General features: G+C 62.5%; 203 protein-coding genes, 4 tRNA genes, 3 rRNA genes, 1 other RNA gene and 2 pseudogenes (2 of these 213 only partly in view). 91 read left to right on the plus strand and 122 right to left on the minus strand.

Annotated elements, in window-relative coordinates:
- The 4 genes from rsmH to rsmI all read right to left on the minus strand — a co-directional run.
- A protein-coding gene (gene rsmH, locus ACK56M_RS24360) for a 16S rRNA (cytosine(1402)-N(4))-methyltransferase RsmH (RefSeq protein ID WP_015271715.1) crosses the window boundary here: on the minus strand, positions 1 to 569 show its 5' portion. 379 nt of this gene lie to the left of the window's left edge; only the first 569 of its 948 coding nucleotides appear in the window; the start codon lies at positions 567 to 569; the stop codon falls past the left edge of the window.
- Positions 566 to 1,021, minus strand: a complete 456-nt coding sequence (gene mraZ, locus ACK56M_RS24365) for a division/cell wall cluster transcriptional repressor MraZ (protein WP_004575120.1) — start codon at positions 1,019 to 1,021, stop codon at positions 566 to 568. Before mraZ ends, rsmH begins: the two co-directional genes overlap by 4 nt.
- A gap of 308 nt (positions 1,022 to 1,329) precedes the next feature.
- Positions 1,330 to 1,689, minus strand: an RNA gene (rnpB, locus tag ACK56M_RS24370) — RNase P RNA component class A.
- A gap of 67 nt (positions 1,690 to 1,756) precedes the next feature.
- The gene (gene rsmI, locus ACK56M_RS24375) at positions 1,757 to 2,551 is read right to left on the minus strand and encodes a 16S rRNA (cytidine(1402)-2'-O)-methyltransferase (protein ID WP_230384974.1); all 795 of its coding nucleotides are present in this window, start codon (positions 2,549 to 2,551) and stop codon (positions 1,757 to 1,759) included.
- Positions 2,552 to 2,818: 267 nt separating this feature from the next.
- On the opposite strand from rsmI, the gene ACK56M_RS24380 reads away from it, so the two are divergent.
- The 5 genes from ACK56M_RS24380 (at position 2,819) to ACK56M_RS24400 (ending at position 6,644) form a co-directional block, all read left to right on the plus strand.
- Positions 2,819 to 4,636, plus strand: coding sequence for a penicillin-binding protein activator (locus ACK56M_RS24380; RefSeq protein ID WP_411959110.1), 1,818 nt, complete (start codon positions 2,819 to 2,821; stop codon positions 4,634 to 4,636).
- Entirely contained in the window at positions 4,636 to 5,007 is a 372-nt protein-coding gene (locus ACK56M_RS24385) for a YraN family protein (RefSeq protein ID WP_039613002.1), read from the plus strand. Before ACK56M_RS24380 ends, ACK56M_RS24385 begins: the two co-directional genes overlap by 1 nt.
- A gap of 86 nt (positions 5,008 to 5,093) precedes the next feature.
- Positions 5,094 to 5,687: a phosphoheptose isomerase gene (locus tag ACK56M_RS24390; RefSeq protein WP_012274070.1), complete on the plus strand. Its 594-nt coding sequence runs from the start codon at positions 5,094 to 5,096 to the stop codon at positions 5,685 to 5,687.
- A complete protein-coding gene (locus ACK56M_RS24395; protein ID WP_015271720.1) occupies positions 5,684 to 6,262 on the plus strand; it encodes a BON domain-containing protein in 579 nt (192 codons plus the stop codon). Before ACK56M_RS24390 ends, ACK56M_RS24395 begins: the two co-directional genes overlap by 4 nt.
- Positions 6,263 to 6,425: 163 nt before the next feature.
- Complete coding sequence (locus tag ACK56M_RS24400; protein WP_003260792.1) at positions 6,426 to 6,644, plus strand: YgdI/YgdR family lipoprotein; 219 nt, start codon at positions 6,426 to 6,428, stop codon at positions 6,642 to 6,644.
- Positions 6,645 to 6,695: 51 nt separating this feature from the next.
- Here ACK56M_RS24400 and ACK56M_RS24405 read toward each other — a convergent pair whose 3' ends face one another.
- From ACK56M_RS24405 to rplM, 7 genes are all read right to left on the minus strand, one after another.
- On the minus strand, positions 6,696 to 7,127 hold the full coding sequence (locus ACK56M_RS24405; protein ID WP_015271721.1) for a ClpXP protease specificity-enhancing factor: 432 nt from the start codon (positions 7,125 to 7,127) through the stop codon (positions 6,696 to 6,698).
- Between the two features lie 10 nt (positions 7,128 to 7,137).
- The gene (locus tag ACK56M_RS24410; protein WP_015271722.1) at positions 7,138 to 7,761 is read right to left on the minus strand and encodes a glutathione S-transferase N-terminal domain-containing protein; all 624 of its coding nucleotides are present in this window, start codon (positions 7,759 to 7,761) and stop codon (positions 7,138 to 7,140) included.
- Positions 7,762 to 7,878: 117 nt separating this feature from the next.
- Positions 7,879 to 8,658, minus strand: coding sequence for a cytochrome c1 (locus ACK56M_RS24415; protein ID WP_013974125.1), 780 nt, complete (start codon positions 8,656 to 8,658; stop codon positions 7,879 to 7,881).
- A complete protein-coding gene (locus tag ACK56M_RS24420) occupies positions 8,658 to 9,869 on the minus strand; it encodes a cytochrome b (RefSeq protein ID WP_003260795.1) in 1,212 nt (403 codons plus the stop codon). The genes ACK56M_RS24415 and ACK56M_RS24420 overlap by 1 nt, the downstream gene beginning before the upstream one ends.
- Positions 9,869 to 10,462, minus strand: coding sequence for a ubiquinol-cytochrome c reductase iron-sulfur subunit (gene petA / locus ACK56M_RS24425; RefSeq protein WP_015271723.1), 594 nt, complete (start codon positions 10,460 to 10,462; stop codon positions 9,869 to 9,871). The genes ACK56M_RS24420 and petA overlap by 1 nt, the downstream gene beginning before the upstream one ends.
- Before the next feature lie 262 nt (positions 10,463 to 10,724).
- The gene (gene rpsI / locus ACK56M_RS24430; protein ID WP_003260797.1) at positions 10,725 to 11,117 is read right to left on the minus strand and encodes a 30S ribosomal protein S9; all 393 of its coding nucleotides are present in this window, start codon (positions 11,115 to 11,117) and stop codon (positions 10,725 to 10,727) included.
- 14 nt (positions 11,118 to 11,131) lie between these two features.
- Complete coding sequence (gene rplM, locus ACK56M_RS24435) at positions 11,132 to 11,560, minus strand: 50S ribosomal protein L13 (protein WP_003260798.1); 429 nt, start codon at positions 11,558 to 11,560, stop codon at positions 11,132 to 11,134.
- 257 nt (positions 11,561 to 11,817) lie between these two features.
- On the opposite strand from rplM, the gene ACK56M_RS24440 reads away from it, so the two are divergent.
- Both ACK56M_RS24440 and ACK56M_RS24445 read left to right on the plus strand, forming a co-directional pair.
- Positions 11,818 to 12,858, plus strand: coding sequence for an NADP(H)-dependent aldo-keto reductase (locus tag ACK56M_RS24440; RefSeq protein ID WP_015271724.1), 1,041 nt, complete (start codon positions 11,818 to 11,820; stop codon positions 12,856 to 12,858).
- 310 nt (positions 12,859 to 13,168) lie between these two features.
- The gene (locus ACK56M_RS24445; protein WP_169774643.1) at positions 13,169 to 14,089 is read left to right on the plus strand and encodes a GlxA family transcriptional regulator; all 921 of its coding nucleotides are present in this window, start codon (positions 13,169 to 13,171) and stop codon (positions 14,087 to 14,089) included.
- A gap of 119 nt (positions 14,090 to 14,208) precedes the next feature.
- Here ACK56M_RS24445 and zapE read toward each other — a convergent pair whose 3' ends face one another.
- The 3 genes from zapE to ACK56M_RS24460 all read right to left on the minus strand — a co-directional run bounded on the left by zapE (position 14,209) and on the right by ACK56M_RS24460 (position 17,480).
- Entirely contained in the window at positions 14,209 to 15,303 is a 1,095-nt protein-coding gene (gene zapE / locus ACK56M_RS24450; RefSeq protein WP_015271725.1) for a cell division protein ZapE, read from the minus strand.
- A gap of 166 nt (positions 15,304 to 15,469) precedes the next feature.
- Complete coding sequence (locus ACK56M_RS24455; protein ID WP_411959111.1) at positions 15,470 to 16,819, minus strand: tryptophan--tRNA ligase; 1,350 nt, start codon at positions 16,817 to 16,819, stop codon at positions 15,470 to 15,472.
- A 25-nt stretch (positions 16,820 to 16,844) separates the two neighbouring features.
- Positions 16,845 to 17,480: an alpha/beta hydrolase gene (locus ACK56M_RS24460; protein WP_015271727.1), complete on the minus strand. Its 636-nt coding sequence runs from the start codon at positions 17,478 to 17,480 to the stop codon at positions 16,845 to 16,847.
- A gap of 135 nt (positions 17,481 to 17,615) precedes the next feature.
- On the opposite strand from ACK56M_RS24460, the gene ACK56M_RS24465 reads away from it, so the two are divergent.
- A complete protein-coding gene (locus ACK56M_RS24465; protein WP_003257164.1) occupies positions 17,616 to 18,050 on the plus strand; it encodes a YhcB family protein in 435 nt (144 codons plus the stop codon).
- A 162-nt stretch (positions 18,051 to 18,212) separates the two neighbouring features.
- On the opposite strand, the gene ACK56M_RS24470 is transcribed toward ACK56M_RS24465, so the two are convergent.
- Positions 18,213 to 19,409: a methionine gamma-lyase gene (locus ACK56M_RS24470; protein ID WP_015271728.1), complete on the minus strand. Its 1,197-nt coding sequence runs from the start codon at positions 19,407 to 19,409 to the stop codon at positions 18,213 to 18,215.
- Positions 19,410 to 19,536: 127 nt separating this feature from the next.
- Here ACK56M_RS24470 and ACK56M_RS24475 point away from each other — a divergent pair.
- The 4 genes and pseudogenes from ACK56M_RS24475 to ACK56M_RS24490 all read left to right on the plus strand — a co-directional run.
- Positions 19,537 to 19,986 (plus strand): annotated as a pseudogene (locus ACK56M_RS24475) (Lrp/AsnC family transcriptional regulator); the annotation flags it as partial.
- Between the two features lie 56 nt (positions 19,987 to 20,042).
- The gene (locus ACK56M_RS24480; protein WP_188258425.1) at positions 20,043 to 21,071 is read left to right on the plus strand and encodes an IS30 family transposase; all 1,029 of its coding nucleotides are present in this window, start codon (positions 20,043 to 20,045) and stop codon (positions 21,069 to 21,071) included.
- Between the two features lie 174 nt (positions 21,072 to 21,245).
- Positions 21,246 to 23,504: an S-type pyocin domain-containing protein gene (locus ACK56M_RS24485; protein ID WP_411959112.1), complete on the plus strand. Its 2,259-nt coding sequence runs from the start codon at positions 21,246 to 21,248 to the stop codon at positions 23,502 to 23,504.
- A complete protein-coding gene (locus tag ACK56M_RS24490; protein ID WP_015271731.1) occupies positions 23,501 to 23,764 on the plus strand; it encodes a bacteriocin immunity protein in 264 nt (87 codons plus the stop codon). Before ACK56M_RS24485 ends, ACK56M_RS24490 begins: the two co-directional genes overlap by 4 nt.
- A gap of 212 nt (positions 23,765 to 23,976) precedes the next feature.
- Here ACK56M_RS24490 and cysN read toward each other — a convergent pair whose 3' ends face one another.
- The 3 genes from cysN to ACK56M_RS24505 form a co-directional block, all read right to left on the minus strand.
- Complete coding sequence (cysN, locus tag ACK56M_RS24495) at positions 23,977 to 25,878, minus strand: sulfate adenylyltransferase subunit CysN (protein ID WP_054573306.1); 1,902 nt, start codon at positions 25,876 to 25,878, stop codon at positions 23,977 to 23,979.
- Between the two features lie 16 nt (positions 25,879 to 25,894).
- Positions 25,895 to 26,812 (minus strand): sulfate adenylyltransferase subunit CysD, encoded by a 918-nt coding sequence (gene cysD / locus ACK56M_RS24500; RefSeq protein ID WP_013974136.1) that lies wholly within the window; start codon positions 26,810 to 26,812, stop codon positions 25,895 to 25,897.
- 313 nt (positions 26,813 to 27,125) lie between these two features.
- Entirely contained in the window at positions 27,126 to 27,884 is a 759-nt protein-coding gene (locus ACK56M_RS24505; RefSeq protein ID WP_015271733.1) for a Nif3-like dinuclear metal center hexameric protein, read from the minus strand.
- Positions 27,885 to 28,051: 167 nt separating this feature from the next.
- Here ACK56M_RS24505 and algW point away from each other — a divergent pair, with 167 nt between their 5' ends.
- Positions 28,052 to 29,212, plus strand: a complete 1,161-nt coding sequence (gene algW, locus ACK56M_RS24510; protein WP_015271734.1) for a Do family serine endopeptidase AlgW — start codon at positions 28,052 to 28,054, stop codon at positions 29,210 to 29,212.
- 121 nt (positions 29,213 to 29,333) lie between these two features.
- Here the strand turns inward: algW and ACK56M_RS24515 are convergent, their stop codons facing one another.
- The 4 genes from ACK56M_RS24515 to ACK56M_RS24530 all read right to left on the minus strand — a co-directional run bounded on the left by ACK56M_RS24515 (position 29,334) and on the right by ACK56M_RS24530 (position 33,491).
- Positions 29,334 to 30,098: an amino acid ABC transporter ATP-binding protein gene (locus ACK56M_RS24515; protein WP_003251792.1), complete on the minus strand. Its 765-nt coding sequence runs from the start codon at positions 30,096 to 30,098 to the stop codon at positions 29,334 to 29,336.
- 10 nt (positions 30,099 to 30,108) lie between these two features.
- Positions 30,109 to 31,206, minus strand: a complete 1,098-nt coding sequence (locus ACK56M_RS24520; protein ID WP_013974139.1) for an amino acid ABC transporter permease — start codon at positions 31,204 to 31,206, stop codon at positions 30,109 to 30,111.
- 10 nt (positions 31,207 to 31,216) lie between these two features.
- On the minus strand, positions 31,217 to 32,395 hold the full coding sequence (locus ACK56M_RS24525) for an amino acid ABC transporter permease (protein WP_015271735.1): 1,179 nt from the start codon (positions 32,393 to 32,395) through the stop codon (positions 31,217 to 31,219).
- 67 nt (positions 32,396 to 32,462) lie between these two features.
- Positions 32,463 to 33,491 carry an amino acid ABC transporter substrate-binding protein gene (locus ACK56M_RS24530; RefSeq protein ID WP_411959113.1) on the minus strand — a complete coding sequence of 343 codons (1,029 nt, stop codon included), beginning with the start codon at positions 33,489 to 33,491 and terminating at the stop codon, positions 32,463 to 32,465.
- A 331-nt stretch (positions 33,492 to 33,822) separates the two neighbouring features.
- Here ACK56M_RS24530 and ACK56M_RS24535 point away from each other — a divergent pair, with 331 nt between their 5' ends.
- Positions 33,823 to 34,479 carry an alpha/beta hydrolase gene (locus ACK56M_RS24535; RefSeq protein ID WP_015271737.1) on the plus strand — a complete coding sequence of 219 codons (657 nt, stop codon included), beginning with the start codon at positions 33,823 to 33,825 and terminating at the stop codon, positions 34,477 to 34,479.
- Positions 34,480 to 34,580: 101 nt separating this feature from the next.
- On the plus strand, positions 34,581 to 36,044 hold the full coding sequence (gene rhlB, locus ACK56M_RS24540) for an ATP-dependent RNA helicase RhlB (protein ID WP_054573302.1): 1,464 nt from the start codon (positions 34,581 to 34,583) through the stop codon (positions 36,042 to 36,044).
- Between the two features lie 128 nt (positions 36,045 to 36,172).
- On the opposite strand, the gene moaE is transcribed toward rhlB, so the two are convergent.
- The 5 genes from moaE to ACK56M_RS24565 all read right to left on the minus strand — a co-directional run bounded on the left by moaE (position 36,173) and on the right by ACK56M_RS24565 (position 40,437).
- Positions 36,173 to 36,619, minus strand: a complete 447-nt coding sequence (gene moaE / locus ACK56M_RS24545) for a molybdopterin synthase catalytic subunit MoaE (protein WP_013974144.1) — start codon at positions 36,617 to 36,619, stop codon at positions 36,173 to 36,175.
- Between the two features lie 2 nt (positions 36,620 to 36,621).
- Positions 36,622 to 36,867 (minus strand): molybdopterin converting factor subunit 1, encoded by a 246-nt coding sequence (moaD, locus tag ACK56M_RS24550; RefSeq protein WP_015271739.1) that lies wholly within the window; start codon positions 36,865 to 36,867, stop codon positions 36,622 to 36,624.
- Positions 36,867 to 37,337, minus strand: a complete 471-nt coding sequence (moaC, locus tag ACK56M_RS24555; RefSeq protein ID WP_013974145.1) for a cyclic pyranopterin monophosphate synthase MoaC — start codon at positions 37,335 to 37,337, stop codon at positions 36,867 to 36,869. The genes moaD and moaC overlap by 1 nt, the downstream gene beginning before the upstream one ends.
- Positions 37,338 to 37,453: 116 nt before the next feature.
- Positions 37,454 to 38,848: a PhoH family protein gene (locus ACK56M_RS24560; protein WP_013974146.1), complete on the minus strand. Its 1,395-nt coding sequence runs from the start codon at positions 38,846 to 38,848 to the stop codon at positions 37,454 to 37,456.
- Between the two features lie 461 nt (positions 38,849 to 39,309).
- The gene (locus ACK56M_RS24565; RefSeq protein ID WP_411959114.1) at positions 39,310 to 40,437 is read right to left on the minus strand and encodes a polysaccharide deacetylase family protein; all 1,128 of its coding nucleotides are present in this window, start codon (positions 40,435 to 40,437) and stop codon (positions 39,310 to 39,312) included.
- A 136-nt stretch (positions 40,438 to 40,573) separates the two neighbouring features.
- Between ACK56M_RS24565 and yaaA the strand changes: the two genes are divergently transcribed.
- The 15 genes from yaaA (at position 40,574) to ACK56M_RS24640 (ending at position 59,891) form a co-directional block, all read left to right on the plus strand.
- A complete protein-coding gene (gene yaaA, locus ACK56M_RS24570) occupies positions 40,574 to 41,353 on the plus strand; it encodes a peroxide stress protein YaaA (protein WP_411959115.1) in 780 nt (259 codons plus the stop codon).
- A gap of 904 nt (positions 41,354 to 42,257) precedes the next feature.
- Positions 42,258 to 43,574, plus strand: a complete 1,317-nt coding sequence (locus ACK56M_RS24575; protein ID WP_003257136.1) for a nucleotide sugar dehydrogenase — start codon at positions 42,258 to 42,260, stop codon at positions 43,572 to 43,574.
- Between the two features lie 73 nt (positions 43,575 to 43,647).
- A complete protein-coding gene (locus ACK56M_RS24580; protein WP_031324250.1) occupies positions 43,648 to 45,129 on the plus strand; it encodes a glycosyltransferase family 2 protein in 1,482 nt (493 codons plus the stop codon).
- A gap of 36 nt (positions 45,130 to 45,165) precedes the next feature.
- A complete protein-coding gene (locus ACK56M_RS24585) occupies positions 45,166 to 46,332 on the plus strand; it encodes an alginate biosynthesis protein Alg44 (protein ID WP_013974151.1) in 1,167 nt (388 codons plus the stop codon).
- Between the two features lie 12 nt (positions 46,333 to 46,344).
- Positions 46,345 to 47,772, plus strand: coding sequence for an alginate biosynthesis TPR repeat lipoprotein AlgK (gene algK / locus ACK56M_RS24590; protein WP_085720998.1), 1,428 nt, complete (start codon positions 46,345 to 46,347; stop codon positions 47,770 to 47,772).
- Complete coding sequence (locus ACK56M_RS24595; protein ID WP_013974153.1) at positions 47,769 to 49,247, plus strand: alginate export family protein; 1,479 nt, start codon at positions 47,769 to 47,771, stop codon at positions 49,245 to 49,247. Before algK ends, ACK56M_RS24595 begins: the two co-directional genes overlap by 4 nt.
- Before the next feature lie 15 nt (positions 49,248 to 49,262).
- Positions 49,263 to 50,822, plus strand: a complete 1,560-nt coding sequence (gene algG / locus ACK56M_RS24600) for a mannuronan 5-epimerase AlgG (protein WP_015271743.1) — start codon at positions 49,263 to 49,265, stop codon at positions 50,820 to 50,822.
- Positions 50,823 to 50,835: 13 nt separating this feature from the next.
- Complete coding sequence (locus ACK56M_RS24605) at positions 50,836 to 52,278, plus strand: alginate O-acetyltransferase (protein WP_054572778.1); 1,443 nt, start codon at positions 50,836 to 50,838, stop codon at positions 52,276 to 52,278.
- A gap of 7 nt (positions 52,279 to 52,285) precedes the next feature.
- Positions 52,286 to 53,389 (plus strand): mannuronate-specific alginate lyase, encoded by a 1,104-nt coding sequence (locus ACK56M_RS24610; RefSeq protein ID WP_013974156.1) that lies wholly within the window; start codon positions 52,286 to 52,288, stop codon positions 53,387 to 53,389.
- 195 nt (positions 53,390 to 53,584) lie between these two features.
- Positions 53,585 to 55,042 carry an MBOAT family O-acyltransferase gene (locus ACK56M_RS24615; protein WP_015271746.1) on the plus strand — a complete coding sequence of 486 codons (1,458 nt, stop codon included), beginning with the start codon at positions 53,585 to 53,587 and terminating at the stop codon, positions 55,040 to 55,042.
- Between the two features lie 10 nt (positions 55,043 to 55,052).
- A complete protein-coding gene (locus ACK56M_RS24620; protein ID WP_015271747.1) occupies positions 55,053 to 56,210 on the plus strand; it encodes an alginate O-acetyltransferase in 1,158 nt (385 codons plus the stop codon).
- 16 nt (positions 56,211 to 56,226) lie between these two features.
- Positions 56,227 to 56,874, plus strand: a complete 648-nt coding sequence (locus ACK56M_RS24625; protein WP_013974158.1) for an alginate O-acetyltransferase AlgF — start codon at positions 56,227 to 56,229, stop codon at positions 56,872 to 56,874.
- Between the two features lie 35 nt (positions 56,875 to 56,909).
- Positions 56,910 to 58,364, plus strand: a complete 1,455-nt coding sequence (locus ACK56M_RS24630; RefSeq protein ID WP_024087718.1) for a mannose-1-phosphate guanylyltransferase/mannose-6-phosphate isomerase — start codon at positions 56,910 to 56,912, stop codon at positions 58,362 to 58,364.
- Positions 58,365 to 58,462: 98 nt separating this feature from the next.
- Entirely contained in the window at positions 58,463 to 58,927 is a 465-nt protein-coding gene (locus ACK56M_RS24635) for a multidrug transporter (protein WP_100412775.1), read from the plus strand.
- A gap of 151 nt (positions 58,928 to 59,078) precedes the next feature.
- A complete protein-coding gene (locus tag ACK56M_RS24640) occupies positions 59,079 to 59,891 on the plus strand; it encodes an SDR family oxidoreductase (protein ID WP_100412776.1) in 813 nt (270 codons plus the stop codon).
- Positions 59,892 to 59,959: 68 nt separating this feature from the next.
- Here ACK56M_RS24640 and ACK56M_RS24645 read toward each other — a convergent pair whose 3' ends face one another.
- The 5 genes from ACK56M_RS24645 to ACK56M_RS24665 form a co-directional block, all read right to left on the minus strand.
- A complete protein-coding gene (locus tag ACK56M_RS24645) occupies positions 59,960 to 60,754 on the minus strand; it encodes an SDR family NAD(P)-dependent oxidoreductase (RefSeq protein ID WP_411959116.1) in 795 nt (264 codons plus the stop codon).
- 139 nt (positions 60,755 to 60,893) lie between these two features.
- Positions 60,894 to 62,345 (minus strand): efflux transporter outer membrane subunit, encoded by a 1,452-nt coding sequence (locus ACK56M_RS24650; protein WP_015271752.1) that lies wholly within the window; start codon positions 62,343 to 62,345, stop codon positions 60,894 to 60,896.
- Positions 62,342 to 63,403: an HlyD family secretion protein gene (locus ACK56M_RS24655; protein WP_015271753.1), complete on the minus strand. Its 1,062-nt coding sequence runs from the start codon at positions 63,401 to 63,403 to the stop codon at positions 62,342 to 62,344. The genes ACK56M_RS24650 and ACK56M_RS24655 overlap by 4 nt, the downstream gene beginning before the upstream one ends.
- A 28-nt stretch (positions 63,404 to 63,431) precedes the next feature.
- Positions 63,432 to 64,973, minus strand: a complete 1,542-nt coding sequence (locus ACK56M_RS24660) for an MFS transporter (RefSeq protein ID WP_015271754.1) — start codon at positions 64,971 to 64,973, stop codon at positions 63,432 to 63,434.
- Between the two features lie 227 nt (positions 64,974 to 65,200).
- Entirely contained in the window at positions 65,201 to 66,109 is a 909-nt protein-coding gene (locus ACK56M_RS24665; protein ID WP_015271755.1) for a LysR family transcriptional regulator, read from the minus strand.
- A 272-nt stretch (positions 66,110 to 66,381) separates the two neighbouring features.
- Between ACK56M_RS24665 and ACK56M_RS24670 the strand changes: the two genes are divergently transcribed.
- A complete protein-coding gene (locus ACK56M_RS24670) occupies positions 66,382 to 66,831 on the plus strand; it encodes a universal stress protein (protein ID WP_015271756.1) in 450 nt (149 codons plus the stop codon).
- A 105-nt stretch (positions 66,832 to 66,936) separates the two neighbouring features.
- On the opposite strand, the gene ACK56M_RS24675 is transcribed toward ACK56M_RS24670, so the two are convergent.
- Genes ACK56M_RS24675 through ACK56M_RS24690 form a run of 4 tightly spaced genes read right to left on the minus strand, consistent with a single transcriptional unit; the run spans position 66,937 to position 71,716 of the window.
- On the minus strand, positions 66,937 to 67,797 hold the full coding sequence (locus tag ACK56M_RS24675) for an HlyD family secretion protein (RefSeq protein ID WP_013974168.1): 861 nt from the start codon (positions 67,795 to 67,797) through the stop codon (positions 66,937 to 66,939).
- 10 nt (positions 67,798 to 67,807) lie between these two features.
- The gene (locus ACK56M_RS24680) at positions 67,808 to 68,008 is read right to left on the minus strand and encodes a DUF1656 domain-containing protein (RefSeq protein WP_003257154.1); all 201 of its coding nucleotides are present in this window, start codon (positions 68,006 to 68,008) and stop codon (positions 67,808 to 67,810) included.
- A 4-nt stretch (positions 68,009 to 68,012) separates the two neighbouring features.
- Entirely contained in the window at positions 68,013 to 70,190 is a 2,178-nt protein-coding gene (locus tag ACK56M_RS24685) for an FUSC family protein (RefSeq protein ID WP_015271757.1), read from the minus strand.
- A complete protein-coding gene (locus ACK56M_RS24690; protein WP_015271758.1) occupies positions 70,187 to 71,716 on the minus strand; it encodes an efflux transporter outer membrane subunit in 1,530 nt (509 codons plus the stop codon). Before ACK56M_RS24690 ends, ACK56M_RS24685 begins: the two co-directional genes overlap by 4 nt.
- A gap of 191 nt (positions 71,717 to 71,907) precedes the next feature.
- On the opposite strand from ACK56M_RS24690, the gene ACK56M_RS24695 reads away from it, so the two are divergent.
- The 3 genes from ACK56M_RS24695 (at position 71,908) to ACK56M_RS24705 (ending at position 74,794) form a co-directional block, all read left to right on the plus strand.
- Positions 71,908 to 72,855 (plus strand): LysR family transcriptional regulator, encoded by a 948-nt coding sequence (locus ACK56M_RS24695; RefSeq protein ID WP_015271759.1) that lies wholly within the window; start codon positions 71,908 to 71,910, stop codon positions 72,853 to 72,855.
- Positions 72,856 to 73,071: 216 nt separating this feature from the next.
- A complete protein-coding gene (locus ACK56M_RS24700; protein ID WP_015271760.1) occupies positions 73,072 to 74,046 on the plus strand; it encodes a 2-hydroxyacid dehydrogenase in 975 nt (324 codons plus the stop codon).
- A gap of 202 nt (positions 74,047 to 74,248) precedes the next feature.
- Positions 74,249 to 74,794 (plus strand): hypothetical protein, encoded by a 546-nt coding sequence (locus tag ACK56M_RS24705; RefSeq protein WP_015271761.1) that lies wholly within the window; start codon positions 74,249 to 74,251, stop codon positions 74,792 to 74,794.
- A gap of 126 nt (positions 74,795 to 74,920) precedes the next feature.
- Here ACK56M_RS24705 and ACK56M_RS24710 read toward each other — a convergent pair whose 3' ends face one another.
- Positions 74,921 to 75,823 carry a DMT family transporter gene (locus ACK56M_RS24710; protein ID WP_015271762.1) on the minus strand — a complete coding sequence of 301 codons (903 nt, stop codon included), beginning with the start codon at positions 75,821 to 75,823 and terminating at the stop codon, positions 74,921 to 74,923.
- 273 nt (positions 75,824 to 76,096) lie between these two features.
- Here ACK56M_RS24710 and ACK56M_RS24715 point away from each other — a divergent pair, with 273 nt between their 5' ends.
- Positions 76,097 to 76,972, plus strand: a complete 876-nt coding sequence (locus ACK56M_RS24715; protein ID WP_015271763.1) for a helix-turn-helix transcriptional regulator — start codon at positions 76,097 to 76,099, stop codon at positions 76,970 to 76,972.
- 90 nt (positions 76,973 to 77,062) lie between these two features.
- On the opposite strand, the gene ACK56M_RS24720 is transcribed toward ACK56M_RS24715, so the two are convergent.
- From ACK56M_RS24720 to ACK56M_RS24745, 6 genes are all read right to left on the minus strand, one after another.
- Positions 77,063 to 79,453, minus strand: a complete 2,391-nt coding sequence (locus tag ACK56M_RS24720) for a TonB-dependent siderophore receptor (protein WP_411959117.1) — start codon at positions 79,451 to 79,453, stop codon at positions 77,063 to 77,065.
- Positions 79,454 to 79,590: 137 nt separating this feature from the next.
- A complete protein-coding gene (locus ACK56M_RS24725) occupies positions 79,591 to 80,574 on the minus strand; it encodes a FecR family protein (RefSeq protein ID WP_015271765.1) in 984 nt (327 codons plus the stop codon).
- Positions 80,571 to 81,128 (minus strand): RNA polymerase sigma factor, encoded by a 558-nt coding sequence (locus ACK56M_RS24730; RefSeq protein WP_015271766.1) that lies wholly within the window; start codon positions 81,126 to 81,128, stop codon positions 80,571 to 80,573. The genes ACK56M_RS24725 and ACK56M_RS24730 overlap by 4 nt, the downstream gene beginning before the upstream one ends.
- A gap of 22 nt (positions 81,129 to 81,150) precedes the next feature.
- Complete coding sequence (locus ACK56M_RS24735) at positions 81,151 to 81,477, minus strand: DUF3325 domain-containing protein (protein ID WP_015271767.1); 327 nt, start codon at positions 81,475 to 81,477, stop codon at positions 81,151 to 81,153.
- The gene (locus ACK56M_RS24740) at positions 81,477 to 83,054 is read right to left on the minus strand and encodes a PepSY-associated TM helix domain-containing protein (RefSeq protein WP_015271768.1); all 1,578 of its coding nucleotides are present in this window, start codon (positions 83,052 to 83,054) and stop codon (positions 81,477 to 81,479) included. Before ACK56M_RS24740 ends, ACK56M_RS24735 begins: the two co-directional genes overlap by 1 nt.
- Complete coding sequence (locus ACK56M_RS24745) at positions 83,051 to 83,356, minus strand: DUF3649 domain-containing protein (RefSeq protein WP_013974181.1); 306 nt, start codon at positions 83,354 to 83,356, stop codon at positions 83,051 to 83,053. Before ACK56M_RS24745 ends, ACK56M_RS24740 begins: the two co-directional genes overlap by 4 nt.
- Positions 83,357 to 83,589: 233 nt before the next feature.
- Here ACK56M_RS24745 and ACK56M_RS24750 point away from each other — a divergent pair, with 233 nt between their 5' ends.
- Entirely contained in the window at positions 83,590 to 83,937 is a 348-nt protein-coding gene (locus tag ACK56M_RS24750) for an HPF/RaiA family ribosome-associated protein (RefSeq protein ID WP_003260689.1), read from the plus strand.
- A gap of 121 nt (positions 83,938 to 84,058) precedes the next feature.
- On the plus strand, positions 84,059 to 84,349 hold the full coding sequence (locus ACK56M_RS24755; RefSeq protein WP_024087728.1) for a DUF3509 domain-containing protein: 291 nt from the start codon (positions 84,059 to 84,061) through the stop codon (positions 84,347 to 84,349).
- Between the two features lie 3 nt (positions 84,350 to 84,352).
- On the opposite strand, the gene ACK56M_RS24760 is transcribed toward ACK56M_RS24755, so the two are convergent.
- Complete coding sequence (locus ACK56M_RS24760) at positions 84,353 to 84,823, minus strand: phosphate-starvation-inducible protein PsiE (RefSeq protein ID WP_013974183.1); 471 nt, start codon at positions 84,821 to 84,823, stop codon at positions 84,353 to 84,355.
- A 600-nt stretch (positions 84,824 to 85,423) separates the two neighbouring features.
- Here ACK56M_RS24760 and ACK56M_RS24765 point away from each other — a divergent pair.
- Entirely contained in the window at positions 85,424 to 85,687 is a 264-nt protein-coding gene (locus ACK56M_RS24765) for a YebG family protein (protein ID WP_003260692.1), read from the plus strand.
- Positions 85,688 to 85,925: 238 nt separating this feature from the next.
- Here the strand turns inward: ACK56M_RS24765 and ACK56M_RS24770 are convergent, their stop codons facing one another.
- Positions 85,926 to 86,945, minus strand: coding sequence for a Leu/Phe/Val dehydrogenase (locus tag ACK56M_RS24770; RefSeq protein WP_015271770.1), 1,020 nt, complete (start codon positions 86,943 to 86,945; stop codon positions 85,926 to 85,928).
- 124 nt (positions 86,946 to 87,069) lie between these two features.
- Here ACK56M_RS24770 and ACK56M_RS24775 point away from each other — a divergent pair, with 124 nt between their 5' ends.
- Complete coding sequence (locus ACK56M_RS24775; protein ID WP_013974185.1) at positions 87,070 to 87,876, plus strand: SirB1 family protein; 807 nt, start codon at positions 87,070 to 87,072, stop codon at positions 87,874 to 87,876.
- Here ACK56M_RS24775 and maiA read toward each other — a convergent pair.
- Genes maiA through hmgA form a run of 3 tightly spaced genes read right to left on the minus strand, consistent with a single transcriptional unit; the run spans position 87,870 to position 91,112 of the window.
- Positions 87,870 to 88,502: a maleylacetoacetate isomerase gene (gene maiA / locus ACK56M_RS24780; RefSeq protein WP_411959118.1), complete on the minus strand. Its 633-nt coding sequence runs from the start codon at positions 88,500 to 88,502 to the stop codon at positions 87,870 to 87,872. The two genes, ACK56M_RS24775 and maiA, sit on opposite strands and share 7 nt — an antisense overlap.
- Before the next feature lie 12 nt (positions 88,503 to 88,514).
- Positions 88,515 to 89,807, minus strand: a complete 1,293-nt coding sequence (fahA, locus tag ACK56M_RS24785) for a fumarylacetoacetase (protein ID WP_015271772.1) — start codon at positions 89,805 to 89,807, stop codon at positions 88,515 to 88,517.
- 3 nt (positions 89,808 to 89,810) lie between these two features.
- Complete coding sequence (gene hmgA / locus ACK56M_RS24790; protein ID WP_015271773.1) at positions 89,811 to 91,112, minus strand: homogentisate 1,2-dioxygenase; 1,302 nt, start codon at positions 91,110 to 91,112, stop codon at positions 89,811 to 89,813.
- 174 nt (positions 91,113 to 91,286) lie between these two features.
- Between hmgA and ACK56M_RS24795 the strand changes: the two genes are divergently transcribed.
- The gene (locus ACK56M_RS24795; RefSeq protein ID WP_264209663.1) at positions 91,287 to 92,069 is read left to right on the plus strand and encodes an IclR family transcriptional regulator; all 783 of its coding nucleotides are present in this window, start codon (positions 91,287 to 91,289) and stop codon (positions 92,067 to 92,069) included.
- 351 nt (positions 92,070 to 92,420) lie between these two features.
- Here ACK56M_RS24795 and ACK56M_RS24800 read toward each other — a convergent pair whose 3' ends face one another.
- The 4 genes from ACK56M_RS24800 to ACK56M_RS24815 all read right to left on the minus strand — a co-directional run bounded on the left by ACK56M_RS24800 (position 92,421) and on the right by ACK56M_RS24815 (position 95,700).
- On the minus strand, positions 92,421 to 93,335 hold the full coding sequence (locus tag ACK56M_RS24800) for an SDR family oxidoreductase (RefSeq protein ID WP_015271775.1): 915 nt from the start codon (positions 93,333 to 93,335) through the stop codon (positions 92,421 to 92,423).
- 220 nt (positions 93,336 to 93,555) lie between these two features.
- The gene (locus ACK56M_RS24805; RefSeq protein WP_039613040.1) at positions 93,556 to 94,461 is read right to left on the minus strand and encodes an alpha/beta fold hydrolase; all 906 of its coding nucleotides are present in this window, start codon (positions 94,459 to 94,461) and stop codon (positions 93,556 to 93,558) included.
- A 176-nt stretch (positions 94,462 to 94,637) separates the two neighbouring features.
- Positions 94,638 to 95,324, minus strand: coding sequence for an LrgB family protein (locus ACK56M_RS24810; protein WP_015271777.1), 687 nt, complete (start codon positions 95,322 to 95,324; stop codon positions 94,638 to 94,640).
- Entirely contained in the window at positions 95,314 to 95,700 is a 387-nt protein-coding gene (locus tag ACK56M_RS24815) for a CidA/LrgA family protein (protein ID WP_015271778.1), read from the minus strand. The genes ACK56M_RS24810 and ACK56M_RS24815 overlap by 11 nt, the downstream gene beginning before the upstream one ends.
- Positions 95,701 to 95,796: 96 nt before the next feature.
- Here ACK56M_RS24815 and ACK56M_RS24820 point away from each other — a divergent pair, with 96 nt between their 5' ends.
- A complete protein-coding gene (locus ACK56M_RS24820; protein WP_411959119.1) occupies positions 95,797 to 96,678 on the plus strand; it encodes a LysR family transcriptional regulator in 882 nt (293 codons plus the stop codon).
- A gap of 147 nt (positions 96,679 to 96,825) precedes the next feature.
- Here the strand turns inward: ACK56M_RS24820 and ACK56M_RS24825 are convergent, their stop codons facing one another.
- Positions 96,826 to 97,281 (minus strand): flavodoxin, encoded by a 456-nt coding sequence (locus tag ACK56M_RS24825; RefSeq protein ID WP_411959120.1) that lies wholly within the window; start codon positions 97,279 to 97,281, stop codon positions 96,826 to 96,828.
- Between the two features lie 128 nt (positions 97,282 to 97,409).
- Between ACK56M_RS24825 and ACK56M_RS24830 the strand changes: the two genes are divergently transcribed.
- Positions 97,410 to 97,838: a PAS domain S-box protein gene (locus ACK56M_RS24830; protein ID WP_054572763.1), complete on the plus strand. Its 429-nt coding sequence runs from the start codon at positions 97,410 to 97,412 to the stop codon at positions 97,836 to 97,838.
- A 56-nt stretch (positions 97,839 to 97,894) separates the two neighbouring features.
- A complete protein-coding gene (locus ACK56M_RS24835; RefSeq protein ID WP_015271782.1) occupies positions 97,895 to 98,512 on the plus strand; it encodes a hypothetical protein in 618 nt (205 codons plus the stop codon).
- On the opposite strand, the gene ACK56M_RS24840 is transcribed toward ACK56M_RS24835, so the two are convergent.
- Positions 98,497 to 99,429 (minus strand): MerR family transcriptional regulator, encoded by a 933-nt coding sequence (locus tag ACK56M_RS24840; RefSeq protein WP_015271783.1) that lies wholly within the window; start codon positions 99,427 to 99,429, stop codon positions 98,497 to 98,499. The two genes, ACK56M_RS24835 and ACK56M_RS24840, sit on opposite strands and share 16 nt — an antisense overlap.
- 219 nt (positions 99,430 to 99,648) lie before the next feature.
- On the opposite strand from ACK56M_RS24840, the gene ACK56M_RS24845 reads away from it, so the two are divergent.
- Genes ACK56M_RS24845 through ACK56M_RS24860 form a run of 4 tightly spaced genes read left to right on the plus strand, consistent with a single transcriptional unit; the run spans position 99,649 to position 101,620 of the window.
- Positions 99,649 to 100,209: a hypothetical protein gene (locus tag ACK56M_RS24845; protein WP_015271784.1), complete on the plus strand. Its 561-nt coding sequence runs from the start codon at positions 99,649 to 99,651 to the stop codon at positions 100,207 to 100,209.
- A 33-nt stretch (positions 100,210 to 100,242) separates the two neighbouring features.
- Positions 100,243 to 100,980 carry a dihydromonapterin reductase gene (gene folM / locus ACK56M_RS24850; RefSeq protein ID WP_015271785.1) on the plus strand — a complete coding sequence of 246 codons (738 nt, stop codon included), beginning with the start codon at positions 100,243 to 100,245 and terminating at the stop codon, positions 100,978 to 100,980.
- 9 nt (positions 100,981 to 100,989) lie between these two features.
- Positions 100,990 to 101,286: a DUF1244 domain-containing protein gene (locus tag ACK56M_RS24855; protein ID WP_003260708.1), complete on the plus strand. Its 297-nt coding sequence runs from the start codon at positions 100,990 to 100,992 to the stop codon at positions 101,284 to 101,286.
- Positions 101,279 to 101,620, plus strand: coding sequence for a HopJ type III effector protein (locus tag ACK56M_RS24860; protein ID WP_003260709.1), 342 nt, complete (start codon positions 101,279 to 101,281; stop codon positions 101,618 to 101,620). Before ACK56M_RS24855 ends, ACK56M_RS24860 begins: the two co-directional genes overlap by 8 nt.
- Positions 101,621 to 101,748: 128 nt before the next feature.
- Here the strand turns inward: ACK56M_RS24860 and ACK56M_RS24865 are convergent, their stop codons facing one another.
- The 4 genes from ACK56M_RS24865 to ACK56M_RS24880 all read right to left on the minus strand — a co-directional run bounded on the left by ACK56M_RS24865 (position 101,749) and on the right by ACK56M_RS24880 (position 105,076).
- Positions 101,749 to 102,657 (minus strand): alpha/beta fold hydrolase, encoded by a 909-nt coding sequence (locus ACK56M_RS24865; RefSeq protein WP_015271786.1) that lies wholly within the window; start codon positions 102,655 to 102,657, stop codon positions 101,749 to 101,751.
- Positions 102,658 to 102,824: 167 nt separating this feature from the next.
- A complete protein-coding gene (fabV, locus tag ACK56M_RS24870) occupies positions 102,825 to 104,036 on the minus strand; it encodes an enoyl-ACP reductase FabV (RefSeq protein WP_015271787.1) in 1,212 nt (403 codons plus the stop codon).
- A 243-nt stretch (positions 104,037 to 104,279) separates the two neighbouring features.
- On the minus strand, positions 104,280 to 104,813 hold the full coding sequence (locus ACK56M_RS24875; protein WP_015271788.1) for a cytochrome b/b6 domain-containing protein: 534 nt from the start codon (positions 104,811 to 104,813) through the stop codon (positions 104,280 to 104,282).
- The gene (locus tag ACK56M_RS24880) at positions 104,810 to 105,076 is read right to left on the minus strand and encodes a PepSY domain-containing protein (RefSeq protein ID WP_003260712.1); all 267 of its coding nucleotides are present in this window, start codon (positions 105,074 to 105,076) and stop codon (positions 104,810 to 104,812) included. The genes ACK56M_RS24875 and ACK56M_RS24880 overlap by 4 nt, the downstream gene beginning before the upstream one ends.
- A gap of 176 nt (positions 105,077 to 105,252) precedes the next feature.
- Between ACK56M_RS24880 and ACK56M_RS24885 the strand changes: the two genes are divergently transcribed.
- The gene (locus ACK56M_RS24885) at positions 105,253 to 106,431 is read left to right on the plus strand and encodes an acetyl-CoA C-acetyltransferase (protein WP_054572760.1); all 1,179 of its coding nucleotides are present in this window, start codon (positions 105,253 to 105,255) and stop codon (positions 106,429 to 106,431) included.
- A 75-nt stretch (positions 106,432 to 106,506) separates the two neighbouring features.
- Here the strand turns inward: ACK56M_RS24885 and metE are convergent, their stop codons facing one another.
- On the minus strand, positions 106,507 to 108,798 hold the full coding sequence (metE, locus tag ACK56M_RS24890; RefSeq protein ID WP_411959121.1) for a 5-methyltetrahydropteroyltriglutamate--homocysteine S-methyltransferase: 2,292 nt from the start codon (positions 108,796 to 108,798) through the stop codon (positions 106,507 to 106,509).
- Positions 108,799 to 109,113: 315 nt separating this feature from the next.
- Here metE and ACK56M_RS24895 point away from each other — a divergent pair, with 315 nt between their 5' ends.
- Positions 109,114 to 110,601, plus strand: coding sequence for a methylenetetrahydrofolate reductase C-terminal domain-containing protein (locus tag ACK56M_RS24895; protein ID WP_015271792.1), 1,488 nt, complete (start codon positions 109,114 to 109,116; stop codon positions 110,599 to 110,601).
- On the opposite strand, the gene yjiA is transcribed toward ACK56M_RS24895, so the two are convergent.
- The 3 genes from yjiA to ACK56M_RS24910 form a co-directional block, all read right to left on the minus strand.
- The gene (gene yjiA / locus ACK56M_RS24900) at positions 110,561 to 111,538 is read right to left on the minus strand and encodes a GTPase (protein WP_015271793.1); all 978 of its coding nucleotides are present in this window, start codon (positions 111,536 to 111,538) and stop codon (positions 110,561 to 110,563) included. The genes ACK56M_RS24895 and yjiA overlap by 41 nt on opposite strands.
- A 185-nt stretch (positions 111,539 to 111,723) precedes the next feature.
- Positions 111,724 to 111,921 (minus strand): YbdD/YjiX family protein, encoded by a 198-nt coding sequence (locus ACK56M_RS24905; protein WP_013974210.1) that lies wholly within the window; start codon positions 111,919 to 111,921, stop codon positions 111,724 to 111,726.
- Between the two features lie 13 nt (positions 111,922 to 111,934).
- The gene (locus tag ACK56M_RS24910) at positions 111,935 to 114,001 is read right to left on the minus strand and encodes a carbon starvation CstA family protein (protein ID WP_015271794.1); all 2,067 of its coding nucleotides are present in this window, start codon (positions 113,999 to 114,001) and stop codon (positions 111,935 to 111,937) included.
- 178 nt (positions 114,002 to 114,179) lie between these two features.
- Here ACK56M_RS24910 and ACK56M_RS24915 point away from each other — a divergent pair, with 178 nt between their 5' ends.
- Positions 114,180 to 114,542, plus strand: coding sequence for a PilZ domain-containing protein (locus ACK56M_RS24915; RefSeq protein ID WP_013974212.1), 363 nt, complete (start codon positions 114,180 to 114,182; stop codon positions 114,540 to 114,542).
- 263 nt (positions 114,543 to 114,805) lie between these two features.
- On the plus strand, positions 114,806 to 116,323 hold the full coding sequence (locus ACK56M_RS24920) for a nucleobase:cation symporter-2 family protein (protein ID WP_013974213.1): 1,518 nt from the start codon (positions 114,806 to 114,808) through the stop codon (positions 116,321 to 116,323).
- Between the two features lie 176 nt (positions 116,324 to 116,499).
- Here ACK56M_RS24920 and radA read toward each other — a convergent pair whose 3' ends face one another.
- Positions 116,500 to 117,870 carry a DNA repair protein RadA gene (gene radA / locus ACK56M_RS24925; RefSeq protein ID WP_003251626.1) on the minus strand — a complete coding sequence of 457 codons (1,371 nt, stop codon included), beginning with the start codon at positions 117,868 to 117,870 and terminating at the stop codon, positions 116,500 to 116,502.
- A 176-nt stretch (positions 117,871 to 118,046) separates the two neighbouring features.
- Between radA and mscL the strand changes: the two genes are divergently transcribed.
- Positions 118,047 to 118,466, plus strand: a complete 420-nt coding sequence (gene mscL, locus ACK56M_RS24930) for a large-conductance mechanosensitive channel protein MscL (protein ID WP_015271796.1) — start codon at positions 118,047 to 118,049, stop codon at positions 118,464 to 118,466.
- 134 nt (positions 118,467 to 118,600) lie between these two features.
- Here mscL and ACK56M_RS24935 read toward each other — a convergent pair whose 3' ends face one another.
- Complete coding sequence (locus ACK56M_RS24935; RefSeq protein WP_015271797.1) at positions 118,601 to 119,377, minus strand: ferredoxin--NADP reductase; 777 nt, start codon at positions 119,375 to 119,377, stop codon at positions 118,601 to 118,603.
- A gap of 212 nt (positions 119,378 to 119,589) precedes the next feature.
- Between ACK56M_RS24935 and ACK56M_RS24940 the strand changes: the two genes are divergently transcribed.
- The gene (locus ACK56M_RS24940) at positions 119,590 to 120,297 is read left to right on the plus strand and encodes an autoinducer binding domain-containing protein (protein ID WP_015271798.1); all 708 of its coding nucleotides are present in this window, start codon (positions 119,590 to 119,592) and stop codon (positions 120,295 to 120,297) included.
- Between the two features lie 96 nt (positions 120,298 to 120,393).
- Complete coding sequence (locus ACK56M_RS24945) at positions 120,394 to 121,518, plus strand: methyltransferase (RefSeq protein ID WP_015271799.1); 1,125 nt, start codon at positions 120,394 to 120,396, stop codon at positions 121,516 to 121,518.
- 316 nt (positions 121,519 to 121,834) lie between these two features.
- Here ACK56M_RS24945 and ACK56M_RS24950 read toward each other — a convergent pair whose 3' ends face one another.
- Genes ACK56M_RS24950 through ACK56M_RS24960 form a run of 3 tightly spaced genes read right to left on the minus strand, consistent with a single transcriptional unit; the run spans position 121,835 to position 124,447 of the window.
- Positions 121,835 to 121,990 carry a DUF2474 domain-containing protein gene (locus tag ACK56M_RS24950; RefSeq protein ID WP_013974218.1) on the minus strand — a complete coding sequence of 52 codons (156 nt, stop codon included), beginning with the start codon at positions 121,988 to 121,990 and terminating at the stop codon, positions 121,835 to 121,837.
- 9 nt (positions 121,991 to 121,999) lie between these two features.
- On the minus strand, positions 122,000 to 123,007 hold the full coding sequence (gene cydB, locus ACK56M_RS24955) for a cytochrome d ubiquinol oxidase subunit II (protein WP_013974219.1): 1,008 nt from the start codon (positions 123,005 to 123,007) through the stop codon (positions 122,000 to 122,002).
- A gap of 3 nt (positions 123,008 to 123,010) precedes the next feature.
- Positions 123,011 to 124,447 (minus strand): cytochrome ubiquinol oxidase subunit I, encoded by a 1,437-nt coding sequence (locus tag ACK56M_RS24960; protein WP_015271801.1) that lies wholly within the window; start codon positions 124,445 to 124,447, stop codon positions 123,011 to 123,013.
- A 344-nt stretch (positions 124,448 to 124,791) separates the two neighbouring features.
- On the opposite strand from ACK56M_RS24960, the gene ACK56M_RS24965 reads away from it, so the two are divergent.
- The 3 genes from ACK56M_RS24965 (at position 124,792) to trmA (ending at position 128,671) form a co-directional block, all read left to right on the plus strand.
- Complete coding sequence (locus tag ACK56M_RS24965; RefSeq protein ID WP_411959122.1) at positions 124,792 to 126,012, plus strand: MFS transporter; 1,221 nt, start codon at positions 124,792 to 124,794, stop codon at positions 126,010 to 126,012.
- Positions 126,013 to 126,293: 281 nt separating this feature from the next.
- On the plus strand, positions 126,294 to 127,589 hold the full coding sequence (locus tag ACK56M_RS24970; protein ID WP_015271803.1) for an NCS2 family permease: 1,296 nt from the start codon (positions 126,294 to 126,296) through the stop codon (positions 127,587 to 127,589).
- Positions 127,586 to 128,671, plus strand: a complete 1,086-nt coding sequence (gene trmA, locus ACK56M_RS24975; RefSeq protein WP_015271804.1) for a tRNA (uridine(54)-C5)-methyltransferase TrmA — start codon at positions 127,586 to 127,588, stop codon at positions 128,669 to 128,671. Before ACK56M_RS24970 ends, trmA begins: the two co-directional genes overlap by 4 nt.
- 127 nt (positions 128,672 to 128,798) lie before the next feature.
- Here the strand turns inward: trmA and pcaG are convergent, their stop codons facing one another.
- A complete protein-coding gene (pcaG, locus tag ACK56M_RS24980) occupies positions 128,799 to 129,404 on the minus strand; it encodes a protocatechuate 3,4-dioxygenase subunit alpha (RefSeq protein ID WP_015271805.1) in 606 nt (201 codons plus the stop codon).
- 10 nt (positions 129,405 to 129,414) lie between these two features.
- On the minus strand, positions 129,415 to 130,134 hold the full coding sequence (pcaH, locus tag ACK56M_RS24985) for a protocatechuate 3,4-dioxygenase subunit beta (RefSeq protein ID WP_003251597.1): 720 nt from the start codon (positions 130,132 to 130,134) through the stop codon (positions 129,415 to 129,417).
- 227 nt (positions 130,135 to 130,361) lie between these two features.
- Between pcaH and ACK56M_RS24990 the strand changes: the two genes are divergently transcribed.
- From ACK56M_RS24990 to ACK56M_RS25000, 3 genes and pseudogenes are all read left to right on the plus strand, one after another.
- Positions 130,362 to 131,249, plus strand: coding sequence for a neutral zinc metallopeptidase (locus ACK56M_RS24990; protein ID WP_015271806.1), 888 nt, complete (start codon positions 130,362 to 130,364; stop codon positions 131,247 to 131,249).
- A gap of 381 nt (positions 131,250 to 131,630) precedes the next feature.
- A pseudogene (locus ACK56M_RS24995) lies at positions 131,631 to 132,512 on the plus strand (methyl-accepting chemotaxis protein); the annotation flags it as partial.
- Between the two features lie 198 nt (positions 132,513 to 132,710).
- A complete protein-coding gene (locus ACK56M_RS25000) occupies positions 132,711 to 133,415 on the plus strand; it encodes a methyl-accepting chemotaxis protein (RefSeq protein WP_406834074.1) in 705 nt (234 codons plus the stop codon).
- Positions 133,416 to 133,549: 134 nt separating this feature from the next.
- Here the strand turns inward: ACK56M_RS25000 and ggt are convergent, their stop codons facing one another.
- From ggt to ACK56M_RS25015, 3 genes are all read right to left on the minus strand, one after another.
- On the minus strand, positions 133,550 to 135,217 hold the full coding sequence (gene ggt, locus ACK56M_RS25005) for a gamma-glutamyltransferase (protein WP_411959123.1): 1,668 nt from the start codon (positions 135,215 to 135,217) through the stop codon (positions 133,550 to 133,552).
- A gap of 117 nt (positions 135,218 to 135,334) precedes the next feature.
- The gene (locus ACK56M_RS25010; protein ID WP_015271809.1) at positions 135,335 to 136,231 is read right to left on the minus strand and encodes a LysR family transcriptional regulator; all 897 of its coding nucleotides are present in this window, start codon (positions 136,229 to 136,231) and stop codon (positions 135,335 to 135,337) included.
- Between the two features lie 72 nt (positions 136,232 to 136,303).
- Positions 136,304 to 136,894 carry an NAD(P)H-dependent oxidoreductase gene (locus tag ACK56M_RS25015; RefSeq protein ID WP_411959124.1) on the minus strand — a complete coding sequence of 197 codons (591 nt, stop codon included), beginning with the start codon at positions 136,892 to 136,894 and terminating at the stop codon, positions 136,304 to 136,306.
- 156 nt (positions 136,895 to 137,050) lie between these two features.
- Here ACK56M_RS25015 and ACK56M_RS25020 point away from each other — a divergent pair, with 156 nt between their 5' ends.
- On the plus strand, positions 137,051 to 137,365 hold the full coding sequence (locus tag ACK56M_RS25020) for a putative quinol monooxygenase (protein WP_003258316.1): 315 nt from the start codon (positions 137,051 to 137,053) through the stop codon (positions 137,363 to 137,365).
- Here ACK56M_RS25020 and ACK56M_RS25025 read toward each other — a convergent pair.
- Entirely contained in the window at positions 137,355 to 138,119 is a 765-nt protein-coding gene (locus tag ACK56M_RS25025) for a sulfite exporter TauE/SafE family protein (RefSeq protein ID WP_015271811.1), read from the minus strand. The genes ACK56M_RS25020 and ACK56M_RS25025 overlap by 11 nt on opposite strands.
- Before the next feature lie 77 nt (positions 138,120 to 138,196).
- Between ACK56M_RS25025 and ACK56M_RS25030 the strand changes: the two genes are divergently transcribed.
- From ACK56M_RS25030 to ACK56M_RS25060, 7 genes are all read left to right on the plus strand, one after another.
- Positions 138,197 to 139,078: a LysR substrate-binding domain-containing protein gene (locus ACK56M_RS25030; RefSeq protein WP_054572785.1), complete on the plus strand. Its 882-nt coding sequence runs from the start codon at positions 138,197 to 138,199 to the stop codon at positions 139,076 to 139,078.
- Positions 139,079 to 139,211: 133 nt separating this feature from the next.
- Complete coding sequence (locus ACK56M_RS25035; protein ID WP_015271813.1) at positions 139,212 to 139,817, plus strand: CDP-alcohol phosphatidyltransferase family protein; 606 nt, start codon at positions 139,212 to 139,214, stop codon at positions 139,815 to 139,817.
- 30 nt (positions 139,818 to 139,847) lie between these two features.
- Positions 139,848 to 141,602, plus strand: coding sequence for a bifunctional alpha/beta hydrolase/class I SAM-dependent methyltransferase (locus ACK56M_RS25040; RefSeq protein WP_015271814.1), 1,755 nt, complete (start codon positions 139,848 to 139,850; stop codon positions 141,600 to 141,602).
- Positions 141,603 to 142,934 (plus strand): phosphatase PAP2/dual specificity phosphatase family protein, encoded by a 1,332-nt coding sequence (locus ACK56M_RS25045; protein ID WP_015271815.1) that lies wholly within the window; start codon positions 141,603 to 141,605, stop codon positions 142,932 to 142,934.
- Positions 142,931 to 143,362, plus strand: coding sequence for a hypothetical protein (locus ACK56M_RS25050; RefSeq protein ID WP_236223270.1), 432 nt, complete (start codon positions 142,931 to 142,933; stop codon positions 143,360 to 143,362). Before ACK56M_RS25045 ends, ACK56M_RS25050 begins: the two co-directional genes overlap by 4 nt.
- Before the next feature lie 10 nt (positions 143,363 to 143,372).
- A complete protein-coding gene (locus tag ACK56M_RS25055) occupies positions 143,373 to 143,996 on the plus strand; it encodes a lysophospholipid acyltransferase family protein (RefSeq protein ID WP_015271817.1) in 624 nt (207 codons plus the stop codon).
- Position 143,997: 1 nt separating this feature from the next.
- Positions 143,998 to 144,930: a phosphatidate cytidylyltransferase gene (locus tag ACK56M_RS25060; RefSeq protein ID WP_015271818.1), complete on the plus strand. Its 933-nt coding sequence runs from the start codon at positions 143,998 to 144,000 to the stop codon at positions 144,928 to 144,930.
- Positions 144,931 to 145,146: 216 nt separating this feature from the next.
- Here ACK56M_RS25060 and ACK56M_RS25065 read toward each other — a convergent pair whose 3' ends face one another.
- A complete protein-coding gene (locus ACK56M_RS25065) occupies positions 145,147 to 145,422 on the minus strand; it encodes a metal/formaldehyde-sensitive transcriptional repressor (protein WP_015271819.1) in 276 nt (91 codons plus the stop codon).
- Between the two features lie 70 nt (positions 145,423 to 145,492).
- On the opposite strand from ACK56M_RS25065, the gene dmeF reads away from it, so the two are divergent.
- The 4 genes from dmeF (at position 145,493) to ACK56M_RS25085 (ending at position 148,659) form a co-directional block, all read left to right on the plus strand.
- Complete coding sequence (gene dmeF / locus ACK56M_RS25070; RefSeq protein ID WP_015271820.1) at positions 145,493 to 146,434, plus strand: CDF family Co(II)/Ni(II) efflux transporter DmeF; 942 nt, start codon at positions 145,493 to 145,495, stop codon at positions 146,432 to 146,434.
- Between the two features lie 96 nt (positions 146,435 to 146,530).
- Complete coding sequence (locus ACK56M_RS25075) at positions 146,531 to 146,875, plus strand: cupin domain-containing protein (RefSeq protein WP_003258412.1); 345 nt, start codon at positions 146,531 to 146,533, stop codon at positions 146,873 to 146,875.
- Positions 146,876 to 147,182: 307 nt separating this feature from the next.
- Positions 147,183 to 147,671: an Hcp family type VI secretion system effector gene (locus ACK56M_RS25080; protein WP_411959125.1), complete on the plus strand. Its 489-nt coding sequence runs from the start codon at positions 147,183 to 147,185 to the stop codon at positions 147,669 to 147,671.
- 10 nt (positions 147,672 to 147,681) lie between these two features.
- On the plus strand, positions 147,682 to 148,659 hold the full coding sequence (locus tag ACK56M_RS25085) for a hypothetical protein (protein ID WP_015271821.1): 978 nt from the start codon (positions 147,682 to 147,684) through the stop codon (positions 148,657 to 148,659).
- A 479-nt stretch (positions 148,660 to 149,138) separates the two neighbouring features.
- Here the strand turns inward: ACK56M_RS25085 and mmsB are convergent, their stop codons facing one another.
- Entirely contained in the window at positions 149,139 to 150,026 is an 888-nt protein-coding gene (gene mmsB, locus ACK56M_RS25090; RefSeq protein WP_015271823.1) for a 3-hydroxyisobutyrate dehydrogenase, read from the minus strand.
- 10 nt (positions 150,027 to 150,036) lie between these two features.
- Positions 150,037 to 151,563 (minus strand): CoA-acylating methylmalonate-semialdehyde dehydrogenase, encoded by a 1,527-nt coding sequence (locus tag ACK56M_RS25095; RefSeq protein ID WP_061303619.1) that lies wholly within the window; start codon positions 151,561 to 151,563, stop codon positions 150,037 to 150,039.
- Positions 151,564 to 151,695: 132 nt separating this feature from the next.
- Between ACK56M_RS25095 and ACK56M_RS25100 the strand changes: the two genes are divergently transcribed.
- The gene (locus ACK56M_RS25100) at positions 151,696 to 152,646 is read left to right on the plus strand and encodes a LysR family transcriptional regulator (protein WP_100413988.1); all 951 of its coding nucleotides are present in this window, start codon (positions 151,696 to 151,698) and stop codon (positions 152,644 to 152,646) included.
- Between the two features lie 904 nt (positions 152,647 to 153,550).
- Here ACK56M_RS25100 and ACK56M_RS25105 read toward each other — a convergent pair.
- The 20 genes from ACK56M_RS25105 to mrcB all read right to left on the minus strand — a co-directional run bounded on the left by ACK56M_RS25105 (position 153,551) and on the right by mrcB (position 181,211).
- A complete protein-coding gene (locus ACK56M_RS25105) occupies positions 153,551 to 154,042 on the minus strand; it encodes an OmpA family protein (protein ID WP_015271826.1) in 492 nt (163 codons plus the stop codon).
- Between the two features lie 4 nt (positions 154,043 to 154,046).
- Positions 154,047 to 155,318: a diguanylate cyclase domain-containing protein gene (locus ACK56M_RS25110; protein WP_411959126.1), complete on the minus strand. Its 1,272-nt coding sequence runs from the start codon at positions 155,316 to 155,318 to the stop codon at positions 154,047 to 154,049.
- Complete coding sequence (locus ACK56M_RS25115) at positions 155,315 to 155,881, minus strand: YfiR family protein (RefSeq protein WP_043935908.1); 567 nt, start codon at positions 155,879 to 155,881, stop codon at positions 155,315 to 155,317. The genes ACK56M_RS25110 and ACK56M_RS25115 overlap by 4 nt, the downstream gene beginning before the upstream one ends.
- A 195-nt stretch (positions 155,882 to 156,076) precedes the next feature.
- Positions 156,077 to 158,152 carry an exodeoxyribonuclease V subunit alpha gene (gene recD, locus ACK56M_RS25120; protein WP_015271829.1) on the minus strand — a complete coding sequence of 692 codons (2,076 nt, stop codon included), beginning with the start codon at positions 158,150 to 158,152 and terminating at the stop codon, positions 156,077 to 156,079.
- On the minus strand, positions 158,149 to 161,826 hold the full coding sequence (gene recB, locus ACK56M_RS25125) for an exodeoxyribonuclease V subunit beta (RefSeq protein ID WP_191472133.1): 3,678 nt from the start codon (positions 161,824 to 161,826) through the stop codon (positions 158,149 to 158,151). The genes recD and recB overlap by 4 nt, the downstream gene beginning before the upstream one ends.
- On the minus strand, positions 161,823 to 165,305 hold the full coding sequence (gene recC, locus ACK56M_RS25130; RefSeq protein ID WP_411959127.1) for an exodeoxyribonuclease V subunit gamma: 3,483 nt from the start codon (positions 165,303 to 165,305) through the stop codon (positions 161,823 to 161,825). Before recC ends, recB begins: the two co-directional genes overlap by 4 nt.
- Before the next feature lie 178 nt (positions 165,306 to 165,483).
- Positions 165,484 to 165,599: ribosomal RNA gene (gene rrf, locus ACK56M_RS25135) — 5S ribosomal RNA — on the minus strand.
- 131 nt (positions 165,600 to 165,730) lie between these two features.
- Positions 165,731 to 168,622 (minus strand): 23S ribosomal RNA (locus tag ACK56M_RS25140).
- Between the two features lie 243 nt (positions 168,623 to 168,865).
- Positions 168,866 to 168,941 (minus strand) — tRNA-Ala (locus ACK56M_RS25145).
- 24 nt (positions 168,942 to 168,965) lie between these two features.
- Positions 168,966 to 169,042, minus strand: a tRNA-Ile gene (locus ACK56M_RS25150).
- Positions 169,043 to 169,127: 85 nt separating this feature from the next.
- Positions 169,128 to 170,664, minus strand: a 16S ribosomal RNA gene (locus tag ACK56M_RS25155).
- The 16S, 23S and 5S rRNA genes sit together here with 2 tRNA genes alongside, the layout of an rRNA operon.
- A gap of 672 nt (positions 170,665 to 171,336) precedes the next feature.
- Entirely contained in the window at positions 171,337 to 171,933 is a 597-nt protein-coding gene (gene msrQ / locus ACK56M_RS25160) for a protein-methionine-sulfoxide reductase heme-binding subunit MsrQ (RefSeq protein ID WP_015271832.1), read from the minus strand.
- Positions 171,933 to 172,946, minus strand: a complete 1,014-nt coding sequence (gene msrP / locus ACK56M_RS25165; RefSeq protein ID WP_015271833.1) for a protein-methionine-sulfoxide reductase catalytic subunit MsrP — start codon at positions 172,944 to 172,946, stop codon at positions 171,933 to 171,935. Before msrP ends, msrQ begins: the two co-directional genes overlap by 1 nt.
- A 79-nt stretch (positions 172,947 to 173,025) precedes the next feature.
- Positions 173,026 to 173,877: a CDP-diacylglycerol--serine O-phosphatidyltransferase gene (pssA, locus tag ACK56M_RS25170; RefSeq protein WP_009685387.1), complete on the minus strand. Its 852-nt coding sequence runs from the start codon at positions 173,875 to 173,877 to the stop codon at positions 173,026 to 173,028.
- 150 nt (positions 173,878 to 174,027) lie between these two features.
- On the minus strand, positions 174,028 to 175,044 hold the full coding sequence (gene ilvC / locus ACK56M_RS25175; RefSeq protein ID WP_013974255.1) for a ketol-acid reductoisomerase: 1,017 nt from the start codon (positions 175,042 to 175,044) through the stop codon (positions 174,028 to 174,030).
- Positions 175,045 to 175,097: 53 nt separating this feature from the next.
- Positions 175,098 to 175,589 carry an acetolactate synthase small subunit gene (gene ilvN / locus ACK56M_RS25180; protein WP_003250040.1) on the minus strand — a complete coding sequence of 164 codons (492 nt, stop codon included), beginning with the start codon at positions 175,587 to 175,589 and terminating at the stop codon, positions 175,098 to 175,100.
- Position 175,590: 1 nt separating this feature from the next.
- Entirely contained in the window at positions 175,591 to 177,315 is a 1,725-nt protein-coding gene (locus tag ACK56M_RS25185) for an acetolactate synthase 3 large subunit (RefSeq protein WP_015271834.1), read from the minus strand.
- A 408-nt stretch (positions 177,316 to 177,723) separates the two neighbouring features.
- Positions 177,724 to 178,056, minus strand: coding sequence for a YqcC family protein (locus ACK56M_RS25190; protein WP_015271835.1), 333 nt, complete (start codon positions 178,054 to 178,056; stop codon positions 177,724 to 177,726).
- Positions 178,056 to 178,874, minus strand: a complete 819-nt coding sequence (locus ACK56M_RS25195) for a tetratricopeptide repeat protein (protein WP_039615235.1) — start codon at positions 178,872 to 178,874, stop codon at positions 178,056 to 178,058. The genes ACK56M_RS25190 and ACK56M_RS25195 overlap by 1 nt, the downstream gene beginning before the upstream one ends.
- A 15-nt stretch (positions 178,875 to 178,889) precedes the next feature.
- On the minus strand, positions 178,890 to 181,211 hold the full coding sequence (gene mrcB, locus ACK56M_RS25200) for a penicillin-binding protein 1B (protein WP_023661650.1): 2,322 nt from the start codon (positions 181,209 to 181,211) through the stop codon (positions 178,890 to 178,892).
- A 116-nt stretch (positions 181,212 to 181,327) separates the two neighbouring features.
- On the opposite strand from mrcB, the gene ACK56M_RS25205 reads away from it, so the two are divergent.
- Together ACK56M_RS25205 and ACK56M_RS25210 are read left to right on the plus strand one after the other, a co-directional pair.
- Entirely contained in the window at positions 181,328 to 182,890 is a 1,563-nt protein-coding gene (locus ACK56M_RS25205; protein ID WP_054573650.1) for an AAA family ATPase, read from the plus strand.
- Positions 182,891 to 183,067: 177 nt separating this feature from the next.
- A complete protein-coding gene (locus tag ACK56M_RS25210) occupies positions 183,068 to 183,346 on the plus strand; it encodes a TfoX/Sxy family protein (protein WP_013974260.1) in 279 nt (92 codons plus the stop codon).
- A 178-nt stretch (positions 183,347 to 183,524) separates the two neighbouring features.
- Here ACK56M_RS25210 and ACK56M_RS25215 read toward each other — a convergent pair whose 3' ends face one another.
- The 4 genes from ACK56M_RS25215 to ACK56M_RS25230 form a co-directional block, all read right to left on the minus strand.
- Positions 183,525 to 184,406 (minus strand): ChaN family lipoprotein, encoded by an 882-nt coding sequence (locus ACK56M_RS25215; RefSeq protein ID WP_054573648.1) that lies wholly within the window; start codon positions 184,404 to 184,406, stop codon positions 183,525 to 183,527.
- A gap of 167 nt (positions 184,407 to 184,573) precedes the next feature.
- A complete protein-coding gene (locus ACK56M_RS25220; protein WP_015271839.1) occupies positions 184,574 to 185,341 on the minus strand; it encodes a heme ABC transporter ATP-binding protein in 768 nt (255 codons plus the stop codon).
- On the minus strand, positions 185,341 to 186,324 hold the full coding sequence (locus ACK56M_RS25225; RefSeq protein ID WP_161551540.1) for a FecCD family ABC transporter permease: 984 nt from the start codon (positions 186,322 to 186,324) through the stop codon (positions 185,341 to 185,343). Before ACK56M_RS25225 ends, ACK56M_RS25220 begins: the two co-directional genes overlap by 1 nt.
- A gap of 50 nt (positions 186,325 to 186,374) precedes the next feature.
- A complete protein-coding gene (locus ACK56M_RS25230; protein WP_043935916.1) occupies positions 186,375 to 187,259 on the minus strand; it encodes a heme/hemin ABC transporter substrate-binding protein in 885 nt (294 codons plus the stop codon).
- Positions 187,260 to 187,407: 148 nt separating this feature from the next.
- Between ACK56M_RS25230 and ACK56M_RS25235 the strand changes: the two genes are divergently transcribed.
- Positions 187,408 to 187,725: a Rieske (2Fe-2S) protein gene (locus tag ACK56M_RS25235; protein WP_015271842.1), complete on the plus strand. Its 318-nt coding sequence runs from the start codon at positions 187,408 to 187,410 to the stop codon at positions 187,723 to 187,725.
- Here ACK56M_RS25235 and sfsA read toward each other — a convergent pair.
- Positions 187,715 to 188,428, minus strand: coding sequence for a DNA/RNA nuclease SfsA (gene sfsA, locus ACK56M_RS25240; RefSeq protein WP_013974266.1), 714 nt, complete (start codon positions 188,426 to 188,428; stop codon positions 187,715 to 187,717). The genes ACK56M_RS25235 and sfsA overlap by 11 nt on opposite strands.
- On the minus strand, positions 188,428 to 189,600 hold the full coding sequence (locus ACK56M_RS25245) for a pyridoxal phosphate-dependent aminotransferase (RefSeq protein WP_015271843.1): 1,173 nt from the start codon (positions 189,598 to 189,600) through the stop codon (positions 188,428 to 188,430). The genes sfsA and ACK56M_RS25245 overlap by 1 nt, the downstream gene beginning before the upstream one ends.
- Positions 189,601 to 189,810: 210 nt before the next feature.
- Between ACK56M_RS25245 and dksA the strand changes: the two genes are divergently transcribed.
- From dksA to ACK56M_RS25310, 13 genes are all read left to right on the plus strand, one after another.
- The gene (gene dksA / locus ACK56M_RS25250) at positions 189,811 to 190,254 is read left to right on the plus strand and encodes an RNA polymerase-binding protein DksA (RefSeq protein WP_003259209.1); all 444 of its coding nucleotides are present in this window, start codon (positions 189,811 to 189,813) and stop codon (positions 190,252 to 190,254) included.
- A 64-nt stretch (positions 190,255 to 190,318) separates the two neighbouring features.
- Positions 190,319 to 191,206, plus strand: a complete 888-nt coding sequence (gluQRS, locus tag ACK56M_RS25255; RefSeq protein WP_015271844.1) for a tRNA glutamyl-Q(34) synthetase GluQRS — start codon at positions 190,319 to 190,321, stop codon at positions 191,204 to 191,206.
- 245 nt (positions 191,207 to 191,451) lie between these two features.
- A complete protein-coding gene (locus tag ACK56M_RS25260; protein ID WP_003250005.1) occupies positions 191,452 to 191,628 on the plus strand; it encodes a hypothetical protein in 177 nt (58 codons plus the stop codon).
- The gene (locus ACK56M_RS25265) at positions 191,612 to 194,587 is read left to right on the plus strand and encodes a sensor histidine kinase (protein WP_167506607.1); all 2,976 of its coding nucleotides are present in this window, start codon (positions 191,612 to 191,614) and stop codon (positions 194,585 to 194,587) included. The genes ACK56M_RS25260 and ACK56M_RS25265 overlap by 17 nt, the downstream gene beginning before the upstream one ends.
- A 4-nt stretch (positions 194,588 to 194,591) precedes the next feature.
- Complete coding sequence (locus ACK56M_RS25270) at positions 194,592 to 196,034, plus strand: sigma-54-dependent transcriptional regulator (RefSeq protein WP_100413853.1); 1,443 nt, start codon at positions 194,592 to 194,594, stop codon at positions 196,032 to 196,034.
- An 839-nt stretch (positions 196,035 to 196,873) separates the two neighbouring features.
- Positions 196,874 to 198,262, plus strand: a complete 1,389-nt coding sequence (locus tag ACK56M_RS25275) for a polynucleotide adenylyltransferase PcnB (RefSeq protein ID WP_015271847.1) — start codon at positions 196,874 to 196,876, stop codon at positions 198,260 to 198,262.
- Positions 198,259 to 198,738, plus strand: coding sequence for a 2-amino-4-hydroxy-6-hydroxymethyldihydropteridine diphosphokinase (gene folK / locus ACK56M_RS25280; RefSeq protein WP_013974273.1), 480 nt, complete (start codon positions 198,259 to 198,261; stop codon positions 198,736 to 198,738). The genes ACK56M_RS25275 and folK overlap by 4 nt, the downstream gene beginning before the upstream one ends.
- A gap of 262 nt (positions 198,739 to 199,000) precedes the next feature.
- On the plus strand, positions 199,001 to 199,801 hold the full coding sequence (gene panB, locus ACK56M_RS25285; RefSeq protein ID WP_015271848.1) for a 3-methyl-2-oxobutanoate hydroxymethyltransferase: 801 nt from the start codon (positions 199,001 to 199,003) through the stop codon (positions 199,799 to 199,801).
- A complete protein-coding gene (panC, locus tag ACK56M_RS25290) occupies positions 199,798 to 200,661 on the plus strand; it encodes a pantoate--beta-alanine ligase (RefSeq protein ID WP_013974275.1) in 864 nt (287 codons plus the stop codon). The genes panB and panC overlap by 4 nt, the downstream gene beginning before the upstream one ends.
- Before the next feature lie 460 nt (positions 200,662 to 201,121).
- Complete coding sequence (gene pgi, locus ACK56M_RS25295; RefSeq protein ID WP_015271849.1) at positions 201,122 to 202,786, plus strand: glucose-6-phosphate isomerase; 1,665 nt, start codon at positions 201,122 to 201,124, stop codon at positions 202,784 to 202,786.
- Between the two features lie 242 nt (positions 202,787 to 203,028).
- Positions 203,029 to 204,963 carry an acetate--CoA ligase gene (gene acs, locus ACK56M_RS25300; protein ID WP_100413851.1) on the plus strand — a complete coding sequence of 645 codons (1,935 nt, stop codon included), beginning with the start codon at positions 203,029 to 203,031 and terminating at the stop codon, positions 204,961 to 204,963.
- Between the two features lie 42 nt (positions 204,964 to 205,005).
- Complete coding sequence (locus tag ACK56M_RS25305; protein WP_015271851.1) at positions 205,006 to 205,875, plus strand: oxygenase MpaB family protein; 870 nt, start codon at positions 205,006 to 205,008, stop codon at positions 205,873 to 205,875.
- 78 nt (positions 205,876 to 205,953) lie between these two features.
- Positions 205,954 to 208,890, plus strand: a complete 2,937-nt coding sequence (locus ACK56M_RS25310; RefSeq protein WP_054573644.1) for a DUF748 domain-containing protein — start codon at positions 205,954 to 205,956, stop codon at positions 208,888 to 208,890.
- Between the two features lie 122 nt (positions 208,891 to 209,012).
- On the opposite strand, the gene ACK56M_RS25315 is transcribed toward ACK56M_RS25310, so the two are convergent.
- Positions 209,013 to 209,426 (minus strand): VOC family protein, encoded by a 414-nt coding sequence (locus tag ACK56M_RS25315; RefSeq protein ID WP_010955354.1) that lies wholly within the window; start codon positions 209,424 to 209,426, stop codon positions 209,013 to 209,015.
- Positions 209,427 to 209,486: 60 nt separating this feature from the next.
- Here ACK56M_RS25315 and ACK56M_RS25320 point away from each other — a divergent pair, with 60 nt between their 5' ends.
- Complete coding sequence (locus tag ACK56M_RS25320; RefSeq protein WP_015271853.1) at positions 209,487 to 209,789, plus strand: putative quinol monooxygenase; 303 nt, start codon at positions 209,487 to 209,489, stop codon at positions 209,787 to 209,789.
- Between the two features lie 78 nt (positions 209,790 to 209,867).
- Here the strand turns inward: ACK56M_RS25320 and ACK56M_RS25325 are convergent, their stop codons facing one another.
- The 16 genes from ACK56M_RS25325 to rlmE form a co-directional block, all read right to left on the minus strand.
- The gene (locus tag ACK56M_RS25325) at positions 209,868 to 210,218 is read right to left on the minus strand and encodes a BON domain-containing protein (RefSeq protein WP_411959128.1); all 351 of its coding nucleotides are present in this window, start codon (positions 210,216 to 210,218) and stop codon (positions 209,868 to 209,870) included.
- A 264-nt stretch (positions 210,219 to 210,482) separates the two neighbouring features.
- A complete protein-coding gene (gene pnp / locus ACK56M_RS25330; RefSeq protein ID WP_054573643.1) occupies positions 210,483 to 212,588 on the minus strand; it encodes a polyribonucleotide nucleotidyltransferase in 2,106 nt (701 codons plus the stop codon).
- Positions 212,589 to 212,839: 251 nt separating this feature from the next.
- Positions 212,840 to 213,109 (minus strand): 30S ribosomal protein S15, encoded by a 270-nt coding sequence (gene rpsO / locus ACK56M_RS25335; RefSeq protein WP_003249971.1) that lies wholly within the window; start codon positions 213,107 to 213,109, stop codon positions 212,840 to 212,842.
- A 147-nt stretch (positions 213,110 to 213,256) separates the two neighbouring features.
- On the minus strand, positions 213,257 to 214,174 hold the full coding sequence (gene truB / locus ACK56M_RS25340; protein WP_013974284.1) for a tRNA pseudouridine(55) synthase TruB: 918 nt from the start codon (positions 214,172 to 214,174) through the stop codon (positions 213,257 to 213,259).
- 3 nt (positions 214,175 to 214,177) lie between these two features.
- A complete protein-coding gene (gene rbfA / locus ACK56M_RS25345; RefSeq protein WP_015271855.1) occupies positions 214,178 to 214,576 on the minus strand; it encodes a 30S ribosome-binding factor RbfA in 399 nt (132 codons plus the stop codon).
- Positions 214,577 to 214,692: 116 nt separating this feature from the next.
- Positions 214,693 to 217,233: a translation initiation factor IF-2 gene (gene infB, locus ACK56M_RS25350; RefSeq protein ID WP_411959129.1), complete on the minus strand. Its 2,541-nt coding sequence runs from the start codon at positions 217,231 to 217,233 to the stop codon at positions 214,693 to 214,695.
- 27 nt (positions 217,234 to 217,260) lie between these two features.
- Positions 217,261 to 218,742 carry a transcription termination factor NusA gene (gene nusA, locus ACK56M_RS25355; protein ID WP_003258062.1) on the minus strand — a complete coding sequence of 494 codons (1,482 nt, stop codon included), beginning with the start codon at positions 218,740 to 218,742 and terminating at the stop codon, positions 217,261 to 217,263.
- A 59-nt stretch (positions 218,743 to 218,801) separates the two neighbouring features.
- Entirely contained in the window at positions 218,802 to 219,260 is a 459-nt protein-coding gene (gene rimP / locus ACK56M_RS25360) for a ribosome maturation factor RimP (protein WP_003249960.1), read from the minus strand.
- 129 nt (positions 219,261 to 219,389) lie between these two features.
- Positions 219,390 to 219,466: transfer RNA gene (locus tag ACK56M_RS25365), tRNA-Met, on the minus strand.
- 100 nt (positions 219,467 to 219,566) lie between these two features.
- Positions 219,567 to 219,652: transfer RNA gene (locus tag ACK56M_RS25370), tRNA-Leu, on the minus strand.
- 18 nt (positions 219,653 to 219,670) lie between these two features.
- Positions 219,671 to 220,069, minus strand: coding sequence for a preprotein translocase subunit SecG (gene secG / locus ACK56M_RS25375; RefSeq protein WP_015271857.1), 399 nt, complete (start codon positions 220,067 to 220,069; stop codon positions 219,671 to 219,673).
- Positions 220,070 to 220,073: 4 nt separating this feature from the next.
- Entirely contained in the window at positions 220,074 to 220,829 is a 756-nt protein-coding gene (tpiA, locus tag ACK56M_RS25380; RefSeq protein ID WP_015271858.1) for a triose-phosphate isomerase, read from the minus strand.
- A 65-nt stretch (positions 220,830 to 220,894) separates the two neighbouring features.
- Positions 220,895 to 222,235 carry a phosphoglucosamine mutase gene (gene glmM, locus ACK56M_RS25385; protein ID WP_411959130.1) on the minus strand — a complete coding sequence of 447 codons (1,341 nt, stop codon included), beginning with the start codon at positions 222,233 to 222,235 and terminating at the stop codon, positions 220,895 to 220,897.
- 16 nt (positions 222,236 to 222,251) lie between these two features.
- Entirely contained in the window at positions 222,252 to 223,103 is an 852-nt protein-coding gene (folP, locus tag ACK56M_RS25390) for a dihydropteroate synthase (protein WP_015271860.1), read from the minus strand.
- Between the two features lie 8 nt (positions 223,104 to 223,111).
- The gene (gene ftsH, locus ACK56M_RS25395) at positions 223,112 to 225,016 is read right to left on the minus strand and encodes an ATP-dependent zinc metalloprotease FtsH (RefSeq protein ID WP_015271861.1); all 1,905 of its coding nucleotides are present in this window, start codon (positions 225,014 to 225,016) and stop codon (positions 223,112 to 223,114) included.
- 203 nt (positions 225,017 to 225,219) lie between these two features.
- Entirely contained in the window at positions 225,220 to 225,846 is a 627-nt protein-coding gene (gene rlmE / locus ACK56M_RS25400) for a 23S rRNA (uridine(2552)-2'-O)-methyltransferase RlmE (protein ID WP_015271862.1), read from the minus strand.
- Between the two features lie 102 nt (positions 225,847 to 225,948).
- Between rlmE and yhbY the strand changes: the two genes are divergently transcribed.
- Positions 225,949 to 226,257 (plus strand): ribosome assembly RNA-binding protein YhbY, encoded by a 309-nt coding sequence (yhbY, locus tag ACK56M_RS25405; protein WP_003249945.1) that lies wholly within the window; start codon positions 225,949 to 225,951, stop codon positions 226,255 to 226,257.
- A gap of 141 nt (positions 226,258 to 226,398) precedes the next feature.
- Here yhbY and ACK56M_RS25410 read toward each other — a convergent pair whose 3' ends face one another.
- The 3 genes in view from ACK56M_RS25410 to carB are tightly spaced (each overlapping or abutting the next) and all read right to left on the minus strand, a layout consistent with a single transcriptional unit that may run on beyond the window.
- Entirely contained in the window at positions 226,399 to 226,839 is a 441-nt protein-coding gene (locus ACK56M_RS25410) for a hypothetical protein (RefSeq protein ID WP_052261053.1), read from the minus strand.
- Positions 226,817 to 227,299 (minus strand): transcription elongation factor GreA, encoded by a 483-nt coding sequence (greA, locus tag ACK56M_RS25415; protein WP_411959131.1) that lies wholly within the window; start codon positions 227,297 to 227,299, stop codon positions 226,817 to 226,819. Before greA ends, ACK56M_RS25410 begins: the two co-directional genes overlap by 23 nt.
- Positions 227,296 to 227,421, minus strand: the 3' portion of a protein-coding gene (gene carB / locus ACK56M_RS25420; RefSeq protein ID WP_015271865.1) for a carbamoyl-phosphate synthase large subunit. It continues 3,096 nt past the right edge of the window; the window shows 126 of its 3,222 coding nt (coding positions 3,097–3,222); the start codon falls outside the window, past its right edge; its stop codon occupies positions 227,296 to 227,298. Before carB ends, greA begins: the two co-directional genes overlap by 4 nt.

The following is a 227,421-nucleotide window of genomic DNA, read 5'->3' on the forward strand; positions in this document are numbered from 1 at the left end:
ACCTCGGCGAGGTCGCCGGTGCGGGTGAACGGTTGCTGTTCGCGGCGTTGCACCACGGCGCGAGCCATGCGCTTGGCGAAACGCTCTTCGCCGTACTCCTTGAACACACGGGCTATTTCTTCTTCAGGTGCAGTGGCGATGAACTCGGCGGCGCTGATGCCCTGGTCCGGGTTCATGCGCATGTCGAGCGGGCCATCATTGAGGAAGCTGAAGCCCCGCTCGGGGTCATCCAGCTGCGGCGAGGAAACGCCCAAGTCCAGCAATACGCCGCTGACCTTGCCATCCAGGCCACGCTCGGCCACTTCCGCGCCCAGCTCGGCAAAGCTGCGCTGCACAATGACAAAGCGGCCGTCTTCGGCCGCCAGCGCTTGCCCCGTGGCAATCGCCTGTGGATCTTTGTCGAAACCCAGCAGCCGCCCTTGCGGCCCGAGCTTGCTGAGAATCAGCCGGCTGTGCCCGCCACGGCCAAAGGTGCCGTCCAGATAGCAACCGTCGGCGCGCAGGGCCAATGCCTCGACAGCTTCGTCGAGCAGGACGGTAATGTGGTTGAAGCCGCTATCTATGGTCACAGGATCAGGTCACGCAATTCGTCGGGCATGGCACCCGGTTGTTGAATAGCTGCAAGGTCTGCTGCCGAAACCGCGTTCCAGGCATCTTCATCCCACAGCTGGAATTTGTTCAGTTGCCCCACCAGCATCGCCTTCTTGTCGAGCTTGGCGTACTCACGCAGACGGGGCGGTACCAGGAAACGCCCACTGCCATCGAGCTCCAGGTCAACCGCGTTACCGATCAGCAAACGCTGAAGGCGGCGGTTTTCCTCACGCAACGATGGCAAGGCACGCAACTTGGCTTCTATCTGTTCCCACTCATCGAGGGGATAAACACACAAGCAGGGGTCAACGGCGTCGATGGTCACGATCAGCTGACCATTGCAACGCGAATCGAGCTCGTCACGGTACCGGCTCGGCATGGCGAGACGGCCCTTGGCATCGAGGCTGACGGCGTTGGCTCCGCGGAACACGGCTGCGATTCCCCACAATGTTAGCTTTTTTGTGCCAGAAAACCCACTTCATCCCACTTTCTGCCACTTGCGCACACTATAGGAATCCGCCCGCAGCACCGTCAAGGCACGTTCGGAAGGAAAAGCCTTACAGGACCGAGATTTAGCGCAATAAAGGAATGCGGAAGGACTACCGAGCAGAAAAAAACACGAGAAAAATCAAACCCACGCAGGCGAATGGAGTTCGAAGTTAAAGTGATTCATTAAGAGTAAGATTTTTTCGGTATTACCAGAGGGCATCTGCTATCGAATAAAGCAGGGAGGGAAAGGTGGAGAGTCGATCTGTAAGCCGGGTTTTGTCGAGGACAGTCATTCCTCTACGACGGCCATCACTGGACGCCTCTAGCAACCTACCCGGTTCCGACGCGGGCCACGCCTGATGGAACCCTATTTGGTCTTGCTCCGAGTGGGGTTTACCTAGCCACGAACTGTTGCCAGCCGTGCGGTGCGCTCTTACCGCACCTTTTCACCCTTACCGGCACCGAAGTGCTTAGGCGGTTATTTTCTGTGGCACTTTCCGTAGGCTCGCGCCTCCCAGGCGTTACCTGGCACTCTGCCCTATGGAGCCCGGACTTTCCTCCCCCTGCTTTTGCGGAACAAAAGCAGGCAGCGACTGTCCGATCGACTCTCCGCCGCCAAGATTAACGGCACGCGCGCCCAAGAACAAGCAATACCGGCATTTATATCAATATGCCACTATTCGGCTTTCTGCTTTTCCAGTGCAAGTTGATACAGCAGGTTCTTGCGCACCCCGGTAATTTCCGCAGCCAGCGCCGCCGCCCGCTTGAGTGGCAGCTCGGCCAGCAGCAGGTCGAGCACCCGTTGCGCTTCGGCACTGATCGCCTGTTCGCCCTCCGGCGCACTCCAGCCACCAACCAGTACCACGCACTCACCGCGCTGCTGGTTGCTGTCACCAGCAACGAAGGCGCGAAGCTCGGCCAGGGGCAGGCCCTTGAGGGTCTCGAAGGTCTTGGTCAGTTCACGCGCCAACAACGCCGGGCGCTCGCCACCGAATACCGCTTCCATGTCTTCAAGGCATTCCAGGATACGGTGCGGGGCCTCGTAGAAGATCAGCGTGCGCGGTTCTTCCTTTACCTGCTCCAGGCGCGCCCGCCGTCCCGCCGCCTTGGCCGGCAGGAAGCCTTCGAAGATGAAACGGTCCGACGGCAGGCCGGCTGCCGACAGCGCGGCGATCAGAGCGCAGGCGCCCGGCACCGGGACCACATTTACCCCCGCAGCACGCGCCTGGCGCACCAGGTGGTACCCCGGATCGGAAATCAGCGGCGTGCCGGCATCGGAAACCAACGCCACATTCTCGCCCGCCAGCAGCTTGGTGAGAAAACGCCCGCCCTCGTCACGCTCGTTGTGTTCATGGCAGGCCGCCAGCGGCGTGTCGATGCCGAAGTGCTGCAGCAGACGGATCGAATGACGGGTATCTTCCGCCGCGATCAGGGCCACGTCCGCCAGCACCTTCAGCGCCCGGGCACTCATGTCGTCGAGGTTGCCGATAGGGGTTGCGACCACATACAGCGTCCCCACCGTGGATTTCGAAGCCCCTGCCACATCAGTCACTGCGCACACCTGTCGTTCGGATCAAAGGCGCCATTGTAGCCCGAGCGCCTGCAACAGGGCGCAAAGAACTTCGCCGACGACCGATGGCAGGCCTCCTATAGTGAAGGATCGACACGGCAACATCGCGCCCCGGCCAGCGCTTGGGTACAATTGCCGGCCACCTTGATCGAGTAACAGGACCTTTACATGATCGCTTGCCTGCGGCTGTTCACAGCCCTCTGCCTTGCTGCCTTGCTGGCAGCCTGCGCCAGCTCGCCCTCATCCAGCCTGGGCGAACTGCCACGCACCCCGGACGCCAGCATCGAGCAACTGCTCGAAAAGGCTGCTTCCAGCAAGTCCGCGGAAGACGCCGCCCTGCTGCGCCTGAGCGCAGCCGACCTGGCCTACAGGCAGAAGGACTTCCCACGCGCCGCACGCATCCTCGAGCAGGTGCCGCTGGACACGCTCAAGCCGGCCCAGCAAGTGTTCGCCAGCACCCTCGGAGCCGAGCTGGCCATGAGCCGCAACCAGCCCAAGGCTGCCCTGGCTGCCCTGGCCCACCCCAGCCTGCAGCGCGTCGCCGAACTGCCGGAAGAACAGCAAGCGCGCACCTACAGCGTGCACGCGGCCGCCCTCGAAGCCGATGGCCAGGCCCTCGCCGCCGCGCAACAGCGCGTGCTGCTGGCCCCGCTGCTCAGCGGCCAGGCCGCCAGCGCCAACAATGACGCCATCTGGGCACTGGTCGCCTCGCTGCCGGCAGAGCAACTGCAGCAGCCAGGCAACGACCAGACCCTTGCCGGCTGGACCAGCCTGGCCTTCGCGGTAAAAAGCGCCGGCACCCTGGAGCAGCAGCAAGCGGCGATCGACGCCTGGGTCAAGCAGCACCCGGACCACCCGGCCGCCCAGCAACTGCCGCTGGCTCTGACCAAGCTCAAGGAGCTGGCCAGCCAACCGCTGACCAAAATTGCCCTGCTGCTGCCTCAGGAAGGCCCGCTTGCCGGTGTTGCCCGCGCCCTGCGTGACGGTTTCATGGCTGCACACTTCCAGGCCCAGCAAGCCGGCCAGCAGGCGCCAGCCGTGCAGGTATTCGACAGCTCGCGCATCGGCTCGCTCGACGACTTCTATCGCCAGGCCCAGGCCGCAGGCGTACAGCTGGTCATCGGCCCGCTGGAAAAACCGCTGGTCAAGCAACTGGCTGCCAAGCCACAACTGCCGATCACCACCCTGGCCCTGAACTACGCCGACGCCGGCCAGAAGGCTCCACCGCAGCTGTTCCAGTTCGGCCTCGCTGCCGAAGACGAAGCCCGTGAAGTGGCCCGTCGCGCCCGCGCCGATGGCATGGTCCGCGCAGTTGCCCTGGTGCCGAGCGGCGAATGGGGCGATCGTGTGCTTGCCGCCTTCCGCCAGGACTGGGAAGGCAACGGTGGCACTCTGCTCGCCGCCGAACGCATCGCCCAGCCGGTCGCATTGGCCCAGCAGATTGCCGACCTGTTCCAGCTGCGCCAGAGCGAAGGCCGCGCCAAGAGCCTGCAGAGCACGGTAGGTGGCAGCATCGCCGCGCAGCCGTCGCGCCGCCAGGACATCGACTTCATCTTCCTCGCCTCGACCCCGCAACAGGCCCAGCAGATCAAGCCGACCCTGAACTTCCAGTACGCCGGTGACGTACCGGTCTACGCCACCTCGAACCTGTACAGCGCCAGTGGTGACGTCAACCAGTACAACGACATGAACGGTATCCGCTTCTGCGAAACCCCGTGGCTGCTCGATACCAGCAACAGCCTGCGCCAGCAGGTCGTGCAGCAATGGCCGCAAGCGGCAGGCAGCCTGGGCCGCCTGTATGCCATGGGCGTCGACGCCTACAGCCTGGCGCCGCGCCTGGGCCAGCTGAAAGCACTACCGGACAACCGCGTACTGGGCCTTTCGGGCAGCCTGAGCATGAACGCCAACCAGCGTGTCGAGCGCCAGCTACCTTGGGCCGAGTTCGTCGGTGGCCAGGTCCAGCGCCTGCCTGACACTCCTCGCTGATGGCAGCAGCGTCGCCCACCAGCGCCGGGCAGGCAGCGGAAAGCCAGGCCCTTGAATATCTTCAAGGGCAGGGCCTGCAACTGCTGGCGCGCAACTGGCGATGCAAAGGCGGTGAGCTTGATCTGGTCATGCTCGACGCCGATACAGTAGTATTCGTCGAAGTCCGCTACCGGTTGCACGCGGGCTTCGGTGGCGCCCTTGGCAGTATCGACGGGCGCAAGCAGAAACGGTTGGTGCTCGCCGCCAGCCTGTTCCTGCAGAAGGAGCCCCACTGGGGCAACCACCCCTGCCGCTTCGACGTAGTCGCCCTACAGGGCAGCCACCATGCAGGCAGACCGCTTCAATGGCTGAAAAACGCCTTCGAATGCTGAACCCATTCCGATTTTTTTGCTCTATGTTTCGCGGGCTGGTCGTTGTTGCGCGTAGCAAAGGCCACCGCCCCACTTAAGGTCACCAGATGGACATGCAATCCCGAATTCGCCGGCTATTCCAGGCCAGCATCGATACCAAGCAACAGGCAATGGACATCCTGGCACCGCACATCGAGCAGGCCAGCCTGGTCATGGTCAACGCGCTGCTCAACGAGGGCAAGATGCTCGCCTGTGGCAACGGCGGCTCGGCCGGCGATGCCCAGCACTTTTCCTCCGAGCTGCTCAACCGCTTCGAGCGCGAACGCCCGAGCCTGCCGGCCATCGCGCTGACCACCGACAGCTCGACCTTGACCTCGATCGCCAACGACTACAGCTACAACGAAGTCTTTTCCAAGCAGATCCGCGCGCTGGGCCAGCCCGGTGACGTTCTGCTGGCGATCTCCACCAGCGGCAACTCGGCCAACGTGATCCAGGCGATCCAGGCCGCACATGACCGCGAAATGATTGTCGTAGCATTGACTGGTCGCGATGGCGGCGGCATGGCTTCGCTGCTGCTGCCCGAAGACGTGGAAATCCGCGTACCTTCGACGGTTACCGCGCGTATCCAGGAAGTCCACCTGCTGGCGATCCACTGCCTGTGTGATCTGATCGACAGCCAACTGTTCGGGAGTGAAGAATGACCCCTATGCGCCTCGGCCTTATGGCCCTGACACTGTGCCTGAGCGTCACTGGTTGCAGCTCGGTACTGACCTCTACCCGCAATTCGCCGATCGAGGACGATCGCGGAACGCGCACCATCGGCAGCAAGATCGACGACTCGCTGATCGAAACCAAGGCTTCGGTCAACATCGCCAAGGCCAGCCCTGACCTGGACAAAGGTTCGCACATCGTTGTCAGCAGCTACAACGGCATCGTCCTGCTGGCCGGCCAGACACCGCGCGCCGACCTCAAGAGCCTCGCCGAGCAGACTGCCAGCCAGGTACAGCGCGTCAAGAAAGTGCACAACGAGCTGCAGGTGATGCAACCCTCCTCCATCCTGGCGCGCAACAACGACGCCTGGCTGACCACCAAGATCAAGACCCAGATGCTGACCGACAATGCCGTGCCCAGCTCGCGCATCAAGGTGATTACCGAGAATGGCATCGTTTACCTGCTCGGCCTGGTGACCCAGCAGGAGGCCAACTCGGCCACTGCCGTGGTACAGGGCGTGTCGGGTGTGCAGAAGATCGTCAAGCTGTTCGAGTACATCGACTGATTCACTGATTGCCTGCACCGGCCTCTTCGCGGGTAAACCCGCCCCCACAGGGATCTCACAGCTTTCGAGACTTGTTGTATTCCTGTGGGAGCGGGTTTACCCGCGAAAAGGCCAGCACAGGCGACAACACTGCCCCACCCTTCAGAAATCCAGGAAACACCGCATGAAAAAGCTTCTGCTGCCTGCCCTGCTGTTCGGCACTTTCGCCACCCTGGCCGGCTGCTCTACACCAAGCCTGATCACCCTCAACGATGGCCGTGAAATCCAGGCCGTCGACGTACCGAAGTTCGACCGTGACGCCGGCTTCTATGAGTTCCAGCAACTCGACGGCAAGCGTACCCGCATCAACAAGGACCAGGTACGTACCATCAGCGACCTGTAAGCAGGGCTGGCGTAATTAAAAAAAGGCGATCCGGTTGGATCGCCTTTTTTATTACTTGACCACTTTCAGACTTGGTCGACCAGTCGGGCGTGGCGGCTGGCCACCACCCTCTGGCGGGCCATCGTCATCCGGCTGCACTTCATCATCTTCCTGCTCATCGTCATCCATCATGGACGACTCCAGCTCGAAGACCATACCCTGGCCATTCTCGCGGGCGTAAATACCCAGAATGGCACCAACCGGCACGTACAGCGAGTGAGCCACGCCACCGAAGCGGCCCTCGAAGCTGACCGCGTCGTTGTCCATGTGCAGGCTGCGCACGGCACTTGGCGAGATGTTCAAGACGATCTGGCCATCACTGGCGAAACCGTCCGGCACCTGGACCTTCGGGAATTCGGCATTGACCAGCATATGGGGCGTGCAATCGTTGTCGACGATCCACTCGTACAGTGCTCGAACCAGATAGGGGCGACTGGAGTTCATCAACGGCTCCTTAAAGCTTGCGCATTTCACGTTCTACAGAGGACAGGCTCGCCTGGAAAGGCTCGCGGGCGAACTGCCGCTCCATGTAATCCAGCAGCGGCTTGGCTTGCCGCGGCAACTCGATACCCAACACCGGCAGACGCCAGAGGATGGGCAGTAGACAACAATCGACCAGGCTTTGCTCCTCACTCATGAAGCAGGCGTACTCGCCGAACAACGGCGAGACCCCGGTCAGGCTCTCACGCAATGCCTTGCGCGCTTCGGTTCGGGCAGCCTCGCTACTGCGCGGATCGAGCACGGTATCGGCCAGGGAGCACCAGTCGCGCTGGATGCGGTGCATCAGCAAGCGACTGTTCCCCCGCGCAACCGGGTACACCGGCATTAGCGGCGGATGTGGATAACGCTCCTCGAGGTACTCCATCACCACGGTCGATTCATACAGCGCCAGGTCACGGTCGACCAGGGTCGGCACGCTGCCGTAAGGATTCACCTCGACCAGCTTGGGCGGCAGTCGACCGGGATCGACATCGATGACCTGCACGCTGATGCCCTTCTCGGCCAGCACGAGGCGTACCCGATGAGAATAGTGATCAGCGGGGTCGGAATAGCAGGCTAACCTGTTGGTTGCGCCCATGTAGCGCCTCCTCGTACGGGATGCTTGTAAAACTGTAAATGAAAACGCGCCCGTGGTGACCTGGCAGATCTGCCAGGCCACCACGGGCGCGTTCAACAACCAGAAACTACTGCGTGATCAGTGCACGTCCTTCCAGTATTCACGCTTGAGCAAGTAGGCGAATACGAAGAAGAAAGCCAGGTACAGCAACACATAGGTACCGATGCGCTGGCTTTCCAGTTTGACCGGGTTGGCCGAATAGGCCAGGAAGGTCACCAGGTTCTTGACCTTCTCGTCGAACTGCTCGGTCGTCAGGGTACCGGAATTCGGCGTAATGGTCAGCTGGTCGCAGGCTTCATGAGTCAGCGGGCTACCAGTCAGTGGGTCGAATTGCTTCTTGCCATCGGTCACGGTCTGCACCTGCTTGCAGCCAACCACCTGGTTGCCCTGCAAGCCGACCAGCACGTTAGGCATGCCGACGTTCGGGAACACCTTGTTGTTCACCCCATAAGGCCGTGACGGGTCCTCATAGAAACTGCGCAGGTAGGTGTACAACCAGTCGGTGCCACGCACACGGGCCACCAGGGTCAGGTCGGGCGGTGCGGCGCCGAACCAGGTCTTGGCGTCACTGGGCTTCATGCCGATCTGCATGTGGTCACCGATCTTGGCACCGGTGAACACCAGCTTCTCGAGCATCAGCTCGTGGGGGATGCCCAGGTCATCGGCAACCCGCTCGTAACGCTGGAACTTCGCACTGTGGCAGCCCATGCAATAGTTGGCAAAGGTACGCGCACCGTCCTGCATGGCGGCCTTGTCGCTCAGGTCGATGTCGACCTTGTCCAGCTCCAGGCCCGTTTCGGCCGCGAAGGAAAAGGCAGGCATCACTGCCAGCAAAAATACTGCAATCAACTTTTTCATCAGCCAGTCACCCTTTCCGGAACCGGTTTGGTCTTCTCGAGCCTTGTGTAGAACGGCATCAGCAGGAAGTAGGCGAAGTACAACACCGTGCACACCTGCGACAGCAAGGTACGCCCAGGTGTCGGCGCCAGCACGCCCAGTATGCCGAGGATGACGAAGGCCACGCAGAACACCAGCAGGAAGAGCTTGCTGATCCAGCCCTTGTAGCGCATGGAGCGGACCGGGCTGCGGTCGAGCCAGGGCAGGACGAACAACACGGCAATGGCCGCACCCATGGCGATGACGCCCATCAGCTTGTCAGGCACCGCACGCAGGATCGCGTAGAACGGCGTGAAGTACCACACCGGCGCAATGTGCTCGGGGGTCTTGAAGGCGTTCGCCTGCTCGAAGTTAGGTTTCTCCAGGAAGTAACCACCCATTTCCGGGAAGAAGAACACCACGGCGCAGAACACGAACAGGAACACCACCACGCCGACAATATCCTTGACGGTGTAGTACGGGTGGAACGGGATACCGTCCAGCGGGATACCGTTTTCGTCCTTTTTCTTCTTGATGTCGACGCCATCGGGGTTGTTCGAACCCACTTCGTGAAGGGCGAGGATGTGCAGGACCACCAGGCCGAGAATCACGATCGGCAAGGCAACCACGTGCAGGGCGAAGAAGCGGTTCAGAGTGATACCCGAGATCAGGTAGTCACCACGGATCCACTGGGTAAGGTCGCCACCGATCACCGGAATGGCACCGAACAGCGAGATGATCACCTGGGCACCCCAGTACGACATCTGGCCCCACGGCAGCAGGTAGCCCATGAAGGCTTCGGCCATCAGCGCCAGGTAGATCAGCATGCCGAACAGCCACACCAGTTCACGCGGCTTCTGGTAGGAACCGTAGAGCAGGCCGCGGAACATGTGCAGGTAGACGACGATGAAGAACGCCGATGCACCGGTGGAGTGCAGGTAGCGCAGGATCCAGCCGTATTCCACATCGCGCATGATGTACTCGACCGAGGCGAACGCCTCTTCTGCCGAGGGTGTGAAGCTCATGGTCAGCCACACACCGGTGACGATCTGGTTGACCAGTACCAGCAACGCCAGCGAGCCGAAGAAGTACAGGAAGTTGAAGTTCTTGGGTGCGTAATACTTGCTCAGGTGGTCTTCCCACATCTTGGTCGCGGGGAAGCGAGCATCAATCCAGTCCATGAACTTGCTCATCATGCGTTCTCCTGGTCAACGCCGATGACGACGATCTCGTCCGACTCGTAAGAGTGCGGTGGCACGGGCAGGTTGAGTGGCGCCGGCTGCGACTTGTAGACACGGCCGGCCAGGTCGTAGTGGGAACCGTGGCACGGGCAGAAATAGCCACCTACCCATTTCGGGCCAAGGTCAGCGGGTGCGACTTCCGGGCGGAAGGTGGGCGAGCAGCCCAGGTGTGTGCACAGGCCAACAAGGATGAGGATTTCCGGCTTGATCGAACGAACCTGCGGATCGACGTAGGTGGGCTGCACCGAGGCCTTGGACTCGGGGTCAGCCAGATCACCTACGACCTTTTTCAGGTTACCGAGGATCTCGTCCGTTCGCCGCACGATGAACACTGGTTGACCGCGCCACTCGGCCACCATCTGCTGGCCGGCCTCGACCTTGGCGATATTGACCTTCACCGGTGCACCCGCGGCTTTCGCCTTGGCACTGGGAAACCATGACCCCACGAACGGTACCGCAGCCCCCACTGCCCCCGCCGCCCCGACTACGGATGTCGCGGCTACGAGGAAGCGGCGCCGGCCTGCGTTGACGCCGTCATTGCTCATTCAGTCCTCTCCCATCAGCTTGCTTGACCAGTTGGACCTGGCCTGTACTTAGGTAATGTCTGTGCACTAAAAATTGGCCGCCATGGTAAGAAACAAATCCACACACTGACAAGGTGATTACCCGGGGAACGGGCTACAACCCTCGCTTTGCTTGATCTGCGTCTATGCGGCAAGTCGTCACGGACATGCTGACAGGTTAGTTCAAGACATAAAAAAAGCCCGGTTCCAAAGAACCGGGCTTTTTTCGACTGCCGAAGCGGTATTAACGCTTGGAGTACTGAGGACGCTTACGCGCTTTACGCAGACCCACTTTCTTACGCTCGACTTCACGAGCGTCGCGGGTGACGTAGCCAGCACGACGCAGAGCGCCACGCAGGGTTTCGTCGTATTCCATCAGAGCGCGGGTGATACCGTGACGGATCGCACCGGCTTGACCGCTGACACCACCACCGGAAACGGTGACGTAGATGTCGAACTTCTCAACGGTTTCGGTCAGCTCGAGCGGCTGACGAACAACCATGCGAGCGGTTTCGCGACCGAAGAACACGTCCAGAGAACGGTTGTTGATGGAAATGTTACCAGTACCCGGACGCAGGAATACGCGAGCGGTTGCGGTCTTGCGACGGCCAGTGCCGTAGTTTTGAGTCGCCGACATAATGAACTATCCCGTTAGATCTTCAGTTCTTGAGGCTGCTGAGCAGTGTGTGGGTGAGCAGCACCCGCGTACACTTTCAGCTTGCGGTACATGTCGCGACCCAGCGGGTTCTTCGGCAGCATGCCTTTGACCGCAGTTTCGATAACACGCTCAGGGGCCTTGGCGATCAACTTCTCGAAGTTGATTTCCTTGATACCGCCCGGGAAACCGGAGTGGGAGTAGTACATCTTGTCGGAAGACTTGGCACCAGTCACACGAACCTGCTCGGCGTTGATAACGACGATGTAGTCGCCGGTGTCAACGTGAGGGGTGTATTCTGGCTTGTGTTTGCCACGCAGACGGCTAGCGATTTCGGTAGCCAGACGACCCAGGGTCTGGCCAGCGGCGTCGACTACGAACCACTCGCGCTTTACTGTTTCCGGTTTAGCAGTAAAAGTTTTCATTCTCTAAAGCCTCAGAGGCCGCCCAGCGAAAAATAGACGGCGAATCTTACTGGATAGTGCACAGCTTGCCAAGGGCAAGCGCGCAGCCGAACGCTGACGCTTTTGGGGGCTCGGGTCAGGCACGCCAATGTTCGACGGGGTTCTTCCTGCGTGGTGGTGCATCACTTCCGCCACACGGAGAGGTGCCGAATTATCCAGATTGCGCGAAAAATTTCAACCTGCTTTGATGGGCTTCTTTGCCAAGGAGTGTCTATCCGATGGAATACCGCCAGCTTGGCCGTACCGACCTCAATGTCAGCGCCCTGTGCCTTGGAACCATGACCTGGGGCGAACAGAACAGTCAGGCCGAGGCCTTCGAGCAGATTGCCCGGGCCAAGGCCGCCGGGGTCAACTTCATCGACACCGCCGAAATGTACCCGGTGCCGCCCCGCCCCGAAACCTACGCCGCCACCGAGCGCATCATAGGCAACTGGTTCCGTGACAATGGCGATCGCGACGACTGGGTGCTGGCCAGCAAGGTCGCCGGCCCCGGCAACGGCATCAGCCACATTCGCGACGGCCAGCTCAAGCACAACCGCCAGCATATCGTCGCGGCGCTGGACGAGAGTCTCAAGCGCCTGCAGACCGACCGCATCGACCTGTACCAGCTGCACTGGCCCGAGCGCAGCACCAACTTCTTCGGCAAGCTGGGCTACCAGCATTTGCCACAGGACCACTTCACCCCGCTGGAAGAAACCCTCGAAGTGCTCGACGAGCAGGTACGCGCGGGCAAGATCCGCCACATCGGCCTGTCCAACGAAACGCCGTGGGGCACCATGAAGTTCCTGCAACTGGCTGAAAGCCGCGGCTGGCCGCGAGCGGTATCAATCCAGAACCCTTACAACCTGCTCAACCGCAGCTTCGAGGTGGGCCTTGCGGAAGTGGCCATCCGCGAGCAATGCGGCCTGCTGGCCTATTCGCCGCTGGCGTTCGGCATGCTCTCCGGCAAATACGAGAACGGCGCACGCCCGGAAAACGCACGCCTGACCCTGTTCAGCCGCTTTGCCCGCTATTCCAACCCACAGACCGTGGCGGCCTGCAGCCGCTATGTGCAGCTGGCCCGCGAGCACGGCCTGGACCCGGCGCAGATGGCCCTGGCGTTCGTTACCCGGCAGCCGTTCGTGACCAGCAATATCATTGGCGCGACCAGCCTCGAACAGCTGGACAGCAACCTTGCCAGCCTCGAGCTGAGCCTGAGTGATGAACTGCTGGCGGCGATCGAGGCGATTCACCAGGAGCAACCGAACCCGGCGCCTTGAGCCGGACCCTGTGCCCACTTCGAGGCCTGTGGGACACCTGCAGGAGCAGCCCTTGTGCTGCGAAGAGGTCTGTATGGCTGAAGGTTGCCTGTGGCAGTAATGGCCTCTTCGCAGCACAAGGCTGCTCCTACCGGTTGGCGCTGCCCCTCTGCTGCACAGGCTAGACACAATCGCCAAAAAATAAGACGATCCAGCCGGTGATTGACCACTCTACCCTATAAGAACAATGACAATGATGTTTACCCAACCCTCCGCGTCGCTGCGGCGCGTCAGCATCCTGGCCATTGACAAGGTGTTCGCTTCGACCTTGATGCAGGCCAAGGATTTCTTCCACCTCGCCAGCTTGCGCTACAGCAAGCAACTGGGCCTGGGCCTGCAGCCCATGTTCGAGATTCGCCTGGTGAGCCCGGACGGCCAGCCCGTGGACAGCTTCAGCAATGTGCAGTTGCCAGTCGAAGGCGGCCTTGACGACGCAGACGTGATCATCCTTCCGGCCTTCTGGGATGACTTCGACAACCTGCTGCAACGTTATCCACAGGTACTGCCTTGGCTGCGTGAACAGCATGCCCGTGGCTCGGTGCTGTGCGCCGAGGCCAGTGGCGTATTCTGGCTGGCCGAGTCCGGCCTGCTCGATGGCAAGGAAGCGACCACCTACTGGCGCTTCTTCAACAGCTTTGCCGAACGCTTCCCGAAGATCCGGCTGAACCAGGACAAGCATCTGACTGATGCAGACAACCTCTATTGCGCCGGCGGGACCACTTCAGCCTGCGACCTGTACATCTACCTGATCGAACGCTTCTGCGGCGCCAACGTGGCCCGCGCCGTGTCCCGCGACATCCTCTACGAAGTGCAGCGCAATTACACCCCGGGACGCATGGGCTTTGGCGGGCAGAAGCTGCACCAGGACCTGATCATCCTGCAGATACAGCACTGGCTGGAAGAACACTTCGCCGACAAGTTCCGCTTCGAGGACGTGGCTCGCAACCACGGCATGAGTATTCGCAATTTCATGCGGCGTTTCCAGAGCGCTACGGGTGACAAGCCGCTGCACTACCTGCAACGGTTGAGGATCGAGACGGCCAAGGGCTTGTTGTCGAGCACGCGCAAGAGCATCAAGACCATCAGTTATGAGGTGGGCTATGACGATGCCAGTTTCTTTGCGCGGCTGTTTCGTCAGCATACCGAGCTGTCGCCGAACCAGTATCGGCAGCAGTTCATGCAGGAGGCTTGAGGCCTTCTGGGGCTGCTTTGCAGCCCTTTCGCGACACAAGGCCGCTCCTACATGGAATCGCGTGATCCTGTAGGAGCGGCCTTGTGTCGCAAAAGGGCCGCAAAGCGGCCCCGGCAATTTCAGGGCTTGTGCGCCCGCGCCAGGAACTCGTGCGACTGCATCTCCAGCAAGCGGCTCAGGGTACGCTGGAACTCGAAGGCCAAGCGCCCACCGGTATACAGGTCCTTCAGCTCCACCTCGGCCGAGATGATCAGCTTGACGTTGCGGTCGTAGAACTCGTCCACCATGTTGATGAAGCGGCGGGCGATGTCGTCGGTGGTGACGCCCATCTGCTCCACGTTGCTCAACAGCACGGCATGGAAGATCTTGCCCAGTTCGATGTAGTCGTTCTGGCTACGAGGGCCGTCGCACAGCGCGCGGAAGTCGAACCAGGCCACATCGTCACAGGTCAGCAGGGCCTGGATCGGGCGATTCTCGATCATCAGCACGTCGTTCTCGACCGCCTGGGTGCACTCAGGAGTCAAGGCCTTGAAGCTGGCGCGCAGGCTCTGGTGCGCCGCCTCATCGAGCGGGTAGTGGTACAGTTCGGCCTGCTCGAGGTGACGCAGACGATAGTCGACCCCGCTGTCGACGTTCACCACGTCGGTGTACTGCTTGATCATGGCGATGGCCGGCAGGAAGCGCGCGCGCTGCAGGCCGTCCTTGTACAGGCCGTCAGGCACGATGTTGGAGGTAGCCACCAGCGATACGCCGTTCTTGAACAACTCTTCCATCAGGGTGCCGAGAATCATCGCGTCGGTAATGTCCGACACGAAGAATTCGTCGAAACAGATGACCTTGGCTTCTTCGCTGAAGCGCTTGGCAATGATGGTCAGCGGGTTCTTCTCGCCCTTGAGGGTTTTCATTTCCTCGTGCACACGCTTCATGAAGCGGTGGAAGTGCGTGCGCATCTTCTGCTTGAACGGCAGCGCCTCGAAGAAGGTATCGACCAGATAGGTCTTGCCGCGCCCTACCCCACCCCAGAAGTACAGGCCCTTGACGGGGGTCTGCTCCTTCTTGCCGAACAGCTTGCCGAACACGCCCGGCTTGTTGTTCTGCGCGTGTACCAGGTCATCGTACAGGCGCTGCAGGTGACGCACCGCAGTTTCCTGCGCCGCGTCATGGAAGAAGTCGGGACGTTTCAGATCTGCTTGATATCGTTCTAGGGGCGTCATGATTCGTTAGCGAGGCAACAAAAAACGGGCCGTCACTGTAGCGACAGGCCCGCTTAATGGCAATCAGTCTGTGGGAGCGGGCGTGCCCGCGAACACCGGCAAAGCCGGTGCCATGCAACGCGGCGCCTGTTTCGCGGGCACGCCCGCTCCCACAGTTTCACCATCTTCAGTCCGGTTGTGGCGCAAGCGCTGCACGCAGGCTTTCGATGGCCGAATCACGGGCTTCGGCGCTGTCGAACTGCGGCCCGTCGGCAACCTGTTCACCGTTCAGCCACAGACCGAAACCCAGGCCTTCGACGCGTACATCCGCCTCGCCACCTTGCTGCAGCTGCTTGCTCACGGCGCCGGCGCTCTTGCCGTCGGCGAAGCTGCGCGACAGCAGCAGTTGCTCGCCATCAGCGGCAAGCAGACGGAAGCGGAAGCTGCCGTCTTCATCGCGGAAACTGACGAAACGCGCACTCTTGGCGGCCTTCTTCTTCACTTCGGTGCTGGCCTGCACGCTGCTACGGAACGAACGCAGGCCAACGGCCTCGCGCAGCTGCTCGAGGAATGGCGTGGCGATCTTGCGAGCCTTGGCAGCGCCGGCCAGCAGGATGTCTTCCAGGTCCGCCGGACGGGCGATCAGCTGGTGGTAGTACTCGCGCTTCTCGGCCAGCTGGCCGTCCAGCAGCTGGAACAGCCGCTGCTTGGCCTCGCCCCAGCCCAGGCCCTGCAGCAGCTCGTCACGGAACTCCGCGCACTGCGCCGGCGTAGAGAAGGCCTGGAACAGGGTGAACAGGTGCGCGTTGTCCGGGTCTTTGGCTTCGCCAGGCGCACGCGAGTCGGTGACGATGCGCGAGATGGCGTCTTTCATCTCCTTGGCGCTGGTGAATAGCGGGATGGTGTTGTCGTAGCTCTTGGACATCTTGCGCCCGTCCAGGCCCGGCAGGGTCGCCACGCTCTCCTCGATCACCGCTTCCGGCAGGGCGAAGAAGTCCTCGCCCTGGCCGAACAGGTGGTTGAAGCGCTGACCGATGTCGCGGGCCATTTCCACGTGCTGGATCTGGTCACGACCGACCGGCACCTTGTTGGCATTGAACATCAGGATGTCCGCAGCCATCAGCACCGGGTAGCTGTACAGGCCCATGGTCACGCCGGCATCCGGGTCTTCGCCATTTTCCAGGTTCTTGTCCACCGAGGCCTTGTAGGCGTGTGCACGGTTGAGCAGGCCCTTGGCGCTGACGCAGGTCAGCAGCCAGGTCAGCTCGGGGATTTCCGGGATATCGGACTGGCGGTAGAAGGTCACCTTGTCCGCATCGAGACCGCCGGCCAGCCAGGTGGCGGCGATTTCCAGGCGCGAACGCTGGATGCGCAGCGGGTCGTCGCACTTGATCAGGGCGTGGTAGTCGGCCAGGAAGTAGAACGAGTCGACACCGGGCTGCTGGCTGGCACGGATCGCCGGGCGGATGGCGCCGGCGTAGTTGCCCAGGTGCGGAGTGCCGGTGGTGGTGATACCGGTGAGAATGCGCGTGGTCATGGGTGTTCGCTTATTCAGGCTTGGCTCAGTTCGAAAGGCGCGGCAGCAGCAGATCCTTCAGATCGGTCAGCTTGCCATGGAAGAAGTGTCCGCATTCTGCCACTTTCAGCAGCTCATGGGGGCGCGACAGGCTGTCGGACCAATCGTAAACCAGCTGCGGCGCGACGACTTCGTCGGCGTCCGGCTGCACCACGGTGATCGGGCAGCGCTGCGGCAGCGGGAACTCCGCCGTCAGGCGCATGACCGCCGGGGCGATCATGAACAGCTGTTGCAGCTCTACTCCGGCAGCTTCCAGGCGGCCGGCCAGGCTGGTGGCGACGAAGCCGCCGAACGAGAAACCCATCAGCACCAGCGGCAGGCCCAGGTGCTTTTCGCGCAGCCAGGCCGCAGCGGCCTCGGCATCGGCCACTTCGCCAGCACCCATGTCATGACTGCCGGCGCTCTGCCCGACGCCACGGTAGTTGAAACGCAGGGTCACATAGCCGGCGTCACGGGCGGTGCGCTGCAGGGTCGAGACCACCTTGTTGAGCATGGTGCCGCCCTGGACCGGGTTGGGGTGGCAGATCAGCACCACGCCACGGGCATTGGCCACGTCCAGGTACAAGGCTTCCAGCTGGCCGCTGGGGCCATCGATGAACAAGGGGGTTTCGCGGACAAGCAAGGCACTACTCCGTGACCTCGGGAGGGGTCGATTCGTCTAGATGAGGAATTCTGTTCTGATTTGCGATCGCTCGCGGTATACAGCGCAGGTCTGAGCCGTTAACGTAAAGCAAAGCCGTTTATAGAGGAAGGACTCGTGGAACTCTCGCTCCTTGTTTGGTTGTTGCCGACCCTGGCCCTGGTCATCGGCGTGGTGGTTGGGTTCGTCGTCGCTCGCCTGCTGCCCAATGCCGCGCCGAGCAGCACCCAGCGTCAACTGGATGATATCCAGAAGCGCTTCGACAGCTATCAGAACGAAGTGGTTACTCATTTCAACAGCACGGCCGTGCTGGTCAAGAAACTGACCCAAAGCTATCAGGACGTGCAGGACCACCTGGCCGAAGGCGCCAACAGCCTGGCCCTGGACGACGTCACTCGCCAACGCTTGCTGGCAGCCCTGCACTCCGAGGCAGCGCAAGGCCCACGCGACCGTTTGACCCCGCCGAAGGACGCCGAAGTGCCACGCGACTACGCGCCGAAAGCACCGAACTCGCCGGGCATGCTTGACGAGAGCTACGGGCTGAAGCGCTGATCTGCAGAAAATGACAAAGGCCTCGCAAGAGGCCTTTTTCATGGGCTGGATTCATTGGCCTCTTCGCGGGTGAACCCGCTCCCACAGGGGCGGCGCAGGTTTCAAATACTGCGCCTGACCTGTAGGAGCGGGTTTACCCACGAAGAGGTCAGCCCAGGCAACCTAGCTGCAGGCCTGCAATGCCTGCTCGACATCCGCCAGCAGGTCCTCCAAGTCCTCCAGCCCCACCGACAGGCGCACCAGCCCCTCCGATATCCCGTGATGCGCCCGCTCCTTCGCGGTATAGCTGGAGTGCGTCATGCTCGCCGGATGCTGCGCCAGCGACTCGGCATCGCCCAGGCTCACCGCCCGCGCAAACAGTTGCAGAGCATTCATGAACCTGCGCCCGGCCTCGATCCCCCCCTTGAGCTCGAAGGCGATCATCCCGCCCGGCAAACGCATCTGCCGCTGCGCCAGCTCGTACTGGGCAAACGACGGCAAACCTGGGTAGTGAATCAGCTCCACCTGCGGCTGCCGAGCCAGAAACTCCGCCACCTGCTGGGCATTGGCGCAATGTCGGTCCATGCGCAGGGCCAAGGTCTTGATACCGCGCATCAGCAGCGCCGCATCGTGGGGTGACAGCACCGCCCCGGTCATGTCCTTCAGCCCTTCCAGGCGAATGCGGTCGACCAGCGCCTTGCGCCCCACCACCAGACCGGCAGTGATATCGCCGTGGCCACTCAGGTACTTGGTCGCCGAATGCACCACCAGGTCCGCTCCCAGCTCCAGCGGCCGCTGCAGGTAGGGCGTGCAGTAGGTGTTGTCGACCACGACATGCACATCATGCCCGCGCACCGCCTGGGCCACCGCGGCGATATCCACCAGCTGCATGTTGGGGTTGGCCGGCGTTTCGAAGTAGATCATCCGCGTCTTGCTGTTGATCGCCGCTTTCAGGGCCTTGGCATCGTTCAGGTCGACATGGCGGATCTTCACCCCGAATTCACCAATGCCATGGTGCAGGAAAGCAAAAGTGCAGCCGTACAATGTGCGCCCGACGATCAGCTCATCACCAGGGCGCAACAGGGTCCAGATCGTCGAGGTGATGGCCCCCATGCCCGACGCCAATGCCAGCCCCGCCTCGCCGCCCTCCAGCGAGGCCATGCGCTGCTCCAGCAGAGCCAAGGTAGGGTTGGAAATGCGGCTGTAGAAATGCCCCGGCTCCTCCCCGGCGAAGCAAGCAGCACCGTATTCGACTGTGGGGAAGGCATAGGTAGCGGTCTGGTACACCGGCGGCACCAGGGCGCCATTGTGGGAAAGCGGATCGTAGCCATGGTGAATGGCCCGCGTGGAAAAACCGGTGTTGTTATGGGAGTCGCGCATGGCAACAGCCTCTTGTGGTTTGCTATAAGCTTATGCCACCGAGCTGCCCGATTTTTTCCAAAATGGCCCACGCATACGCGTACTTGTTGGAATAAAAACAATAATTACCGGACCAGGAGGGCAAAACATGCCTTCACGCCTCGACCGCACCGACCGCGCCCTGCTCGCTGCCCTGCAGGACAATGCCCGCCTCACCGTTGCCGAACTTGCCGACCAGGTAGCGCTAACAACCTCGCCGTGCTGGCGGCGGGTCAAGTTGCTGGAGGACAACGGCTACATCACCGGCTACCAGGCCATCCTCTCGCCCAAGTCGCTGGGATTTGGCGTGACCGCGTTCGTCAGCATCATGATGGACTCGCACACCAAGGACATGGCGCTGGCGTTCGAGCAGCGGTTGATGGAGATTCCCGAGATCGTTGCCTGCCACAACATTTCCGGGAGGTATGATTTTCTGCTGGAGATCCTGGCGCGGGACCTGGAGTCGTTCGGCGAATTCACCCGCGAAGTGCTGCAGCGGTTACCGGGGGTGAAGGAGATCTATTCGAGTTTTTCGTACAAAGCGGTGAAGGAAAAACGGGGGCGGCGGCAAAAACTGAGTGCAACACCTGACCTTTCCGGTACGGTGCTGCCCCTATGTCTTATTCCGAACTCAGCGTTGAAGAACGCGCCACCATTCAAATCGGTCGTACCCAAGGCTTCAGCCTGCGCAGGATTGCCTGCTTGATCAACCGATCCCCTTCGACCATCAGCCGTGAGCTGCGCCGTAACCGAGGTGCTTGCGGTGGCTACTCGGCCCGCCTGGCCCAGCAGCAAATGCAGGCCCGCCGCCAACGCTGTCGACCGAAACGAAAGCTCTTGCCGAGTAGTGAGCGCTTCCAGTTGGTGGCCCATATGCTGCGCGAGCGTTTGTCTCCCGAGCAGATTGCCGGCAAGCTGCGCAGCATGAACATTCCCAGCCTCAGAGAAGCCTACGTCTGTCGCGAGACGATCTACAACGCGATCTATGCCCTGCCAGTGGGTGAGCTGCGTAAGGAGCTGATCATCTGTCTGCGCCAAGGCAAGACGACGCGCCGACCGCGCTCTGGTGGCGTGGATCGGCGCGGCCAGATCCCCGAGATGGTCAGTATTCATGTGCGCCCGCCGGAGATTGAAGACAGGCTGATGCCGGGGCATTGGGAAGGCGACCTCATCAAGGGCAAGGCCAACGCCTCGTGTGTAGGCACGCTGGTGGAGCGAACCAGTGGCTACCTGATGCTGGTAAAGATGAACGACGCGACGGCGACCTCGGCGATGGAAGGCTTCAGTGCAGCGCTCAATGGCATGCCGCTGGCGATGCGCAAGAGCATGACCTACGACCAGGGCCGAGAAATGGCGCGGCATGCTGAAATCACCCAGCAGACCGGGGTGGCAATTTACTTCTGCGACCCGCACAGCCCCTGGCAGCGCGGCAGCAACGAAAACATCAACGGCCTGATTCGCCAGTACTTGCCCAAGGGCACAGACCTGTCGGTACATAGCCAGGAGGAGCTGGACGCCATTGCCTTGCAACTGAATATGCGTCCCCGTAAGCGCTTCGATTTCAAATGTCCGATCGAAATGATGAGTGAGGTGATGCAAAAGGCCATGGCTATGCGGCACGATGCGCCCACTTCAATCCAATAACCGTGTTGCACTCAGCTTCTGCAACCGCCCGGGTGATACCGGTGTCGGAAAAACATATCTAGGACAGGTCTTTCAGCACGCCAGGAACGGTCCTACTGATTACCGAACCGCAGCCGACATACAGCGAGTTACATTTACGGAAAGCTAGCCCATGTAGCGATCAGGAGAACCTACATGGCTAAAGACAACGCATATTATCTCGATGAAGCGCTATACATCAGTGCGCAGCCACCAACGGGCATTGAGCTGCATTATATTGGCGGTGGTGGTGGGCCGGGGGGAGGTGGCTGGGGGCTTAGCGACGGGTATCCTCGCGGGACCAGTCCAACCAAAAGCGATATTGCACGCGTAATTTCCACTCGAAAGGTGTTCGCAGAGGAATACCATGTCATTGAAAAAGATTATTTGGAAAAATACCGTCAAGAGACGAACCAGCTGCCAAGCACAATTGCAGCATTGAAGTCCCAAATAAAAGCGGAAGCGAGCCAGGCAGGCGCCCCTCTGACAGCGGCATCAGCCGAGCAGGTCATTCTCACCACACGCATCAATCAGATGCGTGATCTTTATCTACAGATCCTGCCCGACGCCAACAGTTATTTCGGTGCACCCGCGTTCTATAAACGCGGTGATTCAATGATGAGCCGATTTCTCGACCCGGGCTTTTTCGCCGCAACAACGGGTGAAGAACTGGGGGCAGAATGGGGCGCCAAACTGCACAGTTCATGGGATGGCGCCTATCGCCTGCATCTTGAAGCACTCAAGATTCAGGCACTGGCAGATGACCTGGAAAGCCTGGCAACACTAGTGGATCAGGATGAGCTGAGTCATCAGCCGATGGACTTGTCGCAGGCCATTGCCCGAAGAACAGCGCAAATCCATGCAGAGCGGCAAATTCATTTCAACTGCTTGCCCAGTGTTATTCAGCACGAGTTGGGGCAGACAGTCATTGACGACGCACTCTCGCTCGTTCAGGCACTCAGTGCTTATCTAGCCACTGCTGTTGCCCTGATCCAGGGCAAACAATCGCAAATCCCGTCATACCCGGACCAAAACCCTCAAATCAACGGCCCTCTGTCAAAGCCGCAACTCGAAGGGCTTCTGCACCTCGTGGATGAGCAGCGGTTACGGCGTGCCGGTCCACGCTGGAAGGAGTATCACCAGGCGCTTGCTCTGACCGAATCGATCCGGTTTCTGGGTGTCTACACAAGTGCCACGCAAAACCTGGTGCAGCGCGCCGTTGAGGTAGAGAGCCTGCAAGGGCAACTCGCCGCACAAGAAGAAGCTGCGCGCCAGCAGGCCGAAGCTGAGCGCTCGGCGGCGGAAGCCGAGCAACAATGGCAGGAGGCTATACGCCAGCGCGTGCGCTATAACCACCAGGCGCAGCTTGCAGGATCAGCGCCAGCCGTAATCCCCATCGGCGCTGCAACCTTTGCAATTGCCGAAACATCGTACACAGCGTTGAGCAAAGCAATAACTTCGGCGATCAGTCGTCTGGTTGCTGTTTCTCTTCGCTCGCTTTCCGTTGGCACCCTCGCAATGGCCTGGCCATCGACACTGGGCAACAGCGAACGCCACTACCTCATCAGCACCCCACTATCCAGCCTGGTACCACCTGACGGGCCAGACATTGCCGCGTTGGCCGCAACATCCACCAGTATCGACTTACCGTATCTCATGGCAGGGGCCGAAAGCGAAGACACCCTGGACCTGTATGTGGTGCCAGGCGGCAAACCGGTAGCGGTTCGTGCAGCAACGTTCGACACGGAACGGCAGGTGTACAGCCTGGCGCTGGACAATCCTCAGCGGATTCTGACGTGGACACCTGCCAGTGCTCCGGGTGGTGAGCAAGGAAGTTCCACCAGCCTTCCGCAACTACCCCCAGGCACCATCGTCTATGCCGGTAGCAGCCTGAACCCTGTGAATAACGAACAGGAAGGCTACCCCGCGCTTGATCTGCTGGATCAGGAACGACTGATCATTACCTTCCCCATGGACTCGGGATTACCGCCTATTCTGGTGGTGTTCAAGAGTCCGCGATATGAGCCAGGTATTGTCATGGGCTCAGGGGCGGAGATCGATGGCATCTGGCTTGGGGACATAACCAGAGGGGCCGGAGCAAAAATCCCGACACAAATTGCAAATGCGCTGAGGGGAAGAGAGTTTCGAGACTTCGATGAGTTCAGAACCGCATTCTGGAAGGCGTTATCCGATACCCCAGAGCTTTCTAGCCAATTCAATGATGCAAACAAGAGTCTCATCGCCAAAGGGCGCGCGCCCAGAGCGCGTGACAAAGATCACCACAAAGGTCACGCAACCTTCATACTCCACCACGTGATTCCAATTTCCGAGAGCGGGGCTGTATACGACGTAGACAACTTAAGAGTAGTTACACCAGCGGCGCATCATGCCATTCACTATGGGGCCTCCGAATGACTCAAAAAGCCACGATCTCCGAATATACAGAACTTGACTTCTTGAATTTCATCAAATCAATAATCAACCCACCAGACAACATAAGCGATCAAGAACTTGATGCACAAATCATGGCATTCAAGACTCTGAGCGAACACCCCAACGGGTCAGACCTAATTTATTGGCCTGAAGCAGACGGCCTTGACACGCCTGAAGAAATTCTACGCATAATAAAAGAGTGGCGTGCAGCCAACGGCAAGCCAGGATTCAAACCAGAATGAATTCGACACCCCGCTCACGCGGGGTGTACCACCAAAGCGCAACTCAGTAAAAATTTCCAAACATCCACAGGAAGGCTGCGCCAAGCGCGTTTTGGGCAATGGCCGCAACGGTCGCCTATTTACCGACCAGTATCTCAAGGCCGCTGGCTTTGGCGGCTATAAATAGCAGGATAAAAAAACCCGCCGAGGCGGGTTTTTTCTTGCAGGGGCGCTTAGATCGCGCCACGCTGACGCAGCACGTCCAGCACCTGCTTCACGCCCTCATCCACGCTCGTGGCCTGGGTATCGATCACAAGGTCGGCATCCAGCGGCACATCGTACGGGAAGCTTTCGCCCGGGATGTTGTCGCCACCAGCAGCGTACAAGCCTTGCGGGTCACGCTCACGGCAGGCCAGCGGCGAGGCCTGGACGTAAACGGTCACCAGGCGCTCCTTGCCGATCAATGCCTTGGCCTGTTCCCGGCCTTCTGCATCCGGGGCCACGAACGCGGCCAGAGTCAGCAGACCGGCTTCGTTGAACTGGCGCGCCACATGGGCGGCGCGGCGCCAGTTCTCGGTGCGGCCGGCACGGTCCTGCGGCAAGCCCTTGTTCAGGTCATGGCGCAGGTTCTGGCCGTCGAGCACGTACACTGCACGGCCCATGTCGAACAGCTTGCGCTCCACGGCATAGGCCAGGGTGCTCTTGCCAGCGCCGGACAGGCCACTGAACAGCACGGTGGCAGGCTGCTGGCCGAAGCGCAGGGCGCGCTCTTCGGTGGCCACATGGCACAGCTTGCCATGATGGCCGGTGCTGCCGTGCGGCAGGACTGGCGGGGCGATGATCATGCCGGCGCCGACCGTGCCGTTGGTCAGCCGGTCGATGACGATGAACGCACCGGTGGTGCGGTTGCTTTCGTAACCGTCCAGGGCAATCGAGGCGTCCAGGGACACCTTGACGCGGCCGATCTCGTTCAGCTGCAGCGCGCTGGCAGCGCCCTGCTCCAGGGTGTTCACATCGACCTTGTGGGTGATGCTGGCAATCGAGCCCGGCACGTAGCTGGTGGCGCGCTTGATGTCGTATTTCTTGCCCGGGAGCATCGGCTCCTCGGCCATCCACACCAGCATGGCGTCGAACTGGTCGGTGACCGGCGGGACGTTGTCGGCATGCACCAGCAGATCGCCACGGGAGATGTCGATCTCGTCTTCCATGGTCAGGGTCACGGCCTGGCCGGGGCCTGCGTTTTCCAGCTCGCCTTCGTAGGTGACGATGGACTTGACGCGGCTGCTCTTGCCCGACGGCAGCACGACGATTTCGTCACCCTTGTGCACCACGCCGCTGGCGATGGTGCCGGCGAAACCGCGGAAGTTCAGGTTCGGGCGGTTGACGTACTGCACCGGGAAGCGCAGGTCGGTGAAGTTGCGGTCGGCCGACACTTCGACGGTTTCGAGGATTTCCATCAACGTCGGCCCGGCATACCACGGCGAACGCTCGCTGTGGTTGACCACGTTGTCGCCCTTGAGCGCCGACATCGGCACGAAGTGCAGGCTGCTCGGCACCAGGTTGATGGCTTCGGCGAACTTCAGGTAGTCGGCCTTGATCGATTCGAAAACGCCCTGATCGAAGCCCTTGAGGTCCATCTTGTTGACCGCGACCACGATGTGCTTGATGCCCAGCAACGAGGCAATGTAGCTGTGGCGGCGAGTCTGGGTCTGCACGCCGTAGCGGGCATCGACCAGGATGATCGCCAGGTCGCAGGTGGACGCGCCGGTAGCCATGTTGCGGGTGTACTGCTCGTGGCCCGGGGTGTCGGCAATGATGAACTTGCGCTTGGCGGTGGAGAAATAGCGGTAGGCGACATCGATGGTGATGCCCTGCTCGCGCTCGGCCTGCAGACCGTCGACCAGCAGCGCCAGGTCGACTTCCTCGCCGGTGGTGCCGACCTTTTTCGAATCGCGAGTGATGGCCTCGAGGTGGTCCTCGTAGATCATCTTCGAGTCATGCAGCAAGCGCCCGATCAGGGTGCTCTTGCCGTCATCCACGTTGCCGCAGGTGAGAAAACGCAGCAGTTCTTTGCGCTCGTGCTGAGCCAGATAAGCGAGGATGTCTTCGCTGATCAAATCGGATTGGTGCGACATGGAGTAACCCTGAAAATTAGAAGTAGCCCTGACGTTTCTTGTCTTCCATGGAACCGGCGCCATCGTGGTCGATGACTCGGCCCTGGCGCTCGGAAGTGCGCGTCAGGAGCATTTCCTGAATGATGTCGGTGAGCGTCTCGGCTTCCGACTCGACAGCACCCGTCAACGGGTAGCAGCCAAGGGTACGGAAACGCACCTTTTTCTTGACGATGCGCGCTTTCTCTTCATCGGTAAGATGTTCGAGGATGCGCTCGTCGTCTATCATGATCAGGGTGCCGTTCTTCTCGATGACTTCACGCTCGGCGGCGAAGTACAGCGGCACGATCGGGATGCCTTCGAGGTAGATGTACTGCCAGATGTCCAGCTCGGTCCAGTTCGACAGCGGGAAGACGCGGATCGACTCGCCCTTGTTGACCTTGCCGTTGTACACGTTCCACAGTTCCGGGCGCTGGTTCTTCGGGTCCCAGCGGTGCTTGCTGTCACGGAACGAGTACACGCGCTCCTTGGCCCGCGACTTCTCTTCGTCGCGGCGCGCACCACCGAAGGCGGCATCGAAACCATGCTTGTCCAGCGCCTGCTTCAGGCCCTGGGTCTTCATGATGTCGGTGTGCTTGGAGCTGCCATGGGTGAACGGGTTGATGCCCTGCGCCACACCCTCGGGGTTGACGTGGGTGATCAGCTCCAGGCCCATTTCCTCGACCATCTTGTCGCGGAAGCTGTACATCTCCTGGAATTTCCACTGGGTGTCGACGTGCATCACCGGGAACGGCAACTTGCCTGGGAAAAAGGCCTTGCGCGCCAGGTGCAGCATCACGGCGGAGTCCTTGCCGATCGAGTACAGCATCACCGGGTTGTCGAACTCGGCGGCCACCTCGCGGATGATGTGGATGCTCTCCGCCTCCAGCTGTTTCAAGTGCGTCAGTTTGTCGACCATGGCTACTCACGAAAAACGATCTTATGGACGGCCTGCGGGCCGTGTTCGAGCGAGCCACTTTATCACAGCGGCTGCTTCTATTTAGGAGGCTGGCTAGATCGAAAAAGTCTAACGATATGACTGGGGGTTTGGGCTGGCAGGCCCGGTATTGGTCTCTGGACATGCACAGGATCTGTAGGAGCAGCCTTGTGCTGCGAAGAGGCCGTTACTGCCCAAAAAGCTCTTTTGCCTCACTGGCCTCTTCGCAGCACAAGGCTGCTCCTACAGGGACCGCGCCATCAACACTGTATCCGCGAAGAAGGCGACGCCGATGTCAGATCGGGTTTGGGCAATCGATGAACAGGTGCTCCACGGCAAAGCGCCGCGCCAGGTAATCACCCAGCGCCTGCACCCCATACCGCTCGGTGGCATGGTGCCCGGCGGCAATGAAGCTGACGCCATTCTCGCGGGCACTATGGTAGGTCTGCTCCGACGCCTCGCCGGTCAGGTACAGGTCCACCCCGGCCGCGATCGCCGTGTCGATGTAGCCCTGCCCGCCTCCGGTGCACCAGCCGACCCGCCGGATCATCTGCTCACCCTCTACCAGCAAAGGCTCACGCCCCAGAACCTCCCGCACTCGCCGGGCGAAGTCGAGCGCAGTCATCGGCTCGGCCAGCGAGCCGACCAGGCCGACCACCTTGGGGTTCTCCGGGTCCAGCGGCCCTTCGACGGTGATGTCCAGTTGCCGCGCCAGTTGCACGTTGTTGCCCACGTCCGGGTGCACGTCCAGCGGCAGGTGGAACGCCAGCAGACTGATGTCGTTGTTCAACAGGGTTTTCAGCCGGCGCTGCCGGATGCCGGTGACGCAAGGGTTCTCTCCCTTCCAGAAGTAGCCATGGTGCACCAGCACCAGGTCGGCCTCGGCTTCGACTGCCGCATCCAGCAACGCCTGGCTGGCGGTAACGCCGCTGACGATGCGGCTGACCTGCGGCCGGCCTTCGACCTGCAGGCCGTTGGGGCAATAATCCTGGATCTTCGCGCTGCCCAGGTAACGCTCGGCTTCCTCGACCAGGGTGTTCAGAGCGACGGCCATGAAAATCTCCTCGAAATCTGCGTTTTTCTCGGGCACAACGCCCATGCAACGCCCGTATAATGCCGGCCATTATGGGCCGTCGCCGGCACTGGGGGAACCGGTGTATGATCGCGCGCGCTCATGCCCACCGCACGGTCATCGTCCCCGGCTATTTCCAGGATTCATTCATGTTCAAGGCTTTGCGTTATTTTGGCTGGCCCCTGCTTACCGGCGTACTGATCGCCATGCTGATCATCCAGCGCTTCCCGGAGTGGGTCGGCCTGCCCAGCCAGGACGTCAACCTGCAGCAGGCACCGCAGACCACGCGGATCATGCAGGGCCCGGTATCCTACGCCGACGCCGTGACCCTGGCCGCCCCGGCGGTGGTCAACCTGTACACCACCAAGGTGGTGAACAAGAGCGCCCACCCGCTGTTCGAAGACCCGCAGTTCCGCCGTTTCTTCGGCGACAACCTGCCCAAGCAGCGCCGCTGGGAGTCGAGCCTGGGCTCGGCGGTGATCATGAGCCCCGAAGGCTACCTGCTGACCAACAACCATGTCACCAGCGGCGCCGACCAGATCGTCGTGGCCCTGAAGGATGGCCGCGAGACATTGGCCCGGGTCATCGGCAGCGACCCGGAAACCGACCTGGCGGTGCTGAAGATAGACCTGAAGAGCCTGCCGGCAATCACCATCGGCCGCTCCGACAACATTCACATCGGTGACGTGTCGCTGGCCATCGGTAACCCGTTCGGGGTCGGCCAGACCGTGACCATGGGCATCATCAGCGCCACTGGCCGCAACCAGCTGGGCCTGAACAACTACGAAGATTTCATCCAGACCGACGCGGCGATCAACCCGGGTAACTCCGGCGGTGCGCTTGTGGATGCCAACGGCAACCTGATCGGCATCAACACGGCGATCTTCTCCAAGTCCGGCGGTTCGCAAGGTATCGGCTTCGCCATCCCGGTGAAACTGGCACTGGAGGTGATGAAGTCGATCATCGAGCACGGCCAGGTGATCCGTGGCTGGCTGGGCATCGAAGTACAGCCACTGAGCCAGGAACTGGCCGAATCGTTCGGCATGAAGGACCGCCCGGGCATCGTGGTGGCGGGCATCTTCCGCGAAGGGCCGGCGGCAAAGGCCGGGCTGCAGCTGGGTGACGTGATCCTGAGCATCAACGGCGAGCCGGCCGGTGACGGGCGCAAGTCGATGAACCAGGTGGCGCGGATCAAGCCCAACGAGAAGATCACCATCGAGGTGATGCGCAATGGGCAGCAGTTGAAGCTGATCGCCGAGGTGGGCCTGCGGCCACCACCGGCGCCGGCAGTCGCCAAGGAAGAGAAGTAAGGCTGCGATCTGGTCTCTGGGGGGCTGCTTCGCAGCACGAGGCTGCTCCTACAGGAGATCGCATTTCCCTTGTAGGAGCAGCCTTGTGCTGCGAATGGGCCGCAAAGCGGCCCCGGCTACATCAATGCAGGATCTGGCTCAGGAACAACTTGGTCCGGTCACTGCGTGGCCGGTCGAAGAAGTCATCCGGCGCCGCCTGCTCGACGATCTCGCCCTTGTCCATGAAGATCACCCGGTTCGCCACGGTCCGGGCAAAGCCCATCTCGTGGGTCACGCAGAGCATGGTCATGCCGTCCTCGGCCAGGCCCACCATGGTATCGAGCACTTCCTTGACCATTTCCGGGTCCAGCGCCGAGGTCGGTTCGTCGAACAGCATAATCTTCGGTTTCATGCACAACGCGCGGGCAATCGCCACACGCTGCTGCTGACCACCGGACAACTGCCCCGGGTACTTGTGCGCCTGCTCCGGAATACGCACCCGCTCCAGGTAGTGCATGGCGATTTCCTCGGCCTTGCGCCGCGGCATCTTGCGCACCCACATCGGCGCCAGGGTGCAGTTCTCCAGGATGCTCAGGTGCGGGAACAGGTTGAAGTGCTGGAACACCATGCCCACTTCGCGGCGGATGGCCTCGATCTGCTTGAGGTCGTTGGTCAGCTCCACACCATCGACCACGATGCGCCCCTGCTGGTGCTCTTCAAGGCGGTTGAGACAACGGATGGTGGTGGACTTGCCAGAGCCGGACGGCCCGCACAGCACGATGCGCTCGCCCTGGCGCACGTTCAGATTGATGTCCTTGAGCACATGGAACTGGCCGTACCACTTGTTCACGCCCTGCATCTGGATGATGCCTTCGGGGCCGGCAGGCTGCTTGATCGCTTCACTCATTTCGAAACTCCTAACGCTTGTGGCCAGTGTCCAGCTTGCGCTCCAGATGCATGGAGTAGCGGGACATACCGAAACAGAAAATCCAGAACACCAGGGCGGCGAACACGTAGCCCTCGGTAGCCATACCCAGCCAGGCCGGGTCGGCAGCAGCTTGCTTGACGCTGTTCAGCAGGTCGAACAGGCCGATGATGATCACCAGGCTGGTGTCCTTGAACAGGGCAATGAAGGTGTTGACGATGCCGGGAATTACCAGCTTGAGCGCCTGCGGCAGAATCACCAGGCCCATCGCCCGCCAGTAGCCAAGGCCCATGGCCGCGGCAGCTTCGTACTGGCCCTTGGGGATGGCCTGGAGGCCGCCACGCACCACCTCGGCGATATACGCCGACTGGAACAGGATCACGCCGATCATCGCCCGCAGCAGCTTGTCGAAGCTCATGCCCTCAGGCAGGAACAACGGCAGCATCACCGATGACATGAACAGCACGGTGATCAGCGGCACGCCGCGCCAGAACTCGATGAAGGTCACGCACACCACCTTCACCGCAGGCATTTTCGAGCGCCGCCCCAGGGCCAGCAGGATTCCCAGCGGCAATGCGCCGACAATGCCCACGGTGGCAATCACCAGGGTCAGCATCAGCCCGCCCCACTGGCTGGTAGGTACGCTTTCCAGGCCCAGCATGCCCCCGTGCAGCAGGGTGTAGGCCAGCAGCGGGTACACCACCAGGAAGCCAAGGCCGTAGAAGGCCTTGCGTGGGAAGCGTTTGATGAACAGCGGGGCGGCGCCAAGCACGGCAAGCCACACGGTCAGGTCCACGCGCCAGCGCAACTCGGCCGGGTAGTAGCCGTACATGAACTGGCCGAAACGCTGCTGCACGAACACCCAGCAGGCGCCCTCCTTGGTGCAGTCGGCGCGGGTGGTGCCGACCCAGTTGGCATCAAGCAACGCCCACTGCAGCAGCGGCGGCACGATCAGCCAAACCAGGTAGATGGCAAACAGGGTCAGCAGCGTATTGAGCCAGCTGGAGAACAGATTGGCACGCATCCATGCGAGCACGCCGACGGTTTTCACCGGTGGCGGCATGTCGGGTTTGAAAACATGGGCATTCACGGGCGTATCCTCACCGCTCGATCAGCGCAATGCGCTTGTTGTACCAGTTCATCAGCAGCGAAATACTGATGCTGATGGCGAGATAGACACTCATGGTGATGGCGATCACCTCGATGGCCTGGCCGGTCTGGTTGAGCACGGTACCGGCGAACAGCGAGACCATCTCCGGATAGCCGATACCGGCCGCCAGCGACGAGTTCTTCGCCAGGTTCAGGTACTGGCTGGTCAGCGGCGGAATGATCACCCGCAGTGCCTGGGGGATGATCACCTTGCGCAGGGTCGGCCCCTCGCGCAGGCCCAGCGAACGCGCGGCCTCGGTCTGGCCATGGCTGACCGAACGGATACCGGAGCGCACGATCTCGGCGATGAACGCAGCGGTGTAGATGGTCAACGCCAGGGTCAGCGCCAGCAGCTCGGGGATCAGTACCCAGCCACCGACGAAGTTGAATCCTTTCAATTGCGGCACTTCCCAGTGCACCGGGCTGCCGAACAGCAGTGCGCAAACGCCTGGGATGGCGATGAACAGCGCCAGCCCCACCCAGAACTTGTGGAATGGCTCACCCGTCTCGTCGAAACGCTTGTTGGCATAACGCACCATCACCACGATGGCCAGCAGCGCCAGGACCAGGGCCACGACGAACGGCCAGAAGCCTTCGGCCATGGACGCGCCGGGCATGTTCAGGCCACGGTTGCTGATGAAGAAGGTGTCGTCGATATTGATGCTGCCCCGCGGTCCCGGCAGGGTCAGGAACACGGCGAAGTACCAGAACAGGATCTGCAACAACGGCGGGATGTTGCGGAAGGTTTCCACATACACGGTCGCCAGCTTGTTGATCATCCAGTTCGGCGACAACCGCGCCACACCGATGATGAAGCCAAGGATGGTCGCCAGCACCACGCCGATGAACGTCACCAGCAAGGTGTTGAGCAGGCCGATGACGAACACCCGCGCATAGCTGTCTGATTCCACGTAGGGGATCAGGTGCTGGGCGATGCCGAAGCCGGCACTGCGGTCGAGAAAGTCGAAGCCCGAGGTGATACCCCGGTGTTGCAGGTTGGTTTGCGTGTTGTGGAACAGATACCAGCCCAGACCGACCACGAAGACTATCGTGAGAATCTGGAACAGCCACGCGCGCACACGTGGATCGCTCAGGGATAAACCCTTTTGTGCGCCGATTCGATTTTGCATGAAGTGCCCCGGAAAGTAGGGTTCCGAACAGCCTGCGGCGGCGGGATGCCGCCGCAGGGTGCAGCCATCAGCGCACAGGTGGCGCGTACTGGATGCCGCCGTTGTTCCACAGGGCGTTCATGCCACGGTCGATCTTCAGGTCGGTGCCCTGGCCCAGGTTCTTCTCGAACACTTCGCCATAGTTGCCGACTTGCTTGACGATCTGCACTACCCAGTCCTTGGGCAGCTTGAGGTCCTTGCCATACTCGCCGTCCGCCCCCAGCAGGCGAGCAACGTCCGGGTTCTTGGTGCCTTTGGCCTCGGCCTCGACGTTCTTCGAGGTGATGCCTGCCTCTTCGGCGTTGAGCATGGCGAACAGGGTCCACTTGACGATGCTGAACCACTCCTCATCGCCTTTGCGCACCACCGGGCCCAGCGGCTCCTTGGAGATGGTTTCCGGCAGTACCACGTATTCGGTCGGCGCGGCCAGCTTGGAGCGTTGGGCGAACAGCTGCGACTTGTCCGAGGTCAGCACGTCGCAACGGCCGGACTCAAGCGACTTGGCGCTTTCGTCGGAGGTATCGAAAGTGATCGGCGTGTACTTCAGACCATTGGCGCGGAAGAAGTCCGACACATTCAGCTCGGTGGTGGTACCGGCCTGGATGCAGATGGTCGCGCCATCAAGCTCCTTGGCGCTGGAAACACCGAGTTTCTTGTTGACCAGGAAGCCGACGCCGTCATAGTAGGTAACACCGGCGAACACCAGGCCCATGCCGGCATCACGCGAGCTGGTCCAGGTGGTGTTGCGCGACAGTACGTCGACTTCGCCCGACTGCAGTGCGGTGAAGCGTTCCTTGGCGTTGAGCTGGCTGAACTTGACCTTGGTCGCATCGCCGAATACAGCGGCGGCTACGGCGCGGCACACGTCGGCGTCGATACCAACGATCTTGCCCTGCGCATCAGGTACCGAGAAGCCTGGAAGACCGTCGCTCACGCCACACTGGACGAAGCCCTTCTTCTTTACCGCATCCAGGGTGGCGCCGGCCTGGGCGTTGCTCACGACGCCCAGCGCGGCGGCAGCGGTCAGGACTGCCAGGGTGGTTTTCAACATCTTCATTCACAACCTCCAAATCGCTCTTGTTGTATCGAGCCGGAATTGCACCGCACCCTTTTGAGGCGTATCCGACCCGTATTGGCTTGTTATTGGGTCAATGGCGCAATGGACTGTTCTGTGACAGCCTTCGCGTGCAAAGGGTGTTACCGTCACGGCCTGCCCTTTGCATCATTGGTTGAATTGCAAAGCGCGTACCAGAATTTACGGCTGTAGCGTTTAAGCGCTCGTCAAGTAGGGAAAGTTGTATCGTTGCGACATTCTTTTTCCGACAATCATTTCCAGCGCCTTCTTTTCACGCACGCCATAACAAGACCCGCACACTTTCGGAGCAGTCATGACCAACCCGCTGATTCTCGAACCGCAGAAAACCGCAGACGCCTGTGTGATCTGGTTGCACGGCCTGGGTGCCGACCGTTACGACTTCCTACCAGTGGCCGAATTCATGCAGGAACGCCTGCTCAGCACCCGTTTCGTCATGCCCCAGGCTCCCACCCGCCCGGTAACCATCAACGGCGGCTACGCCATGCCCAGCTGGTACGACATCAAGGCCATGACCCCGGCCCGCGCCATCGACGAGGCGCAGCTGGAGGAATCGGCCGAACAGGTCATCAGCATGATCAAGGCCGAGCAGGCCAAAGGCATCAGCCTGTCGCGGATCTTCCTGGCTGGCTTCTCCCAGGGTGGCGCGGTGGTGCTGCACACTGCCTATATAAAGTGGCAAGAAGCGCTGGGTGGCGTGATCGCCTTGTCCACCTACGCCCCCACCTTCAACGACCAGCATCAGTTGAGCGCCTGCCAGCAACGCACCCCGGCCCTGTGCCTGCATGGTGTGCACGACCCGGTGGTGATCCCTTCCATGGGCCGCACCGCCTTCGAGTACCTCAATACCTGGGGCGTTGCCGCCCGCTGGCACGAATACCCGATGGAACACGAAGTGGTGGTGGAAGAGTTGAGCGACATCCACGACTGGCTGAGCAAGCAATTGCAATAAGCCAGGGCTGTCTGTAGTTGTAAGGCTATTCCACTACGCCGCGCCTGAATCTTGCATTACACTGCCCGGCGTACATTCCTTAACCAGTTGATGAGACGATCGTGCTCAAGGCACTCAAGAAAATTTTCGGCAAGGGAGACGCCGCGCCACAGGCCGTCGCTCCTGCTGCCAGCGTGACGCCGCCTGCGCCCGCACCCACCAGCGAGGCCCGGCCTGCGGAAAAACCGGCCGCACCACGCGCCACCCCCACTCCCCAGGCCGAACAGCCTGCCGCCGTTACGCCAGCCGCCGACAAGCCGGCCAAGGACAAACCGCGTCGCGAGCGCAAGCCCAAGCCGCAGGCCAGCCTGTGGAAACCGGAAGACTTCGTGGTCGAGCCACAGGAAGGCAAGACCCGCTTCCACGACTTCAAGCTGTCCAACGAGCTGATGCATGCCATCCACGACCTGGGCTTCCCGTACTGCACGCCGATCCAGGCACAGGTGCTGGGCTACACCCTGCGCGGTCAGGACGCCATCGGCCGGGCCCAGACCGGTACCGGCAAGACTGCGGCGTTCCTGATCTCGATCATTTCCCAGCTGCAGCAGACGCCGCCGCCGAAGGAACGCTACATGGGCGAGCCACGTGCGCTGATCATCGCGCCCACCCGTGAGCTGGTGGTGCAGATCGCCAAGGACGCCATCGCCCTGACCAAGTACACCGGCCTGAACGTGATGAGCTTCGTCGGCGGAATGGACTTCGACAAGCAGCTCAAGGCCCTGGAAGCGCGCCATTGCGACATCCTGGTGGCCACTCCGGGGCGCCTGCTGGACTTCAACCAGCGCGGTGAGGTGCACCTGGACATGGTCGAAGTGATGGTGCTGGACGAAGCCGACCGCATGCTCGACATGGGTTTCATCCCCCAGGTGCGTCAGATCATTCGCCAGACGCCGCCGAAAAGCGAGCGCCAGACCCTGCTGTTCTCCGCCACCTTCACCGACGACGTGATGAACCTGGCCAAGCAGTGGACCACCAACCCGGCCATCGTCGAGATCGAGCCGGAGAACGTTGCCAGCGAAACGGTGGAGCAGCACGTCTATGCGGTGGCCGGCAGCGACAAGTACAAGCTGCTGTACAACCTGGTGACCCAGAACAAGTGGGAACGGGTGATGGTGTTCGCCAACCGCAAGGACGAAGTGCGGCGCATCGAGGAAAAACTGGTGCGCGACGGCATCAATGCCGCGCAGTTGTCGGGTGACGTGCCGCAGCACAAGCGTATCCGTACCCTGGAAAACTTCCGCGAAGGGCGCATCACCGTGCTGGTGGCCACCGACGTGGCGGGGCGGGGCATTCATATCGATGGCATCAGCCACGTGATCAACTTCACCCTGCCGGAAGACCCGGACGACTACGTGCACCGCATTGGCCGGACAGGCCGTGCTGGCACCAGTGGTGTGTCGATCAGCTTTGCCGGTGAGGATGACTCGTACCAGCTGCCAGCGATCGAAGAGCTGCTGGGGCGCAAGATCAAGTGTGAAATGCCGCCGGATGAACTGCTGAAGCCGGTGCCGCGCAAGCACCACTGAGTGGTGTTGGATTCTTCGCGGGCTTGCCCGCTCCCACAGGGGCTCCACAGCTTCCGGAAGCTGTGGAGCCCCTGTGGGAGCGGGCAAGCCCGCGAACCGGGGCAAAGCCCCGGCCAGAAATACTCTGTCTACCAGCGCTCCGCCGCATCCTGATCACTCTGCTTCCCTTCCACCCACCGCGCCCCTTCCTGGGTATTTTCCTTCTTCCAGAACGGCGCCCGCGTCTTCAGATAGTCCATGATGAAGTTGCAGGCATCGAACGCCGCCTGCCGATGGGCACTGGCCACGCCGACGAACACGATCGGCTCACCCGGCTCGAGCGCACCGATGCGGTGCAGCACCTCCACCTTGAGCAACGGCCAGCGCTGCTCTGCCTCCACCACGATCTTGGCCAAGGCCTTTTCGGTCATGCCCGGATAGTGCTCGAGGAACATCCCCGCCACCTCGCGGCCATCGTTGAAATCCCGCACGTAGCCGACAAAACCGACCACCGCGCCCACACCGACATTCGCCGCGTGCATGGCATTGGTCTCGGCTCCCGGATCGAACGCGCCCTCCTGTACTCGCACAGCCATGTTCAGCCTCCGGTCACCGGCGGGAAGAACGCCACTTCATCGCCCTCTTCCAGCGGCTCATCGAGCTTGCACAGTTCTTCGTTGCGCGCACACATCAGGTTCCGCTCGGCCAGCACTTCATACTGCCCGCCCTTGGCCACCAAGGCCTGGCGCACATCGTCGAGCACCTTGAACGCACCCTCCACCCGCTCGGCATCCACGCCCAACAATTCGCGGTAACGGGCGAAGTACATCACCTTGACCTTCATCACGCCTCCACCTTGTAGTGGCCACTCTTGCCGCCGAGTTTTTCCAGCAGGCGCACCTGCTCGATGACCATACCTTTATCCACAGCCTTGCACATGTCATAGATCGTCAGCGCAGCCACGCTGGCTGCAGTCAGCGCCTCCATCTCCACGCCGGTCTGCCCGGCCAGCTTGCAGCGGGCGACGATACGCACAGCGTCCTGCCCCTCGGCACTCAGCTCGACCTTGACGCTGGTCAGCATCAGCGGGTGGCACAGCGGGATCAGTTCGCTGGTCTTCTTCGCCGCCTGGATCCCGGCAATGCGCGCCACGGCGAACACGTCGCCCTTGGGGTGTTCACCGTCGACGATCATCTGCAAGGTCTGCGGCAACATGCGCACCCGCGCCTCGGCGGTGGCCTCACGCTCGGTCACGGCCTTTTCAGTGACGTCGACCATGTTGGCCCGCCCCTGGGAATCAAGATGTGTCAGCACTGCTCTGCTCCTGTGAAGGGAACTCGCAGTGTAAACCTGTGAGTCAGGTTTGAGCAGAGGGGTGCGTCAACCGTGCCCGCGAAAAAGCCGGGCGGCGAACCGCCCGGCGGAGAGGGTTACAGATGCGACTCGGCGTACTCGGCCAGCACCGAGCGTGGCACGCCCTGCAGGGTGATGTGCACGCCATGGGGGAAGTCCTTGAAGCGCTCGGTCAGGTAGGTCAGGCCCGAGCTGGTCGCGGACAGGTAGGGGGTATCGATCTGCGCCAGGTTGCCCAGGCAGACCACCTTGGACCCGGAGCCGGCACGGGTGATGATGGTTTTCATCTGGTGCGGCGTCAGGTTCTGGCACTCGTCGATCAGGATCAGGCTCTGCTGGAAGCTACGGCCACGGATGTAGTTAAGCGACTTGAACTGCAACGGCACGCGTTCGAGGATGTACTCGACGCTGCCATGGGTGCTTTCGTCATCCATGTGCAAGGCCTCGAGGTTGTCGGTGATGGCGCCCAGCCAAGGTTCCATCTTCTCGGCCTCGGTACCCGGCAGGAAGCCGATCTCCTGGTCCAGCCCCTGCACACTGCGGGTGGCGATGATGCGCCGGTAGCGCTTGCTTACCATGGTCTGTTCGATGGCTGCGGCCAGGGCCAGGATGGTCTTGCCGGAACCGGCGGCGCCGGTCAGGTTGACCAGGTGGATATCCGGGTCAAGCAGGGCGAACAACGCCAGGCTCTGGTGGATGTCCCGCGGTTTCAAGCCCCAGGCTTCCTGGTGCAGCAGCGGTTCCTGGTGCAGGTCCAGCAACAGCAGTTCGTCGTTGCGGATACCCTTGATCCAGCCGACGAAGCCCTGTTCATCGATGATGAACTCGTTGACGTGAACCGCCGGCAGGTTGTCGATCAATTGCACGCGGTGCCAGGTGCGGCCGCGCTCCTGGCGGGTATCGACCTTGCTCACCCGATCCCAGAACGAGCCGGTGACCGAATGGTAGCCCTTGGACAGCAATGACACGTCATCGACCAGTTGGTCGGTGCTGTAGTCCTCGGCCGCGATGCCACAGGCACGTGCCTTCAGGCGCATGTTGATGTCTTTGGTGACCAGCACAACGTCCAGGTCGGTGCGCCGGGCCCGTACTTCGAGCAACTGGTTGATGATGATGTTGTCGTTGAGGTTTTCCGGCAGCAGCTTGTTCGGCTCGTTGCGCGGAGTCATCAGGATGGACAGGAAGCCCTTGGGCCCGCTCTTGCCACGCTGGATCGGCACGCCCTGCTCGACATCGCTGGGCGAGGCGTCACCAAGGGTCTGGTCGATCAGGCGAATGGCCTGGCGGCATTCGGCGGCGATGGTCTGTTTGCCGGTCTTGAGCTTGTCGAGTTCCTCCAGCACCGTCATCGGGATGGCGACATGGTGCTCCTCGAAGTTCAGTAACGCGTTGGGGTCGTGAATCAGGACGTTGGTATCGAGCACATACAGGATAGGCTTGCTGGAGGAAGGGTTGCGTCCTTGGTCATCCATACTCGGTCACCTTATGTCGAAGCCACACGGCGTGGTCTGTTACGCCGCAGAGTGACTGCCGCTGTCCCCGTATCCGCGTTGTTACGGGCGGGAAGCGAACCTGGCTAGGTGGGCCTGGATGACGCCACCTGTGCTGCAGGAATCGGCTGTCTGGTTTCTTCATACCGCAAAAATGATGACTAAAAAAAGTCTTTTTACGTGCAGGTGAAGTTTATTTTTCCAAATGACGAACAGGGGTTGGCGAGGGGGCGCGCGAGGACTACAGTCAAAAATCAGGCTGCCATTGCATGGGTCAACGCCAGCAAGCCATGCACCTAACCTGTAAGAGCAACTGTGTTGTGTTGCCTGTACTGGCCTCATCGCCAGCAAGCCAGCTCCCACAGGGACAGCGCATGGCTTGAGGCCGATGCGGTCGAGGTGGGAGCTGGCTTGCCGGCGATGGGCTGCGCAGCAGCCCCCTCTCACCCCCGGTTGGCATATCCCTGGCAATCTTCCCAACCAATCCCGCTCTGCGCCGTATTGCGCAACAACCACTCCACCGCCGGCTGCGCCCTGGGCAGGCTGTCATGGAACTGGATCACCCCCTTGCGCCACAGCAGCATCAAGGTCAGCACCCGCTGGGCAGAGGCCTCGGCGCTCAGTGCGCCATCATCCTGGGCATCGATGTCCCACAACGACACTTGCAACTGCTGGCTGGCCATGAACGCCTCGCCATCGGCCCGGCGCTGCCCGTAGGGCGGCCGAAACAACGGTACATACTGCTCCGGCAAGTCGGCCTGCACCCGAGCCTGGCTGCGCCGCAATGAATCCTGCCAGCCTGTCCACTGCGCATGGGAGCGGTACTCCCAACCCTGAACCCCCACGCAATGCCCACGATAGAGCTGGCGCAAGGCATCTGCCGCACCGGCGTCGCGGCGTTGCTGCAGGCGGTTGCCGAGCACGAAGAACGTGCCTTGAAGCTTTTGCCGGCGCAGATAATCAGCCAGCAGATCGGTACTGCCGCCATCCGGCCCGGGCCCGCCGACGAAGGTCAGCAGGAACATGCGATCGTTCAGCTCATCCCCATTGCGCTCGCGTGAGGACAACCGCTCCACCTCGCTGCTGGTCTGCGGCAGCAACGCAGCCTTGCGCAGTTGTTCGTCCAGGTACCGCACATGGAACTGGTGGCTCGGCTCGATCCAGCCCGTGTAGAACGTGCCGACATCGGCAGCGAACGTCGCTGCCTGTGTGCGCAACTCCGCCATCGACGTAACCGGATAGCAGAACGACGCATCCTGTTCGCAACTGCGCTGCGCCTGTTGATAACCTTCCCACAACCGCTGCCACATGCGCGCCCGCACCAGGCGCACCTTCTGCAGGTTGACCTGCCGTAGCCCCAAGCGTGCCGCCAGCGCCGCGTCGTCCAGCAGTTCGCTTTCATGCAGCACCTGGGCGAACGAGAGGATCTCGGCCCGCGAGGCCACATCGAACAACGCCGGGCTGTCCAGCTTTTCGGGCCACAGGCTGCGGTCCAGGCTCACCTGGGTTGAAGGGGCGGCTTGCACGGCCAGGCTCAGCAGAGCGGCCAACAAGGCAGAGGCAATACGCACGGTTGAAGCTCCGCAACGGCGAAACGCGCACTATAGCCTCTGCACCGGCCATGGTCTGTGACTATCGTCGCCATAGTTTGGACTTGCACCGCCCAGCCCGTAGAATTCCCGGCCTACGATGCCAGGAGCCGACCCGATGCTGACGGTGATATCACCCGCCAAGACCCTCGACTACGAAACCCCGCCGGTGACCGAGCGTTTCACCCTGCCCCAGTACCTGGACGACTCTCAGGAGCTGATCCAGCAGTTGCGCGACCTGTCGCCAGCGCAGATCAGCGAACTGATGCACCTGTCCGACAAGCTCGCCGGCCTGAATGCCGCGCGCTTCGGCAGCTGGACCCCGGACTTCACCCCGGCCAATGCCAAGCAGGCGCTGCTGGCGTTCAAGGGTGACGTGTATACCGGCCTCGACGCCGAAAGCCTGGGCGAGGACGATTTCAGCCATGCCCAGCAGCACTTGCGCATGCTTTCGGGCCTGTATGGCCTGCTGCGCCCGCTCGACCTGATGCAACCTTACCGCCTGGAAATGGGCACCAAGCTGGCCAACGCCCGCGGCAAGGATCTGTATGCGTTCTGGGGCACGCGCATCAGCGAATGGCTGAACCAGGCCTTGGCCGAACAGGGCGATGACGTGCTGCTGAACCTGGCCAGCAACGAGTATTTCAGCGCGGTGAAACGCAGTGCGCTCAAGGCCCGGGTGATCAACGTCGACTTCAAGGACCTGAAGAACGGCCAGTACAAGATCATCAGCTTCTACGCCAAGAAAGCCCGCGGCATGATGAGCCGCTTCGTGATCCAGCAGCGCATCAGCGACCCGGAGCAGCTCAAGCAATTCGATGTGCAGGGGTACTACTACAGTGCCGAACAGTCGAAGCCGGACCACCTGGTGTTCCTGCGGGATCATCCTTCCGAATAGTCAGGCAATACACAATCCCCTGTAGGAGCGGCCTTGTGTCGCGAAAGGGCCGCATAGCGGCCCCGGCAATTTCTGCTTTGATGTTGAAATCCTGGGGCCGCTGCGCGGCCCTTTCGCGACACAAGGCCGCTCCTACAAAAAGCGCCTCCCTCCTTACCCCCTCCGCCCCGCAACAGGGCACGACGCAAAGCGCCATCACGCCACAAATCCGACGCCAAAAAATCGACACACCACCACTTATAGCCAAACGCCATAAGACCGTTCGTAGCTTTTTTGACTATTTTTTCAAAATATTTTTCGATGCTGGCATAAAAATATCTCGCAACAGTTTCGCCCTTTATATATCGGGGCAAAACCCCCGAGTGCTATCAGATTGAAATTGTCCGCCACTGAAAAAATATTTAGAAATCTTTCATCCACGTCGAACCCACCTCGGAACTTCTGCTACGACGATTCGCTCATAGTGCCGTAACGATTTTCCTGCCCTTGGGCTGTGAGAGATGACTTACATATGACAACGGCAGGTATCCACTACCGGCCTCAACAACTTCGACAGGTATGACGGGCAACCCCCGAAGACCTGTCCATGCAGGAGAGACGCGTCCCTTTCAATTCGTCCTAGTGGTTGATTTCAAAGGATTTTTCCACTTGAAAAAACAAGCACAGCAAAGCGCCACGTAGCGCATTGCAATAAAGACGGCTGCATTCCAGGGCACGTTTTTTAATTAATGGCTTTTTACTGCCACATTTGAGTGCATAACTTTTTGCGCTCCGGATTTATTTTGCCTGCGCTCGGCGAAGTGTGCATTTCGCCATGGATCCGTGCGCCCGAAAACTGTTGTTAATCAACCCAGTCCGGCTCTCTCCGGAGGCGCCGGCGTGATAAACACATGAGGTGATAGCGATGCGTATCAGCATCTTTGGTTTGGGTTATGTGGGTGCAGTCTGTGCAGGCTGCCTGACGGCGCGTGGCCATGAAGTGATCGGTGTGGACGTGTCCAGCACCAAGATCGACCTGATCAATCAGGGCAAGTCGCCCATCGTCGAACCTGGCCTGGAAGCACTGCTGCAACAGGGCATCGCCAACGGCCGCCTGCGCGGTACTACCGATTTCGCCGAAGCCATCCGTGCCAGCGACGTATCGATGATCTGCGTGGGTACCCCAAGCAAGAAGAACGGCGACCTGGGCCTCGAATACATCGAGTCGGTGTGCCGAGAAATCGGCTACGTGCTGCGTGACAGCGAGCGCCGCCACACCATCGTGGTACGCAGCACCGTGCTGCCGGGCACCGTGAAGAACGTGGTGATCCCGATCCTCGAAGACTGCTCGGGCAAGAAAGCCGGCGTCGACTTCGGCGTCGCGGTCAACCCGGAATTCCTGCGTGAAAGCACCGCGATCAAGGACTACGACCAGCCACCGATGACCGTCATCGGCGAACTGGACAGCGCCAGCGGCGACATCCTGCAGGCCCTGTACGAAGAGCTCGACGCACCGATCATCCGCAAGCCGATCGAAGTGGCCGAGATGATCAAGTACACCTGCAACGTGTGGCACGCCACCAAGGTCACCTTCGCCAACGAGATCGGCAACATCGCCAAGGCCGTAGGCGTGGATGGCCGTGACGTGATGGACGTGGTCTGCCAGGACAAAGTGCTGAACCTGTCCCAGTACTACATGCGCCCTGGCTTCGCCTTCGGCGGCTCGTGCCTGCCCAAGGATGTGCGCGCCCTCACCTATCGCGCCGCCAGCCTCGATGTACGCGCACCGCTGCTCGACTCGCTGATGCGCAGCAACGAATCGCAGGTGCAGAACGCCTTCGAGCTGATCGAAGCCCACGACAAGCGCAAGGTCGCCCTGCTCGGCCTGAGCTTCAAGGCCGGCACCGACGACCTCCGTGAAAGCCCGCTGGTGGAACTGGCCGAACGCCTGATCGGCAAGGGCTACCAGCTGGATATCTACGACGAGAACGTCCAGTACGCCCGCGTACACGGCGCCAACAAGGACTACATCGAGTCGAAGATCCCGCACGTGTCGTCGCTGCTCAACGCCGACTTCCAGAAGGTGATCGACAACGCCGACATCATCGTCCTGGGCAACCGTGACGAGCAGTTCCGTGCACTGGCCCAGCAAGCGCCGGCCGGCAAGCACGTGATCGACCTGGTCGGTTTCATGAGCAAACCGACCTGCGCTACCAGCCGCACCGAAGGCATCTGCTGGTAAGTGCTGGCCGGGCAGCGGGGGCCTCCCCACCCCCGCTGCCCACCTTTTCCCGAATTCTCGACGGATGCTGAACATGCAAAGGATCCAGACAGTGCTGTTGCAGTGCGCCGGTTGGCTGCTCTACGTGAGTCTGCTCATGCTGATCGCCCTGGCCCTGCCAGCCGATATCTTCGACTCGCAGTCGAAGCACTTCATCTTCCTGGTCGGCGCAGTCGGCATCTGGCGCTACTCCATGGGCGCCACCCATTTCATCCGTGGCATGATCTTCCTCTACGGCGTATACCCGTACCTGCGCCGCAAGGTTCAGAAAATGGGCAAGGACGCCGACCCGTCCCACGTGTACCTGATGGTGACCAGCTTCCGCATCGAAGCTCTCACCACTGCTCAGGTGTACAGCTCGGTGATCCGCGAGGCGATCAACTGTGGCTTCCCCACCACCGTGGTCTGTTCGCTGGTGGAGATGTCGGACGAACTGCTGGTGAAAAGCCTGTGGGCCAAATACAACCCGCCAGCCCATGTGAAACTGGACATCGTGCGCATCGCCGGTACCGGCAAGCGTGACGGCCTGGCCTACGGTTTCCGTGCGATCTCGCGCATGCTGCCGGACGAGAACGCCGTGGTGGCGGTAATCGACGGTGACACCGTGCTGGGCGATGGCGTGGTACGCAAGACCGTGCCGTGGTTCAAGCTGTTCCCCAACGTCGGCGGCCTGACCACCAACGAGTTCTGCGAAGTGCGTGGCGGCTACATCATGAGCGAGTGGCACAAGCTGCGCTTCGCCCAGCGCCACATCAACATGTGCTCGATGGCCCTGTCCAAGCGCGTGCTGACCATGACCGGACGCATGTCGATGTTCCGCGCCAGCGTGGTGACCAACCCCGAGTTCATCGCCGACGTCGAAAGCGACTCGCTGATGCACTGGCGCCTGGGCCGCTTCAAGTTCCTCACCGGTGACGACAAGTCCAGCTGGTTCAGCCTGATGCGCCTGGGCTACGACACCTTCTACGTGCCGGACGCCGCCATCAACACGGTCGAGCACCCGCCGGAGAAGAGCTTCCTCAAGGCCAGCCGCAAGCTGATGTACCGCTGGTACGGCAACAACCTGCGGCAGAACTCCCGCGCGCTTGGCCTGGGCCTGCGCCGCCTGGGGCTGTTCACCAGCATCGTGCTGTTCGACCAGCGCGTGTCGATGTGGACCAGCCTGCTGGGCCTGACCGTGGCGGTGATCGCCAGCCTCAAGTTCGGCCTGGGCTTCCTGCTGGTGTATCTGCTGTGGATCGGCATCACCCGCCTGATTCTCACCATCATGCTGCTGTGCTCCGGCCACAACGTAGGCCCGGCCTACCCGCTGATTCTCTATTACAACCAGATCATCGGCGCGCTGATGAAGATCTACGTGTTCTTCCGCCTCGACAAGCAGTCCTGGACGCGTCAGCCCACTGCCCTCAAGCGTGACCTCGCCAGCTTTCAACAATGGTTCAACACCTGGTCCTCGCGGACCATGACCTTCTCGGCTGCCAGCATCTTCGTTGCTGTGCTGTTCATGGTCGTGTGAGCCCAACCCGGATCGGAACTAACAGGAACAAACCACATGAATACCGCCGTGAACGTCAACGTCGTGCATGAGTCCGAAGCCCAGCGCCAGCATGCCCGGGTACGCATCCCCGCCAAGCTGCGGTTCCTCGACCCTCAGCGCCAGGCCCACGATGTGAAGGTCGACGACCTCTCCGCCGGTGGCCTGAGCTTCCACACCAAGCAACAACTGTCGGTTGGCGACGTGCTCCGCGGGCGGCTGCAGTTCACGGTCGACAACCTCGGCCTGTCGATGGACATCGAGTTCCAGGTGCGCTCCTACAACCCGGGCAGCGGCCGTACCGGCGCGCAGTTCCAGAACCTCGAGCTCCGCGACATCGCCACGCTGCGCCACATCATCACCTCGCACCTGTCGGGTGAGCTGATCACTGCTGGCGATGTGCTCAGCACCCTGCAGCGCGACAACTTCACCAAGGCGCGCAAGCAAAAGGACGGCGGTGCCGGCCTGAGCGCCTTCGGCCGCCTCAAGGCGGTCACCGTCACCCTCGGCGTGTTCGTGGTCGGTGTCGCCGCCTTCGGCTTCATCGCCAAGTCGCTGTACGGCATGTACTTCGTCAGCCATGCCGAAGCCGGCGTGGTCGCGGTACCCACCACCAACGTCACCATGCCGCGCGACGGCACCGTGAACAGCCTGGTCGAAAGCGGTGGGCAGATCGCCAAGGGCGCGCCACTGGCCAGTTTCACCACCAGCATGCTGGACATGCTCAAGGGCAACCTGGAAGACGCACAACTGGAGCCGGCGAAGATCGAGGAACTGTTCGGCAAGCAGCTGTCCGGCACCCTCACCAGCCCGTGTGATTGCGTGGTTGCCCGCCAGCTGGTGGACAACGGCCAGTACGCCGCCAAGGGCCAGCCGATCTTCCAGCTGATCCCGCGCACCACCAACCCGATGGTCGAGGCGCGCTTCACCTACCGCCAGTTCGACGAGGTCAAGCCAGGCACCCGCGTCAACTTCCAGGTAGCCGGCGAAGACGAAGTGCGTACCGGCCAGATCGTCAGCAGCGCCAGCCTCAACAGCGAAGACCTGGCCGCCGACATCCGCGTGCAGATCAAGCCCGACAGCGCCCTGCCCGCCGAACTCGCCGGCCGCCCGGCTTCGGTCAACAGCGACCGTGGCCCATCGCTGAACTGGCTGATCGACAAAGCCATGGCCCGTGGGCTGTAAGAGGACCACAACATGATTCCCCACAAGAAAAGCGCCAGCCTGGGCCTGTGTGCCCTGGCTGCAGCCATCACCCTGGCCGGCTGTGCAGGCCTGCCCGACCAGCGCCTGGCCAACGAAGCCATGAAGCGCGGTGACACGGCACTGGCCGAGCGCAACTATAAGGCGCTGGCCGACCTGGGCTACAGCGAAGCGCAAGTGGGCCTGGCCGACATCAAGGTCGCCACCCGCGATCCGGCGAAAATCAAGGAAGCCGAGGCCACCTACCGCGCCGCGGCCGCCATTTCGCCGCGTGCCCAGGCGCGCCTTGGCCGCCTGCTGGTGGCCAAGCCCGACAGCACCCAGGCCGAGCGCGAAGAAGCCGAAACCCTGCTCAAGCAAGCCGCCAAGCAGGGCGAAAGCAACACCCTGATCCCGCTGGCGATGCTCTACCTGACCTACCCGCAGAGCTTCCCCAAGGTCAACGCGCAGCAGCAGATTGACCAGTGGCGCGCCGCCGGTAACCCGGAAGCGGGCCTGGCCCAGGTGCTGCTGTACCGCACCCAGGGCACCTACGACCAGCACCTGGGCGAAGTGGAGAAAATCTGCAAGGCCGCCCTGAACACCACCGACATCTGCTACGTCGAACTGGCCACCGTGTACCAGAAGCGTGGCCAGGCCGACCAGCAGGCTGCCCTGCTCGGCCAACTCAAGGCTGCCTACGCCCGTGGCGCAGTGCCGGCCACCCGGGTCGACAGCGTTGCCCGGGTACTGGCTGACCGCAGCCTCGGCCAGACCGACGAAAAAACCGCCAAGGACCTGCTCGAGCAGGTGGCCCCGGCCAACCCGGCGTCCTGGGTCAGCCTGGCGCAACTGGTGTACGACTTCCCCGAGCTGGGTGATACCGACCAGCTGATGGCCTACATCGACAAGGGCCGCGAAGCCGAACAGCCACGCGCCGAACTGTTGCTGGGCCGCCTGTACTACGAAGGCAAGACCGTGCCTGCGGACGCGCCCAAAGCCGAAGAACACCTGCAGGCTGCCGCCGACGCCGGCGAAGTCAGCGCCCATTACTACCTGGGCCAGCTGTACCGCCGCGGTTACCTGGGCAACGTCGAGCCGCAGAAGGCCGTCGACCACCTGCTGGCCGCCGCCCGTGGCGGACAGAACAGCGCCGACTACGCCTTGGCCCAGCTGTTCAGCGAAGGCCACGGCATTCGCCCGCAACCAGGTAACGCCTGGGTATTCGCCCAGCTGGCCCAGGCCAACCCGTCGCCGCAGTCCGCTGAACTGTTGCAGCAGCTCGATCAGCAACTTACGCCTGACCAACGCAGCCAGGCCCAGCAACTGCTGGCACAAGAGAAGCAGGCGCGCGGCAGCATGGCGCAAGGCGCAAACAGCACCCTGGCCATCGAAGCCCTGCAAGACGACGAAAAAGAAGTAACCGGTGAGGACTCGCTATGACGCTCAATCCCTTCGTGAAAGCTGGCATCGGCCTGAGCTTCGCCCTGCTGTGGTCCTGCCCGACCCTGGCGGAAATGACCGCTGAAAAGAACTTCGGCCTGGATGTGAAGATCACCGGCCAGTCGGAAGACGACCGTGACCTGGGCACCCGCTCCGGCGGCGACGTCAACGGCCTCGGTCTTGATCTGCGCCCTTGGGTATATGGCGAGCGTGGCAACTGGAGCGCCTATGCCATGGGCCAGGCAGTCACCGCCACCGACACCATCGAAACCGACACCCTGCGCCAGAACGACGACGGCACCAGTACCGATACCGCTGCCGACGGCCGTGAACAGGACAAGAGCTACCTGGCCATGCGCGAATTCTGGGTCGGCTACAGCGGCCTGACCGCCTACCCCGGCGAGCAGCTGCGTTTCGGCCGCCAGCGCCTGCGCAGCGACGATGGCATGTGGCGTGACACCAATATCGAGGCGCTGAACTGGACCTTCGACACCACCCTGCTCAAGGCCGACCTGGGCGTGGCCCAGCGCTTCAGCGAATACCGCACCGACCTCACCGAACTGGCCCCGGAAGACAAGGACCGCACACACCTCTACGGCAACGTCGCCACGCAGTGGACCCCTGGCCACTGGGTCGGCGTTCGCGCCCACCACACCCACGACGGCGGCAGCCTGAAGAACCCGGGCGAAACCGTCGATGCGCTGGACAAGACCCGCACCGGCGACCTCACCTGGCTGGGCCTGGAAGCCAACAGCGACGCCTACAACTGGCGCAACGACCACACCGTCAACTACTGGGGCAGCGTCACCTGGCTGACCGGTGACCGCGACACCCTCAGCAGCCAGGTCGTCGGTGACGAAACCGTGGCCACCGGCAAGCAGAGCGGTGACGTCAACGCCTGGGCCACCGACCTCGGCATCCGCCTGCGCCTCGACCCGCAATGGCAGGTCGGTGCGGCCTACGCCCGTGGCAGCGGTGGTGGTGGCGACGACGGTTCGAGCAACTACGAGCAGACCGGCCTCGAGAGCAACCGCTCCAATTACACCGGCACCCGTTCGCGCGTGCACCGCTTCGGTGAAGCCTTCCGTGGCGAGCTGGGCAACCTGCAGGCGGCCACCCTGTTCGCCTCCTGGCAGCTGCGCGACGACTACGACGCCAGCTTCATCTACCACAAGTTCTGGCGTGTCGATGGCAACCAGAACATCGGTTCCAGCGGCATCAACGCGGTAGTCAATGACAACGGCGTGAACCGCCCGCTGGTCGATGGTGAAAAAGACCTTGGCCAGGAAATGGACGTGGTCGTGACCAAGTACTTCAAGCAAGGCCTGCTGCCGGCTTCGATGAGCCAGGCCATCGACGAGCCATCTGCCCTGGTGCGCCTGCGCGCCGGTGTGTTCAAGCCGGGTGACGCCTACGGCAAGGAAGCGGACTCGTACATGCACCGCGCCTTCGTCGACGTGATCTGGCGCTTCTGAGGCCGGGAGACCCTGATGAACCTTCACCCGCACTTACGTCACAGCCTCCTGGCCAGCGCCCTGCTGCTGGCCAGTGGCCTGGTCGCTGCCGCAGAGCCCCAGGTGATCGCCAAGGAACTGCAGCAGGCCAAGACCTACACGGTCTCCAGTGCACCGGTCGAGCCGCTGCACATGGACCCGCCGAAGCTGCCTGACCTGACCGGCTACACCGCCGAGGCGGTGCAGAAGAAAATCGACCGTCGCCACAAAGGCAAGGTCAGCCTGCGCCGCATGTTCCAGGAGGACACCCTCAAGGAATTCGTTGGCGGCGACAACAAGGCGGCCGAGTGGGTCCAGCGCCAGCATGGCATTCCGCAGGCGATCTTCGTCGATGACGGCCATGTCGACCTGGTCGAGCTGAGCAAGAAGGTACCCAAGCAGTACCTCAGCGAAGTCGAGCCAGGGGTCTACCTGGCGCGCCTGCCGATCGTGGTCGGGCAGAAGGGCATCCTCGAGATCGACGGCAAGGTCAAGCAACTGCGCCTGTCCCAGGAAGGCGGTTCGTTCCTGGTCAACGACGGCAAGCTGTTCGTCACCGACACCCAGGTGACCGGCTGGCGGGAAAAGGAAAACGGCCCGGCAACCTTCCGCTCGCCCAAGGAGTTCCGCCCGTTCCTGCTGTCGTGGGGCGGTACCGAGACCTACATCGTCAACACCAAAATGGCCAGCTTCGGCTACGCCAAGTCCAAGTCGTACGGCGTGAGCATCTCGCAGTACACGCCGAACATGGCCAAGCGCATGGGCCGCCCGGAACCCACCGGCTGGATCATCGGCTCTGAGTTCAGCGACATGTGGTACGGCTTCTACTGCTACGAGACCCAGGACTTCGTGGTCAAGGACAGCACCTACCGCGACAACATCGTCTACGGCATCGACCCGCACGACCGCTCGCACCGGCTGATCATCGCCGGCAACACGGTGTACGGCACCAAGAAGAAGCACGGCATCATCGTCTCGCGTGAGGTCAACGACAGCTGGATCATCAACAACAAGAGCTTCGACAACAAGCTCTCGGGCGTGGTGATCGACCGTAACAGCGTCAACAACCTGATTGCCTACAACGAGATCTACCGCAACCACACCGACGGCATCACCCTGTACGAAAGTGGCGACAACCTGATCTGGGGCAACAAGCTGATCAACAACCGCCGCCACGGCATCCGCGTACGTAACAGCGTGAACATCCGCCTGTACGAAAACGTCGCAATAGCCAACGGCCTGGTCGGCGTGTACGGCCACATCAAGGACCTGTCCAACACCGACCGCGACATCGCCCTCGACCCGTTCGACACCAAGGTGTCGCTGATCCTGGTCGGTGGCGAACTGGCGGCCAACGGCTCCGGCCCGCTGTCGATCGACTCGCCGCTGTCGGTCGAGCTTTACAAGGTATCCATGCTCGCCCCGCGCAAGGCCAACGGCATCAGCCTCAACGGCATCCTCGGCGAACGCCAGGACGAAATCCTCGACCTGCTGGTACGCCAGCAAAAGGCTGTGCTGATCGACCCGGTCGAACGCCAGACCGAAATGATCGATTAAGGAAGCCCAGACCATGACTCCACATCTGATGAAACTGCTGGGCCTGTCCGCCGCCCTTCTGGCGATCAGCCAGGGCGTGCGCGCCGAAGACGTCAAGGCCCCCACCTTCAGCGCCGAGCCTTGCTGCCAGCTGTGCCCTGAAGCGCACGACCCAAGCCGCTACACAACCCGTTACCAGCAAAACTTCACCACGCTGGTGCAGGCGAAGGGCGACTGGCTGTTCCGTACCCGCGAAGACCTGCGCACCGAGTTCAATACCACCCCGGCCGGCTACAAGCGCCTGCAGCAAGTGCACGACGCATTCAAGAAGCGCGGCGTGGAACTGGTGGTGGTGTACCAGCCGACCCGCGGCCTGGTGAACCGCAACATGCTCAACCCGGCGGAAAAGGCTGCCTTCGACTACCAGAAGGCCCTGGGCAACTACCAGGCCATGCTCAAGCGCTTTGCCAGCATGGGCTACAACGTGCCCGACCTGTCGCCGCTGACCAACGAACAGCTGGCCGCTGCCGACCAGGGCAAGGACTTCTACTTCCGTGGCGACCAGCACTGGACGCCTTATGGCGCCGAGCGCGCGGCCAGGATCGTGGCCGATACCGTGCACAAGATGCCGGCTTTCGAAGGCATCCCGCGCAAGGAATTCGAAACGAAAAAGTCCGGGCGCATGGGCAAGACCGGCACCCTGCATAACGTGGCCGGCCAGCTGTGCGGCACCAGCTATGCCGTCCAGTACATGGACCAGTTCGCCACCGAACCAAAAGGTTCCACCGGCGGCGGCGACGACCTGTTCGGTGACGGCGGCAACGCGCAGATCACCCTGGTCGGGACCAGCCACAGTGGCAAGAACTACAACTTCTCCGGGTTCCTCGAGCAGTACATCGGCGCCGACGTGCTCAACGTGGCCTTCCCTGGTGGTGGCCTGGAAGGTTCGATGATCCAGTACCTGGGCAGCGAAGAATTCCAGAAGAACCCGCCGAAGATCCTGATCTGGGAATTCTCCCCGCTGTATCGCCTGGACCAGGAAACCATCTGGCGGCAAATCCTTGGCCTGCTCGACGACGGCTGCGATGACCGCCCGGCCCTGATGAGCGCCAGCGCCACCCTCAAGCCCGGCAAGAACGAGCTGATGGTCAATGGCAAGGGCGGCGTGATCAAAGACCTGATCAACCGCAACATGCAGATGGACGTCAAGTTCGAAGACCCGTCGGTGAAGGTGCTGCAGGCGACCCTCTGGTACCTCAACGGCCGCCACGAGGACATCAAGCTGGAAAAACCGGAAACCTCCGACACCGACGGCCGCTTCGTCTTCCAGATGCGCGAAGACGAGGACTGGGCCAGCCAGAGCCTGCTGGCGTTCGAGGTGCAGGGACCGGAAAGCGGTACCCAGAAGGTCGAAGCCAAGCTCTGCAAACGCAACAACTTCGCCGTGCCTGCGCAGACCGCGCAGGCCGGCCAGTGAGGCGACCATGATCCCGTTCAAGCGAATTTCCCGCCCCGCCCTGCTCGCCCTGGCGTTGTGCGGCGGTGCCGCGCACGCCGCGCTGGTACCGCCCCAGGGTTACTACGAGGGGATCGAAAAGCTCAAGACCGGCGACGGCAACTTCCGCTGCGAAGCTGCCCCCAAACCGTATACCGGTGCCCTGCAGTTCCGCAGCAAGTACGAAGGCTCGGACAAGGCGCGGGCAACACTCAACGCCGACTCGGAAAAGGCCTTTCGCAAGTCCACCGAAGACATCACCACCCTTGAGAAAGGCGTGAGCAAGATGATCGGCCAGTACATGCGTGACGGCCGCCCGGCGCAACTCGACTGCACCCTGGCCTGGCTGGGCAGCTGGGCCCGCGCCGATGCGCTGATGTCCACCGACTACAACCACACCGGCAAGTCGATGCGCAAATGGGCGCTGGGCAGCATGAGTGGTTCGTGGTTGCGCCTGAAGTTCTCCAATTCGCAGCCGTTGGCCGCGCACCAGGCCGAGGCCGAGCTGATCGAAAAATGGTTCGCCCGCCTGGCCGAGCAGACCGTGCGCGACTGGAGCGACCTGCCACTGGAGAAGATCAACAACCACAGCTACTGGGCGGCCTGGGCGGTAATGGCCACCGCCGTGGCTACCGACCGTCGCGACCTGTTCGACTGGGCCGTGAAGGAATACAGGGTTGGCGCCAACCAGGTAGACGAGCAGGGCTTCCTGCCCAACGAACTGAAGCGCAAGCAACGCGCCCTGGCCTACCACAACTACGCCCTGCCGCCGTTGACGATGATCGCCAGCTTCGCCCAGGTCAATGGCGTGGACGTGCGCGGCGAGAACAACAACGCCCTGCAGCGCCTGGCGCAGCGGGTACTGAACGGTTCGAAGGACCCAAGCGCGTTCAAGGCCCGCAATGGCGAGAAACAGGACATGAAAGACCTGAAGATCGACAGCAAGTACTCGTGGATGGAGCCCTATTGCAGCCTGTATGCGTGCAGTGGCGACACCCTGCAGCGCAAGCGCGGTATGCAGCCGTTCAACAGCTTCCGGCTGGGCGGCGACCTGACCCGGGTCTATGACCCGAGCGCAGAGAGCAAGAAATGAGTTGAACCCCTTTTGGGGTCGGAACCTGTGGGAGCGGGCATGCCCGCGAAGAAGGCACCGCGGTGCATGGCAAGGGCTTCGCCCTTGTTCGCGGGCATGCCCGCTCCCACAGGTACCAAGGCTTCCCCCACTTTTTGAGTGGGGGGTTTGGGGGGCGCTTTGCCCCGGATGCTGTGAACAAAAAGGAGAACCGGGATGGTCTTCTCGTCCAACGTGTTCCTGTTCCTGTTCTTGCCGATCTTCCTCGGCCTGTACTACTTGAGCGGGCAACGCTATCGCAACCTGCTGCTGCTGGTCGCCAGCTACATCTTCTACGCCTGGTGGCGGGTCGACTTCCTCGCCCTGTTCGCCGGCGTGACCCTGTGGAACTACTGGATCGGCCTGAAAGTCGGCGCCGCCGGCGTGCGTACCAAGCCGGCACAGCGCTGGCTGCTGCTCGGCGTCGGTGTGGACCTGGCGATTCTCGGCTACTTCAAGTACGCCAACTTCGGCGTCGACAGCCTCAACGCGATCATCTCCTCGTTCGGCCTGGAGCCGTTCATCCTCACCCACGTGCTGCTGCCGATCGGTATCTCGTTCTACATCTTCGAGTCGATCAGCTACATCATCGACGTGTACCGCGGCGACACCCCGGCCACCCGCAACCTGATCGACTTCGCGGCGTTCGTGGCGATCTTCCCGCACCTGATCGCCGGCCCCGTGCTGCGCTTCAAGGACCTGGTCGACCAGTTCAACAACCGCACCCACACCCTGGACAAGTTCTCCGAAGGCTGCACCCGCTTCATGCAGGGCTTCATCAAGAAAGTGTTCATCGCCGATACCCTGGCGGTAGTGGCCGACCACTGCTTCGCCCTGCAGAACCCGACCACCGGGGATGCCTGGCTCGGCGCTTTGGCCTACACCGCGCAGCTGTACTTCGACTTCAGCGGCTACAGCGACATGGCCATCGGCCTGGGCCTGATGATGGGCTTCCGCTTCATGGAGAACTTCAAGCAGCCGTACATCAGCCAGTCGATCACCGAGTTCTGGCGGCGCTGGCACATCAGCCTGTCGACCTGGCTGCGCGACTACCTGTACATCACCCTGGGCGGTAACCGCAAAGGCACCTTCAACACCTACCGCAACCTGTTCCTGACCATGCTGCTGGGTGGCCTGTGGCACGGCGCCAACTTCACCTACATCATCTGGGGCGCCTGGCACGGCATGTGGCTGGCCATCGAGCGCGCGCTGGGCATCGACACCAACCCGCAGCGTTTCAACCCGGTGAAGTGGGCATTCACCTTCCTGCTGGTGGTGGTCGGCTGGGTGATCTTCCGTGCCGAGAACCTGGAAGTGGCCGGTCGCATGTACGGCGCCATGTTCAGCTTCGGCGACTGGCAGCTGTCGGAACTCAACCGTGCCCAGCTCACCGGCCTGCAGGTAGCCACCCTGGTGGTCGCCTACATCACCCTGGCGTTCTTCGGCCTGCGCGACTTCTACCGCAACGCCCGGCCAACGCCCAAGGCCACCCCGGTGCAGGTCAACAGCGACGGTTCGATCGGCCTGGACTGGACCCGGGTGATGACCCGCGCCCTGGTGCTGCTGCTGTTCGTGGCCTCGATCCTCAAGCTTTCGGCGCAGAGCTACTCGCCGTTCCTTTACTTCCAGTTCTGAGGTTGATGACATGACCCGGACATTACGCATTACCTATTCGCTGTCGTTCCTCGGCCTGCTGGTGGGCATGGGCGTCTGGTCCACCGGTGGCCTGCAAAGCTTCCAGCGTACCGAGCAGATGACCCTGCTCAACGGCAAGCTGGCCAAGGCTGCCGAGACCCACTACGACGAGCAGTTCCCGATCAAGCGCCTGGGCACCAACCTTTGGGCGGCGATGGACTTCAAGCTGTTCAACGAAGGCCGCCCCGGCGTGGTACTGGGCCGCGACCAGTGGCTGTTCAGTGACGAAGAGTTCAAGCCCACCGCCGGTGCCGAGCAGCTGATGCAGGAAAACCTGGCGCTGATCCGTGGCGTGCGTGACACCTTGCAGCAGCACGGCAGCCAGCTTGTATTGGCGATCGTGCCAGCCAAGGCGCGGGTGTACGCCGAATACCTGGGCACGGAACTGCCGACCAGTCTGCATGACGACCTGTACAACCAGTTCCATGCCCAGGCACGCCAGGCCAACGTGTTCGCCCCGGACCTGTTGGCACCCATGGAGCAGGCCAAGGCGCGCGGCCAGGTGTTCCTGCGCACCGACACCCACTGGACGCCGATGGGCGCCGAAGTGGCTGCGCAGGCACTGGCCGAAGCGGTCAGCCGCCAGAGCCTGCTCAACGGCGACCCGCAGGCGTTCATCACCGAAGCCGGCAGCACCGCGCCATACAAGGGCGACCTGACCAACTTCCTGCCACTGGACCCGCTGTTCAGCAACCTGCTGCCGGCCCCGGACAACCTGCAGCAGCGCACCACTCGCCCGGTCGAGACCGAAGGTGAAGCCGGTGACGCACTGTTCGCCGACACGCAGATCCCGGTTGCACTGGTGGGCACCAGCTACAGCGCCAACCCGCACTGGAACTTCCTCGGCGCGCTGCAGCAGGCCCTGCGCAGCGATGTGGCCAACTACGCCGAAGACGGCCATGGCCCGCTGCTGCCGATGCTCAAGTACCTGCAAAGCGATGCCTTCAAGAACGCCGCACCCCAAGTGGTGGTGTGGGAATTCCCCGAACGTTATCTGCCAATGAAGAACGACCTCAGCAGCTTCGATCCACAGTGGATCGCCCAGCTGAAGAACACCCGTAAATCCGAAGAAAACCTGGCTTTGTCGTCCACCCGGACTAACCACTAATCAGAGGAACCTACATATGACTACCAAGACTTCCATTGCCAAAGCCCTCACCCTCGCTGCCGGCCTGTCCCTGGCCTCCATGCAGGCCTTCGCCGGCGCCGACGCCGCGCTGTATGGCCCGAGCGCACCGAAAGGCTCGACCTTCGTGCGCCTTTACAACGCTTCCAGCGCACCGGCGGCAGCTTCGGTCGGCAACACCCAGATCAAACAGGTTGGTGCACAGGGCAGCAGTGACTTCAGCTTCCTGCCAGGGGGTGACTACACCGCTCAGGTCGGTGGCAAGAGCGTGCCGGTCAAGCTGGCTGCGGACAAGTACTACACCCTGGTCAACAGCGCCAGCGGCAACCCGCAGTTGATCGAAGAGCCGCCGTTCAAGAACAAGCAGAAAGCCCTGGTTCGCGTGCAGAACCTGAGTGACCAGCAACTGACCCTGAAGACCGCCGACGGCAAGACCGAAGTGGTCAAGCCGGTTGCCGCCAACGGCCGCGGCGAACGCGAAATCAACCCGGTCAAGGTCAACCTGGCGCTGTTCCAAGGAGACAAGAAAGTGGGTGACGTCAAACCCGTCGCCCTGGAGCGCGGCGAAGCCGCAGTGCTGTACGTAACGGGTTCCGGCAACGCCTTGTCGCCGGTGTGGGTAACTCGCCCCGTGGCTAGCAACTGATTCCCCTGCCTCTCAACGACTATTGGAGAAACATGATGATCCCGGTAATTCTTTCTGGTGGTAGCGGTTCCCGTCTGTGGCCTCTGTCGCGCAAGCAGTTCCCCAAGCAGTTCCTGGCCCTGACCGGTGAACACACACTGTTCCAGCAAACCCTCGAGCGCCTGGTGTTCGAAGGCATGGACACACCGATCGTGGTCTGCAACAAGGACCACAAGTTCATCGTCCAGGAGCAACTGGCCGCGCTGAAGCTGGAAACCCAAGGCATCCTGATGGAACCGTTCGGCCGCAATACCGCGCCGGCCGTGGCCATGGCTGCCATGAAACTGGTCAACGAAGGCCGCGACGAGCTGATGCTGGTGCTGCCCGCCGACCACGTGATCGATGACCAGAAGGCCCTGCAGCGCGCATTGGCCCTGGCCACCGTGGCCGCCGAGCGTGGCGAGATGGTGCTGTTCGGCGTGCCGGCGACCAAGCCGGAAACCGGCTACGGCTACATCCGTTCCAGCCAGGACGCCCTGCTGCCTGAAGGCGTGGCGCGCGTGGCGCAGTTCGTCGAAAAGCCCGACGAAAAACGCGCCGCCGAGTTCGTCCAGGCCGGCGGCTACTTCTGGAACAGCGGCATGTTCCTGTTCCGTGCCAGCCGCTTCCTCGAAGAGCTGAAGAAGCACGACGGCGACATCTACGACACCTGCGTGCTGGCCCTGGAGCGCAGCCAGGAAGACGGTGATGTGCTGAGCATCGACGAAGCCACCTTCGCCTGCTGCCCGGACAACTCCATCGACTACGCGGTGATGGAAAAGACCCAGCGCGCCTGCGTGGTGCCGATGTCGGCCGGCTGGAGCGACGTGGGCTGCTGGTCGTCGCTGTGGGAAGTGCACGAGAAGGACGACAACGGCAACGTCACCAAGGGCGATGTGGTGGTGCAGGACAGCCACAACTGCATGATCCACGGCAACGGCAAGCTGGTGTCGGTGATCGGCCTGGAGAACATCGTGGTGGTCGAGACCAAGGACGCCATGATGATTGCCCACAAGGACAAGGTCCAGGGCGTCAAGCAGATGGTCAAGACCCTCGACGAGCAGGGCCGCAGCGAAACCCAGAACCACCTGGAAGTGTATCGCCCGTGGGGCTCGTACGACTCGGTGGACATGGGCGGCCGCTTCCAGGTCAAGCACATCACCGTCAAGCCGGGCGCCAGCCTGTCGCTGCAGATGCACCACCACCGTGCCGAGCACTGGATCGTGGTGTCCGGCACCGCCGAGGTGACCTGTGACGAGAACGTGTTCCTGCTGACCGAGAACCAGTCGACCTACATCCCGATCGCATCGGTGCACCGCCTGCGCAACCCGGGCAAGATCCCGCTGGAGATCATCGAAGTGCAATCCGGCAGCTACCTGGGCGAGGATGACATCGAGCGCTTCGAGGATGTGTATGGACGTACCTCTACACCCATCGAGCGTGGTGTTTCGGTGAAGACCATCGCGCAGTAATGCAACCCCTGGGGCCGCATTGCGGCCCCGCTTTTTGAGCCACTCTCCATTTCGGGCTACGATGGTCAGACCCCGCGCAATCAAGGTCTGCACGTCCCATGATCATCGGTGCCTTCCTCATCCTCACCTGGCTGGTGCTGCTGTTGCGCTACCCGGCCAAGGCCCTGCCGATCTCGCTGGCAGCCGTTTGTGGCCTGGGCCTGGTGGCCCTGTTCGTCGTCTGGCAGGACACCCGCGAAACCTCGCAACTGGCCCGCCTGGACCTGCGCCTGAGCTACGCCCCCGAACACTGCCCCGCCGACCGCGCCCTGCAGGTGCGCATGAAGAACGGTAACGACGTGCCGCTGACCGAGCTGCGCTGGCGGGTGGCGGCGTATGCGCCGGGCGATACCGTGAACCTGGCGGAGAACACCTACAACGCCCCGCGCTACCGTGGGCCGGGTGAACTGCAGCCAGGGGCCGAGTGGAAGGACTGCCTGCCGCTGCCGCCACTGCGCTCCGGGTACCGGCCGCAGACCCTGGAGTTTCGTGCAGAGCATCTGCAAGGTACGTTTGCCAACTAATGTATCGCCTGTACCGGCCCTTTCGCGGGCTTGCGCGCTCCCACAGGTACTGCACAGTACTCAAGAGCTGTGGAGTTCCTGTGGGAGCGGGCAAGCCCGCGAAAGGGCCGGCACAGGCAACACCAACTTCCCCTGACAACAGGCCCCAACCATGCCCACCGTCCTGATCACCGGTTGTTCCAGCGGCATCGGCCGCGCCCTGGCCGACGCCTTCCGCGATGCCGGCCACCACGTCTGGGCCACCGCCCGCAAACCTGAGGATGTCGAGCAACTGAACGCCGCCGGCTTCACCGCCCGGCTACTTGATGTGAACGACAGCGAGGCACTGGGCCGCCTGGCCGAGGAACTGGAAAACCTCGATATCCTGATCAACAACGCTGGCTACGGCGCCATGGGCCCGCTGCTCGATGGCGGTGTGGATGCCCTGCGCCAGCAGTTCGAAACCAATGTCTTCGCCGTGGTCGGCGTTACCCGCGCATTGTTCCCACAGCTACGCCGCTCACGGGGCCTGGTGGTGAACATCGGCAGCGTATCAGGCGTGCTGGTCACTCCGTTCGCCGGCGCCTACTGCGCCTCGAAAGCCGCCGTGCATGCCCTGAGCGATGCTTTGCGCCTGGAACTGGCGCCGTTTGGTGTGCAGGTTATGGAAGTGCAGCCAGGGGCGATTGCCTCGCAGTTCGCCAGCAATGCCCAGCGCCAGGCCGAGCAGGTGCTGGCGGCGGATTCGGCGTGGTGGCCGTTGCGCGAGCACGTGCAGGCACGGGCACGGGCTTCGCAGGACAAGCCCACCTCGGCGGCAGTGTTTGCCCAGGGCGTGTTGGCAGCGGTCGGGAAGTCGCCGGTGCCGGCGGTGGTGCGGTTGGGGAACGGCAGTACGGCTTTGCCGTTGATGGCCCGGTTACTGCCGCGACGGGTGATGGATTGGGCGTTGCGCAAGCGGTTTGGCCTGCTGCGCCCGCTCTGATTGATTGGTTGCCTGTACTGGCCTCTTCGCGGGTAAACCCGCGAAGAGGCCAGTACAGGCAAAACAGATCAGGCAATGGAACGCAGCACCCCGCCATCCACCCGCAAGGCAGCCCCGGTAGTGGCACTGGCCTGCATCGACGCCAGGTACACCACCATGTTCGCCACCTCCTCCACTGTCGCCAGTCGCTTGATCAGCGAGGTCGGCCGGTGCTCGGCAAGGAAGTTGGCCTCCAGCTCTTCAGTCGACACCCCCTGCTCCTCGGCCAGCTTGGCAAAGAAGTCGCCCACACCTTCCGAACGCGTAGGCCCCGGCAGCACCGAATTCACCGTCACCCCGGTGCCGGCCAGGGTCTCGGCCAGCCCGCGCGACACCGCCAGCAACGCAGTCTTGGTCATGCCGTAATGAATCATCTCGGTCGGGATCTGCAGCGCCGACTCACTGGACAGGAACACCACTCGCCCCCATTTGCGTTCGGCCATGCCCGCGGCATAGTGGCGTGACAGGCGAACGGCACTGAGCACATTGACGTCGAAGAAACGCTGCCAGTCCTCATCCTCGATCTCGAAGAACGGCTTGGGCTCGAAGATGCCCAGGTTGTTGACCAGGATGTCGGTGTGCGGCACCTGCTTGAAAAGCGTCTGCGCACCGGCCTGGGTGCTCAGGTCGGCAGCGATGCCGATGATGCGCGCCTGCGGCAGGCGCTCGCGCACTACTTTGAGGGCTTCGTCGACCCGGGCCTGGGTGCGACCGTTGAGGACCACTTCGGCCCCCGCCTCGGCCAGGCCGATGGCGATGGCCAGGCCGATGCCGGCGGTGGAGCCGCTGACGATGGCGCGCTTGCCGTTCAGGGAAATGTGCATCTGTGCCTCCTCGGTAATCAGGACAATTGCCGGGGCTGCTTTGCAGCCCATCGCGACACAAGGCCGCTCCTACATGCGGACGCGATCTCCTGTAGGAGCGGCCTTGTGTCGCGATGGGCCGCAAAGCGGCCCCAAAACATCACACTTTCTTCACAGGCTGCTCGTCAAACGCCTGCCAGCCACCACCCAGGGCCTTGTACAGCCCCACCAGCGCCTGCGACACCGCCGCAGAACTGTCGATCCACTGCTCCTCGCTGGCCAGCAAAGCCCCCTGCACCGTCAGTACATTGAGAAAGTCCACCGCCCCTTCCACATACTGCCGCTGGGCAGTTTCCAGGGCGATGCGGTTCTGCCGCACCGCCTCGGCCAAGTGGTCGCGGCGCAGCTGGCTGGCGTTGTACAGGCGCAGCACATCGTCGATTTCATGCCAGGCACCCAGCACCACCTTGCGGTAGTTCAGCGCCGCTTCCTGCTGCTGCGCCTCGCGCAGCTCCAAGGTGCCCTTGAGCCGGCCACCCTCGAAGATCGGCAGCGACAGCTGCGGCCCGAAGGCGAAGCGGCGTGAATCCCAGGCGCCGAAATCGGACAGCTGCATGGCCTGGAACCCGACACTGCCCGACAGCCGGATGCTGGGGTAGAAGTCGGCCTTGGCCACGCCAATGCTGGCGGTGGCAGCATGCAAACGAGCCTCGGCCTGGCGAATGTCCGGGCGGCGTTCGGCCAGTTCGGACGGCAAGCCAATGGCGAACTTCTGCTGTGGCGCAGGCAGTTCGCCGCCCTGCAGCAACTCGGCCTGCAGGCTGCGCGGTGGTTCGGCGGCAAGCAGGCTGAGGGCGTTGATCAGGTCGTCGCGCCGCGCTTCCAGACTAGGCAGGCGTGACTCGATAGAGGCGACCTGGGCACTGGCCTGAGCCACGTCCAGGCGCGTGGCGACACCTTCGGCCTGGCGGTTTTCGGACAATTTCAGGCTGTGCTGGGCGACCTTGAGGTTGTCGCGGGTCACATCGATGGTGTGCTGCACAGCGCGCAACTGGATATAGTTGCCGGCGGTTTCCGAAAGCAATGCCAACAGCACGCCGCGGCGGTCGTTCTCGGCCACTTCGACCGTGGCATCGGCTGCCTCGACCTGGCGCCGCACACGGCCCCACAGGTCCAGCTCCCAGCCGGCCACAAGGTCACCCTGCCAGAGGTTGAAGGCTTCCTTGCCCGCCTTGCCGGACGGGTCACTCAGGCCTTCGGCACTATTGCGCGAGCGGCTGTAGCCGGCGTTCACGTCCACTGACGGTACTTCGTCGGCAGCCACGGTGCTGCGCAGGGCGCGGCTTTGCAGCAGGCGGGCGCTGGCCATCTGCAGGTCGAGGTTGCGCTCGGCAACGCGTTGGATCAAAGCACTCAGGCGGGCGTCGTGGAAGCTCTCCCACCAGCGCAGTTCCAGCGGTTCGGCCTGGGGCTGGCTGGCCGCCGCCTCGCCTTGCAGCGGCGCCCACTGTTGCGGGGCCTGGCTGTCAGGGCGCTGGAAGTCAGGGCCCAAGGTGCAGCCGGCCATCAATACGGCCAGCAGCAACGGGCTCAAGCGTAACGCCGCTTTCATCGTGCACTTACCTCTTTGCCGTCCAGCTTGTCACCACGGGTGTCGATGGTCGCTTCCACCGACATGCCCACGCGCAGGCGGGCAAGCAGCGGCTGGCCGTCATCGAAAACGATCTTCACCGGGATGCGCTGCACCACCTTGGTGAAGTTGCCGGTAGCGTTGTCCGGCTTGACCGCGGCGAAGGTCACGCCGGTGGCCGGGGCGATGCTTTCCACATGGCCTTGCAGCTTCTCACCGGCAAAGGTGTCGACGCTGATGCTCACGGCCTGGCCAGGCTGTACGTGGGTCAGCTGGGTTTCCTGGAAGTTTCCGACCACGTAGGCCTGCTGCAACGGCACCACCGACAGCAGGCGGGCGCCCGGGTTGACGTAGGCACCGACACGCAAGGCACGCTCGCCGACCATGCCGTCCACCGGTGCGGTGATGCGGGTGTAGGACAGATCGAGCTGGGCCTTTTCCAGCCCTGCCTCGGCCCGCTTCAGCTGGCCGTCGGCACTGGCCACCTGGGCGGTAAGGATATCCACCTGCTTGCGCGCCGCGACCAGTGCCGCCTGGGCATTGGCCAGGCGTGCGCGGGCCTGGTCGACCCCACTGCGTGCCTGCTGGGCGTTCTGCACGGTGCCGGCACCTTGCTCGGCCAGGCGGCTGTAGCGGTTGACCTCATGGTCGGCGAACGCAGCTTCGGCCTGGGCCGCTTTCACTGCAGCCTCAGCCTGGGCAATCAGCGACGCCTGGCGCTCGAGCGTGGCACGGGCATCGGCGCTTTGCGCCTGGGCCACCAGCAACTGCGCCTGCGCGGCATCCAGCGCGGCCTGGTAGTCACGGGCATCGATGGTAGCCAGCAACTGGCCAGCCTTGACCTGCTGGTTGTCCTCCACCAGCACTTCCTTGATGAAACCGGCGATCTTGGGCGCGACCACGGTGTAGTCGGCGACAACATACGCGTCATTGGTGCTCTGGCGGTGGTCGCTGCCGAACATCCACGGGCCGACGATGGCAGCCAGGACGGCCACGGCAAGCACCGAGCCGATGAACAGGGTTTTGCGGTTGTTGGTCATTTAAGTGGTTCTCGAATTCATCCAGGGTTCAGGCCACCGCGCGCGGCGGATAGACCCGGGTAGGCACGAAAGGAATCAGGCAGATCAGGGCCACGGCAATGCAGGCCATGACCAGGTAGAGGTCGGCCGAGGTCAGCACCAGCGCCTGGTCGTGGATGCGCCTGGCCAGGCCGGCTGCGTTACCGTCGACCAGCGGGGCGTTGCCCAGGCTGTCCACCAGGTGGTTGGAATGGAAGTGCCGGCGCAGGGTGCCAAGGGCGTCCAGCAGGCCACCGGCGATCACCGCGGCCAGGCCCTTGACGGTGTTGAACCAGCTGGAGGCGAACGGGCCTTCCTGCGGGGTCATGCCGTTGGTGGACAGCATCAGCAGCGGCAGCACTGCCATTGGCTGGCCGAACACCTGCAGCAGGTAGAACGGGTAGAAATCGCCACGGATCCACTCGCTGGTCAGCAGGCTGCTGCCGGCACAGGACACAGCCAGCATCGCCAGGCCTATCCCCAGCACCCAGCGGCAGTCCACTGCGCGGATATTGCACAGCGCCGCCGTCAACGGCAGGGCCACCAGCTGCGGCATGGCCACCAGCATCATCAGCGGGCTGGTCTGCGCCGGGCGGTAGCCCTGAATCTGCGCCAGATAGGCCGACGGAATGCTGCCCACGCCCGAGAGCACGATCAGCACACCGGCCAGGGTCACCAGAGCGAAACTCAGGTTGCGCCGCGACAGCATGCGCAACTGGAAGAATGGCAACGGCTCGGACCATTCGTTGTACATGAACAGCACCAGCAACAGCAGGCCACCGCCGAGCAGCCAGCAGATCAGCGGGGAATCGAACCAGCCCCAGCGGTCACCCAGCGACAGGCCCAGTACGATGCAGCTGATGGCGGGCAGGCCGAGCAGCACGCCGCGCCAGTCGAACTGCTTGAAGCGCTCCAGGCGCAGCGGGTCCTGCGGCAGGCCCCAACCGACGCAGAACATGGCCAGCGCCGAGGGCAGGATGATCTGCCAGAACGCCCACTGCCAACCGACGTATTCGGTCCACAGCCCTGCCAGCGGTGTGCCGAGGTTGGGGCCGAAGGTGGCGGTGAGGGCATAGCAGGCCAGGCCATAGACCTTGATGCCCGGAGGCAGGAAGCGCAGGGCCACGCTCATCAACATCGGCGGCAAGGCGCCAGAGGCGAAGCCCTGGAGCACACGCAGCAGCATCAGGCTGTGCAGGTTGGGGGCGAACGGTTGCAGCAGGCCGAGCACGGCGAACAGGCCGATGGCGCTCATGGTGAAGCGCCGCAGCGAGAACGTGGTGGCCAGCCATGGCGCGAAGGCCATGGCCGAAACCGAGGCGGCGCTGTAGGCCGCCAGCAGCCAGGCGCCTTCGTCGGCACCGATGCCCATGGCCCCACGGATATCGGCCAGGGAGATTTTGGTTACCGACTCGTTGAGGCCCGCGCACAACACGGCCAGCAGCACACCGAACAGCCCGACCACTACCTGCAGGCCGAACGCAGTCTGCGCAGGCGCGGCCGGCGCGGGGGCGGCGGCAATCGCGGCAGACGGGGCGGACAGGGAACTCATGGGCAGACATCTCCAGCAACAAATTTGCGACTGGAGCAAGTCTAAGAAGGTCGAATGCTGACGAAAACTGACTTATCGGTAGGTTTATGTTGCGCTGGACGCAATCCGCCTTTTGCAGGTCTGGCCCTATCGCCGGCAAGCCAGCTCCCACAGGTACTGCGTAGTTTTCGAGATATGCAACGATCCTGTGGGAGCTGGCTTGCCGGCGATGAGGCCCTCATAGGCAATCAAGGGTCAACGCTGCAACAGGCCTTCAGGGTCTGCCGCAACCACCGATGTGCCGGGTCATTGTGAAACCGTGGGTGCCATGCCTGCAGCACGGTCACTCGCTCCAGCGGCACCGGGATCTCGAACGAGCGCAGCGGCAGCCCGAGCTTGTGCACGCTGTTGAGGATGTTGGCCGGCATCGGCAGGATCAGGTCGGAATCCGGCAGCGAGAAAAGCGCCGAGTGAAAACTCGGGGTAATCAGCGCCACCCGCCGCTGCACCTTGAAGTTGGCCAGCTCCACATCGATCGGCCCATTGGCCCGTCCACGGCGGGACACGCTGATCTGTGGATAACTGGCAAAACTGTGCGCCGTGATCGGCTGCTCGAAGATCGGGTGGTCGCGCCGCGCCAGGCCCACATAGTAGGTCTGGAACAGGCTCTGTACCTTGATCTCCGGCCCCAGGTCCACGGTCGAGCTGATGATCAGGTCGGTACGCCCGTCGCGCAGCACGCTGTCGTCATCGCCGCCGGGGCTTTCCGGCACGAAGCGCAGCACCGTGCGCGGTGCCTGCTCGTGCATGCGCCGCAGCAACTGGGCACCGTACAGGGCGATGAACAGGTCGTTGGTGCGGATGTTGAAGGCCCGGTCAAGCTTGGGCAGGTCGACCTCGTCGCCACTGCGGAACACCTCGCCGGCCTGCTCCACCAACGCCGCCACCTGCTCGCGCAGGGCCAGCGCCCGCGGCGTCGGCACCAGGCCACGGCCGGCGCGCACCAGGATCGGGTCACCCAATGCATCGCGGATACGCCCCAGGGTCCGGCTCATCGCCGCCGGGCTGAGGTTCATGCGCTGCGCCGCGCCGACCACGCTGCCTTCGTCGAGCAGGGCATCGAGGGCGACGAGCAGGTTCATGTCCGGGAGTTGCATGGCCGTTTTCCGTTACAGCTGTGGGAGATGGCGATGGTAGCAGGTTGCTGGATTGCACCAGACGCAATGCGCTCGTGCGTGGTGGGGCATTTATTTTGGACGGTGATTGGGTCATAAGATTTGCAGTGCCTGTACTGGCCCTATCGCCGGCAAGCCAGCTCCCACGGGGTCAACACAGCCCTTGGGCAATGCGGAGTACCTGTGGGAGCCGGCTTGCCGGCGATAGGGCCGGTACAGGCAAATGATTAGCCAGCCTGAAACAAGGATTCCGCATGCCCAGCCCCGTCCTGATCGCCATCGACGCCTCCCCTGCATCCACTGCCCTGCTCACCCTCGCCCGCCACTACTGCCGCCCCGGCGAACACGAACTGCATGTGCTGCTGGCCATCGACTCTACCTTCGCCGTCCACGACCAACCCGCGCCTTACACCACAGAAGAACTGGAAGAATACCCCGCCGCCTGCAAAGAGCAGCACCAGGCCGACCAGGCCGTGGCCGAGGCGGTGCGCGAGTTGCAGCAAGCCGGCTTCGCCAGCCAGGGCTGCATGGTGGCCGGGCATCCGGTCGAGGCGATCGTGGCCAAGGCGCAGGAACTGAATTGTGAACTGATCATCATGGGCCACCGCCACCTGTCGCGGTTGGGGCGGATGCTGGACCCGTCGATCAGCACGAAGGTGATTGATCGGGTGAAGGTGCCAGTATTGGTAGGGGCAGCGAGCTAACTGCACCGCTCCCACAGGATTTGCGCCAGCCCCAAGAGCGGCGCATCACTTGTGGGAGCGGGCAAGCCCGCGAAGAGGCCAGTAGCTGCACCACCTCACCCCGGATCATCCCTCGCTCGGCTTCACCACCACCGTACAAGTCGTCCCCGCCGCCAGCAAAAACCCGTCCGGCACTTCATCGATATGAATGCGCACCGGCACCCGCTGCGCCAGCCGAACCCAGTTGAAGGTCGGGTTCACATCGGCGATCAACTCGCGGCTTTGTGGGTTGTCGCGGTCGTAGATGCCGCGGGCGATGCTCTCCACATGGCCCTTGATGCGCTCGCCGCTCATCATCTGCAGCTCGGCCTGGTCACCCACCTTCACATGCGGCAGCTTGGTCTCCTCGAAGAACCCGTATACCCAGAACGAATTCTCGTCGACCACCGCCATCACCGCTTCACCGGTACGCGCATAGTCACCCTTGTGGATATTCAGGTTGGTCACGTAGCCGTCCACCGTGGCCACGATATGGGTGCGCTTGAGGTTCAGTTCGGCGGCAGCCAGCTCGGCAAGGGCCTGCTGGTAGTCCGCCTGGGCGGAGTTGGCGATGTTGCTGGCGTCGTCGCGGTTTTCCTTGGAGATCACCAGGTTGTCCATGTCGGCACGGCGCTTGGCGTTGACCTTGCGCATCTCCCAGGTGGCCTTGCGCGACGCAACCTGCGCCTTTGCCTGGTCGACCGCCAGCTGGTAGTGCTCAGGGTCGATCTGGATCAGCAGGTCGCCCTTCTTCACCCGCTGGTTGTCCTTGACCGGCACATCCACCACATAACCAGGCACGTCGGCAGCGACGTTGATGATGTCGGCACGCACACGGCCGTCGCGAGTCCAAGGCGTGGTCATGTAATGCAGCCACAACTGGCGACCGATCACCACGGCAGCGGCAAGCACCAACAGGGTGGCGATCAGGCTGAAGAACTTTTTCATCGAAGGATTCTCACCAGTAGAGCGACAGCGCCAGGGCGCCGAACAGGCAGACGAACAGGCTCAGGCGCAGCAGCGCCGGGTGCCAGAAGAAGCGGTAGCCATCATGGCTGGCGATGTACCGGTCCAGGCCCCAGGCCAGGCCCAGGGCGAACAGGAACATCAAGGTCATGGTGGGCATGTACACGCCATGGAAGGCGATTTCACGGGGCATGGTTTCAGGGAGCATCGTGCAGTCCTTTCGCCGGTGCCAACGGCGACTGTGGGTCGAGCAGGGAAGATCGGATGAAGTGCAGGTAGCTTTGCGCGCGGCGCAGCACCGAAGTGTCGAAGTGGCGGGCGAAGGGCTCGTCGGTGGCCTGCACGCGGGCGATGGCGTGGTCCACTGCCACCAGCGCGCGTTCGTGGTTGCTGGCGCTGGGCTGCAGGAACAACCGGGCCAGGGCACGGCCCATCACGCGGATCGCCTGGCGCCAGGGCTGCGACTCGGCGTAGGCCGGATGCACCGGCGCGCGGGCCTGCTCCTTGCGCAGCTCGATGATGGCATGGCCGATTTCCAGCACGGTGAACATCCAGCCCATCAACTGGCTCTGTACCTGTGGCTTGCCGGCTGCCAGGCCATAGGCCTGGTGCAGCAGGTCACGGGTGCGGCTTTCGAAGGCTGAACCCAGGCCGCGCAGGCGCCCGCTGATGGCGAACAGCACCTGCTCGCGCAGTTCCTGCTCCAGGCGGCTCCACAGCCAGCGGCTGTTGGGCGGCAGGATGATCGCCCCGGCAGCGGCACAGACGAACATGCCGATGACCATGCCGATGTAGTCGTTGATGAAGGTGTACGGGTCATACACGGTGAGGTTGTTCGGCACCGAGCCGATGGCGAAGAACACCAGCAGGCCGATGCCGTAGCCGGCATACGCCGGCCGAGACGAAAGGAACGCGCCCAGCACGAACACCGGCGCCAGGACCATGCAAAGCAGTGGGAAACCGTCGATCCAGGGGAACACGAAGAAGGTTTCGAAGAAGCCGACGACGGCACCAATCGCCGTGCCGCAGGCCATCTGGAACGACATGCGCTTGGGGTTCGGCGAGGCCGCCGACAGGCCCACGGTGACGGTGGCGATCAGGGTCATCATGGCGCCGCTGGGCCAGTCGCTGAGCAGCCAATAGCTGCCCAGCAACAACAGCACCGCCGAGGCGCGCACACCGGCGGCCAACGATACCAGCCAGCTGGTCTGCGCCACGTAGGGCTCATCCCACTGCTCGCGTTCGTGCCGGTGCGCGGCTAGCGAGGCATGGGTTTCGGCATAACTGTACATCTCGTCGACGAAGCGGTAGAGCAGCTCGAAGGCAGTGTGGAAGTCGAGCAGGTCGGACTCGCTCGGCTCGGTTGCCAGGTACTCGGCGCGCAAGCCGCGCACCTGTGCCTGCAAGCCTTCCTTGTAGGCGGCCAGCTCCAGGGTCAGGCGCAGCGCATCGGCGTCGGTCAGCGCCCGGCCCACGTAAGGCTGCAACAGCTCCACCAGGGTGTTCAGGCCTGGCTCGATGGCGCCGACGATCTGCAGCGGGCCGCGGGCGCGAAGGCGTTCCAGCAAACGGTGCAGGGCATTGAAGCGCGTGGTGATGGCCATGAACTCGCTATTCATGCGCACCAGGCGACCAGAGCGCCGGCGCATGTGCGGGTCTTCGAAGGCGGTGACGTTGCGCAGGCTCTCGAGGCCCACTGCTTCAGCGACGAAGCGCACGTTGCTGCTCTCGAAGCGGTCCCGCTGGCTTTCGCCGCGCAGGGCCTCGACCACCACCCCCGCGAAAACGCCAAAGCGCTGGTACAGGGCGTTGCGCATGGCGGCACTGGCCGACTGCGGCAGGATCGCGGCGCTGACAAAGGTCGACACCAGAATGCCCAGGGCAATTTCCAGCACCCGCCATACCGCCGCCATGAAAGCCTGGTCGGGGTGCTGCAGCACCGGCAGGCCGATCATCGCCGCTGTATAGCCGGCCAGCACGAAGCCATAGGCGCGGAAAGTGCGGTAGCGCATGGCACCGGCCGAGCACAGGCCTACCCACAGGGCCAGGCTGGGCAGGAACAGCTCGGTGTTCTGCGGGAATATGGCGATCAGCGCCACCATCATCGCCGAGCCGGCCAGGGTGCCGAGCACTCGGTAGAAGCTCTTGGCGAACACATGCCCGCTTTGCGGCTGCATGACGATGAACACGGTGATCATCGCCGTGCGCGGTTGCGGCAACTCCAGGCGCATGGCCAGCCACAGGGTGATGAACGCAGCGGCCAGCACTTTGAAGATGTACACCCAGGTCACCCCGTCGGTGCGCGCCCAGGCAAAGAAACCCCGGCGCCATTCCAGGCTCTGCAGCCAGCGCACGGGCAAACTGGAAGTGCTCATTCGGCGTTATCCGGCTTCTTGTCGAAAATGGCCAGGGTGGCCGGGGTTTTCGGTGCGGCCTGGCGCTCCTCTTTCGGCGCATCCTGACCAGCCTGCAAGCCACCGCCCAGGGCAGTGACCAGCTCGGCATGGGCAATCAGGCGCGCGGCCTGCACCTGCTGCTGCACCTGCTGCTGGCGGAACAGCAAAGTCTGCGCATTGAGCACGTTGAGGTAGTCGGTAAGGCCACGCTGGAAGGCAACCATGGCGATGTCGTAGGTTTTCTGCGCGGCCGCGACCGACTCGGCGGCGAAGTGCGACTGCTCCTTCATCGACTCACGGCGGATCAGCTGGTCGGAGATGTTCTTCAGCGCACCGACCACGGTCTGGTTGTAGCGCGCCACGGCCACGTCATAGCCCGCCGAAGCCACGCCCAGTTGCGAACGCAGGCGGCCACCATCGAAGACCGGCAGGCTGATGGCCGGGCCGACGTTGTAGTTGAACTTGCGCCCGGTGAGGAATTCCAGCGGGCCACCACCGGTTGCCATGAAGCCAAGGCCGCCGACCAGGTCGACGTTGGGGAAGAAGCCGGCGTGGGCAACATCGATGCCACGCGCCTGGGCGGCCACCTGCCAACGGCTGGCGACCACGTCGGGGCGCTGGCCGACCAGTTCGGCCGGCAGGTTCGACGGCAGCTTCAGCGGCGCGGCCAGGGCCAGGCTCGGGCGCTGCAACTGCGCGCCCTCCCCCGGGCCCTTGCCGGCCAGGGCGGCCAGCTGGTTGCGGGCCAGGGCAATTTCTTCGTCCAGGCTGTCGAGCTGGCGGTGGGTTTCCGGCAACGGCGCTTCAGCCTGGCTGACTTCGAAGTGGGTGCCGATGCCGGCATCCAGACGGCGCTTGGCCAGGGCCAGGATCTGCTCCTGCTGTTCCAGCTCGGCCTTGACGATATCGCGCTGGGCGAAGTGCAGGCTCAGCTGAATGTAGGCGCGCACCACGTTGTTCTGCAGCTCCAGCTGCGCCTGGCGGGCTTCGGCCACGCTCATGTGCGCCTGGTCCACGGCCTGCTCGCTGGCATTGCGTTCGCGGCCCCACAGGTCGAGCGCGTAGCTGAAGCCAATCGCGGCGTTGTTGTCCCAGGTGTTGGCGCCGGACAGTGCGCCCGGGCCGTAGAACTGGTCTTCAGGCCAGTTGTGGCGCTTGAGCGCGGCCTGGCCATTGGCCTGGAGCTTTTCCGCCGATTCGACCACACCGGCCATGGCCCTGGCTTCGCGTACCCGCGCCGCAGCCATGGCCAGGCTCGGGCTGCCGGCCACGGCCAGGGCAACCCAGCGGTCCAGCTGTGGGTCGCCATAGGCGCGCCACCATTGTTGATCGGGCCAGTGGGCGTCGGTCGCGGCTTCGCGTATGGCCGCGTCGGTGGTCAGGGTGTTGGCTTGCAGCGTCTTGCTTTGCGGGGCAATGCCCCAGGTTCCGATACAGCCGCTCAAGGTGAGGGCAAGGGCACAGGCACTGAACGCATTGAGCGTTCTGATGATGCGACGCGGCACAGCTGCGATTTCCCGAGGAAGAGGTGAAGAGGCCGGGCAATTCTAGGGGGCGTCAGCACTGGCGATAAGCGTGGATTCCTGCGAATCTTTGTTACCAAAACGGCGATAATCCGCCTTTGGTCGAAGGCAACTTTTCATCTCTTTTACGTTACTTCGTGACACAATTTTGTCCTCTACATCGAGAGTGACCCATGGACACCCTGCAAAACATGCGTGCTTTCAGTTGCGTAGCCCAACTCGGCAGCTTTACCGCTGCCGCCGGGCAACTGGATACGACCACCGCGAACGTGTCGCGGGCGGTCTCCAACCTGGAAGCCCATCTGCAAACAAGGCTGCTCAACCGTACCACCCGCCGCATTGCGCTGACCGAAGCCGGCAAGCGGTACCTGATGCGTTGCGAACAGATTCTTACCTATGTCGAAGAAGCCGAGGCCGAGGCCAGCGACGCCCATGCCCGCCCGGCCGGGATGTTGAAGGTGCACTCGATGACCGGGGTCGGTCAGCACTTCGTGGTCGACGCCATCGCCCGCTACCGCGAATCGCACCCGGACGTGACCTTCGACCTGACCATGGCCAACCGCGTGCCTGACCTGCTCGACGAGGGCTATGACGTGTCCATCGTGCTGGCCACCGAACTGCCCGACTCGGGGTTCGTGTCCCAGCGCCTGGGCATCACCTACAGCATCGTCTGCGCCTCGCCCGCCTACATTGCCCGCCACGGCGTTGCGCACAAGCCTGCCGACCTGCTCAAGCACGCCTGCCTGCGCATGGTCAGCCCGGTGATCCCGTTGGAGAAATGGCTGTTCGACGGGCCGGAAGGCCAGGAGATGGTCAACATCACCAGCTCGCCGTTCATGGTCAATACTGCCGATGCCATGAAGACCGCCATCCGCAGCGGCATGGGCGTGGGCGTGCTGCCGATCTATTCGGCCATCGACGGCCTGCGCGATGGCAGCCTGGTACGGGTGCTGCCCGAGTACCGGCTGCAGGAGCTGAACCTGTACGCCATCTACCCGTCGCGGCAGTACCTGGATGCCAAGATCAAGACCTGGGTGGAGTACCTGCGCAACTCGCTGCCGGAGATTCTCGCGGCGCATGAGGCAGACCTGAAAACCCATCAGGTGATGATCGCCAACTAAAAAGCTGCTGCATTGCGGGGGCGGACAATGGTAGGTTGCTAACCATTGTTTCCAGCGCCAGGCCCCTGGGAGGGCTCCGCCCTCCATTCGCAGCACAAGGCTGCTCCTACAGAAGGCCCAGCGCCTGCCCCTTGTAGGAGCAGCCTTGTGCTGCGAATGACCGCATCGCGGTCAACTGCCCGGCATTCCCCTAGCCTTGCAGAGAAGAAGTTGCCGATGAAAAAGACCGTCCTGGCCTTCAGCCGTATCACCCCGGCCATGGCCGAACGCCTGCAGCAAGACTTCAACGTGATCGTGCCGAACCCCAAGCTCGGCGATATCAACGCCCAGTTCAACGAAGCCCTGCCCGAGGCCCATGGCCTGATCGGCGTTGGCCGCAAGCTCGGCCGGGCGCAACTCGAAGGGGCGGCCAGGCTGGAGGTGGTATCCAGCGTGTCGGTCGGTTACGACAACTACGACCTGGACTACTTCAACGAACGCGGCATCGCCCTGACCAATACCCCCGACGTGCTGACCGAAAGCACCGCCGACCTGGGCTTCTCGCTGATCATGGGCTGCGCCCGCCGCACCGCCGAGCTGGATGCCTGGACCAAGGCCGGCAACTGGCAGGCCACCGTAGGTCCGGCCCATTTCGGCAGCGATGTGCACGGCAAGACCCTGGGTATCGTCGGCATGGGCAACATCGGTGCCGCCATTGCACGTCGCGGCCGGTTCGGTTTCAACATGCCGGTGATCTATTCCGGCAATAGCCGCAAGACCGCGCTGGAACAAGAGCTGGGCGCGCAGTTTCGCAGCCTGGAGCAACTGCTGGCCGAAGCCGACTTCGTCTGCATCGTTGTGCCGTTGTCCGATGCCACCCGCAAGCTGATCGGTGCGCGTGAGTTGCAACTGATGAAGCCAAGCGCATTCCTGATCAACATCGCCCGCGGGCCGGTGGTGGACGAGGCGGCGCTGATAGAGGCGCTTCAGAACGGCACCATTCGCGGTGCGGGCCTGGATGTATACGAGAAAGAGCCGCTGAGCGACTCGCCGCTGTTCAAACTGCCCAATGCCCTGACCTTGCCACACGTTGGCTCGGCCACTGCCGAAACCCGCGAGGCCATGGCCAACCGGGCAATCGACAACCTGCGTGCGGCGCTGCTGGGTGAACGGCCGCGGGACCTCGTGAACCCGCAGGTGTGGAGGAGTTGATCGCTTCCCCACATCTGTTGAAACGGGCCACCTAACTTTTACGGCGCGCTCTGTGTGTGTGTGTACGGAGCGCGCCACGAATAAGATTCAAAGCCATACGCGACAGGAACGTATCTGAAGCTGTTCCGCAACTGATAAAACTGCCAGTTCATCTTCTAGCGAACCGCAGCAACAATAACACCTCAAAAATTGGAGGTGTATGATGGAATCTAATCTTGGCACTATCAGACCAGACATTAGCTTTGTAAGCCCGCAATACGAAATCAGCCTCTTTTCATCCTTGAAGAACCCAGAATGGGTTCTAGAAGGAGAGAAGCTAGGGACACTGCTGGGAAAGGACGGAGGAGCTGCCACTTACACCGCCCCAGATAGTATTGCAAAGGGAGATAGCTCCGATATCATTTCGTTTTTCAAAAAGGACATTGTGACGGCTTTCGAAGATGGAAAATATTACAATGCGACCATACTAATATCCAACCTCCCTCGACCGGTCAGTTACAAGCTTGAGCTAAAGACCGACAACGACCAGAAACGGCTGGAATTTCTCGTAAACATCTTCGATAGCGGATGGACGAAAGTCCCAGAAGAACATACAGCTTGGTATACACTGGCCGGTAATGGCCGAATGAAGCAGAACGGCGATTACTATAGTTCCGGCGACCAGCCTACACCTACAGCCATTCTTGCATTCGACAAACGCCACGATAAAATTCCGGGGTTTGCAGTAATCATCCTTGACGCTGACTAGATATTCCCGCGGCAGAGCTGCTTATGGCTCGAGGCCCCGGAGTCAAGAACAATCTCTTTTGAGAACTTCCTGCACTAGGCACCTCTTGGCAAGCTCAAGAGGTGCCCGGTGCAAGCTATGTACGCTTCACTTCGCTAGCCCAGCGGCCTTAATGACTCGGCTCTTGGGCTTGCGAAACACCAGCACATTCCCCGCCATCACCGCCACCAATCCCAACAAGGCCGGCGCCGTCCACTGATACCCCTCGGCCACCGCCGACACATTCAATGCCACCAACGGGAACAGCACGGTGCAGTAAGCTGCCCGCTCCGGCCCCATGCGCCCGACCAGGGTCAGGTAGGCGGTAAAGGCGATCACCGAGCCCGGCACCACCAGGTAAAGCAACGAGCCGATGTACCGCACGTTCCACTCCATGCTGAATGGCACACCGCTGACCACGCAGAACACCGCCAGCATCACCGCCCCGTAGACCATGCCCCAGGCATTGGTGGTCATGGGCTTGAGCCCGGCCTTCTGCTGCATGCTCGACAGCATGTTGCCAGCCGAGAAGCACAGCGTGCCGAGCAGGGCCAGGCCAAGGCCGTACAGGATTTCGCGGCTGGCCGCGTGGTGGGACAGCTCGGGCCAGAACAGCAGCCCCAGGCCAAGGAGCCCCAGGGCGCCGCCGCCGAGCACATTGCTGGCGATCTTCTGGCCGAAGAAGATCCGCGCGTTGAGCGCATTCCACAGGGTGGCGGTGGAGAACACCACGGCGATCAGGCCGCTGGCAATCCACTGGCTGGCGCTGAGGAAGCAGATGAAGTTGACGCAGAACAGGCACAGGCCCTGGGCCAGACAGATCTGGTGGCCACGCCGGTTCATTGGCTGCAGGCGGCGGGTGAGCAGCAGGAAGGCGAACAGGATCAGCCCGGCCAGGGCGAAGCGGTAGACGATCGAGACCGGAATGGCGACCACGCCCAATTGGAGTTTCAGGGCGATCCAGGTAGTGCCCCAGATCAGGACCGTTAGCAAGTAGAGTGACAGGTTCATCGGTGGAGCTCCTCAGGCGATCGACCATGCATCCCGGGGCCGCGATGCGGCCAATCGCCGGCAAGCCAGCTCCCACAAGTACAGCGCCAAGCTCCAGGCTGGCGCGGTCCCTGTAGGAGCTGGCTTGCCTGCGATCGAGGGCGCAGCCCTCGCCGAGGCCTCCAGTTTCTTCCGGGGGCCCCTCCCCGGCTTGCACAAACTTGCGCATTTGTCCCGCGGGTTGCTGTAAGCCTGCCCAAGGCGCAGTAGGATGGCTGGCAAGAGGAACCGCCCATGACCCCACTCACCCAGCTGCAAGTGTTCAACGCCATGCACGCCTCGCCCCACGCCCGGCTGGAGCTGAGCGCGCACCTGGGCGACGGGCTGGCGGCGGCGTTGTGGAGCAACCGCGACGATGCCCGCGACTACCAGGCACCGAGCCATCACACCCTGTCGTGCTACATCGCCGACGGCACCGGCACCTTCCGCCGCCAGCGCCCCGGCGATAAAGGGGCGCCCGACAAGCTGTGCGTGATGCCGGCCGGGCAGGAATCGAACTGGGTGGTCAATGGCGCGATCCGCCTGGCGCACCTGTATGTCAGCGAAACGCAATTCGCCCTGGGCTGCGTGCGCCTGCTCGACCGTGAACCGCGTGAGCTGCAACTGCGGGAAGCGACCTTTCTCGACGACCCGCAGCAAGCCAAGCGCTTTCGCCAGCTGATAACCCTGGACTGGGATGAACCTGGCGAACGCTTGCTGGCCAGCAGCCTGGCGCACGAGATCGTCGACCATGCGCTGCTCAACCAGGTTGGGCTGCGCCAGGGCCTGCGCCTGAAAGGCGGGCTGGCACCGAGCCTGCGCCGGCAAATGGTCGACTACATCGAAGCGCATCTCGACCAGCCCATCACCCTGGGTGAACTGGCCTTGCGCTGCAACCTGTCCGAATACCACTTTGCGCGCATGTTCCGCGCCAGTTTCGGGCTGCCGCCGCATCAGTACCTGCTGGCCCGGCGGCTGCATCGGGCCTGCCAGCTACTGCGGCTGGGGGTAATGCCGCTGGGGGAAATTGCCCTGTTGTGCGGGTTTGCCAGTGCCAGCCATTTCAGCAACCGGTTCCGCCAGGCGGTCGGAGCAACGCCTGGCGAATACCGTACGGCCATTCGCGGCTAAAGCCGCTCCCACAGGGACCGCGCCACCCTCAAGGGCAGTGCAGTACCTGTGGGAGCGGCTTTAGCCGCGAAGAGGCCGGTTCAGGCTGGCCTAGAACTCGAAGGTACTGGACAAGCTCACCTGCCGCGCATCGCCAATGGCCACAAAGTACTGGTTCACCGCCGAGCTGTAGTAAACCTTGTCGAACAGGTTCTTCACGTTCAGCTGCAGCAGCACCTTGTGCTCGTCGAGCCTGGTCTCGTAGCTGGCAAAGGCATCGGCCACGGTATAGGACGGCAGGTCGAAGGTGTTGGTCGAGTTACCCGCGCGCTCGCCGACATACCTTGCACCGGCACCGAGACGCAAGCGGTCGCCACCGAACAGGCTGCCGTAGTCATACACCGCCGACAGCGAACCACTGTGCCGGGCCACGTTCTGCAGGCGGTTGCCCTGCAGGGCCGGGTCCTTGGTCACCTTGGCATCGGTGTAGGCATAGCTGCCAATCAGGCTCCATCGCTCGCTCAGCTGGCCAGTCAGGTCCAGCTCAACGCCCCGTGAACCGACCTCCCCGGCATTGCTGTACACCGTTTCACGAGTACTGGTATCAAAGTTGGAAACCAGCACGTTGCGCTTGGTGATATCGAACAACGCCAGAGTGCCTGTCAGGCGGCCCGGCATGTCGAGCTTGGCGCCCAGTTCCCACGATTTGCCCTCCTCCGGCGCCACCGACGAGTCGAGCACCACATTGCCGACCAGCGGCGCGATAGTCGAGTTGGGCTTGAACGACTCGCTATAGCTGCCATAAAACGACAGTTGATCATCGACCTTGTAGACGATACCTGCATGCGGCACCCACGCCTGGCCATTGATGTCGGTGTTGGCCTTGAAAGGGCGGCCACGGCCAGCGTACTGGTCGAACTGCTGGAAGCGCGCACCAGCCACCAGGATCCAGTGATCATCCAGGAGCAGCGCGTCCTGCACGAACAACGCGTCGGTGCGCAGCTTGTCGGTCTGGTCGCTGTCACTGGCTTTGACGGTGGTGCCCTCCACTTCCTGCCCGTAGACCGGGTTCATATAGCTGAAGGTGGATTGGGCGGTCTGCCGGATCATGTCACCGCGGAAAATCTTGCGGTCCTCGTGATCGATGCCGAACAGCAGGTCGTTCTGCATCCCGGCCAGTTGCACATTACCGGCCAGGCTCAGGGTGGCGAACTGGTCACGGCTCATGGCGTTGTGGGTGCCGTCGATGCTGCGCGACAGCGTGCCGCTTTTTTCATTCACGCCGGTCACCCGCACCTGGCTGGCATCATAGGTTTCGCGGTTGAAGCTGTAGCCGAAGTGCAGCTTCCAGTCATCGGCAAACCGGTGGTCGACTTCCAGACGGTACAGGTCGGAGCGCCCTTCCATGTCGTTGAAGGGCTCGTCCAGGCGCCGCGTGGCAGGGATGTCCAGCGGGTGGCCGTTGTTGCCGAACGCCGTGCCACGGTCGAAGGGGTAGAGAAACTCGCGATGCTCGTAGGCCAGTACCACCTGGGTGTCTTCGCCCAGCCAGGCCAGCGACGGCGCTACCAGCGATTCGCGGTGCACGCCGTAGTTGCGCCAGTAGTCCTCATCTTCGTGGTCGACGATCAGGCGATAGGCGAAGTTGCTGTCGCCCAGCGCGCCGGTGCTGTCGAACCCGCCACCGCTGCCGTTCTTGCCGCTGCCGTAGGTCGACCCGCGCACGGTCAGGGCGTTGTACTGCTCGAGTTGCGGGCGCTTGCTGACCACGTTGATCACCCCGCCCGGGTCCTGGATGCCGTACAGCAGCGAGGCCGGGCCCTTGAGCACTTCGACCCGCTCGGTGCTGGCGTTGAGGCTGCGGCCCTGCACGATGGGCATGCCATCGCGCATGATCGAGCCGTCGCGGTTGTCGCCGAAGCCGCGCTTCATCACGGTATCGGAGGTGCCACCGAAATTGTTGCCCTGGGTGATGCCGCTGACATTGGCCAGAGCGTCATCAAGATTGCGTGGGGCCTGGTCACGGATGACCTGGGCCGGCACCACATTGATGGCCTGGGGGATGTCCTGGCTCGGGCCCTGCCCGCGCATGATCGAGGCGGTAGCCGGGGGCTGGTAGCTGTAGTCGTCCAGTTGCGAGGTCACGGTGATGGCCTGCAGGTTGAGGGCGCCGGAGGTGTCCACTGCTTCGAGGGTGAGCGTGCGTGCATCGACGCGGCGCCAGGCCAGCCCGGTAGTGCCCAGCAGCTGTTGCAGGGCCTGTTCGGCGCTGAACCTGCCGTTCAATGCCGGCGCCTGCACACCTGGCAGTTCCAGGGTGTAGACCACGCTCTGGCCGGTGGTGCGGCTGAAGGCGCTGAGTGCCTGGGCAAGGGGTTGCGCCGGCTGGGCGAAGGGGTACACCTGCTGTTGCTCGACGGCGCAGGCCAGGGGAGCGGCAGCGAATGCCGGGAACGCGGAAAGGCCGAACCAGAGAGGGACGCAACGCGGGGTGAACTTCATGGACGCTGACCTGTGAGAGGGATGTGACTGCGAATGAATCGCACTTCCACTCATTACACGGATGCCACGTCCTGTTACCTCACCCGTTGCCTGAAAAAATTTTTTCCCTGTGCCCGCGAAGAGGCCGGCACAGGCGACTAACGGATGACAGTCAACCGCCCCAGCAAAGTCTGCCGCGAAAAGCCCATCACCTTGCCCAGCGAATCCAGCGCCAGCAACGGCTCGGCCACGGGGAAACTGCCACTGACCTTGCGCTGCCCCAACTCATCCTCGAGCAACAGGATGCGCCCCGGGTAATAGCGCCCCAGGTCTTCGACCACCTGAGCCAGCGGCACCTGGTAGTAATTCAGCCAGCCCTGGCGCCAGGCCAGGCGGTTGTCACTATCCACCGCCAGGGTGTCGCCGACTTGGCCGGCAGCATAGGCCACCTGCTGGTTGGCCGTCAGTTCACGCGCTGCTGCGCCCGGCGCCGGGCTCACCGCCACCCGCCCGCTGCTCACAGTGACCTGGGCTCCCTCGTCCTGCTCGCGCACTTCGAACTGGGTGCCAAGCACGCGCACCTCGCCACCGGCAGCTTCCACTACGAACGGCGTGCCGGTATGCGTGACCTGGAAGTACGCCGCGCCATGCAACAACCGCACGCGGCGCTCGCCCTGCACAAAATCGACTGCAATCGCGCTCCCCGCATCCAGCGTCACCTGCGACTGGTCGGCCAAGGTCACCTGGCGAACTTGACCAGCACTGCTGTAGTCGGCCTGCAGGTCCTGCAGCCACAGGGCCGGGTGCCAACCACCGGCAACGCCCACGGCCAGTACCAGGCACGCAGCCACCGCCAGCGCCGCGACCCGCTGCCGCCAGGGGTGCCTGGCCGGTGGCGTGGCCATCGCATCCAGGTAACGTTGCAGGCTTTCCTGTTCTTCAGCGGCCAGGCGCGCCGCCGGGGCGGCGCTGTTCTGCCACAGCGCCTGGGCCTGGGCGTAGGCCTCACGGTGCCCAGGTTCGGCCAGCAGCCAGCGCTTGAACGCCGAGCCCTCGGCTTGCGCAGGCTGCTCGTTGATGCGGCTGAGCCATTGCAGTGCAGCCCGGGACTGCGCCTCGGTGATCGGCGGTAATCGGCTCATCGACGGGCACTCCCTGGCCGGCGTGGGGTGGACGCGGGCTCGGCAACACTCGCCTTGCACGCTTCGAGGGCGCGCATCATATGCTTTTCCACAGCACTCTGGGACAGTTGCATGGCCTTGGCGATCTCGCCGTACTTGCAGCCGTGGATACGGTTGAGCAGGAAGATCTGCCGGGTGCGCTCGGGCAAGGCGCGCAAGGCAGCGTCGATGCGCTGCAAGTCGTGATCGACCTCCACGGCCTGTTCCGGGGCCTGGGCCATGGCCGCTTCATCCAGCGGCAACACAGCTTCGGCTGCGCGCTCGCGGCTGCCTTCGCTGCGCAGGTGGTCGATGGCGAGGTTCCCGGCGCAACGCAGCAGGTAGGTATCCAGCGCCTCGACCTTGACCTCAGGGCGACGCCAGAAGCGCAGGAACAGCTCCTGGACCAGGTCCGATGCCGTGGCCCGGCAGCCTACCCGGCGGCTCACCAGGGCCTCCATGCGTGCCCGCTGGGCCTGGAACACCTGGACGAAGCGCGCACGCCCACCGCCGCTTTCGGCATCCGCCTCGATCATGTCGCCCGGCTCGCTCACCTGGTCACTCGGCGAACACGGCCAGCAACGGCCCCAGCACCACGCTGGCGGCGGCCAGGCCCAGCAACAGGCGGGGCTGGTATGGCAGGCCGAACACCCACAGGGTCACCCCGGCCATCATCACTGCGGTCCACTCCACCAAGCCATGGGCCCAGCCCCGCAGGTGCACGCTGAGCACCAGCGACAGCACCAGCAACAGCCAACCGGCGCTGCGCAACAGGCGCAACTGCCCGGGGCGCGGCTTGCGCCCGAGCAGGTCGACGAAGTGCTTCTCCATGGCCAGGCACAGGGCAACGAAGCCGGCGTAAGCGATCAGTGCATTACCCAGCATCAGCTCGCCTCCGCCGTCTCAGTGCTTGGCTTCCTTGCCGCACGAGGGGCCCGCATGGCCACAGCCTTCGGGCTGTGTAACATCTTGCCGGCCAACCAGGCCAGGAACAGGCCGGTGCCCAGCGCTGTCAGGTCGAAACCAGCCATGGCCCAGTCACCCGCAGGTAGCGAATGGTTCAGGCCCTGGCCGGTGGTCAGGCCGTTAAGCAGCGGCAGCAAGGCGAAGGCCAGCGCGCCCAGTGCCAGTTGCTCGCCCCATGCCCGTCGCCCACTGCGCAACACGGCATGCACCAGCGACAGGCCCCAGACGGTGAAGAAGGCGTTGACCTCCCAGTCGGCCCGGCCTTCGACGCCCATCGGGATCAGGCGGTTGGCCCAGAAGAAGCCCGCCACGGCCAGCAACAGGCCGCTCATGCTGGCGATATTGAGCACCTCGACCAGGCGCAGTTCGCCCGGCAGGCGTTCGCTTCTGGCATGCTTGAGCTGGCGCTTGCCCAGCCACATCACCAGGCCGGTGCCAATCACCGCAGTACCGGCCACGCCAAAGAAGAAGTACAGCCAGCGCAGCCAGGGCCCGGCGAAATTGCCCATGTGCAGGCCAGCAAAGCTGAAGGCGGTCATCATTGCCCCACTCTCCGGTTTGCCCTGGCCCAGCAGAGCACCGCTGACGCCATCGAAGGTCCAGTTGGCGCTACGCCGGTAAGCCACGTGGTCGGCAGCCGATTGCGTGAAGGTAACGCGGGCATTGCTGTCGCCGGCATTTTCCACCTGGATACGGCCGATACGCGCGCCCGGTTGCAGGTCCTGCACCTTGGCATAGAGGCTCGGCAACGGTACCAGCGGCGCGGCCACATGGGCCGCCTTGGGCGCATTGTTACGGCCGAACAGTTCGTTGAAGTACTTGCCGGTGTCGTTGCCGTAGCTGGCCATGATGCCCGCCGGCATCACCATGTACATGAACAACACCAGGCTGCTGTAGCTGATCATCAGGTGGAAGGGCAGCACCAGCACGCCAATGGCGTTGTGCCCGTCCAGCCAGGAGCGCTGGCCCTTGCCTGGACGGAAAGTGAAGAACTCCTTGAAGATTTTCTTATGGGTGATGATGCCGGTGACCAGCCCCAACAGCATGATGAAGGCGCACAACGTCGATAGCCATCGGCCGAAAGGGTGTGGCATCTGCAACTGGAAGTGGAAACGGTAGAAGAACTCGCCACCGCGACTGTCGCGTGCCGCCACCGGCTGCCCGGTCTGGGTATCAAGGGTCTTGGTGACGAAACCGCGTGGCCCGCCATTTGGGTCGCGATAACCCACGTTCAAGGCGGCCTCGCGTGCGTTGGGCATGCGGATCAGCCAGGTGCCCGAATGCCCGGCGTTGTCCTGCAGGTACCGCTGGGCCACCTCCAGGCTATGGGTCGGGTCCAATGCATGGCTGCGCACTTCTGGCTGCGACCAGTGGGTGATTTCTTCCTTGAAATACGACAGCGTGCCGGTGAGGAAGATGGCGAACAACAGCCAGCCGAAGATCAGGCCGGTCCAGGTGTGCAGCCAGGCCATGGCCTGGCGGAAGCCTTCTTTCATGGGGTTTTCATCCAGTATGCCAACCCGCTGATCACCCCCAGCAGCACGCTTGGCGCCAGTACGCCCAGCCAGGCGCGCAAAGCGCTGCGGCAGGCAAAGCACCAGATGAACGCCAGCAGGTAGAAAACGAATGACAGCAGCAGGCCGGTGAGCGTGGCATCGACCCGTGGCAGCGGCGCTACCAGGGAAATGCAGACGCTGGCCACGGACGCCAGCAGGTAGCCACCCAGCAGCGCGGCAAGGCTGCGTGACGTCACGGCCAGGCGATAGCTGAGCGAGAGACCGGCGGTTTTGCGCGTCATGTGCGATGGTCCGGGCGTTTTCGGGGCTGCAATAATAATGATTTCAATTCTCATAAGCAAAGGCCACGCGATGAGTCGCCTGCTGCCTTGAATGCAACAAGAAATTTATTTTCAAAAAGGGCTTGAATTCGTTTCGCCGTTGCCTGACCTTAGAGTCAAGAGACGCAGAAATACCAAGGGTCTCAGAGGCCTAGGCGCGTCTCCATGCGAGCAAGCTGAATAAGGATTGAATCATGCAAATCCAGGTCAACAGCAGCAACCATTTCGAAGGCAACGCCCGGCTCGACCAGTGGGTCCGCAGCACACTGCAGAACTCGCTGGAACGTTACGAAGACGACCTCACCCGCATCGAGGTCCACCTGCGCGACGAGAACGGCGCCAAGCCCGGACCGCATGACAAACGCTGCCAGATGGAGGCTCGCCCCAAAGGCCATCAACCGATTTCCGTGACCCACACCGCCACTTCGCTGGACCAGGCGGTCGATGGTGCCGCCACCAAGCTCAACCACGCGCTGGAACACTTCTACGGCAAACTGCGCAGCAAGCGCGGCGCCCTGGAACTGAGTGACCCAGACGCCTGATCGGCAACACAAGACGCCCGGCCTGATGCCGGGCGTTTTCGTTTGTATCGATCGATGGCGCTGAACCAACAGGTAATTTCCCCGGTCAACTTCTGCATTCATTCAGCGCAGAAGCATGACCATGAACAACCCATTCGAACGAATCAGTGCTGCATTCGCCCCCGAATACCGGGTCAACCTGAGCATTGCAAACCTCGACGGCAGCATCATGCTGACCCTGTCCGACGACGCTGGCGTGGTCGCCAAGCGCCTCATCACCCAGGCCCAGCGCAATGACCCGGTGCGCCTGCAGCGGGTGATCGACAGCATCCGCCTGGGCCTGGCCATCGAGCACAACCAGAACCCCCTTCAGGTGCTGGCCGCGCTGACCCGTGACGCCCGCCACGAGCCGCGCCATTTCATCGCCAACTGAGGGCTACTTGCCCTCCTCCACTTCCTTGCCGCTGGCATCCAGTACCTTGGTCGAGGGGTAGCGGTACGAGGCGTAGCGCACCACCAGGATCGCGAACGCCAGCAACAGGATGCCACCGCACAGGTACAACAGCCCTACGTCCGGCGCCTTGTGGTGCGAGACGTCGCCGATCAGCAGGCGGGTCAGCGCGGTGATGGCCACGTACAGCAGGAAGCGGATCGGCATGTGGTTGGTCTTGAAGTAGATACCGACCATCGCCCCCAGCTCCAGGTAGATGAACAGCAGCAGGATGTCATCGACACTGACCCCGCCCTTGCCGAGCATGTCGAGGAACGTCATCACCGCCGCATAGGCGGTGATCGCGCCAATGCCGAACAGCGCCAGGTAATGGAATGCCTCGACGCACAGGTTTCCCAGCGAGTCGGCCGAGCCGTGCAGCCCCTTTCGCAGCTTTTCTGCCCATTTGATGTTCACGATGTTCCATTCCCCGATACGTCTTGAAGGATGATGCGTCACCGGTGTGACGCTTGTGCCATGCAGTTAAAGGGCCAGGCCCCTGCCTTGGAAGGCGACCGATTGCCGCAAGGCACCTTGAGGCGTGGCAAGTTGCCAGAAACACGACCATGCGCTGGGGAAAAATCAGATTTAACCCCTTCCTTGTAGGGCATTTCCCAAAGATACTCCCTGCCATTGTGGTGTTCGGGGATGAGCACTAGTCTCGGATCGTCGCTGCCAAACAGCGACCGGCTTTGATTTGATGATGACCTCAATGCATGAGCTGGAGACGTTGCGGGCTTTGCTTGAGTCGGCACTGGTTCAGGTGCAGATGCCCGCTGAGCCTCGGAGTTTGCACTGAGGTTTGAGTGTTGCGTTGTCTGGGCTGGCCTCTTCGCGGGTAAACCCGCGAAAGTGCCCGGATGGCCAGGCGCTGATGGATGATGCTGAGTTGGGCATGAAGCAGTAAGCGCTCTGCACCACGCTACAATTTCTGCTTGCGAAGCAATCAACATTGCCATTACTGTATATAGATACAGCAAATCGAAACGCAACCAGCAAAAGGCATAGAGGTGATGAATGGCCGTCGAAGTGGTGTACCGCAGCAGCCGCGACCCGGAGCGCTTGTTCATGGATAAGGCCGAAGCAGACCGTCACGACAAGATGCTCGAACTGGCCGAGCGCCTGGCCGAAGTACTGCACAAGGCAGTGCCCTCGCTGAGCGAGAAACAGGTCGAGGAAGCCGGTATCTACATGGCCAAAAACCGCGATGTGTTCGCCCGGGCGTTCAAGAGCCAGCCGGATGCGCTGGCCGAGTTGCTCGAAGCGCCAGCGGCCGAGTAATTGCCTGCACTGGCCTCATCGCCAGCAAGCTCCACGGGGGTACATGGCTTGCTCCATTGCTCAGGTCACCTCATTACCCTGTAGGAGCAGCCTTGTGCTGCGAAGAGGGTAGTTGAGCAACAGATATTCTTCGGCAGTAATGGCCTCTTCGCAGCGCAAGGCTGCTCCTACAAGTCGGCGCGACAGGGGTGGGCGCTGGCTTGCCGGCGATAGGGCCAGTGCAAGAACACAAATTACATCAGCCGTAGAGCAACCGCTCCGCCAACATCTGCGCCACCCGCGCCGGCGAGCGCTTCTCTGCCTGTGCATGGCCAAACACTTCGGTCAGCCGTGAAGGTATCCGCGCCAGGTGCGCGGTGATGGTGCCCAGGTCTTCGCCACGATGGGTAAGTGCCACGTAGATCAACCCACCGGCATTGATCACGTAATCGGGCGCATACAGTATCCCGCGCGACTCCAACTGGTCGGCTACCTGCAAGGTGGTCAGCTGGTTGTTCGCCGCCCCCGCCACGGCCGCACAACGCAACTGCATCACGCTCTGCCCGTTCAACACCGGCCCCACACCGCAAGGGGCAAAGATGTCGCAAGGGGTGCTGATCAACGCATCGTTGGTCACCGGATGGGCATTGAACTGCTCCACCGCCAGCCGCACTCGTCCAGGGTCCAGATCGCTCACCAGCAGGTCCGCCCCTGCCGCATGCAGCTGCTCCGCCAGCGCATAACCGACATTGCCCAGCCCTTGCACCGCAACCCGCAGCCCTTGCAGGTCATCACTGCCAAGGCGGAACGAAGTGGTGGCACGAATGCCAGCAAAAACCCCCATCGCCGCATGCGGTGAGGGGTCACCCGAGGCCGTGGTGCTGGTCACATGCGGTGTGCTCTGGGCAATGCAGTCCATGTCCAGGGTCGAGGTGCCGCTGTCCACGGCGATGATGAAGCGCCCTTGCAAGGTGTCGATGAAGCGGCCAAAGGCCTCGAACAGCGCGGCACGGTTTTCCACATGCGGGTTGCGCATGATCACCGCCTTGCCGCCCCCCAATGGCAGGCCAGCCAGCGCCGCCTTGTAGCTCATACCCTGGGCAAGGCGAATGGCGTCTGTCATGGCGCTTTCATCATCGGCATAAGGCAGGTAGCGGCAACCGCCCATGGCGGGGCCCAACTGCTCGCTGTGGATCACCACCACAGCCTTCAGGCCGGTAGGCGGATCGGTGAACAAGTGCAGCGACTGGGTACGGGTGCTTTGCATCAGCGCGAACATCGACAGGCTCCCCTACGAGGTGCTCTTTCCAGTATAGGCACGGCCCTTGGGCTGGTAGCGCCGCCGGACCACTGGACGAAACCGCGCGCCACGGCTAATACTCAAACGTGTGTGGAGAAGCCCCATGAAGCCACGTCAAGCCTGCCTGGCCTGCCTGGAACGCGAGCCCGTCGCCCTGCTGGAAGCCGCATTATGGATTGCCGCCGAGCACGACCGAAGCGTCGAGCCCGCGGCCAGCCTTGCCAAGCTGCATGACCTGCAGCGCGAGATAAGCACCAATCTGCCGATGCTGCCGCTGTGCGAACTGGCACAGCCACTGCTGCGCCAACTCAATGCCCTGGGCTTCCAGCAGGATGAATATCACCCGCTGCGCCCGCATGCCGCGATGATGGACAAGGTGCTGCAACGCCGCCGTGGCCAACCACTGACACTTGCCATCCTCGCCCTGGAACTGGCCCGGCGTCTGTCCATACCCCTTGAGGGCGTAGGCTTCCCTGGCCATTTCCTGCTGCGCGTGCCGGGTGCCGATCACCTGCTTGACCCCTGTGGCGGCCGGCGTCTCTACCCCAACGACTGCCGTGAGCTGCTGGCTCGCCAGTTCGGCCCGCATGTAGCGCTGACTGCCGAACACATGCGCAGTGCCAGCCCGCTGCAGATGCTGCAACGCCTGTCACGCAACCTGCGCCAGTTGCATATAAGCAACGACAACCACCTGGCGGCACTGATCGATGCCGAGCGGGTCATGCAACTGGGCCCGGTGCAGGTCAGCGACTATGTGACTCGCGCTTCGCTATATCAGCATCTGGATTGCCCGCAGGCCGAGCGCTTTGATCTGGAGCATGCGTTATTGCTGACAGAGGACCCGGTCCAGCGCCTGAAGCTTTCCGAACGTATCGGCAAGCTTCCGGCGGCGAACCGTTCCATTCACTGAGCCGGGCTGTCCGGCTGCAGGGCGGGGTGGGCCTGGGCGAACGCCACGTGCTCGGCCGCAAGGGCGGCAACCCGAAGGATGCGCGGGAAACTGTCGAGGTCGATGTTGAAGCGTTCGGCCGCGTACAACTGCGGGATCAGATAGACATCCGCCAGGCCCGGCTCATCGCCGAAGCAGAAGCCATGATCGCCTATCAGTTGCTCAACTGCCGCCAGCCCTTGGCTGATCCAGTGACCAATCCACTGGTTGACCTGGCTTTCGTCCTGGCCGGCCTGGCGCAGCCGGTTGAGCACGCTTACGTTGTGCAGCGGGTGGATGTCGCAGCCGATGATCGCCGCCACGCCCCGTACCTTGGCGCGCGCCTCGGCCGCAGAAGGCAGCAGCGCGGGCTGTGGATAAACCTCCTCCAGGTACTCGATGATCGCCGGCGACTGCACCAGCAGCTCACCGCCATCGGTGCGCAAGGCCGGCACGCGGCCCTGCGGGTTGACCGCGACATAGCCCGAACCGCGCTGCTCACCCTGCAACAGGTTGACCGGCACGGACTGGTAGGCCAGCCCCTTCAGCGCCAGGGCAATGCGCACCCGGTAGGACGAGGTGGAACGGTAATAGGTGTACAGCTCCATGCCCGTGCCTCCTCAGTTGGCCGCGATGACCGTGCCGCGGCATTCACCGAAACCGATGCTGGCCACGCCATCACGCACGCAGCGGGCACGCAGGATGATCTCGTCGCCGTCTTCGAGGAACTTGCGCACCTCGCCACTGGCCAGTTCCACCGGGTGCTTGCCCCCTTCGGTTATCTCCAGCAGGCTGCCGAACGAACCTGGAGTGGCGCCCGACAGCGTGCCCGAACCGAACAGGTCGCCCGGTTGCAACTGGCAGCCGTTGACGCTGTGGTGCGCGACCAGCTGCGCCACGGTCCAGTACATGCTGCGGGTGTTGCTCAGGGTCAGGCGGTGCGGGGCAAGATCCTGCTCGCGCATGCGCTCGGTCAGCAGCAGTACCTCAAGCTCGATATCGAATGCACCAGCGGCCTGGTCGCGCTTGTCCAGCAGGTACGACAGTGGCTGCGGGTCGCCTTCCGGGCGTGAGGGCTGGGCACAACGGAACGGCTCAAGCGCTTCGGCGGTAACTACCCAAGGCGAGATGGTGGTGATGAAGCTCTTGGACAGGAACGGCCCCAGCGGCTGGTATTCCCAGGCCTGGATATCGCGCGCCGACCAGTCGTTGAGCAGGCACAGGCCAGCCACGTGCTCGGCGGCATCGCCTACCGGGATCGCCTGACCAATGTCGTTGCCCTGGCCGATCCAGATACCCAGCTCCAGCTCGTAGTCCAGGCGCGCGCAGGGGCCGAAGCTTGGCTCGGTGTGCCCGGCCGGCAGCGTCTGGCCCTTGGGCCGGCGCACATCGGTGCCGGACGGGCGGATGGTCGAGGCACGGCCGTGATAACCGATCGGCACGTACTTGTAGTTGGGCAGCAGCGGGTTGTCGGGGCGGAACAGCTTGCCCACGTTCTTGGCGTGCTCGATGCCCACGTAGAAGTCGGTGTAGTCACCGATCTGCGCCGGTACATGCAGCTGGCAGGCGCTGGCCGGGTACAGGGCGGCCTGCAGTGCCGCCTTATGTTCACTGTGTTCGCCCAGCAGCACCAGCAGGCGCTCGCGCAGGGCGACGCGGGCACCGCGGCCGAGGGCGAAGAATGCGTTCAAGACCCCACCACGGGTGGCCTCGACCGCGGCCTTGGCGGCACCGTCGAACAGGCCTGCGGCCAGCACCGCCTCCAGGTCGAGGATCGCGTCGCCGATGGCCACGCCACAGCGCTTGGCTTCACCCGGCCGGCTGAAGATGCCCAACGGCAGGTTCTGCAGCGGGAAGTCGCTGTGCCCGTTGGCGTGCTCGACCCAGCTACGGGCAATGGCGGTCTGATTCATGGGTTATCTCCGGTTCGGGTTGAAGGTGCTCGGCAAGGTGGCCCAGCAACTATCGTAGTCGGCCTGCAACTGCGGGCATTCAAGGGCTTGCAGGCTCGGGCGCAGCACCTGGCTGGTCTCGAACATGAAGGCCATGGTGTTGTCGATCTTGTGCGGTGCCAGGTCGGCAGCAATAGCCTTTTCGCAGGTTTCGGCGTCGGGGCCATGGGCGCTCATAACCCCGTGCAGCGAGGCGCCACCCGGCAGGAAGCCCTCGGCCTTGGCGTCGTAGGCACCATTGATCAGGCCCATGAACTCGTTCATCAGGTTGCGGTGGAACCATGGTGGACGGAAGGTGTTCTCGGCCACCATCCAGCGTGGCGGGAAGATCACGAAGTCCATGTTGGCCATGCCATGCACGCTGGTCGGCGAGGTCAGCACAGTGAAGATCGACGGGTCCGGGTGGTCGAAGCTGACCGTACCGATGGTGTTGAAGCGACGCAGGTCGTACTTGTACGGCACGTTGCTGCCATGCCAGGCGACCACGTCCAGTGGCGAGTGCTGCAGTTCGCAGGCCCAATGTTCGCCCAGGAACTTCTGCACCAGCTGCACCGGGCCATCGGCCTCTTCGTAGCGCGCCACAGGGGTGAGGAAGTCGCGCGGGTTGGCCAGCCCGTTGCTGCCGATCGGGCCCAGGTCCGGGATGCGCAGCGGCGCGCCGTGGTTTTCGGCGATATAGCCGCGGGCCTCGCCGTCGAGCAGTTCCACCCGAAACTTCATGCCACGCGGGATGACCGCGATTTCCAGCGGCTCGACTTCCATCACCCCCAGTTCGGTGGCAATGCGCAGGCGGCCCTGTTGCGGCACCAGCAGTAGTTCACCGTCGGCGTTGAAGAACACCCGCTCCATCGACCGGTTGGCGCGGTAGATGTAGATGCTCACGCCGGCCGGTTTTTCCGCAGCGGCGTTGGCCACCATGGGCAGCCAGCCCTCGATGAAATCGGTCGGTTCGACGGGGATCGGCTGGGGGTTCCAGCGCAGGCGGTTGGGGGTGATGGCCCCCAGCGGGCCGGTCAGCGGCTGGCGCGCCAGGCGCTCGAAACGGGGATGCAAGGCAGATGGGCGAATACGGTACAGCCACGTGCGGCGCAGTTCGCTGCGGGTCATGGTGAACGCCGTCCCCGAGAGCAGCTCGGCGTACAGCCCATAGGGCGCCTTCTGCGGCGAGTTCTGCCCGACCGGCAAGGCCCCTGGCAGCGCTTCGCTGGCAAACTCGTTGCCGAAGCCGCTGAGGTAGTGAAGGTCGGGTGACGTATCGCGATTCATCGATGCCTCCGGGCTCTGGCCGAGCCGTTGCTGGCAGCTGGCTGCTGGCCCGGGGCGGGGTGGCAGCGCGTCTGCATTGTTTTTATCGTAATCAGATTACGAATAACGTAATTTGCTACGGGCAATGCGTCAAGCTATAAAGGCGCGACTCGAAGAATCCGGAAGAAGATGTCCATGGCCAAAGCCAGCTCCCCCGCCGACAACGGCAAGCAGAAAGTCCGCTCGGCGGAGGTCGGCACCGACATCCTGAAGGCTCTTGCCGAGCTCTCCCCGTCCACCTCCCTGTCGCGCCTGGCGGAACATGTGCAGATGCCAGCGAGCAAGGTGCACCGTTACCTGCAGGCGTTGATCGCCAGCGGTTTTGCCGAACAGGATGCGGCCACCAACCATTACGCCCTGGGGCGCGAGGCTCTTCGGGTAGGGCTGGCGGCGCTGGGCAGCATCGATGTGCTGAAGATTGCCGCGCTGCCATTGTCACAGCTGCGCGATGAACTGAACGAGAGCTGCTTCGTTGCCGTATGGGGCAACCAGGGCGCGACAGTGGTCAGCATCGAGCCGGCAGTACGCGCGGTCACGGTGGTAACGCAGATCGGCTCGGTTCTGCCGCTGCTCACTTCGTCCACCGGGCTGGTGTTCGCCGCCTATCTTCCCGAGCGCGAGACCGTGGAATTGCGTGACCGGGAACTGGCCGCCCTGCAGCACAGCGCCGCCGACTACCAGGCAGTACTGGCGGGCATTCGTGAACGTGGCCTGCACCATGTGCACGGGCTGTTGATGCCGGGCGTGGATGCGCTGTCGGCCCCGGTGTTCAATGCCATGGGGCAGATCGCCGCGGTGATGACGGTGGTCGGGCCGACCTCGATCTTCCATGCCGACGAGCATGGTCCGGCGGCGCAACGGTTGCTGGCAGCAGCACGGGAAACCAGCTGGCGCATGGGCTATTCGCCCGCCAACTGAGCGCCTTCGGCACTATTGCCCGATACGTAAAGGTGAATGTCATAAGCGGCTATTTTTCCTGCAGGATCAGGCGCTTATTCTTACCTCACTGGCCGGCATGAAGGGCTCTCCCCCCCGCCTTTCAGGCCTGCGAGGTTCACCGACGTAGATTTTGAAGCTCCTTGCTGACGTCTCGATTGGCCGCTGCGGCTTGCAGCGGCCTTTTTTATTTGCCCTGAAAATTTCCGTCGCCTGTGCTGGCCTCTTCGCGGGCTGGCCCGCTCCCACAGGGATATCACCAAGCCTGAGGGCAGTGATATCCCTGTGGGAGCGGGCAAGCCCGCGAAGAGGCCAGCACAGGTAGTACAAAGCTCAGCCCAGCGGATACTTCTGCAAGTTCGCCATCATCTGCTGCAACGCCTGCAAGCTGTCCTGTGGGTGCACTGCCCCGTCGAAGTCGCCAATCCGTGCCCAGTTCTCCGCCACCTGCTCCGGAGTAAAGCCTTCACGCGGATCGAAGCCTACCCCCAGGCTGCGCTCCCAACGCACCTTGCCCACCCAACCGCCACCCACTTCGAACAGCTCACCACTGCCCTGGCACTGCTCGCTGCCCAAATACACCACCAGCGGGCTGACCAGCTCAGGCTTGAGCCGCTCGAACACCTGGGGCGGGATCAACCCTTCGGTCATGCGGGTGCCACCCGTGGGGGCGATGGCGTTGACCAGGATGCCGTGCTTGCGCCCTTCGATCGCCAGGGTACGTGTCAGCCCATACAGGCCCAGTTTGGCCATGCCGTAATTGGCCTGGCCGAAGTTGCCGTAGATGCCGGACGTGGAAGCGGTGAAGATCACCCGCCCCCAGTTCTGCTCGCGCAGGTGCGGCCAGGCGGCGCGGGTGACCTTGTAAGCCCCCTCGACATGCACCTGATACACCTGCTCCCAGTCGCTGTCTTCCATCTTGTGGAAGGTTTTGTCACGCAGGATGCCGGCATTGTTCACCAGCACATCGACCCGGCCGAAGCTGTCCAGGGCCTGCTCGACAATACGCGCGCCGTGGCTGACCGAATCATGGTTGGCAATGGCACTGCCCCCGGCAGCGCGGATCTCCTCTACTACCCGGTCGGCGGCGGAGGCGCTGGCACCTTCACCGTGGGTGGACCCGCCGAGGTCGTTGACCACCACCCGCGCACCACGGGCAGCGAACAGCAGCGCATGGGCACGGCCCAGGCCGCCCCCGGCTCCGGTGACTATCACCACGCGATCTTGCAGACAGACAGGCTCGCTCATGCTCATGGCTCCAGGCAGGTTCAGGTAGGCCGAGTGTCCGCCGCCAGCGGCGGGCGGACAATCAAGCTCACGCAGGCTGAATGCCTGGCAATAACGCAGCACGATGGTTATGGGGCCGCTTTGCGGCCCATCGCCGGCAAGCCAGCTCCCACACCAACCGCGCCGGCCTCCAGGCATGCGCTGTACCTGTGGGAGCCGCCTTGCCGGCGATGAGGCCCTGTCAGGACCACGCCACTTTCTGCTGGAAACAGCTCAGCGGTTGTTCACGAAAGGCCAGGTAATGGCGTAGCACCTGCACCGGCGCTTCGGTATGCGGGTAATGGCCGATGCCCTGCAACTGCACGGTGTCCGGCTCCGGCACCAGTTGCCGGTAGCGCTCCACCATGTGTGCGCCGGAAAGCGGGTCGTCCACGCCATTGATGAAACGCAGCGGCACGCCTTCGTGCTGCATCGCGCCAACCCAGCGGTCCCGGTGCAACCTGCGCTCTGGCATATAACCCACCAGCTTGTGCAGGATGCGCGTGCCACGGTTGGCGGCTATCAGGCTCCAGAAGTCATCCAGCGCACTTTCACTAGGGTGGGTGCAAGGGCCGTAGACCTGGGTCACGTTGCGCACCAGGTCGTCGCGACCGAACGAGCGCCCTACCAGCCAGCCCAGGCGGCTGAGCAACAGCTTCTGTACCAGCAGCATGCGGCAGCTTTCGGGGAACAGCCCGCTGTTGAGGAACACGCAGCTGGCAATGCTGGCGCGCTGTTCATGATGCCGCGCCAGCATTTCCTGGGCCACACTGCCGCCGTAGTCATGGGCCAACAGATGCACCGGCTGGTCGACCTTCAGCTCGGCGAGCAAAGCCTGCTGCAGGTCGGCCTGCTCCATCAGGCTATACACGTGATCGACCGGTTTGGCCGAATCGCCAAAGCCGAGCATGTCACAGGCGATAACCCGGAAGCGCTGGGCCAAAGGCCCCCAAAGGTAGTGCCAATCCCAGCTGGCGGTGGGGAAACCGTGCAACAGAAGCAGGGGCTCTCCTTGCCCTGCGGTCCAGTAACGGATGCTCTGGCCCCGGAAGCTGAAACTCTGTCCCCGGGTACGCCAGACGCACAATGGAATTTCGGCCATGGGCATCAGAACGGTCCCGGTGAAGTGGTGTTGGCGGAATAGAGCAAGGCTGCGGTCATTGCATGTCACCTCGGCACTTACATGTGCTCTCTATGTCGAGGCTGAGTCTAGCCAGCAGCCCATGGGCTGGAACTTGCGTTGCCAGCCAGCTTGATGACTTGGCGAGTCAGTGGCACGAACGGTCAGAGCAGCACAGCCAGCAGCGGTGCCGCGAACAGGTTCAACAGCCCGGTCAGGACCATGACCAGGCCGGCCACCGAACCCTCCTCCCGGCCTACCTCCTGTGCCCGGCTGACACCGGCACCATGGGCGCCCACACCGAACAGCGCGCCCCGCGCCAGCGGCGTGCGCAACGGCAACCAGCGCAGTAGCACGCCGCCGAGCATGGCGCCCAGTACGCCGGTGAACATCACGAACACCGCCGTGAGCTCCGGTACGCCACCCAGGTCATGGGCCAGTGGCATGGCAAAGGGCGTGGTGATAGAACGCGGCACCAGCGACAGGCTGGTCGCGCTGTCCAGCGCCAACATATGAGCCAACCCCCAGGAACTGGCGATCGAAGCGCTACTACCGGCGACCATACCCATCATCAGTGCCGGCCAGTGGCGCGCCAGCATGGCCCGTTGCTGCCAGATCGGCACCGCAAATGCCACGGTCACCGGGCCAAGCACACTCATCAGCCAGTGGGTGTTGCGGGCGTACTCGGCATAAGCGGTGTGCAGCGGCACGGCCACCGCCAGCAACAGTACCGGCACCAGGATCAGCGGCGACAGCAGGTAGCGCCCGCTGCGCCGGTACAGCCAGCGGCTGCCCAGGTACGCCAGCAAGGTCAGGGCCAGCCAGAACAGCGGCATGGGTTCAAGGCTCATGGCGCAACCTCCAGCGGCACACCAGTTCCACAGTCAACGCGGTCACCACCATTACCGTCAGGGTGCTCACGGCAATCACCAGCAGGATGCGCCAGCCCTCGTCACGGATCAGAGCGCCATAATCGAGCAGGCTCATCAGCGCCGGAATGAAGAACAGCAGCATCTCAGCCATCAGCCAGCCTGCGCCCAGTTGCAGCATGGCTGGCTTGAGCACACCTGAGGCAAACAGCAACAGCAGCAATGCCAAGCCCATCACTCCGCCAGGAATCGGCCAGCCCAACCAAGTGGCAAGCTGGCCACCGAGCAGGAACAGAGCACAGAGGATCGCCAGCTCGACGAGCAGGCGCAGGGCTTTTTTCAACAACGCAGGTTTCATGGGGGGGTCCTCTACAGGCCCTCATTTTAAGTTTTGGCTGCCTAGGCCAGAAGCGAATTGTTAGACTGAACAACATTCCAGAATGGAATTGTGATCATGGAATTCAAACAGCTGCGCAGCTTTATCGAAGTGGTCCACCGCGGCGGTTTTACCCAGGCCGCGCAGACCCTGCACATCAGCCAGTCGGCGGTGAGCAAGCAGGTGGCTCAGTTGGAGCAAGATGTGGGCCAGCCGCTGCTGGAGCGCCAGGCCTCGCAGTTGCACCTGACCGCTGCCGGGCGCATCGTCCTGGAGCGCGGCGAAGCCTTGCTGCGTCAACGTCAGGCATTGCTCGGCGAACTGGACGACCTCAGCCAGATGAGCCGCGGCGAACTGCGGCTGGGCCTGCCGATGCTGGGCAGCGACGCGCTGTTCGCCGGGTTGTTCGCCGAATATCGGCGGCGTCACCCGAACATTGCAATCCACTTGCTAGAAGGTGGCAGTCGCAGCATCGAACAGGCGGTCAGAAGTGGCGAACTGGAACTGGGAGGCAGCCTGACGCCCAGTGACGAGGCGTTCGACTACCAGCCGTTCTGCAACGAGCCAATGGATGCACTGTTGCCTGCCGGGCACGAGCTGGCAGGCCAGGAAGCGGTAGATCTGTGGCAGCTGGCCGATACCCCGTTCCTGCTTTACCAACGCAGCTTCGTGCTCAATGACCGGCTGCTGAAGGCGTGCCAGCAGCAGGGTTTTACCCCCAAGGAAGGCGGTCGCAGTGGCCAGGCGGATTTCCTCGCGGCGCTGGCAGCGGCGGGCCAGGGTGTGGTGTTGCTGCCCCGTGTGGTGGCGAAAGCCCTGGAGCGCCCCGGTGTGGTGCGCTTGCCGCTGCGCTCGCCGGGGGATTTGCGTTGGGATATCGCGTTCATCTGGCGGCGCGGGGCGTATCTGTCACGGGCGGCGCAGGCATGGTTGTCTTTACTACGCAAACATCACGGCTGACGCGATCCCTGTAGGAGCGGCCTTGTGTCGCGAAAGGGCTGCAAAGCAGCCCCAGCAATATCTGCTGCGCTGCCGAATCCAGGGGCTGCTTTGCAGCCCTTTCGCGACACAAGGCCGCTCCTACAAGGGCTCGCGTGAAGCCTCGAGTCAGGCCTTCAGTGCTTGAACAAGCTCAGCCAACCAAGGCTCTGCATCCGCCTCCGGAGTCACCGTCTCGCTGGCATCCAGGCGCAACATCGGTTGCACTTCGCGCACGCCCAGTTCGGCAAAAAATTCGCGCATCTGCTCGCCACCACCGCAATAGGTATCGCCATAACTGCTGTCGCCCAAGGCAATCACCGCACCCGGCAGACCACGCCAGGCCGCAGGCAGGGTATCGCGAATGCTGCAATACAACGGCATGAGGTTGTCCGGCAGTTCGCCCATGCCAGTGGTCGAGGTCACGGCCAGCAAGGCGTCGGGGGCGAAACCTTCAAGGTCCTGCAAGGTGGCGCGCGCCGCATGCCAGGCCTCCAGGCCCGCAGCCTTGAGCAGCGATTCAGCGTGACGGGCGACTTCTTCGGCGGTGCCGTAGACCGATCCGGAAATAATGGCGACTTTCATCGGGTAGTGGATTCCGAAACTGAGTGAAAACGTAGGATACTAGCATCCGGCGCTGGCAAAAGGCCGCCTCTACCAAAGTCACCATCCTAAGCCCTGCTTCGCACCCTTGTTTATTCAATGGCCCGAACATGATCAACGCGCAACTACTGCAATCCATGGTCGATGCGTCCAATGACGGCATCGTGGTCGCCGAACAGGAAGGCGACGACACCATCCTCATCTACGTGAACGCGGCCTTCGAACGCCTGACCGGCTACAGCCGTGACGAAATCCTCTACCAGGATTGCCGCTTCCTGCAGGCCGACGACCGCGACCAGCTTGGCCGCGCCCGCATCCGCAAGGCCCTGGCCGAAGGCCGACCGTGCCGCGAAGTGCTGCGCAACTACCGCAAGGATGGCAGCGCTTTCTGGAACGAACTGTCGATCACCCCGGTAAGGCACGACGCCGAACAGCGCACCTACTTCATCGGTATCCAGAAAGACGTCACTCGCCAGGTCGAACTGGAGCGGGAACTGGCACAACTGCGCGTTCGTCCGAAACCCGACGAACGCACCTGAACCAAGTACGCCACGCACGGTCAATCCCGTTGAAGAAATCGCCATCGAGTTCGATCATGCAAGCAGAAGCGCTCCTGACCCAGGACGAGCTGGATTTCATACAGAACATGCAGCATTCGCCGCAGTTGAACCTGGCCGACCCCATGTCGAGCCTGCTGGTCAATGGCGACCGCCGCATCCAGAGCTTGCTCACCCGCTTGGTGGCCAACGAGCAGGTAACCCTGCAGGCCCAGTTCAACAACCAGCAAATCAGCTTCCCGCTGCAACTGGTGGAAGACGAGTTCCACGCCCTGCACCTGCAACTGGGCTCACCGGAAATCTACGAGGACGGCCCCATGCTGCGCCCCTGGCGCCTGTCGATGGAGAAGCCGAGCGCACTGCTCGATGCCCATGGGCAGGAAACTGGCCTGTGGGTTCGCGAGATCTCGTTCAAGGGTACATTGCTGGAAGTCCGTGGCCTGCCAGCGGCACCAGCCCACTTCGAATTGCGCTTCGCCCCTGATGGCATCCCCCCCATCGAACTGCATGGCGTGCTGGGCCGGCGCATCGGCCCGGACCTGGCAGCCTACGACCTCAGCCAAAGCCCGGCCGAAGAGATCGAACGCCTGCGCGACTACATCCTCCAGGCCCATCGCCGGGCCCACCCCGAGCTACACACTCAGGTATCGAACTGACCGGCCAGAAACTGCCGCAAACGCTGGCGCATCACGCTACCCTGCGCACCCAGGCAAGCGATCGGGCTGCCAGCCAGGCTGTCCTGTGCCAGTTCCGCCGCTTCACCCGCCAGTAACAACGGGCACTCCAGCCCAGCCACCAGGCGCGTCAGCCGCCGTGTGAGCTCCGTCGTGGGCGGCTGATGGGAAAACAGCACCAGGGCATCCGGTTTCAGGCGTTCGCAGACCAGTGCCAGTTCTGCCAGCGGCTGCGCGCTCGCCAGTGGCGTCACGCCAACTTCATCGCAGCCCAAGGTCAGGCTGGTCACCAGCAAATCCAACTCGTGGCACTGCCCCGGCAATGGCGCCAGCAGCACCATGCGGCTGCGCGGCGCGCGGGCGAGTTGCAAGCGGGTATACACCCGGCCACGCAGGAACTGATCGAGGAACAGCCACTCGCTGGCCTGCCCGTAGCCGCCCTGACCGGCCGCCAGGTCATGCCACACAGGCATGAACACTTCACTGAATACCTGGTCCAGGGTGCAGGCGGCAAATACCTCGTCGAACAGGCGGTCCAGGCCGACAAGGTCAAAACGTTGTAACGCCTGGCGAATTTGCTGCTGCCAGCGCCCCCATGCGCCAGTCGCGACACCTGCCTGCCCGGCACGGGCATGGTCGCGCGCGAGGATGCTGGCAACCTTGCTTACCGCAACGCCGCGCTCCAGCCAGCCAAGGATGCGGCGGATGTCATCGATGTCGGCCTGGGAATACAGGCGGTGGCCGCTGTCGGTGCGGGTAGGCTGGATCAGACCGTGGCGGCGCTCCCAGGCGCGCAAGGTCACGGCATTGACGCCAGTCAGGCGGGAAACCTCACGGATCGGAAACAGGTCCTGCGCGAGGCCCGCATCGATTACCGGATTCAGTCCCTGTTCGTTCATCTGCACGGGGTTCCCTGTGTGTCCAAGTTGAACACCTAGTCTACTACGGCAATACCAGGCGCTGGGGCGCAACCGTTTGCCGGCTTACAGTTGCCGAAGATCGCAGATGGGCGATAATCCGCGCCCGATTCTTGCATGCATGCCTGTGTCGCCCACCACCCCGGGCCACTCAGCCAAAGGGGCCGGCTACCCGCCAGCCCCGTTGCCAGGAGATACACGATGTCTACCCCACCCGTCACCTTGATGGTGTCGCGCCGCGCCGCCCATGGCCGCTACCAGGACCTGCTGGCCTGGCTGCATGAAGGCGAGCAGCTGGCCACCGACTTCCCCGGCTACCTTGGCTCGGGCATCCTCGCGCCACCCCGCGACAGCGACGAATTCCAGATCATCTTTCGTTTCAGCGACGAGCCGACTCTGCATGCCTGGGAACATTCCGCCTCGCGTCGGGCCTGGTTGCAACGCGGCAACGGCCTTTTCGAACGCCCCAAGGAAGCGCGCGTGAGCGGCATCGACGACTGGTTTGGCACCAACATGGTGCAAAAACCACCACGCTGGAAGCAGGCTGTGGCCATCTGGCTGGCCTTCTTCCCGGTCTCGCTGGTGTTCAACCTGGTGTTCGGCCACTGGCTCGCTGCGCTGGACCTGGTACCACGGGTATTGCTCAGCACCCTGGGCCTGACGCCGGTGATGGTCTACCTGTTCATCCCCCTGTCCACCCGTCTGCTGGCCGGCTGGCTGCATGCGTCCCCCGCCCCTGCCGGCGCCCTGCGCAGCCGCTGAGGCCAGGCCGTACACGCGGTAGACAGTTCGGGTATGCTGGGCGGCAACCAAAGGACAGACAAGTTGACCGCCCCGAACATGAACAGCCCCATTCTCGTTACCGGAGCCAGCCAGCGCGTCGGGCTGGCCCTGGCCCTTGAACTGGCGCAGGCCGGCCATACGGTGGTCAGTGCCAGCCGCAGCGTCCAGCCACAAGCGGCTCACCCGAACATCGTGCAGTTCCAGGCTGACCTGTGCCAGCTGGCCGATCGACAGGCCCTGATCGACTACTTGCACAACCATTACGACGGCCTGCGCGCGATCATCCACAACGCCTCGTTGTGGCTCGACGATGGCCTCGACAACCTCGAGACCATGTTCCGCCTTCACGTCGAAGCGCCCTACCACCTCAACCTGGCCTTGGGCGACCTGCTGGCCAAGGTGGAAAAGGCCGACATCATCCACATTTGCGACGAAACCTCTTCGCGCGGCAGCAAAAGCCACATCGGCTACGCCGCGACCAAGGCCGCGTTGCAGAACATGGTGCTGTCTTTCGCCGAAAAATATGCGCCCAAGGTGCGTGTGAACGGTATCCTGCCCGGGCTGCTGATCCTCAAGGAAGGGGGTGACGAAACCTACCGCCAGCAGACCCTGAAAAAGGCCCTGCTGGAGTTCGAACCCGGCGCCGGCCCGCTGATCGAGACGGTCAAGTACCTGCTCGCCAGCCAGTACAGCACCGGCAGCCAGGTGGTCATCAACGGTGGCCGCCACCTGAAGAACCGCATGACCTGAGAGAAGCCCATGACCCCACAGCAACAGCTCGAACTCGAGGCCGCCGCGTTCCGGCGCCTGGTCGAACACCTGCAGAAGCGCACCGACGTGCAGAACATCGACCTGATGAACCTGTCCGGCTTCTGCCGCAACTGCCTGTCCAAGTGGTACAAGGCCGCGGCTGACGAGCGCCAGCTCGACCTGAGCCTGGATGACGCCCGCGAAGCGGTGTACGGCATGCCTTACGCCGAGTGGAAAGCCCAATACCAGAAAGAAGCCAGCGCCGACCAACAAGCGGCGTTCGAAAAAGGAAAACCTCGTGACTGACCTGAACACCCTGCGCGCCAGCCTGGCCAGCGGCCAACACGTGTTTGCCGACACCCTGGCGTTCATTGCCGACAACTACAGCTACCAGCCACAGGCCTTCGACAATGGCGGCGTGGCGAATGCAGCCGGGCAGAACGAAGGTTCGTGCAAGACCCTGGGCCTGGCGCTGCTGGAAGGGCTGAGCGACCAGGAAGCGCTGCTGGCCTTTGGCGAGCACTACCGTGACGTGGTGGCCACGCCCGAGGGCAGCGACCATGGCAATATCCGTGCGCTGATCAAGCATGGGCTGGCGGGCGTCAAGTTCGCCGAGCTGCCGCTTGCGCGCAAGGCTTGAGATAGCCGGGGCTGCTTTGCAGCCCATCGCGACACAAGGCCGCTCCTACAGAAGACCGCGTTCCCTTGTAGGAGCGGCCTTGTGTCGCGATAGGGCCGCAGAGCGGCCCCAAAATCTCGAAACCAACCTCAGCTGATGATGGTTCCCGGCACCCCTCCCGCCAAGCCACCCTGCTGCAACCACTGCAAGGCCACCGGCCACAAACTTTCGCGAAAGCGGTCATGGAAGAACGCGAAATGGCCAATTTCATCGACCGAGATATCCACAGGCGCAATACGCAGGTGCTGGCGCTCGGCGCCCTGCAGATAACCCAGCAAACGCTCGGTCGCCGCCACGGTACCAAAGGGATCATCGGTCAGGCTGATGGCCAGCGTCGCCGCCCGCACCTGGGCGAACGGTAGTGCCTCCAGTGCACGCCCGCTGGGTCGGTGCTCATAGCGCGGGGTACGGGTGGTCCAATCGTGCACCACGCCGGATGGCGTGTCCTCCAGCCAACCCAGACGCTTGCCGGGAAAATAACCGAACACACGGGTGAGCAGCGGCATTACCACATGCCACTTGCAGAACAGCTGCCAACGCTGGTCAGCCGCATAATCGCGCCAGTAGGCGAATTGCGCGCCAACCATCACCACCCGGCGTACCTTGTGCGCCGACGGTGCCAGCCCCACTGCGCAGCCGCCAAAACTGTGCCCCACCACATCCACCGGCTGGCCGGGGAAATGTTCTGCGGCATTCACCAGCATGGCTTCGAAATCCAGCCGGCCCCAGTCGCTCCAGGATGCCTGGAAGCCACGCAGCGAGGCCGGGCGGGATTCGCCAATGCCACGGTAGTCGTATGTCAGCACATCGCACCCCTGGGCGAACAGGTAGTCGGCGAAACGCGAGTAGTAGTGGCAGCGTACCGAAGTGGCAGCGTTGATGATCACCAGCGGGCGCTGGGGGTCAGGTCGGGCGTGGCGCCAGCGGAAACCGCCGAGGCTGTAGCCGTCGGCTGCGGTGTGGCGAAAGGCAGTGGCGGGTTGGGTGAGGCTGCTCATGGCACATTCCCTGTTGTTGTGCGCCAAAGCTAGCAAAGATTTTATAGCCTGTACCGGCCTCTTCGCGGGTAAACCCGCTCCTACAGGTACTCCATCTCCCTCAAGTTAAAAGGGATCCCTGTGGGAGCGGGTTTACCCGCGAAAGGGCCGGTACAGGCCGGCAGCGATTACAGCTCGATGCAGTCGAACTTCACATCGGTAGCCACGTCTTCGTCGTAGTTGACGTCAGCGCGCTCGAAGCCGAACAGGTTGAGGAACTGCTTCTTGTAACCGGCATAGTCGGTCAGCTCGAACAGGTTCTCGGTGGTCACCTGTGGCCACAGCGCCTTGCAAGCGTCCTGCACGTCATCACGCAGTTCCCAGTCGTCCAGGCGCAGGCGGCCCTTCTCGTCGACTTCGGCCGGCGCGCCGTCGGCACGGTACATGCGGTCGCGGTACATGCGGTCCAGCTGGTCCTGGGTGCCTTCGTGAACACCCTTCTCCTGCATGATCTTGAACACCATCGACAGGTACAGCGGCATCACCGGGATGGCCGAGCTGGCCTGGGTAACCACCGACTTCAGCACCGCCACGTTGGCGCCGCCCTTGACTTCACCGGCCAGCTTCTTGTCCAGGCGCAGGGCGGTTTCGTCCAGGTCCTGCTTGGCCTGGCCCAGCGCACCGTGCCAGTAGATCGGCCAGGTGATGTCGCTGCCGATGTAGCTGAAGGCCACGGTGCGGGCGCCTTCGGCCAGCACGTTGGCGCCAGCCAGGGCGTCGATCCACAACTGCCAGTCCTGGCCACCCATGACGGTGACGGTATCGGCGATTTCCTGCTCGGTAGCCGGCTCGATGCTGGCCTCGATGATGGTGTCCTTGTTGGTGTCGATGGCGGTCGACTTGTACGGCTGGCCGATCGGCTTCAGGGCCGAACGCACCAGTTCACCGGTCTGCGGCAGCTTGCGCACTGGCGAGGCCAGCGAGTAGATGACCAGGTCGACCTTGCCGCCCATTTCGTTCTTGATCAGTTCGATGACCTTGGCACGAGCTTCGTCGGAGAAGGCGTCACCATTGATCGATTTGCTGTACAGGCCCTCGGCCTTGGCGAACTTGTCGAAGGCTGCAGCGTTGTACCAGCCAGCGGTGCCGGCCTTGGTCTCGGTGCCTGGTTTTTCGAAGAACACGCCCAAGGTGTCGGCCTTGAAGCCGAACGCCGCGGTGATGCGAGCTGCCAGGCCGTAGCCGCTGGAAGCACCGATGACCAGAACCTTCTTCGGGCCATCCTCGCGCACGCCCAGCTTGCGGGTGGCTTCGATCTGGTCACGGACGTTGAGCTCGCAGCCCTTCGGGTGAGTCGTGGTGCAGATGAAACCGCGGACCTTAGGATGAATGATGGCCAATGTCTGTACCTCGTCAGGTTTATGCCGGGGGAAGCGCCGCCATGGGCGATTCCGGTTGATCAGAGGGTGAGACTACCCCCGCAGGTTATCCGACACATATTACGGGGTGATCAAAGGGATTCAAAACCAAGGTTTGCCTGTGCCGGCCTCCTCGCGGGTAAACCTGCCCACAGAGACCGCGCAGATCTTGAGGGCTGCGCAGTAGCTGTGGGAGCAGGTTCAGCCGGGAAGTGGCTGCCAACGTCAATCGCGGTGCCGACGGCGCCCCGTGATCATCGACCACGGCAGGTTTTCCCGCATGCGCACGCTCTCGTAGATTGCCGCCAGCACATGCACGCAAACCAGCACCAGCAGCGCGTTGGCCAGCCAGCTGTGCAGGTCCATCGGCCAGTCGACACCAAACAGTGCGTCCACCTCCTGCGACGCCCACCCGGTAAGGCCCAGGCCGGCGATACAAGTCAGCATCAGCACCATCACCAGGGCGCCAATCGGCGAATGCCCCATATGATGGTCAAGCCCCCCATGCAGCAGCGCACGGGCATGTCCGACCAGGCTTGCCGGGGATGGCCAGAAATCGGCCCAGCGCGCGCTGCGTGGCCCGACAAAGCCCCAGACCACACGCACCACCACAACGGCTAGTGCGTAGTAGCCCAGCCACTGGTGCCAGCCTTCACCCTCTTCGTTGAAGAAGTAGTTGGCGAAGAACACCACGGCGATCGACCAGTGGCACAGCCGCAGCAGGGGGTCCCACAGCTGTACCGTGCCGTCGCTGTTCAATCGTGGTACTCGGTCTTGACTGCCTTGCCCGTCACTGGGTCATGGTAGATCTCGACCTTCTTGCCATCCTTGTCGAAACCGTAGATCTCGTAGCAGTTACCCTTGGTGACCTTGAACTTGTTGATCTTGTAGCCCTGCTCCTTGAGCTGCGCCTGGAATTTTTCCTGATCCTGCCAGGTGCTTTTGTCAGCGGTGGTGCATTCGGTGGCGGCGAATGCGGCGCTGCTGCCGATCAGGAGGGTCATGGCGATCAATGTACGCATGGGCATGTGCTCCCATCCAGATGAGTGTAATAGCGCATCCCTGAGCATAGTTCCGCAGGTCGCTTCGCGCTCATTCATTTGCTTTACACATCAATCGCAAAGAAAAACAAACTTAACAAATGAGCCAAAGCCACCGATGCTTGAGGCATTACGCCCATCGCACGGAGAACAACAACATGAACGACGTGGTCATCGTCGCCGCAACCCGTACCGCCATCGGCAGCTTCCAGGGCGCCTTGGCCACTGTGCCTGCAGTAGACCTCGGTGCCGCCGTGATCAAGCGCCTGCTGGAACAGACCGGGTTGGCCCCGGCGCAGGTCGATGAAGTCATCCTCGGCCAGGTGCTTACCGCCGGCGCCGGGCAGAACCCGGCACGCCAGGCCGCGATCAAGGCCGGCCTGCCCTTCAGCGTGCCGGCAATGACCCTGAACAAGGTCTGCGGCTCGGGCCTGAAGGCACTGCACCTGGCCGCTCAGGCCATTCGCTGCGGTGATGCCGAGGTGGTAATCGCCGGTGGCCAGGAGAACATGAGCCTTGCCCCTTATGTGATGCCGGCGGCCCGCACCGGCCAGCGCATGGGCCATGGCCAGCTGATCGACAGCATGATCAGCGACGGCCTGTGGGATGCCTTCAACGACTACCACATGGGTATCACCGCCGAAAACCTGGTGGACCAGTACGGCCTCAGCCGTGAGCAGCAGGATGCCTTCGCCGCCGAGTCGCAGCGCAAGGCGGTGGCGGCGATGGAAGCCGGCCGCTTCGATGATGAAATCACCCCGATCGTGCTGCCGCAGAAGAAGGGAGAACCCAAGGTGTTCGCGCGGGACGAACAGCCACGCCCGGATACCACCGCTGAATCCCTGGGCAAACTTCGCCCGGCGTTCAAGAAGGACGGCAGCGTCACCGCTGGCAACGCCTCGAGCCTGAATGACGGTGCCGCCGCCGTACTGCTGATGAGCGCCGCCAAGGCAAAGGCCCTGGGCCTGCCGGTGCTGGCCAGGATCGCGGCTTACGCCAGTGCCGGTGTAGATCCGGCGATCATGGGCATCGGCCCGGTGTCGGCCACCCAGCGCTGCCTGGACAAGGCCGGCTGGCAACTGGCCGAGCTGGACCTGATCGAAGCCAATGAAGCCTTTGCCGCGCAGGCGCTGGCCGTGGGCAAGGCGCTGGAATGGGATGCCACGCGGGTCAACGTGAATGGCGGGGCGATTGCCCTTGGCCACCCGATTGGTGCGTCCGGGTGCCGGGTGCTGGTGACCCTGCTGCACGAGATGATCAAGCGGGACGCCAGGAAAGGCCTGGCAACCCTGTGCATTGGTGGCGGGCAAGGCGTGGCCTTGGCAATCGAGCGGTGATCTCGGACTGACTCAAGCAGGCTCGGCCTCTTCGCGGGCTTGCCCGCGAAGAGGCCGGTACAGGCAACAAGAAAATCAGGCAGTGGCACGCAGCTCGCGGGCAGCTGCGACCATGTTCACCAGCGCTGCCTCGGTCTCCGGCCAGCCGCGGGTCTTCAGCCCGCAATCCGGGTTGACCCACAGGCGCTCGGCCGGGATACGCTGGGCAGCCTTGTGCAGCAGCTTGACCATTTCCTCACGGGTCGGCACCCGTGGCGAGTGAATGTCATACACACCCGGGCCGATCTCGTTGGGGTAGGCGAACCGTTCGAAAGCCGCCAGCAGCTCCATGTCGGACCGCGAGGTCTCGATGGTGATGACGTCGGCATCCATCGCCGCGATCGACTCAATCACGTCGTTGAACTCGCTGTAGCACATGTGGGTGTGAATCTGGGTTTCGTCACGCACCCCCGAAGCACACAGGCGGAAGGCCTCGGTGGCCCACTCCAGATAATGGGCCCAGGCGCCGTGGCGTAGCGGCAAGCCTTCACGGAACGCCGCTTCGTCGATCTGCACGATCCTGATACCCGCCGCTTCCAGGTCGACCACTTCGTCGCGGATCGCCAGCGCCAGCTGGCGCGCCTGCACTTCGCGGCTCACGTCCTCACGCGGGAACGACCACATCAGCATGGTCACCGGGCCGGTCAGCATGCCCTTCATCACCTTGCTGGTCAGGCCCTGGGCATAAGTGATCCACTCCACGGTCATGGCCTTCGGCCGGCTCAGGTCGCCAACGATCACCGCAGGCTTCACACATCGCGAACCATAGCTCTGCACCCAACCAAAGCGGGTGAATACATAGCCATCGATCTGCTCGGCGAAGTACTCGACCATGTCGTTGCGCTCGGCCTCGCCGTGCACCAGCACATCCAGGCCCAGGTCCTCCTGGATTTTCACCGCATGGCGGATCTCGCTGTGCATGGCCTCGACGTAATCGGCCTCGGTCAGCTTGCCCTGCCTGTAGGCCTGGCGTGCCAGACGAATCGCCGAGGTCTGCGGGAACGAACCGATGGTGGTGGTCGGGAACGCCGGCAGGTCGAGCCCCGCACGTTGCTTGACGATACGTTGGGCAAAGGCTGATTTTCGCTGGCTGTCAGCGGGCTTGATGTCTGCCAGCCGGGCCTGCACGCCAGGCTTGTGAATACGCGGCGAAGCGGCGCGGCTGGCCTGCACGGCCTGGCTCTGGGCCAATGCGGCGGCCACGTCGGCGGCGTGCGGGGCATTGATGGCCTTGGCCAGCAGCGCCACTTCCTGGCACTTCTGCACGGCGAAGGCCAGCCAGCTGTGCAGTTCGGCATCGAGCTGGTCTTCACGGTCCAGGTCCACCGGGCTGTGCAGCAACGAGCAGGACGGCGCCACCCACAGCCGCTCACCCAGGCGCTCATGGGCATGGCGCAGTACCTCCAGCGCCTTTTCCAGGTCGCAGCGCCAGACGTTGCGGCCGTTGACCAGGCCCAGCGACAGCACCTTGTAGGCCGGCAGGCGGTCGAGGATGGTCGGGTACTGCTCGGGCGCCCGCACCAGGTCGATGTGCAGGCCATCGACTGGAAGGTTGGCGGCCAGGCCCAGGTTGTCTTCCAGGCCGCCGAAGTAGGTGGCGATCAGCTTCTTCAGTGGCGCCCGCTGAAGGATGTTGTAGACGCGCTCGTAGGCATTCTTCCAGTCCTGAGGCAGGTCCAGGGCCAGGATCGGCTCATCGATCTGCACCCACTCCACGCCCTGGGCAGCCAGGCGGTTGAGGATCTGGTCATACAGCGGCAGCAGGCGGTCGAGCAGCTCCAGCTTGTCGAAATTGCCACCTTTGGCCTTGCCCAGCCACAGGTAGGTCAGCGGGCCGATTACCACCGGTTTGACCGCATGGCCCAGGGCCTGGGCTTCAGCCACTTCTTCGAACAGTTGCTCCCAGCTCAGGGCAAACTGTTGGTCGGCAGTGAATTCGGGGACCAGGTAGTGGTAGTTGGTGTCGAACCACTTGGTCATTTCCTGGGCGTGCGCGCCGCCGCAGCAATTGTCACCCACGGCGCCACGGGCCATGGCGAACAGGGTCTGGAGAGTGGGCCTGGCAGCGTCGTGGCTGCGGAAGCGCTGCGGGATCACGCCGAAGGTCAGCGAGTGGGTGAGCACCTGGTCGTACCAGGCGAAGTCGCCAACCGGCAGCAGTTCGATGCCAGCGTCTTTCTGCACCTGCCAGTGGCGGGCACGCAGCTCGCGGCCGACGGCGCGCAGGCCGGCTTCGTCGAGTTCGCCCTTCCAGAAGGCTTCCTGGGCCTTTTTCAGCTCGCGGTCGCGGCCGATACGTGGAAAGCCCAGGTTGTGTGCCAGTGCCATGTCTTGTCCCTCAGCATGCATAAATGAATGAGGGGATTTTCCGGGCACTTTCATCTTGAGACAAACTCATTAAATTTGATATGAACTCAAGATTTATTCATGTTCGTGAATTTGTACTGCCTGTACGGGCCCTTTCGCGGCTAAAGCCGCTCCTACAGGTACCGCGCCACCCTGCGGGAGCGGCTTTAGCCGCGAAAGGGCCGGCACAGGCAAGCCCGGATGTCTCATTCAGAGCACCAGCCTGCGCATCCGGACATGACCGCACCCGCCTTCTGCCGCACAATGCCAGCCTGACCAAATCAGGTACCCGGCCCCATGAGCCTGCTGAAAACCGCGCTGCGCGAAAAAACCTTCGTCTGCGTCATGGAGTTCGTCCCCAAGCCCTCCACAGAGCGCTTCGCCGCCATGGACGCGATCCTGGCCCGTGCGCACCTGTGCGGCTGGCCGATGACCGTGGCAATCGGCGACCGCGTCGGCAGCCCGCTGGACATGTCGCCACTGGACGCCCTCGCCTCGTTCAGCAACCCGGTACCCGCCCTGCCGCACTTCTCCGGCAAGGACCGCGAACGCCACCACCTGCTCGCCCAACTGCAACGCATGGATGCCGCAGGCCTCGACCAACTGTTGCTGCTTACCGGCGACCGCCTGCCCGGCCACCAGCCTGGCCAACGCCCGGTGCGCTACCTGGAATCGGTCGCAGCCCTGCAGATCGCCCGCCAGGCCTGCCCACACTGGCTGCTTGGCGCGGCGCTCAACCCGTTCAAGTACTGCGAGGACGAAGGCGGTGCCCAATACTTCAAGGCCGAGAAAAAACTGGCGGCGGGCGCCGACTTCCTCACCCTGCAACTGGGCTTCGATGCCGGCAAACACCAGGAAGCCATGCATTGGATGAACCGCCAGGCCGCGCCCAGGCCGATGCTGGCCTGCCTGATGAGCCTCACTCACGGGCGCGCGACGATGCTCGAACACGTGGCCGGCGTGACCGTCACGCCGTCCATGCGCGACATGCTGGAAGCGGAAGCGGCGCAGTCCAAGGCCTTTGCCCAGGCGCGCAGCGTCGACCGCCTGGCCTTGCAGATCATCGGCGTGAAGCTGATGGGCTACGCCGGCGTGCATCTGTCGGGGGTTCACGAACTCAAGCAACTGCTGGCCCTGGAGGCACGCATCGAGCACTGGCAGGCGCAAATCCACACACTGGAACAATGGGCGCCGGCCTGGCAGGCCAGCTGGCAGATGCCCGGCCTGCCGGCAGTCAGCTTCCATCCGCCGCAGGCAAGCTGGCGCCAGGGCGAGTCACGGGTCGATGCCTCGTTCAAGGAGAAAGCGCGCTATCACCTGATGCACGGCATGCATTCGCTGCTGTTCAGCCGCCGCAATAGCCTGAGCAAGGCATTTGGCTGGGCCGTGCGCCAACCGATGTGGGCTACCCGCCTTGGCGCACAGGTGCTGCACAAGGTGGAACACGCGGTTAAGCACCCGCTGGTAGGCTGCGAAACCTGTGGCCGCTGCCGCCTGGAAGACACCCTGTACATCTGCCCGGAAACCTGCCCCAAGGGCCTGGCCAACGGCCCCTGCGGCGGCACCGCGCTGAACCGCTGCGAGTTCGGCGACCGCGAATGCATCCACAGCGTCAAGTACCGCACCGCCAAGGCGGTGCGGCAGACGGCGCTGCTGACCGAGCGCCTGATCCCGTGCATCGAGCTCGAGACACGCCACCGCAGCTCATGGCCGCAGTGGTTCCAGGCCCAGACGCCGCGTCAGCTCAGCCCGCAGCCAGCGCCTCGAACCCAGCCCGAATCGTAGCCTCGGGCAATTCGTCAGCGATGAACACCATCACGCTCTCGCGAGTTTCACCCTCGGCCCACTCGGCGTCCCAGTCAAAGCCATAGAGCTTGAGCACACCCTGGAACACCAGCTTGCGCGCTTCACCGGCAATGTTCAGCACGCCCTTGTAGCGCAGCAGCTGCTTGCCGTGGGTTTCCAGCAGTTCGTTCATGAAGTCGCTGAGGCGGTCGATGTCCAGCGCGCTTTCCGTGCGCAGCACCAAGGTGGAGATCCGGTCCGGGGTAGCGGGCTTGAGCAACGGGCGTAGCGCTGGCTTCAGGTTCGCGCCCAGATCGGGGTTGAGGTTGAAACCACGCACATCCAGCAGCTCGGCCAGGTCGATGCGACCATGCTCGACCACGCGGATCGCCGCCCGGCCATTGATGCGGGCCAGGCGCTCGCGCAGGGCCTCCACCGCAGCGGGCTCGACCAGGTCGGTCTTGCTCAGCAGCAGGCGATCGGCAAAGCCGACCTGGGCCTGGGCGATGGTCTGGGTCAGGTGCAGCTCGGCGTGGGCGGCATCGACCAGGGTGATGATGCCATCGAGGATGTAGCGCTCACGCAGTTCCTCGTCGATGAAGAAGGTTTGGGCCACCGGCGCCGGGTCGGCCAGGCCGGTGCATTCGATTACCAGGCGGTCGAAGGCGATCTCGCCGGCATCCAGGCGTTCGAGCAGCAGGTACAAGGCGCGGGTCAGGTCGCCGTGGATGCTGCAGCACACGCAGCCATTGGCCAGGGTCATCACCTGCACCGGCTCGTCGCCCAGCAGCTGGCTGTCGATGCCGGCCTCGCTGAATTCGTTTTCGATCACGGCGATCTTCAGGCCGTGCTCGGCCTTGAGCATGTGCTTGAGCAAGGTGGTCTTGCCGGCACCGAGGAAGCCAGTGAGTACGGTTACGGGGATAGGCGTCTGCACGCAGAACATCTCCTGTGCAGTGAAATGGACGGGGAGAGCGCGATCCATGTAGGAGCGGCCTTGTGTCGCGATCGGGCCGCAACGCGGCCCCGGATTTTCAGCTTCGCAGCCAAAATTGCCGGGGCCGCGTTGCGGCCCGATCGCGACACAAGGCCGCTCCTACATAGCACCGCGCTAGCCTGGACTTAGCAGCACTTGGGCCCGGACTTGCCGCCGTAACGCGCTTCCTGGCGTTCGCGGAAGAACTCCTCGTACGTCATGACCGGCTTGTCCGGGTGCTTGGTCTGCATGTGCTCGACGTAGTTGTCGTAGTCGGGCATGCCGACCATCAGGCGGGCTGCCTGCCCCAGGTATTTACCCAGTCGACCCAGGTCGTTGAACATCGCAGCAGTCCTCTCAAGCGTCAGGCAGGGCCTGGAACGGGGTTTCCTTGTCGGTGCGCTCTTTGCGGCCGAGGGCGGCGAAGCCGACCTTTACAGCGAAGAACAGCACGCTGAACACCACCACCAGGAACAGCACGGTCAGGCCGGCATTGGTGTAGGCGTTGAAGATCACGTGCTGCATCTGCCCGATGTCCTTGGCCGGGGCCAGTACCTGGCCGGCGTCCAGCGCGGCGCTGTACTTCTTGGCCAGGGCCAGGAAGCCCACTGCCGGGTTCGGATCGAACAGCTTGATCAGGCCGGCAGTGGTGGTGCAGATCAGCAGCCACACGGCCGGCAGCAGGGTGACCCAGACGTAGCGCTGACGCTTCATCTTGATCAGCACCACGGTGCCGAGCATCAGGGCGATACCCGCCAGCATCTGGTTGGAAATGCCGAACAGCGGCCACAGGGTATTGATGCCACCCAGCGGGTCGATCACGCCCTGGTACAGCAGGTAGCCCCACAGGGCCACGCAGCCGGCAGTACCGATCAGGTTGGCAGTCCACGATTCGGTGCGCTTGAGCGCCGGCACGAAGCTGCCCAGCAGGTCCTGCAGCATGAAGCGCCCGGCACGGGTGCCGGCGTCCACTGCGGTGAGGATGAACAGCGCCTCGAACAGGATCGCGAAGTGGTACCAGAAGGCCATGGTGTTTTCACCCGGCAGCACCTGGTGCAGGATCTGCGCGATACCCACAGCCAGGGTCGGCGCACCACCGGCACGAGCCAGCACGGTGTGCTCGCCAATGTCGCGGGCAGTGGCCTCGAGTTGCTCAGGGGTGATCAGGAAGCCCCAGCTGCTGACCGTCTGCGCCACCGACGCCACATCGGCACCGACCACCGCGGCCGGGCTGTTCATGGCGAAGTACACGCCTGGTTCGATCACCGAGGCGGCGACCATGGCCATGATGGCAACGAACGATTCCATCAGCATGCCGCCGTAGCCGATGTAGCGAGCGTTGGTTTCGTTGTCCAGCAGCTTCGGCGTGGTCCCCGAGGAGATCAGCGCGTGGAAGCCGGACACCGCACCACAGGCGATGGTGATGAACAGGAACGGGAACAGGGTGCCCTTCCACACCGGGCCAGTGCCGTCGGTGAACTGGGTCAGCGCCGGCATCTTCAGCTCGGGCGCGATGATCAGGATACCGATGGCCAGGCCGACGATGGTGCCGATCTTGAGGAAGGTCGAAAGGTAGTCACGTGGCGCAAGTACCAGCCATACAGGCAGTACCGCGGCGACGAAACCGTAGCCCACCAGCATCCAGGTGATCTGCACACCGGTAAAGGTAAACGCCGGGCCCCAGGTCGGGTCTGCGGCAATCTGGCCCCCCAGCCAGATCGAAGCCAGCAGCAGCACCACGCCGATGACCGATATCTCACCGATATGGCCCGGACGGATGTAGCGCATGTAGATGCCCATGAACATCGCGATCGGGATGGTCGCCATCACCGTGAACATGCCCCAAGGGCTTTCGGCCAGGGCCTTGACCACGATCAATGCCAGCACCGCAAGGATGATGATCATGATCAGGAAGCAACCGAACAGCGCGATGGTGCCTGGAATGCGGCCCATCTCCTCGCGCACCATGTCGCCCAGCGAGCGGCCGTTGCGGCGGGTGGACAGGAACAGGACCATGAAGTCCTGCACCGCACCAGCCAGCACCACGCCGGCGATCAGCCACAGCGTACCGGGCAGGTAGCCCATCTGCGCGGCGAGTACCGGGCCGACCAAGGGGCCTGCGCCAGCGATGGCGGCGAAATGGTGACCGAAGAGGATGTGTTTGTTGGTCGGAACGTAGTCCAGGCCGTCGTTGTTGAGCACCGCCGGGGTGGCACGGCGAGGGTCGAGCTGCATCACCTTGGTGGCGATGAACAGGCTGTAGTAACGATAGGCGACCAGGTAGATGGCCACTGCCGCGACCACGATCCACAAGGCATTGATCGCCTCGCCGCGACGCAGGGCAACCACACCCAGCGCACAGGCTCCTATGACTGCCAGCGCCAGCCACGGAATGTGGCGTAGCAGGCTATTATTGTTGTTCATGGTTTGCTTCCAGCTGGTGGATTGGAAAAGACCGCCCATCGAGTCTAGGGCGAGTCATCGCGCATTGCCACACTTGCTTTGGTCTAGAGCCTCTGCGGCCAGATTGCGGTACCTGATGTACATACCACTCTAACTATAGTCAGGATGTCACCTGAAGACCTATGCGAGGATCTAACCCATGAGCGACCACGACGAACGCCGCCGTTTCCAGCGCATCGATTTCGACGCCCCCACCGAGCTGCGCCAGGGCCTGCGACGCTGGCCTGCGAAGCTGCTGGACCTTTCACTCAAGGGTTTGCTGATCGAACGACCGGCCAACTGGGATGTCGACCTGACCCAGGACTTCGATGCCATCATTCACCTGGGCCCCGATGCACGCGTGCAGATGCAGGTTGAACTGCGCCATGAGGAACCAGACCGCCTGGGTTTCATCTGCTTGTACATCGACCTCGATTCGATGAGCCATCTGCACCGTCTTGTGGAATTGAACGTGGCCGACAGCACCGAAATGATGCGTGAGCTGCGCGAACTGATCGAATAATGAAATCTCTTAGCTAGCTAATCGCTTCCCCACCTTTTGTTTCCTGTCTACCCAGACAGCTTTAAGCCTGGGTAGCAGCGTTTTGTACACACCCCTCTAGCACAGCCTCTGACAAGTTGGTACGCCTTCTGCATTGAGCTCTCGCACACCTTGCGGGCGCTCTTGTGCGCGCTCCGATCAAAATATTGTATACAATTCTTGTGGCAATCATTTGTAGGAAGTGTCTACAGTAGCACCACAACAATAAACAGAGAGCCTGCTCCATGACTACGTCCCCTAGCACGTCTCCCGCCAAGCGCCCCGAGGATGAAAACCTCGGCCTTGGTGCCAACCTGGCCTATGGTCTGCAGCATGTGCTGACCATGTACGGGGGGATCGTCGCGGTACCCCTGATCCTGGGGCAGGCCGCGGGCCTGAACGGTGCCGAAATCGGCATGCTGATCGCCGCTTCGTTGTTTGCCGGTGGCCTGGCCACCCTGCTGCAAACCCTCGGTCTGCCGTTCTTCGGCTGCCAGTTGCCGCTGGTGCAGGGCGTTTCGTTCGCCGGTGTGGCAACCATGGGTGCAATCCTCAGCAGCGAGGGCGGCGGTGGCCTGCCGGGCGTGCTCGGTGCGGTCATGGCAGCATCGCTGATCGGCTTTCTGATCACCCCGGTGTTCTCGCGCATCACCAAGTTCTTCCCGCCGCTGGTGACCGGCATCGTCATCACCACCATCGGCCTGACCCTGATGCCCGTGGCCGCTCGCTGGGTGATGGGTGGCAACAGCGCCTCGCCGGAATTCGGCAGCGTGGCCAACATCGGCCTGGCGGCCCTGACCTTCGCCATCGTGCTGCTGCTGAGCAAGCTGGGCAGCGCGGCGATTTCACGCCTGTCGATCCTGCTGGCCATGGTGGTCGGCACCCTGATCGCCTGGGCGCTGGGCATGGCCGACTTCAGCAAGGTCACAGAGGGCCCGATGTTCGCCTTCCCCACGCCGTTCCATTTCGGCATGCCGGAATTCCACATCGCCGCGATCCTGTCGATGTGCATCGTGATCATGGTGACCTTGGTGGAAACCTCGGCCGACATCCTCGCCGTGGGTGAGATCATCGACACCAAGGTCGACTCCAAACGCCTGGGCAATGGCCTGCGCGCCGACATGGCATCGAGCATCCTGGCGCCAATCTTCGGCTCGTTCACCCAGAGCGCGTTCGCCCAGAACGTCGGCCTGGTAGCCGTGACCGGGGTCAAGAGCCGCTACGTGGTGGCCACCGGTGGCTTGATCCTGGTGGTGCTCGGCCTGCTGCCGATCATGGGCCGGGTGATTGCCGCAGTCCCTACTCCGGTACTGGGTGGCGCGGGCATCGTGCTGTTCGGCACCGTGGCAGCCAGCGGTATCCGCACCTTGTCCAAGGTCAGCTACAAGAACAACGTCAACCTGATCATCGTCGCTGCCTCGCTGGGCTTCGGCATGATCCCGATTGCCGCACCGACCTTCTACCACCACTTCCCGAACTGGTTCGAGACCATCTTCCACTCGGGCATCAGCTCGGCGGCGATCATGGCCATCCTGCTGAACCTGATCTTCAACCACTTCACCGCCGGCAACTCGGACCAGCAGTCGGTGTTTGCCGCCGCGTACGAGCGCACCATCCAGTACTCGGACATTTCAGCGCTGCGTGATGGCGACTACTTCAAGGATGGCAAGCTGTTCGATGCCGAGGGTAATGAGGTGCCGATGCTGGAACTGGACGAGCATGGCAATGAAACGGTCAGGCGCAGTGCGGTTGCCGAGCATTGACCGCTGACTGAGCGGTGAGGTGGGGGGCCGATGCGCATCGTCGGCCCCTTTTTCATTTACCTGTACCGGCCTCTTCGCGGGCGCGCCCGCTCCCACAGGGACTGCACAAGTTTCGGAGACTGAGGTGATCCTGTGGGAGCGGGCGTGCCCGCGAAGAGGCCGGTACAGGCGACAAACTATTCGAACAACGCATCCAGAGCCTGCTCCAGCCGGGTAACGGCAATCACCTGCAACCCGGCCGGAGCCTCTTTCGGGGCATTGCCCTTGGGCACGATGGCCCGCTTGAAACCATGCTTGGCGGCCTCCTTCAAACGCTCCTGACCACTGGGCACCGGCCGTACCTCGCCAGACAGGCCGATCTCGCCAAACACCAGCAGGCCATGGGCCAGGGGCCGGTTGCGCAGGCTGGACATCACCGCCGCCAGCAACGCCAGGTCAGAAGCGGTTTCCAGCACCTTCACCCCACCCACCACGTTGAGGAACACGTCCTGGTCATGGGTGGGAATACCGCCGTGGCGGTGCAGCACCGCCAGCAACATTGCCAGGCGATTCTGGTCAAGGCCCAAGGTCACCCGGCGCGGGTTGGCCAGGTGGCTGTCGTCGACCAGCGCCTGCACCTCCACCAGCATCGGCCGGGTGCCCTCCCAGGTCGCCATCACCACGCTGCCCGGTACTTCCTCCTGGGTGCGGTTGAGGAAGATCGCCGAGGGGTTGGACACCTCCTTCAGGCCCCGGTCGGTCATGCCGAACACACCCAGCTCGTTGACCGCGCCAAAGCGGTTCTTGACTGCCCGCAGCAGGCGCAGGCGGCCATCGGACTCGCCCTCGAAATACAGCACGGTGTCCACCATGTGCTCGAGTACCCGCGGGCCGGCCAGCGAACCTTCCTTGGTCACATGGCCGACCAGGAAGATCGCCGTGCCGCTCTGCTTGGCGTAGCGCACCAGCAACGCCGTGCTTTCGCGCACCTGGGCCACGCCGCCGGGTGCCGATTGCAGCTGCTCGGTGAAAATGGTCTGGATCGAGTCGATCACCATGACCCGCGGTTTCTCGACGCGGGCCGTGGCGATGATGGTCTCGATGCAGGTTTCGGTCATCACCTTGAGCTGGTCCTGGGGCAGGCCCAGGCGCCGGGAGCGCATGGCCACCTGCTGCTGCGACTCCTCGCCGGTCACATACAGCGCCGGCATGCCCACGGCAATGTTGCACAAGGTCTGCAGCAGGATGGTCGATTTGCCGATGCCGGGGTCACCACCGATCAACACCACCGAGCCATCCACCAGGCCACCGCCCAGCACGCGGTCCAGTTCGGTGCTGCTGGTGGTGAAGCGCGGGATCTCCTCGACGCTGACTTCGGCCAGGGTCTTGATCTGCGCCTGCTGCCCGGTCCAGCCCGCACGGCCGCTACTGGGCGCAGCGGCACCGCCGCTTTCGATCATGGTCTCGACCAGGGTGTTCCAGGCCCCGCATTCGCCACACTGGCCGGCCCATTTGGGGAAGGTCGCACCGCACTCGGTGCAGCCATACAAGCGCTTGGCCTTGGCCATGGCTGGGGTCTCCTGGAAAAAACCGCCATGATAGCCGAGCTGGACGTGCCTCGAACGCCTCGGGATGCGACAAAACTATTCGTTCTAACAGCGGTCTGTGGCCCTGAACACAACGCATGAAGCGTTTGAGTGGCTTACACTGCGTAAACCTTACCTTTTGTTACAAGGAACCAAACATGGGCATGATCAGTGAATTCAAGGCCTTCGCGGTCAAAGGCAATGTCGTCGACATGGCGGTTGGTATCATCATCGGCGCGGCCTTCGGCAAGATCGTCTCGTCTTTCGTCGGTGACGTGGTCATGCCGCCATTGGGCCTGTTGATCGGTGGCGTGGACTTCAGCGACCTGGCAATTACCCTGAAGGCTGCCGAAGGTGACGTTCCGGCGGTGATGCTGGCGTATGGCAAGTTCATCCAGACCGTGATCGACTTCCTGATCGTGGCCTTTGCCATCTTCATGGGGGTGAAGGCGATCAACCAGCTCAAGCGTGAAGAGGCCGTGGCGCCGACTGCACCGCCTGTGCCGACTGCAGAAGAGACCTTGCTGACCGAGATTCGCGACCTTCTCAAGGCGCAGAACCAGAACCGCTTGCCTTGAGATTGCCGGGGGCTGCCTTGCAGCCCTATCGCGACACAAGGCCGCTCCTACAAGGTTTTTGCATCTCCCAGGAATCGCGGTTCCTGTAGGAGCGGCCTTGTGTCGCGATGGGCCGCAAAGCGGCCCCAACGGCCTTACCAGTAGTTTTCCACAGCCACCTGCCCCGGCCGCTTGCTCAGGCTCAATTGCAGGTCGCGCGCCTTCAGTACCTTGCGCGTCTCATCAATCATCTCCGGGTTGCCACACAGCATCACCCGCGAATGTTCCGGCGACAGTTCCAGCCCCGCCGCCTTCTCCAGCTCGCCATTCTCGATCAGCGTGGTAATCCGCTGGTTCAACGCCCCTGGGTGCTGTTCACGGGTCACCACCGGAATGAACTGCAACTTGCCGGCGAATTCGGACAGGTAATCGCGCTGCTCCAGCCCGGCAATCTCGTCCACATAGGCCAGCTCTTTCGCTTCGCGCACCGAGTACACAAGCTTGATGTTGTCGAAACGCTCCCAGGCCTCGAAGTCCTGCAGGATCGACATGAACGGCGCAATACCAGTACCGGTCGCCAGCAACCACAGGTCACGGCCACCAACGAAGCGGTCGAGGGTAAGGAAGCCGAAGGCCTGGCGGTCGATCAGCAGGGTATCGCCTGCCCCCAGCCGGCTCAGTTCGCTGGTGAACTCCCCGCCTGGCACCACGATGGAGAAAAAATCGAGGTGCTCGTCATGGGGCGCGCTGACCATGGAATAAGCGCGCCACACCACACTGCCATCAGCCTTGGTCACACCCAGGCGGGCAAACTGGCCGGAACGGAAGCGGAACCCCGCATCGCGCGTAACCCGCAGGCTGAAGAGGTTCGGCGTGAGTGGCTGAACATCGAGCAGGGTCTGGCGGGTGAACTTTTCGGCGCTAGCGGTCATATCGGGCTCCAGGTTTGGCGTACGCACAGTGTCGCGCAAAGTGACGCGGATAAAAACCACTGCTTTGTAGGGCCTCGTCTGCGGCGATCCTGCCCAAGTCGCATCGGATCCTGACCGCTATAACAAAAAAATCTCAGCACATTGGTAGGTCTTTTCCTACAATCATGCGGGCACCCAAACGGACTGGACCTGAGGCTCTAGGAGTATTTCAGATGCGCCACTGGAAACCCGAGTATCTTCGTGCGTTCGACGCCGAACGCTGCCCACAGAAGTTGTTCGGCATGGCCGTACATATGGTGCAGGATCTGGGCATGGAGTACCTGGGGTTGAACATTCGCATCCAGATCGCTACGCAAACACCCCACCTGTTCCTGTACAGCAACTACCCCCAAGAATGGATCGAGCGCTACCAGCGCGATGACCTGCACAAGCAGGACCCGGCTGCCGATTTGAGCCACAAATCCACCATGCCTGTGCTATGGACCGATGACCTGTATCGCGGGGCTCCGCTATTTCGTGAAGCTGCCTGCCAGAGCGGTTTGCGCCATGGCTGGACGCAGTCATTGCATGACCAGCAGCACAACGAAAGCCAGATAAGCGTGGCCAGGTCCACCAGGCCCATCAGTATTGTCGAACTTTACAGAAAGGCCGGCAATGTGCAGTGGTTGAGTCACAAACTGCATGAGGTGATCAGCGCACATCACCTCACTGCACTATGCCCGCCGCAGCCGAAACTGAGCGAGCGGGAGCTGGAAGTGCTGAAATGGTCGGCCGCCGGCAAGACCGCCGCCGAGTGCGCCTGCATCCTGTCACTGTCGCAAAGCACGGTGAACTTCCATATCCGCAGTGTCATCACCAAGACCAACGCCGCCAACAAGGCCGGCGCCATCGCCATCGCCGTCATGCGTGGCTGGATCTGACCTTCAAACCTGCGACCTTGGGCAAAGCCCTGTAGAATCGCCCGGCAAAGCCCGGGGCGAACCGCAACGGGCAGTTTCGTACCCGAGCCAGACGCCATGCCCCTGTTGACCACCCCCTACGCCGAACTCGACCTGATCCGCCAGCCGGAACAGGCCAACGACCCGCTGCAGGCTTTCGATGCCGCCGACGAGTACCTGCTTGCGCAGCTGCACGAACAGGCCCCAGGGGCCGACTGCCGGGTGCTGGTGCTCAATGACAGCTTCGGCGCCCTGGCCGCCAGCCTGGCAGGCAAGCTGCAGGTGGTCAGCAGTGGCGATTCGCACCTGGCGCACCTGGCACTGGAAAAGAACCTGGCACGCAATGGCCTGCCGTTCGACAGCGTGCCGTTCGTGCCGGCCAGCGAACATTGGCAAGGCCCGTTCGACCGGGTACTGGTGCGCGTGCCCAAGACCCTGGCCCTGCTCGAAGAACAGCTGATCCGCCTGCAGGGCCACCTGGCACCCGGTGCGCAGGTGATTGCCGGGGCGATGATAAAGCACCTGCCACGGGCGGCCGGAGACCTGATGGAGAAGTACATCGGCCCGGTGCAAGCCTCGCTGGCGCAGAAAAAGGCCCGCTTGCTGACCGCGACGGTGGCCGAACGGCCGGTCGCCCGCTCGCCCTACCCTAGCCGCTACCGCCTCGACGCGCCGGCGTTGGAGCTGCTCAACCACGCCAACGTGTTCTGCCGGGAGGGGCTCGATATCGGCACGCGGGCGTTCCTGCCGCACCTGCCCCGCGAACTGGGCCGCGCGCGAGTGGCGGACCTGGGCTGCGGCAACGGCGTGCTGGCGATAGCCAGCGCCCTGGCCAACCCGGATGCCCAATACACCCTGGTCGACGAGTCGTACATGGCGGTGCAATCTGCGCGGGAGAACTGGCAGGCCGCGTTGGGCGAGCGCCCGGCGGTGTTCGAGGCAGCCGATGGGTTGGCGGGGGTAGAGAAGCAGTCGCTGGATGTGGTGCTGTGCAACCCGCCGTTCCACCAGCAGCAGGTGGTGGGCGATTTCCTCGCCTGGCGCATGTTCCAGCAGGCGCGTGAAGCGTTGGTGGTGGGTGGGGCGCTGTATATCGTGGGTAACCGGCACCTGGGCTATCACAGCAAGCTGGCGCGGTTGTTCCGGGGGGTGGAGCAGGTGGCGGCAACGCCCAAGTTCGTTATCCTGAAAGCCCGCAAGTAAGCCTGTACCGGCCCTATCACCGGCAAGCCAGCTCTCAAACAACACATGACTCATTGGTTCGGCGAGGTTCTGTAGGAGCAGCCTTGTGCTGCGAAGAGGCCGGTACTGACAAAGCCTGTCTGTTGCTTGTACCGGCCTCTTCGCAGCACAAGGCTGCTCCTACAAAGGCCGCGTCAAACGAGCGATATTTGTTCTCTGCGCGACAGCGCAGCCCAAAAGGGCTGGGTAATCTCCCACAGGTACTGCACTGCATTCAAGGACAGTGACTTACCTGTGGGAGCTGGCTTGCCGGCGATAGGGCCAGAGCAGGCTTACCTCAATGGGTGGTCAGCCCCGCAGCCCCCATGAACAGGCGCATCACGTAGGCCGCCACGCCCAGGGCCGCCACGCTCATCGCCCAGATCAGCAGCAGCCAGCCCAACCGCTGCCACAGGGGTTTCTTCTCCTCCAAGCCAGGCTTGCCGGTCATCATGCAGCCCTCCTAGTGATAGCCGTCTTCATGGGTCACCTTGCCGCGGAACACGTAGTAGCTCCAGAAGGTATACATGAGGATGAACGGCAGGATGAACAGTGTGCCCACCAGCATGAAGCCCTGGCTCTGCGGTGGCGCCGCGGCATCCCAGATCGAGATCGACGGCGGGATGATGTTCGGCCACAGGCTGATGCCCAGGCCGCTGTAGCCGAGGAAGATCAGCACCAACGTCAGCAGAAACGGCGTGTAGTGCGCATTGCGCGCCACCGCCTTTAGCAACCCGTAGAAGGTTACCAGCACCAGGATCGGCACCGGCATGAACCAGACCAGGTTAGGCATGCTGAACCAGCGCTCGGCGATCTGCGGGTAGGCGATCGGTGTCCACAGGCTGACAATGCCGATCACCACCAGCAGCACCAGCGCCAGCGGCCGGGCAATGTCGTGCATCTTCTGCTGCAGCGACCCTTCGGTCTTCATGATCAGCCAAGTGCAGCCCAGCAGGGTGTAGGCAACGATCAGCCCCAGGCCACAGAACAGGCTGAACGGGGTCAGCCAGTCAAGGGTGCCACCGGCGAAATGCCGGTCGACCACCTTGAAGCCTTCGAGGAACGCACCCAGCGCCACGCCCTGGAAGAAGGTGGCGATCAACGAGCCCCAGATGAACGCCTTGTCCCAGATGTGGCGCTTGTCGGCCTTGGCCTTGAAGCGGAACTCGAAGGCCACGCCGCGGAAGATCAGACCGATCAGCATCAGGATCAATGGCAGGTACAGGGCCTCCAGCACTACCGAGTAAGCCATCGGGAACGCCCCGAACAGCCCGGCACCGCCCAGCACCAGCCAGGTCTCGTTACCATCCCAAACGGGGGCGACGGTGTTCATCATCACATCACGGTCATGCTCGCCCTTGACGAACGGGAAGAGCATGCCGATCCCCAGGTCGAAACCATCCATCACCACGTACATCATGACGCCGAAGATGATGATCACGGCCCAGATCAGCGGAAGGTCGATACCCATGGCTCAGTTCCCCTTGCTCAGGCTGGCGGAGTTGGCCTCTCGGCCATCATCGGCGGCGGACAGCGGTCGCGCCGGCGTGCGTTTGGTGCCAGGGCCACCAGGGTTGTGCTCGTCTCCCTCACCGGTCCGCGGCCCTTTGCGCACCAGGCGCATCATGTAGCCAAGGCCGGTGCCGAACAGGGCGAAGTACACGACCACGAAGGCCACCAGGGTGAAGCCGAGCTGGGCGTAGCTATGGTTGGACACACCGTCTGCGGTGCGCATCAGGCCATACACCACCCAAGGCTGGCGGCCGATTTCGGTGGTGAACCAGCCGGCCAGCAGCGCGATCAACCCGGAAGGGCCCATCCACAGGGCCACGTACAGGAACGGCCGCGAGGTGTAAAGCGTGCCGCGCTTGCGCAGCCAGAGGCTCCACAGGCCGACGAAGATCATCAGGAAACCCAGCCCGACCATGATCCGGAACGACCAGAAGACGATGGTCGAGTTGGGCCGGTCTTCGGGCGGAAACTCCTTCATCGCCGGCACCTGCTTGTCCAGGCTGTGGGTCAGGATCAGGCTGCCGAGTGCCGGGATCTCGAGCTTGAAGCGGGTGGTTTCGGCCTGCATGTCGGGGATGCCGAACAAGATCAGCGGGGTCGGCTCGCCGGGCACGTTCTCCCAGTGGCCTTCGATCGCGGCAATTTTCACCGGCTGGTGCTTGAGAGTGTTCAGGCCATGGAAGTCACCGATCACCGCCTGGATCGGGGCGACGATCAGCGCCATCCACATGGCCATCGACAGCATCTTGCGCACGGCCGGGTTGTCACGCCCGCGCAGCAGGTGCCAGGCCGCCGAGGCACCGACGAAGAACGCGGTGGAAACGAACGCGGCAGTGGCCATGTGCATCAGGCGGTAGGGGAACGAGGGGTTGAATACCACTGCCAGCCAGTCCACCGGCACAACCCGGCCGTCGATGATCTCGTGACCTTGCGGGGTCTGCATCCAACTGTTGGAGGCGAGGATCCAGAAGGTCGAGACCAAGGTGCCGAGCGCCACCATCACCGTGGAGAAGAAGTGCAGGCCACGGCCGACACGGTTCCAGCCAAACAGCATGACCCCCAGGAAGCCAGCCTCGAGGAAGAACGCGGTCAATACCTCGTAGGTGAGCAGCGGGCCGGTGATAGCGCCGGCGAAGTCTGAGAAACGACTCCAGTTGGTACCGAACTGGTAGGCCATGACCAGGCCGGAGACCACCCCCATGCCGAAGTTGACGGCGAAGATTTTCGACCAGAAGTGATAGAGGTCACGGTAGACCTGGTTGTTGGTCCGCAGCCAGAGGCCTTCGAGGACTGCCAGGTAGCTCGCCAGGCCAATGGTGATGGCCGGGAACAGGATATGGAACGACACGGTAAAGGCAAACTGCATTCGGGCGAGCTCTAAGGCCTCTATTCCGAACATGGTGCTTCCTCTTCAGATAATCCGGCGTCCGGGCCGCTGGCCCCGTCGCCCACTGCCCCCACGGTAGTCGAGTGCGGCGCGTTGGAATTGTTCTGTTCGATCGCAGGGATTTCGGCCCAAGGGCCCGATCGTTACATCTGGAACGATTGACCCAGATCAACGATTGCTAGGAAGCATAGTCCTGAATGGCCCGCCGGGCCGTGTGGTTGATTGCCGCGTGACCGGTTGCCCCACCCCCTTTCATGAGACGAGAAAAAGTGCCGTCCCCGGCAAACAGTAACTGTTTGTTACAAACAGATGATACGCTGCGCCCCCCTCTACTGCGCCGAGGCCCCTGGTTTCCGATGTCCGATTCCGCACCGCAGTTGCTGCGTCACCACCGCCCTTTCCTGGCCTTCTGGCTGGCCCGCGTGTTCACCGCCAGCGGCTTCCAGATGCTCACCGTGGCCATTGGCTGGCACCTCTACCAGCTGACCGGCAATGTGCTGGACCTGGGCCTGGTCGGCCTGGTCGAATTCGCCCCACGGGTGCTGTTCATGCTGCACACCGGGCATGTCGCCGACCGCTATGACCGGCGCAAGGTCGCTGCGCTGTGCCAGAGCCTGCAGGGGCTGATAGCCCTGGCATTGGCGCTGGGCAGTGCCACCGACAACGTTACCCGCGAGCTGATCTTTGCTCTTGCCTTCCTGCTCGGTGCCACGCGTTCGTTCGAAATGCCGGCGACCCAGGCGCTGCTGCCCAACGTGGTACCAGCCGGGCTCTTCCCACGCGCGGTGGCGGCTTCGGCATCGGCCACCCAATCGGCAACCATCGTGGCGCCGGCGGTAGGCGGCTTCCTGTATGCCTTCGGCAGCATCTGGGTATACGGCCCCACCGTGGCCCTTTACGCCATCGCCTGCGTGCTGACCCTGAGCCTGCAGGCACGCGGCCAGGTGGCACAGCGCGGGCGCGCCAGCATCGAATCGTTGCTGGCCGGCATCCGCTTCATCCGCAGCCGGCCCGACATCCTCGGCGCCATCTCGCTGGACCTGTTCGCCGTACTGCTGGGTGGGGCCACCGCGCTGCTGCCCGTGTTCGCCAAGGACATCCTGCTGACCGGCCCGCTGGGCCTCGGCCTGCTGCGCTCTGCGCCAGCGGTGGGGGCGTTGCTGATGTCGCTGTGGCTGGCGCGCTTCCCGTTCGAGCGCAACGTGGGGCGGACCATGTTCACGGCAGTGGGCGTGTTCGGCGTGGCGACCATTGCCTTCGGCCTGTCTACCTCGTTCTGGTTCTCGCTGGCAGTGCTGGTGGTGCTGGGCGCGGCGGACATGATCAGCATGGTCATCCGCGGCGCTTTCGTGCAATTGGAGACGCCGGATGAAATGCGCGGGCGGGTGAGTGCGGTGAACGGCTTGTTCATTGGTGCCTCGAATCAGCTCGGCGAGTTCGAATCGGGGGTGACCGCGCACTGGTTTGGCACAGTGCCGGCGGTGGTGCTGGGTGGGGTGGGCACTTTGTTGGTGACTGGGGTGTGGATAAAGCTGTTCCCGACACTGGCCAAGCGAGATCGATTGCATAACGGTTGATCGTAGGCCTGTTCTGGCCCTATCGCCGGCAAGCCAGCTCCCACAGGTACACCACAGTTTCCGAACCCTGTGCAGTACTTGTGGGAGCTGGCTTGCCGGCGATAGGGCCGGTACAGGCTATAGAGAACCCATTCCCCAACGGCCATAGGCCCCCGCCGAGCATGCTGGTATGATGCGCGGCTTTTTTCCGCCCCACACAAAACCACGGCAACCGGTACGGTCTGTGCTTTGCTGATGGGGTCGATATATTCATGGCGCCGGGGGCGCCTTGGGGAGCGGGCATGCTGGAAAGGCTGTTTCAACTAAAAGCACACAACACCAATGTGCGCACCGAGATTCTCGCGGGCGTCACCACCTTCCTGGCCATGGCCTACATCCTGTTCGTCAACCCGAGCATCCTCGGCGAGACCGGCATGGACAAGGGCGCGATCTTCGTCGCCACCTGCCTGGCCGCGGCCATCGGCTCGGTGACCATGGGCCTGATCGCCAACTACCCGATCGCCCTGGCGCCGGGCATGGGCCTGAACGCGTTCTTCACCTACACCGTGGTCCTGCACATGGGCCACACCTGGCAGGTGGCACTGGGTGCGGTGTTCCTGTCGGCGGTGATGTTCTTCCTGCTGTCGATCTTCCGCATCCGCGAATGGATCGTGAACAGCATCCCGCTGCCGCTGCGTTCGGCCATTGCCGCGGGTATCGGCCTGTTCCTGGCACTGATCGCCCTGCATAACGCAGGCATCGTCGTCGATAACCCAGCCACCCTGGTGGGCCTGGGCGACCTCAAGCAGCCGGCACCGATCCTCGCCACCCTGGGCTTCTTCCTGATCGTCGGCCTTGAGTCGCTGAAAGTGCGCGGTGCCGTGCTGATCGGCATTCTCGCCGTAACCATCGCCTCGATCCTGATGGGCGTGACGCCCTTCGGCGGCGTGGTCTCCATGCCGCCTTCGCTGGCCCCGACCTTCCTGCAACTGGACATCGCCGGCGCGCTGGACGTGGGCCTGGTCAGCGTGATCTTCGCCTTCCTGTTCGTCGACCTGTTCGACAACTCCGGCACCCTGATCGGTGTGGCCAAGCGCGCCGGGCTGATGGGCAAGGACGGCCACATGCCGAAAATGGGCCGTGCCCTGATCGCCGACAGTACCGCCGCCATGGCCGGTTCCCTGCTGGGCACCTCGACCACTACCAGCTACATCGAATCTGCCGCGGGCGTGAGCGCCGGTGGCCGCACCGGCCTGACCGCCATCGTGGTCGCCGTGCTGTTCCTGCTGGCGCTGTTCTTCGCCCCGCTGGCCGGTAGCGTGCCGGCCTTCGCCACCGCCCCGGCGCTGCTGTTCGTCGCGGTGCTGATGGCCTCGGGCCTGGCAGAAATAAACTGGGACGATGTCACCGAAGCCGCACCGGTGGTGGTGACCGCCCTGGCCATGCCGCTGACCTACTCGATCGCCAACGGCATCGCCTTCGGCTTCATTTCCTGGACCGCCGTCAAGCTGATCTCCGGCCGCCACCGCGACCTGAACCCGGCCCTGGTGATCCTTTCCATCCTGTTCGTCATCAAGCTGGGCTGGTTCAACGCATGAGTGCTGCTTTCGACCCCTCCTCCTACACCACCCAGCTGGACGCCAAGGTGGCCCGGCTGCGCGAGCTGCTGGCGCCGTTCGGCGCGCCGGAGCCGGCTGTTTTCGACTCGCCGCGCGAGCATTACCGCCTGCGCGCCGAATTCCGCCTGTGGCGCGAGGATGGCCAGCGCCACTACGCCATGTTCGCCCCGGGCGAGAAGCACAAGGCGATCCTGATCGAGGACTTCCCTATCGCCAGCCAGCGCATCAATGCACTGATGCCGCGCCTGAAGGCGGCCTGGCAGGCCAGCGAGGAGCTGGGCAACCGCCTGTTCCAGGTGGAGTTCCTCACCACCCTGGCTGGCGATGCCATGGTCACCCTGTGCTACCACCGCCCGCTGGACGAGGCGTGGGAAACGGCCGCACGGCAGCTGGCCGAAGACCTGGGCGTCAGCATTATCGGCCGCTCCAAGGGCAAACGCCTGGTCATCGGCCGAGACTACGCGGTGGAAAAACTCGAAGTCGCTGGCCGTGTGTTCAGCTACCGCCAGCCGGAAGGCGCGTTCACCCAGCCCAACGGCGCGGTGAACCAGAAGATGCTGAGCTGGGCCTTCGAGGCCATGGGCGAACGCAAGGACGACCTTCTGGAGCTTTACTGCGGCAACGGCAACTTCACCCTGCCGCTGGCCACCCGCGTGCGCCAGGTGCTGGCCACGGAAATCAGCAAGACCTCGGTCAATGCCGCGCTGAGCAACCTCGACGAGAACGCTGTAGATAACGTGCGGCTGGTGCGCCTGTCGGCAGAAGAGCTGACCCAGGCGCTGAATGAGGTGCGGCCGTTCCGCCGGCTGGAAGGCATCGACCTTAAGAGCTACGAGTTCGGTACGGTGTTCGTCGACCCGCCGCGGGCGGGGATGGACCCGGATACCTGCGAGCTGACCCGGCGTTTCGAGCGGATCCTGTACATCTCGTGCAACCCGGAGACGCTGGCGGCGAACATTGCCCAGCTGCAGGACACTCACCGCATCGAGCGGTGTGCGTTGTTTGACCAGTTCCCGTATACCCACCATATGGAGAGTGGGGTTTTGCTGGTTCGGCGCTGACCTTCAGATCGCCGGGGCTGCTTTGCAGCCCATCGCGACACAAGGCCGCTCCTACAGGAGGAACGCGATTCCCTGTAGGAGCGGCCTTGTGTCGCGATGGGCCGCAAAGCGGCCCCCGAGGTCCAACTCAGAAGTCGAAGAACACCGTCTCCCCTTCCCCCTGAATACGGATATCGAAGCGATATGCCGTCTTCCCGTCCACCTCGCAACGCTTGGCCACCAGGGTCTCGCGCCGCTGCGGCTGCTCGATCAGGTTGAGCACCGGGCACTTGGCATTGGCCTCGGCCTCGTCATCGAAATACAGCCGCGTGTGCAGGTGGATGTTGATCCCCCGGGCAAACAGGCTGATGTTGATGTGCGGCGCCATCGGCACGCCCGCAGCGTTGTTCACCACACCCGGCTTGACCGTGTGCAGGGTCCATTCACCTGCATCGAAGGTGGTGGCAGTGCGGCCAAAGCTGTTGAAGGCGTTTTCCAGGTTGTAGGCATCCTGGTACTCGCCGTTGGCATCGGCTTGCCACACTTCCAGGAACGAATCGCGCACCAGGTGGCCGTTACCGTCATACACCTGGCCGATCAGCAGGATGTGCTCGCCCGGCGCGTCCGGCTTGGCCAGGCGGTTCCAGATTTCCTGGTCGCGGGTCGGGTTGCCGGCCGCTTCCAGGGCCAGGCCGATGTGTACGTAGGGGCCGGCGGTCTGCGAAGGGGTTTCCGGCAGCAGTTCGATTGGCATGGCGGGGTCCTCAGCAGTTTTCGAAGTGGGTCTTGCGCTGGCCGCGCAGCACGATGTCGAAGCGGTAGGCCAGGCAGTCCATCGGGTTGGCGTTGCTCATGTCGAGCTTGGCGATCAACTGCTGCACGGCTTGCGGGTTGGCGATCGACTTGACGATCGGGCACATCGGGATCAGCGGGTCACCCTCGAAGTACAGCTGGGTAATCAGCTTGGTGGCGATCGACGGGCCGCTGATGGCGAAGTGGATGTGCGCCGGGCGCCAGTCGTTCGGGCCGTTGCGCCATGGGTACGGGCCCGGTTTGATGGTGCGGAAGCTGTAGTAGCCATCACGGTCGGTCAGGCAGCGGCCGACGCCACCGAAGTTCGGGTCCAGCGGCGCCAGGTAGCGGTCGTTCTTGTGACGGTAGCGGCCGCCGGCGTTGGCTTGCCACATTTCCACCAGGGTGTTCGGCACAGGCTTGCCGTACTGGTCGACGACACGGCCGGCAACGATGATGCGCTCGCCGATCGGCAAGCCGCCGTTGTTGAAGTTCAGCAGCAGGTCATGGTCATGGGCGCCGAAGCCCAGGTGGGAAAAGTCCGGGCCGGTAGTTTCGCTGATCGACTGCGGGATGCTGACCAGTGCCTGGCGTGGCGAACGGGCAATGGACGTCTTGTAGTCAGGCGTAAGAGCTTTCGGGTGCCAGTTGCGATCACGGATCACGAAGCGGCTGTTGTCCTGGGCGGGCATGCCGGTTTCCTCTCTTGGAATTATGGAAATGCGCGGGGGGATTATTTGAAACCCTGTCGCGGGCAAGCCCGCTCCCACATGCAGTTTCAGGCAGGTAGCGCGCAATGAATATTGAAATCAGCCACATCAAACATAACCATTTGGTTATGCATAAGCACCTTGGCCTGACACTCGCCGCTGTCGTGGACTAATCTTTGTCTTCTTGTTTCACGCTCCGGAGAGTATTCATGGATTGGCGAAAAGGTCGACGCAGCGACAATGTGGTCGATGCCCGAGGCGAAGGTGGTGGCGGCGGCATGCGTTTCGGCGGCGGCAAGGGGCTAGGGCTTGGTGCGGTGCTGCTGATTGTCGGCATCGGCTGGCTCACCGGCCAGGACCCGTTGCAGATTCTTGGCCAGCTCGCCGGCCAGATGGAGCAACAACAACAGCAGGCACCGAGCAGCGCGGGCGGCAAGGCGCCGCCGGCCAACGACCAGCAGGCCGAGTTCGTCGCCTCGATCCTGGGCGATACCGAAGACACCTGGAAAGCCCTGTTCGCCGAGGGCGGCAAGCAGTACCGCGACCCCAAGCTGGTGCTGTTCAGCGGCCAGGTCAATTCGGCCTGTGGCTTTGCCTCGGCGGCGGTGGGGCCGTTCTACTGCCCGGCAGACCAACGGGTCTACCTGGACATGTCGTTCTTCCGCGAAATGGAAACCCGCTTCGCCGCCGCCGGCGACTTTGCCCAGGCCTACGTGATCGCCCACGAAATCGGCCATCACGTGCAGACCCTGCTGGGCGTGTCGGCCAAGGTCGATGCCGCGCGCCGCAGCGGCCAGCGCATGGAAGGCGACAATGGCCTGCTGGTGCGTCAGGAACTGCAGGCCGACTGCCTGGCCGGTGTATGGGCCTACCAGGCGCAGAAGCGCCTGAACTGGCTGGAGCCGGGCGACGTCGAAGAGGCCCTGAACGCGGCCAATGCCATCGGCGATGACCGCCTGCAGCAGCAAGGCCGCGGGCGCGTGGTACCAGACTCGTTCACCCACGGCACCTCAGCGCAACGGGTGCGCTGGTTCAAGACCGGGTTTGCCGAGGGTGAGGTGAACCGCTGCGATACCTTCAGCGCGCGCAACCTTTGAATAGCTTCCAAAACCGACGCGATCCCTGTAGGAGCGGCTTTAGCCGCGAACACCGGCAAAGCCGGTGCCATCCACCGCGAAGGGCTGCAAGGCAGCCCCAATCAAGCCAGTTACAAATCTGCTGAAAAAGCGTTTCAGCTTCCTCCATCACTGCCGATAACCCCTGCACGAATCAGCGGGCATCCAGAACAACAACGCCTGGCGATCGAAGATCAAGCGAGCGAAAACAACTTCTGGAGAGCGTGCATGAACAGCTGGTTCGCCAACATCAGCGTCAACCTCAAACTCGGCCTGGGCTTCGGCCTGGTACTGATCCTCACCGGCCTGCTGGCCCTGACCGGCTGGACCAGCCTGGGCAGCCTGATTGACCGCAGCAACTGGATGGGCGATATCGGCCAGCTCAACAAGGACCTGACCGACCTGCGCATTGCGCGCCTGCAGTACATGATCGCCAACGGTGACGATGCTGCCGCCGCCAACACCCAGACCAAGCTTGACGCCTTCAGCAAGCAACAGGCCTACCTGGCCAGCACCTTCAAGAGCCCGGAAAACATCAAGCTGCTGGGTGAACTGGGCGAGACCATCAGCGCCTACAAGGTGTCGCTGAACAAGATGCGCCAGGGCTACGATGCCACCCGCACCGCGCGCACGGCCATGGACGGCTCGGCCAGCCGTGCCGACCAGGCCATGGACGCCCTCAGCCAGGAAGTCATGGCGCGCCCCGAAGCCGACAGCGTGCGCCTGGCCCAGTACCAGCTGATCAGCAAGGCCCGCCAGCAACTGCTGCAGGTGCGCATCGACGTACGCGGCTACATTGCCGAAAACAGCGCTGCCAACGAGCAGGCAGCCCTGCGCCAGCTGGACACCGCCCTGGCCGAAATCGACAACCTCAAGCGCCAGCTGCCGGCCGAAGACACGCGCCTGCGACAGTTCGAAGGCTCGGTGCTGGCCTACCGTGAAGCCGTGCGTCAATTCCGCGATGCGGTCGCCAACATCACCACTGCGCGCGCCGAGATGACCGTTCAGGGTGCCGACATCGTCAAGCGCAGCGACGCTCTGTACCAGATCCAGCTGCAGCGCCGCGACATGGAAAGTACCCAGGCCCGCAGCCTGCAGGCCATCGCCACGCTGCTGGCGCTGTTGGTCGGCGTGCTGGCGGCAGTGCTGATCACCCGGCAGATCACCCGCCCATTGCGCGACACCATGGTGGCAGTTGAAAAGATCGCCAGCGGCGACCTCACCCAGCACCTGCGCGTCACCCGCCGCGACGAACTGGGCGTGCTGCAACAAGGCATCGCCCGCATGGGCACCACTTTGCGCGAGCTGATCAGCGGCATCCGCGATGGCGTCACCCAGATCGCCAGCGCTGCCGAGGAATTGTCGGCAGTGACCGAGCAGACCAGCGCCGGCGCCAACAGCCAGAAGGTCGAGACCGACCAGGTGGCCACCGCAATGCACGAAATGGCCGCTACCGTTCAGGAAGTGGCACGCAATGCCGAGCAGGCCTCGCATGCTGCCACCGGTGCCGATGACGAAGCCCGTGCCGGCGACCGCGTGGTAGGCGAAGCAATTGGCCAGATCGAACGTCTGGCCGAAGAAATGCACCGTTCCACCGAAGCCATGAACCTGTTGCAGCAGGAAAGCCAGAAGATCGGCAGCGTGATGGACGTGATCAAGTCGGTGGCCGAACAGACCAACCTGCTGGCGCTGAACGCAGCGATCGAGGCGGCGCGTGCTGGCGAGGCAGGCCGTGGTTTTGCCGTGGTTGCCGATGAAGTGCGCGGCCTGGCCCAACGCACGCAGAAATCCACCGAAGAGATCGAAGAACTGATCGCCAGCCTGCAGCATGGGACCCAGCAAGTGGCTACGGCCATGCACGGCAGCCGTACCCTGACCGACAGCAGCGTCGAGTTGGCGCGCAAGGCCGGGGCTTCGCTGGAGAGCATCACCAGCACGGTGTCGAGCATCCAGTCGATGAACCAGCAGATTGCCGCGGCGGCGGAACAGCAGAGTGCGGTGGCGGAGGAGATCAGCCGCAGCATCCTGAATGTGCGCGATGTGTCGGAGCAGACGGCGGCGGCCAGTGACGAAACGGCGGCGTCCAGCGTGGAGTTGGCGCGGTTGGGTGGGCAGTTGCAGACGTTGGTCAGCCAGTTCCGCGTCTGACCTGAAGACCCCGGGGGCCGCTTTGCGGCCCATCGCCGGCAAGCCAGGCTCCCACAGGAATAGCACAAGCCTCGGGGCTGCGCCGTACCTGTGGGAGCTGGCTTGCCGGCGATAGGGCCGGCACTGACGACCGCTTACTTGATGACCATCCCTACCCCACGCCCACGCGGATCCGAAGCGGTCTCCAGCTTCGTCCCATCAACCCGGATCGCCTGGATATCCCCCATCTCCCAGCCCTGGTCCTCCAGCACATAGCCCATCTTCTTCAGTTCATCAGCCACCGGCCCGGTCAGCGGCGCATAGCTGTCGAAGTAGATGGTGTCCTTGGGCAGCAACTGATGGTGCACGCGCTGCGCCGCCACCGCCTTGTCCAGCGGCATGTCATAGTCGTACAGGTTGTTCATCACCTGGAAGATCGAGGTGAAGATCCGCGAGCCACCCGGAGTGCCGATGACCAGCTCGACCTTGCCATCGCGGGTCATCAGGCTGGGGCTCATGGACGACAGCATGCGCTTGCCCGGGGCGATAGCATTGGCATCGCCACCTATTACACCAAAGGCGTTCGCCGCCCCCGGCTTGGCGCTGAAATCGTCCATCTCGTCGTTGAGCAGGAAGCCGGCGCCTTTCACCACCACACCGCTGCCGTAGTCGAGGTTGAGGGTGTAGGTGTTGCTGACCGCATTGCCCTGCTTGTCGACGATCGAGAAGTGCGTGGTCTGGTGCGGTTCCAGGCCCGGCTTGACCTTGTCGGTATCGGAAATGGCCTTCGGGTTGACCTGCGCGGCGCGCTTGGCCAGGTAGTCCTTGGCCACCAGCTGATCCACCGGCACTTTGGTGAAGGCCGGGTCGCCAAGGTAGTCGGCGCGGTCGGCGAAAACGCGCTTCTCGATCTCGGCCAACAGGTGTATGTACTGCGCCGAGTTGTGCGCTACACCCTTGAAGTCCGCCGCCCGGTTTTCCTTGATACCCAGCAGCTGGGCCAGGGCGACACCACCGGAGCTAGGCGGTGGTGCGGTATACACCACGTTGCCACGCCAGCTCACGGCCATCGGCTCACGCCATACGGCTTTGTAGTCCTTGAGGTCCTGTTTGGTGATCAGGCCCTTGTCGGACTGCATCTGCGCCACCAGCAGGTCTGCAGTCTTGCCCTGGTAGAACTCGCTCACGCCCTTGTCGGCGATGCGCTCCAGGGTCTGGGCCATTTCCGGTTGCTTGAACAGCTCGCCGACCTTCATGTTGCCGAAGTAGTCGTTGAAATTGGTCGCGGTCTTGAACATGCCCTGGGCGTCGTTGCGGTACTGGTACTGCTTGGCCGCAACCTTGAAGCCGTTTTTCGCATAGCCGATGGCCGGGGTCAGCAGTTCGCTCCAGGGCAGCTTGCCGAACTTCTGATGCGCCTCCCACAAACCCATCACCGTGCCCGGAACGCCAGCAGCACGTGCCCCGACCAGGCTGAGGTTTTCGATGACCTCACCCTTTTCGTCCAGGTACATGTTGCGCGTGGCGGCCTGGGGCGCGACTTCGCGGTAGTCGAGGAAGTAAGGTTTGCCGTCGACGAACAGGGTCATGAACCCGCCACCACCGATGTTGCCGGCCTCGGGATAAGTAACCGCCAGGGTGAAAGCCGTGGCCACTGCCGCATCCACCGCGTTGCCGCCTTTCTTGAGGATGTCGGCGGCCACCTGTGCACCATATTGATCGGGCGCGGCCACCGCGCCGCCCTCAAGGTTGGCGGCATGAACCGAGGAACAGCTCAGGATCGCGGCTGCGAGAGCCAGGTACTGGAACGGAGCAATACGCATGACACTTCCTTGGTGTTGTTTTTGTTGAGCAGTCAGTAAGGCCGAAGCGCTTCGACTGTGCAATCAACCGCAGGAAGTTTCGCCGCCCGTGGACAGGACCTGTCGCGTTCAGGCAACTCAGCTGGCGTACATCGCCAACTTGCGCTGGATGAAATCGAGGAAGCACTGGATACGCAGCGCCAGCTGGGTGTTGCGGTAGTACACCGCATGGATCGGCTGGCGATAGCCGTTGTTGGCTTCGCTCAGCAGCACTTGCAGGCGCCCGGCGCGAATGTCCTCGTGGGTCATGAAGTGCGACAGGCTGACGATGCCCTCGCCGGCCAGCGCCAATTGGCGCAAGGTCTCGCCGCTGGAGGCGATCAGCGACGGGCGAATGCTCCAGCGGTCCCCCTGGGCATGGCGCAGTGGCCAATGGTTGAGCGATTCGGGCTGGCTGAAGCCGAGCAGGCAGTGGTTGGCCAGGTCCTCGACCCGCTGCGGCGTGCCGTGTTGCTCGAGGTAGGCCGGGCTGGCCAGCACCTGTACCGGGCTGCATCCCAGGCTGCGTGCGTGCAGGCTGGAGTCGGCCAGTTCACCGATGCGGATCGCCACATCGGTGCTTTGCTCCAGCAGGTCGATGATCAAGTCGTCGGTATTGAGTTCCAGTTCGATACCAGGGTATTGGCGGCGGAACTCGCCGATCCACGGCAGGATGGCATGCAGCATGAACGGCGCGGCGGCGTTGATGCGCAGGCGCCCGGTAGGGGTCTGGCGGTTCATCGACAGTCGCTCTTCCATCTCGTCCATCTGTTCCAGGATCAACCGCGCGCGCTCGAGGAAGAAGCGGCCCTCCTCGGTCAGGTCCATGCGCCGGGTGGTGCGGTTGACCAGCGTGGTACCCAGCTTGCCTTCAAGGCGCGACAGGGTACGGCTGACGGCAGACGGGGTCTGGCCCATCTGCTCGGCAGCAGCGGAAATCGAGCCGCAGTCGATGACGGTGACGAATACCTGGAGCTCTTCGGATCGGGTTTTCACATCTGCGCCTGCGGTTGGTCTCTGCCGGAATAGATAGCCGCTTGTCTAGGCCAAGTCCAGCACAGAAAAACCTTACTGTGCCTTGCCAAACACCTTGTCCAGATGCGCCTCATAGGCTGCCAAAGCAGCCGGCACATCAGGCCGCTTCATCACATCCACCGCCAGGAAAGTCGGCAACCCGGTCATGCCGAGGAACTGGTTGGCCTTGTGGAATGGGAAGTACACCGCGTCCACCCCCTTGCCCTCGAAGAAATCGCTAGGGTCGTCGAATGCCTGCTGCGGTGCATTCCAGGTCAGCGAAAGCATGTACTGCTTGCCGTGCACCAGGCCACCACTGCCGTACTTCTGCGAGTGGTCCGCACGGGTACGGCCGTCGTTGGCATACAAGCTACCGTGGCCGGCGGTGAACACCTCGTCGATGTACTTTTTAACGGTCCATGGCGCACCCATGCACCAGCCGGGCATCTGGTAGATGACCACATCGGCCCAGAGGAACTTCTCCACCTCTTCCTGGGCATCATAGCCACCGTCGATGAAGGTCTGGCGTACATCGAAACCGGCCCGGTCCAGGTGAGCGATGGCCGCTTCGTGCAAGGTCGTGTTCAGACGACCGTCGGAGTGGGCGAACTGTTTACCACCGTTGAGCAAAAGGATCTTCTTCATGCGGGCCTCGCGGAAAAAATTCAGGCCGGCAGGTTAGGGGCTCGCGGGCGCGGGATACAGTAATGCAGCGGCAAAATACAATTGACCTGAAGTCACGAATCAATAATGCATTATTGCCTTAGAATCGCATCACCTCCCATCACCGAGTAGCGACCCATGAGTGAGCAGTACGCCTTCATCCTCAAAGCCAAGACCCGCCCGGAAATGGCTGAAGCGTTCGAAACGCTGTTCCGCGCTTACGTCGAGCCAAGCCGCCAGGAGCCGGGCTGCATCGAGTACCACATGCTGCGCGACAAGCAGGACCCGAGCCTGTTCGTGTTCTTCGAGGTCTGGGCCGACAAGGCAGCGCTGGATGTGCATTCGGCACTGCCGCACATGACCGCGTTCTTCGAAAAACGCATGGACTACCTGGAACGCGATTTCGACATCCAGATGATCGACATGCTCAGCGCATCAAGCGCTAACCGCTGATCAGCAAATGGCCGCCGAGCGCGGCCAGGCCGATGAAGAAGCACCGTTTGAACAGCGGCGTACTGATGCGCTGACGCAGCCACTGGCCGGCCAGCATGCCGACTAAGGCCGGCGCCAGCATCAGCAGCGAAGCACCCAGCGCCTGGCCACCCAGGACATGCTGCCCGGCCAGGCCAACGGCCAGGGCCAGGGTCGAAACCGTGAACGACAGGCCCAGGGCCTGGACCATCTGATCCCGATTCAAACCCAGGCTCTGCAGGTAGGGCACAGCCGGTATCACGAACACCCCGGTCGCCGCCGTGACCACGCCCGTGACCAGCCCGCAAAGCGGCGCCAGCCAAGGCTCCCGCCCCGGTGCCAGGCGCAGACCCGGACCGACCAGCCCGTACAGCGCATACACCATCAAGGCCGCGCCCAGTGCATGTGCGGCCCAAGGGCCGCTGTTGATCCCCAGCCAGGCGCTGCCCAGCAAGGTACCGACGAAGATCATCGCCAGCATCGGCCACAGGCGTGCCAGCAACCTCCGCAGGTGCCCCCCACTGGCCAGCTGCCAGAGGTTGGTGAGGGTCGAAGGCACAATCAGCAATGCCGCAGCCTGCGCCGGTGACATAGCCAGGCCCAGCAGGCCCATGGCGATTGTCGGCAGGCCGAGGCCGATCAAGCCCTTCACCGCGCCGGCCAGCAGGAAAGTCAGTACCACCAGCAGCGACAGCGCTGGGCCAATGTTCTGGTAGAAAGCGAGCAAGGTATTCATAGGCCGATAATGGCGTGCGCCAGCCGGGCTGAAAATCTGCCATATACTCAGCCAGACTCTTGCCAGGACAGAGCCACATGCATTTCGATCTGATCGACCTCAGGCTGTTCCAGCACACCCTGGAGTGCGGCAACATCACCGCCGGTGCCAGCCGCAGCCATCTTTCGCTGGCAGCAGCCAGTGCGCGGATCCGCGCCATGGAGGCTTCGCTGGGCATCCCTTTGCTGGAACGCAACCGCCGTGGCGTGCAAGCAACTCTGGCCGGCCAGGCACTGCTGCAGCATGCCCGGCTGATATCGCAGCAGGTCGAGCGCCTGCAGTTCGACCTGGGCCAGTACGTTCAAGGGCAGCAGGGCCAGGTGCGCCTGCTGTGCAACACGGCTGCACTCACGGAGTACCTGCCGGAGCTGCTGGCCGGCTACCTGGCTGAAAACCCAGGCGTCAGCGTGGATGTGCAGGAGTTGCCGAGCCTGCGCATCGTGCAGTCGATTACCCAGGGCATGGCGGACCTGGGCATAGTTTCGACCGCCGCCCCCAGCGAGCACCTGCAGACCCGGCCGTTTCGCGAAGACCCACTGGTGCTTGTAACGCCGCAGCGCCATCCACTGGCCAGCGAGGTAGCGCCGAGCTTTATCGATAGCCTGGCCCATGGCTATGTCGGCCTGGGTGCCGGCAGTGCACTGGCGTTGTACCTGGAAGAGCAGGCGCTGCGCGAGGGGCGGCGCATGCGGGTTCGGGTGCGTGCCGAAGGGTTCGATGGCGTGATCCGCATGGTTGCGGGCGGGGCCGGGGTGGGGGTGGTGCCGCTGGCTGCGGTGAAGCGTTGGCAAGGGGTGTTGCCGTTGCACTGGGTGGCGCTGACGGAACCATGGGCCAATCGCCGGTTGCTGGTGTGTGCACGCGATTTTGCGGCATTGCCGGGGTATGCCGCAGGGTTGGTAACCACCCTCACCCGCTGACCCGATCAGTATGTTGCATGTACTGCGCATGACTTGAAGCCAACGCGATCGATGTAGGAGCGTGCACAGTAAGTGCATTTTTTTAGCCGCTCGCACACAATCCTCCCATCGCACCACCGAAAAGGACTTTCCAGTGGCATCGATCTACCAGCTCAAACCGCGCTTCCAGGCCATGCTCCGCCCTGCTGTCCAGCGCCTCCACGACCGCGGTGTCACCGCCAACCAGGTCACTGTCGCCGCCGCCCTGCTGTCGATCCTGCTGGGCCTGCTGCTGGCTGCCCTGCCCCATCTCACCTGGCTGTTCATTCTGGTGCCAGTCTGGATGCTGCTGCGCATGGCACTGAACGCCGTCGACGGCATGCTCGCCCGTGAGTTCGGCCAGCAATCCACCCTCGGTGCCTACCTCAACGAACTGTGCGACGTGATCGCCGATGCCGCGCTGTACCTGCCCTTCGCCCTGCTGGCCGGTGTATCGCCAACCTTGGTCGTGCTCGTGGTGCTCAGCGCCACCTTCAGCGAATACGCCGGTGTCATGGGCCCACTGGCCGGTGCTTCACGGCGCTACGATGGCCCAATGGGCAAGAGCGACCGGGCCTTTGCCTTCGGTGTGCTGGGTACCGGTGTCGCCCTAGGCCTGCTGAATGGCACCTGGCTCAACGGCTTGTTGCTGGTCATCCTCGCACTCTCGCTCTATACCCTCTACAACCGGGTTCGCCAGGGGCTGGCCGAAACCCGCTGAGCCCACTGCCGTCGCAAAAGGATGTCGACCATGCGCCAAGCGCAAGCGCTGCACTTCTCCACCCATGACGGCGTCGAGCTGTATTACCGTCACTGGCCTGCCACGCGTAACCAACACCAGCCACGCCGGGCCGTGGTGATGTTCCATCGCGGCCACGAACACGGCGGGCGCATGGCACACCTGGCCGACGAGCTGGACATGCCGGGCTACGATTTCTTCGCCTGGGATGCCCGCGGCCACGGCCATTCGCCGGGCGCGCGTGGCGACAGCCCGGGCTTCGCCACCAGCGTGCGCGATGTGCAGACCTTCATCGAGCACATCCAGGCCAGCCATGGCATCGCCGAACAGGACCTGGTGGTGCTGGCGCAGAGCGTAGGGGCCGTGCTCGTCGCCACCTGGGCCCACGACTACGCGCCCAAGGTGCGCTGCCTGGTGCTGGCCTCGCCAGCGTTCAAGGTCAAACTGTATGTGCCGTTCGCCCGCACCGGCCTGAAACTGCTGAAAGCCTTGCGCGGAAACTTCTTCGTAAACAGCTACGTCAAGCCCCGCCTGCTCACCCACGACCCCGAACGGGTCATGTCGTACGTGGCCGACCCGCTGATCAGCCGGCCGATTTCGGTAACCATGCTGCTGGGCCTGTACGAAGCCGCCGACCGGGTGGTGGCGGATGCCCAGGCCATTCAGTTGCCAACCCAACTGCTGGTGTCCGGTGCCGACTTCGTGGTCGAACGCCAACCGCAGGAACGCTTCTTCGAACGCCTGGGCAGTGCGCGCAAGGAAATGCACATCCTGCCAGGTTTTTTCCACGACACCCTTGGCGAGCGTGACAGGGCCCATGCCTTGCGGCGCATCGAGCGGTTTGTCGAACATTGCTTCGCCAGCCCCGCCGCCCTGCCATCACTGCTCGATGCCGACAAGACCGGCGCCAGCTGCGCCGAGGCCGAAAGCCTGGCCGCACCGCTGCCGCGCAACTCGCCCCGCGACCTTTACTGGCGTGCTACCCGTGCCGGGCTGCGGCTGGGCAAGGGGCTGTCCGAAGGTGTGAAGCTGGGTTTCGATACCGGTTTCGATTCGGGCAGTACCCTGGACTACGTGTACCGCAACCAGCCGACCGGCAAAGGCAAGCTCGGTCGCCTGATCGACCAGAACTACCTCGACGCCATCGGCTGGCGCGGCATCCGCCAGCGCAAGCTGCACGTAGAGGAACTGCTGCGCCTGGCCATCGTCCGCCTGCGCGACCAGCAGCGGCCGGTGCACATCGTCGATATCGCCGCCGGCCATGGCCGCTACATTCTCGAGGCCCTGCAGGAGCTCGAACAACTGCCGGATTCGATCCTGCTGCGTGACTACAGCGAACTGAACGTGCAGCAAGGCAGCGCACTGATTGCAGAAAAAGGCCTGACCGACATCGCCCGCTTCGTCCAGGGCGATGCCTTCGACCGCCAGAGCCTGGCGACCCTGGAACAACCACCGACCCTGGCCGTGGTCTCCGGCCTGTACGAACTGTTCGCCAGCAACCAGTTGGTAGGTAACTCGCTGGCCGGCCTGGCCGATGCGCTGGAAGATGGCAGCTATTTGGTCTACACCGGCCAGCCGTGGCACCCGCAACTGGAAATGATCGCCCGCGCCCTCACCAGCCACCGCGGCGGGGAGGCCTGGGTCATGCGTCGCCGCAGCCAGGCCGAAATGGACCAGTTGGTAGAAGCGGCGGGGTTCCGCAAGCTGGCCCAACGCATCGATGAATGGGGCATTTTCAGCGTCAGCCTGGCACAACGGGTGCGCTGAATGAGCCCATCACGCGAGCCCCGGCTGATCCGCCGAGGCGTGTTCTGGCTTCTTTTGCTGGGGCCGCTGTTTTTTCTTAGTTACGGGCTGGCGAACAACCATACCGCCGGGCGCAGTGATGTCGGCAGCCTGGTGTTCGGCTGGGAAAGCCGCATGCCGTTGTGGCCGTGGACGATCATCCCGTACTGGTCGATCGACCTGCTCTACGGTTTGTCCTTCCTGCTGCCACGCACGCGCCAGGAAATGGACCGGCACGCGCTGGCGCTGCTAACCGCGCAGCTGATCAGCGTCAGCTGCTTCCTGCTCTGGCCGCTGCGCTTCACCTTCGAGCGGCCGGAACTGGGCGGGGTGTTCGGCTGGATGTTCGATGTGCTGATGGGCTTCGACAAGCCGTTCAACCAGGCGCCTTCGCTGCATATTGCCCTGCTGGTGATCATCTGGACGATGTTTGCCCGGCACGTGCAGCGCCAGCCCTGGCGTTGGCTGATGCATGGCTGGATGGCACTGATCGGGGTCTCGGTACTGACCACCTGGCAGCACCATTTCATCGACGTGCCGACAGGGGCATTGGCGGGGTTCGTCTGCGTCTGGTTGTGGCCACATCAAGGGCAACTGCCCTGGCAGCAGGTGCGCCTTGCGCGGGATGCCAAGTGTTGGCGGTTGGCGTTGTTCTATACAGTGGGTGGGCTGCTGTGCGCAGTGCCTGCCGTTGCGTTGGGCGGCGCCTGGCTGTGGTTGACCTGGCCGGCCGTGTCGCTGGCTTTGGTGGCGCTGAACTATGGCGTGCTCGGTGCGGGCGGGTTCCAGAAAGGCGCCGATGGGCGCTTGTCGAATGCAGCCAGCTGGCTGCTGGCACCCTACCTGATTGGGGCGTGGGTCAACTCGCGGTTGTGGACATGGCGGCACACGCAGGCGGATGAAGTGTGTGATGGCGTCTACCTTGGGCGGATTCCTGGGTGTGACGCGCAGTTCGCTGCGGTAGTCGATTTGTGCGCAGAGCTACCGTGCCATGTTCAGGACAGCGCTCCTACACAGGTCGCGTCCGCCGTTGGCTACGCATGTTTTCCTACCCTGGACCTGATCGCCCCGGAAAGCCCATTGCTGCACCAAGCCGCCGTCACCATCGAACGCCTGCGCTCGCAAGGCCCGGTGCTGGTCTGCTGCGCCCTGGGCTATTCGCGCAGCGCCAGCGCCGTGGCAGCCTGGCTGGTACTCACGGGCCGCTGCAGTGATGCTCGCCAGGCCGAGGCGCTGATCCGCAAGGCCCGCCCCGGCGTGGTCCTGCACAGCGCACATCGCCAAGCCTTGCAACGGCTAGGGACACAACCATGACGCTGTACGTGGTGGCCAGCCTGCTGGGCTGTGGCAAACAACTGGAACGCCTGTCGGACGGCCTCACCCTGCTGGCCCTGGCCTACGGCCTGGCGCCCTTGCTGGGAGCCCAGTTGCAACCGCTGGCCAGCCTGCTGTGCATTGCGCTGCTGGTACTAGGCGTGCTGCACAAGTACTGGGCCATCCGTGTGGCCATCGATGCCCAATTGTTCGCCCACCTCGCCGCCAGCCACGACCTGGCGGCGGACACCCAGGCCCTGGACCACGCACTGTTCGAGCTGAAACTCAAACCGCAGGCCGCCGACACCCGAGCATGGCCTGCCCGTAGCCGGGCCGCGCTGACCCTGTTACGCCGCCAGGCAGTGTACCTGGGCCTGCAGCTGTCGCTGGCCTTGGCTACCCTGCTGACACTGCCTTTGAAGGGATGACTACCGATCCATGCTCGCCAACCTGACCGCCTACCTCATCACTTCCGCCGCCCGCCTGATCACCGGCGCCCGCGCCCTGTGGCTGGGCTGCACGCCGCTGCCGGTGCAGCGCCTGTATTTCGCCAACCACAGCAGCCATGGTGATTTCGTACTGCTGTGGGCCTCGCTGCCGCAGCCGCTGCGCAAGCGTACCCGTCCGGTAGCCGGTGCCGATTACTGGGCCAAGCCGGGCATTCGCGATTTTCTTATCCGCAAGGTCTTCAACGGTGTGCTGATCAACCGGCAACACAGCCCCGGCCAGGGCAGCCCGTTGCAGCCGATCCTCGAAGCAGTGGCCCAGGGCGACTCGCTGATCTTCTTTCCGGAGGGCACCCGCAATCTCGGCGACGAGCCGCTGATGCCGTTCAGGAGCGGGTTGTATCACTTGGCAGCAGCCAACCCTGGAGTCGAACTGGTGCCGGTGTGGATCGCCAATCTCAACCGGGTGATGCCCAAGGGGCGCGCCCTGCCGTTGCCGTTGTTGTGCACATTGAGCTTTGGCGAGCCGCTGCACCTGCAGGCGGATGAAAGCAAGCAAGCCTTTCTCGAGCGGGCCAGCCAGGCCCTGCTGAACCTGGCCCCCAAGGATGCCTGAGATGGACGACAACACCCTTTCCCTGTTTGCCGGCATCGGCGCCCTGCTGCTGCTCGCCAGCGTGATCGGCCGCCTGCTCAAATGGCGCGCCGGCCCGGCACCGCACGCGGTGATCGACAACCTCAACGCCCGCATCAACGCCTGGTGGGTGATGGTGCTGGTGATCGGCATCGCCTTCCTGTTCGGCAAGTACGGCGTGATCGTGCTGTTCTACGGCGTGTCGTTCTATGCTTTGCGCGAGTTCATGACGCTCACCCCGACCCGGCGCAGCGACTACCCGGCACTGGTGGCTGCGTTCTATGTGGCACTGCCGGTGCAGTACGTGCTGATCGCCATGGACTGGTACGGGTTGTTCAGTATCTTCATCCCGGTGTACCTGTTCCTGTTGCTGCCGATCCTGGCCAGCTTCGGCGGCGACACCACGCGCTTTCTCGAGCGCGCCTCGAAGGTGCAGTGGGGGCTGATGATCGCGGTGTACTGCGTGTCGTCGGTGCCGGCATTGATGACCCTGGACATCCCGGGTTACGAGGGCCGCAACCTGTTGCTGATTGCCTGGCTGATCCTTGTGGTGCAGATCAGCGACGTGCTGCAGTACGTGTGCGGCAAGCTGTTCGGCAAGCACAAGGTAGCGCCCAACCTGTCGCCATCCAAGACCGTCGAAGGCCTGGCCGGCGGCGTGGCACTGGCCACCCTGATCGGCGCCCTGCTGTGCTGGATCACCCCGTTCACCTTCTGGCAGGCCGCGCTGATGGCGTTGGCGGTGAACGCCATGGGCTTCTTCGGCGGGCTGGTGATGTCGGCGATCAAGCGCGACCGTGGGGTGAAGGACTGGGGGCACATGATCGAAGGCCACGGCGGCATGCTCGACCGCATGGATTCGGTGTGCTTTGCCGCGCCGGTGTTCTTCCACTTTGTGCGGTATTGGTGGGCGTAGAACGTGTTCGCCTTGAACTTTCTAGTACCCGTAAGATCGAGCGCCGCCCGCGCGGCGCTCGATCTCACAGGCACTGGAAAACTAAAGGCGAGCACTAAGCGGACTGATCGGATGGCAAAGTAAGCACATGCCTTCTGACACGTAAGAAATCAGCATGTACCATCGGGCACCTATACCCCCCAGGAGTATCCGTATCGCCATAGCTTGGCCGGTCTGCTACTTGAGGTACGACCGCAGCAACGTCGCCACCTTGTCCGCCTCGTCCTGCCGCTCCTCGGCACTCAGCCCTTCCGCCACCAGGTGTTCGCGGATATGCCCTTCCATCACTTCGGCCATCAGCCCGTTCACCGCACCGCGCACGGCGGCGATCTGCTGCAGTATCGCCAGGCAGTCCTTGTCCTGCTCCAGCGCTGTCTCCAGGGCGGCGGCCTGGCCTTTGATCTTGCGCACCCGGGTCAGCAGCTGCTTCTTGCTCTTCAGGGTATGTGCCATTGGGTTTCACACCATGCTAGGTATACTGGGGTATAGTATATTTCTCGACGTTCCGGGAGCATGATAAACCATGGCAACACAAACCTCAGACCGCTGGCAGCACAGCCACCAGTTCCATACCAGCAACCTGAGCGCCGAGCGCAAGACGCGCCTGGCCGTGTGGCTGACCGCGGTAATGATGGTGGCGGAAATTACCGGGGGCTGGTTCTTCAATTCCATGGCGTTGCTAGCCGACGGCTGGCACATGAGCTCCCACGCCCTGGCCCTGGGCCTGTCGCTGCTGGCCTATGCCGCCGCGCGGCGTTATGCCGGCGACCGGCGCTTTGCCTTCGGCACCTGGAAGATCGAGATTCTCGGCGGCTACTCCAGCGCCCTGCTGTTGCTGGGCGTGGCCGGGCTGATGGCATTCCAGTCGGTGGAGCGCCTGCTGGCACCGGGGCCGATCCACTATGACGAGGCGATCTTCATCGCCGCCGTGGGCCTGGCCGTCAACCTGATCTGCGCCTGGCTGCTGCGTGACGACCATCACCATCACGATCATCACCACCATGGCCACGACCATCACCATGACCATGGCCACCATCACCACGACCTGAACCTGCGCTCGGCCTACCTGCACGTGATGGCCGACGCCGCGACCTCGGTGCTGGCTATCGTCGCCCTGCTGGCCGGCAAGTACTGGGGCGCCGGCTGGCTCGACCCGGTCATGGGCCTGGTCGGTGCGCTGCTGGTGGCGCTGTGGGCCCGCGGGCTACTGCGCGATACCGGGCGAGTGCTGCTGGATGCGGAGATGGACGCGCCGGTAGTGGAGGAAATCCGCGAGGTGGTCGCGCAGCTGCCGGTGCCGGCCAGCATCACCGACCTGCACGTGTGGCGCGTGGGCAAAGACCAGTACGCCTGCATTCTCGGCCTGGCCGCCCGGGCCGAACTCAGCGCCGACAGCGTGCGCCAGTCCCTGGGCGTACACGAAGAACTGGCACACATCACCGTCGAGGTCAACCGCCTGGCATAGCGCGACCAGACAGCTGGACGTCGAGCCCAGGCAACTGCGGCTCGGCCGATGGCCCTATGGTGACGAGTCATTCAGCCAGTCACCAGGAGTTGTGCCATGTCCGATTTCATCACCGTCCTGCGCGAAACCTGCCCGACGCCGGTCGTGGACGCCACCAAGTGGAAGCGCATCGGCGGCGATCCGCACACCGTCAACCTCAACGCCTACCTGTCGGCCGACGGCAGCAAGATCATGGGCACCTGGATCTGCACCCCGGGCAAGTTCGAGGTCAACTACGAGAAGTGGGAGTTCTGCCACTTCCTTGATGGCTACTGCATCATCACCCCGGAAGGCGAAGAGCCGAAGCACCTGAAAGCGGGTGATGTGTTCGTGATCGAACCGGGGATGAAAGGCACCTGGGAAGTGGTCGAGACCGTGCGCAAGTACTTTGTCTTTGCTTGATTCATAAGCGGACCTTGGTTTGGGTCATGTGGGATGAGTGAAAACTCCCACATGACTCTGCTCGCAATTCAACATGATGAATAAGGCAACCAGAAGTTTAATAAACATCACCCTATTGCAAGGATAACAGTTACATTTTTTGACATATGAATTCAGCTTCCCCCCTTCATTTGTAGTCCATTTCTGAACTGCACCTCTTCATCCCCTGAAGTATTGCCCCCGACTCATCGCAGGCCTAGGCTCTGCACATCATCCGGGTCACCGGGCAGCAATACCCAATTGATTCAATTGCCAGGGAGAAGAAAACGTGGCTTTCGACGCCTACATTCAGATCGACAACATTCCAGGCGAAGCACCGGACAAGCAATACAGCAAATGGATTGAAGTGCTTGGCTACGATTTCGGCGTCAGCCAAAGCACATCTGCCACTGCAAGTTCTACTGGCGGAGCCACTTCCGGCCGTACCTCTGTCACCAACTTCACTTTCACCAAATACCTCGACAGTGCCAGTTGCAAACTGATGGAGGCCAGTTGCACCGGGCAGCACCTCAAGGAAGTGAAACTGGCACTCTGCCGCGCGGGTGGTGACAAACTCAAGTACTACGAAATCATCCTCGAGGAAGTGATCATCGCCGAGTATTCGCAGAGCGTGGACACCGGCGTACCGCTTGAAGTAGTGCAGCTCAACTACGGCCGGATCAAGACCACCTATACCCAGCAGCGGCGCATTGATGGCGCCGGTGGCGGCAATATCGCCGGCGGCTGGGACCGGATCGGCAACAAGAAATACGCGTGAGGACAAGGCTATGTCTGAAGCCCGGGCGTTTCTCAATCTCAAGCTGCAAAACTATCATAGGCTGAAATCCGACCTGGCGCTGACCGGTCATTCCCTGGAAAAGTTTGACGTGCTGAATTCGCACATCGCCAATACTGTGGTCCGTAGCGGTGAACTTATCATCATCGGCGATCCCACCACGGCTTCCTGCACCAGCCAGGAAGCCTGGATGATGAGACAGGCGACGATTGCGCACATGGGGCTGATGCGCAACGGCCAAGGTGTGGATAACTTTTTCCTGGACAATTTCGAGACCTTGAAGAGCCTCATCGCGCATGCATCTGTGGGCGCTGGTGTAGTCAGTGAAGGGTGGAGCAAGCACCTGAAAGCTATCGAGGCCACCTTGATGGATATCGAGAAGCTGCATCAACAGCATCTCGGGTCAGGGGCCATGGCGGCTCGCGATCAGTTCTATGCAAAGCGTGCCGTCTTGTTCATGAAGTTGGATGAGCAGCTGAACAAGCTGGCGGCTTATGGTTCCGGGATAAGGAACAAAGGCTCGATCAAAAGGACGCTGGGGATATCCACAAAGAGTTATTTGCATACCGGCGAGATTGCAGGATATGCCAACAAAGTCTCAGGCGTGGCGACGGCTGCTAATTTGATCAAGAAAGGAACGTATGTAGGGATTGCATTAGACGTCGCTGCCACGGGCCTGGAGATACATAAAGCCTGTACGCTCGGACGCGAGGAGGAATGCAAAAAGGCGCATTATGTCGAGATTAGTTCATTAACCTTGGGCTTGTTGGGTACTACTGCTGGGGCAGCCAGTGGCAAGCTTATTCTTGGTGCTGCTTGCAGCGTGGTGTTTGGCGTAGCGACAGGTGGAACCGGAGCACTCGCTTGTGGGATATTCGGCGGTACAGTGGGGGGAATGGCAGGCGGAAAATTTGGGAATGAAGCAGGCGCCTGGGCTGGGGAACTTCTATACGAGGCAGTCGCAAAATGACAATCATGCACTGGATTTTTTTAGTCTACAGCATGACAGTCACAACTTTACTTTTCTTGAACCTGGCATTAACAATATATATCGCTCATCGCAAAATTGATTACATTGAAGGATTTTTATTAAATTGCAATGCAATAACCGGCGAAAAAAAACTCTGGCTACATGCTGGCTTGATGGGAAAATTCTTTCGACTAACGAATATATCATTCATACTGCTCATTCCTAAAATCTATGCACGAAAAAACCTCATTGACATCAAAGAAATAAATAATCTACCTTCAAAAATCAAGACCCTCCTAATCTTCATAGGCTCCTCGCTTTTGATATTGACTATCGCATTTTTTGGTTTGGGAATTTTCATGTATTACTTACCCCCCTTGCCTAAATAATGCTCAAAAAACATCGCAGTACGGGCCCCTCCCCTCTGGTGCGCAGTTACAGAGGGAAGGCCGCCCGGCCCGCGATAAAGTCCTCGCTCGTCAATCCTTCTTGCGGTAACCCTCGACGATCGCCGAGAAGTCCTTGCCACCCTCGCCGCGCAGGCTCATGGCCTGGTACAGCTGCTGGGCCACGGCCCCCAGGATCACCGGTTGATGCGCCTGGCGTGCAGCCTCGGTGGCCAGCCCCAGGTCCTTGAGCATCAGCTCGGCGCCAAAGCCACCGGTATAGCCACGCGATGCCGGCGCGGTTTCGATGATGCCCGGCCACGGGTTGTAGGTGTCCGAGCTCCAGCAACGCCCGGTCGAACTGTTGATGATGCCGGCCAGCACCTTGGTGTCGATGCCCAGCGCGTTGCCCAGGGCCATGGCCTCGGACACGCCGATCATCGAGATACCCAGCAGCAGGTTGTTGCAGATCTTGGCGATCTGCCCGGTGCCGACTTCACCGCAGTGCACGATGTTGCGGCCCATCTGCTCCAGTACCGGCTTGAGGGTGGCAAACAGCTCGGTGCTGGCACCGACCATGAAGGTCAGGGTGCCTGCCGCCGCGCCGCCGGTGCCACCGGACACCGGTGCATCGCCCATGTCCACGCCCTTGGCCGCTGCGGCCTTGGACACATCACGCGCCGTCTGCGGGTCGATGGTGCTGCAATCCACGGTCGGCGTGCCGGGGCGAATGCCCGCCAGCACACCGTCTTCGTTCAGGTACACGCTGCGCACATGGGCAGCAGCCGGCAGCATGGTGATCACCAGCTCGCTGTTGGCCGCCGCGTCCTTGGGCGACGGGCTGACCTGCCCGCCCAGTTCTGCCAGCTCGGCCAGCACAGCCTTGTTCAGGTCGAACAGGTTCAGTTGGTGCCCGGCCTTGATCAGGTTGCGGGCCATGGGTGCGCCCATGTTGCCCAGGCCAATGAATGCGATACGCATGACTCTCTCCTTAGCGCAGGCTGATGGTGGTGTTCACACCATCGTTGACACTGTCGTCATCGAACCAGCGGGCGGTGACGGTCTTGGTCTGAGTGTAGAACTGCACCACTTGCTTGCCGTACGGGCCGAGGTCGCCGAGCTTGGAGCCACGCGAGCCGGTGAAGCTGAAGAACGGTACCGGTACCGGGATCGGGATGTTGATACCGACCTGGCCGATGTCGATTTCGCTCTGGAACTTACGCGCTGCCGCGCCGCTCTGGGTGAACAGGCCGGTACCGTTACCGAACGGGTTGGCGTTGACCAGGGCGATGGCCTCGTCGAGGGTGTCGACCTCCAGGGTCACCAGCACCGGGCCGAAGATTTCCTGGGTGTAGACCTGCATGTCGGTCTTCACGCCCGAGAACAGGGTCGGGCCAATGAAGTTGCCTTGCTCGTAGCCCGGTACCGTGACGTCACGGCCGTCGAGTTCCAGCTTGGCGCCTTCCTTGATGCCGCTTTCGATCAGGCCCAGCACACGCTCCTTGGCGCGTTTGGAGACCACCGGGCCGACATCGGTGCCTGGCTCGCAGCCGGCATTGACCTTGAGCTTGCTGGCCGCTTCCTTGATATCCGGCAGCCATTCACGGGCCTTGCCCACCAACACCGCCACCGAGGTGGCCATGCAGCGCTGGCCTGCTGCACCGAAGGCGGCACCGACCAGGGCGTTGACGGTTTGCGTGCGGTTGGCATCGGGCAGCACCACCGCGTGGTTCTTGGCGCCCATCATCGACTGCACGCGCTTGCCGTGCTGGCTGCCCAGGTTGTACACGTGGGTGCCCACTTCAGTGGAGCCGACGAAGGAAATCGCCTTGATGTCCTGGTGGGTGCAAATGGCATCCACCACTTGCTTGCCGCCATGCACCACGTTGAGCACGCCAGCCGGTATGCCGGCTTCCAGCGCCAGTTCGACCAGCAGCATGGTCGACAGCGGGTCCTGCTCGGACGGCTTGAGCACGAAGGTGTTGCCGCAGACGATGGCCATGGGGAACATCCACAGCGGGATCATCGCCGGGAAGTTGAACGGGGTGATGCCGGCGCACACGCCGATCGGCTGGCGCAGGGTATAGGTATCGACGCCGCCGGCAACGTTCTCGGCGAATTCGCCCATCTGCAGGGTGCCGATGGAGGCGGCGTGCTCGACCACTTCCAGGCCGCGGAAGATATCGCCTTCGGCGTCGGCCAGGGTCTTGCCCTGCTCGGCACTGAGGACTTGGGCGATGCGTTTGGTGTTTTCGCGGATCAGCGCCTGCAGCTTGAGCATGATGCGCATGCGCGCACCGATCGGCGTGTTACGCCAGGTCTGGAAGGCACGTTGGGCAGCGGCCACGGCCGCGTCGACTTCTTCGACGGTGGCGAACGGTACGCGCGCCAGCACCTCTTGGGTGGCCGGGTTGACGATGTCGCGCCATTCGGTGGTCGCGGACTCGACCCATTGGCCGTCGATCAGCAGCTTGACCTGCTCGATTTTGGTCTGGGTAGGGGATTGCGGTGCGTTCATCTGCGTTCTCCTTGGAATTATTGTCGGGACGAGATCGCCAGCGCCGTGCAAACGCGAGGTGGCGTCCTGAGGCTTGTTTCGAGTATAGATGTGCAAACATCCAACAAGAACGCACAAAAAAACCGGATCATCATGCAAAAAGACCTTACATCCCTGAGCGCGCTCAACTGGGACGACCTGAAGTTCTTCCTTGAAGTGGCGCGTACGCGCAAGGCCAGCAGCGCCGCCAAGCGCCTGAGCGTGGACTACACCACTGTGTCGCGGCGCATCACCTCGCTGGAGGGGGCGCTGGGCACCTTGCTGTTCGAGAAATCCCGGACCAACGGCTTTGTCCTCACCGCCGAGGGCCAGCGCTTGCTGGGCTATGCCGAGTCGATCGAGAGCACGCTGCACATGGCCTGCGAGCAGGTATCCGGGTCGGGCGTGGCGTTGTCGGGGCATGTGCGCATGGGCTGCACCGAAGGCTTCGGCAGCTTCTTCGTCACCCCGCAGCTAAGCCACTTCGTCGATGCCTACCCGGCGATTTCGGTGGACATCCTGCCGCTGCCGCACTTCATCAGCCTGTCCAAGCGCGAGGCGGACATCGTCATCGCCCTGGAGCGGCCGGAGCATGGGCCTTATGTGTGCTGCAAGCTGTGCGACTACCGCTTGCGGCTTTACGCGACCCAGGACTACCTGGACAGCCATGCACCGATCAACCAGATCGCGGACCTGGCCAGGCACCCGTTCATCAGCTACGTGGACGACCTGGCGTTCAGTTCGGAGCTGCTGTACCTGGCCAACCTGATCCCCAGCGCCAGCGCGCATTTGCGCAGTACCAGCGTGATTGCCCAGTACACGGCAGCTTTGCAAGGACGTGGGTTGGCAATTCTGCCGTGCTTCCTCGCCGCACAGGACCCGCGGTTGGTGACGGTGCTGCCGGAGGAGATCGAGGTGACGCGGCAGTTCTGGATGTATTGCCGGGAGGATTTGAGGAAGTTGAAGCGGATTACCCTGCTGTGGGATTACATCCGAGGGGTGACCGAGGCGAATGCACCGTTGTTGATGGGGGAGACACGGGAGATGCGCTTTGCTCAGGAATGAGGGGCTGCTGCGTAGCCCATAGCCGGCAAGCCAGCTCCCACAAGGTCTGCGCCGGATTCAAGGCATGCGCAGGACCTGTAGGAGCGGGCGTGCCCGCGAACACCGGCGCAGCCGGTGCCAGTCACCGAGTCGCCTGCTTCGCGGGCTTGCCCGCTCCCACAGGCACTGTGCTGGATTCAAGACAGGTGCTGTACCTGTGGGAGCCGGCTTGCCGGCGAACACCGGCGCAGCCGGTGCCAGTCACCGAGTCGCCTGCTTCGCGGGCTTGCCCGCTCCCACAGGCACTGTGCTGGATTCAAGACAGGTGCTGTACCTGTGGGAGCCGGCTTGCCGGCGAACACCGGCGCAGCCGGTGCCAGTCACCGAGTCGCCTGCTTCGCGGGCTTGCCCGCTCCCACAGGCACTGTGCTGGATTCAAGACAGGCGCTGTACCTGTGGGAGCCGGCTTGCCGGCGAACACCGGCGCAGCCGGTGCCAGTCACCGAGTCGCCTGCTTCGCGGGCTTGCCCGCTCCCACAGGCACTGTGCTGGATTCAAGACAGGTGCTGTAACTGTGGGAGCCGGCTTGCCGGCGATCACCGGCGCAGCCGGTGCCAGACACCGAGTCGCCTGCTTCGCGGGCTTGCCCGCTCCCACAGGCACTGTGCTGGATTCAAGACAGGTGCTGTAACTGTGGGAGCCGGCTTGCCGGCGATCACCGGAACAGCCGGTGCCAGACACCGAGTCGCCTGCTTCGCGGGCTTGCCCGCTCCCACAGGTACTGTGCTGGATTCAAGACAGGTGCTGTACCTGTGGGAGCCGGCTTGCCGGCGAACACCGGCGCAGCCGGTGCCAGGCAACGCGTTGCCTGCTTCGCGGGCAAGCCCGCCCCTACACGCGGATATGCTGGCCTGGGAGGCTGTGGTCAGTAGGAAGCCACCACAATGGACACCCGCCGGTTCTCGGTGCGCCCGGCGCTGGTGCGGTTGTTCGCCACCGGCTGGCTGCTGCCCAGCCCGCGGGACTGGATGTTCTGCGCCGGCATGCCTACCCCGACCAGCGCCTTGGCAACGCTCTGTGCGCGGCGCTCGGACAGCTGCTGGTTATACGCCACCTTGCCGGACGAGTCGGCATGCCCATCCACCCGCACACCTTGGATGCCAACGCCGAGCAGTGCCTTGCCAATGCGTTCGACAATCGCCTGGCTCTGGCTGTTGAGGCTGTCCAGGTCGCTGCCGAACAGCACCTTGCCGGACAAATCGTAGGCCCAGCCTTCGTCGGTCGGGGTAAAGCCTTCACGCTTGAGCACGGCAATCTGCTCGGCGGTCAGGCCTTTGGGCGGAGCGCTCTGGCAGCCGGTCAGCCCCAGCACGGCGAGCAACAAGACCCAAAGGGGGAAACGCAAAGCCTGTATCACGGGTTCAACTCCTGTTCTTGATTTCGCTGGCGGACCGTTCCGTCTGCGCCACTTGCCAATGGCCACGGCGTTTGCGCTTGGCCTGGTACATCGCCGCATCGGCGGCATTCAGAAGACTGGCGGGGTCGGCGCCGTCATCCGGGTAATAGGCAATACCGACACTCAACGAGGTGGCGATACTGCGACCGCTGTCCAGCTGCACCGGCAACTTCATGCTGGCAACGATCTTCTCGGCAATGTGCTCGGCGTCCTGGCGCGAATGCAAAGGCGTCAGCAGCACGGCGAACTCATCGCCACCCAGGCGCGCTATCAGGTCGTGCTCGCGCAGCTGGGCGCGAACGCGGTCGGCCACGCTTATCAGCACTTCGTCGCCGACCGCATGGCCGAGGGTGTCGTTGATCTGCTTGAAGTGGTCACTGTCGAGGAACAGCAGCGCCAGGTGATCCTGCTGCCGTTCGGCATTGCGCACGCTGCGGCTCAGGCGCCCCTCGAAGAAGGTGCGGTTGGGCAGGCCGGTCAGGCTGTCGTGGCTGGCCTGGTGCGCCAGGGTCTGGTTTTCGTTCTGCAGGTGGCTGTGCCATACCTCCAGCTCATCCAGCAGGGCATTGAAGTCATTGCCCAGTTCGTGGAGCTCGGCAATCGGCGCTTCCGGCACGCGCCGGTCGAAACGGCGCTCGCGGCGGGCAGCGTGGGCGACACTGGCCAGGCCGCGCAGCGGGCGGACGATATCGCTTAGCAGACGCCGCGACAGGTACTGGGCAGCCAGGGCGCTGAGCACCGTGCAGAACAGAATGCCGGCCAACCCGCTGAACAGGAACAGCAACAGGCTTCTCCCCTGGCCAACCAGCTCGATGCGCCCGACCTGCTGTTGCTGGTGCGTGATCGGCAGGTTGATCGGCTCATCCAGCAAGGCGGTGGCCACCTGCGCCTCCAGCCGCGCGAGCACGCCGGTATCGCTGCGCTGCCAATGCGCCAGCTGCTCGCCTTCGTTGTTGAAGACCCTGGCTTCGGCCACTTCCTCGGTACTGGCAATCAGCGCCAGCGACTCATTGGCCGCAGCGCTGTCGTCAAACACCACCGCCGCTTCCACGGTGTAGCTGATCGAGCGGGCGATCAGGTGCAGGTTGTCGTTGGCGTAGACACGCAAGGCGAGCACGCCCAGCAGGGTCAGGGATATGCCGGCCAGGCCCACGGCGAGCAAGGCGACGCTGAGGTGGCCACGGCCCAGCACCGAGCGCAGGGTCGGGCGCACGCCGCGCTTGCGGGTTGGTTTCATGGTTGCACCGCCCGGCGCCGCGACAATTGCAGCACGCTGGGATGAATGTGCACGCCGGAGCGTGCCACCGAGTCCAGGTTGACTTCAAAGGCTACCTGTTGGTCGCTGACCCGCAAGCAGAACAGGCTACCGACCGTGCACGGGTCGTCTGCCTCGCTGATGCTCAGCACCGGGTGGCCACTGACGCGCTCGAACAGCCGGTCGCGCTGGCCCTGGTCGAGTTTGCCAATGTAGATGGCGTCGCAGGCCTGGGCGACCTGGCTATCGTCTGCCAGCAGCCGCCGCACCTGCAGCGGTCGGCCAGACTCCTGCACATGGCCTTTGATCAGGTCATCGGCGTATTCGGTCGGGCCGACCAGGCACAGGCGCAAGGGCGAAGGTTCGACGGGCCAGCGGGCGTAGCTGAAGATGCCCAACACCACCTGGGTGACCGCCTTGGCACGTTGCTGCGCCTGGGCGGCAGTCATGGCGGGGTCTGCCTGGGCCGGACCTGCGGAAAGGAACAGGGCGGCCAGCAATAGCGAAAGCACACATCTCGTCACTCGCCTTGCGGCCACGTTCATGTGGGAAATCTCTTAAGGTCCTTTCCGATATCGGCGCAACGATAGCACATGGCCGCATCAATGTAGGTACGAGCAGCTTTGTGCATGGGGATTGATGGCCCCATCGCCGGCAAGCCAGCTCCCACAAGGACTCCACAGCCCTTGAAAACTGCGCTGCACCTGTGGGAGCTTGCCGGCGATAGGGCCTTATCGGTCCTACACCTGCTCCAGCATCAACCCGGAAATACGCCGCACCTTGCGCGCCACCGCCTCTTCGAAAATACCCTGACGAGGCTCGACCAGGCTGAAGCAATGCTTGGCGCGGGTGATGCCGGTGTATACCAGTTCCTTGGTCAGCACCGGGTTGAGCGCATCCGGCAGCACCAGCGCGGTGTGGCTGAACTCTGAGCCTTGGGACTTGTGCACGGTCATGGCGAATACCGTTTCCACTTCGTTCAGCCGGCTGGGCAGGACGAAGCGCACGCCCCCACTGCCGTCGTTACGCGGGAAGGCCACGCGCAGCAAGGGTTCGCCGCGCTCATCCGGCAGACGCAGGGCGATGCCGATGTCACCGTTCATCAGGCCCAGGCCGTAGTCATTGCGGGTGACCAGCACCGGCCGCCCTTCGTACCAGGGCTGCTGGCTGTCGATCAGCCCGGCATTGTGCAGTACCCGCGCCACCCGCTCGTTGAGGCCTTCGACACCCCAGGCGCCGCGGCGTACCGCACACAGCAACTGGAAGTCTTCGAAGCTGTGCAGCACCTTGCCCGCCCATTGCTCCCACGCGGGGTCATCAACGGCGGTATCGAGTGCCGGGCGGAAACGGCCAAGGGTACGCAGGTAGCTGCGATAACCCTGCGGGCCGTCGCTGCCGCGGTTCAGGCCGTCGAGCAGCAGGCGGTCGAAGGCGCGGTCCTGTTCGTGCTTCAGGGCCAGGCTATGCACATCGGGCGGCGGCGTGGCCAGCAGGTTGCGGGCCGCGTGGGAGTCCTGGCGATTGACCAGCCGGGCCAGTTGGCCAATGCCGCTACCTTCGCCAAAACGCCGCGAGAAGCGCAGCATCACCACTTGCTGGGCAAGCGGATTACGTTGCTCATCGCCGGCCTTGAGGCCGATGCCCGCCAGCGATTCGCCACCGGTCTGCTCCAGCCATGCCTCGGTCTCTGGCGAGTAACACCCCTCCTCGGCATCCCGGCACAGGTCACCCAGTACCGCACCGGCCTCGACGGAGGCCAGCTGGTCCTTGTCGCCCAGCAGTACCAGGCGTGCCCGTGGCGGCAGGGCATCGAGCAGGTTGGCCATCATTTCCAGGTCGATCATCGACGCTTCGTCGACCACCAGCACGTCCAACGGCAGCGGGTTGCCGGCATGGTGGCGGAAGTGCCGCGAACCGGGGCGGCTGCCGAGCAGGCGGTGCACGGTGCTGACCTCGGTGGGGATCTGCCCGCGCACCTGGGCGCTGACCTGCAGGCGCTCGACCTGCTGGCCAATGGATTCGGTCAGGCGCGCAGCCGCCTTGCCGGTCGGCGCGGCCAGGCGAATGCGCAATGGCCTGCCCTGCTCCACCGCCGGCGCCTGCAGCAAGGCCAAAAGGCGTACCACGGTAGTGGTCTTGCCCGTGCCGGGGCCGCCGGTGATGATGCTGAAGCCTGCGCGGGTGGCAAGGGCGCAGGCGAGCTTCTGCCAGTCCACCTGGCCAGCCGGCGTACCACCGTCAAACAGCTGCGCCAGGCGGCCACGCAAGTCGGCCGGGGGCGCTTCGGACTGGGTCAGGCGCTGGCGAAGTGTATGGTCGATGCGCCGCTCGTAACTCCAGTAACGGCGCAAGTACAGGCGCTCTCCGCTGAGCACCAAAGGCCGCGCTTGCTGCCCCGAAGTATCGCCGGCGGCCACTAGCGGACTGGCGGCAATGCGCTGGCGCCAGGCGTGCAGGTCGAGGTCGGCGAGCAACTGCGAAGGCAGCAGCAAGGGGCCGGTCAAGGCGTCGCCTTCAGGCGGCAAGGACAGGGCGAAATCGGGCTCGGCCAGGGTCTGCTGCAGGTCGAGGCAGACATGGCCGTGGCCCAGTTGGTGGCTGGCCAGGGCGGCGGCCAGCAACAGCAGTGGGTCACTACCGGGGGCTAGCTCCTCCAGGAATGATACGAACGCTCGGTCCAGGGCACGCAGCCAGCCGCGCTCTACCCAGCGGTCGAGCAGTTGCAACAGGTCACCGCTGTCATGCTGTGGCGCCAATGCAAGCAGGTGCTCGGCGTGCAGCGGGGTGGGCAACAGGTCGACTAGGCTTCGGCTCATATCACGGCTCCGGCAAACAGGTCCTGCTGCACGGGCGGGTGCTCACCACGGAACAGCGCATCGAGGCTTTCGATCAGCTCACGCGGTGGCTTGGCGTGGTAAACGCCGTGGCCGCTGCTGCTGGCACCTCGCAGGAAGATGAACAGGGCGCCGCCGACATGGCGGTCGTAGTCGTAGTCAGGCAGGCGGGCGCGCAACTGCCGATGCAGGGCCAGCAGGTACAGCACGTACTGCAGGTCGTAGCGATGTTCGAGGATGGCCTTTTCCATGGCCGGGGCATCGTAGGCCTGAATGTCCGGGCCCAGCCAGTTGGACTTGTAGTCAGTCACGTAGTAACGCCCGTCCAGCTCGAAAGCCAGGTCGATGAAACCTTTGAACATGCCATTGAGCACAGTCGGCTGCGCCGCCGGGCGGGCCAGGCCGGGGTGGGTGTGGCGTGCCACCAGGCGGTCGAGTTGTTCGGCATCGACCTGGTGGCTGGCGAACCAGAACTCCATTTCGATCTGGTAGTGGCGCAGCTGCCCGAGCGTCACACCGAGGTGGTTGCCCGGCAACGGCAGCGCTTCGCCCAGCAGGCGCTGCAGCCAGTGCGTCAGGGTGGGGATCCAGCCGGTCCAGTCACGACGGTTGCAGCGCTGGCCAACGGTTCGCTCGATCAGCCGTGCATTGCCGCTGACCTGGCTGAAACCCTCGCGGCCAACCCATTCCAGCAAACCATGCAGGAAGGTGCCGGGGTTGGGCCCGCGCGGGAAGCGGTGAATATCGCCACTGTCGGCCGGGACCTCGCGCAGCATCTGGGTATCGACCACTTCATCATCCAGTAACTGCTGGGCCTGGGAACTGTCGGCACCGAGGGTCTGGTCGCCGACGCGCAGGGCACTGTACGAGGCAATCCACCAATGCTCGGCCCCCGCCGCGCGGCGCGGCTTGCGGGCAGGCAGCAGCTCATGCTCGGCGTGCGGCATGCGATATACCTGCTCATCTGCCGACGGTAGGCCCGGGCAGCTGATGTGCGGGCAAGTTGCAGCCAAGGCCTGCAACCAGTCTGTCAGTTGTTGCGAGCCCGGCAGGGCGAGGCCGCCTCCCAGCAGGTAGCCGAACGCCGAGCGGTGCAGTTGCGAGCTCTTCTGGTTGCCCCGCTTGAGGTCGGCGACACCCAGCCAGCAGGCATGCTGGGCACGGGTCAGGGCCACATAGAGCAGGCGCAGGTCTTCGGCCAGGCGCTCGTCGTCGGCGCGGTCGATCTGTTCCTGGTCTGGTGTGAGAGTGAGATGGGCGTTGCCCTGGCTATCATGCCAGGCCAACGGCAGGCGGCTGCCGTCCACCGGTTTGCTGGTGCAGATGAACGGCAGGTAGACCAAGGGGTATTCCAGGCCCTTGGATTTGTGGATGGTCACCACTTTCACCAACTGCTCGTCACTCTCCAGGCGCAGGATCTGCTCTTCACCAGCTTGGCCGGAACTGGCCAGGTGCTCGGCCAGGTGGCGGATCAGCGCCTGTTCGCCGTCCAGTTCGCCGGCGGCCTGTTGCAGCAGCTCGGCCAGGTGCAGCAGGTTGGTCAGCACCCGCTCGCCATCGCTGCGGCGGATCAGCGTGCGCGGCAGCTGGAAGTCATGCAGCAGGTGCCGCAGCATCGGCAGCACGCCCTGGCGCTGCCAGGTGTCGCGGTAACGGCGAAAACGCATGACCCAGTCTTCCCAGACCCGCTCGTCCTGGTTCAGGCGGTCCAGCGCAGCCAGCGACAGATCGAGGGTAAGGCTGGCCAGGGCGGCCTTGAGCAGGCGCTCCGAGTCGGGTTCGGCACAGGCCTTTAGCCAGGCCAACAGGTCGTGGGCTTCCTGGGCGGCGAATACCGAGTCCTTGTCGGACAGGTACACACTACGCACCTCGCGCGCGGCAAGCTCGGCGCGGACCATCTGCGCTTCATGGCCATCGCGCACCAGGATGGCGATGTCCGATGGCAGGCACGGGCGTAGTTCGCCCTCGGCATTCTGGAAACCAGCCGTGCCTTGCTGGCCGCCATTGAGCAAGGCGACGATATGGCTGGCGCAACTGGCTGCCAGCTGCTGCCGGTAAACGCTGCCGGAGACCGGCTCTTCGCTTTCCAGATGCCAGCATTGCAGGGCTGCGCAGGCTTCACCGTCGATCAACAGCTGTTCGCCACGGCCTTTGGCGCGGACCTCGATGAACGGCAGCGGGTTGTCATCAGCCTCGCGGAACAGGAATGCGCCACGCCCTGCCTCACGCGCCTCGGCCTGCAGGAACACCTGGTTGACCGCCGCGACCATGGCCTTGCTGGAGCGGTAGTTGGTGTCCAGGCTGTGCAGGCGACCACTGGTGGCACGGCGGGCGGCAAGGTAGGTGTAGATGTCGGCGCCACGGAAGGCATAGATCGCCTGCTTGGGGTCGCCGATCATGAACAGGCCGGTCTCGGCGCGGTTTTCGCTGATCTGGTAGATGCGCTCGAAGATGCCGTACTGCACCGGGTCGGTGTCCTGGAACTCGTCGATCAACGCCACCGGGAACTGTTCGCGGATCAGGCTGGCCAAGCGCTCGCCGGCCTCGCTGGCCAGGGCATGCTGCAGGCGCAGGAGCATGTCGTCGAAGCCCATTTCCGCACGCCGACGCTTCTCCACTTCGAAGCGTGCCGCTACCCAGTTGGCGGCATGCTCGAGCAATGGGGCATCCGGGCTGTCCAGGGCCTGTAACTGTTGCTGCAAGCTCTGCATGGCATTGAGGGCCGGGTGCTCGGGTGGCTCGCCCTTCCAGGCTTCGGCCATGCCCGCTGGGGTCAGGCGGGTAAAGCCGGTGCCCAGGTCAAGTTCCACCAGTTGTTCGTCTGCGGCCCAGGCGCAGAGTTTGTCGAACCAGGGCTCGAAGTAACGGGCCTGCATCTTGCGGCCATCGACCTGTTTGGCGGCCAGTGCATCACGGCAGATCTGGCGCAATTCCTCGGCCCATTGCGCCCAAGGCGCCTTGAGCCGGGCCAACTGCTCGCCACGCTGCTGCAGCGATGCCTGGATCAGTGCCGCCGGCTCGGGCCCATCGTGCTGGACGCGCACGCGACCGAACAGCGGGCGGATCCGCGGCAGCAAGTCGTCGGGGCTGCCCCAGTGGCCACGCACCCAGGCCAGCGCGTCGCCTTGCATGCCGTAGCAGAAGCGCCGCCAGTAGTCGCGCATGACCTGACCCAGCAGTTCGCTGTGGTCTGTTTCCAGGGTCTGGGTGAACAGGCTGCCGCTGTCGAAGGCATGTTCGCGCAGCATGCGCTGGCACCAGCCGTGGATGGTCGATACCGCTGCCTCGTCCATCCACTGCACGGCAATTTCCAGGCGCCCGGCACAGCGTGGCCAGGCTTCTTCCGGATAGTCGTCACGCAGTTGGTGTAACAGCGGGTCGGCCGCCTCCAGCTCGCCACGGAAGAACCGCGCAGCTTCGGCCAGGCGGGCGCGAATACGTTCGCGCAGCTCTTTGGTGGCGGCGTCGGTGAAGGTCACCACGAGGATCTGCGGTGGTAGCAGCTCGCGGTTGAAGCCCTGCTCGCCACCGTGACCGAGGATCAGACGCAGGTACAGCGCCGAAATGGTGAAGGTCTTGCCCGTGCCGGCGCTGGCCTCGATCAGCTGGCTGCCATGCAGGGGGAAACTCAGTGCCAGGGGACGGTCCTGGGTCATGCGCCTTTCTCCGGGTTGCCCAGGGTCTGCCACGGGGCGTTGAACAATGGGCGGTACAAGGCTTCGCACCAGCCTTCGAAGGTTTCATCAGCGGTGAGTGCGGCAAAGTCGCGGAACTGCCGGGCCAGGGCGATGCTTTCACTGCGCTCGCCGAAGCTGGTGCGCTCGTCGCCTTCGTAGGCGCGGGCGGCAGCAGCCAGGGCTTTGTCGCTATCGTCCTGGGCCAGCCAAGCGAACGCGGTCTTGGCCGCGACCGGCAACGGCGCATTCATCGCCGCCTGACGGGCTACCAGCAGGTCGCCCAGCAATTGCGCCGCCTGCGCTTGCGGCAGTGGCTCAAGCAGCAGGGTCAGGTCGCTGGCCACCAGCGCGCTGTTATAGGGGTAGCCCGCCGCGCAGGCCGCCAGGTGCGTGACCCAGGGCGCGATCAGGCGGTGCCACTTGAGGGCGTTACGCCCGGCACTGATAGTGTTGGGTACGGTGGTGATGCTGAGCAGGCTCTGGTCATCTGCCTGGAATACCCGCCCAAGCCACCCTTCGAGGCGGTGTGGGCCGTGCTCGAAATGCACGGGCAATGCCCCCTCGACCAGCTGCGGCCAGCGTTGCAATAGCTGGCGGTGGCGTTGCAGCAGGTCTGGCAGGGGCTCGATCAGCTCGCGCTGCAGCAGTTCGCCAAAGCCGGCCAGTGGCAGCACGCCACAGCCCTGCAAGCGCCGGGCTTGCGCCTGCAGGGCCTGTTCGGCATTGTCCGGCTCGGCCAGCGCTGCACCCAACAGGCTTTCACTGGCGCCGTATCGTTGCAGGGTATCGAGGACGAAGGGTTCCTCGTCCGGGGTCGGTGCTTCCAGCGCTTCGAAGTACACCTTCAGACGCTGGCTGAAGAAATGCCGCACCGGGTGGCGCAGGAAGTCATTCAGCTGGGTCAGGCTCAAGGCCTCCTCGTCATGGTATGGCGGTAGGCCGGGGTCAGCCTGCTGGTCCTCCTGGCCCTGCTGGTGCAACACCTGCCATTCGTGAGCAAAGCTGAACAGCGGGCTGCCCTTCTGGAAGTAGCGTGAACTGAACGGTTGCAGCGGGTGCTCCTGGGTCAGTGCGTGCAGCAGTTGCTCGCCTGGTTCTGCCGGCTGCCCCTGCTCCGCGCCTGCCAGCTGCCAGCCGGCTGCAAGGTGATCGCGCAACTGGCCGATGAGCACCGAGGCCGGGCGTTCGCTGTTGTCGCGGATACTGCGCCCGACCCAGCTGACATACAGCTGGTCGCGGGCCGACAACAGCGCTTCGAGCAGCAGGTAGCGGTCATCCTCACGGCGCGAGCGGTCACCGGGGCGGTAGTCGCTGGCCATCAGGTCGAAGTCCAGCGGCTGCTGGGCGCGGGGATAATCGCCATCGTTCATGCCCAGCAGGCAGACCACCCGGAACGGGATGGCGCGCATCGGCATGAGGGTACAGAAGTTCACCGAGCCGGCGAGGAAGCGCTGGGACAACTTGCCCTGGTCGAGGCCCGACAGCCAGGCTTCGCGCACTACGGTCAGCGGCAATGGGTCTTGCAGGCCGACGGCCTCGCACACCTCGAGCCAGCTATCACGCAGATCCTGCAACTGCACCAGCAGGAACTCGTCGCGCTCGCCCTCGGCCAGGAAAAACACTTGCAGCAAGGCATGCAGGCGTTCCCCCCACTGGCTGACAGTGGCAGGCTCGGACAAGGCCTGGCCGGCCACTTCGAGCGCGTCGAGCAAGGCGACCAGCGGGCCAATCAGCGCCGCATCCAGGCCACCGATTTCATCGTAGGGTTCGATGCCGTCACAGGCCTCACCCACGCCTACGGCATAACCCAGCAGCATGCGGCGCAGGCCGAACCGCCAGCTGTTCTGTTCCAGCCCAGCAGGCAAGCCCAGGCTGGCCCGCTGCTCGGCATTGAGGCCCCAACGGATGCCGGCACCCTCGATCCAGCGGTGCAGTGTGGGCAGATCGTTTTCGCGTATGCCGAAACGGGCGCGGACTGCCGGCACATCCAGCAGGTCGAGCACTTCGCTGACCGCAAAGCGGCTGTCCGGCAGCTTGAGCAGGTGTTCGAGGGCAATCAACAAGGGTTCGCGGCCACGTTGGCCCTGGTCGGTCAGGGTGAACGGGATGTAGCGCGGATCGTTGCGCTGCAACTGGCCGAATACGGCGCGAATATGTGGCGCGTAGGTATCGATGGCCGGCAGCATGACGATCACGTCACGTGGGCGCAGGGTTGGGTCTGCGCTGAACCGGGCCAGTAACTGATCGTGGAGGATCTCCACTTCGCGTTGCGGGCTGTGGGCGATGTGGAAGCGGATCGAGCGGTCCTTCGCTGGGTCGACTGGATGCCACTGCTCACGAGTTTCGGCGAGCGGACGCAGTTCGAGGATGTCGTCCTGCAACTGGTTGAGCAGCGTGGTGGGCGAGCCCTCACTGAACAGGTCGATTCGACCGTCGCTGAACACGCCCTGGTAACTGCCGGGGTCATCGTAGCTGTCGAGCAGGTTGATGTAGTCGCGGCCTTGTTTGCCCCAGGCGGCCAGCAAAGGGTGGGCATGTTGGTGTAGCGACTGGTCGTCCAGTTGCAAGGGCATGCCCTGCTTGCGTTGCTGGCGCTTGTACTGGTGGCGCAGCAGGTCCTTGTCGGCAACGATATCGGCCCAGTGGTGGCGGCAGGGGTTGTGCACGCACAGTAGCACCTGGCTGAAGCGTGCCAGGCCGGCCAGTGCCTCGAGGGCCTGGGCTGGCAGCGAGGAGATACCGAATACGATCACCCGGGCCGGCAGACCGGCAGGTGCCTGCTTCAGGCTGTTGATCCGTTCGATGAAGCGTTGATGTACGCCGGCACGGCTCTGCGCCATGCCCTGCTCACCAACATCCTCCAGCAATGCACGCCACAACTCGGCCTGCCAGCGGTTGCCCGGGGGCAGCGCCTTGCGTTCACCGCGGGCGGTGTTGAGGATGTGCTCGCCAGCGGCCCAGTCCTTGAGCCAGTCGGCGCGGTAGACCTGATACTGGTCGAACAGGTCGGCCAGGCGCTCGGCGAGCTGGTAACGCTTGCGCAGGTCGCTGTCGTCGGTGAGGAAGCGTCGCAACGGCTCGAAATGGGGACGTTCGATCAAAGCCGGGAGCAGACGCATCAGACGCCAGGTCAGCGGTGCCTTGTCGAGCAGGGAGACTTCGGGAATTTCGTCACGGCCCAGCACGCTGCGGTAAAGCTGCCACATGAAGCTGCCTGGCAGTTGCACATCGATGGCGGCGGCGATGCCACAGCCGCCCTGGTCATCGTCCTGAGGGTCTTCGGCAAGCGCCAGTTTGAGCCATTGGGCGATGCCAGTGCTTTGCACCAGGGCGATTTCGTTTTCCAGAGGTGCCAAGGGATAGCGACGCATCCAGCTCACCACCAGGCTGCGCAGGTCGTCGAGGCGGTTGCCGTGGACGATCATGAAGCCGGGGTGGAGGTGAGTGCTGTTGGGCATCGGGAGGTCTCTGGCTGGCGCTGGGGGCTGAGAGGGCACGATATCACGCGGATGCCCGATAGGGCCGAGTGCCATCAGGCTGAAGCTCCCACAGAGGAGAGTTGTACAGGTCTGGGCTTATTGGCCAGAAAGACAAAACCCCTACCTGCATGTGCAGATAGGGGTTTTGCGAAATGAATCTTGACGATGACCTACTCTCACATGGGGAAACCCCACACTACCATCGGCGATGCATCGTTTCACTGCTGAGTTCGGGATGGGATCAGGTGGTTCCAATGCTCTATGGTCGTCAAGAAATTCTGTTGCCAGAATGTCCAGATGGACAGCCCAGCGAATTCGGATATGCGATATTTGTGATGTTGCGAACTTTCGGTTGCTTCGTCTTCACCACCGCAATCTGCGCTAGCAAATTGCTTGGGTGTTATATGGTCAAGCCTCACGGGCAATTAGTATTGGTTAGCTCAACGCCTCACAGCGCTTACACACCCAACCTATCAACGTCGTAGTCTTCGACGGCCCTTCAGGGGATTCAAGATCCCAGTGAGATCTCATCTTGAGGCAAGTTTCCCGCTTAGATGCTTTCAGCGGTTATCTCTTCCGAACATAGCTACCCGGCAATGCCACTGGCGTGACAACCGGAACACCAGAGGTTCGTCCACTCCGGTCCTCTCGTACTAGGAGCAGCCCCTCTCAAATCTCAAACGTCCACGGCAGATAGGGACCGAACTGTCTCACGACGTTCTAAACCCAGCTCGCGTACCACTTTAAATGGCGAACAGCCATACCCTTGGGACCGGCTTCAGCCCCAGGATGTGATGAGCCGACATCGAGGTGCCAAACACCGCCGTCGATATGAACTCTTGGGCGGTATCAGCCTGTTATCCCCGGAGTACCTTTTATCCGTTGAGCGATGGCCCTTCCATACAGAACCACCGGATCACTAAGACCTACTTTCGTACCTGCTCGACGTGTTTGTCTCGCAGTCAAGCGCGCTTTTGCCTTTATACTCTACGACCGATTTCCGACCGGTCTGAGCGCACCTTCGTACTCCTCCGTTACTCTTTGGGAGGAGACCGCCCCAGTCAAACTACCCACCATACACTGTCCTCGATCCGGATAACGGACCTGAGTTAGAACCTCAAAGTTGCCAGGGTGGTATTTCAAGGATGGCTCCATGAGAACTGGCGTCCCCACTTCAAAGCCTCCCACCTATCCTACACAAGCAAATTCAAAGTCCAGTGCAAAGCTATAGTAAAGGTTCACGGGGTCTTTCCGTCTAGCCGCGGATACACTGCATCTTCACAGCGATTTCAATTTCACTGAGTCTCGGGTGGAGACAGCGCCGCCATCGTTACGCCATTCGTGCAGGTCGGAACTTACCCGACAAGGAATTTCGCTACCTTAGGACCGTTATAGTTACGGCCGCCGTTTACCGGGGCTTCGATCAAGAGCTTCGCTTGCGCTAACCCCATCAATTAACCTTCCGGCACCGGGCAGGCGTCACACCCTATACGTCCACTTTCGTGTTTGCAGAGTGCTGTGTTTTTAATAAACAGTCGCAGCGGCCTGGTATCTTCGACCGGCATGGGCTTACGGAGCAAGTCCTTCACCCTCGCCGGCGCACCTTCTCCCGAAGTTACGGTGCCATTTTGCCTAGTTCCTTCACCCGAGTTCTCTCAAGCGCCTTGGTATTCTCTACCTAACCACCTGTGTCGGTTTGGGGTACGGTTCCCAGTTATCTGAAGCTTAGGAGCTTTTCTTGGAAGCATGGTATCAACCACTTCGTCGCCTAAAGGCAACTCGTCATCAGCTCTCGGCCTTGAAATCCCGGATTTGCCTAAGATTTCAGCCTACCACCTTAAACCTGGACAACCAACGCCAGGCTGGCCTAACCTTCTCCGTCCCTCCATCGCAATAACTGGAAGTACAGGAATATTAACCTGTTTTCCATCGACTACGCTTTTCAGCCTCGCCTTAGGGACCGACTAACCCTGCGTCGATTAACGTTGCGCAGGAAACCTTGGTCTTTCGGCGTGCGAGTTTTTCACTCGCATTGTCGTTACTCATGTCAGCATTCGCACTTCTGATACCTCCAGCAAGCTTCTCAACTCACCTTCACAGGCTTACAGAACGCTCCTCTACCGCGTCATCAAAGATGACACCCGTAGCTTCGGTGCATGGTTTGAGCCCCGTTACATCTTCCGCGCAGGCCGACTCGACTAGTGAGCTATTACGCTTTCTTTAAAGGGTGGCTGCTTCTAAGCCAACCTCCTAGCTGTCTAAGCCTTCCCACATCGTTTCCCACTTAACCATGACTTTGGGACCTTAGCTGACGGTCTGGGTTGTTTCCCTTTTCACGACGGACGTTAGCACCCGCCGTGTGTCTCCCATGCTCGGCACTTCCAGGTATTCGGAGTTTGCATCGGTTTGGTAAGTCGGGATGACCCCCTAGCCGAAACAGTGCTCTACCCCCTGGAGTGATACATGAGGCGCTACCTAAATAGCTTTCGAGGAGAACCAGCTATCTCCGAGCTTGATTAGCCTTTCACTCCGATCCACAGGTCATCCGCTAACTTTTCAACGGTAGTCGGTTCGGTCCTCCAGTCAGTGTTACCTAACCTTCAACCTGCCCATGGATAGATCGCCCGGTTTCGGGTCTATACCCAGCGACTAAACGCCCTATTAAGACTCGCTTTCGCTACGCCTCCCCTATTCGGTTAAGCTCGCCACTGAATATAAGTCGCTGACCCATTATACAAAAGGTACGCAGTCACCTAACAAAGTAGGCTCCCACTGCTTGTACGCATACGGTTTCAGGTTCTATTTCACTCCCCTCTCCGGGGTTCTTTTCGCCTTTCCCTCACGGTACTGGTTCACTATCGGTCAGTCAGTAGTATTTAGCCTTGGAGGATGGTCCCCCCATATTCAGACAAAGTTTCTCGTGCTCCGTCCTACTCGATTTCATTGACAAGAGATTTTCGTGTACGGGGCTATCACCCACTATGGCCGCACTTTCCAGAGCGTTCCACTAATCTCAAATCAACTTAAGGGCTGGTCCCCGTTCGCTCGCCACTACTAAGGGAATCTCGGTTGATTTCTTTTCCTCAGGGTACTTAGATGTTTCAGTTCCCCTGGTTCGCCTCTTGCACCTATGTATTCAGTACAAGATACTCAGCTTATGCTGAGTGGGTTCCCCCATTCAGAGATCTCTGGATCACAGTCTGTTTGCCGACTCCCCAAAGCTTATCGCAGGCTACCACGTCTTTCATCGCCTCTGACTGCCAAGGCATCCACCGTATGCGCTTCTTCACTTGACCATATAACCCCAAGCAATCTGGTTATACTGTGAAGACGACATTCGCCGAAAATTCGCATGTTGCTCTTTCGAGCAGAACTCACAAATTTTACCTTAGCCTGATTAACCAGCAGTGAAACTGGTCATCAGTCTATATCTATCACATATCCGAATTTTTAAAGAACGATCTGACGAAAGTCAGAAATCAACATTCGAACTGAATGTTCATTTCTAAGTTCTGACAAGCTACTGCGTACGGCGAAAGTGGTGGAGCCAAGCGGGATCGAACCGCTGACCTCCTGCGTGCAAGGCAGGCGCTCTCCCAGCTGAGCTATGGCCCCGTATTCTACGGCTGAACCATGTAATGGTAGGTCTGGGCAGATTTGAACTGCCGACCTCACCCTTATCAGGGGTGCGCTCTAACCAACTGAGCTACAGACCTATAACAGGGTCGCGTTACAGCATCGTCTTTTACAATGAATCAAGCAATTCGTGTGGGAGCTCATCAGTAGGCTGATGTCGTCGATTAAGGAGGTGATCCAGCCGCAGGTTCCCCTACGGCTACCTTGTTACGACTTCACCCCAGTCATGAATCACACCGTGGTAACCGTCCTCCCGAAGGTTAGACTAGCTACTTCTGGTGCAACCCACTCCCATGGTGTGACGGGCGGTGTGTACAAGGCCCGGGAACGTATTCACCGCGACATTCTGATTCGCGATTACTAGCGATTCCGACTTCACGCAGTCGAGTTGCAGACTGCGATCCGGACTACGATCGGTTTTGTGAGATTAGCTCCACCTCGCGGCTTGGCAACCCTCTGTACCGACCATTGTAGCACGTGTGTAGCCCAGGCCGTAAGGGCCATGATGACTTGACGTCATCCCCACCTTCCTCCGGTTTGTCACCGGCAGTCTCCTTAGAGTGCCCACCATAACGTGCTGGTAACTAAGGACAAGGGTTGCGCTCGTTACGGGACTTAACCCAACATCTCACGACACGAGCTGACGACAGCCATGCAGCACCTGTGTCAGAGCTCCCGAAGGCACCAATCCATCTCTGGAAAGTTCTCTGCATGTCAAGGCCTGGTAAGGTTCTTCGCGTTGCTTCGAATTAAACCACATGCTCCACCGCTTGTGCGGGCCCCCGTCAATTCATTTGAGTTTTAACCTTGCGGCCGTACTCCCCAGGCGGTCAACTTAATGCGTTAGCTGCGCCACTAAAATCTCAAGGATTCCAACGGCTAGTTGACATCGTTTACGGCGTGGACTACCAGGGTATCTAATCCTGTTTGCTCCCCACGCTTTCGCACCTCAGTGTCAGTATCAGTCCAGGTGGTCGCCTTCGCCACTGGTGTTCCTTCCTATATCTACGCATTTCACCGCTACACAGGAAATTCCACCACCCTCTACCGTACTCTAGCTCGCCAGTTTTGGATGCAGTTCCCAGGTTGAGCCCGGGGCTTTCACATCCAACTTAACGAACCACCTACGCGCGCTTTACGCCCAGTAATTCCGATTAACGCTTGCACCCTCTGTATTACCGCGGCTGCTGGCACAGAGTTAGCCGGTGCTTATTCTGTCGGTAACGTCAAAACAGCAAGGTATTAACTTACTGCCCTTCCTCCCAACTTAAAGTGCTTTACAATCCGAAGACCTTCTTCACACACGCGGCATGGCTGGATCAGGCTTTCGCCCATTGTCCAATATTCCCCACTGCTGCCTCCCGTAGGAGTCTGGACCGTGTCTCAGTTCCAGTGTGACTGATCATCCTCTCAGACCAGTTACGGATCGTCGCCTTGGTGAGCCATTACCTCACCAACTAGCTAATCCGACCTAGGCTCATCTGATAGCGCAAGGCCCGAAGGTCCCCTGCTTTCTCCCGTAGGACGTATGCGGTATTAGCGTTCCTTTCGAAACGTTGTCCCCCACTACCAGGCAGATTCCTAGGCATTACTCACCCGTCCGCCGCTGAATCAAGGAGCAAGCTCCCGTCATCCGCTCGACTTGCATGTGTTAGGCCTGCCGCCAGCGTTCAATCTGAGCCATGATCAAACTCTTCAGTTCAATACTGCTTGGGTTTTTAAGAAACCCTAAACTTGGCTCAGCAATCTCAAATGACTATGTGATTTCTCGCATGGCCACTTGTGATGCTGATAATCTTTGTGACTATCAGTCCGTACTCACAAGCACCCACACGAATTGCTTGATTCGATTTGTTAAAGAGCGTTTGGTTAAGAGCCTTTCGTCTCAACCGAGGCGCGCATTCTACGCTTTCCTCATTTGCTGTCAAGCGTTTATTTTGAAGTTTTTTGCGAGAAACTCGTTTAGCTTCAAACACTTGACTTACCGCGATCTCTCGCAGCGGGAGGCGAATCATACAGCGTTTAGAAGCGCTGTCAACCATCATCTCAACCGCTGCCGATCATTTGATCGTAGCCCTTTCAACTTCGCTTCAACTATCTAACTCTTTGAAAATCAAGGAGTTTGTCGTTCCGGCGTCGCTGGAAGTGGGGCGCATTATAAGGGGATTCAGAAGGCGGTCAAGGGTTAATTTCATTTATTTGAAATGTTCCAGGCGAAGACCTTATCAAGGCTACCAGGTGCTCGCCACAACACCTTCTGCGCCTGTGAGATCGAGCGCCGCGCGGGCGGCGCTCGATCTCACAGGCGCCAGAAAACTCAAGGCAGGCACATTTCAAAGGCAATGCCATCTCAAGACAGGCCCTTGCCCCTCCCCTATCTCCGGCCAATCCTGGGCAGCACCCGCGCAACAGCAGGAACCCGCAACACCATCAACACAGCCCCAATAACCGCATAAATCGCCCACTCCCGCAAATCCGAGCGCACGATCCACAGAAAATGCAGCAAACCCAACCCAAGTATCACGTACACCAACCGGTGCAGCTTCTTCCACCTCGCTCCCAACCGCCGCTGGCTATACCGATTCGAGGTAACCGCCAGGGCCAGCAATCCAAGAAACCCAAGCGCACCCACAATTATGTATGGCCGCTTGCGCAACTCCACCGCCAACTGCCCCCAGTCCAACCCAAGGATGAAGAACAGGTAAGCCAGGACGTGCAGCACGATATAGGCAAACACCCACAACCCCAACTGCCGGCGCACCACGATCCAGCCCGACCATCCCGTCAGCTTCTGCAGCGGCGTCATGCCCAAGGTAACCAGCAGGAAGGTCAGCGCCCCGAGCCCAAGCCGGTCCATCATGATCTTTCCGGGATCAGGCCCTAGCACATTCATCGCCGCCTCATACAACCACCAGACTGGGAACAGGCATCCCACGATGAAAATGGCCAGACGAAACCAGGGGTAACGCATCAATAGTTCTTCCGCAGATCAAGCCCGGTATACAGCGACGCCACTTCATCGGCATAGCCATTGAACATCTGGGTTTCCCGCACATTGGGACTGAACAGCCCGCTGGGCAGCCGCCGTTCACGCGCCTGGCTCCAACGGGGGTGGTCGACCGTCGGGTTCACATTGGCATAGAACCCATATTCATCCGGCGCCAGCCCTTCCCAGGTGGTGCCCGGCTGCTCCGCCACCAGGCTGATACGCACGATCGACTTGATGCTCTTGAAGCCATACTTCCACGGCACCACCAGCCGCAACGGCGCGCCATTCTGGTTGGGCAGCTCCCGGCCATACATCCCGACCGCCAGGATCGCTAAAGGATGCATTGCCTCATCCAGGCGCAAGCCTTCTCTATAAGGCCAGTCGATCAAGGCGAAACCCGAACGCTGCCCCGGCATGTGCTCCGGGTCTTTCAGGGTTTCGAAGCGCACATAACGTGCCTTGGATGTCGGCTCGACCTGCTTGAGCACCTGCGCCAACGGGAAGCCCAGCCACGGAATGACCATCGACCACGCCTCCACGCACCGCAGCCGGTAGATGCGCTCTTCGAGCTGGTACGGTTTGACGAAGTCCTCCAGCGCATAGCGGCCGGGCTTACCCACTTCGCCATCGACCACAACGCTCCACGGTTCGGTCTTCAGGCTGTCGCCATTGGCCGCCGGGTCGCCCTTGTCAGGCCCGAACTCGTAGAAGTTGTTGTAGTGGGTGGCATCCTTGAACGGCGTGATTGCCTCACCCTTGACCGTTACTGCCTGCCATCGGGTAGCTGCGAGCTTTTCATTGAACCAGCCAGGCGCCCTGCCCGCCTCGACATCGGCGTATCGGCTGGCTTCAGCTGCGCGCGCCATGCTCGGCAAAGCGCCCAGGGCCAGGCCAGCCAACGAGCCACCCAGCAGGGTACGACGGGAGAGATAGATGCCTTCGGGGGTGATCTCCGACGCCTTGCACTCGGAAGACCTGGGAAGCTTGATGAGCATGAGCGGCTCCACAGCACTGGATAACGGATGTACCAGTAAGACTATGGAGCCGGCGGGTTATTCCAGCATTAAATGATTGTCACGCTTTGCGACGGCGTGACTTCAGCAGGAACTGAATCGGGCCCGAAGCCGCATAGGCGAGGAAGATCAGCAGCAGGATACGCGGCGGGTCGCTGAACACCACGGCAAACACCAGCACCACGGCCAGGATAGCCACGAACGGCACACGCCCCTTCAGGTCCAGCTCCTTGAAGCTGTTGTACTTGATGTTGCTGACCATCAGCATGCCGGCAGCAGCCACCAGCAGCGCCACCAGGAACGACAGCTTGGAGCCCTGGATGCCGTAGTCGCTGAACGCCCACACGGTACCCGCGACCACACCCGCAGCAGCAGGACTGGCAAGGCCGATGAAGTAGCGCTTGTCGGCGGTGCCGACCTGGGTATTGAAGCGTGCCAGGCGCAGTGCTGCACCGGCCACATAGATGAAGGCAACCATCCAGCCAACCTTGCCCATGTCGCCCAGCGCCCAGCCAAAGGCCAGCAAGGCCGGAGCGACACCAAAGGCAACCATGTCCGACAGTGAGTCGTACTCGGCACCAAAGGCGCTCTGTGTGTTGGTCATGCGCGCGACACGGCCATCCAGGCCGTCGAGCACCATGGCCACGAAGATGGCGATCGCAGCGAAGGCAAAGTACTTGCTCGCCTCGCGCGGGTCACCGGCACTCAGGGCGCTCTGCGCGCTCATCGAGCTGATGATGGAATAGAAACCGGCAAACAGGTTGGCGGTGGTAAACAGGTTGGGCAGCAGGTAGATGCCACGATGGCGTACCTTGCGCCCTTCGGCGTCATGCCCTTCTTCAACGTGCTCATCGACAGGTAGCAGGCTTTCGGCGTCGGAGGGCTTGTTCGGCTCTTCGGGACGTTCGCTCATGGAGGGTACCTTGCAACAGGATGGAAAATGTTCGACACGGACCTGCAAAACAGGTTCTGACGGCAGGCCACTGGTCTGCTTTATACCAGAAGCTGACTGTCAGAACGAAAAAACGCGGCCGAAGCCGCGTTTTTCATCTTTCGATAAGACTTAGTTCTTGGTCTTGTCGACGATTTTGTTAGCCGAGATCCACGGCATCATCGAGCGCAGCTGCTCGCCGATGATTTCGATGCCGTGAGCGGCGTTGTTGCGGCGCTTGGCGGTCATCGATGGGTAGTTGGTAGCACCTTCGGAGATGAACATCTTCGCGTACTCGCCGTCCTGGATGCGCTTCAGGGCATTGCGCATGGCCTTGCGGGATTCTTCGTTGATGACTTCCGGACCGGTTACGTACTCACCGTACTCGGCGTTGTTGGAGATCGAGTAGTTCATGTTGGCGATGCCGCCTTCGTACATGAGGTCAACGATCAGCTTCAGCTCGTGCAGGCACTCGAAGTAGGCCATTTCCGGCGCGTAGCCAGCTTCAACCAAGGTTTCGAAACCGGCCTTGACCAGCTCGACAGTACCGCCACACAGAACAGCCTGCTCACCGAACAGGTCGGTTTCGGTCTCGTCCTTGAAGGTGGTTTCGATGATGCCGGTACGGCCGCCGCCTACGCCCGAAGCGTACGACAGGGCAACATTCTTGGCGTTGCCGGAGGCGTCCTGGTAGATGGCGATCAGGTCAGGGATACCGCCGCCCTTGACGAACTCGGAGCGAACGGTGTGGCCCGGGGCCTTCGGCGCGATCATGATCACGTCGAGGTCGGCACGAGGAACAACCTGGTTGTAGTGGATCGAGAAGCCATGGGAGAAGGCCAGGGTAGCGCCCTTCTTGATGTTCGGCTCGATTTCCTGCTTGTACAGTTGGCCCTGGAACTCGTCCGGGGTCAGGATCATGACCAGGTCGGCAGCAGCGACGGCAGAGGCAACGTCGGTCACTTTCAGGCCGTGGGCTTCTGCCTTGGCAACGGTGGCCGAACCTTTACGCAGACCGATGGTGACATCCACACCGGAGTCCTTCAGGTTGCACGCCTGAGCGTGGCCCTGGGAACCGTAACCGATGATGGCGACTTTCTTACCCTGAATGATGGAAAGGTCGCAGTCTTTATCGTAGAAAACTTTCATGAAAATACCCCTGGTTATATCTCGGCCCCTGCGGAGCCATCGCTAATTTGAATTCAGATGCTGAGCACTTTGTCGCCACGGGCAATGCCGGTAACGCCGCTGCGCACGGTTTCGAGAATCGATGCAGTGCCGATCGCCTGGATGAAGCTGTCCAGTTTGTCGCTGGTGCCGCTCAGCTGCACGGTGTACACGCTGGCAGTCACATCGACGATCTGGCCACGGAAGATATCCGTGGTGCGTTTGATCTCGGCGCGCTGGGCACCGGTGGCCTTGACCTTGACCAGCATCAGTTCACGCTCGATGTGAGCGCTTTCCGACAGGTCGACGAGCTTGACCACTTCGACCAGCTTGTTCAGGTTCTTGGTGATCTGTTCGATCACTTCGTCATGGCCAACGGTGGTCAGCGTCAGACGCGACAGGGTCGGGTCTTCGGTCGGCGCCACGGTCAGGCTTTCAATGTTGTAGTTACGCTGGGAGAACAGGCCGACCACGCGGGACAACGCACCTGGTTCGTTTTCCAGCAGCAGGGAGATGATGTGCCGCATATCAGGTACGCTCCGTCTTGCTCAGCCACATGTCACGCATCGAGCCATCCTTGATCTGCATCGGATAGACGTGCTCACTGCGGTCAACCGCGATGTCGATGAACACCAGGCGGTCCTTCATCGCAAACGCTTCTTCCAGCTTCGGCTTGAGGTCCTTCAGGCTGGTGATGCGGATACCCACATGGCCATAGGCCTCGGCCAGCTTGATGAAGTCAGGCAGCGACTCGACGTACGAGTGCGAGTGACGACCGTTGTAGGCCATGTCCTGCCACTGACGGACCATGCCCAACACACCGTTGTTCAGGTTGACGATCTTCACCGGCAGGCCGTACTGCATGCAGGTGGACAGCTCCTGGATATTCATCTGGATGCTGCCTTCGCCGGTCACGCAGGCCACGTCCTGGTCCGGGAAGTTGAGCTTGACGCCCATCGCCGCCGGGAAACCGAAGCCCATGGTGCCCAGGCCACCGGAGTTGATCCAGCGGTTCGGCTTGTTGAAGCGGTAGTACTGCGCCGCGAACATCTGGTGCTGACCCACGTCGGAGGTGACGAAGGCATCGCCATTGGTCACTTCGCACAGAGTCTCGATGACTTTCTGCGGCTTGATGACATTGCCGTCACCCTTGTCGTAAGGGAACAGCTCGCCATTGCCACGCCATTCGTCGATCTGCTTCCACCAGGCATCCAGCGCCGCCTTGTCAGGCTGCTCGCCGATTTCCTTGAGGATGCCGAGCATTTCGCTGAGCACGCTGTCGACCGGGCCGACGATCGGCACGTCGGCCTTGATCATCTTGGAGATCGACGCCGGGTCGATGTCGATATGGATGATCTTGGCATTCGGGCAGAACTTGGCCGGGCCGTTGACCACGCGGTCGTCGAAACGGGCACCGACGGCGAAGATGACGTCGGCATGATGCATGGCCATGTTGGCAGTGAAGCTGCCGTGCATGCCGAGCATGCCGAGGAACTGGCGGTCGGTACCCGGGAAGCCACCCAGCCCCATCAGGGTATTGGTGACCGGCAGGTTCAGCGACTTGGCGATTTCGGTCAGGGCTTCGGAGCCACCACCGAGGATCACGCCGCCACCGGAGTAGACGATCGGGCGCTTGGCCGCCAGCAGCATCTCTGCAGCCTTGCGGATCTGGCCGGAGTGGCCGCGTACCGCTGGGCTATAGGAGCGCAGCTTGACCTTTTTCGGATAGACGTATTCGAACTTCTCGGCCGGGTTGGTCATATCTTTTGGAATGTCGACCACGACCGGACCTGGGCGACCGGATTGCGCCAGGTAGAAAGCTTTTTTCAGAACTTCGGGGATTTCGCTGGCATGTTTGATCATGAAGCTGTGCTTCACGATCGGCCGCGAAATACCGATCATGTCGGTTTCCTGGAAGGCATCGGTACCCACCATGGTGCTAGGCACCTGGCCGGACAGGATGACCATCGGAATCGAATCCATGTAGGCGGTGGCAATACCGGTAATGGCATTGGTCGCGCCCGGGCCGGAGGTTACCAGCACCACGCCGGCCTTGCCGGTGGCGCGGGCGTAGCCGTCCGCCATATGGGTAGCTGCCTGCTCATGACGAACCAGGATGTGCTCGACTTCCGGTTCCTTGAACAGCGCGTCGTAAACATGCAGGAGAGCACCACCAGGGTACCCGTAGATGTGCTTAACGCCTTCGTCACGCAAGAAGCGGACGACCATCTCAGCGCCAGATAAAAGCTCCACGTTGTTCACCTCTAAAACGCCAGAATACCGCCCTCACTGGACGGGTCTTAATAGGTTTACTGCCAAGCAGAGCATGAGCGAACGTCAGCACTGACTGAGCAAGTATTGGGAGCGCCCCAGAGTGTTGCGGGGTTTTCCCACCCAGCGCGAGGTAACGCGTTGCGGGGTGTAACAGGTCGGCGCGGGTGTGCGCCTCATGATCTGCTTAGCGGGTCTGCTTCTGGCAGTCCCTCTACAGCGGAGATTGGATTCTTCTGATTCGGCGCCAACAAGTCAAGAAAAATTATTGCCAATTTTTCCCCAAGATGAATCCCTGCCACCACTAAAAATCGCTTCAGCAGCAGAATAAATAAGATTTCCACAAAAAAGGGCCACAATCTGCGGCCCTTGAAGGAAAAACTGAAGAAATCAGGCGGAAGGAGCAATCAATTGGTCAAATGCTGCCAACAGGCGGCGTAGCTCACGACTTTGCTCTGGCCGGTCGGTAAATACCGTTTCAGCCATTACCAGGATGCCGGACGCACTAGGCAGCGGGTGGCCCAGCTCGATGATGATCTTCATCCGCGGCAGGAAGATCCATTGGAGCCACTGCTCGAAACTGAGGGTATCGACTGCGAAAGGCACCGTGCTGGCCAGTGCCTCATCGCTTGGCGGCTCGTCATCCCACCAGCCTTGCACCTGCAGCTCTCGTTCGATCAGCAGCAGGTGGTCGGCAACATCCAGAATGCGCTGCTCGATCATCACGAATTGACCCGTGCCTTTTGCCGGGCCAGTGCGGCACCAGCGCTGTCACCCTGCTTCTCGCGGGCCTGGGCGATGGTGTTCCACAGCTCGGCCTGCAGGCTCGGGCGGCCGTTGGCGTAAGTCAAAGCACGACGCGCCAACTGCTCGGCCTGCGGTGCATCACCTTGCGACAGGCGTACCTGGGCCAGACGGTACAGTACCTGTGGCTCGCGCGGGGCAATGCGCTGAGCACGCTCCAGGCTCGATGCGGCACCGTTGAAGTCACCGCTGCCCTGCTGGGTCTTCGCGGTGGTCAGCAGCGCCAGCACCGGGCCGTCCAGCTGCTCGTCGGCCGACAGGCCACCGGTAGCAGCACCGCTACGCGGAATACCGGTTGGCGCGCTGGTGCTTTGCGGGGCGCTGTTCATCGCCGCGATGTCGAAGGGTTCGTCGGCGATCGGGTTTGGATTGGTGGTCATTGGTGCCGAAGTGACCGGACCAGTGGTAATTGGGCCTGGGGTGATCGGCCCCGGGGTAATCGGCGAGGTGCTGATTGGCGCCGCGCCATTGGCCGCCGGGAACGTCTGGATGCCCGAAGCGCCAGCGCCCTGTGGGATCATCACGGTCACGCCGGAGTCTTCAGGCAGCGTTTGAGCCTGCGCGGTACCTGCGTTATAGCCACCCGCAGAGCGATTGGCCGTCACGCGTTCGCTGTTGGACACCCGGGTGCTCGAGTCGACCACCGGAATATTGCCGCGCGGGACGCTGGCGCACCCCTGGAGCACAGCCAGCGCCGTCACGGCAGGAAACAGCCACTTGTTCACGTCACACCTCATCAATGCAGCCTGTGCTTAATTCATCCAGCCCTTGACCCAGTCCATGACCGATTCAACTGGATCCTGCTCGCCGCCACAGGTCGCGCCGGCGGGCGGTTCACTCCCGCGAATATACGGCATCTGCACCGCTCCCGGACAGCTGCCATCAGACCCATGGCCACTGTACGGGTCAATCCAGGCCTGCACCACGTTGTCCGGTTGCGGCATGTCCAGCGGCAGCGGGTCGGCCTTCTTCATGAAGCTGGTCCACACCTGCAGGGCGCCGGTGGCACCAGTAAATGGCGTCTTGCCGTTGTCGTCACGACCCATCCATACCACGGCCAGCAGGTCCTGACTGAACCCGGAGAACCAGCTGTCGCGCGAATCGTTACTGGTACCGGTCTTGCCCGCCAGGGTGAGATTGCGCGGCAAAGTGTTGTACACCGAGCGGCCGGTGCCTTCGCGCATCACCCGCTGCATGGCGTTCTGCACCAGGTAGATAGCCCCCGGGTCGAAGGTTTGCTGGATCTGGAACGGGTAGCGTTTTAGCGGCTCGCCCTCGGCGGTGAGCACGCTGCGGATACCGCGCATCGGGGTATTGAAGCCGCCGTTGGCGATGGTCTGGTACATCGTCGCGACCTGCATTGGCGACATGCCGCCGGCACCCAGCAGCATGGCCGGGAAGGCTGGCCAGTCAACGTTCACTCCCAGCCGGCCAATGGTCTTGATCACGTTGGGCACACCCACTTCCAGGCCGATCTTGGCAGTCGACAGGTTGTAGGAGTTGGCCAGCCCCTGGTACAGGTAGATGGTGCCATGCGGGCGACGATCGTAGTTCTGCGGGCGCCAGACCTGGCCGTCGGCACCTTTGACCGAGAACGGCTCGTCCTGCACCCAACTGGTCAAGGTGTACTTGGTCGGTTGTTCCAGCGCGGTCAGGTACACCGCCGGCTTGACCAGCGAACCGATCGGCCGCACGGCATCAATGGCGCGGTTGAAGCCGGCAAAGCCGGCCTGGCGGCTGCCGATCAGCGCCTGCACCTCACCGGTTTCCGGATTGGTCACGACCATCGCCGACTCAACCTCGTCCGCCCCCTTGCGCCCCGCGAGGCGCTTGAAGGTCTCGCTCATCGAGGTTTCGGCCTTCATCTGCAGGATCGGGTCGAAGCTGGTGAAGATGCGCAGCCCTTCTTCGGTCAAGTCTTCATCGCGGTAGTCCTGGCGCAGCTGACGCTTGACCAGGTCGAGGAAGGCCGGGAACGAGCTGTCTGCCAGGCTGCCGCGCTTGGTCACGCCCAGCGGCATCTTCTTCGCTGCATCGACTTCTGCCTGGCTGGCCACGCCCTGCTCGGCCACCAGGTCGAGCACCAGGTTGCGGCGGGCCAGGGCGCGGTCCGGATAGCGACGCGGGTTGTAGTAGGACGGCCCCTTGACCATACCCACCAGCAGAGCGATCTGGTGCAATTTCAGCTCCGACAGCGGTTGGCTAAAGAAGAACTGGCTGGCGAGGCCGAAGCCGTGCACTGCACGCTGACCATCCTGGCCGACGAACACCTCGTTGAGGTAGGCCTCGAGGATCTCGCGCTTGTCGTAGTGCAGCTCCAGCAACACAGCCATCATCGCCTCGGTCAGCTTGCGGCTGAGGCTGCGCTCGCTGGTGAGGTAGAAGTTCTTCACCAACTGCTGGGTCAGGGTGCTGCCACCCTGGCGCATGGAACCTGCCGAGGTATTGACCCACATGGCTCGGGCGATGGACTTGGGCGACACCCCGAAGTGGCTGTAGAAATCGCGGTCTTCCGTCGCCACCAGAGTTTCGAGCAGGTAGGGCGGTACCTGGTCGATCTTGATCAGGATGCGGTCTTCGAGGTTTTTCGGGTAGATGCCGCCGATCATCAGCGGCTCCAGGCGCACTACGTCAAGCGTCTTGCCGTTGGCGCCGGAAAGGCCCGCCACGTAATCGCCGGAGAAGCGCACACGCACGAACTGCGCCGGCTCCATGCCCTCGTAGAACTGGAAGCCACGGGTATTGAGCTCGACGGTGTTGCCGTTGACTGCCGCCGCTCCCGGGCCGTTGGCCGCGCTTTCACGCCGGTAGCCGAGCGCGTCCAGCTCGGTGAGGAAGTCGTTCTTGCTCAGTTTCTGGCCGGTGAACAGCTCCAGCGGCCGGGCATACACCTTGGCCGGGATGGTCCAGCGCTTGCCGGAAAACTTTTCCTGGACAACGGCATCGAGGTAAACCGCGAAGCCGGCGACTATCACCAGGCCGACCAGGCTGAGCTTCAAAGCCCAGCCCAGCCAGGCGCGGGAGCGGCCGGTCGGGCGTTTCTGAGGGGTACGGGGATTTCGAGTTCGGGTCATGGCGGCGGATTATACGCACTTTATAAAGGCTGGGCAGACGCCCCCGGCGGTAGGCAGGGACGGCACCATTGACCATAATGGCGCATTCGAATTCCCTGCCCCCGGAAGGATTTCCCGTGAGCCAAGCCCTTATCACTGCGTTGCAGAACCCAGCCCTGTACCCTCACCCCGTGGATGGGTTCCAGCTCATCGAGACGCATATCTCCTGGGTCCTGCTCACCGGCGAGTATGCCTACAAGATCAAGAAGCCGATGAACTTCGGCTTCCTCGACTTCACTGGCCTGGACCAGCGCCGGCATTTCTGTAACGAAGAATTGCGCCTGAACCAGCGCCTGACCGACGGCCTGTACCTTGAAGTGTTGCCGATAACCGGTAGCGTCGATGCGCCGCAGATCGGCGGTGAAGGCGAAGCCATCGAGTACGTGCTGAAGATGCGTCAGTTCCCCCAGGGGCAGATGCTCAACACCCTGCAGGCCAATGGTGAACTGAACGCCGCGCACATCGACCAGATGGCCCGGCAGATCGCCGAGTTCCACCTGCAGGCCCCACGCGTGCCGGTGGAGCACCCACTGGGCACGCCGGACAGCGTGATGGCACCTGTGGAGCAGAACTTCGAGCAGATTCGCCCGTTCCTCAGCGACAAGGCCGACCTGCAGCAACTCGACGCCCTGCAGGCCTGGGCACGCAGCAGCTTCGAGCGCCTGCATGGCCTGCTGGAAAAGCGCAAGGCCAATGGTTTCATCCGTGAGTGCCACGGTGACATCCACCTGGGCAACGCCACCCTGATCGACGGCAAGGTGGTGATCTTCGACTGCATCGAGTTCAACGAACCGTTCCGCCTGACCGATGTGTACGCCGATACCGGCTTCCTGGCCATGGACCTGGAAGACCGCGGCCTGAAATGCCTGGCCCGCCGCTTCATCAGCCAGTACCTGGAACTGACCGGCGACTACGAAGGCCTGGAACTGCTCAACTTCTACAAAGCCTACCGCGCGCTGGTGCGGGCCAAGGTTGCACTGTTCAGCATGCCAGCCGATGCCGATGGCGTGCAGCGCGCCACCACTCTTCGCACCTACCGCAACTATGCCAACCTGGCAGAAAGCTACAGCGCCATCCCGTCGCGCCTGCTGGCCATTACCCACGGTGTTTCGGCTGTGGGCAAAAGCCACGTGGCCATGCGCATGGTCGAAGCCCTTGGCGCCGTCCGCGTGCGTTCGGATGTGGAGCGCAAGCGCCTGTTCGGTGAACAGCAGCAGGCTGAGGCTGGCCAGCTGAGTACCGGCATCTATGATCAGGACGCCAGTGTCGCGACCTACCAGCGCCTGCACGAGGTGGCAGCGACCGTACTGCGGGCCGGCTTCCCGGTGGTGCTGGATGCCACCTACCTCAAACGTGATCAGCGCCAGGCCGCGGCGGACATCGCCAGCCAGACGGGCGTGCCGTTCCTGATCCTCGACTGCCATGCGCCAGAAGCGGTCATCGCCAGCTGGCTGGAACAGCGCCGGGCAGAAAACACCGACCCGTCGGATGCCACCCTGGAAGTGGTCAAGACCCAGCAGGCCAGCCGTGAGCCGCTGAGTGCACAAGAGCTGGTGCAGAGCACCCGCGTCGATACCCAGAGCGCCGGGAGCATGGACCAAGTGATCGAGCAGATTCGCCAGCGCTTGCCTGGGCTGTAAGTTCAGCGTTTTCCTGGACCGGCCACTTCGCGGATGAACCCGCGAATAGGCCGGCACAGGACATCTCGTCGCCCCCTATGGCAAAAGGCCGCGCATTTCCTATCCCCCGCTACACTCCTCTCTGACCTGCTCGCGATTTATCCCCCAATCCCCGTTCAGCCATCGCAAGGAGGCTCGATGAACGATGAATTGCAGCATCTGAAGAACCTTGGCAAGACCTCTGCGCAGTGGCTGCATGCAGCCGGCATCCACAGTGCATCGGATCTGCGCCGCCTGGGCGCGGTAGGTGCGTACCAGGCCGTGAAGACACGAGGGTTCCGCGCATCGAAGGTGCTGTTGTATGCCATTGAAGGCGCCCTGCTGGACATGCACTGGAACGATTTGCCGCTGGAGCGCAAAGAAGCGCTCAACCAACAACTGGATGCGAAAAGCCCTGCGCAAAAAAATCAGAAATAATCTCGGGAAAGGGATTGACGTCGAAATGAGAATAGTTATGATTATCACAACTGGTCGCGAGACTGGTTGGATAAGCTAAGAGCCCCTGGTTCGGACTCTCAGATTATCTCCTCATCAGGCTAATCACGGTTATTGACCCGGCAATTTGCCGGGTCTTTTTTTGCCTTTTACAGCCCCGTCACCGCAGTTGCGCGCAATAGTCCTGCTCCGGCATCGCTGCCGTGTACCACACAAAATCAGCCTCGCCTGCCTCGACCTGCTCACCAACCTCAGCTAGCAGTAGCACCTTGCTCTCCCCCTGCGCTTGCAGGTCAGCCAAGTGCAACGGTACACCCAGGTCCTTGCGCACGTGATAGGCCCCGGCCAGCAGCAGTGCTGGCTGCGGCGCCGCCAGCAAGCGCTCGGCCATGCGCCGGTCGCGCTGCTGCTGCACGGCCAGCATCGCCGGCAACTGGCTTTCTGGCAGCATCCCGCAATGCCCGGCACGCACATGCTCCAGCAAGGCGGCCTTGACCGTCGGCGCATTGGAGCGTTCGCCCGGTAACAAAGCCGGCTGACGATAGGCCTGGCGCATCTCGCCGGGCGAGAGGTTGGCGGCCAGCACAGGCACCCGCTGCTGCAAAGCCTCGGTCACGATTGGCCCGTACAGCTGCCAATCCCAGCCGTCCTGCCAAGCCATGGCCCTGGGCAGGTCTGCCGGTAATGGTTGCCCCGCGAGCTTGTCCAGCAGCGGTTGTTGCTCAGGCTGCAGCATTTCCAGCAGCAGGCTGCCCTGCACACGTTGGTCTTGCAGGGCGCGCAGCAGCCACAGCTGCAGTGCGTGATGGTCAGGGTTGTCGTGTTTCTCGCCGACAAGCACCCGGGGGGCGGCAGACAGGCGCTGCACCAGTTGCTCAGGGCTGATCAGTTGGCCTTTGGCAAGATCGACGATATGCCCCAGCTCGGCATGGCTGCGCCCCTCACTGCTCTGCCAGGCGGGCGGCGGTGGCAGGCTGGCCTGGCAGCCACCCAGTACCAGCACCAGGCACAGCAAGAAAGCGGACAGCAGCGGATGTCGCATGGGCAGTATCTCCATTCATGGTCTGCACGAGCCCTTGTAGGAGCGGCCTTGTGTCGCGATAGGGCCGCAAAGCGGCCCCAGATTTTCAGCAGTGATGCACAAATTGCCGGGGCTGCTCTGCAGCCCTTTCGCGACACAAGGCCGCTCCTACAAAGATCGCGCCAGCGTTAGCGAGTGATGATCAGCGGATGCCCACGCTCCGGGTGCGCCTGTACCAGTACGTCGATCCCGTATACCGCCTTCAACGCCGCCGGCGTCAGCACTGCTGACGGTGCGGCAAAGGCATGGCAGCGCCCCTGCTCCAGCAGCAGGATACGATCACAGTAGCGCGCCGCCAGGTTCAGGTCATGCAGGATCACCAGCACCGCGGCGCCACGGTCGGCAAAGCGGCGCACGGCTTCGAGGGTGGTGTGCTGGTGCAACGGGTCGAGCATCGAGGTTGGCTCGTCCAGCAGCAGGGTTGTACCCGCCTCGCCCGGCCACAGCTGCGCCAGCACCCGAGCCAGGTGCACTCTTTGCCGCTCGCCGCCAGACAACGCCAGGTAACTGCGCTCCACCAGGTGCCAGGCATCCGCTGCCCGCAAGGCCGCTTCGACGATTTCAGCATCGCGCCGCTGCCCGGTGCCATGGGGCATGCGCCCCATGCCCACCACTTCCTCGACCCGGAACGAGAACCCCAGGCTGGACACCTGCGGCAACACCGCCAGGCGCCTGGCCCGCTCCTGCCCTGCCCAGTCCGCCAGTGGCCTGCCCTGTAGCGTCACCCGCCCGTGATCGGGCGCCAGCTCACCACACAGTACTCCTAGCAGGCTGCTCTTGCCGGCACCGTTGGGGCCGAGCACGCCCACCACCTGCCCCTGGCTCAGCTGCAGATGAATGTCATGCAGCACTTCGTTGCTGCCCCGCCGCAAGTACAGCCCCTCGGCTTGCAACATCAACTGCGCCCTCGTATCAGCAGGAACAGGAAGAACGGTGCGCCGATAAAGGCCGTGACGATGCCGATCGGCAGCTCGGCAGGCGCCAGCAGCAGCCGCGCCGCCAAATCGGCGAACAGCATCAGCACACCGCCAGCCAACAAGGAAGCTGGCAGCACCACACGGTGATCAGGCCCGGCCAGCAGGCGCACCAGGTGCGGCACCACCAGGCCGATGAAACCGATCAGCCCTGCTGCCGCCACCGCCGCACCCACGCCGAGCGCCGTGCAGAACACCAGCTCGCGCTTGAGCCGCTCCACGTCAATGCCCAGGTGACGCGCCTCCGATTCACCAAGCAGCATGGCATTCAACGCCTTGGCCCGACGTGGCAGCCACACTGCCACGCCCGCAGCCACCAGCAGCAAAGGCCACAGCCGCTGGTAACTAGCACCATTGAGGCTGCCCAGGTTCCAGAAGGTCAGCGTGCGCAGCGTGGCGTCGTCGGCCAGGTAGGAGAACAGCCCCACGGCAGCACCGCCCAGCGCGGTCATGGCCACACCGGCCAGCAGCATCGTGGCGACGTTGGTCTGGCCGTCGCGTCGCCCCAGACGATAAACCAGCGCAGTCACGCCCAGCCCGCCGATGAAAGCGCACACCGACAACAGGTAAGGGGCAAGCACATCCGGCATGCCGCCCAGCCAACTGCCGCCAACGATGGCCACCGCCGCGCCCACCGCTGCTCCGGCGGCAACCCCTACCAGCCCGGGGTCGGCCAGCGGGTTACGGAACAGCCCCTGCATGGCCACACCAGACAGCGCCAGCACCGCGCCCACCGCCAACCCCAGCAAGGTGCGCGGCAGGCGGATCTGGCCGAGGATCATCTCGGCCTGCTGCAGGCCGTCAGCGGCAATGGGCAACCCCAGCAGGCGCAAGCCGGCACGCAGGGTATCGAACAGCGGCAGGCTGACCGGCCCCAGGGCCAAAGACAACCACACCGCCAACAGGCACAACAGGCTCAGGCAAACGAACAGTGTGCGTGGCTGGACGCGTTGTTTCATTGGGAGAGGCTGATCTTGGCGGCCGGATAGAAGGTAGCCGCAAGCAACTGAAGTGTTGCCGGCAGGCGTGGCCCGAGCCCGCCGACCAACAGTGTCGGGTCAAGCGATACCAGGCGTTTCTCTCGCACGGCGCGCGAGGTCGCCAGCGCGGGGTTTTCTTTCAGCAACGCCTTCAAGGCTTCGTCATCGGCCAGCGCCCGGTCGGAAAACACGATCACATCCGGGTCCAGCGCAGCCAGTGCTTCGCTGGAGAAATTCTTGTAGCCCTGATGTTCTGCCAAGTTGCGCCCGCCTGCCTGGCTCAGCAGCCAGTCGCCGGCGGTACCCTGCCCGGCGATCAGCGGCTTGGCACCCGCATGCCCGACCAGCAGCAACACTCCTGGCGCCTTCTGCCCGGCCTGGGCCTGCCTGACCCTGGCCTGCAAGGCATCGAGCTGCTGGTGGTAACCCGACGCCAAGACCGCGGCCTGCTCTTCTGCGCCCAGCAATTGCCCCAGATGCTTGAGGTTTTCATCCACCGCCGCCACCTCGGCTTTGCTGGAGAACAGTTCGACCCGCACGCCAGCCTTGCGGATTTGCGCCAGTACCGGTGGCGGCCCCATTTCTTCGGTGCCCACCAGCACATCTGGGCGCAGGCTGAGAATGCCTTCCGCAGACAACTGCCGCTGGTAGCCGACGCTAGGCAGTGACTTCAGCGATTGCGGGTGCTGGCTGGTGGTGTCCACACCCACCAAGCGCGCTTCACCGCCAAGAGCGCTGATCCATTCGCTCAGTGCGCCACCAGCGCTGACCCAACGCTGCGGCAGCTCGGCCGCCAGGGCCTGGGTGGACAGCACAACGCTCGCGCACAGAGCGAGCAAGGCGACAGGACGGCGCATCATCGGGTTCCTTCTGCAGGCGAGCCGCGCGCCTTGTGGCGAGCGACGGAACTGCGCACCATAGGCAGCCGGGCGCAGCGAATATGGACAATTTGATAATTATTCGCATTGAAGCGTCAAGCCATCACTTGTTCCACGAGTCGTCCTTGCCATGCACTTCCTTTGTACCTCCCACGGCCTGGCCGAAGGCCATAGCCGAGCCTTCAGCGTAGACGGCATCGAACTGTTCGGCGTGCGCCGCCAGGGCCAGGTGTACCTCTACCGCAACCGTTGCCCGCACCGCGGTATCCCGCTGAACTGGGTGGAAGATGCGTTTCTCGATGACAGCGCCAGCCTGATTCACTGCGCCCATCATGGCGCGCTGTTTCTGATCGAAAGTGGAGAATGCGTGGCCGGGCCGTGCGAGGGCGAGCAACTGCAGGCCCTGGGCTGCCACGAGGACAGCCAGGGCATCTGGCTCAAGGGGTAAGCAGCACCGGCAGGCGGCGGTCGATGACAATGCCTTCGGAGTCCAGGCGTGCGCCGTAGGCCAGCACCTCCACTCCATCTGAAACTGCCGCGCGCAGGGCCTGGGCATAAGCCGCATCGATTTCCTCGGCCGGGCGCACCGCGTCGATACCGGTCAGGTTCACACAATACAGTTGCACAGCCCGCACGCCTTGCCTGGCCAACTTCGCCAGCTCTCGCAGGTGCTTGGCGCCGCGCTGGGTCACCGCATCAGGAAAGGCCGCGACCGTGCTGGCTGGGTAGCCCAGGGTCACGCTCTTGACCTCGACATAGGCCGGGGCACCGTCGAACTCCAGGCGAAAGTCGATGCGGCTGCCTTCCTCGCCGTAGGCCACCTCACGCCTTAGCGCACTGAAGCCGGCCAGTTCGGCGATGATGCCGGCACGCAGGGCCTCTTCGACCAGCGCATTGGCCCGCCCGGTATTCACACAGGCCAGCCGCCCCTGCGGGGTTTCGCTGATTTCCCAAGTACCCGGTAGCTTGCGCTTGGGGTCGTTGGAGCGGCTGAACCACACCTGCCCGCCTTCACGCATGCAGTTGAGCATGGAGCCGGTGTTGGGGCAGTGGATGGTGAGTTGTTCGCCGCCGGGCAGTTCGATATCCGCCAGAAAGCGTTTGTAGCGGCGCAGCAGGCGGCCCTGTTCGAGTGGGGGATGGAACTGCATCAGCCTTGCCAGCTCCGCAGGCCGCGAGCAATCCGCTGCACCGCCTCTTCCAGGCGCGGCAGGCTCTGGGTGTAGGCAAAGCGCACATGGTGGCCGGCCAGGTGACGGCCGAAGTCCAGGCCCGGGGTGAAGGCCAGGTGCTCGGTCTCCAGGAAGTGCCGGCAGAAGGCGAACGCGTCACCGCCAAAGGCACTGATATCGGCATACAGGTAAAACGCCCCCTGCGGCTCGACGGCAATGCGGAAGCCCAGTTCGCGCAAGGCAGGCAACAGGTAATCGCGGCGGCGGGCGAACTCGGCGCGGCGCTCCTCGAAAATGGCCAGGGTTTCGGGCTGGAAACACGCCAGCGCGGCATGTTGGGCCATGCTTGGCGCACTGATGTACAGGTTTTGTGCCAGCTTCTCCAGGTCGGCCACCGCGCCAGGAGGCGCCACCAGCCAGCCGAGGCGCCAACCGGTCATGCCGAAATACTTGGAAAAACTATTCAGGACGAATGCCGAGTCGTCCACTTCCAGCACGCTGGGCGCGTCCATGCCATAGGTCAGCCCGTGATAGATCTCGTCCACCACCAGATGGCCGTGCCGTTCACGGGTGGCGCGGGACAGGCTGGCCAGGTCGTCACGCCCCAGCACGGTACCGGTCGGGTTGGCCGGCGAGGCGACCAGGGCTCCGACCGTGTCCTTGTCCCAGTAGCGGTCGACAAGGTCGGCAGTCAGCTGGTAATTCACGTCCGGGCCCACCGGCACCAGCTGCGCCCCGCCCTCGACCAGGCGCAGGAAGTGGCGGTTGCACGGGTAGCCTGGGTCGGCCAGCAGCCAGTGCTTGCCTGGGTCTACCAGCAAGCTGCTGGCCAGCAGCAGCGCACCGGAGCCACCCGGGGTGATGAGGATGCGTTCAGGGTCGACACTCAGGCCGTAACGCTGGCCATAGAACCCGGCAATGGCTTCGCGCAGTGCCGGCAGGCCGCGTGCGGCGGTGTAGCGGGTGTGCCCGGCGGCCAATGCTGCCTGGCCGGCGGCAACGATGGGCGTGGCCGTGGTGAAGTCCGGCTCGCCGATTTCCAGGTGGATCACGTCGTGCCCGGCCGCCTGCAGCTCGTTGGCCCGGGCCAGCAGCGCCATGACGTGGAAGGGTTCGATGGCGCGGCTGCGCGCACTGTAGGGGTGGGCCATGACCTTCTCTCAATTGGGTCTAAACTGGAGATTCTACCTCTGCACGCCACCGAACGTGCGGCTCAGGCCGCTGTCAATTACCAGGATCGGGCGGGGTAGCGCACCCCCGATCTATCTGGTAAGTTCGGCGGCTCGCAGTCGCAGGGCCGGCGGGTGCCGGAGATGGAGCAGCCTGCGCATTGGATCAGATGAGTGAGAGGCGGTCTATTCATGTCCACCGTAGAAAAGCAAAAAGCCCAGACCATGTACGGTGTCGAGCCCTACGTAGAATCCAAAGGTGAAGAGTACATGGGCGAGCCCATGAAGAAGCACTTCACCAAGCTTCTCGGCGCCTGGAAGCAAGAGCTGATGACCAGTGTGGACCGCACTGTGGACCACATGAAGGACGAGGCAGCCAACTTCCCCGACCCGGCCGACCGTGCCAGCCAGGAAGAAGAATTCGCCCTGGAGCTGCGCAACCGCGATCGCGAGCGCAAGCTGATCAAGAAAATCGACAAGACCCTCGACAAGATCAAGGCCGACGAGTACGGCTGGTGCGAATCGTGCGGCATCGAGATCGGCCTGCGTCGCCTGGAGGCCCGCCCTACCGCCGACCTGTGCTTCGACTGCAAGGAAATCGCCGAGAAAAAGGAAAAGACGGTCGGCAAAGGCTGATCTTTCTTTCCACCTGAACGGGGCGCATCATGCGCCCCGTTTCATTTATATGCCCAGCCTGACCATGACCCACTCAAGCTACATCGGGCGTTTCGCCCCCACGCCCAGCGGCTTCCTGCACTTCGGCTCGCTGGTCGCCGCCCTCGCCTCCTGGCTCGATGCCCGCGCCGTGAACGGCCGCTGGCTGCTGCGCATGGAAGACACCGACCCGCCTCGGGAAATGCCCGGTGCTCGCGATGCGATCCTGCAGACCCTGGAGCGCTACGGCCTGGAGTGGGACGGCGAAGTGGTGTTCCAGAGCCAGCGGCACGATGCCTATGCCGCGGTAGTCGACCGCCTGTTCAACATGGGCCTGGCCTACGCCTGCACCTGCTCGCGCAAGCAGCTTGAGGGTTACAACGGTATCTACCCGGGCCTTTGCCGCAATGCCGGGCATGCTAGGGATGGCGCGGCGATCCGCCTGCGCGTGCCAGAGCTGATCTACCGCTTTACCGACCGCGTACAGGGCGAGTTCCAGCAGCACCTGGGGCGTGAAGTGGGCGATTTCGTCATCCAGCGCCGCGACGGGCTGTATGCCTACCAACTGGCGGTGGTACTGGACGATGCCTGGCAAGGTGTTACCGACATCGTGCGTGGCGCCGACCTGCTCGACAACACCCCGCGCCAGCTGTACCTGCAAGAGTTGCTGGGCTTCTCGCAGCCACGTTACCTGCATATTCCGCTGATCGTGCAGCCGGACGGGCACAAGCTGGGCAAGTCGTACCGCTCGCCGCCGCTGCAGGCGGACCAGGCGACACCGCTGTTGCTGCGGGCGCTGCGGGCGCTGGGGCAGAAAGCCGACCCCGAGTTGTTGCAGGCAACGCCGGCGGAGGTATTGGCGGTAGCTCGCAAGCAGTGGCGGCCCGAGGCGATTGCGCAGCGGACCACGGTGCCAGAGGCTGATTTGCGCTGAGGCAGGCCCGGCCCTATCGCCGGCAAGCCAGCTCCCACAGGTACAGCGCAGCACTCAGATCCTGTGGTGACCCTGTGGGATCTGGCTTGCCGGCGATAGGGCCAGAACAGGCAACCCACCCCTCAAAAACAAAAGCCCAATAAATTCAACCTCTTGGCGAACACCATGGATTCCCGCTAGCATCCGCCCAGCCATTTGCGCCAATAATAAGTCCAAGCCCGCAGCGCCCAACCATCGAGGCCAGCATGTACATCTATCGTTTGGTCCTGCTTCTGGTCGTGGGGATCTACCTGTTCTCCCCGGCCATCATGGACTGGTGGATCGAACCGACCGGAGCCTGGTACCGCCCTTACCTGCTCTGGCTGATCCTGATCGTCGTCACCTTCATCCTGCAGAGCCAACGAGATGCCGATGAGCTTTAGCCTGACCCAGATGATCCTGATCAGCGCCGCGTACCTCATGGTGCTGTTCGGTGTGGCCTGGATCAGCGAGCGGGGGTTGATCCCGCGCTCGATCATTCGCCACCCGCTGACCTACACCCTGTCGCTGGGCGTATACGCCAGTGCCTGGGCCTTCTATGGCTCGGTGGGCCTGGCCTACCAGTACGGCTACGGCTTCCTTGCCTGTTACCTGGGGGTGTCCGGCGCGTTCCTGCTGGCGCCAGTGCTGCTCTATCCGATCCTGAAGATCACCCGTACCTACCAGCTGTCCTCGTTGGCCGACCTGCTGGCGTTCCGCTTTCGCAGCACCTGGGCCGGGGCGCTGACCACCATCATCATGCTCATCGGCGTTCTGCCCTTGCTGGCCCTGCAGATCCAGGCGGTAGCAGACTCGATCAGTATCCTTACCGGTGAGCCGGTCAAGGCACGTGTGGCCTTCGCCTTCTGTACGCTCATCATCCTGTTCACCATCTTCTTCGGCTCGCGGCACATCGCCACACGCGAAAAGCACGAAGGGCTGGTGTTCGCCATCGCCTTCGAGTCGGTGATCAAGCTGCTGGCCCTGGGCGGTATCGGCCTGTATGCCCTGTATGGCGTGTTCGGCGGCCCGCACGAACTGGAAGTGTGGCTGCTGCAGAACCAGACCGCCCTGGCCGCTCTGCATACGCCGCTGCAGGAAGGTCCATGGCGCACCTTGCTACTGGTGTTCTTCGCCTCGGCCATCGTCATGCCGCACATGTACCACATGGCCTTCACCGAAAACCTCAACCCGCGCTCGCTGGTCAGCGCCAGCTGGGGCCTGCCGCTGTTCCTGCTGCTGATGAGCCTGGCCGTGCCGCTGGTGCTGTGGGCCGGCCTGCGCCTGGGCGCCACCACCAACCCCGAATACTTCACCCTGGGCCTGGGGCTTGCCGCCAACAACCAGGCACTGGCGCTGCTGGCCTACATCGGCGGCTTGTCGGCCGCCAGCGGGCTTATCATCGTCACAACCCTGGCGCTGTCGGGCATGGCCCTCAACCACCTGGTGCTGCCGCTGTACCAGCCGCCGGCCGAAGGCAACATCTACCGCTGGCTGAAGTGGACCCGCCGCGCGCTGATCGTCGCCATCATCACTGCGGGCTTCATGTTCTACCTAACCCAGAACAACCACCAGAGCCTGGCCAACCTGGGCATCGTCGCCTTCGTGGCCACGTTGCAGTTCCTGCCGGGCGTGCTGTCGGTGCTGTACTGGCCGACTGCCAACCGCCGTGGCTTCATCGCCGGCCTGCTGGCCGGCACCCTGGTGTGGATGGTGACCATGCTGCTGCCATTGCTGGGCAACCTGCAGGGCTTCTACATCCCGCTGCTGGACATGATCTACGTGCTGGACGACACCAGCTGGCACATGGCGGCCATCGCCTCGCTGGCGGCCAACGTGCTGTTGTTCACCCTGATCTCGCTGTTCACCAACGCCAGCAACGAAGAGGTAAGCGCCGCCGAAGCCTGCGCAGTGGACAATGTGCGCCGCCCGCAACGCCGCGAGCTGCACGCCGCCTCGCCACAGGAGTTCGCCACTCAACTGGCCAAGCCGCTGGGCGCCAAGGCCGCACAGAAGGAAGTGGAACAGGCCCTGCGCGATCTCTACCTGCCGTTCGACGAGCGCCGCCCCTATGCCTTGCGCCGCCTGCGCGACCGCATCGAGGCCAACCTGTCCGGCCTGATGGGGCCGAGCGTGGCCCAGGACATGGTCGAGACCTTCCTGCCGTACAAGTCCGGTAACGAAAACTACGTGACCGAGGACATCCACTTCATCGAAAGCCGCCTGGAAGACTACCACTCCCGCCTGACCGGCCTGGCCGCCGAGCTCGACGCCCTGCGCCGCTACCACCGCCAGACCCTGCAGGAACTGCCCATGGGCGTCTGCTCGCTGGCCAAGGACCAGGAAATCCTGATGTGGAACAAGGCCATGGAAGAGCTCACCGGCATCGCCGCCAAGCACGTGGTCGGCTCGCGCCTGGTCACCATCAGCGAACCCTGGCGCGGCCTGCTACAAGGCTTCATCAACGTGCCAGACGAGCACCTGCACAAGCAGCGCCTGGCGCTGGACGGCCAGCCGCGCTGGCTGAACCTGCACAAGGCGGCCATCGACGAGCCGCTGGCCCCGGGCAACAGCGGCCTGGTACTGCTGGTGGAGGATCTTACCGAAACCCAGGCCCTGGAAGACAAATTGGTGCACTCCGAACGCCTGGCCAGCATCGGCCGTCTGGCCGCCGGCGTGGCCCACGAAATCGGCAACCCGATCACCGGCATCGCCTGCCTGGCGCAGAACCTGCGCGAAGAGCGTGAGGGCGATGGCGAAATCATCGAGCTGTCCAGCCAGATTCTCGAACAGACCAAGCGGGTATCGCGCATCGTCCAGTCGCTGATGAGTTTCGCCCATGCCGGCGGCAGCCACCAGAACAGCGAAGAACCGGTATGCCTGGCCGAAGTGGCGCAGGACGCCATCGGTCTGCTGGCGTTGAACCGGCGCAATTTCGAAGTACAGTTCTTCAACCTCTGCGACCCGGAGCACTGGGCCGAAGGGGACCCGCAGCGCCTGGCCCAGGTGCTGATCAACCTGCTCTCCAACGCCCGCGACGCCTCGCCGCCTGGCAGCGCCGTGCGCGTGCGCAGCGAAGTCAGCGAGCACACCGTCGACCTGATCGTCGAAGATGAGGGCAGCGGGATCCCGAAGAACATCATGGACCGCTTGTTCGAACCCTTCTTCACCACCAAGGACCCGGGCGAAGGAACCGGACTGGGGCTTGCTCTGGTCTATTCCATCGTGGAAGAGCATTATGGGCAAATCACCATCGACAGCCCGGCCGATATCGAACGGCAACGTGGCACCCGGATCCGCGTGACCCTGCCCCGGCATGTCGTAGCGACGTCCCCTGAAATTCGAGACCGTCGAGAGAATTGAATCAATGCCGCACATTCTGATCGTCGAAGACGAAACCATCATCCGCTCGGCCTTGCGTCGCCTGCTCGAACGGAACCAGTACCAGGTCAGCGAAGCCGGCTCGGTGCAGGAAGCCCAGGAACGCTTCAGCATTGCCACCTTCGACCTGATCGTCAGCGACCTGCGCCTGCCAGGCGCACCCGGCACCGAACTGATCAAGCTCGGCCAAGGCACCCCGGTACTGATCATGACCAGCTACGCCAGCCTGCGCTCGGCGGTAGACTCGATGAAAATGGGCGCGGTGGACTACATCGCCAAGCCCTTCGACCACGACGAGATGCTGCAAGCGGTGGCGCGTATCCTGCGCGACCGGCAGAACGCCCCGGCTGCCGCACCGGCGGCCGAGCCACGCGCCACCAATGGCAAGGCCGCCACCGCCGACAAAGGCGGCGCGGCGGCCGCCAATGGCGAAATCGGCATCATCGGCTCGTGCCCGCCGATGCAGGACATGTACAGCAAGATCCGCAAGGTCGCGCCCACCGACTCCAATGTGCTGATCCAGGGCGAGTCGGGCACCGGCAAAGAGCTGGTCGCACGCGCCCTGCACAACCTGTCGCGCCGGGCCAAGGCACCGATGATCTCGGTGAACTGCGCAGCCATCCCCGAGACACTGATCGAGTCCGAGCTGTTCGGCCACGAGAAAGGCGCGTTCACCGGCGCCAGCGCCGGGCGCGCCGGCCTGGTGGAAGCTGCCGATGGCGGTACCCTGTTCCTCGACGAAATCGGCGAACTGCCGCTGGAAGCCCAGGCCCGCCTGCTGCGCGTACTGCAGGAAGGCGAGATTCGCCGGGTGGGTTCGGTACAGTCGCAAAAGGTCGATGTACGCCTGATCGCCGCGACCCACCGCGACCTGAAGAACCTGGCCAAGGCCGGCCAGTTCCGTGAAGACCTGTATTACCGCCTGCACGTGATCGCCCTGAAACTGCCTGCCCTGCGCGAGCGCGGCAGCGACGTCAACGAGATCGCCAGCGCTTTCCTCGCCCGCCAGAGCGCGCGCATTGGCCGCGACGACCTGCACTTCTCGGCCGAAGCCGAGCAGGCCATTCGTCACTACAGCTGGCCGGGTAACGTGCGAGAGCTGGAAAACGCCGTGGAGCGTGCGGTGATACTCAGCGAGAGCGCAGAAATTTCCGCCGACCTGCTGGGCATCGACATCGAGCTGGGTGACCTGGAGGAGGACGAAATCCTCGATAACGCCCTGGTCGGGGCCAGTACGGCCAATGCCAGCCATGAGCCTACCGAGGACCTGTCGCTGGAAGATTACTTCCAGCACTTCGTGCTCGAGCACCAGGACCACATGACCGAGACCGAGCTGGCCCGCAAGCTCGGGGTCAGCCGCAAGTGCCTGTGGGAACGCCGCCAGCGCCTGGGCATCCCGCGACGCAAGAGCAACGCTACCAGCGAATAACCACGCTGCCTGGGCGGGAGGTTCCTCCTGCCCCTATCTACAACCTCTCCAGCCTCTTCGCGGGCATGCCCGCTCCCACAGGAATTTCACTGCCCTAAAGGGTGGTGCATCCCCTGTGGGAGCGGGCGTGCCCGCGAAAGGGCCAGCAAAGCCAGCGCACACACCCCGGTAACACATTAGCCCCCGCAAAAATCTGTTACCCAAGCTTTCCGCCGTAACAGTTCCCGAGGCGTACGGTAACGAAATTTCGACATTTTCGACCGCTGAAAAACTGCTCACCACCTCCAACCCATTGATTTTACTGGGTTTGCAAAAGTTGGCACGGCACCTGCTATATGTCTGGTACAAGAACAATAACAAGCACTGCAACTCAGAATAAGAACAAGACGAAACGGCTCACGCACAATAAAAACAAGACGGCGGAGGCGCAGCTAACTGATTCTTTTGGAGAGGATGCGTGTTTGGGGCTTGCCCCACAACCAGGCAGAGAACAACAAAAACTGCACTAAAAAGCAGCGCCTGAACTGGTTGGATCGACAGATCAACGTGACATCAGCGACCAAAGCAATCCGTTTGCTCTTAACCCCTGGATTGGGGGTCGTCCACAAGCTTCGAGATTTGTGGACAGGGCACTCAACAAAAACAAGAAGCCCAGCAGAAAAACAATAAGAGCACGCAACGACTTCTTGGGGAGCTTAGGCTCCCCTTGTCGTTTCTACCCTTCTGGCAGGCATCCTGCTACCCGCCTACACCATTCCTTGAGTAAATGCTAGAATCCCCGCCCATCATGCGGCCATTCTCCTATTCTTGGCCGAACATTCCTTCAAACAGTGCATCCCATGCTGAAGAAGCTGTTCCAGTCGTTCCGCCCGCCCGTACCGGGCCCGCACCACAGGCGCACCACGCCTGAGGTGATCAACAAGAGCCAGCACTCGCTGCAACGCCACCAATTCAGCCGCCATGCGGTGAACATCGTGGAACGCCTGCAGAGCGCCGGTTACCAGGCTTACCTGGTCGGTGGCTGTGTCCGCGACCTGATGCTGGGCATCACGCCGAAAGACTTCGACGTCGCCACCAGTGCCACCCCTGAACAGGTCCGTGCCGAGTTCCGCAACGCACGCATCATTGGCCGCCGCTTCAAGCTGGTCCACGTGCATTTCGGACGTGAAATCATCGAAGTCGCAACTTTCCGCGCCCACCATTCGGAAGACGACCAGGGCGACAGCCACCGTTCGTCGCACAATGCCAGTGGCCGCATTCTGCGTGACAACGTGTACGGCACCCTGGAAGAGGACGCGCAACGTCGCGACTTCACCATCAACGCCCTGTACTACGACCCGGTCAGCGAGCGCATCCTCGACTACGCCAACGGCGTGCACGATATCCGCAACCGCTTGCTGCGCCTGATCGGCGACCCTACCCACCGCTATCAGGAAGACCCGGTGCGCATGCTGCGCGCGGTGCGCTTCGCCGCCAAGCTCGACTTCGGCATCGAAAAACACACGGTCCAGCCGATTCGAGAGCTGGCCCCACTGCTGCGGGAAATTCCGCCAGCGCGCCTGTTCGAAGAGAGCCTCAAGCTGTTCCTCTCCGGCCAGGGCGCCATCGTCTTCGAAATGCTGGTCGACCTTCAGTTGTTCGAGCCGCTGTTCCCGGCCAGTTCGCATGCCCTGGACGAGCGCCCGACCTACACCCACACGCTGATCAGCCAAGCGCTGAACAACACCGACCTGCGCGTGAAGCAAGGCAAACCGGTAACCCCGGCCTTCCTCTTCGCCGCGCTGCTGTGGCCAGCCCTCCCGGCTCGCGTGCTGCACCTGCAGAACCAAGGCGTGCCGCCTATCCCGGCCATGAACGGTGCGGCCCACGACCTGATCGCCGAACAATGCGCACGTATCGCCATCCCCAAGCGCTTCACCCTGCCGATCCGCGAGATCTGGGACATGCAGGAGCGCCTGCCACGCCGCAGCGGCAAGCGCGCCGACATGCTGCTGGACAACCCGCGCTTCCGCGCCGGCTACGACTTCCTGCTGCTGCGCGAAAGCGCCGGGGAAGAAACCGACGACCTCGGCCAGTGGTGGACCGACTACCAGGATGCCAACGACAGCGAGCGTCGCGAGATGATCCGCGAACTGGGCAGCCGTGACGAAGGCACCGGCGCCGGCCCGCGCAAACGCAAGCGCAGCGGTGGCAAGCGCAAGCGCAGTGGCGACGAGGCGTTCGAGTGAGTACCCGCGCCTATATCGGCCTGGGCAGCAACCTGGACGCACCTGCCGAGCAGCTGCGCAGCGCCTTGCAGGCCCTCGACCAGGTCGAAGCCACACGCCTGGTGGCGGCCTCGGCCCTGTATACCAGCGATTCGCTGCTGCCCGGCCAGCCGCGCTACACCAACGCCGTCGCCGCCCTGGACACCGCCCTGCCACCGCTGGCCCTGCTCGATGCACTGCAGGCCATCGAGAACGATCAGGGCCGCGTGCGCAAGGAACGCTGGGGCCCGCGCACACTGGACCTGGACATCCTGCTGTTCGGCGACCAGGTGCTCGATGAGCCGCGCCTGAAAGTGCCGCATTACCACATGCATGCCCGGCCTTTTGTGCTGTACCCGCTGGCGGAACTGGTACCGGGCGATTTCCGCCTGGCCGACGGCCGCGCCCTTGCGCAACTGCTTGACGACTGCCCGTTCGTCGGCCTGGAACGCCTGTAAACCGGGCGTTCCAGCCTTGCACACTGGCGCGGTAACGCCAGTAACACCCTGATCGTAACAATGCGGTAACAGGGTGATTGACTTCCCCCACCTCGCTCACGACTATAGGCGTCCCGTGTGGCACCAAAGTGCCGCATACCCGTATTTAGGCCCGGACGGACCTGTGCCCGAACATCACGCGCGATGATGTGCCGCTCCGGAAAATGACTACACGCGTTGAATGCAGTCGTTTCTTACAGCGCCTGAACGAGGAATTTCCTACATGCCTGAAGTAACCCTGACCACCCTCAATGGCCTCAAGGCCAAGGGTGAAAAAATCACCATGCTGACCTGTTACGACGCCACCTTTGCCAAGGCCGCCAGCCAGGCCGGTGTCGAAGTGTTGCTGGTGGGCGACTCGCTGGGCATGGTCCTGCAAGGCCACGACAGCACACTGCCGGTAACCACCGCGGACATGGCCTACCATACCGCCAGCGTCAAACGTGGCAACGACGGCGCGCTGATCCTCGCCGACCTGCCGTTCATGGCGCATGCCACCCCGGAGCAGGCCTTTGCCAACAGCGCCACGCTGATGCAGGCCGGCGCCCACATGGTCAAGATCGAAGGCGCTGCCTGGCTTGCCGAGACCATCCGCCTGCTGGCCGAGCGTGGTGTGCCAGTATGCGCGCACATGGGCCTGACCCCGCAGACTGTCAACGTGATGGGCGGCTACAAGGTCCAGGGCCGCCAGGAAGCCCAGGCCCGGCAGATGCGCGCCGACGCGATCGCCCTGGAACAGGCCGGTGCGGCCATGCTGCTGCTCGAATGCGTGCCCAGCGAACTGGCGGCGGAAATCACCAGTGCCGTATCCATCCCGGTGATCGGCATTGGCGCCGGCAGCGGCACCGATGGCCAGGTACTGGTCCTGCACGACATGCTCGGCCTGTCGCTGAGCGGCCGCGTACCGAAGTTCGTGAAGAACTTCATGCAAGGCCAGCCGGATATCCACAGCGCCCTCGTCGCATACGTCGAGGCGGTCAAGCAAGTCAGCTTCCCAGGCAGCGAACACGGGTTCAGTGCATGAATACAGTCAAGACCGTCCGCGAACTGCGCGCCGCTGTCGCCCGCGCCCGCGGTGAAGGCAAGCGCATCGGCTTCGTGCCGACCATGGGCAACCTGCACAGCGGCCATGCCGCCCTGGTAACCAAGGCTGCGCAGCGCGCCGATTTCGTGGTCGCCAGCATCTTCGTCAACCCGCTGCAGTTCGGCGCCAACGAAGACCTCGACAAGTATCCGCGCACCCTCGCCGCCGACCAGGAGCGCCTGCTTCAGGCTGGCTGCAATCTGCTGTTCGCGCCCAGCGTCGAAGAGATGTACCCCGACGGCATGAGCGTGCAAACCCGCGTCAGCGTACCCCACCTTTCCGAAGGCTTGTGCGGCGCCAGCCGGCCCGGTCATTTCGAAGGCGTGGCCACCGTGGTCAGCAAGCTGTTCAACATGGTCCAGCCCGACCTTGCCGTGTTCGGTGAAAAGGACTTCCAGCAGCTGGCGGTTATCCGCGCCATGGTGCGCGACCTGAACATGCCGATCCAGATCATCGGCGAGCCCACCGTGCGGGCCGAGGACGGCCTGGCGCTGTCGTCGCGTAACGGCTACCTCACGCCGGAGCAGCGTGCTACGGCACCTGCGCTGTACCGCACGCTGCAGCATATCGCTGGGGCCATCCGCCATGGCCAGCGGGACTTTGCCGCACTGGTTGCCGAAGGCAAGGCGCAGTTGACCGCCGCGGGTTTCCGCCCGGATTACCTTGAGGTGCGTCATGCGGTAAGCCTGCGACCCGCGATGATCGATGATCGTGATCTGGTGGTGATTGCGGCGGCTTACCTGGGTAACACACGGTTGATCGACAACCTGTACCTTCATCTGGAAGAGAAGACCGCGTAACGGCCTGGGGCTGCCTTGCAGCCCATTCGCAGGCAAGCCAGCTCCCACCCCGACCGCATCGGCCTCGAGCCATGCGCTATCCCTGCGGGAGCTGGCTTGCCAGCGATGAGGCCAGTACCGGTAGCGCCCCCAAATCACACCCCGACCGCATCGGCCTCGAGCCATGCGCTATCCCTGTGGGAGCTGGCTTGCCGGCGATAAGGCCAGTACCGGTAACACAAAGACCGCTGCCCCCCCAAATCACACCTCGACCGCATCGGCCTCGAGCCATGCGCTATCCCTGTGGGAGCTGGCTTGCCGGCGATGAGGCCAGTACAGGCAATACAAGACAGTTGCTCCCCCAAATTCCCCCGCCATACCCATTCCCTGCAAGTGGCCTTTGCCTATAATGGTGCCAGCCTGAACCCGGCAATGAGTGCCGTGTCCAAGGTCTCACCACGCACCAAGGGAACCCCGCGCAATGGCGTATTACCGCACACCCCACGATGTCACGGCCCTGCCCGCCTGGCAGGCGCTTCAGCAACACCGCGACGCCATGCAAGGTTTCAGCATGCGCGAAGCTTTCGCCGCCGATACCAAGCGCTTCGACCAGTTCTCCCTGAGCTCCTGCGGCCTGTTCCTCGACTATTCGAAAAACCTGATCACCGAACAAAGCCGCGACCTGCTGGTGAACCTGGCCAACGAAGTGGGCCTGCAGGACGCCATCAAGTCGATGTTCAGCGGCGAAATCATCAACGCCTCCGAAGGTCGCCCGGTGCTGCACACCGCCCTGCGCCGTCCGGTAGGCGACAAGCTCAGCGTCAACGGCGTGAACGTCATGCCGGAAGTGCACAAGGTGCTCAACCAGATCACCGAACTGGTCGGCCGCATTCACGACGGCCTGTGGCGTGGCTACAGCGAAAAGCCGATCACTGACGTGGTCAACATCGGCATCGGCGGCTCGTTCCTCGGCCCCGAACTGGTGTCCGAGGCGCTGCTGCCCTACGCCCAGCGCGGCGTGCGCTGCCACTACCTGGCGAACATCGACGGCAGTGAGTTCCACGAGCTGTCGGCCAACCTGCGCGCCGAAACCACCCTGTTCATCGTCTCGTCGAAGTCGTTCAACACGCTCGAGACCCTGAAGAACGCCATAGCCGCCCGTACCTGGTACCTGGCCCAGGGCGGTTCGGAAGCCGAGCTGTATCGCCACTTCATCGCCGTTTCCAGCAACAAGGCCGCCGCCGTGGCCTTCGGCATCCGCGAAGAAAACATCTTCCCGATGTGGGACTGGGTGGGCGGGCGCTACTCGCTGTGGTCGGCCATCGGCCTGCCGATCGCCCTGGCCATCGGTACCGCCAACTTCAAGGAACTGCTGTCCGGTGCCTACACCATGGACCAGCACTTCCAGACCGCGCCGTTCGACAAGAACATGCCGGTGCTGCTGGCCCTGCTGGGCGTGTGGTACGGCAACTTCTGGGGCGCCCAGAGTCACGCGATCCTGCCGTACGACCACTACCTGCGCAACATTACCAAGCACCTGCAACAGCTGGACATGGAGTCCAACGGCAAGAGCGTGCTGCAGGACGGCACCCCGGTGAAGACCGACACCGGTCCGGTTATCTGGGGTGGCGTCGGTTGCAACGGCCAGCATGCCTACCACCAGCTGCTGCACCAGGGCACCCAGCTGATTCCGGCCGACTTCATCGTGCCGGTGGTGAGCTTCAACCCGGTGGCCGACCATCATCAGTGGCTGTACGCCAACTGCCTGTCGCAGAGCCAGGCGCTGATGTTGGGCAAAACCCGCGAGGAAGCCGAGGCAGAGCTGCGTGGCAAAGGCCTGAACGAAGCGGACATCGAAAAGCTGGCCCCGCACAAGGTGATCCCAGGCAATCGTCCGAGCAACACCCTGGTGGTGGAACGCATCAGCCCGCGCCGCCTGGGCGCGCTGGTGGCGATGTACGAGCACAAGGTGTTCGTGCAGAGCGTGATCTGGGGCATCAACGCCTTCGACCAGTGGGGCGTGGAGCTGGGCAAGGAGCTGGGCAAGGGCGTTTACCAACGCCTGGTCGGCAGCCTGGAAGAAAGCGCCGAAGATGGTTCCACCCAAGGCCTGATCAACTACTTCCGCGGCCGTCACCGCGGTTGATCCCAAAGCCGTCACACGGTCGCTCCGTGTAGGAGCGGCCTTGTGTCGCGATGGGCCGCAGAGCGGCCCCAACAATTGATGCGCCAGCGCTGAAATCCCGGGGCCGCTCTGCGGCCCATCGCGACACAAGGCCGCTCCTACAGGGACCGAGTCTACCCTCAAGGAACATCACCTCTGGCTACACTGTCCTATCGAATAGCCGTTGCAGTCCATCGCCCCTTACAAGAGCAGGACCACCCGCCATGTTCGATATCCGCAACTACCCCCAGGCCCTGGCCGTCAGCCAGTCCGCCGCCCTAACCCCCGACGAGTACCGCCGCCTCTACCGCCAGTCGGTGGATGACCCCGACACCTTCTGGGCCGAACAGGCCAAGCGCCTGGACTGGATCAAGCCCTGGTCGAGCGTGCAGCAATGCGACCTGAAGACCGGCAGCGCCCGCTGGTTCGACGGCGCCCAGCTCAACGTCAGCTACAACTGCATCGACCGCCACCTGGCCCGACGCGGCGAACAGACTGCCCTGCTGTGGGAAGGCGACGATCCCAAGGATTCCAAGGCCATCACCTACCGCGAACTGCACCGCCAGGTCTGCCGCCTGGCCAATGCGCTGAAAGCACGCGGGGTAAAGAAAGGCGACCGGGTGTGCATCTACATGCCGATGATCCCCGAGGCCGCCTTCGCCATGCTTGCCTGCACCCGCATCGGTGCCATCCACTCGGTGGTGTTCGGCGGCTTCTCGCCAGATGCCCTGCGCGACCGTATCCTCGATGCCGACTGCCGTACGGTGATCACTGCCGATGAAGGCGTGCGCGGCGGCAAACGCATCCCGCTGAAACAGAACGTCGACAAGGCCCTGGCCAGCTGCCCTGCGGTCAGCAGCGTATTTGTGGTGCGCCGCACCGGCGGCGATGTCGTCTGGGCCGAAGGCCGTGACTTCTGGTACCACGAGGCAACGGAAAAGGCCGGCGACGACTGCAGTCCCGAGCCGATGGGTGCCGAAGACCCGCTGTTCATCCTCTACACCTCCGGCAGCACCGGCAAACCCAAAGGCGTGCTGCACACTACCGGCGGCTACCTGCTGCAGGCCACCCTCACCTTCAAGGTGGTGTTCGACTACCGTGACGGCGAGGTGTTCTGGTGCACCGCCGATGTCGGCTGGGTCACCGGCCACAGCTACATCGTCTATGGTCCGCTGGCCAATGGCGCGATCTCGCTGATGTTCGAAGGCGTGCCCAACTACCCGGACACCTCGCGCTTCTGGCAAGTGGTGGACAAACACAAGGTGAACATCTTCTACACCGCCCCGACCGCCCTGCGCGCGCTGATGCGCGAAGGCTCCGCGCCGCTGCAGAGTACTTCACGCCAGAGCCTGCGCCTGCTGGGCAGCGTCGGCGAGCCGATCAACCCCGAAGCCTGGGAGTGGTATTTCGAAGAAGTCGGGCAAAAGCGCTGCCCCATCGTCGATACCTGGTGGCAGACCGAAACCGGCGGCATCATGCTTACCCCGTTGCCCGGCTCGCAGTCGCTCAAGCCCGGCTGTGCCACCCAGCCCATGTTCGGCGTGCAACCAGTGCTGCTGGACGAAAAGGGCAAGCTCATCGAAGGCCCCGGTGCCGGCTTGCTGGTGATCAAGGCCAGCTGGCCCGGGCAGATCCGTAGCGTCTATGGCGACCATCAGCGCATGGTCGACACCTACTTCAAGCCGATGCCCGGCTATTACTTCACCGGCGACGGTGCCCGCCGCGATGCCGATGGAGACTACTGGATCACCGGGCGTATCGATGACGTGATCAACGTTTCCGGTCACCGTATCGGTACCGCCGAAGTGGAAAGCGCGCTGGTGCTGCATGACAGCGTTGCCGAAGCGGCGGTGGTCGGTTACCCCCACGACCTCAAAGGCCAAGGCGTTTACGCCTTCGTCACACCGATGAATGGCGTAACGCCGGACGACGCGCTCAAGGCCGAGCTACTGGCCTTGGTCAGCAAGGAAATCGGCAGTTTCGCCAAACCCGAGCTGATCCAGTGGGCTCCGGCGCTGCCCAAGACACGCTCAGGCAAGATCATGCGGCGTATACTGCGCAAGATCGCTTGCAACGAACTCGACAACCTGGGCGATACCTCGACCCTGGCCGACCCCAGCGTGGTGCAGGGCCTGATCGACAAACGCCTCAACCAGTAACCGGCGGCCGTTGCCCATGGCCGCCCTGAACCACAGGTCGCCATGGAAGCCCTTCGCCGCCGCATCGAAACCCAGGTCATGAGCCTTACCGGGCTGGCCCTCGGCCAGCTCGACCTGGAATCGCCCAAGGGCGACCCCGGGCTGTTCGGCCCGCACAGCATCAGCTGGCGGGTACATGGCGACTTCCCGAGCATGCTGGTCGGTGGCATCAGTGCCCTCATGCTGCAGTTGCTGCACCCGCTGGCCCTGGCCGGGGTGTGGGACCATTCCAACTTCCGTGAAGACCTGCTCGGCCGCCTGCGCCGTACCAGCCAATTCATCTCCGGCACCACCTTCGGCGCCACCCGCGATGCCGAGTGGCTGATCGACAAGGTGCGCACCATCCACCTGCAGGTAACCGGCACCGCGCCGGATGGCCGCCCGTATGCGGCCAGCGACCCGGACCTGCTGACCTGGGTGCACGTGGCGGAAGTCAGCAGCTTTCTCGCCGCCCACCTGCGTTACCGCAACCCGCAACTAGCGCGCGCCGAGCAGGATGCCTACTACGCAGAGATCGCATTGATTGCCGAGCGCCTTGGCGCCCGCGACGTGCCGCGCTCGTGCCAGCAGGTCGAGGACTATCTGCAGCGCATGCGCCCCCAGTTGCACTGCGACGCACGCAGCCATGAGGTGGTCGGCATCCTGCTCGATGCCCCCGCCCCCAGCCGCCTGGCACAGCCGGTGGGCAAGCTGATGCTGCACGCCGGCATCGACCTGCTGCCGGGCTGGGCCCAGACCATGCTCGGGCTACAGCACGGTCCGTTGCAGCGGCGCATGATCCGCTTGGGCCTGCAACGCACCGCGCCAGTACTGCGCTGGGCGATGCGCGACGGCTCAGCGCACCGGGCCAAACGGCGCATGGGCATCGAATGAGGTCAACTGGTCGCCTCAGCGGAACTGATTTAACGTGCCATACTCCAAGCTCTCCTGCTTAGACAGACGAAGCGACACATGTACAAAGGATTGACTCGCGCCGCTGGCGCACTGCTGGCCCTGGTAGCCCTCTACAGCCTTCTTGGCTTTTTCGTTCTCCCCGGTGTCGCGCTGCGCATCGCCAACCAACAGTTGGCCCAATACGCAACCGTGCCTGCCCACCTCGAACGGATCGAACTCAACCCCTTCAGCCTCGAACTGACACTGTGGGGCCTGCAGATCGGCGAGCCTGGCAAGGAGCAGGTCGGCTTCGACCGGCTGTACGCCAACCTTTCGCTCGACAGCCTGTGGAGCGGTGCCCTGCACATGGATGCAGTGGAACTGGTCAAACCGCGCAACGAAGTGCTGTTCGCCAAGGACGGTACTCTCAACCTGACCCGCCTGTTCAAACTGCCAGCCAGCGAAGCCAAGCCTGACGAGCCACCCAGCGACCCGTTCCCGCTACGCATCGGCAGCATCAAGCTCAGCGATGGCTACCTGCACTTCGAGGACCTGCGCCCGAGCGAGCCGATCGAGTTCCTCTACGACAACATGAACCTGGAGCTGAAAAACCTCAGCACCCTGCCCAACGACAATGCCGACATGACCCTGGTGGCCATCGGCCCCAACGGCGGGCGCATCGACTGGAAAGGCACCCTTAGCCTGGCGCCAATCGCCTCTGAAGGCACACTGAAGATCACCGAAGGCAAGATGAAGGCATTCTGGCCCTATGTGCGCGATGCCGTGCCACTGGTGCTGGAAGACGGCGTGGTCAGCCTCGACACCCACTACAAGCTCAACCTCGCCAAGCAGACCGAACTGTTGCTGGACAACGCGTCGGTGCGCATCGCCCCGTTTGCCATCAAGGCCCCGGATGGCCGCCCGCTGGCACGCCTGGCCAGCCTGGAAGTAAGCGAAACCTCGGTCGACCTGGTCAAGCAGCTGGTCACCGTGGGCAAGATCCGCAGCGAAAAACTGGAAACCTGGGCCGCGCTGGAAAAGGACGGCCAGCTCGACTGGCAGAAACTGTTCGCCAGCCAGCCGGCCAAGGCTACGCCGAAGGAAAAGGCCGAACCGGCCGCCGCCGAGCCCACGCCCGAACAGCAAGCCGCCAAGGAGCCGAGCAAACCCTGGCAGGTGCTGCTCAAGGACGTGCAACTGCGTAACTACCTGGTGCACCTGGCGGACCGTACTCAGAAGGAGCCGGTGGCCCTCGACGTCGGCCCGCTCAACGCCGACCTGCAAGGTTTCGACAGTCTCAACAAGTCGCCCTTTACCCTCAAGCTCGATACCGGCGTGGGCAAGCAAGGCAAGCTTCAGGCGGCCGGCCAGGTCAACCTGGCGCCCATCTGGGCCAAGCTGGACGTGAGCACCCGCGATATCGACCTGCGAGTGGCCCAGGCCTATATCAGCCCGTTCATCCTGCTGGAGCTGCGCAGCGGCATGCTCGCCAGCGACCTCAAGGTCGACCTGAAGAACACCTCACCACTGGCCTTCAGTGTTGCCGGCAAGGCACAGGTCAGCCAGCTGCACACCCTCGACACCATCAAGAGCCGTGACTTCGTCAAATGGCAACAGGTGAACGTCGACGGCCTGTCCTACGTGCACGGCGATGCGCTGTCGATCGACAAAGTGACCCTGCTGCAACCCTATGCGCGTTTCATCATCAACGAAGACCGCACGACCAACATCAACGACCTGCTGATCCCGCAGCCGGCCGGCGCCCCGGCGACCAGCCAGGCCAAGCCGGCCGCTGCCAGCAACGACAAGCCGCTGGGCATCCACATCGGCCAGATCGACCTCAACGACGGCTCGGCCAACTTCGCCGACCTGTCCCTCACCCCCAACTTCGCCACGGCCATCCAGCAGCTGAACGGTCGAATCGGCACCATCGACAACCGCAAGCCTGTGCCGGCCAAGGTCGACGTCAAGGGCAAGGTCGACCGCTACGCGCCGGTCACCATCAAAGGCGCCCTCAACCCGTTCAACCCGCTGGCCAGCCTGGACATCGCCACCAGCTTCAAGCGGGTCGAGCTGACCACACTCACCCCCTACTCCGGCAAGTTCGCCGGCTTCCGTATCCGCAAAGGCCGGCTCAACCTCGACCTGCATTACCTGATCACCAATGGCCAGCTGAAGGCCGAGAACAAGGTGGTGGTTGAGCAGTTGCAGTTGGGCGAGAAGGTCGACAGCCCGGACGCAGTGGACCTCCCTATCCGCCTGGCGGTGGCACTGCTGAAGGATACAGAAGGCAAGATCTCGATCGAGCTGCCGGTATCCGGAGACCTCAACAACCCGCAGTTCAGCGTGATGCCGATCGTCTGGCAAACCCTGCGCAACCTGGTGTTGCGTGCGGCGCAGGCGCCGTTCAAGTTCATTGGCGGGCTGGTTGCCGGCGGTGGCTCGGAAGATCTGGGCAATGTGTCCTTCGCCCCGGGCTCCAGCGAGCTTAGTGGCGACGCCCAGGCATCGCTGGACAAATTGGCGTCGGCCCTGAAGGAACGCCCGGAGCTGCGCCTGGAAATCGAAGGCACCAGCGCCCAGGCCAGCGACGGCCCGCTGATCGCCCAGCAGCGCCTGGAGCGTGAGTACCAGGCCACCTGGTACAAGATCCTGCAGCGCCGCGGTGACAAGGTGCCGGCCAATGCCTCGATGCTGGTGGTCGACGACAGCGAAAAACCGGCGATGCTCGAAGGCATCTACCGTAACCGCCTGAAGCAACAGCCGCCTGCGGAATGGGAGCAACTGGGCCGCGACGAGCGCACCGCCAAGCTGCGCGAGGCGGTGATCAAGTCCTGGGCCGAAAGTACTGCGCTGCTGCGCACACTTGGCCAGGAGCGGGCCAGCAGCATCAAGGATTACCTGGTAGACAAAGGCCAGCTGGAAGATGACCGGGTGTACTTCATAGATACCAGTCTGGGCCAGGCCGAGAGCGATGGTCGGGTGGTGACGCCGATGCATCTGGATGCCGAATAACTTCTACTAGCAGGTCTGGCCTCTTCGCGGGCTTGCCCGCTCCCACTGGTACTGGCACAGGCCTTGAACTGTGTACGGTCCCTGTGGGAGCGGGCAAGCCCGCGAAGAGGCCGGTACAGGCTTCACACCAACCGCTGCCCCGACACCGCCGGGTGGTACAACGGCTGCACCTTGTTCCCTGCCGGGTCCAGCAGGTGGAAGCTGCGCGCCCCGTCACCATGGTTGAACGGCCGGTCCAGCAGGGTCACGCCATGGGCCTTGAAATACTGGTACCAGGCCTCCAGCTCCTCCACGCTATCGACGATGAACCCATAGTGGTCCAGGGTCTGCAAACCATTGGCCGCCCCTGCCCCGCGCCCCAGCGACAGGTTGTCGTTACCACAAGTGAGATACACCAGGTCTTCGTTGGCGCGGTTCAGCACCTCCATGCCCAGCACATCGACGTAGAAGCGTTCGCACTCCTCCAGGTTGGGCACCAACAAGGCAATATGACGCAGGCCGTTCAGGCGACCAGGGCGTGCAGGCAATTCGGACATTGGCGAATCTCCATTTTTGTATACAATTTACAGTATAATTTAAAACAAAAGGAGAGCCTTGTGTATAGCCTGTTCATCAAGACCCGAGTGAAGCCCGGTTGCGCAGAGGATTTTCTCAATGCGATCAAGGTCAATGCCGCAGCCTCAGTCGCCACTGAACCTGGTTGCCTGGCATTCGATGTGTCGCAAGACCGGGTCGACCCGGAGTTGATCTACCTGTACGAGATCTACCGCGACGATGCAGCCTATGAAGCGCATACCCAAACCGCGCACTTTCGCGATAGCCGGCCATTGGTCGAGCCGCTGATCGTCGAGCAAGAATGCTTCGAGAGCGATGTGATCGCGCGTAACCCGGTGTACTAGCCGCCAATGAAAAGCCCCGGCAAATAGCCGGGGCTCGGAGCGAAGGTGGCCAAATCCGTTTGGCCGACGGGACATTCCTTATTCGGCTTTCAGGCCGTCAGACATGACGCTTTTCACGCCTTTGATGTTCTTGGTGATGCGTACCGCTTCTTCTTTCTGGGATTGAGTGATCGCCACGTCAGACGACAGCGAGACGACGCCTTGGCTGGTCTCGACTTTGATGTCGCTGCCTGGAATACCTTTTTCAGTCAGCAGGTCCGCTTTCACCTTGGTAGTGATCCAGGTGTCGGAACCTTCCTGCTTGGCGTTATCCACGGTGTTGGCAGCCAACATGACTGGAGCCTGGGTTGGCTCCGCAGCGAATGCGCCGTTAGCCATGGTCAGGGTCAGGGCGGTAGCAGTAACGGCAGCAATGGCGAACTTCTTCATGTGAGTCACTCCTGTTTTTTCGAAAGGTCTGCGCCGTATGTCCTGGCGTCAGATATGGAGGTAGCTGCATGCGCTGTGCCAGCTTTTCCGTCTCGCTTGTTTCCTTTTAAATCAACAAGTTAGCCAAATTTAGATTTGGCCGATGTCGTGCATTCTGCAATCCGCACGATAAAACTGCTTGCAAGATGCAAGTCCGCAAAAGGTTCCGTACAGCCATAAAAAAAGGCCCCTTGCGGGGCCTTTCTTTCTACTACGAGGCAATCATCAGACGCCCGAGGCCTTGGCCGCGGCAACGTCTTTGATCGACAGCTTGATACGGCCGCGGTTGTCCACGTCCAGTACCAGTACTTCGACTTCCTGGCCTTCTTTCAGGATGTCGGTGACTTTCTCGACGCGAGCATCGCTCAGCATGGAGATGTGCACCAGGCCGTCCTTGCCAGGCAGGATGTTTACGAACGCACCGAAGTCGACGATGCGCTCGACCTTGCCGACGTAGATCTTGCCAATCTCGGCTTCGGCGGTAATGCCCAGGATGCGTTGCTTGGCAGCATCTGCCGCTTCCTTGGTTTCGCCGAAGATCTTGATCGAGCCATCGTCTTCGATGTCGATCGAAGCCTTGGTCTCTTCGCAGATGGCGCGAATGGTGGCGCCGCCTTTACCGATGACGTCACGGATCTTGTCGGTGTCGATCTTCATCGCGATCATGGTCGGGGCGTTGGCCGACAGCTCGCTACGCGACTGGGCGATGATCTGGTTCATCTGGCCGAGGATATTCAGGCGCGCTTCCAGGGCCTGGCCCAGGGCGATCTCCATGATCTCTTCGGTGATACCGTTGATCTTGATGTCCATCTGCAGCGCGGTAACACCCTTGGCGGTACCGGCTACCTTGAAGTCCATGTCGCCCAGGTGGTCTTCGTCACCCAGGATGTCGGTCAGGACGGCGAACTTGTCACCTTCCTTGACCAGGCCCATGGCGATACCGGCAACCGGTGCCTTCATCGGTACACCAGCGTCCATCAGGGCCAGGGAAGCACCACAGACCGAAGCCATGGAGCTGGAACCGTTGGATTCGGTGATTTCCGATACCACGCGGATGGTGTACGGGAACTCGCTGTCGCTCGGCAGCATGGCCTGCACGCCACGACGGGCCAGACGGCCGTGGCCGATTTCACGACGGCCAGCGCCGCCCATGCGGCCGCACTCACCCACCGAGAATGGCGGGAAGTTGTAGTGCAGCATGAACGGGTCTTTTTTCTCGCCTTCCAGGGTGTCCAGCAGCTGGGCGTCACGGGCAGTACCCAGGGTCGCAACGACCAGGGCCTGGGTTTCGCCACGGGTGAACAGCGCCGAACCGTGAGTCTTCGGCAAGACGCCGACTTCGATGTTCAGCGGGCGCACGGTGCGGGTGTCACGACCGTCGATACGCGGTTTGCCGTTGACGATGTTCTCACGGACGGTGCGGTATTCCAGCTCGCCGAAGATTTCCTTGATGGCGCCGGCGGACGGGCCGGTCTCTTCGTTGCTCAGACGGGCAACAGCCTCGTCGCGCAGCTGGCCCAGGCGGTTGTAGCGGTCAGCCTTCTGAATGATGGTGTAGGCCTGCGAAACGGCTTCGCCGAACTCGGCGCGTACCAGGTTCATCAGCTCGACGTTGGCCGGGGCTGGCTGCCAGTCCCAGGTCGGCTTGCCGGCTTCGGCAGCCAGTTCCTTGACGGCCTGGATCACGGCCTGGAATTCGTCGTGGGCGAACAGCACGGCGCCCAGCATCTGGTCTTCGGTCAGCTCTTTGGCTTCCGACTCAACCATCAGTACAGCCGATTCGGTACCGGCAACGACCATGTCCAGGCTCGAGGCAGCCAGTTGCTCGTAGGTCGGGTTCAGCAGGTAGCCGGTGCTTTCGTGGAAGGCAACGCGAGCGGCGCCGATCGGGCCTTCGAACGGAATGCCGGAGATGGCCAGGGCGGCCGAGGTACCGATCATCGCAGCGATGTCCGGGTCGGTCTTCTTGCTGGTGGAAACCACGGTGCAGACAACCTGCACTTCGTTCATGAAGCCTTCCGGGAACAGCGGACGGATCGGACGGTCGATCAGGCGCGAGGTCAGGGTCTCTTTCTCGGAAGGACGGCCTTCACGCTTGAAGAAGCCACCCGGGATCTTGCCGGCGGCGTAGGTCTTTTCCTGGTAGTGGACCGACAGCGGGAAGAAGCCCTTGCCTGGATCGGCCTGTTTGGCACCGACCACGGTCACCAGCACGGTGACGTCGTTGTCGACGGTAACCAGCACGGCGCCGGTTGCCTGACGGGCAATACGGCCCGTTTCGAGAGTAACGGTCGACTGACCGAACTGGAATGTCTTGATTACCGGGTTCACGGTTTCCTACCTTTTTTCAGTGGCTCTGGGGGGAACTGGTTTCTTGCGAATTCTTGGGCAGAACGGGGAATCGGCCCCATTGACCGTCCAGATACAACACGAGGCTGGGAGCCTGGCACCAAGCGGAAAATCCGCTCAGCATTGCCAGGCTGCCAACCTCGGAGATACGCGTGGCGTGTCCAACGGCAGCACTGCAAAACAGCCCTGCCGAAGCCTGCGACACGCCATGCACACCACTGGCCAGGCCGCTATTAGCGACGCAGACCCAGGCGACCGATCAGGGCGCTGTAACGAGTGGTGTCTTTGCCCTTCAGGTAGTCCAGCAGCTTACGACGCTGGTTGACCATACGGATCAGACCACGACGGGAGTGGTGGTCTTTGTCGTTGGCCTTGAAGTGGCCTTGCAGCTTGTTGATGTTGGCGGTCAGCAGAGCAACCTGCACTTCCGGGCTACCGGTATCGCCGGCGGCTTGCTGGTATTCGGCAACGATCTGAGCTTTTTCTTCAACGCTGAGGGCCATTTGGCTTCTCCTGATAACGGATCCCGCATGCGGGGTCCAATAGGCCAGGGACAAATCCCTGTATTAATAAAAAAGGTGTGACCGTGCCTACTGACAGCCACCCTTGGTGCCGTGGGGCCTGGCAATTGCCCGACCCCGCGGTTTCGGTCATTCCGACCGAATCAGTCGACGCGGCGCAATGCGCCCGTCTTCGCTCACTTCACCGATACCGATGAAGCGCGCGTTGTGATCCTGTACCCGGACCATGCCAAATTGCGGCGCGTCCGGCGCGCGTACCGCCTGCCCATGCAGCCAGTAAAACGCACTGTGCTCGGACAGGCACACCAGTGGCCAGTCCTGCAGGCCGCTGTCCGAAGGCATCAGGAAGCGGTCGAGCGCTTCGTTGCCACCTTCGGCGTGGGCCTGTTCGAGTTCCTCGAGGGTGACCGTCTGTGCCAGCGCGAAAGGCCCGGCCTGGGTCCTGCGCAGCTCGGCGACATAGGCGCCGCAGCCAAGGGCCTCACCGATATCCTCCACCAGGGTGCGGATATAGGTGCCTTTGCTGCATCCTACGCTCAGCCGTGCACGGGTGCCTTCGCACTCGAGCAACTCCAAGCGGCCAATTGTAACAGAACGCGCCTCGCGCTCCACTACCTCTCCTGCACGTGCCAGCTTGTAAAGCGGCTGGCCATCACGCTTGAGCGCCGAGTACATCGGCGGTATCTGGCTGATCTGGCCACGAAAACGCGGCAGCAGGGCCTCGATGTCGGCGCGACCAACGGTCACCTCACGGGTCTGCAGCACTTCACCTTCGGCATCGCCGGTGTTGGTAGTCTGCCCCATCTGCATGACCGTTTCGTAGCCCTTGTCGGAATCGAGCAGGTACTGCGAAAACTTGGTCGCTTCGCCAAAGCACAGCGGCAGCACGCCGGTTGCCAGCGGATCGAGGCTGCCGGTGTGCCCGGCCTTTTCCGCATTGAGCAGCCAGCGCACCTTTTGCAGGGCGGCGTTGGAGGTGAAGCCCAGCGGCTTGTCGAGCAGGATGATGCCGCTGACGTTGCGGCGGATACGTTTGACCTGGGCCACCGCTTACTCCTCGGCGTCCAGCTTGTCGCCATCCTTGTGCAGACGGTCTTCGGCGACCGCGCGCTCGATCAGTGCCGACAGGTGGGCACCACGGCTGACGCTTTCGTCGAAGTGGAAATGCAGTTGCGGCACGCTGCGCAGTTGCATCACACGGCCCAGGTGCAGGCGCAGGAAGCTCGCGGCGCTGGTCAGGGCCTTGAGGGTCTGCGGTACGGCGTCGGCGCCGTCCTGGCCCATCACGGTGATGAACACCTTGGCGTGGCCAAGATCACGGCTGACATCGACGGCCGTGATGGTCACCAGGCCGACGCGCGGGTCTTTGACTTCACGGCGGATCAGCTCCGACAGCTCGCGCTGCATCTGGTCGCCGATGCGTTGGGTACGGCTATATTCTTTTGCCATTCTTGCTACCTGTAACTTAAAGCGGCAAACGCCCGGTCAGGCTGAAGCCTGACCGGGCGCTACCTACTGAGGCACTGCCCACCGCCCTGCGGCGGGGGCTGGCGCCCTGCTCACCCTTAAAGGGTACGAGCAACCTGGACTTTCTCGAAGACTTCGATCTTGTCGCCGACCTTGACGTCGTTGTAGCTCTTCACGCCAATACCGCACTCCATGCCGTTACGCACTTCGGAGGCGTCGTCCTTGAAGCGACGCAGCGACTCCAGTTCGCCTTCGAAGATCACAACGTCTTCGCGCAGTACGCGGATCGGACGGTTGCGGTACACGGTACCCTCGATGACCATACAGCCAGCGATGGCGCCGAACTTCGGCGAACGGAACACGTCACGTACTTCGGCGACACCCAGGATGTTCTCGCGAACATCGCTGCCGAGCATGCCGGTCAGGGCCTTCTTGACGTCTTCGATGATGTCGTAGATCACGTTGTAGTAACGCATATCCAGACCTTCCTGCTCGACGATCTTGCGCGCGCCGGCGTCGGCACGCACGTTGAAGCCGAACAGTACTGCATTCGAAGCCAGCGCCAGGTTGGCGTCGCTTTCGGTGATACCACCGACGCCGCCACCGATCACGCGCACCTGAACTTCGTCGTTGCCCAGGCCCGACAGCGAACCCTGCAGTGCTTCCAGGGAACCACGCACGTCGGTCTTGAGGACGATGTTGAGGGTCTTCTTCTCTTCCTGACCCATGGTCTCGAAGATGTTTTCCAGCTTGCCAGCGTGAGCACGGGCCAGCTTGACCTCGCGGTACTTGCCTTGACGGAACAGGGCAACTTCACGAGCCTTCTTCTCGTCGGCAACCACGGACAGCTCGTCACCGGCTTCCGGGGTACCGTCAAGGCCGAGGATTTCGACCGGAATCGACGGGCCGGCTTCCTTCACAGGCTTGCCGTTCTCGTCGAGCATGGCGCGCACGCGGCCATAGTTGGAACCGCACAGGACCATGTCGCCCTGACGCAGGGTACCGTCCTGAACCAGGATGGTCGCGACCGGGCCACGGCCCTTGTCCAGGCGTGATTCGACAACCACACCACGACCTGGAGCGGTCGGGGTAGCGGTCAGTTCCAGGATCTCGGCCTGCAGCAGGACAGCCTCGAGCAGTTCGTCGACGCCGGTACCCATCTTGGCCGAAACCTTGACGAACGGAGTATCACCACCCCAGTCCTCGGAGGTCACGCCTTCGACAGCAAGCTCGTTGCGGATGCGATCGATATCGGCACCCGGCTTGTCGATCTTGTTCACTGCAACCACCAGCGGAACGCCAGCTGCCTTGGCATGCTGAACGGCTTCGCGGGTTTGCGGCATCACGCCGTCGTCCGCTGCCACCACCAGGATGACGATGTCGGTAGCCTTGGCACCACGGGCACGCATTGCGGTGAACGCAGCGTGACCTGGGGTATCGAGGAAGGTGACCATGCCGCGGTCGGTTTCCACGTGGTAGGCACCGATGTGCTGGGTAATACCACCGGCTTCGCCAGCGGCAACCTTGGCACGACGGATGTAGTCGAGCAGCGAGGTCTTACCGTGGTCAACGTGACCCATGACGGTAACGACCGGCGCACGCGATTCGACTTCACCTTCGAACTTCAGCGATTCGGCCAGGGAGTCTTCCAGGGCGGTATCGCTGACCAGGGTCACTTTGTGGCCCAGTTCTTCGGCGACCAGCTGGGCGGTTTCCTGGTCGAGCACCTGGTTGATGGTGACCGGGGTACCCAGCTTGAACATGAACTTGACCACTTCAGCGGCCTTGACCGACATCTGTTGGGCCAGTTCCGAGACGGTGATGGTCTCGCCGATGGTCACGTCACGGATGACTGGACCGGTCGGGTTCTGGAAGCCGTGCTGGTTGCGCTTCTTCAGCTTGCTCTTGCCACCCCGGCCACGGCGTACGCCATCGCTCTCTTCATCGGTGGTGCGCGGTGCGGCACGAGGAGTCGGAGCCTTTTCCTTCTCCTTGACCTTGACCTTGATCGACACGCGCGGGGCCTCGCCACGACGCTCGCCACCACGACGGTCTTCGTCACGGGTGCGGCCTTCGTTGCGACGGGCTTCGTCCTTCTTGCGCTCGGCAGCACGGGCTGCGGCGTCTTCGGACGCCGGGGCGTCGGCAACTACCGGGGCCGGGGTAGCGGCAGGTGCCGCCTCTGGCTTGGCGGCAGGCGCAGGGGCTGCAGCAGCGGTTTCGGCGGCCTGACGGCGAGCCTGCTCTTCGTTGCGCTGGCGAACTTCGGCCTCGACCTTCTCGCGAGCGGCGTTTTCAGCCGCGCGGCGCTCTTCCAGCTCACGCTTCTGCTCAGCCTGGATTTCTTCCGGGCTGCGCTGCACGAATACTTTCTTCTTGCGTACTTCTACGCTGATGCTCTTGCTACCGGCGACACGCAGGGTGCTGGTGGTTTTGCGCTGCAAGGTAATCTTGCGCGGCTCTTCCGCCTTGCTCTTGTGGCTGCTCTTCAAATGAGTCAGCAATGTCTGCTTCTCATTGTCGGTCACTACCTGACCGGCGTCGGTGTGCGGCAGACCTGCCTCACGCATCTGCTGCAGCAGGCGCTCTACCGGTGCCTCGACCTCTTGGGCCAGTTCTTTCACCGTGACTTGCGTCATGCACTTCTCTCCTCAGGCCGCGCCTAATTACTCGAACCAGTGGGCTCGGGCGGCCATGATCAACTTGCCGGCACGCTCTTCGTCGATGCCGTCGATGTCGAGCAGATCGTCGATCGACTGCTCGGCCAGGTCTTCGCGGTTAACCACGCCGCGCACCGCCAGTTCCGCCGCCAGGTCCTTGTCCATACCCTCGAGGGAGAGCAGGTCGTCAGCCGGATGGGCGTCTGCCAGTTTTTCTTCGGTAGCGATGGCCTTGGTCAACAAACGGTCCTTGGCTCGAGCGCGGAGCTCGTTGACGATATCTTCGTCAAAGCCATCGATGTTGAGCATTTCTTCCAACGGTACGTAGGCAATTTCTTCGAGGCTGGTGAAGCCTTCGTCGACCAGCACTTGGGCCAGCTCCTCGTCGACTTCCAGTTCATCGATGAAATTGCGCAGGATGTCACCGGTTTCGGCCTGCTGCTTGGCCTGGATGTCCTTTTCGGTCATCACGTTCAGGGTCCAGCCGGTCAGCTGACTGGCCAGGCGAACGTTCTGACCGCCACGACCAATGGCCTGGGCCAGGTTGTCCTCGGCAACGGCGATGTCCATGGCATGGGCATCTTCATCAACGATGATCGCCGCGACTTCAGCCGGCGACATGGCGTTGATGACGAACTGCGCCGGGTTATCGTCCCACAGGACGATATCCACACGCTCACCACCCAACTCCCCGGATACGGCCTGGACGCGCGAACCACGCATGCCGATGCAGGCGCCTTGCGGGTCGATGCGCTTGTCCTTGGAGCGGACGGCGATCTTGGCTCGCGAACCCGGATCACGGGATGCAGCCATGACTTCGATGAGGCCCTCGGCAATTTCCGGCACTTCGATGCGGAAAAGCTCGATCAGCATCTGTGGCGCGGTGCGCGACAGGATCAGCTGTGGGCCACGGTTCTCGGTGCGAATTTCCTTGAGCAGCGCACGCAGGCGCACGCCAACACGGAAGGTCTCGCGCGGAATGATGTCTTCGCGGGCCAGCAGGGCCTCGGCGTTGTTGCCCAGGTCAACGATGACGTTGTCGCGGGTAACCTTTTTGACGGTACCGGAGATGATCTCGCCAACGCGCTCGCGGTAGGCATCGACCACCTGGGCACGCTCGGCCTCACGGACCTTCTGCACGATGACCTGCTTGGCGGTCTGGGCGGCAATACGACCGAATTCGATGGACTCGATCTTCTCTTCGATCACGTCACCAACCTTGGCTTCAGGGTGGGTTTCGTGAATCTTGCTCAACCAGGTCTCGATCGCCGGATCATCAAGATCGGCTTCGTCGACCACGGTCCAGCGACGGAAGGTCTCGTAGCTACCGGTGTGGCGGTTGATTTCCACACGCAGGTCGACTTCGTCTTCAAAACGTTTTTTGGTTGCAGTGGCCAGTGCCACTTCCAGCGCTTCGAAAATGACGCCGGGCGGTACACCTTTTTCGTTGGATACCGATTCAACAACCAGCAGTACTTCTTTGCTCATCGTACGCCTCGCCTTGCGCAAGCCATTGGGCCCGGATAGTCCGCCGGGCCCGGCACGTCTCAGTCAAAACTGGGAATAATATTGGCCTTGTCGATCGAGTCGATCGGCAACAGGAATTCTTGATTGTCCACCTGGACCACCACATCCTGTTCCTCCACACCGCGGAGAAGGCCCTGGAAGTTACGACGACCCTCGAAGGGTGAGCGCAGCTTGATCTTCACTTGTTCGCCGGCATGCGAGGCAAACTGTTCCAGAGTGAACAGTGGGCGATCCATGCCTGGAGAAGACACCTCGAGGGTGTATTCACTGCTGATCGGATCTTCCACATCGAGAATTGCGCTGGCCTGACGGCTGACCGCTTCGCAGTCGTCCACCAGGATGCCGCCTTCCTTGTCGATGTAGATGCGCAGTACCGAATGCTTACCCTGGGAAACGTATTCGATCCCCCAGCATTGATAGCCCAGACCCTCGACAACCGGGGCCAACAAGGCCTGCAACTGTTCTAGCTTGCTCGACACCTGAACCCCCTCGTGCATGCTGTGCAAATAAAAAATGGGCGAAGCGCCCATCCCTGAAAGCGCCGTTGGACAACGACGCCGAAACTGTTCGGTTAGCAAAAAGCCCCTGAAAAGGGGCTCCGCTGAAGCTGGTTGCGGGGGCTGGATTTGAACCAACGACCTTCGGGTTATGAGCCCGACGAGCTACCAAGCTGCTCCACCCCGCGACAAAGCTGGGGCAAAAGTATAAGACCGAACCCTCTTGAGGGTCAAATCCGAACCTTCACCTGCAAGAAAGCCCGCTAAAGCGGGCTCTCAAGCTTTAATTGGTACCGAGAAGGGGACTCGAACCCCTACACCCTATGGGCACAACCACCTCAAGGTTGCGTGTCTACCAATTCCACCACCTCGGCAATACTACTTGAAACCCGTTACTTCTGCTCTTGTGCCGGAGGAGGTACATCACCCGTGTTAGGAGTGGTTTCGCTCTTCTGCTGCTGGAGCACCGGTACATCATCATTAACTGCCGGTTTCTGCGGCTCTTTCACTTCTAGCACTGCTGGATCTGGAAGACCTGCTTGGCTAAGCTGGTGAGCTTGTTGCTTCGCGAAGTATCCTAACCCAAGTGCTGTCAAAAAGAAAGTGGCAGCGAGTATAGCAGTTAATTTACTCAGAAACGTTGCAGAACCCTGGCTCCCGAACACGGTATTTGAAGCACCCGCGCCGAAAGATGCACCTGCTTCCGCACCTTTACCCTGTTGCAACAGAACCAGCACTACAAGCGACAGCGCTGCCAACAGATGAAAAACAACGATGACTGTTTCCAGCATTTGTTCAGTTTCCTGCGGCGCGACAAATTGCACCGAATTCGTCTGCGTTCAGGGAAGCTCCACCAATGAGCCCCCCATCGATATCCGGCATGCCGAACAGTTCGGCCGCATTGGCCGCCTTCACGCTGCCGCCGTAGAGCAACTGCACCTTCGCAGCCACTTCAGCATCTTTTGCCGCCAACTGGCTACGGATGGCTGCGTGCACATCCTGGGCCTGCTGTGGCGTGGCCGTAAGGCCGGTACCGATGGCCCATACAGGCTCATAGGCAATTACTGCATTGGCAAAAGCCTTAACACCGAATGCCTCGATGATACTGCTTAGTTGACGCCCGACAACTTCGAGCGTTTTGCCAGCCTCGCGCTCTTCAAGGGTTTCCCCGATGCAAAGCACTGGTTTCAAACCTTTGGCCTGGGCCGCTGCAAACTTGCGATTGAGCACTTCGTCGGTTTCACCAATGACCTGGCGACGCTCCGAATGACCAATCAACACCAACTTGCAGCCTGCTTCAACCAGCTGTTCCGGAGCAACTTCTCCGGTCAGCGCACCCTGTTCGGGTTGTACTGCAGAATTCTGTGCGCCGACAGTAATTTCCTTACCTGCCAGGCCATCGATCACTTGATTGATGAACAAGGCCGGTGGAAATACAACGACTTCCACTCCGCTCGGCAAGGCCAGATTTCTCAAGCCTTCGGTCAGCTCAGCGACGCTAGCGCGGGTACCGTGCATCTTCCAGTTACCAGCTACCATAGGGCGACGCATGCTTTACCTCGTCGGTCAAAGTGGGCGCAGATAGTACCCAACCCTATCTGCGCTGGCAAGCGCCTTCAGACACAAACTTCGCCGACCAGTTTGGCCAACGCTTCTGCGTGCGCACGCACCTGGCTTTCGTCCTCGCCCTCGACCATCACCCGCACCAACGGCTCGGTACCGGATTTTCGCAGCAGCACGCGGCCGCGGCCTGCCAAGGCCTCGGTCACCTTGGCACTGGCTTCCTTGACCGCCGGGTGCTCCAGTGGGTCGACCTTGCTGGCGCCATAGCGCACGTTGATAAGCACCTGCGGGCACTTGCGCAGGGCCTGACGAGCCTGCGCCAGGGTTTCGCCACGACGCTTGAGTGCCATCAATACCTGCAGCGCTGCGATGATCGCATCACCGGTGGTGGTGTGGTTGCAGCACACGACGTGCCCGGAGTTTTCGCCACCGACCAGCCACTCACGCTCCAGCAGCTCTGCCATGACGTAACGGTCACCGACCTTCGCCCGCACGAACGGAACATCCAGTTCCTTCAGCGCAAGCTCCAGGCCCAGGTTGCTCATCAGCGTGCCCACCACCCCGCCCTGCAGCTTTCCACGCTCCTGCAGGTCGCGAGCAATGATGAACAGCAGTTCGTCACCATCAACGATGGCGCCGGTGTGGTCGACCATCAGCACGCGGTCGCCATCACCGTCAAAGGCAATGCCCAGGTCGGCATGGCCTACCAGCACGGCAGCCTGAAGCGATTCGATGTGAGTCGAGCCACAGCCTTCGTTGATGTTCAGGCCGTCTGGCTGGGCATGCAGCACGGTCACTTCGACACCCAGCTCGCGGAAAACGCTTGGCGCGACCTTGTAGGTGGCACCGTGGGCGCAATCGACAACCAGCTTGAGGCCGTCGAAGCTGGTGCTGGTCGGCACACTGCTCTTGCAGAACTCGATGTAGCGGCCGGCTGCATCGTTGATGCGCGAAACCTTGCCCAGCTTGCCCGACTCGACAACGGTCATCGGCTGATCGAGCAATTCCTCGATCATCAACTCGACTTCGTCCGGTAGCTTGGTCCCTTGGCCCGAGAAGAACTTGATGCCATTGTCATCGTGCGGGTTGTGCGAGGCGCTGATGACGATGCCGGCTTCGGCGTGGAAGGTACGCGTCAGGTAGGCGATGGCCGGCGTAGGCATCGGCCCGAGCAGCATCACATCGGCACCTGCCGCGGACAGGCCGGCTTCGAGTGCGGACTCGAACATGTAGCCGGAGATACGCGTGTCCTTGCCAACCAGAACTCGGCAGTGGCCTTGCTTGCGGAAGGCCATGCCGGCCGCCCAGCCAAGCTTCAGCATGAAGTCAGGCGTGATCGGGTATTCGCCGACGCGGCCACGAATGCCGTCGGTACCAAAGTATTTTCTGCTCATAGGGACTCCAATGTTCTTATTCGGCGTTTTGCACCGCAGCGATCATGCGCACCACATCAACGGTTTCGGCCACGTCATGGACACGAAGGATGCTCGCCCCCTTGGTCATGGCCAACGCCGCCAGCGCAAGGCTGCCATACAACCGCTCGCCAACCGGACGTTCCAGCGTCAGGCCGATCATGCTCTTGCGTGAAACACCCACCAGCAGCGGGCGCCCAAGGCGATAGAGCGCTTCCATGTGCTTGAACAGGCTCAGATTGTGCGACAGTGTCTTGGCGAAACCGAAGCCCGGATCAAGGATGATTCTGTTTGCGTCGATGCCCGCCGCGGCGCAGGCGACCATTCGCTGTTCAAGGTAGCGCGTAACGTCGGCGGTCACATCTTCGTAATGCGGGTCGTCCTGCATGTTACCCGGCTCGCCACGCATGTGCATGAGGCACACCGGCAGGCCGGTATCCGCGGCTGCGTCCAGGGCGCCATCGCGCTCCAGGGCACGCACGTCGTTGATCAACCCTGCACCGAGGCGTGCCGATTCACGCATGACGGCTGGCGTGGAGGTATCGACCGAGATGACCACATCGAGGCGGCTGTTGATCGCCTCGACCATGGGAGCTACCCGCTCCAGCTCCTCGGTCACCGATACCGCGCGCGCACCCGGCCGCGTGGACTCTCCGCCGATGTCGATCAGCGTGGCACCTGCGGCAACCATAGCTTCGGCATGACGCAACGCCTCATCACGCTGGTTGAAGCGCCCGCCATCGGAGAAGGAATCAGGGGTGATATTGAGAATACCCATGACATGGGTACGCGACAAATCAAGAACCCGGTTGCCGCAAGGCAACCGGGTCGGGTACTGCACTGAGCTCATAGATGCCCTTAGTGTTGAGCCGCTGGACCGCCGATCGGCGATTCCGGGCGATCACCCTGGGCAGCTGGTTTGCCCGAAGCCGAGTCATCATCCCAGTCGCGCGGTTCGCGGGGGGTACGGCCAGCCATGATATCGTCAATCTGCTCGGCGTCGATGGTCTCGTACTTCATCAGCGCTTCGGCCATGGCATCGAGCTTGTCACGGTTGTCGGTGAGCAGCTGCTTGGCCGTGGCGTAGCACTGGTCGATGATGCTGCGCACTTCCGAGTCGATCAGCTTGGCGGTTTCGCCGGAAACGCTGGCGTGCTGGCTCGCAGCACTGCGACCCAGGAACACCTCACCTTCTTCCTCGGCGTACATCAGCGGCCCGAGTTTTTCGGAAAGGCCCCACTTGGTCACCATGTTGCGGGCGATCTGGCTGGCACGCATGATGTCGTTGGACGCACCGGTAGTGACGCCGTCGAAGCCCAAGGTCATTTCCTCGGCGATACGGCCGCCGTACAGCGAGCAGATCTGGCTGATCAGTGCGCGCTTGGACAGGCTGTAGCGGTCTTCTTCCGGCAGGAACATGGTCACGCCCAAGGCACGGCCACGCGGAATGATCGAAACCTTGTAGACCGGATCGTGCTCAGGCACCAGGCGACCGACAATGGCGTGGCCAGCCTCGTGGTAGGCAGTGTTCTGCTTTTCTTTCTCGGACATGACCATGGTCTTGCGCTCGGCGCCCATCATGATCTTGTCCTTGGCCAGTTCGAACTCTTTCATTTCGACCAGGCGCTTGTTGGCGCGCGCGGCAAACAGCGAGGCCTCGTTGACCAGGTTGGCCAGGTCCGCACCGGAGAAGCCAGGGGTACCACGGGCAATGACCGCCGGGTTGACGTTCTCGCCGACCGGCACCTTGCGCATGTGTACCTTGAGGATCTGTTCACGACCACGAATGTCCGGCAGGCCCACCACTACCTGACGGTCGAAGCGGCCGGGGCGCAGCAGCGCCGGGTCGAGCACGTCCGGACGGTTGGTAGCGGCGATGACGATGATGCCATCGTTCATCTCGAAGCCGTCCATCTCCACCAGCAACTGGTTGAGGGTTTGCTCACGTTCGTCGTGACCGCCACCCATGCCTGCGCCACGGTGCCGACCAACGGCGTCGATCTCGTCGATGAAGATGATGCACGGGGCGTGTTTCTTGGCCTGTTCGAACATGTCGCGCACACGGCTGGCACCGACACCGACGAACATTTCCACGAAGTCCGAACCGGAAATGGTGAAGAATGGCACCTTCGCTTCGCCGGCGATGGCCTTGGCAAGCAAGGTCTTACCGGTACCGGGCGGGCCGACCATCAGCACGCCGCGCGGGATACGACCGCCCAGGCGCTGGAACTTGCCCGGGTCGCGCAGGAACTCGACCAGCTCGCCGACTTCTTCCTTGGCTTCGTCGCAACCTGCAACGTCGGCCAGGGTGGTCTTGACCTGGTCTTCAGACAACAGGCGCGCCTTGCTCTTGCCGAAGCTCATCGGCCCGCCCTTGCCCCCCGCTCCGCCCTGCATCTGGCGCATGAAGAACATGAACACGGCGATGATCACCAGGATCGGGAAGCTCGCTACCAGCAGCTGTGTCCAGATGCTCTGCTGCTCAGGCTGCTTGCCTTCGATGATGACGTGATTGTCGACCAGGTCGCCAATCAGGCCGTTGTCGGTAATGGCCGGACGCACGGTCTTGAAATTGTCGCCATCGGCGCGCTTGCCGGTGATGATGTAGCCGTCGACGGTCACACGCTCGACCTTGCCATCCTTGACCTGCTGGATGAAGTCGGAATAGTTGAGGGTCTGCGGCTCGTTAGGGCTGGAGAAGTTGTTCATCACTGTCACCAGGACAGCTGCGATGATCAACCACAGGATCAGATTCTTTGCCATGTCGTTCAATTCGCTACCCTCTGAGGTCGGCGCACGACGCAGCCGTTCCTCGCATGATATTCATCGCCCTAACTTACTACATTACCTACGCAGCCGCAGGCACCGTCTGTAACCCTTTGTGAAAGCTAGACTACACGAAGTTCGGACGATCCTGACGCGGCGGCCGATTGGAAATAACTATCGGCGACCACGCTTCACGCCTTTCATGCCCCTTTGAAACCCCTGCCCAGCAGGTACTGCTCGCGGGAACGGTCACGCGACGACGACGGCTTGCGCATCTGTACCTTGTCGAACTTGCTGCGCACGTCCTTGAGGTACACGTCAAAACCTTCGCCCTGGAAAATCTTGATCAGGAAATCGCCGCCGGGCTTTAGCACGCGGGTTGCCAGATCGAGGGCCAGCTCGCAGAGGAACATGGCACGCGGCATGTCCACCGCAGGCGTACCACTCATATTGGGGGCCATGTCGGAAATCACAAGGTCTACGTGCGAATCGCCGACGGCCTCGAGAATGCGCTGCAGCACTTCATCCTGGGTGAAATCGCCCTGGATGAAGGTCACATCGGGGATCGAGTCCATCTCCAGGATGTCGGACGCGATCAGGCGGCCCTGGCCACCAATCAGACGACTGGTCACCTGCGACCAGCCACCAGGAGCAGCGCCGAGATCGATCACGCTCATACCTGGGCGGATCAGCCGGTCCTTTTCCTGGATCTCCAGCAGTTTGTAGCTCGCACGCGAGCGGTAGCCGTCCTTTTGTGCCTGTTTCACAAAAGGATCGTTGAAATGCTCTCGCAGCCAGTTTGCGCTGCTTTTGGAACGTTGTACCACGGGGCACCTCGATGATATGCGTCGTGATTGACTGGGCGGAGCCGGTGGCCCTCGGGTAAAATGCCGGTCAATTTTACAGAATCAGACGGAAAGGGTCAGATTATGCCGCTCAATAACGAGCAGAAGAAGCAATACAAGTCCATTGGTCATGACCTGAAGCCGGTCCTGATCGTCGCTGGCAACGGTTTGAATGAAGGCGTCATCGCCGAACTGGAGCGCGCCTTGGTCGACCATGAGCTGATCAAGGTCGAAATTCGCTCGGAAGACCGCGAAGAGCGCGCCGAGACCATTGCCGAACTGTGCAAGGCCGGCCGTGCCGAACTGGTGCAGACCATCGGCAAGAAAGCGCTGATCTACCGCAAGAACCCACAGCCGAACAAGCAACTGTCCAATATCCACCGTTACAAGTAACGGCAAAGGGGCTGCTGCGCAGCCCATCGCCGGCAAGCCAGCTCCCACAGGTACGGCGCATGGCCTGAATTCGATGCGGTCGGTGTGGGAGCCGGCTTGCCGGCAATGGGCCGCGAACCGGCCCCAGCGATCTCGAGCCGCTTAGCGGCGCACCTTGACCGGAACCGGCTGGGCCACCAGCACGATGCCGGAAAAGCCCAGCACCAGGAAACAGAGCAGCTGCCAACGCTCGCCAACGGAAATACCGTAGCGCAAGGTGTAATACCCCACGCAGGCACCGAAGCCGAGCAGCAGCATCTGGCCGCGGAACTGCCGCCACCAGGCCGACAGGCCGTCCACCCTTGCCAGCACTGCCAGCTGGGTCAACAAGCCAAGCAGCGCCACGCCGATCAACCAGCGGTCGATCTGCCCGGCGACATCCTGCACCAGCAGCGGCGCCAGGCCACTGACCTTGAGCGCGGGCACCAACCCCACGTGAAACACCCACAAGCCGCCGACCCAGAAAACCTGGGCCAGCTGCCAGAGGATCCCCTCGAGGGATGGCGCCCGCAGGCGCCGGTCAGATGTGCTTGACTTCGACAATCTCGTACTCGACCGTGCCGCTAGGCGTCTTGACGACGACAGTATCACCTTCTTCCTTGCCGATGATGGCACGGGCAATCGGCGCTCCGCTCGAGAGCTTGCCCTGTTTCACGTCGGCTTCATCCTCGCCGACGATCTGGTAGGACACCTCTTCATCGGTTTCGGTGTTGGCCAGTACCACGGTGGCACCGAAAATCACCTTGCCGGTGTGAGGGATGGTGGTCACATCGATCACCACCGAGTTCTGCAGGCGACCTTCGATATCGCGGATACGCGCCTCGACCATGCCCTGCTCTTCACGAGCAGCGTGGTACTCGGCATTTTCCTTCAGGTCACCCAGTTCGCGCGCTTCACCAATGGCCTGGCTCAGGCGCGGGCGCTCGGTCTTGCTCAGGAAGAGCAGCTCCTCTTCCAGGGCGCGAGCGCCCTGGACGGTCATCGGGTACTTGGTAATGCTCATGCTTTCAGTCCTGCATGCAGATCCTGCAGGCGGCGAACGGTCTTTTCCGGACCAAATTTCAGCGCCTCGCAGATGGCTTCACCGGCCGCAATGGTGGTGGTGCAGTAAATTTTGTGCTGCAG

Origin of the sequence: Pseudomonas sp. s4 (genome assembly GCF_046764235.1) — a bacterium.
Classification (GTDB): domain Bacteria; phylum Pseudomonadota; class Gammaproteobacteria; order Pseudomonadales; family Pseudomonadaceae; genus Aquipseudomonas; species Aquipseudomonas asiatica.

What these genes read in the sequence shown, in the direction of transcription:
- rsmI (WP_230384974.1), bottom strand. Translation starts at nt 2,551, where the DNA reads ATGAGTGCCCGGGCGCTGAAGGTGCTGGCGGACGTGGCCCTGATCGCG.
- ACK56M_RS24380 (WP_411959110.1), top strand. Translation starts at nt 2,819, where the DNA reads ATGATCGCTTGCCTGCGGCTGTTCACAGCCCTCTGCCTTGCTGCCTTG.
- ACK56M_RS24385 (WP_039613002.1), top strand. Translation starts at nt 4,636, where the DNA reads ATGGCAGCAGCGTCGCCCACCAGCGCCGGGCAGGCAGCGGAAAGCCAG.
- ACK56M_RS24390 (WP_012274070.1), top strand. Translation starts at nt 5,094, where the DNA reads ATGGACATGCAATCCCGAATTCGCCGGCTATTCCAGGCCAGCATCGAT.
- ACK56M_RS24395 (WP_015271720.1), top strand. Translation starts at nt 5,684, where the DNA reads ATGACCCCTATGCGCCTCGGCCTTATGGCCCTGACACTGTGCCTGAGC.
- ACK56M_RS24400 (WP_003260792.1), top strand. Translation starts at nt 6,426, where the DNA reads ATGAAAAAGCTTCTGCTGCCTGCCCTGCTGTTCGGCACTTTCGCCACC.
- ACK56M_RS24405 (WP_015271721.1), bottom strand. Translation starts at nt 7,127, where the DNA reads ATGAACTCCAGTCGCCCCTATCTGGTTCGAGCACTGTACGAGTGGATC.
- ACK56M_RS24410 (WP_015271722.1), bottom strand. Translation starts at nt 7,761, where the DNA reads ATGGGCGCAACCAACAGGTTAGCCTGCTATTCCGACCCCGCTGATCAC.
- ACK56M_RS24415 (WP_013974125.1), bottom strand. Translation starts at nt 8,658, where the DNA reads ATGAAAAAGTTGATTGCAGTATTTTTGCTGGCAGTGATGCCTGCCTTT.
- ACK56M_RS24420 (WP_003260795.1), bottom strand. Translation starts at nt 9,869, where the DNA reads ATGAGCAAGTTCATGGACTGGATTGATGCTCGCTTCCCCGCGACCAAG.
- petA (WP_015271723.1), bottom strand. Translation starts at nt 10,462, where the DNA reads ATGAGCAATGACGGCGTCAACGCAGGCCGGCGCCGCTTCCTCGTAGCC.
- rpsI (WP_003260797.1), bottom strand. Translation starts at nt 11,117, where the DNA reads ATGTCGGCGACTCAAAACTACGGCACTGGCCGTCGCAAGACCGCAACC.
- rplM (WP_003260798.1), bottom strand. Translation starts at nt 11,560, where the DNA reads ATGAAAACTTTTACTGCTAAACCGGAAACAGTAAAGCGCGAGTGGTTC.
- ACK56M_RS24440 (WP_015271724.1), top strand. Translation starts at nt 11,818, where the DNA reads ATGGAATACCGCCAGCTTGGCCGTACCGACCTCAATGTCAGCGCCCTG.
- ACK56M_RS24445 (WP_169774643.1), top strand. Translation starts at nt 13,169, where the DNA reads ATGCAGGCCAAGGATTTCTTCCACCTCGCCAGCTTGCGCTACAGCAAG.
- zapE (WP_015271725.1), bottom strand. Translation starts at nt 15,303, where the DNA reads ATGACGCCCCTAGAACGATATCAAGCAGATCTGAAACGTCCCGACTTC.
- ACK56M_RS24455 (WP_411959111.1), bottom strand. Translation starts at nt 16,819, where the DNA reads ATGACCACGCGCATTCTCACCGGTATCACCACCACCGGCACTCCGCAC.
- ACK56M_RS24470 (WP_015271728.1), bottom strand. Translation starts at nt 19,409, where the DNA reads ATGCGCGACTCCCATAACAACACCGGTTTTTCCACGCGGGCCATTCAC.
- ACK56M_RS24480 (WP_188258425.1), top strand. Translation starts at nt 20,043, where the DNA reads ATGTCTTATTCCGAACTCAGCGTTGAAGAACGCGCCACCATTCAAATC.
- ACK56M_RS24485 (WP_411959112.1), top strand. Translation starts at nt 21,246, where the DNA reads ATGGCTAAAGACAACGCATATTATCTCGATGAAGCGCTATACATCAGT.
- ACK56M_RS24490 (WP_015271731.1), top strand. Translation starts at nt 23,501, where the DNA reads ATGACTCAAAAAGCCACGATCTCCGAATATACAGAACTTGACTTCTTG.
- cysN (WP_054573306.1), bottom strand. Translation starts at nt 25,878, where the DNA reads ATGTCGCACCAATCCGATTTGATCAGCGAAGACATCCTCGCTTATCTG.
- cysD (WP_013974136.1), bottom strand. Translation starts at nt 26,812, where the DNA reads ATGGTCGACAAACTGACGCACTTGAAACAGCTGGAGGCGGAGAGCATC.
- ACK56M_RS24505 (WP_015271733.1), bottom strand. Translation starts at nt 27,884, where the DNA reads ATGGCCGTCGCTCTGAACACCCTGGTCGAGGAAGCCGAGCGTTACCTG.
- algW (WP_015271734.1), top strand. Translation starts at nt 28,052, where the DNA reads ATGTTCAAGGCTTTGCGTTATTTTGGCTGGCCCCTGCTTACCGGCGTA.
- ACK56M_RS24515 (WP_003251792.1), bottom strand. Translation starts at nt 30,098, where the DNA reads ATGAGTGAAGCGATCAAGCAGCCTGCCGGCCCCGAAGGCATCATCCAG.
- ACK56M_RS24525 (WP_015271735.1), bottom strand. Translation starts at nt 32,395, where the DNA reads ATGCAAAATCGAATCGGCGCACAAAAGGGTTTATCCCTGAGCGATCCA.
- ACK56M_RS24530 (WP_411959113.1), bottom strand. Translation starts at nt 33,491, where the DNA reads ATGAAGATGTTGAAAACCACCCTGGCAGTCCTGACCGCTGCCGCCGCG.
- ACK56M_RS24535 (WP_015271737.1), top strand. Translation starts at nt 33,823, where the DNA reads ATGACCAACCCGCTGATTCTCGAACCGCAGAAAACCGCAGACGCCTGT.
- moaE (WP_013974144.1), bottom strand. Translation starts at nt 36,619, where the DNA reads ATGGCTGTGCGAGTACAGGAGGGCGCGTTCGATCCGGGAGCCGAGACC.
- moaD (WP_015271739.1), bottom strand. Translation starts at nt 36,867, where the DNA reads ATGAAGGTCAAGGTGATGTACTTCGCCCGTTACCGCGAATTGTTGGGC.
- ACK56M_RS24560 (WP_013974146.1), bottom strand. Translation starts at nt 38,848, where the DNA reads ATGGATGACCAAGGACGCAACCCTTCCTCCAGCAAGCCTATCCTGTAT.
- yaaA (WP_411959115.1), top strand. Translation starts at nt 40,574, where the DNA reads ATGCTGACGGTGATATCACCCGCCAAGACCCTCGACTACGAAACCCCG.
- ACK56M_RS24575 (WP_003257136.1), top strand. Translation starts at nt 42,258, where the DNA reads ATGCGTATCAGCATCTTTGGTTTGGGTTATGTGGGTGCAGTCTGTGCA.
- ACK56M_RS24580 (WP_031324250.1), top strand. Translation starts at nt 43,648, where the DNA reads ATGCAAAGGATCCAGACAGTGCTGTTGCAGTGCGCCGGTTGGCTGCTC.
- ACK56M_RS24585 (WP_013974151.1), top strand. Translation starts at nt 45,166, where the DNA reads ATGAATACCGCCGTGAACGTCAACGTCGTGCATGAGTCCGAAGCCCAG.
- algK (WP_085720998.1), top strand. Translation starts at nt 46,345, where the DNA reads ATGATTCCCCACAAGAAAAGCGCCAGCCTGGGCCTGTGTGCCCTGGCT.
- ACK56M_RS24595 (WP_013974153.1), top strand. Translation starts at nt 47,769, where the DNA reads ATGACGCTCAATCCCTTCGTGAAAGCTGGCATCGGCCTGAGCTTCGCC.
- algG (WP_015271743.1), top strand. Translation starts at nt 49,263, where the DNA reads ATGAACCTTCACCCGCACTTACGTCACAGCCTCCTGGCCAGCGCCCTG.
- ACK56M_RS24605 (WP_054572778.1), top strand. Translation starts at nt 50,836, where the DNA reads ATGACTCCACATCTGATGAAACTGCTGGGCCTGTCCGCCGCCCTTCTG.
- ACK56M_RS24610 (WP_013974156.1), top strand. Translation starts at nt 52,286, where the DNA reads ATGATCCCGTTCAAGCGAATTTCCCGCCCCGCCCTGCTCGCCCTGGCG.
- ACK56M_RS24615 (WP_015271746.1), top strand. Translation starts at nt 53,585, where the DNA reads ATGGTCTTCTCGTCCAACGTGTTCCTGTTCCTGTTCTTGCCGATCTTC.
- ACK56M_RS24620 (WP_015271747.1), top strand. Translation starts at nt 55,053, where the DNA reads ATGACCCGGACATTACGCATTACCTATTCGCTGTCGTTCCTCGGCCTG.
- ACK56M_RS24625 (WP_013974158.1), top strand. Translation starts at nt 56,227, where the DNA reads ATGACTACCAAGACTTCCATTGCCAAAGCCCTCACCCTCGCTGCCGGC.
- ACK56M_RS24630 (WP_024087718.1), top strand. Translation starts at nt 56,910, where the DNA reads ATGATCCCGGTAATTCTTTCTGGTGGTAGCGGTTCCCGTCTGTGGCCT.
- ACK56M_RS24635 (WP_100412775.1), top strand. Translation starts at nt 58,463, where the DNA reads ATGATCATCGGTGCCTTCCTCATCCTCACCTGGCTGGTGCTGCTGTTG.
- ACK56M_RS24640 (WP_100412776.1), top strand. Translation starts at nt 59,079, where the DNA reads ATGCCCACCGTCCTGATCACCGGTTGTTCCAGCGGCATCGGCCGCGCC.
- ACK56M_RS24645 (WP_411959116.1), bottom strand. Translation starts at nt 60,754, where the DNA reads ATGCACATTTCCCTGAACGGCAAGCGCGCCATCGTCAGCGGCTCCACC.
- ACK56M_RS24650 (WP_015271752.1), bottom strand. Translation starts at nt 62,345, where the DNA reads ATGAAAGCGGCGTTACGCTTGAGCCCGTTGCTGCTGGCCGTATTGATG.
- ACK56M_RS24655 (WP_015271753.1), bottom strand. Translation starts at nt 63,403, where the DNA reads ATGACCAACAACCGCAAAACCCTGTTCATCGGCTCGGTGCTTGCCGTG.
- ACK56M_RS24660 (WP_015271754.1), bottom strand. Translation starts at nt 64,973, where the DNA reads ATGAGTTCCCTGTCCGCCCCGTCTGCCGCGATTGCCGCCGCCCCCGCG.
- ACK56M_RS24665 (WP_015271755.1), bottom strand. Translation starts at nt 66,109, where the DNA reads ATGCAACTCCCGGACATGAACCTGCTCGTCGCCCTCGATGCCCTGCTC.
- ACK56M_RS24670 (WP_015271756.1), top strand. Translation starts at nt 66,382, where the DNA reads ATGCCCAGCCCCGTCCTGATCGCCATCGACGCCTCCCCTGCATCCACT.
- ACK56M_RS24675 (WP_013974168.1), bottom strand. Translation starts at nt 67,797, where the DNA reads ATGAAAAAGTTCTTCAGCCTGATCGCCACCCTGTTGGTGCTTGCCGCT.
- ACK56M_RS24680 (WP_003257154.1), bottom strand. Translation starts at nt 68,008, where the DNA reads ATGCCCCGTGAAATCGCCTTCCATGGCGTGTACATGCCCACCATGACC.
- ACK56M_RS24685 (WP_015271757.1), bottom strand. Translation starts at nt 70,190, where the DNA reads ATGAGCACTTCCAGTTTGCCCGTGCGCTGGCTGCAGAGCCTGGAATGG.
- ACK56M_RS24695 (WP_015271759.1), top strand. Translation starts at nt 71,908, where the DNA reads ATGGACACCCTGCAAAACATGCGTGCTTTCAGTTGCGTAGCCCAACTC.
- ACK56M_RS24700 (WP_015271760.1), top strand. Translation starts at nt 73,072, where the DNA reads ATGAAAAAGACCGTCCTGGCCTTCAGCCGTATCACCCCGGCCATGGCC.
- ACK56M_RS24705 (WP_015271761.1), top strand. Translation starts at nt 74,249, where the DNA reads ATGGAATCTAATCTTGGCACTATCAGACCAGACATTAGCTTTGTAAGC.
- ACK56M_RS24710 (WP_015271762.1), bottom strand. Translation starts at nt 75,823, where the DNA reads ATGAACCTGTCACTCTACTTGCTAACGGTCCTGATCTGGGGCACTACC.
- ACK56M_RS24715 (WP_015271763.1), top strand. Translation starts at nt 76,097, where the DNA reads ATGACCCCACTCACCCAGCTGCAAGTGTTCAACGCCATGCACGCCTCG.
- ACK56M_RS24720 (WP_411959117.1), bottom strand. Translation starts at nt 79,453, where the DNA reads ATGAAGTTCACCCCGCGTTGCGTCCCTCTCTGGTTCGGCCTTTCCGCG.
- ACK56M_RS24725 (WP_015271765.1), bottom strand. Translation starts at nt 80,574, where the DNA reads ATGAGCCGATTACCGCCGATCACCGAGGCGCAGTCCCGGGCTGCACTG.
- ACK56M_RS24730 (WP_015271766.1), bottom strand. Translation starts at nt 81,128, where the DNA reads ATGATCGAGGCGGATGCCGAAAGCGGCGGTGGGCGTGCGCGCTTCGTC.
- ACK56M_RS24735 (WP_015271767.1), bottom strand. Translation starts at nt 81,477, where the DNA reads ATGCTGGGTAATGCACTGATCGCTTACGCCGGCTTCGTTGCCCTGTGC.
- ACK56M_RS24740 (WP_015271768.1), bottom strand. Translation starts at nt 83,054, where the DNA reads ATGAAAGAAGGCTTCCGCCAGGCCATGGCCTGGCTGCACACCTGGACC.
- ACK56M_RS24745 (WP_013974181.1), bottom strand. Translation starts at nt 83,356, where the DNA reads ATGACGCGCAAAACCGCCGGTCTCTCGCTCAGCTATCGCCTGGCCGTG.
- ACK56M_RS24750 (WP_003260689.1), top strand. Translation starts at nt 83,590, where the DNA reads ATGCAAATCCAGGTCAACAGCAGCAACCATTTCGAAGGCAACGCCCGG.
- ACK56M_RS24755 (WP_024087728.1), top strand. Translation starts at nt 84,059, where the DNA reads ATGAACAACCCATTCGAACGAATCAGTGCTGCATTCGCCCCCGAATAC.
- ACK56M_RS24765 (WP_003260692.1), top strand. Translation starts at nt 85,424, where the DNA reads ATGGCCGTCGAAGTGGTGTACCGCAGCAGCCGCGACCCGGAGCGCTTG.
- ACK56M_RS24770 (WP_015271770.1), bottom strand. Translation starts at nt 86,945, where the DNA reads ATGTTCGCGCTGATGCAAAGCACCCGTACCCAGTCGCTGCACTTGTTC.
- ACK56M_RS24775 (WP_013974185.1), top strand. Translation starts at nt 87,070, where the DNA reads ATGAAGCCACGTCAAGCCTGCCTGGCCTGCCTGGAACGCGAGCCCGTC.
- maiA (WP_411959118.1), bottom strand. Translation starts at nt 88,502, where the DNA reads ATGGAGCTGTACACCTATTACCGTTCCACCTCGTCCTACCGGGTGCGC.
- fahA (WP_015271772.1), bottom strand. Translation starts at nt 89,807, where the DNA reads ATGAATCAGACCGCCATTGCCCGTAGCTGGGTCGAGCACGCCAACGGG.
- hmgA (WP_015271773.1), bottom strand. Translation starts at nt 91,112, where the DNA reads ATGAATCGCGATACGTCACCCGACCTTCACTACCTCAGCGGCTTCGGC.
- ACK56M_RS24795 (WP_264209663.1), top strand. Translation starts at nt 91,287, where the DNA reads ATGGCCAAAGCCAGCTCCCCCGCCGACAACGGCAAGCAGAAAGTCCGC.
- ACK56M_RS24800 (WP_015271775.1), bottom strand. Translation starts at nt 93,335, where the DNA reads ATGAGCGAGCCTGTCTGTCTGCAAGATCGCGTGGTGATAGTCACCGGA.
- ACK56M_RS24805 (WP_039613040.1), bottom strand. Translation starts at nt 94,461, where the DNA reads ATGCCCATGGCCGAAATTCCATTGTGCGTCTGGCGTACCCGGGGACAG.
- ACK56M_RS24810 (WP_015271777.1), bottom strand. Translation starts at nt 95,324, where the DNA reads ATGAGCCTTGAACCCATGCCGCTGTTCTGGCTGGCCCTGACCTTGCTG.
- ACK56M_RS24815 (WP_015271778.1), bottom strand. Translation starts at nt 95,700, where the DNA reads ATGAAACCTGCGTTGTTGAAAAAAGCCCTGCGCCTGCTCGTCGAGCTG.
- ACK56M_RS24820 (WP_411959119.1), top strand. Translation starts at nt 95,797, where the DNA reads ATGGAATTCAAACAGCTGCGCAGCTTTATCGAAGTGGTCCACCGCGGC.
- ACK56M_RS24825 (WP_411959120.1), bottom strand. Translation starts at nt 97,281, where the DNA reads ATGAAAGTCGCCATTATTTCCGGATCGGTCTACGGCACCGCCGAAGAA.
- ACK56M_RS24830 (WP_054572763.1), top strand. Translation starts at nt 97,410, where the DNA reads ATGATCAACGCGCAACTACTGCAATCCATGGTCGATGCGTCCAATGAC.
- ACK56M_RS24835 (WP_015271782.1), top strand. Translation starts at nt 97,895, where the DNA reads ATGCAAGCAGAAGCGCTCCTGACCCAGGACGAGCTGGATTTCATACAG.
- ACK56M_RS24840 (WP_015271783.1), bottom strand. Translation starts at nt 99,429, where the DNA reads ATGAACGAACAGGGACTGAATCCGGTAATCGATGCGGGCCTCGCGCAG.
- ACK56M_RS24845 (WP_015271784.1), top strand. Translation starts at nt 99,649, where the DNA reads ATGTCTACCCCACCCGTCACCTTGATGGTGTCGCGCCGCGCCGCCCAT.
- folM (WP_015271785.1), top strand. Translation starts at nt 100,243, where the DNA reads ATGCTGGGCGGCAACCAAAGGACAGACAAGTTGACCGCCCCGAACATG.
- ACK56M_RS24855 (WP_003260708.1), top strand. Translation starts at nt 100,990, where the DNA reads ATGACCCCACAGCAACAGCTCGAACTCGAGGCCGCCGCGTTCCGGCGC.
- ACK56M_RS24865 (WP_015271786.1), bottom strand. Translation starts at nt 102,657, where the DNA reads ATGAGCAGCCTCACCCAACCCGCCACTGCCTTTCGCCACACCGCAGCC.
- ACK56M_RS24880 (WP_003260712.1), bottom strand. Translation starts at nt 105,076, where the DNA reads ATGCGTACATTGATCGCCATGACCCTCCTGATCGGCAGCAGCGCCGCA.
- ACK56M_RS24885 (WP_054572760.1), top strand. Translation starts at nt 105,253, where the DNA reads ATGAACGACGTGGTCATCGTCGCCGCAACCCGTACCGCCATCGGCAGC.
- metE (WP_411959121.1), bottom strand. Translation starts at nt 108,798, where the DNA reads ATGGCACTGGCACACAACCTGGGCTTTCCACGTATCGGCCGCGACCGC.
- ACK56M_RS24895 (WP_015271792.1), top strand. Translation starts at nt 109,114, where the DNA reads ATGAGCCTGCTGAAAACCGCGCTGCGCGAAAAAACCTTCGTCTGCGTC.
- ACK56M_RS24905 (WP_013974210.1), bottom strand. Translation starts at nt 111,921, where the DNA reads ATGTTCAACGACCTGGGTCGACTGGGTAAATACCTGGGGCAGGCAGCC.
- ACK56M_RS24910 (WP_015271794.1), bottom strand. Translation starts at nt 114,001, where the DNA reads ATGAACAACAATAATAGCCTGCTACGCCACATTCCGTGGCTGGCGCTG.
- ACK56M_RS24915 (WP_013974212.1), top strand. Translation starts at nt 114,180, where the DNA reads ATGAGCGACCACGACGAACGCCGCCGTTTCCAGCGCATCGATTTCGAC.
- ACK56M_RS24920 (WP_013974213.1), top strand. Translation starts at nt 114,806, where the DNA reads ATGACTACGTCCCCTAGCACGTCTCCCGCCAAGCGCCCCGAGGATGAA.
- radA (WP_003251626.1), bottom strand. Translation starts at nt 117,870, where the DNA reads ATGGCCAAGGCCAAGCGCTTGTATGGCTGCACCGAGTGCGGTGCGACC.
- mscL (WP_015271796.1), top strand. Translation starts at nt 118,047, where the DNA reads ATGGGCATGATCAGTGAATTCAAGGCCTTCGCGGTCAAAGGCAATGTC.
- ACK56M_RS24935 (WP_015271797.1), bottom strand. Translation starts at nt 119,377, where the DNA reads ATGACCGCTAGCGCCGAAAAGTTCACCCGCCAGACCCTGCTCGATGTT.
- ACK56M_RS24940 (WP_015271798.1), top strand. Translation starts at nt 119,590, where the DNA reads ATGCGCCACTGGAAACCCGAGTATCTTCGTGCGTTCGACGCCGAACGC.
- ACK56M_RS24945 (WP_015271799.1), top strand. Translation starts at nt 120,394, where the DNA reads ATGCCCCTGTTGACCACCCCCTACGCCGAACTCGACCTGATCCGCCAG.
- ACK56M_RS24950 (WP_013974218.1), bottom strand. Translation starts at nt 121,990, where the DNA reads ATGATGACCGGCAAGCCTGGCTTGGAGGAGAAGAAACCCCTGTGGCAG.
- cydB (WP_013974219.1), bottom strand. Translation starts at nt 123,007, where the DNA reads ATGGGTATCGACCTTCCGCTGATCTGGGCCGTGATCATCATCTTCGGC.
- ACK56M_RS24960 (WP_015271801.1), bottom strand. Translation starts at nt 124,447, where the DNA reads ATGTTCGGAATAGAGGCCTTAGAGCTCGCCCGAATGCAGTTTGCCTTT.
- ACK56M_RS24965 (WP_411959122.1), top strand. Translation starts at nt 124,792, where the DNA reads ATGTCCGATTCCGCACCGCAGTTGCTGCGTCACCACCGCCCTTTCCTG.
- ACK56M_RS24970 (WP_015271803.1), top strand. Translation starts at nt 126,294, where the DNA reads ATGCTGGAAAGGCTGTTTCAACTAAAAGCACACAACACCAATGTGCGC.
- trmA (WP_015271804.1), top strand. Translation starts at nt 127,586, where the DNA reads ATGAGTGCTGCTTTCGACCCCTCCTCCTACACCACCCAGCTGGACGCC.
- pcaG (WP_015271805.1), bottom strand. Translation starts at nt 129,404, where the DNA reads ATGCCAATCGAACTGCTGCCGGAAACCCCTTCGCAGACCGCCGGCCCC.
- pcaH (WP_003251597.1), bottom strand. Translation starts at nt 130,134, where the DNA reads ATGCCCGCCCAGGACAACAGCCGCTTCGTGATCCGTGATCGCAACTGG.
- ACK56M_RS24990 (WP_015271806.1), top strand. Translation starts at nt 130,362, where the DNA reads ATGGATTGGCGAAAAGGTCGACGCAGCGACAATGTGGTCGATGCCCGA.
- ACK56M_RS25000 (WP_406834074.1), top strand. Translation starts at nt 132,711, where the DNA reads ATGGCCGCTACCGTTCAGGAAGTGGCACGCAATGCCGAGCAGGCCTCG.
- ggt (WP_411959123.1), bottom strand. Translation starts at nt 135,217, where the DNA reads ATGCGTATTGCTCCGTTCCAGTACCTGGCTCTCGCAGCCGCGATCCTG.
- ACK56M_RS25015 (WP_411959124.1), bottom strand. Translation starts at nt 136,894, where the DNA reads ATGAAGAAGATCCTTTTGCTCAACGGTGGTAAACAGTTCGCCCACTCC.
- ACK56M_RS25020 (WP_003258316.1), top strand. Translation starts at nt 137,051, where the DNA reads ATGAGTGAGCAGTACGCCTTCATCCTCAAAGCCAAGACCCGCCCGGAA.
- ACK56M_RS25025 (WP_015271811.1), bottom strand. Translation starts at nt 138,119, where the DNA reads ATGAATACCTTGCTCGCTTTCTACCAGAACATTGGCCCAGCGCTGTCG.
- ACK56M_RS25030 (WP_054572785.1), top strand. Translation starts at nt 138,197, where the DNA reads ATGCATTTCGATCTGATCGACCTCAGGCTGTTCCAGCACACCCTGGAG.
- ACK56M_RS25040 (WP_015271814.1), top strand. Translation starts at nt 139,848, where the DNA reads ATGCGCCAAGCGCAAGCGCTGCACTTCTCCACCCATGACGGCGTCGAG.
- ACK56M_RS25045 (WP_015271815.1), top strand. Translation starts at nt 141,603, where the DNA reads ATGAGCCCATCACGCGAGCCCCGGCTGATCCGCCGAGGCGTGTTCTGG.
- ACK56M_RS25050 (WP_236223270.1), top strand. Translation starts at nt 142,931, where the DNA reads ATGACGCTGTACGTGGTGGCCAGCCTGCTGGGCTGTGGCAAACAACTG.
- ACK56M_RS25055 (WP_015271817.1), top strand. Translation starts at nt 143,373, where the DNA reads ATGCTCGCCAACCTGACCGCCTACCTCATCACTTCCGCCGCCCGCCTG.
- ACK56M_RS25060 (WP_015271818.1), top strand. Translation starts at nt 143,998, where the DNA reads ATGGACGACAACACCCTTTCCCTGTTTGCCGGCATCGGCGCCCTGCTG.
- ACK56M_RS25065 (WP_015271819.1), bottom strand. Translation starts at nt 145,422, where the DNA reads ATGGCACATACCCTGAAGAGCAAGAAGCAGCTGCTGACCCGGGTGCGC.
- dmeF (WP_015271820.1), top strand. Translation starts at nt 145,493, where the DNA reads ATGGCAACACAAACCTCAGACCGCTGGCAGCACAGCCACCAGTTCCAT.
- ACK56M_RS25075 (WP_003258412.1), top strand. Translation starts at nt 146,531, where the DNA reads ATGTCCGATTTCATCACCGTCCTGCGCGAAACCTGCCCGACGCCGGTC.
- ACK56M_RS25085 (WP_015271821.1), top strand. Translation starts at nt 147,682, where the DNA reads ATGTCTGAAGCCCGGGCGTTTCTCAATCTCAAGCTGCAAAACTATCAT.
- mmsB (WP_015271823.1), bottom strand. Translation starts at nt 150,026, where the DNA reads ATGCGTATCGCATTCATTGGCCTGGGCAACATGGGCGCACCCATGGCC.
- ACK56M_RS25095 (WP_061303619.1), bottom strand. Translation starts at nt 151,563, where the DNA reads ATGAACGCACCGCAATCCCCTACCCAGACCAAAATCGAGCAGGTCAAG.
- ACK56M_RS25100 (WP_100413988.1), top strand. Translation starts at nt 151,696, where the DNA reads ATGCAAAAAGACCTTACATCCCTGAGCGCGCTCAACTGGGACGACCTG.
- ACK56M_RS25110 (WP_411959126.1), bottom strand. Translation starts at nt 155,318, where the DNA reads ATGAAACCAACCCGCAAGCGCGGCGTGCGCCCGACCCTGCGCTCGGTG.
- ACK56M_RS25115 (WP_043935908.1), bottom strand. Translation starts at nt 155,881, where the DNA reads ATGAACGTGGCCGCAAGGCGAGTGACGAGATGTGTGCTTTCGCTATTG.
- recD (WP_015271829.1), bottom strand. Translation starts at nt 158,152, where the DNA reads ATGAGCCGAAGCCTAGTCGACCTGTTGCCCACCCCGCTGCACGCCGAG.
- recB (WP_191472133.1), bottom strand. Translation starts at nt 161,826, where the DNA reads ATGACCCAGGACCGTCCCCTGGCACTGAGTTTCCCCCTGCATGGCAGC.
- recC (WP_411959127.1), bottom strand. Translation starts at nt 165,305, where the DNA reads ATGCCCAACAGCACTCACCTCCACCCCGGCTTCATGATCGTCCACGGC.
- msrQ (WP_015271832.1), bottom strand. Translation starts at nt 171,933, where the DNA reads ATGCGTTACCCCTGGTTTCGTCTGGCCATTTTCATCGTGGGATGCCTG.
- msrP (WP_015271833.1), bottom strand. Translation starts at nt 172,946, where the DNA reads ATGCTCATCAAGCTTCCCAGGTCTTCCGAGTGCAAGGCGTCGGAGATC.
- pssA (WP_009685387.1), bottom strand. Translation starts at nt 173,877, where the DNA reads ATGAGCGAACGTCCCGAAGAGCCGAACAAGCCCTCCGACGCCGAAAGC.
- ilvC (WP_013974255.1), bottom strand. Translation starts at nt 175,044, where the DNA reads ATGAAAGTTTTCTACGATAAAGACTGCGACCTTTCCATCATTCAGGGT.
- ilvN (WP_003250040.1), bottom strand. Translation starts at nt 175,589, where the DNA reads ATGCGGCACATCATCTCCCTGCTGCTGGAAAACGAACCAGGTGCGTTG.
- ACK56M_RS25190 (WP_015271835.1), bottom strand. Translation starts at nt 178,056, where the DNA reads ATGATCGAGCAGCGCATTCTGGATGTTGCCGACCACCTGCTGCTGATC.
- ACK56M_RS25195 (WP_039615235.1), bottom strand. Translation starts at nt 178,874, where the DNA reads ATGAGGTGTGACGTGAACAAGTGGCTGTTTCCTGCCGTGACGGCGCTG.
- mrcB (WP_023661650.1), bottom strand. Translation starts at nt 181,211, where the DNA reads ATGACCCGAACTCGAAATCCCCGTACCCCTCAGAAACGCCCGACCGGC.
- ACK56M_RS25210 (WP_013974260.1), top strand. Translation starts at nt 183,068, where the DNA reads ATGAACGATGAATTGCAGCATCTGAAGAACCTTGGCAAGACCTCTGCG.
- ACK56M_RS25215 (WP_054573648.1), bottom strand. Translation starts at nt 184,406, where the DNA reads ATGCGACATCCGCTGCTGTCCGCTTTCTTGCTGTGCCTGGTGCTGGTA.
- ACK56M_RS25220 (WP_015271839.1), bottom strand. Translation starts at nt 185,341, where the DNA reads ATGTTGCAAGCCGAGGGGCTGTACTTGCGGCGGGGCAGCAACGAAGTG.
- ACK56M_RS25230 (WP_043935916.1), bottom strand. Translation starts at nt 187,259, where the DNA reads ATGATGCGCCGTCCTGTCGCCTTGCTCGCTCTGTGCGCGAGCGTTGTG.
- ACK56M_RS25235 (WP_015271842.1), top strand. Translation starts at nt 187,408, where the DNA reads ATGCACTTCCTTTGTACCTCCCACGGCCTGGCCGAAGGCCATAGCCGA.
- sfsA (WP_013974266.1), bottom strand. Translation starts at nt 188,428, where the DNA reads ATGCAGTTCCATCCCCCACTCGAACAGGGCCGCCTGCTGCGCCGCTAC.
- ACK56M_RS25245 (WP_015271843.1), bottom strand. Translation starts at nt 189,600, where the DNA reads ATGGCCCACCCCTACAGTGCGCGCAGCCGCGCCATCGAACCCTTCCAC.
- dksA (WP_003259209.1), top strand. Translation starts at nt 189,811, where the DNA reads ATGTCCACCGTAGAAAAGCAAAAAGCCCAGACCATGTACGGTGTCGAG.
- gluQRS (WP_015271844.1), top strand. Translation starts at nt 190,319, where the DNA reads ATGACCCACTCAAGCTACATCGGGCGTTTCGCCCCCACGCCCAGCGGC.
- ACK56M_RS25260 (WP_003250005.1), top strand. Translation starts at nt 191,452, where the DNA reads ATGTACATCTATCGTTTGGTCCTGCTTCTGGTCGTGGGGATCTACCTG.
- ACK56M_RS25265 (WP_167506607.1), top strand. Translation starts at nt 191,612, where the DNA reads ATGCCGATGAGCTTTAGCCTGACCCAGATGATCCTGATCAGCGCCGCG.
- ACK56M_RS25270 (WP_100413853.1), top strand. Translation starts at nt 194,592, where the DNA reads ATGCCGCACATTCTGATCGTCGAAGACGAAACCATCATCCGCTCGGCC.
- ACK56M_RS25275 (WP_015271847.1), top strand. Translation starts at nt 196,874, where the DNA reads ATGCTGAAGAAGCTGTTCCAGTCGTTCCGCCCGCCCGTACCGGGCCCG.
- panB (WP_015271848.1), top strand. Translation starts at nt 199,001, where the DNA reads ATGCCTGAAGTAACCCTGACCACCCTCAATGGCCTCAAGGCCAAGGGT.
- panC (WP_013974275.1), top strand. Translation starts at nt 199,798, where the DNA reads ATGAATACAGTCAAGACCGTCCGCGAACTGCGCGCCGCTGTCGCCCGC.
- pgi (WP_015271849.1), top strand. Translation starts at nt 201,122, where the DNA reads ATGGCGTATTACCGCACACCCCACGATGTCACGGCCCTGCCCGCCTGG.
- acs (WP_100413851.1), top strand. Translation starts at nt 203,029, where the DNA reads ATGTTCGATATCCGCAACTACCCCCAGGCCCTGGCCGTCAGCCAGTCC.
- ACK56M_RS25305 (WP_015271851.1), top strand. Translation starts at nt 205,006, where the DNA reads ATGGAAGCCCTTCGCCGCCGCATCGAAACCCAGGTCATGAGCCTTACC.
- ACK56M_RS25310 (WP_054573644.1), top strand. Translation starts at nt 205,954, where the DNA reads ATGTACAAAGGATTGACTCGCGCCGCTGGCGCACTGCTGGCCCTGGTA.
- ACK56M_RS25315 (WP_010955354.1), bottom strand. Translation starts at nt 209,426, where the DNA reads ATGTCCGAATTGCCTGCACGCCCTGGTCGCCTGAACGGCCTGCGTCAT.
- ACK56M_RS25325 (WP_411959128.1), bottom strand. Translation starts at nt 210,218, where the DNA reads ATGAAGAAGTTCGCCATTGCTGCCGTTACTGCTACCGCCCTGACCCTG.
- rpsO (WP_003249971.1), bottom strand. Translation starts at nt 213,109, where the DNA reads ATGGCCCTCAGCGTTGAAGAAAAAGCTCAGATCGTTGCCGAATACCAG.
- rbfA (WP_015271855.1), bottom strand. Translation starts at nt 214,576, where the DNA reads ATGGCAAAAGAATATAGCCGTACCCAACGCATCGGCGACCAGATGCAG.
- infB (WP_411959129.1), bottom strand. Translation starts at nt 217,233, where the DNA reads ATGACGCAAGTCACGGTGAAAGAACTGGCCCAAGAGGTCGAGGCACCG.
- nusA (WP_003258062.1), bottom strand. Translation starts at nt 218,742, where the DNA reads ATGAGCAAAGAAGTACTGCTGGTTGTTGAATCGGTATCCAACGAAAAA.
- secG (WP_015271857.1), bottom strand. Translation starts at nt 220,069, where the DNA reads ATGCTGGAAACAGTCATCGTTGTTTTTCATCTGTTGGCAGCGCTGTCG.
- tpiA (WP_015271858.1), bottom strand. Translation starts at nt 220,829, where the DNA reads ATGCGTCGCCCTATGGTAGCTGGTAACTGGAAGATGCACGGTACCCGC.
- glmM (WP_411959130.1), bottom strand. Translation starts at nt 222,235, where the DNA reads ATGAGCAGAAAATACTTTGGTACCGACGGCATTCGTGGCCGCGTCGGC.
- folP (WP_015271860.1), bottom strand. Translation starts at nt 223,103, where the DNA reads ATGAGCTCAGTGCAGTACCCGACCCGGTTGCCTTGCGGCAACCGGGTT.
- ftsH (WP_015271861.1), bottom strand. Translation starts at nt 225,016, where the DNA reads ATGGCAAAGAATCTGATCCTGTGGTTGATCATCGCAGCTGTCCTGGTG.
- yhbY (WP_003249945.1), top strand. Translation starts at nt 225,949, where the DNA reads ATGCCGCTCAATAACGAGCAGAAGAAGCAATACAAGTCCATTGGTCAT.
- greA (WP_411959131.1), bottom strand. Translation starts at nt 227,299, where the DNA reads ATGAGCATTACCAAGTACCCGATGACCGTCCAGGGCGCTCGCGCCCTG.